The sequence below is a fragment of the Mycobacterium sp. MOTT36Y genome (genome assembly GCF_000262165.1).
Classification (GTDB): Bacteria; Actinomycetota; Actinomycetes; order Mycobacteriales; family Mycobacteriaceae; genus Mycobacterium; species Mycobacterium intracellulare.
Window position 1 is genome coordinate 3668785 of the sequence record NC_017904.1, and the last position, 225090, is coordinate 3893874.

Annotated in this window: 234 protein-coding genes, 4 tRNA genes and 6 pseudogenes (2 of these 244 cut by a window edge); 101 read left to right on the forward strand and 143 right to left on the reverse strand. The window is 69.5% G+C overall.

Going from position 1 to position 225090, the window contains the following annotated elements; translation table 11 throughout:
• Positions 1-1089, reverse strand: the 5' portion of a protein-coding gene (locus tag W7S_RS16300; protein ID WP_014712009.1) for a replication-associated recombination protein A. Its footprint begins 276 nt before the window's first position; 1089 of the gene's 1365 nt are visible here — the first part of the coding sequence; it begins with the start codon at positions 1087-1089; its stop codon lies beyond the left edge, outside the window.
• A 119-nt stretch (positions 1090-1208) separates the two neighbouring features.
• Between W7S_RS16300 and W7S_RS16305 the strand changes: the two genes are divergently transcribed.
• Both W7S_RS16305 and W7S_RS16310 read left to right on the forward strand, forming a co-directional pair.
• Entirely contained in the window at positions 1209-2147 is a 939-nt protein-coding gene (locus tag W7S_RS16305) for a hypothetical protein (RefSeq protein WP_020822993.1), read from the forward strand.
• 66 nt (positions 2148-2213) lie between these two features.
• A complete protein-coding gene (locus tag W7S_RS16310) occupies positions 2214-4865 on the forward strand; it encodes a circularly permuted type 2 ATP-grasp protein (protein ID WP_008258265.1) in 2652 nt (883 codons plus the stop codon).
• Here W7S_RS16310 and W7S_RS16315 read toward each other — a convergent pair.
• From W7S_RS16315 to W7S_RS16325, 3 genes are read right to left on the reverse strand one after another with little or no spacing between them, the layout of a single operon-like run.
• Positions 4862-5533, reverse strand: a complete 672-nt coding sequence (locus tag W7S_RS16315; protein ID WP_008258266.1) for a DUF6629 family protein — start codon at positions 5531-5533, stop codon at positions 4862-4864. The genes W7S_RS16310 and W7S_RS16315 overlap by 4 nt on opposite strands.
• 15 nt (positions 5534-5548) lie before the next feature.
• On the reverse strand, positions 5549-6604 hold the full coding sequence (locus tag W7S_RS16320; RefSeq protein ID WP_008258267.1) for a putative zinc-binding metallopeptidase: 1056 nt from the start codon (positions 6602-6604) through the stop codon (positions 5549-5551).
• Positions 6597-7538, reverse strand: coding sequence for a transglutaminase family protein (locus W7S_RS16325; protein ID WP_008258268.1), 942 nt, complete (start codon positions 7536-7538; stop codon positions 6597-6599). Before W7S_RS16325 ends, W7S_RS16320 begins: the two co-directional genes overlap by 8 nt.
• 98 nt (positions 7539-7636) lie before the next feature.
• On the opposite strand from W7S_RS16325, the gene W7S_RS16330 reads away from it, so the two are divergent.
• Positions 7637-8026: an MmcQ/YjbR family DNA-binding protein gene (locus W7S_RS16330; protein ID WP_008258269.1), complete on the forward strand. Its 390-nt coding sequence runs from the start codon at positions 7637-7639 to the stop codon at positions 8024-8026.
• A gap of 3 nt (positions 8027-8029) precedes the next feature.
• Here W7S_RS16330 and W7S_RS16335 read toward each other — a convergent pair whose 3' ends face one another.
• Genes W7S_RS16335 through aspS form a run of 3 tightly spaced genes read right to left on the reverse strand, consistent with a single transcriptional unit; the run spans position 8030 to position 11307 of the window.
• Positions 8030-9097, reverse strand: a complete 1068-nt coding sequence (locus tag W7S_RS16335; RefSeq protein WP_008258270.1) for an aromatic acid exporter family protein — start codon at positions 9095-9097, stop codon at positions 8030-8032.
• Between the two features lie 3 nt (positions 9098-9100).
• Positions 9101-9535: a nitroreductase family deazaflavin-dependent oxidoreductase gene (locus W7S_RS16340; protein ID WP_008258271.1), complete on the reverse strand. Its 435-nt coding sequence runs from the start codon at positions 9533-9535 to the stop codon at positions 9101-9103.
• Complete coding sequence (gene aspS, locus W7S_RS16345; protein ID WP_008258272.1) at positions 9532-11307, reverse strand: aspartate--tRNA ligase; 1776 nt, start codon at positions 11305-11307, stop codon at positions 9532-9534. The genes W7S_RS16340 and aspS overlap by 4 nt, the downstream gene beginning before the upstream one ends.
• A gap of 62 nt (positions 11308-11369) precedes the next feature.
• On the opposite strand from aspS, the gene W7S_RS16350 reads away from it, so the two are divergent.
• The 3 genes from W7S_RS16350 to W7S_RS16360 are packed head-to-tail and all read left to right on the forward strand — an operon-like array spanning position 11370 to position 13652.
• Positions 11370-12257, forward strand: a complete 888-nt coding sequence (locus tag W7S_RS16350) for an oxidoreductase (RefSeq protein ID WP_180831740.1) — start codon at positions 11370-11372, stop codon at positions 12255-12257.
• 9 nt (positions 12258-12266) lie between these two features.
• Positions 12267-12764, forward strand: coding sequence for an SRPBCC family protein (locus W7S_RS16355; protein WP_008258281.1), 498 nt, complete (start codon positions 12267-12269; stop codon positions 12762-12764).
• A gap of 9 nt (positions 12765-12773) precedes the next feature.
• Complete coding sequence (locus W7S_RS16360; RefSeq protein WP_008258283.1) at positions 12774-13652, forward strand: neutral zinc metallopeptidase; 879 nt, start codon at positions 12774-12776, stop codon at positions 13650-13652.
• Between the two features lie 13 nt (positions 13653-13665).
• Here W7S_RS16360 and W7S_RS16365 read toward each other — a convergent pair whose 3' ends face one another.
• Positions 13666-14550 carry a dihydrodipicolinate synthase family protein gene (locus W7S_RS16365; protein WP_008258284.1) on the reverse strand — a complete coding sequence of 295 codons (885 nt, stop codon included), beginning with the start codon at positions 14548-14550 and terminating at the stop codon, positions 13666-13668.
• 36 nt (positions 14551-14586) lie between these two features.
• Positions 14587-15384, reverse strand: coding sequence for an aldolase (locus W7S_RS16370; protein WP_008258286.1), 798 nt, complete (start codon positions 15382-15384; stop codon positions 14587-14589).
• 71 nt (positions 15385-15455) lie between these two features.
• Between W7S_RS16370 and W7S_RS16375 the strand changes: the two genes are divergently transcribed.
• Positions 15456-15980, forward strand: coding sequence for a helix-turn-helix domain-containing protein (locus W7S_RS16375; RefSeq protein WP_008258289.1), 525 nt, complete (start codon positions 15456-15458; stop codon positions 15978-15980).
• Here the strand turns inward: W7S_RS16375 and W7S_RS16380 are convergent.
• Positions 15955-16398 (reverse strand): hypothetical protein, encoded by a 444-nt coding sequence (locus W7S_RS16380; protein ID WP_008258290.1) that lies wholly within the window; start codon positions 16396-16398, stop codon positions 15955-15957. The two genes, W7S_RS16375 and W7S_RS16380, sit on opposite strands and share 26 nt — an antisense overlap.
• 101 nt (positions 16399-16499) lie before the next feature.
• On the opposite strand from W7S_RS16380, the gene W7S_RS16385 reads away from it, so the two are divergent.
• Positions 16500-18080 (forward strand): metallophosphoesterase family protein, encoded by a 1581-nt coding sequence (locus W7S_RS16385; RefSeq protein WP_008258291.1) that lies wholly within the window; start codon positions 16500-16502, stop codon positions 18078-18080.
• Position 18081: 1 nt separating this feature from the next.
• Here the strand turns inward: W7S_RS16385 and W7S_RS16390 are convergent, their stop codons facing one another.
• A complete protein-coding gene (locus tag W7S_RS16390) occupies positions 18082-19107 on the reverse strand; it encodes an Rv2578c family radical SAM protein (RefSeq protein ID WP_008258292.1) in 1026 nt (341 codons plus the stop codon).
• 141 nt (positions 19108-19248) lie between these two features.
• Here W7S_RS16390 and W7S_RS16395 point away from each other — a divergent pair, with 141 nt between their 5' ends.
• The 3 genes from W7S_RS16395 to W7S_RS16405 all read left to right on the forward strand — a co-directional run bounded on the left by W7S_RS16395 (position 19249) and on the right by W7S_RS16405 (position 20361).
• The gene (locus W7S_RS16395) at positions 19249-19548 is read left to right on the forward strand and encodes a hypothetical protein (protein ID WP_008258293.1); all 300 of its coding nucleotides are present in this window, start codon (positions 19249-19251) and stop codon (positions 19546-19548) included.
• Positions 19549-19618: 70 nt separating this feature from the next.
• Positions 19619-20113 carry an SRPBCC family protein gene (locus tag W7S_RS16400; protein WP_008258294.1) on the forward strand — a complete coding sequence of 165 codons (495 nt, stop codon included), beginning with the start codon at positions 19619-19621 and terminating at the stop codon, positions 20111-20113.
• Positions 20114-20136: 23 nt separating this feature from the next.
• On the forward strand, positions 20137-20361 hold the full coding sequence (locus W7S_RS16405) for a hypothetical protein (protein ID WP_008258295.1): 225 nt from the start codon (positions 20137-20139) through the stop codon (positions 20359-20361).
• Positions 20362-20389: 28 nt separating this feature from the next.
• Here the strand turns inward: W7S_RS16405 and W7S_RS16410 are convergent.
• Positions 20390-20824 (reverse strand): annotated as a pseudogene (locus W7S_RS16410) (HNH endonuclease); the annotation flags it as partial.
• 116 nt (positions 20825-20940) lie between these two features.
• On the opposite strand from W7S_RS16410, the gene W7S_RS16415 reads away from it, so the two are divergent.
• The gene (locus W7S_RS16415; protein ID WP_008258297.1) at positions 20941-22173 is read left to right on the forward strand and encodes an IS256-like element ISMysp7 family transposase; all 1233 of its coding nucleotides are present in this window, start codon (positions 20941-20943) and stop codon (positions 22171-22173) included.
• Between the two features lie 50 nt (positions 22174-22223).
• Here W7S_RS16415 and W7S_RS16420 read toward each other — a convergent pair.
• A pseudogene (locus W7S_RS16420) lies at positions 22224-23304 on the reverse strand (13E12 repeat family protein); the annotation flags it as partial.
• 143 nt (positions 23305-23447) lie between these two features.
• On the opposite strand from W7S_RS16420, the pseudogene W7S_RS16425 reads away from it, so the two are divergent.
• Positions 23448-24681 (forward strand): annotated as a pseudogene (locus W7S_RS16425) (transposase family protein).
• Positions 24682-24726: 45 nt separating this feature from the next.
• On the opposite strand, the gene hisS reads toward W7S_RS16425, so the two are convergent.
• Together hisS and W7S_RS16435 are read right to left on the reverse strand one after the other, a co-directional pair.
• The gene (gene hisS / locus W7S_RS16430; RefSeq protein WP_008258300.1) at positions 24727-25989 is read right to left on the reverse strand and encodes a histidine--tRNA ligase; all 1263 of its coding nucleotides are present in this window, start codon (positions 25987-25989) and stop codon (positions 24727-24729) included.
• A 3-nt stretch (positions 25990-25992) separates the two neighbouring features.
• Positions 25993-26649 carry an MBL fold metallo-hydrolase gene (locus tag W7S_RS16435; RefSeq protein ID WP_009954373.1) on the reverse strand — a complete coding sequence of 219 codons (657 nt, stop codon included), beginning with the start codon at positions 26647-26649 and terminating at the stop codon, positions 25993-25995.
• A gap of 115 nt (positions 26650-26764) precedes the next feature.
• On the opposite strand from W7S_RS16435, the gene W7S_RS16440 reads away from it, so the two are divergent.
• Positions 26765-27655 (forward strand): peptidylprolyl isomerase, encoded by an 891-nt coding sequence (locus tag W7S_RS16440; protein WP_009954372.1) that lies wholly within the window; start codon positions 26765-26767, stop codon positions 27653-27655.
• A 13-nt stretch (positions 27656-27668) separates the two neighbouring features.
• Here W7S_RS16440 and W7S_RS16445 read toward each other — a convergent pair whose 3' ends face one another.
• The 6 genes from W7S_RS16445 to yajC form a co-directional block, all read right to left on the reverse strand.
• A complete protein-coding gene (locus tag W7S_RS16445; protein WP_369751752.1) occupies positions 27669-29981 on the reverse strand; it encodes a bifunctional (p)ppGpp synthetase/guanosine-3',5'-bis(diphosphate) 3'-pyrophosphohydrolase in 2313 nt (770 codons plus the stop codon).
• A gap of 110 nt (positions 29982-30091) precedes the next feature.
• Positions 30092-30634, reverse strand: coding sequence for an adenine phosphoribosyltransferase (locus tag W7S_RS16450; protein WP_008258305.1), 543 nt, complete (start codon positions 30632-30634; stop codon positions 30092-30094).
• 7 nt (positions 30635-30641) lie between these two features.
• On the reverse strand, positions 30642-32345 hold the full coding sequence (locus tag W7S_RS16455) for an ABC transporter substrate-binding protein (RefSeq protein WP_014712013.1): 1704 nt from the start codon (positions 32343-32345) through the stop codon (positions 30642-30644).
• Positions 32346-32350: 5 nt separating this feature from the next.
• Positions 32351-33640 (reverse strand): protein translocase subunit SecF, encoded by a 1290-nt coding sequence (gene secF / locus W7S_RS16460; RefSeq protein WP_008258308.1) that lies wholly within the window; start codon positions 33638-33640, stop codon positions 32351-32353.
• A 4-nt stretch (positions 33641-33644) separates the two neighbouring features.
• Complete coding sequence (gene secD / locus W7S_RS16465; RefSeq protein ID WP_014712014.1) at positions 33645-35444, reverse strand: protein translocase subunit SecD; 1800 nt, start codon at positions 35442-35444, stop codon at positions 33645-33647.
• Positions 35445-35556: 112 nt separating this feature from the next.
• Positions 35557-35883 (reverse strand): preprotein translocase subunit YajC, encoded by a 327-nt coding sequence (gene yajC, locus W7S_RS16470; protein ID WP_008258310.1) that lies wholly within the window; start codon positions 35881-35883, stop codon positions 35557-35559.
• Positions 35884-36094: 211 nt separating this feature from the next.
• Here yajC and gabT point away from each other — a divergent pair, with 211 nt between their 5' ends.
• Together gabT and car are read left to right on the forward strand one after the other, a co-directional pair.
• Complete coding sequence (gene gabT, locus W7S_RS16475; protein WP_009953660.1) at positions 36095-37435, forward strand: 4-aminobutyrate--2-oxoglutarate transaminase; 1341 nt, start codon at positions 36095-36097, stop codon at positions 37433-37435.
• Positions 37436-37574: 139 nt separating this feature from the next.
• Entirely contained in the window at positions 37575-41099 is a 3525-nt protein-coding gene (gene car / locus W7S_RS16480; protein WP_014712015.1) for a carboxylic acid reductase, read from the forward strand.
• 63 nt (positions 41100-41162) lie between these two features.
• Here car and W7S_RS16485 read toward each other — a convergent pair whose 3' ends face one another.
• The 6 genes from W7S_RS16485 to ruvC form a co-directional block, all read right to left on the reverse strand.
• The gene (locus W7S_RS16485) at positions 41163-41855 is read right to left on the reverse strand and encodes a hypothetical protein (protein WP_008258315.1); all 693 of its coding nucleotides are present in this window, start codon (positions 41853-41855) and stop codon (positions 41163-41165) included.
• A gap of 129 nt (positions 41856-41984) precedes the next feature.
• A complete protein-coding gene (locus W7S_RS16490; protein ID WP_014712016.1) occupies positions 41985-42371 on the reverse strand; it encodes a DUF1304 domain-containing protein in 387 nt (128 codons plus the stop codon).
• A 98-nt stretch (positions 42372-42469) separates the two neighbouring features.
• Positions 42470-43156: a hypothetical protein gene (locus W7S_RS16495; RefSeq protein WP_014712017.1), complete on the reverse strand. Its 687-nt coding sequence runs from the start codon at positions 43154-43156 to the stop codon at positions 42470-42472.
• 93 nt (positions 43157-43249) lie between these two features.
• Positions 43250-44299 carry a Holliday junction branch migration DNA helicase RuvB gene (gene ruvB / locus W7S_RS16500; RefSeq protein ID WP_014712018.1) on the reverse strand — a complete coding sequence of 350 codons (1050 nt, stop codon included), beginning with the start codon at positions 44297-44299 and terminating at the stop codon, positions 43250-43252.
• A 52-nt stretch (positions 44300-44351) separates the two neighbouring features.
• On the reverse strand, positions 44352-44951 hold the full coding sequence (ruvA, locus tag W7S_RS16505; RefSeq protein ID WP_014385306.1) for a Holliday junction branch migration protein RuvA: 600 nt from the start codon (positions 44949-44951) through the stop codon (positions 44352-44354).
• Positions 44948-45502, reverse strand: coding sequence for a crossover junction endodeoxyribonuclease RuvC (ruvC, locus tag W7S_RS16510; RefSeq protein ID WP_014385307.1), 555 nt, complete (start codon positions 45500-45502; stop codon positions 44948-44950). The genes ruvA and ruvC overlap by 4 nt, the downstream gene beginning before the upstream one ends.
• 193 nt (positions 45503-45695) lie before the next feature.
• Between ruvC and W7S_RS16515 the strand changes: the two genes are divergently transcribed.
• The 5 genes from W7S_RS16515 to W7S_RS16535 are packed head-to-tail and all read left to right on the forward strand — an operon-like array spanning position 45696 to position 49323.
• Positions 45696-46307, forward strand: coding sequence for a DUF4178 domain-containing protein (locus W7S_RS16515; RefSeq protein ID WP_009956149.1), 612 nt, complete (start codon positions 45696-45698; stop codon positions 46305-46307).
• A gap of 17 nt (positions 46308-46324) precedes the next feature.
• A complete protein-coding gene (locus W7S_RS16520) occupies positions 46325-46840 on the forward strand; it encodes a DUF2617 family protein (protein ID WP_014712019.1) in 516 nt (171 codons plus the stop codon).
• Entirely contained in the window at positions 46837-47268 is a 432-nt protein-coding gene (locus tag W7S_RS16525; RefSeq protein WP_009955062.1) for a DUF4247 domain-containing protein, read from the forward strand. Before W7S_RS16520 ends, W7S_RS16525 begins: the two co-directional genes overlap by 4 nt.
• Before the next feature lie 25 nt (positions 47269-47293).
• Positions 47294-47749, forward strand: a complete 456-nt coding sequence (locus W7S_RS16530) for a DUF350 domain-containing protein (protein WP_009955061.1) — start codon at positions 47294-47296, stop codon at positions 47747-47749.
• Positions 47746-49323, forward strand: a complete 1578-nt coding sequence (locus W7S_RS16535; RefSeq protein ID WP_014712020.1) for a polyamine aminopropyltransferase — start codon at positions 47746-47748, stop codon at positions 49321-49323. The genes W7S_RS16530 and W7S_RS16535 overlap by 4 nt, the downstream gene beginning before the upstream one ends.
• Positions 49324-49421: 98 nt before the next feature.
• On the opposite strand, the gene W7S_RS16540 is transcribed toward W7S_RS16535, so the two are convergent.
• The 10 genes from W7S_RS16540 to thrS all read right to left on the reverse strand — a co-directional run bounded on the left by W7S_RS16540 (position 49422) and on the right by thrS (position 59270).
• The gene (locus W7S_RS16540) at positions 49422-50177 is read right to left on the reverse strand and encodes a YebC/PmpR family DNA-binding transcriptional regulator (RefSeq protein ID WP_014712021.1); all 756 of its coding nucleotides are present in this window, start codon (positions 50175-50177) and stop codon (positions 49422-49424) included.
• 261 nt (positions 50178-50438) lie between these two features.
• A complete protein-coding gene (gene pdxT / locus W7S_RS16545) occupies positions 50439-51029 on the reverse strand; it encodes a pyridoxal 5'-phosphate synthase glutaminase subunit PdxT (RefSeq protein ID WP_009955058.1) in 591 nt (196 codons plus the stop codon).
• Complete coding sequence (tesB, locus tag W7S_RS16550; protein ID WP_014380522.1) at positions 51026-51862, reverse strand: acyl-CoA thioesterase II; 837 nt, start codon at positions 51860-51862, stop codon at positions 51026-51028. Before tesB ends, pdxT begins: the two co-directional genes overlap by 4 nt.
• A gap of 14 nt (positions 51863-51876) precedes the next feature.
• Entirely contained in the window at positions 51877-52788 is a 912-nt protein-coding gene (gene pdxS / locus W7S_RS16555; protein ID WP_009955054.1) for a pyridoxal 5'-phosphate synthase lyase subunit PdxS, read from the reverse strand.
• 69 nt (positions 52789-52857) lie between these two features.
• Positions 52858-53880: an NUDIX hydrolase gene (locus W7S_RS16560; protein WP_014712022.1), complete on the reverse strand. Its 1023-nt coding sequence runs from the start codon at positions 53878-53880 to the stop codon at positions 52858-52860.
• Complete coding sequence (locus W7S_RS16565; RefSeq protein ID WP_008258331.1) at positions 53880-55004, reverse strand: glycosyltransferase family 4 protein; 1125 nt, start codon at positions 55002-55004, stop codon at positions 53880-53882. Before W7S_RS16565 ends, W7S_RS16560 begins: the two co-directional genes overlap by 1 nt.
• Positions 55004-55954, reverse strand: a complete 951-nt coding sequence (locus W7S_RS16570) for a phosphatidylinositol mannoside acyltransferase (protein WP_008258332.1) — start codon at positions 55952-55954, stop codon at positions 55004-55006. The genes W7S_RS16565 and W7S_RS16570 overlap by 1 nt, the downstream gene beginning before the upstream one ends.
• 17 nt (positions 55955-55971) lie before the next feature.
• Positions 55972-56613 (reverse strand): phosphatidylinositol phosphate synthase, encoded by a 642-nt coding sequence (gene pgsA, locus W7S_RS16575; protein WP_008258333.1) that lies wholly within the window; start codon positions 56611-56613, stop codon positions 55972-55974.
• A 13-nt stretch (positions 56614-56626) separates the two neighbouring features.
• Positions 56627-57202, reverse strand: a complete 576-nt coding sequence (locus tag W7S_RS16580) for an HIT domain-containing protein (protein WP_008258334.1) — start codon at positions 57200-57202, stop codon at positions 56627-56629.
• Positions 57195-59270, reverse strand: coding sequence for a threonine--tRNA ligase (thrS, locus tag W7S_RS16585; RefSeq protein WP_008258335.1), 2076 nt, complete (start codon positions 59268-59270; stop codon positions 57195-57197). Before thrS ends, W7S_RS16580 begins: the two co-directional genes overlap by 8 nt.
• A 98-nt stretch (positions 59271-59368) precedes the next feature.
• Here thrS and W7S_RS16590 point away from each other — a divergent pair, with 98 nt between their 5' ends.
• Entirely contained in the window at positions 59369-61135 is a 1767-nt protein-coding gene (locus tag W7S_RS16590) for a sodium:proton antiporter (protein ID WP_193375029.1), read from the forward strand.
• A gap of 22 nt (positions 61136-61157) precedes the next feature.
• Here the strand turns inward: W7S_RS16590 and W7S_RS16595 are convergent, their stop codons facing one another.
• The 3 genes from W7S_RS16595 to W7S_RS16605 are packed head-to-tail and all read right to left on the reverse strand — an operon-like array spanning position 61158 to position 64060.
• The gene (locus W7S_RS16595; protein WP_014712025.1) at positions 61158-62414 is read right to left on the reverse strand and encodes an amidohydrolase; all 1257 of its coding nucleotides are present in this window, start codon (positions 62412-62414) and stop codon (positions 61158-61160) included.
• A 60-nt stretch (positions 62415-62474) separates the two neighbouring features.
• A complete protein-coding gene (locus W7S_RS16600) occupies positions 62475-63128 on the reverse strand; it encodes a PaaI family thioesterase (RefSeq protein ID WP_008258338.1) in 654 nt (217 codons plus the stop codon).
• Positions 63129-63139: 11 nt separating this feature from the next.
• A complete protein-coding gene (locus W7S_RS16605; RefSeq protein ID WP_050989388.1) occupies positions 63140-64060 on the reverse strand; it encodes an aldo/keto reductase in 921 nt (306 codons plus the stop codon).
• Between the two features lie 22 nt (positions 64061-64082).
• On the opposite strand from W7S_RS16605, the gene W7S_RS16610 reads away from it, so the two are divergent.
• A complete protein-coding gene (locus tag W7S_RS16610; RefSeq protein ID WP_009953636.1) occupies positions 64083-64583 on the forward strand; it encodes a DUF1990 family protein in 501 nt (166 codons plus the stop codon).
• Between the two features lie 7 nt (positions 64584-64590).
• Here W7S_RS16610 and W7S_RS16615 read toward each other — a convergent pair whose 3' ends face one another.
• Positions 64591-65034 carry a DoxX family membrane protein gene (locus W7S_RS16615; RefSeq protein ID WP_014712027.1) on the reverse strand — a complete coding sequence of 148 codons (444 nt, stop codon included), beginning with the start codon at positions 65032-65034 and terminating at the stop codon, positions 64591-64593.
• Between the two features lie 92 nt (positions 65035-65126).
• Here W7S_RS16615 and W7S_RS16620 point away from each other — a divergent pair, with 92 nt between their 5' ends.
• Positions 65127-65831: a metalloregulator ArsR/SmtB family transcription factor gene (locus tag W7S_RS16620; protein ID WP_014712028.1), complete on the forward strand. Its 705-nt coding sequence runs from the start codon at positions 65127-65129 to the stop codon at positions 65829-65831.
• A gap of 14 nt (positions 65832-65845) precedes the next feature.
• Here the strand turns inward: W7S_RS16620 and W7S_RS16625 are convergent, their stop codons facing one another.
• The 5 genes from W7S_RS16625 to fdxA are packed head-to-tail and all read right to left on the reverse strand — an operon-like array spanning position 65846 to position 68751.
• Positions 65846-66799 carry a nitronate monooxygenase family protein gene (locus tag W7S_RS16625; protein ID WP_041297924.1) on the reverse strand — a complete coding sequence of 318 codons (954 nt, stop codon included), beginning with the start codon at positions 66797-66799 and terminating at the stop codon, positions 65846-65848.
• Positions 66800-66805: 6 nt separating this feature from the next.
• A complete protein-coding gene (locus W7S_RS16630; protein ID WP_008258344.1) occupies positions 66806-67150 on the reverse strand; it encodes a cupin domain-containing protein in 345 nt (114 codons plus the stop codon).
• 54 nt (positions 67151-67204) lie between these two features.
• Complete coding sequence (locus W7S_RS16635; RefSeq protein WP_009952615.1) at positions 67205-67630, reverse strand: hypothetical protein; 426 nt, start codon at positions 67628-67630, stop codon at positions 67205-67207.
• The gene (locus W7S_RS16640) at positions 67627-68370 is read right to left on the reverse strand and encodes a metalloregulator ArsR/SmtB family transcription factor (RefSeq protein ID WP_041297926.1); all 744 of its coding nucleotides are present in this window, start codon (positions 68368-68370) and stop codon (positions 67627-67629) included. The genes W7S_RS16635 and W7S_RS16640 overlap by 4 nt, the downstream gene beginning before the upstream one ends.
• A 24-nt stretch (positions 68371-68394) precedes the next feature.
• Entirely contained in the window at positions 68395-68751 is a 357-nt protein-coding gene (gene fdxA, locus W7S_RS16645; RefSeq protein WP_008258347.1) for a ferredoxin, read from the reverse strand.
• A 160-nt stretch (positions 68752-68911) separates the two neighbouring features.
• On the opposite strand from fdxA, the gene W7S_RS16650 reads away from it, so the two are divergent.
• From W7S_RS16650 to W7S_RS16660, 3 genes are all read left to right on the forward strand, one after another.
• The gene (locus tag W7S_RS16650; protein ID WP_014712031.1) at positions 68912-69751 is read left to right on the forward strand and encodes a class I SAM-dependent methyltransferase; all 840 of its coding nucleotides are present in this window, start codon (positions 68912-68914) and stop codon (positions 69749-69751) included.
• A 191-nt stretch (positions 69752-69942) separates the two neighbouring features.
• Positions 69943-70155, forward strand: a complete 213-nt coding sequence (locus W7S_RS16655; protein WP_026071309.1) for a hypothetical protein — start codon at positions 69943-69945, stop codon at positions 70153-70155.
• A gap of 181 nt (positions 70156-70336) precedes the next feature.
• Positions 70337-70600 (forward strand): hypothetical protein, encoded by a 264-nt coding sequence (locus W7S_RS16660; protein WP_009952620.1) that lies wholly within the window; start codon positions 70337-70339, stop codon positions 70598-70600.
• Positions 70601-70610: 10 nt separating this feature from the next.
• Here the strand turns inward: W7S_RS16660 and W7S_RS16665 are convergent, their stop codons facing one another.
• Genes W7S_RS16665 through W7S_RS16685 form a run of 5 tightly spaced genes read right to left on the reverse strand, consistent with a single transcriptional unit; the run spans position 70611 to position 74648 of the window.
• Positions 70611-71837, reverse strand: coding sequence for a lyase family protein (locus W7S_RS16665; protein ID WP_014712032.1), 1227 nt, complete (start codon positions 71835-71837; stop codon positions 70611-70613).
• Positions 71834-72406, reverse strand: coding sequence for a protocatechuate 3,4-dioxygenase subunit alpha (pcaG, locus tag W7S_RS16670; RefSeq protein WP_050989389.1), 573 nt, complete (start codon positions 72404-72406; stop codon positions 71834-71836). Before pcaG ends, W7S_RS16665 begins: the two co-directional genes overlap by 4 nt.
• Positions 72399-73166: a protocatechuate 3,4-dioxygenase subunit beta gene (pcaH, locus tag W7S_RS16675; RefSeq protein ID WP_014712034.1), complete on the reverse strand. Its 768-nt coding sequence runs from the start codon at positions 73164-73166 to the stop codon at positions 72399-72401. Before pcaH ends, pcaG begins: the two co-directional genes overlap by 8 nt.
• A 28-nt stretch (positions 73167-73194) precedes the next feature.
• Positions 73195-73680: a hemerythrin domain-containing protein gene (locus W7S_RS16680; RefSeq protein WP_008258355.1), complete on the reverse strand. Its 486-nt coding sequence runs from the start codon at positions 73678-73680 to the stop codon at positions 73195-73197.
• On the reverse strand, positions 73677-74648 hold the full coding sequence (locus W7S_RS16685; protein WP_014712035.1) for a Rieske 2Fe-2S domain-containing protein: 972 nt from the start codon (positions 74646-74648) through the stop codon (positions 73677-73679). The genes W7S_RS16680 and W7S_RS16685 overlap by 4 nt, the downstream gene beginning before the upstream one ends.
• A 273-nt stretch (positions 74649-74921) precedes the next feature.
• Here W7S_RS16685 and W7S_RS16690 point away from each other — a divergent pair, with 273 nt between their 5' ends.
• Genes W7S_RS16690 through W7S_RS16710 form a run of 5 tightly spaced genes read left to right on the forward strand, consistent with a single transcriptional unit; the run spans position 74922 to position 78591 of the window.
• Positions 74922-76280 (forward strand): aromatic-ring-hydroxylating dioxygenase subunit alpha, encoded by a 1359-nt coding sequence (locus tag W7S_RS16690; protein ID WP_014712036.1) that lies wholly within the window; start codon positions 74922-74924, stop codon positions 76278-76280.
• Positions 76277-76807, forward strand: a complete 531-nt coding sequence (locus W7S_RS16695) for a 3-phenylpropionate/cinnamic acid dioxygenase subunit beta (RefSeq protein ID WP_014712037.1) — start codon at positions 76277-76279, stop codon at positions 76805-76807. Before W7S_RS16690 ends, W7S_RS16695 begins: the two co-directional genes overlap by 4 nt.
• On the forward strand, positions 76804-77049 hold the full coding sequence (locus W7S_RS16700; RefSeq protein WP_008258372.1) for a hypothetical protein: 246 nt from the start codon (positions 76804-76806) through the stop codon (positions 77047-77049). Before W7S_RS16695 ends, W7S_RS16700 begins: the two co-directional genes overlap by 4 nt.
• On the forward strand, positions 77033-77851 hold the full coding sequence (gene hcaB / locus W7S_RS16705; RefSeq protein ID WP_008258374.1) for a 3-(cis-5,6-dihydroxycyclohexa-1,3-dien-1-yl)propanoate dehydrogenase: 819 nt from the start codon (positions 77033-77035) through the stop codon (positions 77849-77851). Before W7S_RS16700 ends, hcaB begins: the two co-directional genes overlap by 17 nt.
• The gene (locus W7S_RS16710; protein ID WP_008258376.1) at positions 77848-78591 is read left to right on the forward strand and encodes a class II aldolase/adducin family protein; all 744 of its coding nucleotides are present in this window, start codon (positions 77848-77850) and stop codon (positions 78589-78591) included. The genes hcaB and W7S_RS16710 overlap by 4 nt, the downstream gene beginning before the upstream one ends.
• Here the strand turns inward: W7S_RS16710 and W7S_RS16715 are convergent, their stop codons facing one another.
• Positions 78592-79407, reverse strand: a complete 816-nt coding sequence (locus W7S_RS16715) for an IclR family transcriptional regulator (RefSeq protein WP_008258378.1) — start codon at positions 79405-79407, stop codon at positions 78592-78594.
• Positions 79408-79532: 125 nt separating this feature from the next.
• On the opposite strand from W7S_RS16715, the gene W7S_RS16720 reads away from it, so the two are divergent.
• Positions 79533-80204 carry a DedA family protein gene (locus W7S_RS16720; protein ID WP_008258381.1) on the forward strand — a complete coding sequence of 224 codons (672 nt, stop codon included), beginning with the start codon at positions 79533-79535 and terminating at the stop codon, positions 80202-80204.
• On the opposite strand, the gene W7S_RS16725 is transcribed toward W7S_RS16720, so the two are convergent.
• Positions 80205-80822, reverse strand: coding sequence for a TetR/AcrR family transcriptional regulator (locus tag W7S_RS16725; protein WP_008258383.1), 618 nt, complete (start codon positions 80820-80822; stop codon positions 80205-80207).
• 153 nt (positions 80823-80975) lie between these two features.
• Here W7S_RS16725 and W7S_RS16730 point away from each other — a divergent pair, with 153 nt between their 5' ends.
• Complete coding sequence (locus tag W7S_RS16730) at positions 80976-81413, forward strand: anti-sigma factor antagonist (RefSeq protein ID WP_009952641.1); 438 nt, start codon at positions 80976-80978, stop codon at positions 81411-81413.
• Positions 81414-81445: 32 nt separating this feature from the next.
• On the forward strand, positions 81446-82531 hold the full coding sequence (locus W7S_RS16735) for a glutamate--cysteine ligase (protein WP_008258387.1): 1086 nt from the start codon (positions 81446-81448) through the stop codon (positions 82529-82531).
• A gap of 26 nt (positions 82532-82557) precedes the next feature.
• Here W7S_RS16735 and W7S_RS16740 read toward each other — a convergent pair whose 3' ends face one another.
• From W7S_RS16740 to W7S_RS16750, 3 genes are read right to left on the reverse strand one after another with little or no spacing between them, the layout of a single operon-like run.
• Positions 82558-83328: a sulfite exporter TauE/SafE family protein gene (locus tag W7S_RS16740; protein ID WP_036429043.1), complete on the reverse strand. Its 771-nt coding sequence runs from the start codon at positions 83326-83328 to the stop codon at positions 82558-82560.
• 55 nt (positions 83329-83383) lie between these two features.
• Complete coding sequence (locus W7S_RS16745) at positions 83384-84325, reverse strand: catalase family peroxidase (RefSeq protein ID WP_008258396.1); 942 nt, start codon at positions 84323-84325, stop codon at positions 83384-83386.
• Between the two features lie 35 nt (positions 84326-84360).
• Positions 84361-85152, reverse strand: a complete 792-nt coding sequence (locus W7S_RS16750; protein WP_008258398.1) for an SDR family NAD(P)-dependent oxidoreductase — start codon at positions 85150-85152, stop codon at positions 84361-84363.
• 196 nt (positions 85153-85348) lie between these two features.
• Here W7S_RS16750 and W7S_RS16755 point away from each other — a divergent pair, with 196 nt between their 5' ends.
• The 3 genes from W7S_RS16755 to W7S_RS16765 all read left to right on the forward strand — a co-directional run bounded on the left by W7S_RS16755 (position 85349) and on the right by W7S_RS16765 (position 88339).
• A complete protein-coding gene (locus W7S_RS16755; RefSeq protein WP_008258400.1) occupies positions 85349-85927 on the forward strand; it encodes a hypothetical protein in 579 nt (192 codons plus the stop codon).
• Positions 85928-85997: 70 nt separating this feature from the next.
• On the forward strand, positions 85998-87545 hold the full coding sequence (locus W7S_RS16760) for an AMP-binding protein (RefSeq protein WP_008258402.1): 1548 nt from the start codon (positions 85998-86000) through the stop codon (positions 87543-87545).
• Positions 87546-87553: 8 nt separating this feature from the next.
• Positions 87554-88339 carry an MBL fold metallo-hydrolase gene (locus W7S_RS16765; protein ID WP_008258404.1) on the forward strand — a complete coding sequence of 262 codons (786 nt, stop codon included), beginning with the start codon at positions 87554-87556 and terminating at the stop codon, positions 88337-88339.
• Here W7S_RS16765 and W7S_RS16770 read toward each other — a convergent pair.
• The 3 genes from W7S_RS16770 to W7S_RS16785 form a co-directional block, all read right to left on the reverse strand.
• The gene (locus tag W7S_RS16770) at positions 88334-89164 is read right to left on the reverse strand and encodes an enoyl-CoA hydratase/isomerase family protein (protein WP_008258406.1); all 831 of its coding nucleotides are present in this window, start codon (positions 89162-89164) and stop codon (positions 88334-88336) included. The genes W7S_RS16765 and W7S_RS16770 overlap by 6 nt on opposite strands.
• 498 nt (positions 89165-89662) lie before the next feature.
• The gene (locus W7S_RS16780; RefSeq protein WP_008258408.1) at positions 89663-90109 is read right to left on the reverse strand and encodes a hypothetical protein; all 447 of its coding nucleotides are present in this window, start codon (positions 90107-90109) and stop codon (positions 89663-89665) included.
• 214 nt (positions 90110-90323) lie between these two features.
• Positions 90324-90395, reverse strand: a tRNA-Val gene (locus W7S_RS16785).
• A gap of 182 nt (positions 90396-90577) precedes the next feature.
• Here W7S_RS16785 and W7S_RS16790 point away from each other — a divergent pair.
• The 3 genes from W7S_RS16790 to W7S_RS16800 all read left to right on the forward strand — a co-directional run bounded on the left by W7S_RS16790 (position 90578) and on the right by W7S_RS16800 (position 90844).
• A tRNA-Gly gene (locus tag W7S_RS16790) sits at positions 90578-90650 on the forward strand.
• A gap of 28 nt (positions 90651-90678) precedes the next feature.
• A tRNA-Cys gene (locus W7S_RS16795) sits at positions 90679-90752 on the forward strand.
• 17 nt (positions 90753-90769) lie between these two features.
• A tRNA-Val gene (locus W7S_RS16800) sits at positions 90770-90844 on the forward strand.
• Positions 90845-91082: 238 nt separating this feature from the next.
• Here W7S_RS16800 and W7S_RS27190 read toward each other — a convergent pair.
• From W7S_RS27190 to W7S_RS16810, 3 genes are all read right to left on the reverse strand, one after another.
• Entirely contained in the window at positions 91083-91376 is a 294-nt protein-coding gene (locus W7S_RS27190) for a hypothetical protein (protein WP_162494287.1), read from the reverse strand.
• A 313-nt stretch (positions 91377-91689) separates the two neighbouring features.
• On the reverse strand, positions 91690-92262 hold the full coding sequence (locus tag W7S_RS16805; RefSeq protein ID WP_026071302.1) for a hypothetical protein: 573 nt from the start codon (positions 92260-92262) through the stop codon (positions 91690-91692).
• Entirely contained in the window at positions 92243-94174 is a 1932-nt protein-coding gene (locus W7S_RS16810; RefSeq protein WP_008258451.1) for an alpha/beta hydrolase, read from the reverse strand. The genes W7S_RS16805 and W7S_RS16810 overlap by 20 nt, the downstream gene beginning before the upstream one ends.
• A gap of 224 nt (positions 94175-94398) precedes the next feature.
• Between W7S_RS16810 and W7S_RS27890 the strand changes: the two genes are divergently transcribed.
• Positions 94399-94683 (forward strand): hypothetical protein, encoded by a 285-nt coding sequence (locus tag W7S_RS27890; protein WP_196771124.1) that lies wholly within the window; start codon positions 94399-94401, stop codon positions 94681-94683.
• A 7-nt stretch (positions 94684-94690) separates the two neighbouring features.
• On the opposite strand, the gene W7S_RS27195 is transcribed toward W7S_RS27890, so the two are convergent.
• From W7S_RS27195 to W7S_RS16835, 5 genes are all read right to left on the reverse strand, one after another.
• Positions 94691-94834, reverse strand: coding sequence for a hypothetical protein (locus W7S_RS27195; RefSeq protein ID WP_014382892.1), 144 nt, complete (start codon positions 94832-94834; stop codon positions 94691-94693).
• Positions 94835-95091: 257 nt separating this feature from the next.
• Positions 95092-96360, reverse strand: a complete 1269-nt coding sequence (locus tag W7S_RS16820) for an amidohydrolase family protein (protein WP_008258454.1) — start codon at positions 96358-96360, stop codon at positions 95092-95094.
• Between the two features lie 13 nt (positions 96361-96373).
• Positions 96374-97588 (reverse strand): amidohydrolase family protein, encoded by a 1215-nt coding sequence (locus W7S_RS16825; RefSeq protein ID WP_014712038.1) that lies wholly within the window; start codon positions 97586-97588, stop codon positions 96374-96376.
• 3 nt (positions 97589-97591) lie between these two features.
• Positions 97592-98395 (reverse strand): acetoacetate decarboxylase family protein, encoded by an 804-nt coding sequence (locus tag W7S_RS16830; RefSeq protein ID WP_008258456.1) that lies wholly within the window; start codon positions 98393-98395, stop codon positions 97592-97594.
• Positions 98392-99321 (reverse strand): SDR family NAD(P)-dependent oxidoreductase, encoded by a 930-nt coding sequence (locus W7S_RS16835; protein ID WP_008258457.1) that lies wholly within the window; start codon positions 99319-99321, stop codon positions 98392-98394. Before W7S_RS16835 ends, W7S_RS16830 begins: the two co-directional genes overlap by 4 nt.
• A 65-nt stretch (positions 99322-99386) precedes the next feature.
• On the opposite strand from W7S_RS16835, the gene W7S_RS16840 reads away from it, so the two are divergent.
• Positions 99387-100274, forward strand: coding sequence for an IclR family transcriptional regulator (locus W7S_RS16840; RefSeq protein ID WP_008258464.1), 888 nt, complete (start codon positions 99387-99389; stop codon positions 100272-100274).
• Here W7S_RS16840 and W7S_RS16845 read toward each other — a convergent pair.
• Positions 100271-101545 carry an amidohydrolase family protein gene (locus W7S_RS16845; RefSeq protein ID WP_008258467.1) on the reverse strand — a complete coding sequence of 425 codons (1275 nt, stop codon included), beginning with the start codon at positions 101543-101545 and terminating at the stop codon, positions 100271-100273. The genes W7S_RS16840 and W7S_RS16845 overlap by 4 nt on opposite strands.
• A 95-nt stretch (positions 101546-101640) precedes the next feature.
• Between W7S_RS16845 and W7S_RS16850 the strand changes: the two genes are divergently transcribed.
• From W7S_RS16850 to W7S_RS16860, 3 genes are all read left to right on the forward strand, one after another.
• Complete coding sequence (locus W7S_RS16850; protein WP_020823085.1) at positions 101641-101859, forward strand: hypothetical protein; 219 nt, start codon at positions 101641-101643, stop codon at positions 101857-101859.
• A gap of 86 nt (positions 101860-101945) precedes the next feature.
• Positions 101946-102311, forward strand: a complete 366-nt coding sequence (locus tag W7S_RS16855) for a DUF4189 domain-containing protein (RefSeq protein ID WP_008258471.1) — start codon at positions 101946-101948, stop codon at positions 102309-102311.
• Positions 102312-102423: 112 nt separating this feature from the next.
• Positions 102424-102798 carry a DUF732 domain-containing protein gene (locus tag W7S_RS16860; RefSeq protein WP_008258472.1) on the forward strand — a complete coding sequence of 125 codons (375 nt, stop codon included), beginning with the start codon at positions 102424-102426 and terminating at the stop codon, positions 102796-102798.
• A gap of 15 nt (positions 102799-102813) precedes the next feature.
• Here W7S_RS16860 and W7S_RS16865 read toward each other — a convergent pair whose 3' ends face one another.
• Positions 102814-103380 carry a TetR/AcrR family transcriptional regulator gene (locus tag W7S_RS16865; protein ID WP_008258473.1) on the reverse strand — a complete coding sequence of 189 codons (567 nt, stop codon included), beginning with the start codon at positions 103378-103380 and terminating at the stop codon, positions 102814-102816.
• A gap of 115 nt (positions 103381-103495) precedes the next feature.
• Between W7S_RS16865 and W7S_RS16870 the strand changes: the two genes are divergently transcribed.
• From W7S_RS16870 to W7S_RS16895, 6 genes are all read left to right on the forward strand, one after another.
• The gene (locus W7S_RS16870) at positions 103496-104326 is read left to right on the forward strand and encodes a mycofactocin-coupled SDR family oxidoreductase (protein ID WP_008258475.1); all 831 of its coding nucleotides are present in this window, start codon (positions 103496-103498) and stop codon (positions 104324-104326) included.
• A gap of 6 nt (positions 104327-104332) precedes the next feature.
• Entirely contained in the window at positions 104333-105154 is an 822-nt protein-coding gene (locus W7S_RS16875) for a mycofactocin-coupled SDR family oxidoreductase (RefSeq protein WP_008258477.1), read from the forward strand.
• A gap of 58 nt (positions 105155-105212) precedes the next feature.
• Complete coding sequence (locus W7S_RS16880) at positions 105213-105968, forward strand: carboxymuconolactone decarboxylase family protein (protein ID WP_263651291.1); 756 nt, start codon at positions 105213-105215, stop codon at positions 105966-105968.
• 22 nt (positions 105969-105990) lie between these two features.
• Positions 105991-107454, forward strand: coding sequence for an aldehyde dehydrogenase (locus W7S_RS16885; protein WP_014712039.1), 1464 nt, complete (start codon positions 105991-105993; stop codon positions 107452-107454).
• Between the two features lie 63 nt (positions 107455-107517).
• Positions 107518-107730, forward strand: a complete 213-nt coding sequence (locus W7S_RS16890) for a hypothetical protein (protein WP_008258482.1) — start codon at positions 107518-107520, stop codon at positions 107728-107730.
• Positions 107731-107793: 63 nt separating this feature from the next.
• Positions 107794-108714 carry a cation diffusion facilitator family transporter gene (locus tag W7S_RS16895; protein ID WP_008258485.1) on the forward strand — a complete coding sequence of 307 codons (921 nt, stop codon included), beginning with the start codon at positions 107794-107796 and terminating at the stop codon, positions 108712-108714.
• A gap of 9 nt (positions 108715-108723) precedes the next feature.
• Here the strand turns inward: W7S_RS16895 and W7S_RS16900 are convergent, their stop codons facing one another.
• Positions 108724-109068: a DUF732 domain-containing protein gene (locus W7S_RS16900; protein WP_008258486.1), complete on the reverse strand. Its 345-nt coding sequence runs from the start codon at positions 109066-109068 to the stop codon at positions 108724-108726.
• Entirely contained in the window at positions 109068-109406 is a 339-nt protein-coding gene (locus tag W7S_RS16905; protein ID WP_008258488.1) for a DUF732 domain-containing protein, read from the reverse strand. Before W7S_RS16905 ends, W7S_RS16900 begins: the two co-directional genes overlap by 1 nt.
• Before the next feature lie 100 nt (positions 109407-109506).
• Between W7S_RS16905 and W7S_RS16910 the strand changes: the two genes are divergently transcribed.
• The 3 genes and pseudogenes from W7S_RS16910 to W7S_RS16920 form a co-directional block, all read left to right on the forward strand.
• Positions 109507-110277, forward strand: a complete 771-nt coding sequence (locus W7S_RS16910; protein ID WP_008258490.1) for a Clp protease N-terminal domain-containing protein — start codon at positions 109507-109509, stop codon at positions 110275-110277.
• Positions 110278-110369: 92 nt separating this feature from the next.
• Positions 110370-110888: a hypothetical protein gene (locus W7S_RS16915; RefSeq protein ID WP_008258492.1), complete on the forward strand. Its 519-nt coding sequence runs from the start codon at positions 110370-110372 to the stop codon at positions 110886-110888.
• A pseudogene (locus W7S_RS16920) lies at positions 110876-111379 on the forward strand (GNAT family N-acetyltransferase); the annotation flags it as partial. The gene W7S_RS16915 and the pseudogene W7S_RS16920, both read left to right, overlap by 13 nt.
• On the opposite strand, the gene zapE reads toward W7S_RS16920, so the two are convergent.
• On the reverse strand, positions 111363-112496 hold the full coding sequence (zapE, locus tag W7S_RS16925) for a cell division protein ZapE (protein ID WP_008258497.1): 1134 nt from the start codon (positions 112494-112496) through the stop codon (positions 111363-111365). The pseudogene W7S_RS16920 and the gene zapE sit on opposite strands and share 17 nt — an antisense overlap.
• Between zapE and W7S_RS16930 the strand changes: the two genes are divergently transcribed.
• Genes W7S_RS16930 through msrB form a run of 4 tightly spaced genes read left to right on the forward strand, consistent with a single transcriptional unit; the run spans position 112495 to position 116585 of the window.
• On the forward strand, positions 112495-113250 hold the full coding sequence (locus W7S_RS16930) for a pyrimidine reductase family protein (RefSeq protein WP_008258498.1): 756 nt from the start codon (positions 112495-112497) through the stop codon (positions 113248-113250). The two genes, zapE and W7S_RS16930, sit on opposite strands and share 2 nt — an antisense overlap.
• Before the next feature lie 14 nt (positions 113251-113264).
• On the forward strand, positions 113265-114824 hold the full coding sequence (locus W7S_RS16935) for an alpha/beta hydrolase (protein WP_008258500.1): 1560 nt from the start codon (positions 113265-113267) through the stop codon (positions 114822-114824).
• Positions 114825-114852: 28 nt separating this feature from the next.
• Entirely contained in the window at positions 114853-116163 is a 1311-nt protein-coding gene (aftC, locus tag W7S_RS16940; protein WP_008258505.1) for an arabinofuranan 3-O-arabinosyltransferase, read from the forward strand.
• Positions 116160-116585 (forward strand): peptide-methionine (R)-S-oxide reductase MsrB, encoded by a 426-nt coding sequence (gene msrB, locus W7S_RS16945; RefSeq protein ID WP_008258507.1) that lies wholly within the window; start codon positions 116160-116162, stop codon positions 116583-116585. The genes aftC and msrB overlap by 4 nt, the downstream gene beginning before the upstream one ends.
• A 163-nt stretch (positions 116586-116748) precedes the next feature.
• On the opposite strand, the gene W7S_RS16950 is transcribed toward msrB, so the two are convergent.
• Genes W7S_RS16950 through hemE form a run of 4 tightly spaced genes read right to left on the reverse strand, consistent with a single transcriptional unit; the run spans position 116749 to position 120645 of the window.
• On the reverse strand, positions 116749-117501 hold the full coding sequence (locus tag W7S_RS16950; protein ID WP_008258508.1) for a class I SAM-dependent methyltransferase: 753 nt from the start codon (positions 117499-117501) through the stop codon (positions 116749-116751).
• Positions 117498-118193: a hydrogen peroxide-dependent heme synthase gene (hemQ, locus tag W7S_RS16955; RefSeq protein ID WP_008258510.1), complete on the reverse strand. Its 696-nt coding sequence runs from the start codon at positions 118191-118193 to the stop codon at positions 117498-117500. Before hemQ ends, W7S_RS16950 begins: the two co-directional genes overlap by 4 nt.
• 5 nt (positions 118194-118198) lie before the next feature.
• Positions 118199-119575, reverse strand: a complete 1377-nt coding sequence (locus W7S_RS16960; protein ID WP_008258512.1) for a protoporphyrinogen oxidase — start codon at positions 119573-119575, stop codon at positions 118199-118201.
• A complete protein-coding gene (gene hemE / locus W7S_RS16965; RefSeq protein ID WP_008258513.1) occupies positions 119572-120645 on the reverse strand; it encodes a uroporphyrinogen decarboxylase in 1074 nt (357 codons plus the stop codon). Before hemE ends, W7S_RS16960 begins: the two co-directional genes overlap by 4 nt.
• Before the next feature lie 85 nt (positions 120646-120730).
• Here hemE and W7S_RS16970 point away from each other — a divergent pair, with 85 nt between their 5' ends.
• The 3 genes and pseudogenes from W7S_RS16970 (at position 120731) to W7S_RS16980 (ending at position 123591) form a co-directional block, all read left to right on the forward strand.
• On the forward strand, positions 120731-121552 hold the full coding sequence (locus W7S_RS16970; protein WP_008258514.1) for an enoyl-CoA hydratase/isomerase family protein: 822 nt from the start codon (positions 120731-120733) through the stop codon (positions 121550-121552).
• A 78-nt stretch (positions 121553-121630) separates the two neighbouring features.
• Positions 121631-122297: pseudogene (locus W7S_RS16975) on the forward strand (DUF3000 domain-containing protein).
• Position 122298: 1 nt separating this feature from the next.
• Positions 122299-123591: a ribonuclease D gene (locus W7S_RS16980; RefSeq protein WP_008258516.1), complete on the forward strand. Its 1293-nt coding sequence runs from the start codon at positions 122299-122301 to the stop codon at positions 123589-123591.
• On the opposite strand, the gene dxs is transcribed toward W7S_RS16980, so the two are convergent.
• Positions 123588-125513: a 1-deoxy-D-xylulose-5-phosphate synthase gene (gene dxs / locus W7S_RS16985; protein WP_008258517.1), complete on the reverse strand. Its 1926-nt coding sequence runs from the start codon at positions 125511-125513 to the stop codon at positions 123588-123590. The genes W7S_RS16980 and dxs overlap by 4 nt on opposite strands.
• A 154-nt stretch (positions 125514-125667) precedes the next feature.
• Between dxs and W7S_RS16990 the strand changes: the two genes are divergently transcribed.
• Positions 125668-126111, forward strand: a complete 444-nt coding sequence (locus W7S_RS16990; RefSeq protein ID WP_008258518.1) for a CBS domain-containing protein — start codon at positions 125668-125670, stop codon at positions 126109-126111.
• Between the two features lie 16 nt (positions 126112-126127).
• Positions 126128-127417, forward strand: coding sequence for an SLC13 family permease (locus W7S_RS16995; protein WP_014712042.1), 1290 nt, complete (start codon positions 126128-126130; stop codon positions 127415-127417).
• A gap of 8 nt (positions 127418-127425) precedes the next feature.
• Here the strand turns inward: W7S_RS16995 and W7S_RS17000 are convergent, their stop codons facing one another.
• Both W7S_RS17000 and W7S_RS17005 read right to left on the reverse strand, forming a co-directional pair.
• Positions 127426-128628 (reverse strand): class I SAM-dependent RNA methyltransferase, encoded by a 1203-nt coding sequence (locus W7S_RS17000; RefSeq protein ID WP_008258521.1) that lies wholly within the window; start codon positions 128626-128628, stop codon positions 127426-127428.
• A gap of 29 nt (positions 128629-128657) precedes the next feature.
• Positions 128658-130652: an APC family permease gene (locus W7S_RS17005; RefSeq protein ID WP_008258522.1), complete on the reverse strand. Its 1995-nt coding sequence runs from the start codon at positions 130650-130652 to the stop codon at positions 128658-128660.
• 127 nt (positions 130653-130779) lie between these two features.
• Between W7S_RS17005 and W7S_RS17010 the strand changes: the two genes are divergently transcribed.
• The gene (locus W7S_RS17010; protein ID WP_008258523.1) at positions 130780-131445 is read left to right on the forward strand and encodes a TrkA family potassium uptake protein; all 666 of its coding nucleotides are present in this window, start codon (positions 130780-130782) and stop codon (positions 131443-131445) included.
• Between the two features lie 33 nt (positions 131446-131478).
• Complete coding sequence (locus tag W7S_RS17015; protein ID WP_008258524.1) at positions 131479-132135, forward strand: TrkA family potassium uptake protein; 657 nt, start codon at positions 131479-131481, stop codon at positions 132133-132135.
• Here W7S_RS17015 and W7S_RS17020 read toward each other — a convergent pair.
• Together W7S_RS17020 and W7S_RS17025 are read right to left on the reverse strand one after the other, a co-directional pair.
• A complete protein-coding gene (locus tag W7S_RS17020; protein ID WP_043955794.1) occupies positions 132132-132821 on the reverse strand; it encodes a DUF3159 domain-containing protein in 690 nt (229 codons plus the stop codon). The two genes, W7S_RS17015 and W7S_RS17020, sit on opposite strands and share 4 nt — an antisense overlap.
• A gap of 14 nt (positions 132822-132835) precedes the next feature.
• Positions 132836-133204: an OB-fold nucleic acid binding domain-containing protein gene (locus W7S_RS17025; protein WP_003875251.1), complete on the reverse strand. Its 369-nt coding sequence runs from the start codon at positions 133202-133204 to the stop codon at positions 132836-132838.
• Between the two features lie 131 nt (positions 133205-133335).
• On the opposite strand from W7S_RS17025, the gene W7S_RS17030 reads away from it, so the two are divergent.
• Positions 133336-134037 (forward strand): hypothetical protein, encoded by a 702-nt coding sequence (locus W7S_RS17030; RefSeq protein ID WP_008258527.1) that lies wholly within the window; start codon positions 133336-133338, stop codon positions 134035-134037.
• 8 nt (positions 134038-134045) lie between these two features.
• Here W7S_RS17030 and W7S_RS17035 read toward each other — a convergent pair whose 3' ends face one another.
• Together W7S_RS17035 and dut are read right to left on the reverse strand one after the other, a co-directional pair.
• Positions 134046-134819, reverse strand: coding sequence for a DUF3710 domain-containing protein (locus W7S_RS17035; RefSeq protein ID WP_008258541.1), 774 nt, complete (start codon positions 134817-134819; stop codon positions 134046-134048).
• A gap of 43 nt (positions 134820-134862) precedes the next feature.
• On the reverse strand, positions 134863-135327 hold the full coding sequence (gene dut, locus W7S_RS17040; protein WP_008258542.1) for a dUTP diphosphatase: 465 nt from the start codon (positions 135325-135327) through the stop codon (positions 134863-134865).
• A gap of 25 nt (positions 135328-135352) precedes the next feature.
• Here dut and W7S_RS17045 point away from each other — a divergent pair, with 25 nt between their 5' ends.
• A complete protein-coding gene (locus W7S_RS17045) occupies positions 135353-135838 on the forward strand; it encodes a DUF3093 domain-containing protein (protein ID WP_008258543.1) in 486 nt (161 codons plus the stop codon).
• A 9-nt stretch (positions 135839-135847) separates the two neighbouring features.
• On the opposite strand, the gene W7S_RS17050 is transcribed toward W7S_RS17045, so the two are convergent.
• Positions 135848-136150: a DUF4193 domain-containing protein gene (locus W7S_RS17050; protein WP_008258544.1), complete on the reverse strand. Its 303-nt coding sequence runs from the start codon at positions 136148-136150 to the stop codon at positions 135848-135850.
• Between the two features lie 205 nt (positions 136151-136355).
• On the opposite strand from W7S_RS17050, the gene cei reads away from it, so the two are divergent.
• On the forward strand, positions 136356-137006 hold the full coding sequence (gene cei / locus W7S_RS17055; protein ID WP_008258545.1) for an envelope integrity protein Cei: 651 nt from the start codon (positions 136356-136358) through the stop codon (positions 137004-137006).
• A 5-nt stretch (positions 137007-137011) separates the two neighbouring features.
• On the opposite strand, the gene W7S_RS17060 is transcribed toward cei, so the two are convergent.
• The gene (locus tag W7S_RS17060; RefSeq protein ID WP_008258546.1) at positions 137012-137890 is read right to left on the reverse strand and encodes an inositol monophosphatase family protein; all 879 of its coding nucleotides are present in this window, start codon (positions 137888-137890) and stop codon (positions 137012-137014) included.
• Between the two features lie 102 nt (positions 137891-137992).
• Between W7S_RS17060 and ppgK the strand changes: the two genes are divergently transcribed.
• From ppgK to W7S_RS17075, 3 genes are all read left to right on the forward strand, one after another.
• Complete coding sequence (gene ppgK / locus W7S_RS17065; protein WP_008258547.1) at positions 137993-138802, forward strand: polyphosphate--glucose phosphotransferase; 810 nt, start codon at positions 137993-137995, stop codon at positions 138800-138802.
• 177 nt (positions 138803-138979) lie between these two features.
• A complete protein-coding gene (locus tag W7S_RS17070) occupies positions 138980-140485 on the forward strand; it encodes an RNA polymerase sigma factor (protein ID WP_008258548.1) in 1506 nt (501 codons plus the stop codon).
• Between the two features lie 132 nt (positions 140486-140617).
• Positions 140618-141034 (forward strand): RidA family protein, encoded by a 417-nt coding sequence (locus tag W7S_RS17075; protein WP_008258549.1) that lies wholly within the window; start codon positions 140618-140620, stop codon positions 141032-141034.
• Here the strand turns inward: W7S_RS17075 and W7S_RS17080 are convergent.
• Positions 140980-141351 (reverse strand): DUF952 domain-containing protein, encoded by a 372-nt coding sequence (locus W7S_RS17080; protein WP_008258550.1) that lies wholly within the window; start codon positions 141349-141351, stop codon positions 140980-140982. The two genes, W7S_RS17075 and W7S_RS17080, sit on opposite strands and share 55 nt — an antisense overlap.
• 123 nt (positions 141352-141474) lie before the next feature.
• Between W7S_RS17080 and W7S_RS17085 the strand changes: the two genes are divergently transcribed.
• Both W7S_RS17085 and W7S_RS17090 read left to right on the forward strand, forming a co-directional pair.
• Positions 141475-141660 (forward strand): hypothetical protein, encoded by a 186-nt coding sequence (locus W7S_RS17085; RefSeq protein ID WP_008258551.1) that lies wholly within the window; start codon positions 141475-141477, stop codon positions 141658-141660.
• A 64-nt stretch (positions 141661-141724) separates the two neighbouring features.
• Positions 141725-142726, forward strand: coding sequence for a YihY/virulence factor BrkB family protein (locus tag W7S_RS17090; protein WP_008258552.1), 1002 nt, complete (start codon positions 141725-141727; stop codon positions 142724-142726).
• Here the strand turns inward: W7S_RS17090 and W7S_RS17095 are convergent, their stop codons facing one another.
• Positions 142727-142966, reverse strand: coding sequence for a DUF3039 domain-containing protein (locus W7S_RS17095; RefSeq protein WP_008258553.1), 240 nt, complete (start codon positions 142964-142966; stop codon positions 142727-142729). It lies immediately after the preceding gene.
• Between the two features lie 70 nt (positions 142967-143036).
• Between W7S_RS17095 and W7S_RS17100 the strand changes: the two genes are divergently transcribed.
• The 3 genes from W7S_RS17100 to W7S_RS17110 all read left to right on the forward strand — a co-directional run bounded on the left by W7S_RS17100 (position 143037) and on the right by W7S_RS17110 (position 145427).
• Complete coding sequence (locus tag W7S_RS17100; RefSeq protein WP_008258554.1) at positions 143037-143483, forward strand: DUF3099 domain-containing protein; 447 nt, start codon at positions 143037-143039, stop codon at positions 143481-143483.
• A gap of 135 nt (positions 143484-143618) precedes the next feature.
• On the forward strand, positions 143619-144608 hold the full coding sequence (gene sigB / locus W7S_RS17105) for a sigma-70 family RNA polymerase sigma factor SigB (protein WP_050782802.1): 990 nt from the start codon (positions 143619-143621) through the stop codon (positions 144606-144608).
• 129 nt (positions 144609-144737) lie between these two features.
• On the forward strand, positions 144738-145427 hold the full coding sequence (locus W7S_RS17110; protein WP_008258556.1) for a metal-dependent transcriptional regulator: 690 nt from the start codon (positions 144738-144740) through the stop codon (positions 145425-145427).
• 20 nt (positions 145428-145447) lie between these two features.
• On the opposite strand, the gene W7S_RS17115 is transcribed toward W7S_RS17110, so the two are convergent.
• Complete coding sequence (locus W7S_RS17115) at positions 145448-146509, reverse strand: DUF4192 domain-containing protein (RefSeq protein ID WP_008258557.1); 1062 nt, start codon at positions 146507-146509, stop codon at positions 145448-145450.
• Between the two features lie 113 nt (positions 146510-146622).
• Between W7S_RS17115 and sthA the strand changes: the two genes are divergently transcribed.
• The gene (sthA, locus tag W7S_RS17120; RefSeq protein ID WP_008258559.1) at positions 146623-148038 is read left to right on the forward strand and encodes a Si-specific NAD(P)(+) transhydrogenase; all 1416 of its coding nucleotides are present in this window, start codon (positions 146623-146625) and stop codon (positions 148036-148038) included.
• Positions 148039-148180: 142 nt separating this feature from the next.
• Here the strand turns inward: sthA and W7S_RS17125 are convergent, their stop codons facing one another.
• Positions 148181-149017 carry a serine protease gene (locus tag W7S_RS17125; protein WP_036429067.1) on the reverse strand — a complete coding sequence of 279 codons (837 nt, stop codon included), beginning with the start codon at positions 149015-149017 and terminating at the stop codon, positions 148181-148183.
• 230 nt (positions 149018-149247) lie between these two features.
• Between W7S_RS17125 and W7S_RS17130 the strand changes: the two genes are divergently transcribed.
• Genes W7S_RS17130 through W7S_RS17140 form a run of 3 tightly spaced genes read left to right on the forward strand, consistent with a single transcriptional unit; the run spans position 149248 to position 152045 of the window.
• Entirely contained in the window at positions 149248-150219 is a 972-nt protein-coding gene (locus tag W7S_RS17130; protein ID WP_008258561.1) for a proteasome assembly chaperone family protein, read from the forward strand.
• Between the two features lie 60 nt (positions 150220-150279).
• Positions 150280-151311, forward strand: a complete 1032-nt coding sequence (locus W7S_RS17135) for an alpha/beta fold hydrolase (protein WP_008258562.1) — start codon at positions 150280-150282, stop codon at positions 151309-151311.
• 47 nt (positions 151312-151358) lie between these two features.
• On the forward strand, positions 151359-152045 hold the full coding sequence (locus W7S_RS17140) for a PhzF family phenazine biosynthesis protein (RefSeq protein ID WP_008258563.1): 687 nt from the start codon (positions 151359-151361) through the stop codon (positions 152043-152045).
• Between the two features lie 27 nt (positions 152046-152072).
• Here W7S_RS17140 and W7S_RS26375 read toward each other — a convergent pair.
• The 3 genes and pseudogenes from W7S_RS26375 to W7S_RS17150 form a co-directional block, all read right to left on the reverse strand.
• Positions 152073-152555 (reverse strand): annotated as a pseudogene (locus tag W7S_RS26375) (peroxynitrite isomerase); the annotation flags it as partial.
• Between the two features lie 34 nt (positions 152556-152589).
• Positions 152590-153054 carry a transcriptional regulator NrdR gene (gene nrdR, locus W7S_RS17145; protein WP_008258565.1) on the reverse strand — a complete coding sequence of 155 codons (465 nt, stop codon included), beginning with the start codon at positions 153052-153054 and terminating at the stop codon, positions 152590-152592.
• A 152-nt stretch (positions 153055-153206) separates the two neighbouring features.
• Entirely contained in the window at positions 153207-153701 is a 495-nt protein-coding gene (locus tag W7S_RS17150) for a LysM peptidoglycan-binding domain-containing protein (protein WP_008258566.1), read from the reverse strand.
• Positions 153702-153993: 292 nt separating this feature from the next.
• Here W7S_RS17150 and lexA point away from each other — a divergent pair, with 292 nt between their 5' ends.
• Positions 153994-154704 (forward strand): transcriptional repressor LexA, encoded by a 711-nt coding sequence (lexA, locus tag W7S_RS17155; protein ID WP_008258568.1) that lies wholly within the window; start codon positions 153994-153996, stop codon positions 154702-154704.
• 15 nt (positions 154705-154719) lie between these two features.
• Here lexA and W7S_RS17160 read toward each other — a convergent pair whose 3' ends face one another.
• The 7 genes from W7S_RS17160 to W7S_RS17190 form a co-directional block, all read right to left on the reverse strand.
• The gene (locus W7S_RS17160; protein WP_008258569.1) at positions 154720-156936 is read right to left on the reverse strand and encodes an LGFP repeat-containing protein; all 2217 of its coding nucleotides are present in this window, start codon (positions 156934-156936) and stop codon (positions 154720-154722) included.
• Between the two features lie 369 nt (positions 156937-157305).
• Positions 157306-158466, reverse strand: coding sequence for an acyl-CoA dehydrogenase family protein (locus tag W7S_RS17165; protein ID WP_008258570.1), 1161 nt, complete (start codon positions 158464-158466; stop codon positions 157306-157308).
• 121 nt (positions 158467-158587) lie between these two features.
• Entirely contained in the window at positions 158588-160009 is a 1422-nt protein-coding gene (hflX, locus tag W7S_RS17170; RefSeq protein WP_008258571.1) for a GTPase HflX, read from the reverse strand.
• Between the two features lie 52 nt (positions 160010-160061).
• Positions 160062-160928, reverse strand: a complete 867-nt coding sequence (gene dapF, locus W7S_RS17175; RefSeq protein WP_008258572.1) for a diaminopimelate epimerase — start codon at positions 160926-160928, stop codon at positions 160062-160064.
• Between the two features lie 4 nt (positions 160929-160932).
• Positions 160933-161850 (reverse strand): tRNA (adenosine(37)-N6)-dimethylallyltransferase MiaA, encoded by a 918-nt coding sequence (gene miaA / locus W7S_RS17180; RefSeq protein ID WP_008258573.1) that lies wholly within the window; start codon positions 161848-161850, stop codon positions 160933-160935.
• 8 nt (positions 161851-161858) lie between these two features.
• A complete protein-coding gene (locus W7S_RS17185; protein WP_008258576.1) occupies positions 161859-162551 on the reverse strand; it encodes a hypothetical protein in 693 nt (230 codons plus the stop codon).
• A 41-nt stretch (positions 162552-162592) separates the two neighbouring features.
• The gene (locus W7S_RS17190; RefSeq protein ID WP_014380607.1) at positions 162593-163567 is read right to left on the reverse strand and encodes a DMT family transporter; all 975 of its coding nucleotides are present in this window, start codon (positions 163565-163567) and stop codon (positions 162593-162595) included.
• 403 nt (positions 163568-163970) lie between these two features.
• On the opposite strand from W7S_RS17190, the gene W7S_RS17195 reads away from it, so the two are divergent.
• Positions 163971-165308, forward strand: coding sequence for a DUF349 domain-containing protein (locus tag W7S_RS17195; protein ID WP_014712047.1), 1338 nt, complete (start codon positions 163971-163973; stop codon positions 165306-165308).
• On the opposite strand, the gene W7S_RS17200 is transcribed toward W7S_RS17195, so the two are convergent.
• From W7S_RS17200 to recA, 4 genes are read right to left on the reverse strand one after another with little or no spacing between them, the layout of a single operon-like run.
• Positions 165305-165922, reverse strand: coding sequence for a hypothetical protein (locus tag W7S_RS17200; RefSeq protein WP_050989391.1), 618 nt, complete (start codon positions 165920-165922; stop codon positions 165305-165307). The two genes, W7S_RS17195 and W7S_RS17200, sit on opposite strands and share 4 nt — an antisense overlap.
• A complete protein-coding gene (miaB, locus tag W7S_RS17205; protein ID WP_085976510.1) occupies positions 165910-167448 on the reverse strand; it encodes a tRNA (N6-isopentenyl adenosine(37)-C2)-methylthiotransferase MiaB in 1539 nt (512 codons plus the stop codon). The genes W7S_RS17200 and miaB overlap by 13 nt, the downstream gene beginning before the upstream one ends.
• A 51-nt stretch (positions 167449-167499) precedes the next feature.
• Positions 167500-168021 (reverse strand): recombination regulator RecX, encoded by a 522-nt coding sequence (recX, locus tag W7S_RS17210; protein ID WP_008258586.1) that lies wholly within the window; start codon positions 168019-168021, stop codon positions 167500-167502.
• On the reverse strand, positions 167987-169039 hold the full coding sequence (gene recA / locus W7S_RS17215) for a recombinase RecA (RefSeq protein ID WP_008258595.1): 1053 nt from the start codon (positions 169037-169039) through the stop codon (positions 167987-167989). Before recA ends, recX begins: the two co-directional genes overlap by 35 nt.
• Positions 169040-169268: 229 nt before the next feature.
• On the opposite strand from recA, the gene W7S_RS17220 reads away from it, so the two are divergent.
• On the forward strand, positions 169269-169928 hold the full coding sequence (locus tag W7S_RS17220; protein WP_008258597.1) for a (2Fe-2S)-binding protein: 660 nt from the start codon (positions 169269-169271) through the stop codon (positions 169926-169928).
• 34 nt (positions 169929-169962) lie between these two features.
• Entirely contained in the window at positions 169963-170601 is a 639-nt protein-coding gene (locus tag W7S_RS17225; protein ID WP_008258599.1) for a flavodoxin family protein, read from the forward strand.
• Between the two features lie 10 nt (positions 170602-170611).
• Here W7S_RS17225 and W7S_RS17230 read toward each other — a convergent pair whose 3' ends face one another.
• Genes W7S_RS17230 through W7S_RS17240 form a run of 3 tightly spaced genes read right to left on the reverse strand, consistent with a single transcriptional unit; the run spans position 170612 to position 172338 of the window.
• Entirely contained in the window at positions 170612-170818 is a 207-nt protein-coding gene (locus tag W7S_RS17230) for a DUF3046 domain-containing protein (RefSeq protein WP_008258602.1), read from the reverse strand.
• 40 nt (positions 170819-170858) lie between these two features.
• The gene (locus W7S_RS17235; RefSeq protein ID WP_026071291.1) at positions 170859-171131 is read right to left on the reverse strand and encodes a hypothetical protein; all 273 of its coding nucleotides are present in this window, start codon (positions 171129-171131) and stop codon (positions 170859-170861) included.
• A gap of 40 nt (positions 171132-171171) precedes the next feature.
• Positions 171172-172338 carry a glycosyltransferase gene (locus W7S_RS17240; protein ID WP_008258604.1) on the reverse strand — a complete coding sequence of 389 codons (1167 nt, stop codon included), beginning with the start codon at positions 172336-172338 and terminating at the stop codon, positions 171172-171174.
• 52 nt (positions 172339-172390) lie between these two features.
• Between W7S_RS17240 and W7S_RS17245 the strand changes: the two genes are divergently transcribed.
• Both W7S_RS17245 and W7S_RS17250 read left to right on the forward strand, forming a co-directional pair.
• Positions 172391-172822, forward strand: a complete 432-nt coding sequence (locus W7S_RS17245) for a limonene-1,2-epoxide hydrolase family protein (protein ID WP_009956010.1) — start codon at positions 172391-172393, stop codon at positions 172820-172822.
• A gap of 11 nt (positions 172823-172833) precedes the next feature.
• The gene (locus W7S_RS17250; RefSeq protein ID WP_008258606.1) at positions 172834-173235 is read left to right on the forward strand and encodes a DUF5313 domain-containing protein; all 402 of its coding nucleotides are present in this window, start codon (positions 172834-172836) and stop codon (positions 173233-173235) included.
• On the opposite strand, the gene W7S_RS17255 is transcribed toward W7S_RS17250, so the two are convergent.
• From W7S_RS17255 to pgsA (W7S_RS17270), 4 genes are all read right to left on the reverse strand, one after another.
• The gene (locus W7S_RS17255; protein ID WP_008258607.1) at positions 173232-174041 is read right to left on the reverse strand and encodes a hypothetical protein; all 810 of its coding nucleotides are present in this window, start codon (positions 174039-174041) and stop codon (positions 173232-173234) included. The genes W7S_RS17250 and W7S_RS17255 overlap by 4 nt on opposite strands.
• A 9-nt stretch (positions 174042-174050) precedes the next feature.
• Positions 174051-174878, reverse strand: coding sequence for a phage shock protein PspA (gene pspA / locus W7S_RS17260; RefSeq protein WP_008258608.1), 828 nt, complete (start codon positions 174876-174878; stop codon positions 174051-174053).
• A gap of 134 nt (positions 174879-175012) precedes the next feature.
• Positions 175013-175351, reverse strand: coding sequence for a transcriptional regulator ClgR (clgR, locus tag W7S_RS17265; protein WP_008258609.1), 339 nt, complete (start codon positions 175349-175351; stop codon positions 175013-175015).
• A 116-nt stretch (positions 175352-175467) separates the two neighbouring features.
• The gene (gene pgsA / locus W7S_RS17270) at positions 175468-176058 is read right to left on the reverse strand and encodes a CDP-diacylglycerol--glycerol-3-phosphate 3-phosphatidyltransferase (protein WP_008258610.1); all 591 of its coding nucleotides are present in this window, start codon (positions 176056-176058) and stop codon (positions 175468-175470) included.
• A gap of 38 nt (positions 176059-176096) precedes the next feature.
• Between pgsA (W7S_RS17270) and W7S_RS17275 the strand changes: the two genes are divergently transcribed.
• Positions 176097-176630: an amino-acid N-acetyltransferase gene (locus W7S_RS17275; protein WP_014385393.1), complete on the forward strand. Its 534-nt coding sequence runs from the start codon at positions 176097-176099 to the stop codon at positions 176628-176630.
• 23 nt (positions 176631-176653) lie between these two features.
• Here W7S_RS17275 and W7S_RS17280 read toward each other — a convergent pair whose 3' ends face one another.
• Positions 176654-179167 carry a DNA translocase FtsK gene (locus W7S_RS17280; protein WP_193375007.1) on the reverse strand — a complete coding sequence of 838 codons (2514 nt, stop codon included), beginning with the start codon at positions 179165-179167 and terminating at the stop codon, positions 176654-176656.
• A 168-nt stretch (positions 179168-179335) separates the two neighbouring features.
• Between W7S_RS17280 and W7S_RS17285 the strand changes: the two genes are divergently transcribed.
• Genes W7S_RS17285 through W7S_RS17295 form a run of 3 tightly spaced genes read left to right on the forward strand, consistent with a single transcriptional unit; the run spans position 179336 to position 181358 of the window.
• Complete coding sequence (locus tag W7S_RS17285) at positions 179336-179650, forward strand: putative quinol monooxygenase (RefSeq protein WP_008258613.1); 315 nt, start codon at positions 179336-179338, stop codon at positions 179648-179650.
• Complete coding sequence (locus W7S_RS17290) at positions 179650-180480, forward strand: mycofactocin-coupled SDR family oxidoreductase (protein ID WP_008258614.1); 831 nt, start codon at positions 179650-179652, stop codon at positions 180478-180480. Before W7S_RS17285 ends, W7S_RS17290 begins: the two co-directional genes overlap by 1 nt.
• Positions 180481-180485: 5 nt before the next feature.
• Positions 180486-181358, forward strand: coding sequence for an SAM-dependent methyltransferase (locus tag W7S_RS17295; protein WP_008258615.1), 873 nt, complete (start codon positions 180486-180488; stop codon positions 181356-181358).
• Positions 181359-181461: 103 nt separating this feature from the next.
• Here W7S_RS17295 and W7S_RS17300 read toward each other — a convergent pair whose 3' ends face one another.
• The 7 genes from W7S_RS17300 to W7S_RS17330 all read right to left on the reverse strand — a co-directional run bounded on the left by W7S_RS17300 (position 181462) and on the right by W7S_RS17330 (position 188454).
• Positions 181462-183138 carry a ribonuclease J gene (locus W7S_RS17300; protein ID WP_008258616.1) on the reverse strand — a complete coding sequence of 559 codons (1677 nt, stop codon included), beginning with the start codon at positions 183136-183138 and terminating at the stop codon, positions 181462-181464.
• 19 nt (positions 183139-183157) lie between these two features.
• The gene (dapA, locus tag W7S_RS17305; protein WP_008258617.1) at positions 183158-184060 is read right to left on the reverse strand and encodes a 4-hydroxy-tetrahydrodipicolinate synthase; all 903 of its coding nucleotides are present in this window, start codon (positions 184058-184060) and stop codon (positions 183158-183160) included.
• A 136-nt stretch (positions 184061-184196) separates the two neighbouring features.
• The gene (thyX, locus tag W7S_RS17310; protein ID WP_008258618.1) at positions 184197-184949 is read right to left on the reverse strand and encodes an FAD-dependent thymidylate synthase; all 753 of its coding nucleotides are present in this window, start codon (positions 184947-184949) and stop codon (positions 184197-184199) included.
• Between the two features lie 49 nt (positions 184950-184998).
• Positions 184999-186210 carry a winged helix-turn-helix domain-containing protein gene (locus tag W7S_RS17315; protein ID WP_036429071.1) on the reverse strand — a complete coding sequence of 404 codons (1212 nt, stop codon included), beginning with the start codon at positions 186208-186210 and terminating at the stop codon, positions 184999-185001.
• 52 nt (positions 186211-186262) lie between these two features.
• Positions 186263-186997: a cell division protein DivIVA gene (locus W7S_RS17320; protein ID WP_008258620.1), complete on the reverse strand. Its 735-nt coding sequence runs from the start codon at positions 186995-186997 to the stop codon at positions 186263-186265.
• Between the two features lie 99 nt (positions 186998-187096).
• Positions 187097-187582: a dihydrofolate reductase gene (locus W7S_RS17325; protein WP_008258621.1), complete on the reverse strand. Its 486-nt coding sequence runs from the start codon at positions 187580-187582 to the stop codon at positions 187097-187099.
• A gap of 71 nt (positions 187583-187653) precedes the next feature.
• Entirely contained in the window at positions 187654-188454 is an 801-nt protein-coding gene (locus W7S_RS17330; RefSeq protein ID WP_008258622.1) for a thymidylate synthase, read from the reverse strand.
• 98 nt (positions 188455-188552) lie between these two features.
• Here W7S_RS17330 and W7S_RS17335 point away from each other — a divergent pair, with 98 nt between their 5' ends.
• A complete protein-coding gene (locus W7S_RS17335) occupies positions 188553-189302 on the forward strand; it encodes a dienelactone hydrolase family protein (protein WP_008258623.1) in 750 nt (249 codons plus the stop codon).
• Between the two features lie 16 nt (positions 189303-189318).
• On the opposite strand, the gene W7S_RS17340 is transcribed toward W7S_RS17335, so the two are convergent.
• From W7S_RS17340 to W7S_RS17350, 3 genes are read right to left on the reverse strand one after another with little or no spacing between them, the layout of a single operon-like run.
• Positions 189319-190416: an acyl-CoA dehydrogenase family protein gene (locus W7S_RS17340; RefSeq protein WP_014712048.1), complete on the reverse strand. Its 1098-nt coding sequence runs from the start codon at positions 190414-190416 to the stop codon at positions 189319-189321.
• An 11-nt stretch (positions 190417-190427) separates the two neighbouring features.
• A complete protein-coding gene (locus W7S_RS17345; protein WP_008258625.1) occupies positions 190428-191618 on the reverse strand; it encodes an acyl-CoA dehydrogenase family protein in 1191 nt (396 codons plus the stop codon).
• Positions 191615-192397, reverse strand: a complete 783-nt coding sequence (locus tag W7S_RS17350) for an SDR family oxidoreductase (protein WP_008258626.1) — start codon at positions 192395-192397, stop codon at positions 191615-191617. The genes W7S_RS17345 and W7S_RS17350 overlap by 4 nt, the downstream gene beginning before the upstream one ends.
• A 99-nt stretch (positions 192398-192496) precedes the next feature.
• On the opposite strand from W7S_RS17350, the gene W7S_RS26380 reads away from it, so the two are divergent.
• Positions 192497-192811 carry a hypothetical protein gene (locus tag W7S_RS26380; protein ID WP_008258627.1) on the forward strand — a complete coding sequence of 105 codons (315 nt, stop codon included), beginning with the start codon at positions 192497-192499 and terminating at the stop codon, positions 192809-192811.
• Positions 192812-192825: 14 nt separating this feature from the next.
• Here the strand turns inward: W7S_RS26380 and W7S_RS17360 are convergent, their stop codons facing one another.
• Complete coding sequence (locus W7S_RS17360; RefSeq protein ID WP_008258628.1) at positions 192826-196053, reverse strand: carboxyl transferase domain-containing protein; 3228 nt, start codon at positions 196051-196053, stop codon at positions 192826-192828.
• Positions 196050-197585, reverse strand: a complete 1536-nt coding sequence (locus W7S_RS17365; RefSeq protein ID WP_170320575.1) for a class I adenylate-forming enzyme family protein — start codon at positions 197583-197585, stop codon at positions 196050-196052. Before W7S_RS17365 ends, W7S_RS17360 begins: the two co-directional genes overlap by 4 nt.
• A gap of 60 nt (positions 197586-197645) precedes the next feature.
• Between W7S_RS17365 and W7S_RS17370 the strand changes: the two genes are divergently transcribed.
• Positions 197646-198455, forward strand: coding sequence for a thioesterase family protein (locus tag W7S_RS17370; RefSeq protein ID WP_036429303.1), 810 nt, complete (start codon positions 197646-197648; stop codon positions 198453-198455).
• Here the strand turns inward: W7S_RS17370 and W7S_RS17375 are convergent.
• Genes W7S_RS17375 through dapB form a run of 3 tightly spaced genes read right to left on the reverse strand, consistent with a single transcriptional unit; the run spans position 198446 to position 200092 of the window.
• Positions 198446-198907, reverse strand: a complete 462-nt coding sequence (locus tag W7S_RS17375; protein WP_008258632.1) for a flavodoxin family protein — start codon at positions 198905-198907, stop codon at positions 198446-198448. The two genes, W7S_RS17370 and W7S_RS17375, sit on opposite strands and share 10 nt — an antisense overlap.
• Positions 198900-199358 carry a hypothetical protein gene (locus W7S_RS17380; RefSeq protein ID WP_008258634.1) on the reverse strand — a complete coding sequence of 153 codons (459 nt, stop codon included), beginning with the start codon at positions 199356-199358 and terminating at the stop codon, positions 198900-198902. The genes W7S_RS17375 and W7S_RS17380 overlap by 8 nt, the downstream gene beginning before the upstream one ends.
• Positions 199355-200092, reverse strand: coding sequence for a 4-hydroxy-tetrahydrodipicolinate reductase (gene dapB, locus W7S_RS17385; protein ID WP_008258635.1), 738 nt, complete (start codon positions 200090-200092; stop codon positions 199355-199357). The genes W7S_RS17380 and dapB overlap by 4 nt, the downstream gene beginning before the upstream one ends.
• A gap of 104 nt (positions 200093-200196) precedes the next feature.
• Here dapB and W7S_RS17390 point away from each other — a divergent pair, with 104 nt between their 5' ends.
• Positions 200197-201555: an HNH endonuclease signature motif containing protein gene (locus W7S_RS17390; protein ID WP_008258637.1), complete on the forward strand. Its 1359-nt coding sequence runs from the start codon at positions 200197-200199 to the stop codon at positions 201553-201555.
• Positions 201556-201561: 6 nt separating this feature from the next.
• Here the strand turns inward: W7S_RS17390 and W7S_RS17395 are convergent, their stop codons facing one another.
• Complete coding sequence (locus W7S_RS17395) at positions 201562-202644, reverse strand: dihydrodipicolinate reductase (RefSeq protein WP_014712049.1); 1083 nt, start codon at positions 202642-202644, stop codon at positions 201562-201564.
• Complete coding sequence (locus W7S_RS17400) at positions 202641-203648, reverse strand: Rieske 2Fe-2S domain-containing protein (RefSeq protein WP_014712050.1); 1008 nt, start codon at positions 203646-203648, stop codon at positions 202641-202643. The genes W7S_RS17395 and W7S_RS17400 overlap by 4 nt, the downstream gene beginning before the upstream one ends.
• A gap of 195 nt (positions 203649-203843) precedes the next feature.
• On the opposite strand from W7S_RS17400, the gene W7S_RS17405 reads away from it, so the two are divergent.
• A complete protein-coding gene (locus W7S_RS17405; protein WP_009952948.1) occupies positions 203844-204419 on the forward strand; it encodes a hypothetical protein in 576 nt (191 codons plus the stop codon).
• A gap of 5 nt (positions 204420-204424) precedes the next feature.
• Here the strand turns inward: W7S_RS17405 and W7S_RS17410 are convergent, their stop codons facing one another.
• From W7S_RS17410 to W7S_RS17430, 5 genes are all read right to left on the reverse strand, one after another.
• Positions 204425-205501: a PDR/VanB family oxidoreductase gene (locus W7S_RS17410; RefSeq protein WP_036429076.1), complete on the reverse strand. Its 1077-nt coding sequence runs from the start codon at positions 205499-205501 to the stop codon at positions 204425-204427.
• Positions 205502-205509: 8 nt separating this feature from the next.
• On the reverse strand, positions 205510-207261 hold the full coding sequence (locus tag W7S_RS17415; protein WP_008258654.1) for an SDR family oxidoreductase: 1752 nt from the start codon (positions 207259-207261) through the stop codon (positions 205510-205512).
• Positions 207262-207264: 3 nt separating this feature from the next.
• A complete protein-coding gene (locus W7S_RS17420; RefSeq protein ID WP_008258655.1) occupies positions 207265-208173 on the reverse strand; it encodes a metal-dependent hydrolase in 909 nt (302 codons plus the stop codon).
• 101 nt (positions 208174-208274) lie between these two features.
• Complete coding sequence (locus W7S_RS17425; protein ID WP_008258656.1) at positions 208275-209732, reverse strand: NAD(P)/FAD-dependent oxidoreductase; 1458 nt, start codon at positions 209730-209732, stop codon at positions 208275-208277.
• A 22-nt stretch (positions 209733-209754) separates the two neighbouring features.
• The gene (locus W7S_RS17430; protein ID WP_008258657.1) at positions 209755-210216 is read right to left on the reverse strand and encodes an SRPBCC family protein; all 462 of its coding nucleotides are present in this window, start codon (positions 210214-210216) and stop codon (positions 209755-209757) included.
• 98 nt (positions 210217-210314) lie between these two features.
• On the opposite strand from W7S_RS17430, the gene ald reads away from it, so the two are divergent.
• A complete protein-coding gene (gene ald, locus W7S_RS17435) occupies positions 210315-211430 on the forward strand; it encodes an alanine dehydrogenase (RefSeq protein WP_008258659.1) in 1116 nt (371 codons plus the stop codon).
• A gap of 28 nt (positions 211431-211458) precedes the next feature.
• On the opposite strand, the gene W7S_RS17440 is transcribed toward ald, so the two are convergent.
• The 4 genes from W7S_RS17440 to rpsO all read right to left on the reverse strand — a co-directional run bounded on the left by W7S_RS17440 (position 211459) and on the right by rpsO (position 216807).
• The gene (locus W7S_RS17440) at positions 211459-212484 is read right to left on the reverse strand and encodes a nitronate monooxygenase (protein WP_008258660.1); all 1026 of its coding nucleotides are present in this window, start codon (positions 212482-212484) and stop codon (positions 211459-211461) included.
• A gap of 60 nt (positions 212485-212544) precedes the next feature.
• Positions 212545-213906, reverse strand: coding sequence for a pitrilysin family protein (locus tag W7S_RS17445; RefSeq protein ID WP_020823171.1), 1362 nt, complete (start codon positions 213904-213906; stop codon positions 212545-212547).
• Positions 213893-216148 (reverse strand): polyribonucleotide nucleotidyltransferase, encoded by a 2256-nt coding sequence (locus W7S_RS17450; protein ID WP_072501383.1) that lies wholly within the window; start codon positions 216146-216148, stop codon positions 213893-213895. Before W7S_RS17450 ends, W7S_RS17445 begins: the two co-directional genes overlap by 14 nt.
• 389 nt (positions 216149-216537) lie before the next feature.
• On the reverse strand, positions 216538-216807 hold the full coding sequence (gene rpsO, locus W7S_RS17455; protein ID WP_003878661.1) for a 30S ribosomal protein S15: 270 nt from the start codon (positions 216805-216807) through the stop codon (positions 216538-216540).
• Between the two features lie 169 nt (positions 216808-216976).
• Here rpsO and W7S_RS17460 point away from each other — a divergent pair, with 169 nt between their 5' ends.
• Together W7S_RS17460 and W7S_RS17465 are read left to right on the forward strand one after the other, a co-directional pair.
• A complete protein-coding gene (locus W7S_RS17460; protein ID WP_008258665.1) occupies positions 216977-217318 on the forward strand; it encodes a helix-turn-helix transcriptional regulator in 342 nt (113 codons plus the stop codon).
• A 3-nt stretch (positions 217319-217321) separates the two neighbouring features.
• A complete protein-coding gene (locus W7S_RS17465; RefSeq protein WP_008258667.1) occupies positions 217322-217807 on the forward strand; it encodes an SRPBCC domain-containing protein in 486 nt (161 codons plus the stop codon).
• A 13-nt stretch (positions 217808-217820) separates the two neighbouring features.
• Here the strand turns inward: W7S_RS17465 and W7S_RS17470 are convergent, their stop codons facing one another.
• The gene (locus W7S_RS17470; RefSeq protein WP_014712052.1) at positions 217821-218798 is read right to left on the reverse strand and encodes a bifunctional riboflavin kinase/FAD synthetase; all 978 of its coding nucleotides are present in this window, start codon (positions 218796-218798) and stop codon (positions 217821-217823) included.
• A gap of 114 nt (positions 218799-218912) precedes the next feature.
• Between W7S_RS17470 and mntR the strand changes: the two genes are divergently transcribed.
• Positions 218913-219605, forward strand: a complete 693-nt coding sequence (gene mntR, locus W7S_RS17475) for a manganese-binding transcriptional regulator MntR (protein ID WP_008258671.1) — start codon at positions 218913-218915, stop codon at positions 219603-219605.
• Between the two features lies 1 nt (position 219606).
• Here mntR and W7S_RS17480 read toward each other — a convergent pair whose 3' ends face one another.
• From W7S_RS17480 to W7S_RS17500, 5 genes are all read right to left on the reverse strand, one after another.
• Positions 219607-220839: an acyl-CoA dehydrogenase family protein gene (locus tag W7S_RS17480; protein WP_008258674.1), complete on the reverse strand. Its 1233-nt coding sequence runs from the start codon at positions 220837-220839 to the stop codon at positions 219607-219609.
• Positions 220840-220846: 7 nt separating this feature from the next.
• The gene (locus W7S_RS17485; protein WP_008258684.1) at positions 220847-222049 is read right to left on the reverse strand and encodes a lipid-transfer protein; all 1203 of its coding nucleotides are present in this window, start codon (positions 222047-222049) and stop codon (positions 220847-220849) included.
• 72 nt (positions 222050-222121) lie between these two features.
• Positions 222122-223012 carry a tRNA pseudouridine(55) synthase TruB gene (gene truB / locus W7S_RS17490; protein ID WP_014712053.1) on the reverse strand — a complete coding sequence of 297 codons (891 nt, stop codon included), beginning with the start codon at positions 223010-223012 and terminating at the stop codon, positions 222122-222124.
• Complete coding sequence (locus W7S_RS17495; protein WP_008258687.1) at positions 223009-223692, reverse strand: 4'-phosphopantetheinyl transferase; 684 nt, start codon at positions 223690-223692, stop codon at positions 223009-223011. The genes truB and W7S_RS17495 overlap by 4 nt, the downstream gene beginning before the upstream one ends.
• The gene (locus tag W7S_RS17500) at positions 223689-224666 is read right to left on the reverse strand and encodes a metallophosphoesterase (protein WP_041297937.1); all 978 of its coding nucleotides are present in this window, start codon (positions 224664-224666) and stop codon (positions 223689-223691) included. The genes W7S_RS17495 and W7S_RS17500 overlap by 4 nt, the downstream gene beginning before the upstream one ends.
• Positions 224667-224813: 147 nt before the next feature.
• Here W7S_RS17500 and W7S_RS17505 point away from each other — a divergent pair, with 147 nt between their 5' ends.
• Positions 224814-225090, forward strand: partial view of a hypothetical protein gene (locus W7S_RS17505; RefSeq protein ID WP_014380652.1) — the beginning only. It continues 314 nt past the right edge of the window; the window shows 277 of its 591 coding nt (coding positions 1-277); its start codon is at positions 224814-224816; its stop codon lies beyond the right edge, outside the window.

Consider the following 225090-nt stretch of genomic DNA (forward strand, 5'->3'; position numbering starts at 1 on the left):
GCCCAGCGCGGTGGTGACGGCGTTGGATTTCGGCGCGGTGGCCAGGTGAATCGTGCAGTGCGCCAAGGTGAGTTGCGCCTCGGGCATGCCGATCAGCGCGACCGTCTGCGCGGCCGCGACCGCGACCTGCAGCGCGGTCGGGTCGGCCATGCCGATGTCCTCGCTGGCCAGGATCATCAGCCGGCGCGCGACGAACCGTGGATCCTCCCCCGCGACGAGCATGCGGGCCAGGTAGTGCAGCGCGGCGTCGACGTCCGAGCCGCGCACCGACTTGATGAACGCGCTGATGACGTCGTAGTGCTGGTCGCCGTCGCGGTCGTAACGCACGGCGGCTTCGTCGAGGGACTGCTCGATGGCGGTGACGGTCAGCTCGCCGTCGGGCGGCACCGCCTCGGCGGCGACCTCCAGCGCCGTCAGCGCGCGGCGGGCGTCACCGGCGGCCAGCCGCACCAGGAGGTCGACGGCGTCGGGCGCGACCGCGACCTGCCCGCCCAGGCCGCGTGGGTCGTCGATCGCGCGCTGCACGACGGTGCGGATGTCGTCGGCGCTCAGCGGCCGCAACTGCAGGATCAGCGAGCGGGACAGTAGCGGCGCCACCACCGAGAAGGACGGGTTCTCCGTGGTCGCCGCCACCAGCAGCACCACCCGGTTCTCCACGGCCGACAGCAGCGCGTCCTGCTGGGTCTTGGAGAACCGGTGCACCTCGTCGATGAACAGCACCGTCTGCTCGCCATGGAGGAGCGCGGTTCGGGCCTTTTCTATCACCGCCCGAACGTCTTTCACACCGGCCGACAACGCCGACAGCGCCTCGAACCGGCGCCCGGTCGCCTGTGAGATCAGCGCGGCCAGCGTGGTCTTGCCGCTGCCCGGCGGCCCGTACAGGATGGCCGACGCCACGCCGGAGCCCTCGACGAGGCGGCGCAGGGGCGACCCGGGCGCCAGCAGGTGGTCCTGCCCGACCACCTCGTCCAGCGACGCCGGGCGCATGCGGACGGCCAGCGGCGAGCCGCTCGACGCGCCCAAGCCGTGATCGTCTGGCTGCGGCGCGCCGGGCAGGTCAAACAGACCGTCGGACACGGATTCAGGCATACCACGAGGGACGGACGTCCGCTGCGGCCCCGGCGATCCGCGCGCACCGGCCGCATCTTTGCTAAGTTCGGCGTTTGCCAAGTTCAGCGCGCGTTCCTCCCAGGACAGCAAGGACGGACATGAGCCAACCCCCCGAACATCCAGGCCCGCCGGACCCTCAGGGCGGGGGCCAGAATCCCCCCGGCTACCCGCCACCGCCCGGTTACGGCACGCCTCCCCCGCCACCCCCGGGTTACGGCCCGCCCCCCGGATATGGCGCGCCTCCCCCGGGTTACGGGCCGCCGCCCGGCTACGGGCCGCCGCCCGGCTACGGCGGCCCGCCCGCGCCGGCCTTCAGCATCGGTGACGCGTTCGGCTGGGCCTGGAACGCCTTCTCCAAAAACCCTGTGGCACTGATCGTTCCGGCCTTGGTGTACGGGATCCTGATCGGCATCGCCTCGGCCCTGGTCGGCCTGAGCCAAAGCGTGGGCACGACGACGACCGGCTCCGACGACGACTACTTCACCTTCACGGCGAACCTCAACGGCGGCGGGATGACGCTGCTCATCCTCGGCTACCTCGTCGCCTACCTGGTGGGCGCGTTCGCCCAAGCCGCCTTCCTGTCCGGCTGCCTGGATCTGGCCGACGGGCGCCCGGTGACCGTCGGTTCGTTCTTCAAGCCGCGCAACTTCGGCATGGTGTTCCTGGCCGCGCTGCTGGTCGGCATCCTCACCTCGATCGCCTCGGCGCTGTGCTTCCTGCCGGGCCTGATCCTGGGCATTTTCGCCCAGTTCACGATCCCGTTCGCCATCGATCGATCGGAGCAGCCCATCAAGGCGCTGACCTCCAGCTTCTCCACCGTCACCGCAAACTTCGGCAACGCCCTGCTGGTGTGGCTGGTCGAGGTGGCGCTGTTCGTGGTGGGCGCGCTCGCGTGCGGGGTCGGGCTGTTGGTGGCGGCCCCGGTCGCCTCCCTGATCGGGATCTACGCCTACCGCAAGTTCTCCGGCGGGCAGGTGGTCGCGCCGCAGCAGGCGGGTTACCAGCCCGGGCCGCCGCCGGGTCCGGCGCCGCCGTAACACTCGGCGCGAATTCGGCGCGCCGGGCATCGGAGGCTTGCGCCGCGTGCGTACCGTGCAGCAGTAATGGCGTTTGCGGACATGACATTCGGCACCGGTGCGGCCCCGGCCGGCGGCCGCTACGACGCGGACCGGTTGCTGGCCGGCTACCGGGCCGCCCGCGCCCAGCAAGCGCTCTTCGATCTGCGGCGCGGCCCGGCGAGCGGCTACGACGAATTCGTCGACCCCGACGGCCACGTGCGCCCGGCGTGGGCCGAGGTGGCCGACGCGATCGCGGAGCGCGGCCGCGCGGGGCTGGACCGGCTGCGCTCGGTGGTGCGCGGGCTGATCGACAACGACGGCATCACCTACACCGACGTCGTGCCCGGCGGCCGTGGCCAGGAGCCGAGGCCCTGGCAGCTGGACACGCTGCCGCTCGTGCTGTCCGCGGCCGACTGGGAGATGCTCGAGGCGGGGCTCCTGCAGCGGTCCCGGGTGCTCGACGCCGTGCTCGCCGACCTTTACGGGCCGCGCAGCCTGCTCACCGACGGTGTCCTTCCGCCTGAGCTGCTGTTCGCCCACCCCGGCTACGTCCGTGCCGCCAACGGCATCGAGATCCCCGGGCGCCACCAGCTTTTCATGCACGCCTGTGACGTCAGCCGGCGTCCCGACGGCGCCTTCGTCGTCAACGGCGACCGGACCCAGGCGCCCTCGGGGGCCGGCTACGCGCTGGCCGACCGGCGCGTGGTCGCGCACGCCGTTCCCGACCTCTACGAACGCATCGCGCCGCGGCCGACCACGCCGTTCGCCCAGGCGCTGCGGCTGGCGCTGATCGACGCGGCACCCGACGATGCCCAGGACCCGGTGGTGGTGGTCCTGTCCCCGGGCATCTACTCCGAAACCGCTTTCGATCAGGCCTATCTGGCCACCCTGCTGGGCTTCCCCCTGGTCGAGAGCGCGGACCTGGTGGTGCGCGAGGGCATGTTGTGGATGCGCTCGCTGGGCACCCTGAAGCGCGTCGACGTGGTGCTGCGCCGGGTTGACGCCGACTACACGGACCCGCTGGATCTGCGCGCCGATTCGCGCCTCGGGGTGGCCGGTCTGGTGGAGGCACAACACCGCGGCACGGTGACCGTCGTCAACACGCTGGGCAGCGGGGTCCTGGAAAACCCTGGGCTGCAGCGTTTCCTGCCCGCCATGGCCGAGCACCTGCTGTCGGAGACCCTGCTGCTGCCCAGCCCGCCGGCCTACTGGGGCGGCATCGCCTCCGAGCGTTCGCACTTGCTGGCGAACCTGGGGTCCCTGCTGGTGAGGTCGACGGTCGGCGCGAAAACCCTTGTCGGACCGGCGCTGTCGTCTACACAGCTGGCGCGGTTGGCGGCCCAGGTCGAGGCGGCGCCGTGGCAGTGGGTCGGCCAGGAGCTGCCGCAGTTCTCGTCAGCACCCACCGATCACGCCGGAGCGTTGTCCTCGGCGGGCGTCGGCATCCGCTTGTTCACCGTCGCCCAGCGGGGCGGTTACGCGCCGATGATCGGCGGCATCGGCTACGTGCTGGCGCCCGGGGACGCCGCCTACGCGTTGAAAACCGTTGCGGCAAAGGATGTTTGGATCCGGCCCACCGAGCGGGCGCGGGCCGAGGCGGTCAGCCCGCCGAGCGTGGAACCGCCGGCGAAGACGGCCGCGGGCACCTGGGCCGTCAGTTCCCCGCGCGTGTTGTCCGACCTCTTCTGGATCGGCCGCTACGGCGAGCGCGCCGAAAGCATGGCGCGGTTGCTCATCGTCGCCCGCGACAGGTTCCACGTGTACCGGCACCACCAGCACAGCGAGGAAAGCGAGTGCGTGCCGGTGCTGATGGCCGCGCTGGGCCGCATCACCGGAACCGACACCGCGGCCGACGGCGGCGGCGACCACGCCGAGATGATCGCCGTCGCCCCCTCGACGCTGTGGTCGCTCACCGTCGACCCGCACCGCCCCGGCTCGTTGGTGCAGTCGGTGGAAGGCCTGGCGCTGGCCGCCCGCGCGGTGCGCGACCAGATGTCCAACGACACGTGGATGGTGCTGGCCGCGGTGGAGCGCGCGCTGGCGCTCGACAGCGAGCCGCCGGACTCGCTCGCCGAGGCCGACGCCGCGCTGAGCCGGGCGCAGGCCCAGACGCTGGCCGGGATGCTGACCCTGTCGGGGGTGGCCGCCGAGTCGATGGTGCGCGACGTGGGCTGGACGATGATGGACATCGGCAAGCGCATCGAACGCGGCCTGTGGCTGACCGCGTTGCTGCGGGCGACGCTGACCGTGGTGCGCGGGGCCGCCGCCGAACAGACCGTCATCGAATCCACCCTGGTGGCGTGCGAGTCCTCGGTCATCTACCGGCGCCGCACCGCGGGCAAGGTCAGCGTCTCCGCCATGGTCGAGCTGATGCTGTTCGACGCGCAGAACCCGAGATCGCTGCTGTACCAATTGGACCGGCTGCGCACCGATCTCGGGGACCTGCCCGGCTCGTCGGGCTCGTCGCGCCCGGAACGTCTGGTGGACGAGATCGGCACCCTGCTGCGCCGATCCCATCCCGCGGCGCTGGAACGGGTCGGCGACGACGGGCGGCGCGCCGAGTTGGCGGACCTGCTCGGCGCGGTCCACGCCGAGCTGCGCAACCTGGCCGACGTCATCACCACCACGCAGCTGGCCTTACCCGGTGGGATGCAACCACTTTGGGGTCCCGACGTGCGCCGGGTGATGCCCGCCTAGCCGGTCGGCGATGCCTCCCGCTCCGCGGCGACGCCGTGGTAGCGGTGCGGGTCGGGCAGCCGCCGGCGCCGCACCATGTGCACCAGCGCCAGGACCGAGAGCGTCGCGGCGTAGATGCACCACAGCGACGCGAACGCGTGCACGTAGAGGACGGCAACCACGCTCAGCCCCACCAGGTTCGCTATCCCGAACACCACGATGGAGCGATAGCCCGACATCACCGCGGGCCCGATGACGGCGATGACGTAGAGCGCCGCCCACACGTAGCCGCCCCGAACGCCGGTCTGGTACTGCAGCGCATGGGGACCCATCGTCACCGTGACCGGGTCGGTGAGCACGACGACGGCGAGATAGACCGACACGACGGTGCCCAGCACCGCAAACGGCGCCACCCGGAGCCGGGCGCCGCTCGGTTCCAGCGCCAGGATCGCCCACGGAACCAGCGCGGGAAGCAGCGGCAGCGCGATGAAGACGTAGGCGAGCATCGCCAGGTGTTTCATCCCCGGGGAGACGACGTCGTTGGGCCACACCGCCGCCTCGATGAACTGATGGACCGAGAACACCGTCGGCAGCAGGGCGAAGGGCACTTCGCGCCAGTGCTTCACCTCGCGCAGGGTCGCCACGGCGACGGGCACGAGGGCGGCGCCCACCACCAGATCCGCCGTCATCGAGAAGCACATCGGCTAACCCGCCACGGACGCGGGTCCCCGGGACTCCGACGTTGCCTCGTCGACGACGGTGTGGATGAACTTCATCTTCTCCAGCACCGCGGCCGGCAACACGAACGGGTACAGGTCGTCGTGCCCCATCGACCGGTTCACCATGTTCAGTGACCACGACAACGGCAGCCACATGTCGATGATCGTCTGAAATGCGCTGGGCCCCAACGCGGGGCGGTCGAAGGTGGCCGACGCCGCCGCCAGCCCGCACCACGCCGAGGTGTCCAGCGCGTCCCGGATGTGCAGGTAGTGGGCGAACGTCTCGGCCCAGTCCTCGCTCGCATGCATGGTGGCGTAGGACGACACGAAGTGGTCCTGCCAGCCGTTGGGCGCGCCCTCGCTGTAGTGGCGGTCGAGCGCCGCCTGGTAGTCGGCGTCGGGGTCGCCGAAGAGCTCGTTGAACCGCTCCAGGCGGTCGCGGTACGGGGCGATCAACCGGTAGTAGTAGTAATGCCCGATCTCGTGGCGGAAGTGGCCCAGCAGGGTCCGGTACGGTTCGTCCATCTCGACCCGCAGCTGCTCGCGGTGCACGTCGTCACCCTCGGCCAAATCGATTGTGATGACCCCGTTCTGGTGCCCGGTCATCACGTTTTCGTGTGCGCTGGACAGCAGCCGGAAGGCCAGCCCGTAGTCGGGATCCTTGTCCCGCCCGACGATCGGCAGCTTCAGCTCGTGCAGCTCGGCGATCAGCCGTCGTTTGGCCGCCTCGGCCCGGGCGAACTCGGCCAGCCCGACGGTGTCGGCGTCGTTGGGCCGCTCGGCGGTCAGCGCGCACGACGCGCACAGCAATCGCGGGGTGTTGACCGGCACCAGCCAATTGCATTCGGCCACCTGAAGATTCGCGCACAGCTGGTACTCGCTGGCGGGCACGACGCCGGCGTGCTCGGTGGCCTCGCCGTCGGAGATCACCAGCAACGCCATCTGCTCGAGCGAAAAGCCCAGCGCGCTGCCGCAATTCAGGCACGTCGAGTTCTCGAACGTCAGGCGCTGGCCACAGTTGGGGCAGGTGAAGTCACGCATGCGAGAAGTCGCCTTCGATGGGGTCTGAATAGGGCACCACGTCGACGGCGACGTCGATCACGCTGTGCTGCGAGTCGGTGTAGATGATGCCGCGCAGCGGCGGGACATCCGCGTAGTCGCGGCCGCGGCCCACCACGATGTAGCGCTCGTCGATCATCTGGTCGTTGGTGGGATCGAGCCCCAGCCACTCGAATTGGCCGGGGTCCTGCGGAGTCCACACCGCGGCCCAGGCGTGCGTGGCGTCGATGCCGATCATCCGATCCTTTCCGGGCGGCGGGTCGGTGGCCAGGTAGCCGGACACGTAACTGGCCGCCAAACCGTTGGCGCGCAGGCAGGCGATCGCCAGCCTGGCAAAGTCTTGACATACCCCCTCCCGGGCCGCCAGAACCTCGGCGACACCGGTGGAAATCGTCGTCGACCCCGACCGGTAGGTGAAGTCGGTGAAGATCCGCGACGCCAGATCGCGCAGCACCTCGATCAGCGGGCGTCCGGGCGTGAAGCTGGGCGCCGCGTACTCGCGGACCTCGTCGGTGATCTCGGGCGGATCCAGGTCCAGGGTGAACTCGGCGGCCAGCGCCCCGATCCGTCCCGCCGGCCGGGCGTCCTCCCACGGCTGCACGGCCGCCCCGGCGGCATACAGGCCCGGCGCCGGCGGATAGACGTCGACGACCGAATCGCTGACCACCTTCAAGATGCTGTGCGGCTCGGTCACGTGGAAGTAGGAGCTGATGTTCCCGTAGGTGTCCGTGCTGGTGGAGCTGTCGGCGGGGGCGGGCTCGATGATCAGCCGATGGGCGACGCGGCGCTGCCGCAGCGAGTCGCGCGGGGTCAAAAACCCGCGGCCGTACGAGCTGGTCACGACGTCGGAGTAGCGGTATTCGGTGCGGTGGGTGACTCGATGCCGGCGGGCCGCCCCGGCGTCTGCTTCAGACACAGGCTGATCACATCACACACCGGGCCGCGACGGACTGCCGGCGGCGGCGGTTTGCCGATATGACGGCAACGGGCCGGAAACGGGAGCACAATCGAGGAGTGGCCACCTGGGACGAGGTCGCCCGCATCGTCGGCGAGCTGGCCCTCACCTCCGAGCCGTCGCCGCACGACTGGCGGGTCGGCAAGAAACTGCTGGCCTGGGAGCGGCCGCTGCGGCCCTCGGAACGCGAGGCCCTGGCCCGCAACGGCCCGGAGCCGCCGCGCGGCGACATCCTCGGCGTTCGGGTGTCCGACGAGGGGGTCAAGTTCGCGCTGATCGACGACGAGCCGCAAACCTACTTCACCACTCCGCATTTCGACGGCTACCCCGCCGTGCTGGTCAACCTGGCCGAGATCTCGGTGCGCGACCTCCAGGAGCTGATCACCGAGGCGTGGCTGACGCAGGCGCCGCGGAAGTTGGTGCAGGAGTTCTTGGCCGACTCGCGGTGAGGCTCACACGGGCCGGAGGTCGATGACCCGTTGCAGGTCGTCGATGCAGGCGCCGACGGCGTCGGCGAGGATCGCCTGGGTTTTCGCGCCGGCGCCCGACGGCAACTGCGACGCGTGATGGCGGGCCGACGCGGTGTATGCGCAGGCGCCGGCGGCGTCGCGGTCGGCGAGCGCGGTCGCGGCGGCGAGCACGACCAGCACCGTGTGCACGTGCGGGGCCGGGGGCTCGGGGCCGACGTCCGAGGCGGGGGCGACGGCGCGGGCCAGCTGCAGCACCGAGCCGGCCAGCAGGGCCACGTGCACGGCCTGGTGATCGGCGGCGTGCACGGCGTCGCGCAGGCCCCATCGGCGCGGGGCGATGGTGACGACGTGGCGGGCGGTGGTGCGCGCCTCGAGCAGGCCGCTGAGCTGTTCGTGCACCCGGTCGACGGCCGTCAGCGGCCAGTCGGGCGCGGCGGCTTTGCGCCCGGCGGCGACGTCGGCGGCGCGCGCCAAGACGTCGTGCAGCACCGCCAGCACGCCGACGCGCGCGCCGCGCAGCAGCGCCAGCGGGTCGGCGGGAAACAGCAGCACGGCGAAGACGATCGCCACCGCGCCGCCGATCAGCGCGTCGAAGATGCGTTCCAGCCCGACGCCGCCGTGGTAGAGGGCCAGCACCAGGATCGCCGACACGATGGTCTGGTTCGCGAACATCATCCCGTGCCCGATGAAGCCGCCCCCGATGAACACCGCGGCGCCGAGCGCGATGAACGCCGCGATCGCGATGGGCACCGCGCCGGGCCCGACCAGCCCCTGCACCGCCGAGCCCAGGCCGATGCCGAGGGTCACCCCGATCATCATCTGGATGGCGCGTTGCGCGCGCAGCACGTTGCTGGTCGACAGCGACACCGCGGCGGCGATCGGCGCGAAGAACGGTTGCGGGTGGCCGAGGACATCGTGCGTCAGGTACCAGGACACGCCCGCGGCCGCCGACGTCTGCACCAGGTTGAACCAGACCGCGCGCAACCGCTTGCCGCCCGCGCGCGCGGCGGCGAGGACCCTCGAGGGCACCGCCGGCCGCGAAGCGCCCACCGGCTAGGTCCGGATTAACTCGAACAGCGGAATCACCCTGCTGGTCTTGGCCTGGTACTCGGCGAACCCGGGCGCCGCGGCGGTGACCTTGTCGAAGAGAGCGTCGCGCTCGTCGGTCGGCAGCTCGCGAGCGGTCACGTCGAACGCGTCCGTTCCGACCTCGACGCGGGCGCTCGGGTTGGCCCGCAGATTGTGCACCCACGCCGGGCTGACCGGGGCCCCGGCGAAGGAGCCGATGACGATGAGCTTGCCGTCGATGTCGAAGTACGCCAGCGGGGACACCCGGGGCTGGCCGGACTTGGCGCCGGTCGTGTGCAGCAGCAGCAGGTTGGCGCCCTCGAACTGGCCGCCGACCTTGCCGCCGTTGGCGCGGAATTCGTCGACGATGGCCCGGTTGAAGGCATTAATAGTGTCGGTGTCCGGCAGGTGTTCGGTCATGCCCGGTCAACCTTTTCGGGCTTGGCGTCTATTCCGGACTCCTTGCGCTGCTGGGCGGTGATCGGCGCCGGCGCATCGGTGAGCGGGTCGACGCCGCCGCCGGTCTTCGGGAACGCGATCACCTCGCGGATGGAGTCGACCCCCGACAGCAGGGCGTTGATCCGGTCCCAGCCGAACGCGATCCCGCCGTGCGGGGGCGCGCCAAAGGTGAACGCCTCCAACAGGAATCCGAACTTCTCCTCGGCCTCGGCGTGGTCCAGTCCCATCACCGCGAACACCCGCTCCTGGATGTCGCGGCGGTGGATACGGATCGAGCCGCCGCCGATCTCGTTGCCGTTGCAGACGATGTCGTAGGCGTCGGCGAGCACGTTGCCCGGATCGGTGTCGATCGCGTCCTCATGCCCGGGCTTCGGCGAGGTGAACGCGTGATGCACGGCGGTCCACGCCCCGGAGCCGACGGCCACGTCGCCGGCCGCGGTCGCGTCGTCGGCGGGTTCGAACAGCGGCGGGTCGACCACCCAGACGAACGCCCAGGCGTCCGGATCGATCATGCCCAGCCGGTGCGCGATCTCACCGCGCGCCGCCCCCAGCAGGGCCCGCGACGGCTTCGGCGGGCCCGCCGAGAAGAAGACGCAGTCCCCGGGCTCGGCCCCCACGTGCGCGGCCAGGCCGTCGCGCTCGGCGTCGGACAGGTTCTTGGCGACCGGGCCGCCCAGCGTGCCGTCGTCGGCGATCAGCACGTAGGCCAGCCCGCGGTGGCCGCGCTGCTTGGCCCACTCCTGCCAGCCGTCCAGCGTCCGCCGCGGCTGCGAGGCCCCGCCCGGCATCACCACCGCACCGACGTAGGGTGCCTGGAAGACGCGAAATGTGGTGTCTTTGAAGAACTCTGTGCAGTCGACGAGCTCGAGTCCGAATCGCATGTCGGGCTTGTCGGAGCCGAACCGGCGCATCGCCTCGGCGTAGCTGATCCGCGGGATAGGTGTCGGGATCTGGTACCCGATCAGCGCCCACAGCGCCGAGAGGATCTCCTCGGAGATGGCGAGGATGTCCTCGGCGTCCACGAAGCTCATCTCCATGTCGAGCTGGGTGAACTCGGGCTGGCGGTCGGCGCGGAAGTCCTCGTCGCGGTAGCAGCGGGCGATCTGGTAGTAGCGCTCCATTCCCGCCACCATCAGCAGCTGCTTGAAAAGCTGCGGGCTCTGCGGCAGGGCGTAGAACGACCCGGGCTGCAGCCGGGCAGGCACCAGGAAGTCGCGCGCGCCTTCGGGTGTCGACCGTGTCATCGTCGGCGTCTCGATCTCGACGAAATCGTGCTCGGCCAGCACGCCGCGAGCGGCCGCATTCACCTTGGAGCGCAACCGAATTGCCGCGGCGGGGGCGTCGCGGCGCAGGTCGAGGTAGCGGTACTTCAGCCGGGTTTCCTCGCCGGCGGGCTCGTCGAGCTGGAAGGGCAGCGGCGCGCTCTCCCCCAGCACGGTCAGCGCGGTGGCGTTGACCTCGATCTCACCGGTCGCGATCTCGGGGTTGGCGTTGCCCTCCGGGCGGATCTCCACGACACCGGTGACCGCGACGCAGAACTCGGCGCGCAGCCGGTGCGCCTGGGCCAGCACGTCTTCGGCGCGGAACACCACCTGGGTGATCCCGGACGCGTCGCGCAGGTCGATGAAGATGACGCCGCCGTGGTCGCGGCGGCGGGCCACCCAGCCCGCTAGCGTCACCTGCTGCCCGGCGTCGCTACTCCTCAGCGACCCGGCGGCGTGGCTGCGCAGCACAAAAACACTCCCCTTTACGTTGGACGACAGATCAGTCTAAGGGGCGGTGTAGTTTCGCTCGTATCGCCACAAACATCGCACTCGTCGGTCCGGGCGCCGTCGGTACGACGGTCGCCGCGCTGCTGTCGCGGGCCGGACATTCGGTCGTAGTGTGCGGCCGCACCCCTCGCGAGAGCATCGAACTGCGGCCCGACGGCGCCGACCCGATCGTCGTCCCCGGCCCGGTGCACACCGATCCCGGCGAGGTTTCCGGCCCGGTGGACGTGGTGCTGCTTGCCGTCAAGGCCACCCAGAACGACCAGGCGGCCGGCTGGCTGGCCCGGCTCTGCGACGTCCACACCATCGTCGTCGTGCTGCAAAACGGTGTGGAGCAGGTCGAGCAGGTGCAGCCGCACTGCCCGCGATCCCCCGTCATCCCCGGCATCGTCTGGTACTCGGCCGAGACCCAGCCCGACGGCTGGGTGCGGCTGCGCGGCGAGGCGGCCCTGGTGCTGCCCAGCGGGCCCTCGGCGGAGACGGTCGCCGAACTGCTGCGCGGCGCCGGCTGCCGGGTGGACTGCGACCCCGACATCATCACCGCGGGCTGGCGCAAGCTACTCACCAACGCGCTGGCCGGGTTCATGGCGCTGTCGCGCCGGCGGTCGGGGATGTTTCGCCGCGACGACGTGGCCGCACTGTCGCACCGCTACCTCGCCGAATGCCTGGCCGTCGCGCGGGCCGAGGGCGCCCGGCTTCCCGACGGCATCGCCCACGAGCTGACCGACCTGTTCCGCAACGCCCCCGAGGACATGGGCACGTCGATCCTGACGGACGCGGAAAACCACCGGCCGATGGAATGGGACGTCCGCAACGGCGTGATCATCCGCAAGGCCCGGGCCCACGGCCTGGCCACACCGATCAGCGACGTCGTGGTGCCGTTGTTGGCCGCGGCGAGCGACGGGCCCGGTTAGATTAATTTCATGTTCCCCTGCGAGCGCGTCGACGTGAACTTCATCGAATCGGCGCCATTTGCGTTCCGCAACAGCGTCGACCTGGCCATCACCCCCGAGCAGCTGTTCGAGGTGCTCTCCGACGCGGCATCCTGGCCGCGCTGGGCGAAGGTAATCACGAAGGTGACCTGGACCAGCCCCGAGCCCCGCGGCGTCGGCACCACCCGCGTCGTGGAGATGCGCGGCGGCATCGTCGGCAACGAGGAATTCCTCGCGTGGGAACCCTTCACGCACATGGCTTTTCGTTTCAATGAATGCTCGACCAAGTCCGTGGCGGCCTTCGCCGAGGACTACCGCGTCGAGGCCATCCCGGGCGGCTGCCGGCTGACGTGGACCATGGCCCAGAAGCCGGCCGGCCCGGCGAAGCTGGCGATGGTCGTGGTCGGGCCGCTGCTGAACCTGGCCCTGCGCCGATACCTGCGCAACCTGCGTAGCTACACCGACTCCCTTGCGACCCGGCAACCTTAGGAGCGTGTCATGACCTTCAACGAGGGCATGCAGATCGACACCAGCGCAGCATCGTCGTCCGGCGGTGGCGGGATGGGGATGGCCGTCGGGGGCGGCGGCCTCGGGCTGATCATCCTGCTCGGGGCGCTGTTTCTGGGCGTCGACCCCGGTCGCGTGATGAACCAGCCGCAGACCAACACCGGCGGCTATTCCGCGCCCGGTTTCGACCTGAGCCAGTGCAAGACCGGCGCCGACGCCAACAAGTACGTGCAATGCCGCGTGGTCGCCACCGGCAATTCCGTGGACGCGGTGTGGCATCAGCTGATGCCGGGTTACACCCGCCCCCATGTGCGCCTGTTCAGCGACCAGGTGAGCACCGGTTGCGGACCGGCCACCACCGACGTCGGGCCGTTCTACTGCCCGGCCGACCAGACGGCGTACTTCGACACCAGCTTCTTTCAGGATGTGCTCGTCAAGCAGCTGCATTCCAGCAACGGCGCTTTCGCGCAGGAATACGTCGTCGCCCACGAATACGGTCATCACGTGCAGCAGCTGCAGGGCGACCTGGGCCGCGCCCAGCAGGGGGCCAAGGGCGCCGGCGGCAACGGCGTGCGCACCGAGCTGCAGGCCGACTGCTACGCCGGCATCTGGGCGCACTACGCAGCGACGGTCAACCAGAAGGACGGCACGCCGTTCCTGAATCCGTTGACCGACGAGGACATTCGCGACGCGCTATCGGCCGCCGCATCGGTCGGCGACGACCGCATCCAGAAACAGGCGACCGGGCGCGTCAACCGCGAAAGCTGGACCCACGGCTCGGCCGAGCAACGCCAGCATTGGTTCACCGTCGGCTATCAGACCGGTGACCCGAAGCAGTGCGACACTTTCTCCGCACCCGATTTGGGTTAGTAGGGCAATCGGGTTAGGCGCCAAGCAGTTTGCGCAGTTCGCCCCGGCCGGCCTCGTCGAGCGGCAACAGTGGCGCGCGCGGATCCCCGACCGGGAAGTCGAGCAGCTCCAGGCCGGCCTTGACGGTGGTGGCCAGCCCGCCCGCGACGATGAAGGTGAGCAGCGGCTTGAGGTCGTCATAGAGCTTCTGCGCCGTGTCGAGGTCGTTCGCGCGCACCGCCTCGTAGAGGTCGATGCAGGGCTGCGGCCGCAAACACGGTGCGGCCGTGCACCATCCGGACGCCCCGGCCTTCAGCGCGTCGAGCACCAGCGGGTTGCTGCCGTTGTAGAAGGGCAGCCGATTGCCGGACAGTTCGGCGATGCGCTGCATGCGGGTCAGGTCGCCGGTGGACTCCTTGACCATGGTCACGTTGTCGATGGATTCGAACATGCGCACCAGCAACTCGGGCGGCATGTCGACGCCGCTGGTGGCCGGGTTGTTGTAGGCCATGATCGGGATCGAGATGGCATCGCTGATGCTGCGGTAGTGCTGGAAGATCTCCCGCTCGGTCAGCTTCCAGTAGGACACCGGCAGGATCATCACGGCGTCGGCCCCGGCCTGCTGCGCGTAGGTGGCGCGCCGAATGGTCTTGGCGGTGGTCACATCCGACACACCGACCACCACCGGCACCCGGCCCGCGACGGTGGCGATGGTGGTGTCGACCACGGTGTCGAATTCGGGTTCGTCGAGATAGGCGAGTTCGCCGGTGCTGCCCAGCGGTGCGATCGCATGAACGCCGGCCGACACCAGCCGATCGACCAGCGCCGCAAGGCGTTTCGTGTCGATGCCGTCCCCAGAGAACGGCGTTACCGGGTAGGCGATGATGCCGTGGATCTTGGGCTCGGACGTTTGCGCCACAGGCGGGCTCCTCGGATTCGGTTGGCGGATAACGGGTTAGCTGGTCAGCGCGTCCGGGTGCCGGGCCAGGGCCCGGCGGGCGTAGTAGGCGAAGTTGGCGCGGCTGCGCTGCGGCGACAGTGTCCAGTCGTGGGCCTCGCGGGCCAGCTCCTCGGGTAGCTCTTTGACGGTGCCGGCGGCCATCGCGGCCAGCTGCAGTTTCGCGGCGCGCTCGATGAGGATGCCCAACGAGCACGCCTCCTCGACGCTGGCGCCGGCGATGACGTGGCCGTGGTGGGCCAGCAGGACCGCCTTCTTGTCCCCCAGCGCGGCGGAGATGATCTCCCCCTCCTCGTTGCCGACCGGCACGCCGGGCCATTTCTCCAGGAACGCGCAGTCGCCGTAGAGCGGCGTGGTGTCCATGTGGGACACGATCAGCGGAACTTCCAGCATCGACAGCGCGGCCACGTGGAACGCGTGCGTGTGCACGATGCATTGCACATCGGGGCGGGCGCGATAGATCCAGCTGTGAAAGCGGTTGGCGGGGTTGGCGATTCCGTCTCCCTCAAGGACGTTGAGGTCCTCGTCGACCAAAAGCAGGTTGGCGTCGGTGATCTCGTCGAAGCCCAGACCGAGCCGCTGGGTGTAGTAGGTGCCGTCCCGCTCGGCGCGGGCGGTGATCTGCCCGGCCAACCCGGAATCGTGCCCGGCGTCGAACAGGGCGCGGCACGTCAGGGCGAGCTTCTGGCGGGTGGTCAGCGGCGCATCGGCGGCGTCCTTGGATTGAAGGGCCGTCAACTGCTCGGCCGCGCGGCGCATCAAGTCGGATTTCGAATCGGTGAACGTGCTGGCCATAACGGGCTCCCTCGGCGATATGACACGATAGTATCACTATAGGAAACCTTGTGTCATGAGAGGGGCGGCCGGTGACGGCACTGCTGCGCGCGGTCCGCAAGCAACGCGGCCTCACTCTCGAGGCCCTCGCCCAGCAGACCGGGCTGACCAAGAGCTACCTGTCCAAGATCGAACGCCGGCGCAGCACGCCGTCGATCGCGGTCGCCCTCAAGGTCGCCAAGGCGCTGGACGTCGACGTCGGGCGGCTGTTCTCCGAGGAGGCGGCCCACGAGAAGATCACCGTCGAACGGGCCGCCAGTGCGGAGGGTGAGCGCTACCGGGTGCTGGCCTCGTCGGTGCTGGGAAAGTCGATGTCGCCGTTCGTGGTTCGCCCGACCGAGAGGCCGGCCGACGACCCCCATCCCGAGCACACGGGTCAGGAATTCCTGTTCGTGCACGCCGGGACCGTCGAGCTCGACTACGGGGATCAGACGTTCACCCTCGGGCCCGGCGACAGCGCCTATTTCGACGCCTCGATCGGCCACCAGGTCCGGGCCGTCGGCGCCGAACCCGCCGAGGTCGTCGTCGTGGCTACCAGGGACGCGTCGAGCAGGTGACTCCGGTGGTGGCGCTCTGGGTCACCACGACCTGGCCGTCCACCGCGATCTGGCACTGAATCTGCGGCATGTTCGACGAGTCGCAGTCCGGCCAGTGGCATCCACCGCTGGCGTTGACGAACGCCCACTGGTTGGGGTCGGCCAGGGTGGCGTTGTAGACGAGCGGCTGCCCGGCGGTGAACGCCGTCTGCACGGTGTTCAGGAACTGCGACGAGTTCGAGTTGAAGGCCGCCTGGCTGGGCGGATCGCTGTTCATGTACCTGACGTTGCCGGTCAGGTTGCCGGTGGCGGTGATCGTGTACGTCACCTGGTGGCCGGCGGGATCCGCGTGGGAGGTGGCGGGCGTCGCAATCATCGCAGCGGCCGCGGCAAACGTCGCCGCCGCGATCCCCGTGGTCGCTATTCGCACGTTCGTCATATCTCAAACGCTACCGAATCCGTTACCGCCGTATCCGGGAAATGGCCTCTACCACGCGGGGCGTTCACCTTCAGGTCGCGCGGCTGCGGTATGAAGCAGGAGTGAGCGACGATTCGGAACATGCCGGCATCAGCCGCCGCCGGTTACTCACATCGAGTGCGGCCTCCGCGGTTCTCGGCGGCGTCGGGGTGGGCGGCGCCGCGCTGCTGTGGTCGCAGCCCGCCGGCCCCCGCGGGCCCGCGGCCTGGCTGCAGTCCGACCGCAACGGCGCGCCACCGATCGGCGGGCTGCACCTGCAATTCGGCAGGGACGCCGCCACCGAGGTGGTGGTGTCCTGGCACACCACCGACGCCGTCCGCAATCCGCGCGTCCTGCTCGGTACGCCGACATCCGGCTTCGGCCGCACCGTGGCCGCCGAGACCCGCACGTACCGGGACGCCAAGTCGGGCACCGAAGTTCGAGTCAACCACGCCCGGCTGACCGACCTGACCCCGGACACCGACTACGTGTACGCCGCGGTGCACGACGGAGCCGAACCGGAACAGGGCACCGTACGAACGGCGCCGTCGGGCCGAAAGCCCTTGCGGTTCACCAGCTTCGGCGACCAGTCCACGCCGGCTCTGGCCAAGATGCCCGACGGCCGCTATGCGACCGACAACATCGGCTCGCCGGCGGCCGCCGACACCACCATCGCCATCGAGCGCCTCGGCCCGCTGTTCAACCTGGTCAACGGCGACCTGTGCTACGCCAACCTGGCCCAGAACCGGATCCGGACCTGGTCGAACTGGTTCGACAACAACACCCGCTCGGCCCGCCACCGGCCCTGGATGCCGGCGGCCGGCAACCACGAGAACGAATTGGGCAACGGGCCGATCGGTTACGGCGCTTATCAGACCTACTTCGCGGTGCCCGATTCCGGGTCCAGCCCCCAGACCCGCGGCCTGTGGTACTCGTTCACCGCCGGATCGGTGCGGGTGATCAGCCTGGCCAACGACGATGTGGCCTACCAGGACGGTGGCAACTCCTACGTGCACGGCTACTCCGGCGGAGAGCAAAGGCGCTGGCTGGCAAGCGAACTCGCCGCGTCGCGGAGCGACCCGAATATCGACTGGGTGGTCGTGTGCATGCACCAGACGGCGATCTCCACCGCCGACAAGACCAACGGGGCCGACCTGGGCATCCGGGAGGAATGGCTGCCGCTGTTCGACCAGTACCAGGTGGACCTGGTGTTGTGCGGCCACGAGCACCACTACGAACGCTCGCATCCCGTGCGGGGCGCGCTGGGGACCGACACCCGCACGCCGATCCCCGTCGACACCCGAAGCGATCTCATCGACTCCACCCGGGGCACGGTGCATCTGGTCATCGGCGGCGGCGGCACCTCGGCGCCGAGCAACGCAATGTTCTTTCCCGAACCCCGGTGCCGGGTGGTCACCGGCGTGGGGGCGTTCGACCCCGGGCTGCGGCGCAAGGCGCCGATCTACGTCCTCGAGGACGCGCCGTGGTCGGCGTTCCGCGACCGCGACAACCCTTACGGCTTCGCGGCTTTCGACGTCGACCCGGGCCGCCCCGGCGGCAATACCTCGATCAAGGCGACGCATTACGCGTTGCGGGGCCCGCTGGGCGACATGGTCGTGATCGACGAATTCACCCTGACCAAGCCGCGCCGCGACAAAAGCTAGCTCAAAACAACGTCTCCTGAACGGGTTGCGGCGTTTCGGCCGAAACCGCTTGGGAGAACGGGCGATGATCGCCGGCGAGCCGGTACTTGGCGATCAGCGGGGCGGCGCGCTCGCGTAGCATGTCGCGATAACCCTGCGGCAGGTAGGCGCCCCGCCGGTACAGCTCGCGATAGCGGCCGACCAGTTCGGGATGCGAGCGCGCCAGCCACGACATGAACCATCCGCGGGTCGAGCTGCGCAGGTGCAGGCCGAAAACCGTCACGCTGCCGGCGCCGGCGGCCGCGATCTGGCCGAGCAGCGCGTCGAGATGCTCGGCGGAATCGGTGAGATACGGCAGCACCGGCGCGACCATCACGTGGCAGTTCAGCCCGGCGGCGGTGATCGCGCCGATCAGGCCGAGCCGCGCCTGTGGCGTGGGCGTGCCGGGCTCGACGTCGCGGTGCAGCTCGGCATCCCCGACCGCCAGCGACACCGCGACCGACACCGGGACCTGCGCCGCGGCGTCGGCGATCAGCGGCAGGTCGCGGCGCAGCAGGGTGCCCTTGGTCAGGATCGAGAGCGGGGTGCCCGATTCGGCCAGGGCGCCGATGATGCCGGGCATCAACGCGTAGCGCCCCTCGGCCCGCTGGTAGGGATCGGTGTTGGTGCCCAGGGCGACGGTCTCGCGCTGCCACGACGGCCTGCGCAGCTCGCGACGCAGCACCTCGGCCACGTTGGTCTTGACGACGACCTGGGTGTCAAAGTCGTTGCCGCAGTCCAACTCCAGGTATTCGTGGGTGGGCCGGGCGAAGCAGTACCGGCAGGCGTGCGAGCAGCCGCGGTAGCCGTTGACCGTATAGCGGAACGGCAGGGCCGACGCGTTGGGCACCTTGTTCAGCGCGGACTTGCACAGCACCTCGTGAAAGGTGATGCCGTCGAACTGCGGCGAGCGCACGCTGCGGACGAAGCCGATGCGTTGCAGCCCCGGCAGCGCCCCGTCCTCGACCGGTTTCCCGTTGACCGCGACGGCCTGGCTTGCCCACCGTATCCCGCTATTCGAACATCAGTTCGAGATACAGTCAAGTGCCATGGCCCATCCGCCCCGCTGCGCCGCCGAAGCCCGGCCTTGTGCGCGGTAGCAAACCAGATTATTTTCGGGTGACCGAACCGAAGGCGGGGTGTTGCACGCATGCGTTTGATCCATGTCGCGGCGGCGGTTGGCATTCCCGTCGTTGTGCTGATTGGGGCGTCGCCGGCCGGCGCGGAAACCGGCGCCGTCGGTTATGCCCAATGCGTCGGAGGCGACACCAAGCCCCCGCCGCCGGGCGTGAGTGCAGACGTGTGGTTCCCCAGCGTCCATGTGATCGACCACGACATCATTTCGGGTGTGCCGGCCGCCGAAGTGGTTGAGAGGCTGGTGAACATGGGCGTCAACCGGGACGACGCCGTTCGCCGCGTGCAGTGTTATCTGGTCAACTCACCGCATTAGCCCGCTTCTGCCGCCTACCGCGCGGGGCTAAGCTGCGGATCGTCGCCCCGGACGTCAGCCGCGAGGAGTTATGACCGAACGCATCGAGACTTCCCGCACCATCGCCGCACCGGCGTCGGACATATTCGCCGTGCTGTGCGACCCGCAGGGCCACGTGGCGATCGATTCGTCCGGGATGCTCCAGGATGCCGACGGCGATCCGGTGCGCGGCGTCGGTGACCGCTTCGTCGTGCACATGGATCGCGAGTCGTTGAACGACTTTCCGCAACTGGGCAAGTACGACGTCACCGTCGAGATCAAGCAGTTCGAGCAGGACCGCCTGATCGCGTGGACGGTGCTCGGTCAGATCCAGCCACCGATCGGCCATGTGTACGGCTACGCGCTCGCGCCGACCGAAGACGCCTCGGCCACCGTGGTCACCTCGTTCTACGACTGGTCGGACATCGACCCCAAGTGGCGGGAAGCCGGGATTTTCCCGATCCTGTCCGAGGGCGCGCTGCGGGCGACCCTGGGAATTCTCGACCGCACCGTCCGCCGCGGTTATCCGCGGGGAATCGTGCTGTAAGCCCGGCGGCAGGAGGGACCGACATGTTGCATTCGATGGTTCTGGCGAGTTCGGACCCCGTCGCCGCCGGCTTCATTCTGCGTGGCATCAAAGGGATTTTCGTCGCGATCGGCAGCATCATCGCCGCAATAGTCTGCGGCGTCATCGCCATGATGAAGGGCCGCAATCCGCTGGGATGGGGAATCCTTGGACTGTTCTTCTCCATCCTCACCCTGATCGTGGTGATCGTCATTCCCAGCAAGAAATGACCGGGCCGCGCCGGCCCGCGCCGGCGCGCTAGAAGGGCGGCGGCTCCCCGTCCCCCACGGCGTGAGTCGATTCGGAATACCAAGCGTACGAAGGCCTTTCAGCCAGGCGAGCCGTTCGGTTGTGTTTGCGTTCTGCTGCGATGCGGGTGGCGCGGTCTTGGGTGCGGGTGCGGCGGCGTTGGGGCATCATCGCGGTGCGCTGGGCGCAGTGGTTCGGGGGCGGGTCGGCTTCGGGGGCCGCGATCGCGCCGGTGGCCGCGCACAAGCTGGGAAACAGCAGCGCGCTGCCCGGGGTGGTCACATAGGTGTGCCCGGCCGGGGAGGTGAAGATCAGCGTGCCATCGGGCAGCTGCTTTTCCTGCCAGCCCCAAAACGTTTTCACCAAATGATGCGTACGGCACAGCGCCTTGAGGTTCGACGCGTGTGTGGGGCCACCGGCGGCGTAGGGGATGGTGTGGTCCACAGGGCGTGTCTTATTGACTGTGTAAGGGGTTCGGCCTGAATGGTGGTGGCTGACCACCGGACAGGAGAGTTCCATTGCCGCAATCTGATTCGTCAAGAGATGATGCTGCCGCCCAGTTGGCCGAGTTGTTGCCGCCGGCGGCAGTCGATGCCTTGTTGGCCGACGCTGAAGCGTCTGGCACCCCGATTGATGGCCCCGAGGGGTTGCTCGCGCAGATGACCAAGGCGGTGCTCGAACGCGCTTTGGACGTCGAAATCGCCGATCACCTGGGCTATGAGCACGGCGATCCGGCAGGGCATGGCTCGGGCAATTCCCGTAACGGCCATGGCCGCAAAACCGTGTTGACCACGGCCGGGCCGGTCGAGCTGGAAGTGCCCCGTGACCGCAACGCCACGTTTAGCCCGGCGATCGTGCCCAAGCGCAAACGCCGCCTGGGCCAGGTTGAGGACATGATCTTGTCGCTGTATGCCCGGGGCATGTCGACGCGCGATATCACCGAGCACCTCGGCGAGGTCTATGGCGCCCGCGTGTCGGCGGCCACGATTTCGCGGGTCACCGACGTGGTCACCGAGGAGATCGCCGCCTGGCAATCCCGGCCGGTCGATCCGGTGTATCCGATCTTGTATATCGACGCGATCCGCATCAAGATCCGCGACGGCGGCGTGGTGGCCAACAAGGCCGCCCACGTGGTCATCGGCGTCGATGTCGAGGGAATCAAGCAGGTCCTGGGCATCTGGATCCAGCAGAGCGAGGGCGCCAAATTCTGGCACGGGGTGCTCACCGAACTGCGCAATCGCGGGTGCCGCGATGCGCTGTTCGTGTGTTGCGACGGGTTGGCCGGCCTGCCCGAATCGATCGCGGCGGTCTGGCCGGCCGCGGTGATCCAGACCTGCGTGGTGCATCTGCTGCGCTCCTCGATGCGTTATGCCTCCTACGCAGACCGCCGCAAGATGGCCACCGCGCTGCGTCCGATCTACACCGCACCCACCGAAGAGGCCGCCAAACTGGCCCTCGAGGAGTTCCGCGCCCAGTGGCGCACCAAATCCCCCGGAGCCATCGCTGTCTGGGATCGGGCCTGGGCTGAGTTCGTGCCTTTCCTGGCATTCCCGGTCGAGATCCGCAAGATCATCTACACCACCAACGCCATCGAATCGCTGAACTACCAGCTGCGCAAAGTCACCAAGGCCCGCGGCTCGTTCCCCTCAGACGCCGCAGCAATGAAGCTGCTGTATTTGGCCATCCGCAACATCAACCAGAAACGAGGATCAACACACGGACCAGGCACCTACCGCTGGACCGAAGCACTGAACACCTTCGCCATCCAATTCCCCGACCGACTCCCACTATGACCCAAAGATAAACGGCTGCAACACCTTACACAGTTATCTTGACAAGCCCGGTCCACATCGCAGGCGGTGGCCGGGCGATCACAGCCGGGCCAGCGACACGTCAGATCCCGACACCGCACAAAAATCGGCCAGCGCCCGCGAGGGCACATACCCCGGCTCCAAGGCGGCGTCGCCGGGATGGGTCAACGGCACCAGTGTGGCCGAGGCCGCCAGCTCGGCGAGCACCTCCGGGGGGATCAATCCCTCGGCGCCGACCTCGGCACCCGGGGTGGATGCGCGACCCTCCAGCACCGCGTGTTCGCCGATCACATGGACAGTCACCGGGCCCGCGGCCCGCCCCCCGGCCGCGCAATCCGCGCGCCCGCAGCGACACCCCAGCCGATCGGCGTCGGCGGCCAACGCCCCCAATGCATCAGCGCGGCGCTGCTCCCGAGTCCGTGGGTCATGCGCACACACCGTGGCCGCCAACCCATCCAGGCGCCGATCCAGCGCGTGGGCATCCGGGGCATACAGGGTGGCCTCCAGATGCGCCAGCCCATCGCCCATGTCGGCCATCCACACCTGCCGGCCGGCCGCGCGCTCCTGGCGCCGCCGCACCGCATCCACATCAGCCTTGGCCACGACCTTGTCGACCTGGGCCGCCAACCGGCCCTGACTCAACGACGGCCACCGGCCCACATTGGCCGCCAACACCGCGTCCACCGCCCCCAGAACCTCGGGATCGACGATCAAATCGGTGCGGAACACGATGGTCTGAAACATCCGATAATCGATATCCCCGGCGCCAAACACCGCCCCCACTTTCGGCAGGCGTTCGCGCATCGCGCGGGCATAGCGCACCCGGCTCGCGGCCAACCCCTGGCCGATCCGCAACTGCGCGCCCACCTCCGCGGCCACCGCCGCCTCGGTGTCCACCGCCCACTCCTCGCTCTCCGCACAGCGCGAGAGCCGATAGGCAAACAACTCCCCGATCGCCACCAACTGCGCCGCCGCCGCCCGATTCTCCACCCGCGCCACAACCCCGAGGTGCTCCAACAACGCCGCCGACTCCCGCGTCGACGACGGATGACAACGCTCAACGAGCTCATCAAGCTCCGCGATCACCGCACGCCGCCGCACCTCATCGAACATACGTTCGACTATGCCACAGGCAACCGACCGCGTTGACTCATCAGAAATGCGCGCGAATGGGTGCTTCGTTGACTCATCAGAAATGCGCGCGTGGACGGCGCGCCTGCCTGATCGGTCAGCAATGACTTCGGTAGGCCCAGGTGATGGGGCTGACATTGGGCGAGCGCAGAGCAGTGACGCAGGCAGCGGCGATCCGTTACCAGCAGGCCGGTAAGCGCGGGAAGAGCCGGATTCTCGATGAGTTGTGTGCCAACACCGGCTGGCATCGCAACCATGCCCGTAAGGCGCTTAAAGCCGCGCTGGTGCCCACGATCGTCGCCGCGCGTCCTGTCCGGCCGGTGACGTATGGACCTGAGGTCATCGCCGCATTGACGGTCTGCTGGACCGTACTCGGAATGCCCGCCGGCAAACGGCTCGCCCCCACTGCTCGCAGAGCTGGTGGCCGTGTTGCGTCACTTCCGGGAGCTGGTCATCAGTGATGAGACCGCGGCGTTGTTGGTCTCGATGTCGGCGGCCACCATCGATCGCCGCCTGGCCGATGAGCGAGCCAAATACACGATCAAAGGACGTGTGGGCACCAAGCCGGGATCGCTGCTCAAAAGCCAGATCCCGGTGCGCACCTGGGCCGAATGGGACGACGCTGTGCCCGGCTTCGTCGAGATCGACACGGTCTTCCACGACGGCGGCAACCGCGGTGGAGGCCATGCCTTCACACTGACGGTCACCGACATCGCCACCGGCTGGACCGAGAGCCGCTCACTGCCCGACAGGGCGGCCAAACACGTACTGGCCGCCCTCAATCACATCGCCGCCGCGATGCCGTTCCCGATCGTCGGCGTGGACTGCGACAACGGCTCGGAATTCATCAACGACGACCTGCTGACATGGTGTCAAAACCGCTGCATCACTTTCACCCGGTCACGACCGGGCAACAAGAACGACGGCTGCCACGTCGAGCAGAAAAACTGGGCAGTGGTACGCACAGTGGTCGGCTACTACCGCTACGACACCGCATCAGAACTGTTGCTACTCAACGAAATCTGGCATCTGCAGACGAAGCTGACCAACTACTTCCACCCCCAGCAGAAACTGATCTCCAAAGTCCGCACAGGAGCCAAGGTGTCCCGCAAACACGACAAGGCCCAGACCCCGTTTCACCGCGCGATCAATCACCCGAGCATGGCTGTGGAACGCATTGTCGCGCTCAAGCGGACCCACTCGCTGATCAATCCGGCCGCCACCCAACGCCAGATTCAGGCGTTGACCGCCCAGCTCTTCACCCTGGCCACCAGCAAAGCCCCAGCCGGCACCCCCGCTCCCATCACCAAGCGCGCACGCTCACGTGAGGCAACGAACCACCCTTCGCGCGCATCTTGACATGAGGCAACAAGCCGACAAACCGCCTACCAGGCCCGAAACGGGCTACCGGCCCAGCCGCGCAAGCACGTCGGCGACAACGGTCTCCGAAGCGACGGCCGACTGCTCCCCCGTCCCGAGGTCCTTCACCCCGACCGTGCCGGCCTCGATATCGCGGTCGCCCAGCACCAGGGCGACCCGGGCGCCCGACCGGTCGGCCGCGCGCATCGCGCCCTTGAGCCCGCGGTCGCCGTAGGCCAGGTCGACGCGCACCCCGGCGGACCGCAGTTGACCGGCCAGCACCGCCAGCCGCAGCTTGGCCTGCTCGCTCAACGGCACCCCGAAGACCTCGCAGCGCGCCGCCGTCCCCACGCTCTTGCCCTCGGCCCGCAGCGCCAGCAGCGTGCGGTCCACGCCGAGCCCAAATCCGATGCCGGACAGGTCTTGTCCGCCGAGCTCGCGCATCAGGCCGTCGTAGCGGCCCCCGCCGCCGATGCCCGACTGCGCGCCCAGCCCGTCGTGCACGAACTCGAACGTGGTCTTGGTGTAGTAGTCCAGCCCGCGCACCATGCGCGGGTTGATGACGTAGGGCACCCCGAGCGCGTCCAGATGCGCCAGGACGGTGTCGAAGTGCTGCTTGGCCGCATCGGACAGGTGGTCGAGCAGCACCGGCGCATCGGCCGTCATGGCCCGCACCTCGGGTCGCTTGTCGTCGAGGACGCGCAGCGGGTTGATCTCGGCGCGCCGGCGCGTCTCGTCGTCAAGCGAGAGCCCAAACAGGAACTCCTGCAACAGTTCTCGATACGCCGGTCGGCAGCTGTCGTCGCCGAGCGAGGTGATCTCCAGCCGGAAGCCGTCGAGCCCCAGGGAGCGAAAACCCGCGTCGGCCACGGCGATGACCTCGGCGTCCAGGGCCGGGTCGTCGACGCCGATCGCCTCCACGCCGACCTGTTGCAGCTGGCGATAGCGGCCGGCCTGCGGGCGTTCGTAGCGGAAAAACGGTCCCGCGTAACAAAGTTTGACGGGCAACGCGCCGCGGTCCAATCCGTGTTCGATGACGGCGCGGACCACGCCGGCGGTCCCCTCGGGCCGCAGCGTCACCGAACGATCGCCGCGGTCGGCGAACGTGTACATCTCCTTGGACACCACGTCGGTGGACTCGCCCACGCCGCGCGCGAACAGCGCGGTGTCCTCGAAGATGGGCAGCTCGATATCGCCGTAACCGGCGCGGCGGGCGGCCCCGAGCAGTCCGTCGCGCACCGCGACGAACTGGGCCGAGTCCGGCGGGACGTAGTCGGGCACGCCCTTGGGCGCAGAAAATTCCGCCACCGGTTACAGGCCTTCGAGGAAGGGGTTGAGGCGCCGCTCGGCGCCGATGGTGGTGGCGTTGCCGTGCCCCGGCAGCACCACCGTCGCGTCGTCGAGCACCAGGAGTTTGTCGACGATCGAGGTCAGCAGGTCGCGCCCGCTGCCGCCGAACAGATCGGTGCGCCCGACCGACCGCTCGAACAGCGTGTCGCCGGTGAACACCAAGTCCTTGTCCCCGGTCACCCGGAACACCACCGATCCGCGCGTGTGCCCGGGGGTGTGGTCGACGTTGACCGTCACGCTGCCCAGGTCGAGCTTGTCGCCGTCGCGGTCGAGCTCGACGACCTGCTTGGGCTCCCGCCAGAAGGCGCCCGCCACCAGCTGCGCCAGCCGTGGGCCCAGGCCGTAGATCGGGTCTTTGAGCATGAACCTGTCCTCGGGATGGATGTAGGTCGGGCACCCGTAGGTGTCGGAAACCTTCTGCGCCGACCACATGTGGTCGATGTGCCCATGGGTCAGCAGCACCGCCGCCGGCGTCAGCCGGTTCTCGTCCAGGATGCGCCGCAGCGGGGCCATCGCCCGCTGACCCGGATCCACGATGACGGCGTCCGTTCCCGGCCGCTCAGCCAGCACGTAGCAGTTGCACTGCAACATGCCGGCGGGAAATCCGGTGATCAACACGGATCCCATTTTCCCATGGGGCCCACTTGACACGAGTCGCGGCGCCCACATTAGCCTGAGCTGGCCACCTCACGGGTTTATGGGGCTCCGATCCAATCATGGAGGCATAGCGGCCGTGCCGACCAACGAACAACGACGTGCCAACGCCAAGCGCAAGCTCGAACGCCAGCTGGAGCGGCGCGCGAAGCAAGCCAAGACGCGCCGGATCGTGTTGATCGCGGCCGGCTCGATCGTGGCCGTGGCCGTGGTCGTGGCGGTGGTCCTGACGATCGTCAACACCAAGCACGAACACAAGAGCAACACCGCGGCGACGACGACCAGCAGCAGCTCGCCGGAGAGCACGACGCCCGCCGGGCCCGCGCCGTCCGCCCCGCCGTTGCCGGCGTTCAAGCCGTCGGCCGAGGTCGGCGCCAATTGTCAATACCCGGCAACGCCGGAGCCCGCGGCCAAGCAGGTCAAGCCGCCGCGCACCGGCAAGGTGCCGACCGATCCGGCGCAGGTGAGCGTCAGCATGGTGACCAACCAGGGCCACATCGGCCTGATGCTGGCCAACAACGAATCGCCTTGCACCGTCAACAGTTTCGCGAGCCTGGTCGGGCAGAAATACTTCGACAACACCAAATGCCACCGGCTGACCACCTCACCGGGGCTGGGCGTCTTGCAGTGCGGCGACCCCAAGGGCGAAGGCACGGGCGGCCCGGGCTACCAATTCGCCAACGAATACCCCACCGACCAGTACCCGCCGAACGACCCCAAGGCGCAGGAGCCCGTCCTCTACCCGCGCGGCACCCTGGCCATGGCCAACGCCGGGCCCGGCACCAACGGCAGCCAATTCTTCATGGTCTACAAGGACTCCCAGCTGCCGCCGCAATACACCGTGTTCGGCACCATCCAGCCCGACGGGCTCGCCACCCTGGACAAGATCGCCAAGGCCGGCGTCGCCGGCGGCGGCGAGGACGGGGCACCCGCGACCGAGGTCACCATCACCTCGGTGCTGCTCGACTGAGTCCGAGCGGGGCTCAGGCCGCCGACGTCACCCGGTAGACGTCGTACACGCCCTCGACGTTGCGCACCACGTTCAGCAGGTGGCCGAGGTGCTTGGGGTCACCCATCTCAAAGGTGAACCGGCTGATGGCAACTCGATCACCGGACGTGGTCACAGACGCGGACAGGATGTTGACCTTCTCATCGGCCAGCACGCGCGTGACGTCCGACAGCAGCCGGTGCCGGTCGAGCGCCTCGACCTGAATGGCCACCAGGAACACCGACGACGGCGACGGCGCCCAGTGCACCTCGATGATGCGCTCGGACTGCTGCTGCAGCGAGGCGGCGTTGGTGCAGTCGGTGCGGTGCACGCTGACCCCGCCGCCGCGGGTGACGAACCCCATGATCTGGTCGCCGGGCACCGGCGTGCAGCACTTCGCCAGCTTGGTCAGCACGCCCGGGGCACCCGGGACCGAGACCCCGACGTCGTCGCTGCTGCGCGGGCGCCGCAGCATGGTCGTCGGGGTGGACCGTTCGGCGAGGTCTTCTTCGGCCTGGTCGATGCCGCCGAGTTCGGCCAGCAGCCGCTGCACGACGTGCCGGGCCGACACGTGCCCCTCACCGATCGCCGTGTAGAGGGCGGACACGTCGAGGTAGTGCAGCTCGCGGGCCACCGCCGACAGGGTCTCGCCATTGACCAAGCGCTGCAACGGAAGTCCCCCGCGACGCACCTCGCGTGCCATCGCGTCCTTACCGGCCTCCAGTGCCTCCTCGCGGCGCTCCTTGGCGAACCACTGCCGGATCTTGGCCTTGGCGCGCGGTGACACCACGAACTGCTGCCAGTCCCGCGACGGCCCGGCGTTGGCCGCCTTCGAGGTGAAAACCTCGACGACTTCCCCGTTTTCCAGCTTGCGTTCCAGCGCCACCAGCCGTCCGTTGACCCGGGCGCCGATGCAGCGGTGGCCGACCTCGGTGTGCACGGCGTAGGCGAAGTCCACCGGCGTGGAGCCGGTCGGCAGGGTGATGACGTCGCCCTTGGGGGTGAAGACGAAGATCTCTTGTACCGCAAGGTCATACCGCAACGATTCGAGGAATTCGCCGGGGTCGGCGGCCTCCCGTTGCCAGTCGAGCAGCTGGCGCATCCACGCCATGTCGTCGATCTCGGCGGCGGCGTGCGGATGCGGAACGCCGTTGCGCCCCTTGGCCTCCTTGTAGCGCCAGTGCGCGGCGATGCCGTATTCGGCGGTGCGGTGCATGTCGCGGGTCCGTATCTGCACCTCCAGCGGCTTGCCCTCGGGGCCGACGACCGTGGTGTGCAGTGACTGGTACACGCCGTAGCGGGGCTGGGCGATGTAGTCCTTGAACCGGCCGGCCATCGGCTGCCACAGCGAATGCACCACGCCCACAGCGGCATAGCAGTCCCGGATCTCGTCGCACAGGATGCGGATGCCGACCAGGTCGTGGATGTCGTCGAAGTCGCGGCCCTTGACGATCATCTTCTGGTAGATCGACCAGTAGTGCTTGGGCCGGCCCTCCACCGTCGCCTTGATCTTCGAGGCGCCCAGCGTGCTGACGATCTCGGCGCGGACCTTGGCCAGGTAGGTGTCGCGCGACGGCGCGCGCCCGGCGACCAGCCGGACGATCTCCTCGTACTTCTTGGGATGCAGGATCGCGAACGACAGGTCTTCCAACTCCCACTTGACGCTGGCCATACCCAGCCGATGCGCAAGGGGCGCAATGACTTCCAGCGTCTCGCGGGCCTTGCGGGCCTGCTTCTCCGGCGGCAGGAACCGCATGGTGCGCATGTTGTGCAGCCGGTCGGCCACCTTGATCACCAGCACGCGGGGATCGCGCGCCATCGCGGTGATCATCTTGCGGATCGTCTCGCCCTCGGCGGCGCTGCCCAGCACCACCCGATCCAGCTTGGTCACACCGTCGACGAGATGGCCGACCTCTTCGCCGAATTCTTCGCTCAAGGCGTCCAGGGTGTAGCCGGTGTCTTCGACGGTGTCGTGCAGCAGCGCGGCCACCAAAGTCGTGGTGTCCATGCCCAATTCGGCCAGGATGGTGGCGACGGCCAGCGGGTGGGTGATGTACGGGTCGCCCGAGTGGCGCAACTGGGTGGCGTGGCGCTGGTCGGCGACCTCGAAGGCGCGCTGCAGCATCGACACGTTCGCCTTCGGGTAGATCTCCCGGTGCACCGCCACCAGCGGTTCGAGCACCGGGTTGAGCGTGCTGCGCTGCGCGGTCATCCGCCGGGCCAGCCGCGCCCGGACCCGCCGCGACGCGCTGCTGGACGTCTTCAGGGACTCGGTCGGCGGCTCCGGCGCCTCCATGGGCTGCGTGATGGCCGGCGGCTCCGTGACTTTGGTGGGCGCGTCGAGCGCCTGGGACGCGCTGTTGTCATCCGCCACGTGTGGTCACCTCCGAATTCGAGGATATCTCCGATGTGAGGGGGCTACTCGCACATCAGGCTGTGCACCGGCAACGGCGCGACCGCGTCCCGGCCGCCCAACCCACCGAGTTCGAACAGCACCGCCGCCGCGGTCACGTTCGCCCCGGCGCGCTCGAGCAGCCGGGCCGACGCGGCCAGGGTGCCGCCGGTGGCCAGCACGTCGTCGACGATCACGACGTTGCGTCCGCGCAGGTCGATGCCCTCGCCGGGGATCTCCAGCGTGGCGGTGCCGTATTCCAGGTCGTACCGCTCGGCGTGCACCGGCGGCGGCAATTTCCCGGCCTTGCGGATGGCCAACACGCCCGTGCCCAGCCGGTCGGCGACGGCCGCGGCCACCAAGAACCCCCGGGCCTCGATGCCGGCCACCAGATCGGCGCCGGACGCGAGCTCGGCGACCGCTCCGGTGATCGCCGTCATCGCCGTCGCGTCGGCGAACACCGGGGTGAGGTCCTTGAACTGGATCCCGGGCTTGGGGAAGTCGGCCACCTTGCGCGTCAGCGACGCGATGAGCTCCGCCACGGGCGTCCGCCCGCCGACGTTCGTCACGGCAACCTCACTGCACCAGGGCCCATCGGTCCATGTTCCAGCCCACGCCCCACCGGGTCGGGTTGTTGCTCACCGCGTACATCTTCTTGGACATCAGCAACGTGCGCTGCTGCCGGTACAGCGGCAGGGTGGGCATGTCGCCCCACAGTATCGGCGCGGTTTCGGCCAGCAGCCTGACGCGCTCGGCGGCATCGGCGGACACCGCCAGCGCCCCGATCGCGCTGTCGACCTGGGGATTGCTGTATCCGGACAGGTTGTTGCCGTTGCCGGTGTGCAGGGCGTACGCATCCAGCGCCGAGGACCCCGTCGAACCGCTGCCGGTCGCGCCGCCGGTGCTGGCCAGCAACGCGTCGATCTTCCCGTCCCGCAGCGCCCGCGGCCCCGAGCTGTCCAGCGTGACGCCGGTGACCGTGATCCCGGCCGCGGCGCACGATTTGGTGATGACGCCCACGTTGACCGCGAGCCGCGCGTTGGGCCCCTGGTAGCCGATCCGCACCGCCAGCGGCGCACCGCCGAGCGCGTTGCGCGCGGCGACCGGATCCGCCTTGCCGAACGGGCCGGCCTCGGCGGCCCCGTCGGCCGCGGTGACGGCGTCGTCGCCGGCCGGGCTGAGGCGTGAATTGGCGATCGGCGTCCCCGCATCGTGGGCCAGCGCGTCGCGCGGCGTGCACAGCGCGACGGCCCGGCGCGCCTTGGGTGCCGCAAGCGGCCCCTGCGGGGCGAAGAACAGCTGCTCGATGCCGTCGGACGGGGCATCCGAGCGCTCGTAGTTGTCGGGCGTGGCCAGCGTTCCCGACGAGCCCGCGGCGACGTCGACCACGTCGACGGTGCGGTTGTTGACCCGGTCCTGGATGTCGGGCCCCTGCGGCCACACCGTGATGCGCTTGGTGATGGCCCGCGGCCCCCACCACCGGTCGTTGGCGACGAGCACCACCGCCCCGCCCTCCAGGACGGACCCGATCTTGTAGGGCCCCGACGACGGGAAACGCTTTTCGAGCACGTCTTTTTGCAGACCGGGTTTGAGCTCCCAGATGGTGTTCCACAGCTTCGCGATCTGCTGCACCAGTGGCGCGTTGTGGCTGAGCAGCGCGGCGGTCACGTCGACGTTGAGCTGGTCGGCGATGACGTGCGACGGCATCAGCGAGGTCGCGGTGAACAGCTGGTTGTAGTCGACGACGCCGCGGTCCGGGACGAACGACACCCGCGCCTTCTTCTGCCCGGGGATGCACTCGACGTTGGCGATGTCGATATAGCCGCCCTGAGTGGCCGCATCGAATTCCGGGAAGCGGCCGGACTGGGCCGCCCACGCGAGCACGATATCGTCGCAGGTCAACGGCTTGCCGTCGGAGTAGACGGCGTTGTCGGCGATCTGGTAGTCCAGCACCAGCGGCGTGCCGCCGACCACCGAAACGGTGCCGAAGTCGCGGTCGGCGACGATCTGCCCGCCCGGCCCGTGGTAGCTGAACCCGGTGAGCGTGCGGGCGAAGGCCTGCGCGCCGGCCGAGGCGGCGCCGGCGACGGTGTTGGTGTTGTAGGTGCTCAGCGGGCCGTCGACCACGTAGTCCACCTCGGAGGCGGCGCTACCGGCGCACGCGGTCACCACGAAACCCGCGACCAGCGCCACCGCCAGCCCGGCGCTGATCCACAGCGCGATGTTGTGCCGGCCGGTTAGCGCGCCATCGGCCCCAGTTCCCCGGTACCTGGTGGCCATCGCGTCTACCGCCGGCCGACGTTCCGCTTGCCGGTGGGACGACGGGTCCCGGTCGGCCGCACGGGACGGGCCCCCGGCGCAGGCTTGCTCGGCGCGGGCTTGGACGGCTCCGACGCCGTCGACGCCGATTCGCCGGCGTCCGCTTTGGTGTCCCCGGCGGCCTCGTCGTCGGCGTCCGGCGCGTTCTCGGCACCCGCGCGCGCACCGCCGGCGCGCCGCCGCAGGACGCGGCGGGTGTGGGTGCGCACCAACTCGGTGCGTTCGCGCATGCTGACCAGCAGCGGCGTGGCGAAGAAGATCGAGGAGTAGGTGCCGACGATGATGCCGATCAGCTGCACCAGCGCCAGGTCCTTCAGGGTGCCGACACCCAGCAGCCACACCGCCACCACCATCAGCGCCAGCACCGGCAGCACGCCGATCAGGCTGGTGTTGATGGACCGCATGAACGTCTGGTTGATCGCCAGGTTGGCCTCTTCGGCGAACGTGCGCTTGGGTTTGTGCTGGAAGCCGTGGGTGTTCTCCTCGACCTTGTCGAACACGATGACGGTGTCGTAGAGGGAGAAACCGAGGATCGTCAGCAGGCCGATGACCGTGGCCGGGGTGACCTCGAAGCCCACCAGCGAGTACACCCCGGCCGTCACGGCCAGGTCGAAGAACATCGCCGCGATCGCGGCCAGCGTCATGTACCGCTCGTAGCGGACCGTGATGTACACGCCGACCAGCGCCAGGAACACCACCAACGCGAACAGCGCCTTCATGGTGATCTGGTCGCCCCAGGTCTCGGAGACCGCCGAGTCGCTGATGGCCTGCTTGCTCGGCTTGCCGTCGGGTCCCTTGGGCCCGAACGCGTCGAACAAGGCGTTGCGCAGCTTGGTCGTCTGGTCATTGGACAGCGTCTCGGAGCGAATCTGCACGGTCGCCGCCGCGCCGTTGCCGACGACGACCACCGATTCCGCATCGTTGCCGAGGGTCTTGCGGAACACGTCCTGGACCTGGGAGGTGCGCACCGTGCCGTGCGTCCCGTTGGCGGGCATCGACACCGTGGTACCGCCGTTGAAGTCGATGCCGAAGCTGAAGCCCCGCAACACGATGCTCAAGAGCGCGACCGCGACGATCGCGCCGCTGATGCCGAACCACAGCCGCCGCCGCCCGACCACCTCGAACGCGCCGGTGCCGGTGTAGAGGCGCGAGAGGAAGCTGTGGTGCGGCGCCCCGGTGGTGCCGGCGGCGCTGGCGGTCAATTCCGCTGTGCCTGCCGAGGTTTCGGTGATCTCGGTCGCGTCATTGGAGGCCATCACGTCATCCCCGTCCCGTCGTGACCTGCGACGAACCCCGGCGTTCGCGGGCGACCTGCTGGATTGCGCCCAGGCCGTTGTATGCGGGCTTCGCCAACGTCGGTGACTTGGAGGCCAGGTAGACCAGCGGCCACGTCACCAGGAACACCACCACCAGGTCCAGGATCGTGGTGAGGCCCAACGTGAATGCGAAGCCCTTCACCTGGCCGATCGCCAGCGCGTAGAGCACCGCGGCGGCCAGGAAGGTGACCGCGTTGCCCGACACGATCGTCTTGCGCGCCCGCGTCCACCCGCGCGGGACCGCCGACCGGAACGAACGCCCTTCGCGGATCTCGTCTTTGATGCGTTCGAAGAAGACGACGAACGAGTCGGCGGTGGTGCCGATACCGATGATCAGACCGGCGATGCCCGCCAGGTCGAGGGTGTAGTTGATCTGGCGGCCCAGGATCACCAGGATCGCGAAAACCATTGCGCCGGAAGCGGCCAGCGACAGCGCCGTGAGCAGTCCCAGCACCCGGTAGTAGAGCAGCGAATACAGCAGCACCAGGACCAAGCCGATCGCGCCGGCGATCAGCCCCGCGCGCAGCGATGTCAAACCCAGTGTCGCCGAGACGGTTTGGGCCTCCGAAGATTCGAACGACAGCGGCAGCGAACCGTATTTCAGGACGTTGGCCAGCTGCTTGGCGGTCGCCGCGGTGAACGGCGGGTCGCCGCCGCTGATCTGGGTGCGGCCGCCGGGGATGGCTTCTTGGATCATCGGGGCGCTGACGACCTGCGAGTCCAGCGTGAACGCGGTCTGGGTGCCGATGTGGGCGGCGGTGAAGTCCGCCCAGGTGTTGGCCGCCGCGGACTTGAACTGAAGGTCGACGACGTAGCCGATGCCGCGCTGGTTCTGGCTGGAGGTGGCGTCCTGGATCTGGTCACCGCTGATGATCGACGGTCCCAGCAGATAGGCGACCTTGTGGTCGGTCGAGCAGGTGATCAGCGGCTGGGTGGGGTCATCGTTGCCGGCCAGGATGTCTTCTTTGTCGCAGCGCGTCGCCTGGAACTGCAGGGCCAGGAACTGGATGCCCTGCCGGGTGCTCTGCCGCCACTTCTTCTCATCGGCGATGCGCTCGGCGAGGTCCTTGCGTGGATCCGGCGGCGCGGGTTGCTCGGCCGGCGGCGCCCCGGGGGCCGGGGCAGCCGGGGCGGGAGGCGCGGGGGTGGGCGCCGGCGGCGGGTCCTGCGGGTAGGGGCGGGGCTGGGCGCCCGGCTTCGCTCCCGGCGCGGGCTGTCCGGCCGGGGGCGGGGCCGGTTGGCCCGGTGCGGGTTGGGCGCTGGGCCCGGGTTCTGCGGGCGCGGGTTCTGCGGGCGCGGGCTGCCCCGGGGCGGGCTGGCCGGGCGCGGGCTGGTGCGCCGGGGGCTTGGGCTCGGCGCTTTGGGCCGGCATCGAGTTGAGCACCGGACGGATGTACAGCCGGGCCGTCTGGCCCAGGTTGCGGGCCTCGTTGCCGTCGTTGCCGGGGACCGTGATGATCAGGTTGTCGCCGTCGACGACGACCTCCGAGCCGGACACGCCGAGCCCGTTGACGCGGGCGCCGATGATCTGCTGCGCCTGCGCCAGCGCCTCGCGGCTGGGGCGCGAGCCGTCCGGGGTGCGCGCGGTCAGCGTGACGCGGGTGCCGCCCTGCAGGTCGATCCCGAGCTTGGGGGCGGCGCGCTTGTCGCCGGTGAGGAACACCAGCAGGTAGACGCCGATGAGCAACACCAAGAAGACCGACAGGTAGCGGGCAGGGTGCACCGGCGCCGAAGACGATGCCACGTTCCTTCTATCTCCTCGAGAATCGGTTACTTACCCCGGACAGAGCCTAGAAAAGCCTACGTGGCCCCGAGGAGCCCGTCGCGCAAGCCGCCCTCCCCCGAAGTATTAGGCGTCAGGAATCCTTGGCGACCGAGCCCTCGTCGGCGGGCTCGTCCCCGTCGACCAGATCCTCGTCGTCGTCGGGCAGGATGCGGTCGCGGATCGCCAGCTTCATCCAGGTGGTCACCACGCCGGGGGAGATCTCGAGGTCGACGGTGTCATCGGTGATCGCGACGACGGTGGCCTGCAGGCCCGACGTGGTGTGCACCCGGTCGCCCGGGCTCAACGACTCGTGCAGGTCGATGGTGGCCTGCATCGCGCGCTTCTGGCGCCGCGACGCGAAATACATGAACCCGCCCATGATGAGCAGGAACGGCAGGAACAGGATCAAACTCTCCATGGGCGCGCCTGTGTCTTTCTGTCTTCGGATTTCGGGGGTGGGTGCCGGTGCGACGCGGACGCCGCGCACCTCATCACGGTCCAGTGTGCCCGTTCAGTCTGGCAGGCCGCGGCCCGTCACCGGCCGCCGCGGTGCGACCGATGCCCGCCGGAGGCAAGCTCGATAGGCTTTCAACGTGGCGTGACACGCGCGCCGCGGGAGGGAGTACGTGGTGGCCGGCCTCGAGCAGACTCGCCAACTGGTCACCGAGATCCCCGGCCCGCTCTCGCTGGAACTGAGCAAGCGCCGGGCGGCGGCGGTGTCGCACGCGGTCAACGTCTCCGTCCCGGTCTTCGTGGCGCGCGCCGGCGGCGGCATCATCGAGGACGTCGACGGCAACAGGCTCATCGACCTCGGCTCCGGCATCGCGGTGACGACCATCGGCAACTCGGCGCCCCGGGTGGTCGACGCCGTGCGCGCGCAGGTCGCCGAGTTCACCCACACCTGCTTCATGGTGACGCCGTACGAGTCGTACGTCGCTGTCGCCGAGACGCTCAACCGGATCACCCCGGGCTCCGGCGAGAAGCGCTCGGTGCTGTTCAATTCCGGCGCCGAGGCCGTCGAGAACGCCGTCAAGGTCGCGCGGGCCTACACGCGCAAGTCCGCGGTGGTGGCGTTCAACCACGCCTACCACGGCCGGACCAACCTGACGATGGCGCTGACCGCGAAGTCCATGCCCTACAAGGCCGGCTTCGGCCCGTTCGCGCCGGAGGTCTACCGGGCGCCGCTGTCCTACCCCTATCGGGACGGCCTGATCGACAAGGAGCTGGCCACCGACGGGGAGAAGGCCGCCGCGCGGGCCATCCGGGTCATCGACAGCCAGATCGGCGCCGACAACCTGGCCGCCCTCCTGATCGAGCCGATCCAGGGCGAAGGCGGGTTCATCGTGCCGGCCGAGGGATTCCTGCCCACCCTGCTGGAGTGGTGCCGCAGGAACGACGTGGTGTTCATCGCCGACGAGGTGCAGACCGGTTTCGCGCGCTCGGGCGCCATGTTCGCCTGCGAACACGAGGGCATCGAGCCCGACCTGATCTGCACCGCCAAGGCGATCGCCGACGGGCTTCCCCTGTCGGCGGTCACCGGCCGGGCCAACATCATGGACGCGCCGCACGTCGGCGGCCTCGGGGGCACCTTCGGAGGCAACCCCCTGGCCTGCGCGGCGGCCTTGGCCACGATCGAGACGATCGAGAGCGACGGGCTGGTCGAGCGGGCCCAGCAGCTGGAGCGGCTGATCACCGAACCGCTGCTGCGGTTGCAGGCCGGCGACGACCGGATCGGCGACGTCCGTGGGCGCGGCGCGATGATCGCGATCGAGTTGGTGAAGTCGGGGACCGCCGAGCCCGACAAGGAGCTGACCCAGAAGCTGACCGTCGCCGCCCAGGCGGCCGGCGTCATCGTCCTGACCTGCGGCATGTTCGGCAACATCATCCGGCTGCTGCCGCCGCTGACCATCGGCGACGAGCTGCTGGCCGAGGGAATCGACATCTTGAGCGGGTTGTTGCGCGACCTGTAAGGCCCCGCCCCCGTGGGCAATCTCACAACCACGCCATAGGCCGTATCATGGTGGAATACCGTTACTTTAGCTAACGTTCTATGTGTCAGCGCCGACGCGCGTGTTGACTCACTATCTTTCATTCGCAAGGGATCTGTTTATGTCGACTGCCATTCATGACGAACACCTCGACCGTCGCATCGAGGAACTCATCGCCAACGACCCCCAGTTCGCCGCCGCCCGACCGGACCCGGCGATCACCGCCGCCACCGAAGCGCCCGGGCTGCGGCTGCCGCAGATCATCCGGACCGTGCTCGACGGCTACGCCGACCGGCCTGCCCTGGCGCAGCGCGTCGTGGAGTTCGTCACCGACGCCAAGACCGGGCGGACGACGGCCGAGCTGCTCCCCCGTTTCGAGACCATCACGTATGGCGAACTCGGCGAACGGGTTTCGGCCCTCGGCCGTGCCTGGGCCGGCGACGCGGTGCGCCCCGGCGACCGCGTCTGCGTGCTCGGCTTCAACAGCGTTGACTACGCCACCATCGACATCGCGCTGGGCACCATCGGGGCCGTGTCGGTGCCGCTGCAGACCAGCGCGGCGATCTCGTCGCTGCAGCCGATCGTCGCCGAGACCGAGCCCAGCCTGATCGCCTCGAGCGTCAACCAGCTGCCCGACGCGGTGGAGCTGATCCTGGCCGGCGACCACGTGCCCGGCAAGCTCGTCGTGTTCGACTACCAGCCCCAGGTCGACGACCAGCGCGAGGCCGTGGAGGCCGCCGCCGCGCGGTTGGCCGACTCCGGCGTCGCGGTCGAGGCGCTCGCCGACGTGCTGCGGCGCGGCAAGGACCTGCCGGCCCCCGAGCTGCCGGCGAGCGACGAGGACTCGCTGGCCCTGCTGATCTACACCTCCGGCAGCACCGGCGCGCCCAAGGGCGCGATGTACCCGCAGAGCAACGTCGGCAAAATGTGGCGGCGCGGCAGCAAGAACTGGTTCGGGGAAAGCGCCGCGTCGATCACCCTCAACTTCATGCCGATGAGCCACGTCATGGGGCGCGGAATCCTCTACGGCACGTTGGGCAACGGCGGCACCGCGTACTTCGCCGCCCGCAGCGACCTGTCCACCCTGCTCGAGGACCTCGAGTTGGTGCGGCCCACCGAGATGAACTTCGTCCCCCGCATCTGGGAGACGCTGTACGGCGAATTCCAGCGCCAGGTGGAGCGGCGGCTGACCGACGGCGATGCGGGCCCAGAGGCCCGCGAGACTGTGGCGGCCGAGGTGCTGGCCGAGCAGCGCCAGTACCTGCTGGGCGGGCGGTTCATCTTCGCGATGACGGGCTCGGCACCCACCTCGCCGGAGCTCAAGGCGTGGGCCGAGTCGCTGCTGCAGATGCACCTGATGGACGGCTACGGCTCCACCGAGGCCGGAATGGTGTTGTTCGACGGGGAGATTCAGCGCCCGCCGGTGATCGACTACAAGCTGGTCGACGTTCCGGACCTGGGCTACTTCAGCACCGACCGCCCGCATCCGCGCGGCGAGCTGTTGTTGCGCACCGAGAACATGTTCCCCGGCTACTACAAGCGGGCCGAGACCACCGCCAACGTGTTCGACGACGACGGCTACTACCGCACCGGTGACGTGTTCGCCGAGATCGCGCCCGACCGGCTGGTGTACGTCGACCGCCGCAACAACGTGCTCAAGTTGGCCCAGGGCGAGTTCGTCACCCTGGCCAAGCTGGAGGCGGTGTTCGGCAACAGCCCGCTGATCCGCCAGATCTACGTCTACGGCAACAGCTCCCAGCCCTACCTGCTGGCCGTGGTGGTGCCGACCGAGGAGGCCTTGGCGGACAACGATCTTGAGTCGCTCAAGCCGAAGATCGCTGACTCGCTGCAGAAGGTCGCCAAGGAGACCGGCCTGCAGTCCTACGAGGTGCCGCGCGACTTCATCATCGAGACCACGCCGTTCACCCTGGAAAACGGTCTGCTGACCGGGATCCGCAAGCTGGCGTGGCCGAAGCTCAAGGCGCACTACGGGGAGCGGCTCGAGCAGATCTATGCCGATCTGGCCGCGGGACAGGCCAACGAGTTGGCCGAACTGCGCCGCAGCGGCGCGCAGGGGCCGGTGCTGCAGACCGTGAGCCGGGCCGCGGCCGCCCTGCTGGGCGCCTCGACCGGCGATCTGTCCGGGGATGCCCACTTCACCGATCTGGGTGGAGACTCGTTGTCCGCGTTGACGTTCGGCAACCTGCTGCGCGAGATCTTCGACGTCGACGTGCCGGTGGGCGTGATCGTCAGCCCGGCCAACGACCTGGCGGCCATCGCCGCCTACATCGAGGCCGAGCGCCAGGGCTCCAAGCGCCCGACGTTCGCCGCCGTGCACGGACGCGGCGCCACGACGGTGCACGCCAGTGACCTCACGCTGGACAAGTTCCTCGACGAGGCGACCCTGGCCGCCGCGCCCAGCCTGCCCAAGCCGGCCACCGAGGTCCGCACCGTGCTGTTGACCGGCGCGACCGGCTTTCTGGGCCGATACCTGGCGCTGGACTGGCTCGAGCGGATGGACATGGTCGACGGCAAGGTCATCGCCCTGGTGCGGGCGAAGTCCGACGAGGAGGCGCGCGCCCGGCTGGACAAGACCTTCGACAGCGGCGACCCAAAGTTGTTGGCCCACTACCAGCGGCTGGCCGCCGATCACCTGGAGGTCATCGCGGGCGACAAGGGTGAGGCCAACCTCGGCCTGGACCCCCAGACCTGGCAGCGACTGGCCGAGGAGGTCGACGTCATCGTCGACCCTGCCGCGCTGGTCAACCACGTGCTGCCCTACAGCGAGTTGTTCGGCCCCAACGCCCTGGGCACCGCGGAGCTGATCCGGATCGCGCTGACGTCCAAGCAAAAGCCGTACACCTACGTGTCGACGATCGGCGTGGGCGATCAGATCAAGCCGGGCGAGTTCGTCGAGAACGCCGACATCCGCCAGATCAGCGCCACCCGCGAGATCAACGACGGCTACGCCAACGGCTACGGCAACAGCAAGTGGGCCGGCGAGGTGCTGCTGCGCGAGGCCCACGACCTGTGCGGCCTGCCCGTCACGGTGTTCCGCTGCGACATGATCCTGGCCGACACCACCTATGCCGGGCAGCTCAACCTGCCCGACATGTTCACCCGGCTGATGCTGAGCCTGGTCGCCACCGGTATCGCGCCCGGGTCGTTCTACGAACTGGACGCCGACGGCAACCGCCAGCGGGCACACTACGACGGTTTGCCGGTCGAGTTCATCGCCGCGGCGATCTCGACGCTGGGGACCCAAATCACCGACAGCGACACCGGCTTCCAGACCTACCACGTGATGAACCCCTACGACGACGGCATCGGGCTGGACGAGTACATCGATTGGCTGATCGAGGCCGGGTATTCGATCGAGCGGATCGCCGATTACTCCGAGTGGCTGCGGCGGTTCGAGACCTCGCTGCGGGCCCTGCCCGATCGGCAGCGTCAGTACTCGCTGCTGCCGCTGCTGCACAACTACCAGAAGCCGGAAAAGCCGATCAACGGCTCGATGGCGCCCACCGACGTGTTCCGCGCGGCGGTGCAGGAAGCGAAAATCGGCCCCGACAAAGACATCCCGCACGTCTCGGCGCCGGTGATCGTCAAGTACATCACCGACCTGGAGTTGCTCGGACTCCTCTGAGGTGAGCCAAACAGCAAGTCGCCCAGCCCTTTTGGGGCTGGGCGACCTGTTTCGGTGTGCCGACTACTGTTGCGGGTGCGGCCAACGCAGATACGCGGCGTTGCCCCCTGATCCCGCGCCCGCGCGGTGGCGGCGCCATCCCCGCTTTGGTTCGGGGTCAGACGACGCGCGCGGCTTGGTCAGCGCACCCGAGGAGACCTCGGCCGGCTGCTCGTAAACCGAGTCCCGATACGGCTCAACGGCCGGTGTGCCCGTGGTGGCCGGCGCCAGCGGCTGCACGTCGCGCGCCAGGCGCACGGCGGTGCGCGCCAACACGACACCTCCGATGAAGATGATCAGCGCGCCCAGGCCCGAGAAGTAGGTGACCTCGAGCACCGCGCGCTTGCGGTCGGTCGCGGCGATCGGGTCACCGGCGGAGCCGATGCCCAGCAGCGGGGCGACGTCGCCGCCCACCACGAACCAGGCGCCGGCCAGCACGGCCAGCCAGCCGCCCAACATCGCGGCGACGCGGTTGCCGGCAACGATCAGCAGCAGGCCGCCCAGTGCGGTGGCCGCGCCCGGCGCGACTTCCAGCCAGCCCCGGGCCGTGCTCCACGCCCAGTTTCGGTCCGGCGTGTAGGCGAAGTTGAAGTGTGGACCGACAAACGGTATTAACGCCCCCCAGGCTCCCAGAATGACCAGGAGCAATCCGCTGACCGCGCCTCGCGAGCGCGGCATGCTCAGCGCGCTGGTTCGGCCGTCTTCTGCGTATTTCATGACATCCCCTCGTTGAATACCGGGCCTGTTTCCGGCTCGAGATGGGTACCCGGCGACTTCCACTAGTAACCCACGCGGCAAACGAAAGCCAAACGAGCGCCGTGGTTGTTGAGGCTGGTGAGACTGGTGTTACTGCTGAAGGCCGAGCAACAGCAGCACGATCGCCATCGCCGGAAAGGTGCCCTGGGCGAGCGCGGCGCGGGCCTTGTCGGGCGCGGACACCAGCAGCACCACCGCGGCCGCGGCCATCGATCCGATGCCGGCGAACACGAGCGCCGCGCCAACGGTGGTGTGCCCCAACGCAATTACGGCGATGCCGATGCCGGTGACGATCGCGAGGAACAAGTTGTAGAAGCCTTGGTTGAAGGCGAGCAGCTTCGTGGTTTCGGCTTCCGCGGGCGTGGTGCCGAAGGTGGCGCGGGCGCGCGGCGAGGTCCAGGTCAACGATTCCATCACGAAGATGTAGACGTGCAGTAACGCCGCCAGCGCGGCGAACAGCAGCGCGGTCGTGATCATCGCGTCCTCCTCGTCTCGCGGTCGCTCGCACTACCTTCGCGCAAAGCGGCACCGGCAGCCAAGGGCTGCCGGTGCCGTTCGTGTTGCCGGCTACCGTCCTAGACGCCGGCGTGGTGGCGGTGGAACAGGCCGCCGGGGCGGCGATGGAACAGGCCATGCCCGCCGCGCTCGCCGGGTGCCGCGTCGGCCGGCACCGCGTCCGTCCGTGCGGGCGCCGTGCCGCCCATCTCGTCGTACATGGCCGGTTGGGCCGCCGGCACGGCGGCATCGCCCGCCGCGGGCGCCGGTTGGGTCACCACGACGTCGCGCGCGTGCCGAACGGCCAAACGCGCCACGGCCGCCCCACCCAGGAACACGATCAGGGCGCCGAGACCGGTGAAGTAGGTGACCTCGAGCAGGGCGCGCTTGAGGTCCGCCGCGGCCGCCGGTTGGCCGACGTCCCCGATGCCCAGCGTCGGGGCGAACGCGCGGCCGACGACGAACCAGGCGCCGCCCAGCACCGCCAGCCAGCCGCCGAACACGGCGTTCGCGCGGTTGCCGGAGAGCAGCACCAGCAGGCCGCCCACCGCCGCGGCGACCCCGGGAAGCACCTCGAGCCAGCCTTTGGCCGCGGTCCAGGTCCAGGCCGGGTCGGTGGCGTAGGCCCAGTCGATGTTGGGCCCGAAGAACGGAACCAGCGCACCCCAAGCTCCCAACAGAATCAGGAGTAGCCCGGTCAGCGCGCCGCGGGTACGCGGCATGTACAGCGCGCGAGGGCGTTCGTAGTCGTGGCGCCTGTTCCTCATCTTCAATCTCCTTCACGAGGCGTGATTGTTGTGAGGTTGGTTACCCACGGCGCCGCGAAGTAACCGGATGGGGCCCGCGCGATCGTTTGCTGGCTACTCGAACAGGCCGGGCTGCCCGAGACCGGCCGCCCCGGCCGGCGGCGCCATCCCCAGGTGCGTCCACGCCTGGGCGGTGGCCACCCGGCCGCGTGGGGTCCGGGCGACCATGCCGGCGCGGACCAGGAACGGCTCGCACACCTCCTCGACGGTGGTCGCCTCCTCGCCGACCGCCACCGCCAGCGTCGACACCCCGACCGGGCCGCCGCCGAAGCTGCGGGTCAGCGCCGAGAGCACGGCCCGGTCCAGCCGGTCCAGTCCCAGTTCGTCGACGTCGTAGACCGCCAGCGCGGACTTGGCGACGTCGCGGGTGATCACGCCGTCGGCGCGCACCTCGGCGAAGTCCCGCACCCGGCGCAACAGCCGGTTGGCGATCCGCGGCGTGCCCCGCGAGCGGCGGGCGATCTCCTCGGCCGCGTCGCCGCCGAGTTCGATGCCCAGGATCCCGGCGGAGCGGGCCAGCACCCGCTCCAGCTCGGCGGGCTCGTAGAAATCCATATGGGCGGTGAAGCCGAAGCGATCGCGCAGCGGGCCGGTCAGCGCGCCGGACCGGGTGGTGGCGCCGACCAGGGTGAACGGCGCCACCTCCAGCGGGATCGACGTCGCGCCCGGCCCCTTGCCGACGACCACGTCGACCCGGAAGTCCTCCATGGCCAGGTAGAGCATTTCCTCGGCGGGCCGCGCGATGCGGTGGATCTCGTCGATGAACAACACGTCGTGCTCGACCAGATTGGACAGCATGGCCGCCAGGTCCCCCGCGCGTTCCAGCGCGGGGCCGGACGTCAGCCGCAGCGAGGAGCCGAGCTCGGCCGCGATGATCATGGCCAGCGACGTCTTGCCCAACCCCGGCGGCCCGGACAGCAGGATGTGATCCGGTGTGCCGCCGCGGTTTTTGGCCCCCTCGATGACGAGCTGCAGCTGTTCGCGCACCCGCGGCTGGCCGATGAACTCCCGCAGCGAGCGCGGCCGCAGGCTGACGTCGATGTCGCCCTCGCCGGGCGCCAGCGCGCCGGAGACGTCGCGGTCCGACCAGTCGTCGTCGGTCATGTGCGCCGCTCCTCCTCATCGCTGCGCTCTACATCGTCGTCGTCAGCGGGGGTCATCGGGACTTGCCCAGCAGCGACAGGGCGGCGCGCAGCGCACCGGAGGTGGTCGCGTCCTGCTCGGCGGCCAGCACCTTGTCGGTGGCTTCCTCGGCCTGCTTGACGGCGAACCCGAGGCCCACCAGGGCCTCGACCACCGGCCCGCGGACCGCGTGGCCGTTGAGCGCGGCGCCCGCGGGGGCCGCGCCCGCACCGGCGGCGCCCACCTTGTCCCGCAGCTCTAAAACCATCCGTTCGGCGCTGCGTTTGCCGATCCCGGGGACCCGGGTCAGCGCGGCGACGTCGCCGTCGTGCAGCGCCTGGCGCAGCGCGCCGGCGTCGTGCACGGCCAGGGTCGCCATCGCCAGCCGGGGCCCGACCCCCGACACCGACAGCAGGGTCAAAAACAGGTCGCGGGTGTCGGTGTCGGTGAAACCGTACAGCGTCATCGAATCCTCGCGGACGATCATCGCGGTGATCAGCCGCGCCTCGGTCCCGGTCCGCAGCGTGGACAGCGTCGACGGCGTCGCGTTCACCCGGTAGCCGACGCCGGCGGCCTCGATCACCGCATGGTCGAGCGCCACCTCGAGCACCTCGCCGCGCACCGCGGCGATCATCGGGCGGCCTTGAGCTTGGCCTTGTATTTCTGCCGCTGCTGGGCGGCCAGCGCCTCGGCGGCGGCCATCCGGGCGATCATCGGCGCCCGCCAGCAATGGCAGATCGCCAGCGCGAGCGCGTCGGCGGCGTCCGCCGGTGTCGGTTTGGCCTGCAGCGCAAGGATTCTGGTGACCATCGCGGTGACCTGGGCCTTGTCGGCCGCGCCGTTGCCGGTGACCGCGGCCTTGACCTCGCTCGGGGTGTGGAAGTGCACGTCGATGCCGCGCTTGGCGGCCGCCAGCGCGACCACCCCACCGGCCTGGGCCGTGCCCATCACCGTCGACACGTTCAGCTGGGAGAAGACCCGCTCGACCGCCACGACGTCGGGCTCATGCGTGGCCAACCAATGCTCGACGGCGTCACTGATCGTCAGCAGCCGCTCGGCGAGCGGCGCGTCCGACGGCGTGCGCACCACGTCGACGTCGAGCGCGACCACGGTGCGCCCGCGCCCGCTCTCGACGACCGACAGCCCGCACCGGGTCAGGCCGGGGTCGACGCCCATCACCCGCATTACCCGCTCCCACCTAGTAGAACAGCTGTTCGATACCCTAGCGGCCGGCACCGACGCGCCGCGGCTGCGACACGCGGCGGCGTCACCGATTCTGGGCCGATTCCCGGGCCGCGAGGTTACCGCGCCGGTGCCGCGAAAAAGCTGTTAGCTTTAGCCCACGTTCGCTCAAGCATCGTGGCAACGGAGGGTGCGCGTGGGATCTCTGCTGGTCGTGCTCGCCATCGTGCTGTTCATCGCGTCCATCGTGGTGCTCGTCATCGCTTTGCGCCGCCCCAAGCGGCCGGCCGAGCGCGCCGGGCGGCCGGATCCGCTCGCGTCGGACGCGATGCCGCAGTTCGGGCCGCGCCAACTGGGCCCCGGCGCCATCGTCAGCTACGGCGGCACCGACTACATCGTGCGCGGGTCGGTCACCTTCCGCGAGGGACCGTTCGTCTGGTGGGAACACCTGCTCGAGGGCGGCGACCAGCCGATCTGGTTCAGCGTCGAGGAGGACGACGGACGGCTGGAACTGGCGATGTGGATCACCCGCAAGGACGTCCCGCTGCGGCCCGGCGACCCGTACGTCGTCGACGGCGCGATGTTTCACGAGACCGAACGCGGCCGCGCCTCGTACACGACCGAAGGCACCACCGGGCTGCCGGCCGGCGGCGAGATGGAATTCGTCGACTGCACCAACGAGGACGAGACGGTCCTGCTCTCCTTCGAGCGCTGGGCCCCGGACATGCCCTGGGAGGTGTCGACGGGCAAGGCCGTGTCGCCCGGCGAACTCACCGTGTACGCGGCGCCCCCGCCCAGCCCCGCCTAGCGCGCGAGGTCAGGCCGGTGCCCCTTCATCAGCTCGCCGTGACCCCGGCGGACGTATCCGGGCAGCGGCTGGGGCTCGCGCTCAACGCGCCGGTCCCCGCGCCGCTGGCCACCTGCCGGCTGGACCATCCCTGCGGCGCCGGGGCGCTGCTGCTCGGGGTGCTCGGCGCGTCGCACGTCGTCGCGGTCGAGCACGCCGCGGGCCGGTTCTCCGAGGAAATCTCTTGCACGGCACGCAATCTCGGGGCCGACCTGCCCGAGCGCACCGACGCGCCCGGCTACCGCCTGCAATCGCGCACCGACGCCCGCGACGAGGCGGACTTCCGCCGCCTCGCCCACGACCTGCGCGGCCGCTGCGCCCGCCAGGCGGGCTGGCTCGGCGGCACGTTCCCGGGCGACGACGCCGCGCTGACCGTGCTGGCCGCCGAGCCCGACGGCGCCGGATGGCGTTGGCGGACATGGCATCTGTACCCGGGGCGTCCCGCGGGCTCCGGCGGGACCGTGGTTCACACGGCGAGCCGGTGGCAACCGTGAGCCGGACCCGCCTGTTCGTGATCTCCGGCCTGCTGGCGGCCGGCGCGGTGGTGTGCCTGATCACCGGAATCATCCTGTTGCAGAAGAACATCGCGTCGTACGTGGCGGGCCACTATCACGAGTACGCCCACGACGTGAACGGCAGGCGCTACCAGTGCAGCGGGTCGCCACGGCAGGCGGCCGACACGCTCGCCGCGTACGCGCACCCCGAGGCGCGCGCCGACAACGGCAACACCGAATACCTGCGGTACGCCAACAACATCGTGATCGTCGGGCCCGACGGGACCTACCCGTGCAGCATCCGCGTCGAGTCGCTGAGCGCCGGCTACAGCCACGGCGCGTTCATCTTCCTCGGTCCCGGATTCACCCCCGGCTCCCCGTCGGGCGGTTCCGGAGGCAGCCCCGGCGGCCCGGGCGGAACCAAGTGATGGCACCACCGCAAAGGAGACAACCATGTACCTCGCCGTCGAGATCGGAACCGTCGACATCAATCCCGTCCTGAAGGGCGCGGTCGCGACGATCCTGTACTTCGTCGTCGGCATGGCCGTCCTGCTCGTCGGGTTCTACGTGGTCGACGTGCTGACCCCGGGAAAGCTGCGCCACCTGGTGTTCATCGACCGCCGCCCCAACGCCGTGATCGTCGCGGGCGCGATGTACATCGCGCTGACCGTCGTCATCATCACCGCGATCGCCAACAGCTACAGCCAGTTGGGCCAGGGGCTCCTCGGCGTGGCGGTGTACGGATTGATGGGGGTGATTTTGCTCGGGATAGCGCTGCTCACAATGCATCTGCTGATCCCGGGGAGTTTCCACGAGCACATCGACGAGCAGGTGCTGCATCCCGGCTCGTTCGCGGTGGCGCTGATACTGCTCGCCGTGGGAGGGGTGACCGCCGCGGCGGTGTCATGAGCTCCGTCGACGTGGCCACGGCCCCGGCGGCGCCGTCCGCGCCGGTATCGGGGCGGTGGCGGGCGCTGCTGTTGGCCGCCGTGGCGGCGTGCGCGGCCTGCGGCATCATCTACGAACTCGCTCTGCTGACGCTGTCGGCCAGCCTCGACGGCGGCGGCATCGTCGCCACCTCGCTGATCGTGGCGGGCTACATCGCCGCGCTGGGCGTGGGCGCGCTGCTGGTCAAACCCCTGCTGGCGCACGCGGCAATTACCTTCATCGCCGTGGAGGCGCTGCTCGGCGTCATCGGCGGGCTGTCCGCGGCGGCGCTGTACATGGTGTTCGCGTTCCTGGACGGCTCCGTCGGGTCGACGTGGGTGCTGGCGGTGAGCACGGCCCTGATCGGCGGCCTGGTCGGTGCCGAGGTGCCGCTGTTGATGACGCTGCTGCAGAGCGGGCGGGTGACCGGTGCCGCCGACGCCGGGCGCACGCTCGCCAACCTCAACGCGGCCGACTACCTCGGCGCGCTGCTGGGCGGGCTGGTCTGGCCGTTCCTGCTGCTGCCGCAGCTGGGGATGATCCGCGGCGCGGCGGCCACCGGCATGATCAACCTGGCGGCGGCGGCCGTCGTCGCGCTTTTCCTGCTGCGCCACGTGGTTTCGACGCGCCAGCTCCTGCTGGCGCTGTGCGCGCTGGCCGCCGCGCTGGGGCTGCTGGCCACCCTGCTGCTGCGTTCGGCCGACGTCGAAACCACAAGCCGGCAACGGCTTTACGCCGACCCGATCGTCGCCTACCGGCACACGCCCTACCAGGAGATCGTGGTGACCCGCCGCGGCAACGACACCCGGCTGTACCTCGACGGCGGGCTGCAATTCTCCACCCGGGACGAATACCGCTACACCGAGAGCCTGGTGTACCCCGCCGTCGGCAAGGGCGCGCGTTCGGTGCTGGTGCTCGGCGGGGGCGACGGCCTGGTGGCCCGCGAGTTGCTGCGCCTGCCAGGCGTTTCCAAGATCGTGCAGGTCGAGCTCGACCCTGCGGTGATCGACATCGCACGCACCACGCTGCGTGGCGCCAACGGCGGTTCGTTGGACAACCCGCGGGTGGCCGTGGTGACGCAGGACGCGATGAACTGGTTGCGCGGACCCGACCTCGACCGGTTCGACGCGATCATCGTCGACCTTCCCGATCCCGACACACCCGTGCTGGGCCGGCTGTATTCGGCCGAGTTCTACGCGCTGGCCGCGCGGGCGCTGGCGCCCGGCGGGCTGATGGCGGTGCAAGCGGGCAGCCCCTTTTCCACGCCGACGGCCTACTGGCGCACGGTGTCGACGATCCGGGCGGCGGGCTATGCGGTCACGCCGTATCACGTGCACGTGCCGACGTTCGGCGATTGGGGATTCGCCCTGGCGCAGCGCGCCGATACCGCACCCACGCCGACGGTGCCGCCCGACGCTCCCCCGCTGCGTTTCCTCAACCAGCAGGTGCTTCAGGCCGCGTGCGTGTTCTCCGGCGACGTCGCGCCGCGGCCCGTGGAGCCGTCGACCCTGGACAATCCGCGCATCGTCGAGGACATGCGGCACGGGTACGACTAGATCCCTTGCGTAATCCCTTGCGCCGAGCGTGCAGTGAGGGCGAAAAATCGGCCGAAATCTCGCCCTGAGTGCACGCTCGGCGAGGCGAAGCAGGCGAATTACTCCTGCTCGAGGGCGGCGAGCACCTCGTCGGACAGGTCCACGTTGGTCCACACGTTCTGCACGTCGTCGCTGTCCTCCAGCGCGTCGACCAGCTTGAACACCTTGCGCGCGCCCTCGACGTCGACCGGCACGCTGACCGACGGCTGGAAGCTCGCGTCGGCGGACTCGTAGTCGATGCCGGCGTCCTGCAGCGCGGTGCGCACCGCGACCAGGTCGGTCGGCTCGGAGATGATCTCGAAGCTCTCGCCGAGGTCGTTGACATCCTCGGCGCCGGCGTCGAGCACCGCCGTCAGCACGTCGTCCTCGGTCAGGCCGTTCTTCTCCAGCGTGACGACGCCCTTGCGGGTGAACAGGTAGGACACCGACCCGGGGTCGGCCATGTTGCCGCCGTTGCGGGTGACGGCCACCCGGACCTCGCCCGCCGCCCGGTTGCGGTTGTCGGTCAGGCATTCGATCAGGACCGCGACGCCGTTGGGCCCGTAGCCCTCGTACATGATCGTCTGGTAGTCGGCGCCACCGGCTTCCTCGCCCGCGCCGCGCTTGCGGGCCCGCTCGATGTTGTCGTTGGGCACCGAGGTCTTCTTCGCCTTCTGGATGGCGTCATACAGCGTCGGGTTGCCGGCGGGGTCACCGCCGCCGGTGCGGGCGGCGACCTCGATGTTCTTGATCAGCCGGGCGAATTCCTTGCCGCGGCGCGCGTCTTTGACGGCCTTTTGGTGCTTGGTGGTGGCCCACTTGGAATGGCCGCTCATCGGTGTCTCTTACCTCTTCTATGTCTGGAAAGTTCGCCAGTCGAGTCTACGTGGACGTCTGCGGCCGACTACCGGGCGCTTCACTCCGGTCGCAGGGTTCCCGCAGTCGCGACTTCCGGCGAGAGCATGCGCCTGAGGGCTTTGGCTGTGCGGTGACGGCGTTGAGTGTGCGCTGGCGGCGGCGACCCGCCCGGGGAGCGCCGCCCTGGACGCACACTGAAAACCCGGACTGCACACCGAACGCCCTGACAGCCTCGGCCGTCAGCCGGTCACCATGTCGACGAACATGTGGTGGATCCGCCGATCGCCGGTCACCTCGGGGTGAAACGCCGTCGCCAGCTTGCGGCCCTGGCGCACCGCGACGACGTGACCGGCGGCGCTGGCCAGCACCTCCACGCCGTCACCGACCCGCTCGACCCACGGCGCGCGGATGAACACCGCCCGCACCGGATCGTCGAGGCCCGCGAAGTCGATGTCCCCTTCGAACGAGTCAACCTGTCGTCCAAAGGCGTTGCGCCGCACGGTCATATCGATCGCGCGCAGGGGCAGCGCCTCCCTCCCGCCCGCCCCGGCGTCGAGGATCTCGCTGGCCAGCAGGATCATCCCGGCGCACGCGCCGTAGGCGGGCAGCCCGTCGGCCAGCAGCCCGCGCAACGGCTCAAGCAGGCCGAGGTCTCCCAGCAGGTGGCTCATGGTCGTCGATTCCCCACCGGGGATGACCAGCCCGTCGACCGCCTCCAGCTCACCGCGCCGGCGCACAGGCATCGACTCGGCCCCGGCTTCGCGCAGGGCCGCCAGGTGCTCGCGGGTATCGCCCTGCAGCGCGAGGACCCCGATCCGGGGGGCGCTCACTGGTGATATCCCCGCTTGAAGCGGGTCAGCCCCTCCTGCATGACCGCCGCGACCATCTCGCCGGATTGGGTGAAGATCTTGCCCTGGCACAGCGCGCGGCCGCCGTTGGCCGACGGGGAGGACTGGTCGTACAGCAGCCACTCGTCGGCCCGGAACGCCCGCATGAACCACATCGCGTGGTCCAGCGACGCCACCTGCAGGTGCTCGCGCACATCGAGGTGGGTGACCTGCGCCGACCCCAGCAGCGTCAGGTCGCTCATGTAGGCCAGCGCACAGATGTGCAGCACCGGGTCGTCGGGCAGCGGGTCACGGTGGCGGAACCAGACCTGCTGCTGGGCGGCCTTTCCCGGCGTGAGCTGCAGGCGCTCGCGCGGCACGATGCACACGTCCCACTCCGCGAACTGCTTGAACCCGGCGTCGTCGAACACCTTGACCGAGTCCAGCCCCGGCAGGCCGTCCGGCGGCGGCGCGGGCGGCATGGGGTCCTGGTGGTGGATGCCTTCCTGGTCGGTCTGGAAGGACGCGCCCATGCTGAAGATGATCTCGCCGTGCTGAATGGCGTTGACGCGCCGGGTCGCGAACGAGCCGCCGTCGCGGGTGCGCTCCACGATGAACACCGTGCGCTCCTTGGCGTCCCCGGGCCGCAAAAAGTAGCCGTGCAACGAGTGGACCTGGTAGCGCGGGTCGACGGTGCGCACCGCCGACACCAGCGACTGCCCGGCGACATGACCGCCGAAGGTGCGCTGCAGGAATCCCGATTCCGGGCTGAAGATGCTGCCCCGGTAGATGTTGACCTCGAGCTGCTCGAGATCAAGGATCTCTTCGATCGCCACCAATAGCCCTCGGCTTACCAGCCGCGTTCGGCCAGCCGATGGGGCTGCGCGATCTGCTCGACGTTGATGCCGACCATCGCCTCCCCCAGCCCACGCGAGACCTTGGCCAGCACGTCGGGATCGTCGTAGAAGGTGGTGGCCTTGACGATGGCCGCCGCGCGCTGGGCGGGGTCGCCGGACTTGAAGATGCCCGAGCCCACGAAGACGCCCTCGGCGCCGAGCTGCATCATCATCGCCGCGTCGGCGGGGGTGGCGATGCCGCCGGCCGTGAACATGGTGACCGGCAGCTTGCCCGCCCGGGCCACCTCGACGACGAGTTCGTAGGGCGCCTGCAATTCCTTTGCGGCAACGTACAATTCGTCTTCGGACAGCGACGTCAGGCGGCGGATCTCGCCGCCGATCGCCCGCATGTGCGTGGTCGCGTTGGAGACGTCCCCGGTGCCGGCCTCGCCCTTGGAGCGGATCATGGCCGCGCCCTCGTTGATCCGTCGCAAAGCCTCGCCGAGGTTGGTGGCGCCGCACACGAACGGCACGGTGAACTTCCACTTGTCGATGTGGTGGGTGTAGTCGGCGGGGGTGAGCACCTCCGACTCGTCTACGTAATCCACCCCGAGGCTCTGCAGGATCTGCGCCTCGACGAAGTGCCCGATGCGCGCCTTGGCCATGACCGGGATGGTCACCGCCGAGATGATGCCCTCGATCATGTCCGGGTCGCTCATCCGCGACACCCCGCCCTGGGCGCGGATGTCGGCGGGCACTCGCTCCAGCGCCATCACGGCGACGGCGCCGGCGCCCTCGGCGATCTTGGCCTGCTCGGGGGTGACGACGTCCATGATGACGCCGCCCTTGAGCATCTCGGCCATGCCGCGCTTGACGCGTGCGGTTCCGGTTCGCCCGTTGCCGTCCGGTGGGTGGGCGCTAGTCACTGCTTGATCTCCTTCAACCGTTGTCGACCCAGTCTAATGAGGCGCTTTGGCCCGCGTTGACCGACGGAGTCAGCGGATCGACAGCAGCGGGCCGGGGGCGCGGCCGCCGGCGAGCGCGGCCGCGTCGGTGAGCAGTCCGGATAGTTGCATGGGGTACACCGTCTCCCCCGCAGCGACGAGCTGGGCGATGTCGGCAGCATCACACCAGCGGTGGCCGTGGGTGTAGCTGCGTTCCAGTTCGGTGCGGCCCGTGCGCGACGGCTCGAACCGGCGGGTGCGGTAGACGAAGTAGAACTCCTCGCTGTCGATCAGCGAGCCGTTGAACTCGAAGACCTGGTCGCGCCGCCACACGGGCCCGACCATGTCGGCGGGCGCGACCCGCAGGCCGGTTTCTTCGGCGAGCTCTCGCGCGGCCGCCTCGGCCAGCCGCTCCCCCTGCTGCACTTCGCCTCCCACGGTGAACCACCACTTCGGGGCGGGCTCGCCCAGCGCCGGATCCGACCCGCGCAGCAGCAGCACCGCCCCGCTCTCGTCGAGCAGCACGACGCGGGCCGAGGTGCGGTGGTTGAGCACGCCGTGATCGCCGTGGGCCAACGCGTGCGGCCGCTCCACGATCTCGAAATAGCTGGGCAGCCCGGCGGTCCCGCCCAGGTGGAACAGCCGCACCAGGGGCCGCTCGGCCAGCGCCAGCGTGTCGCGCACCGCGTCGTTGTGGAAGCGGCGGGCCAGCAGCACCCGGGCCTCGGCGTCGGCCAGCTCGGCGATCAACCCGGCCGGCAGGGACGCCGGGTTGACGGCGGCCAGCGCGGCCGACAGCTCGTTTTCGCACGTCTCCCGCGCGGGCCGGGGCGCGCCCTCGGCGGCGTCGGCCAGCGCCGCCAACCGCCGGCCCTCGGATGCGCCGCCGTAGGCGTCGATTGCCACGGCGCGCGCCACCACCGCGCGGCGCGCCAGCGCGCCGTCGAGCGCCTGCCACGACAGGTCGTAGCGGACGTGCAACCGGTCCAGCCGGTTGGCCGTCCGGTACGCCCAGGCGCCGAAGACGCCCAGCACCGCGACCAACACCGCGATGGCGACGATCAGCCATGTCATCAACCGGCCACCTCAACCTTGGCGCCTGTCGCGGCGACCGTCTCGTAAACCCTCAGGATCTGGCTGGCCACCACCGACCAGTCGTAGCGCTGGACGGCGGCCGAACCGGCCGCCACGTAGCGTTCGGCCAGCCCATCATCCTCCAGCACCGCGACCAGCGCATCGGCGAGCGCGGCGCCGTCGCCGACGGGCACCAGGCGGCCCACGTCCCCGCCGGCCAGCACGCGCCGGAAGGCGTCGAGGTCGCTGGCCACCACCGGAGTCCCGGCGGCCATGGCCTCGACCAAGACGATGCCGAAGCTTTCCCCGCCGAGGTTGGGTGCGCAGTAGACGTCGGCGCTGCGCATGGCCGACGCCTTGCCGGCATCGTCGACCTGGCCGAGGAAGCGAATGTTGTTCACGAATTCGCCTGCCTGCGCGCGTAATTCGTCTTCGTCACCGCGTCCGACGATGAGCAGCTGCACGTCCGCGAACCGCTCAACCAGCCGCGGCAGCGCGTCGAGCAACACCCCCACGCCCTTGCGCGGCTCGTCGTAGCGCCCGAGGAACAGCACCGTCTTGCCGGGCCGCGGGTAACCGTCCAGCAGCGGCGCGGTGGCGAACGAGCCGACGTCGACGCCGTTGGGGATCTCCACCGCGTCGGTTCCCAGCGCCTCCATCTGCCAGCGCCGCGCCAGGTCGGAGACCGCGATCCGGCCGACGATCTTTTCGTGCATCGGGCGCAGGATGCCCTGAAAGACCGTCAGCGTCAGCGATTTGGTGGTCGACGTGTGAAACGTCGCCACGATCGGACCCTCGGCGATGTTGAGCGCCAGCATGGACAGGCTCGGCGCGTTGGGCTCGTGCAGGTGCAGCACGTCGAAATCGCCTTCGGCGAGCCACTTTTTGACCCTGCGGTGGGTGGCCGGGCCGAACCGCAGCCGGGCCACCGACCCGTTGTAGGGAATCGGGACGGCCTTGCCCGCCGAGACGACGTAGTCGGGCAACACGGCGTGCGGCGAGGCCGGCGCGAGCACGCTGACGTCATGCCCGCGGGCCCGCACCACCTCGGCAAGCTGCAGGACGTGCGACTGCACCCCGCCCGGAACGTCGAACGAGTAGGGACAGATCATCCCGATGCGCATCAGGCGTCCCTTAGCCGGGCCTGCTTGTTCTCGGAGAGGTCGGCCAGCCACTGCGGCTGCATCATGTGCCAATCCTCGGGGCGGGCGGCAATGTTCTTCTCGAAGTGATCGGCCAACAGCTGGGTGATCGCGCCGACGTCGCCGCCGGTGCAGTCCAGCGCCGGGTGGATGGCGACGCCCCAGCCCTGGCCCTCGAACCAGCAGTGGGCCGCTAGCAGGGCCGCCCCCGTCGCGATCGCGAGCTTCGCCGGCCCGGCCGGCATCCGGGTGGGTTCGCCGAAGAAGTCGACCTGCACGCCGGTGCGGGTGAGGTCGCGCTCGGCCATCAGGCACACCACCCGGTTGTCCCGCAGCCGGTCGCACAACACGTCGAAGGGTGGCCGCTCGCCCCCGGACAAGGGCAGCACCTCGAAGCCGAGGCCTTCGCGGTAGGCGATGAACCGCCGGTAGAGCGACTCGGGTTTGAGTCGCTCCGCGACGGTGGTGAAGGTGCCGTGTGTCTGCGCCAGCCACACCCCTGCCATGTCCCAATTGCCGCTGTGCGGCAACGCGATCACTGCGCCGCGGCCGCCGGACAGTGCCGCTTCGATATGGTCGCGGCCCTGAACAGAGTCGTGCAGCTGGCGGCCGACCGCGGCGAGGTCCATGCCCGGCAGGCGGAACGCCTCGCGCCAATAACGGGCGTAGGAGGCCACGGACGCCCGCATCAGTGAATCCGGAACGTCTGAGGGCGGCACCCGCAAGACGCGGGCCAGGTTCTTGCGCAACTGATCTGGGCCGCCGCCGCGGGCCGCGTAGCGCGCCGCGGCGCCAAATGCGTTGCGCGCGGCGAACTCCGGCATCGCCCGCACGGCCAACCAGCCTGACGCGTACGCCCAGTCGGCCCCGACGCCGCTCAACCGGCCCGCGACGCGGCTCGCCAGGCGGCTCGGTGCCGTGATCGCGTTCATGCCCGGCGGAGTGGGAATCACGGCGCGACCGATCCGCGGTCGGTCGCACCCGGCGAGGTGCGCACCGTGCGCAACCGCTGCGCGCAGGTGACCAGGCTGGCCGCCGCCAACAGCCACATCGCCACCGGCAACGCGGGCGGCCACGCGACGAACGGAAAGTCCGAGATGCCGGCGCCGACCAGCACGATGATCAGCCGCTCGGGCCGTTCGATGATGCCGCCGTCGCCGCGCAGGCCGCTGGCCTCGGCCCGGGCCTTGATGTAGGAGATCACCTGCGAGGTGACCAGGCAGATCAGGGTGGCCGCCGCCAGCAGCTTGTCGTGCAGTCCGAAGGCGATCCACCACAGCAGCCCGCAGAACACCGCACCGTCGCTGACGCGGTCACAGGTGGCGTCCAGCACCGCGCCGAACCGGGTGCCGCCGCCTTGTTCCCGCGCCATCGCCCCGTCGAGCATGTCGAAGAGGACGAAGAACCAGACCACCAGCGTGCCGATGAACAGCTTGCCAATCGGGAAGAAGATCAGCGCCCCCGCCACGGCCACGACGGTGCCCAGGATCGTGACGACGTCGGGGGTCAAACCCAACCGCAGGCACGCTTTCGCGGTCGGAGTGGTCAGCCGCGCGAACGCCGCCCGGGACAGGAACGGCACCTTACTCATGATCGCGTTGCGCTCATCGCTGCTTCGTCCACTCCGTCGCCAGCAACTGGCGGGTTTCGCGCAGCAACTGCGGGATCACCTTCGACCCGCCGATGATGGTGATGAAGTTGGCGTCGCCGCCCCAGCGCGGGACGACGTGCACGTGCAGGTGCTCGGCCAGCGACCCGCCGGCCGAGGTCCCCAGGTTGAGGCCGACGTTGAAACCATGCGGCCGCGACACGTTCTTGATGACGCGAATCGCCTTCTGGATGAAGGACATCAGCTCCGCGCTCTCCGGATCGGTGAGGTCCTCCAGCTCCGAGACGCGCCGGTAGGGCACCACCATCAGGTGCCCGGGGTTGTACGGGTAGAGGTTGAGCACGGCGTAGACGAGTTCACCGCGCGCGACGACTAGGCCGTCTTCGTCGGTCAGCTGCGGGATGTCGGTGAACGGCTGCTCGGTTTTGCCGTTGTCGCGCTTCATCGGCGCCTCGGCCAGATAGGTCATCCGGTACGGCGTCCACAACCGCTGCAGATGATCTTCCTCGCCGACGCCCCGGTCGAGGATGGTGTCGTCGGTGCGCGGCTCGGCGCGTTCGCGCTCACTCACCGGCCGCCACCTTCACGAGTTCGGCGGTGGGAGCGGCATTCTCGCGATCGGCGATCCACTTCACGATGGCGTCGACCGCGCCGTCGCGGGGCACGCCGTTGATCTGGGTGCGGTCACCGAAGCGGAAACTGACCGCGCCCGCCGCAACGTCACGGTCGCCGGCGAGCAACATGAACGGCACCCGCTGGTTGGTGTGGTTGACGATCTTCTTGGCCATCCGGTCGTCGCTGGCGTCGACGTCGACCCGAACCCCGTGCGAACGCAGTTGCGCCGCAACGTCGTTCAGATAGTCGACGTGGTCGTCGGCCACCGGGATGCCGACCACCTGCACCGGCGCCAGCCACGCCGGGAAGGCGCCGGCGTAGTGCTCGGTCAGGATGCCGAAGAACCGCTCGATGGACCCGAACAGCGCGCGGTGGATCATCACCGGCCGCTGCCGGCTGCCGTCGGCGGCGGTGTACTCCAGCTCGAACCGCTCCGGGAAGTTGAAGTCCACCTGGATGGTCGACATCTGCCAACTGCGCCCCAGGGCGTCGCGGGCCTGCACGGAGATCTTGGGTCCGTAGAACGCCGCGCCGCCCGGGTCGGGCACCAGCTGCAGGCCGGATTCGGCGGCCACATCGGCCAGGGCTTTGGTGGATTCCTCCCACATGGCATCGGAGCCCACGAACTTCTCCGGGTCCTTGGTGGACAGCTCCAGATAAAAGTCCTCCAGCCCGTAATCGCCGAGCAGCTCGAGGATGAACCGCAGGAGCGACGCCAGCTCGGCGTGCAGCTGCTCGCGGGCACAGAAGATGTGCGCGTCGTCCATGGTGAAACCGCGCGCCCGGGTCAACCCGTGCACCACGCCGGACTTCTCGTAGCGGTAAACGGTGCCGAATTCGAAGAGCCGCAAGGGAAGTTCGCGATACGAGCGCCCGCGCGACCGGAAGATCAACGTGTGCATCGGGCAGTTCATCGGCTTGAGGTAATAGTCCTGCCCCGGCTTGCGCACGGTCCCGTCGTCGTCGTATTCGGCGTCGAGATGCATCGGCGGGTACATGCCTTCGGCGTACCAGTCCAGATGGCCAGACGTGTGGAACAGGTCCGCCTTGGTGATGTGCGGGGTGTTGACGAACTCGTAGCCGGCGGCGATGTGCTTGCGCCGCGAGTACTCTTCCAGCTCCCGGCGCACGATGCCGCCCTTGGGATGGAAAACGGCCAAGCCGGAACCGATTTCGTCGGGAAAGCTGAACAGGTCGAGCTCGGTGCCCAGCTTGCGGTGATCGCGGCGCTGGGCCTCCTCGATCAGCGTCAGGTGGCGCTCCAGCGCTTCCTGCGACTCCCAGGCCGTGCCGTAGATCCGTTGCAGGCTGGCGTTGTTCTGGTCGCCGCGCCAGTAGGCCGCCGAGCTGCGGGTCAGCTTGAACGCGGGGATGTGCCTGGTGGTCGGGATGTGCGGTCCCCGGCACAGGTCGCCCCAAACCCGTTCGCGGGTACGGGGATTGAGGTTGTCGTAGGCCGTGAGCTCATCGCCCCCGACCTCCATCACCGAAGGATCACCGGACTTGTCGTCGACGAGTTCGAGCTTGTAGGGCTCCCCCGCCAGCTCGGCGCGCGCCTGGTCCTTGGACTCGTAGACCCGGCGCTCGAACAGCTGGCCCTCTTTGACGATCTGGCGCATCCGCTTCTCCAGCGCCGCCAGATCCTCGGGCGTGAACGGCTCCGGTACGTCGAAGTCGTAGTAGAAGCCGTCGGCGATCGGCGGGCCAATGCCCAGCTTGGCTTGCGGGAACAGCTCCTGGACGGCCTGGGCCAACACGTGCGCGGCCGAGTGCCGGATCACGCTGCGGCCGTCGTCGGTGTTGGCCGCCACCGGGATCACCTCGGCGTCGGCGGCGGGCGCCCAGCTGAGGTCGCGCAGCTTCCCCTCCGCGTCGCGCACCACCACGACGCCGTCGGGCGCCCCGCGGCCCGGCAGCCCCGCATCCCGCACCGCGGCGGCCGCGGTGGTCCCGGCAGGCACCCGGATCGGGGCTTGCGGGTCACCGCCGTCGGCTCCCGAGGCGGCGTGTGCGGGGACGGTCATTGTGGCGGTCTCCAAGGCTCGATGGGTCGACGACCATGCTATCGGGGCGGTTCGGCGCCGAGCAGGGCCGTCGAGCAGCCGCCCACAAGTCCGGCAAGATGGACCCGATGGGGGCGCAGACCGGTTTGACGCTGCTGCTCGGCGCCGTCGCGGTCATCGTGCTGGTCAACTGGATCAGCGAGCGCACCGGGCTGCCCAGCGCGCCGCTGCTGGTTCTCGTCGGCATCGGCTATGCGCTGGTGCCGGGGCCGAATATCAGCCTCGAGCCCGACGTCGTGATGACCTGCATCCTGCCGCCGCTGCTCTTCAACGCGGCGCTGGAGTCGTCGCTGGTCGGTATCCGCCGCAATCTGCGCACGGTCATCAGCCTGTCGGTGGTCCTCGTCCTGTTGACCGCGGCGTCGGTCGGCATCGCGTTCGGGCTGCTCGTCAGCGGTGCGACGCTCGCGGTGGGCATGGTGCTGGGCGCCGCGGTCGCGCCGACCGACCCGGTGGCCGCGCTGGCCGTGGCCCGCAAGGAAGGCCTCCCGCTCAACATCGTCACCCTGATCGAGGGCGAGGGGCTGCTCAACGACGCGACCGCCCTGACCACGCTGTCGGTGGCCATCACGGTGGCGCGCGGCGCCGCGTTCTCCGTGCCGTCGGCGATCCGGGAGTTCGCGCTGGCGGCCCTGGGCGGCCTGGCGGTGGGAATGGTGTTCGCCTACTTCCGGCGGCTGCTGCGCCGGTGGAGGCACGACGTGCTGACGGCCAACGCGATCTCGCTCGCCACCCCGTTCGTGACCTACCTGGTGGCCGAGGAGCTGTCCGCCTCCGGTGTCCTGGCGGTCGTGGTGTGCGGGTTGATCGTCGGCCACGACTCGCCCCGGCTCGAATCGGGGGCGAGCCGATTGCAGACGCGGGCCGTCTGGCGGCTGGTCAACTTTCTACTCGAGGGCCTGGTGTTCTTGCTGATCGGCCATCAGCTGCCGGCCATCCTCGACGACTTGGGCGGCTACGACCTGTCGACGATCATCGTGGCGGTCTCCGTCACCGTCGCCGTGGTTCTCGTGGTGCGGCCGCTGTGGTTGCTGCTCACCCAGTCGCTTCCCCGGCCGCTGCGCACCCGGCTCGGCAACGTCTCGGGTTCCGCCGACGCCGCCGACGCCGACGACGCAAACGACGCAAACGACGCCGACGAACCCGACGGACCCGACGGACCCGGCGAGTCCGACACCGGGCGCCGGCGCAACCGAACCTCCGAGCGCCTCAGCGGCCGTGAAGTCTTGGTGCTGAGCTGGGCCGGCACCCGCGGGGTGGTCAGCCTCGCCGCGATTTTCGCGGTGCCGTTCGTGACCGACAGCCGCGCGCCGTTTCCCGACCGGGACCTGCTGCTGTTCTGCACCCTGGTCGTCGTGCTGGTGACGCTGATCGGACAGGGCATCACGTTCGGCCCGCTGGTGCGCGCCCTGGGCCTGCGCGCGGATGCCACCGACGAACTGCGGCTGCGCAACCGGGCTCGCGCCGCCGCCGTGCAGGCCGCGCTGGACAGGCTCGACTCGCTGGACCAACAGGACGACGTGGACGTGGACCCTCGGGTGATCGACGGTGTGCGCCAACAGTTGTCGGCACGGCTCGAGCGGTATCAGCACCGGCTCGACCTGTTGTCGGACGCCGCCGAGGCGCCCGCCGCTCCCCGCTACGAGGCCGCGGTCGCCATCCGCCGCATCGCCATCGACGCCCAGCGCGACGAGCTGGTGCGCTGGCGGGACGCGGGCATGCTGCCCGACCAGAGCCTGCGCGCGATTGAACGCGAACTCGACCACGAAGAGAGCACGCTGCCGATGCGGACGCGCCGGGCCCGCCGGCGAACCCAAAGAACTTGATTTTGAACCTGTTTGGTGCGGCCTAGGATCGCCCCAGCCAGGCCAGCGCCGCGACCGTCAACGCCTGGGTGCCGGTGTCGAGCGTGGGCTGGATGACGGGGGCGAACCGCGGGGAATGGTTGACGGGTATGTCCTCGGCGACGCGGCCCGCCGAGTCGGCGTCGCGATAGGCGTCGGGGTCGATTCCGCCGATGCCCCAATAGCTGTAGGGGGCGTCGAGCGCGCGGGGAATGTCGCTGAAGTCCTCGCTCGCGGTCTGCGGCGCGAGCTCGCAGGCCCGGTCGCCGAAGAAATCGTCGAACGCGGCACGCACCCGCGCGGTGACCGTGGGATCGTTGTCGGTGGCCGGAAAATGGTCCACCAGTTCGAATTCGGGCTCCTTCGGGGATCCGGACGCCTGGCACTCGGCGGTGACGATGCGCCGGATCGCAGCGAGCATTCTGGCGCGGGTCGGTTCGTTGTAGGTGCGCAGGTTCAGTTCCAGCACGGCGCGGTCGCCGATCACATTGCTCTTGGTGCCGGCCTCGATCCTGCCGATCGTCAACACCGCGGCCTCGGCGGGTGCGATCTCGCGCGAAACAACGGTCTGCAACCGGATCACAATCATGGCGGCCAGCACGACGGGGTCGACGGACGATTGCGGCATCGAGCCGTGCCCACCGCGCCCGTAGACGGTGATCCGCATGCTGTCGGCGGTCGTCAGGACGGGCCCGGACCGCGTCGCCACCTGGCCCGCCGGGATCGGCAGGACGTGCTGGGCCAGGGCGACGTCAATGCGTCCGACCAACGTCGCCAGCCCGTCGTCGACCATGCGCCGCGCGCCGTCGCCGACCTCCTCGGCGGGCTGGAACAGCGCGACCACGGTGCCGCGCCACTGCGCTCGCGCGCCGGCGAGCAGCGCGGCCGCGCCGAGCAGACAGGTCACATGGACGTCGTGCCCGCAGGCGTGCATCACCGGCCGTTCGTGGCCGGCCGCGTCGGCGTCGGTCACGGCGCTGGCGTACGGGAGCCCGGTGTCTTCGGCCACCGGCAGCGCGTCCATGTCGGCGCGCAGCAGCACGGCGGGACCGTCGCCGTTGCGCAGGATCCCGACGACGCCGGTGCCGCCGACGCCCTCGTGGACGTCGTAGCCGAACTCGCGCAGCCGTTGCGCGGCGGCCGCCGCGGTCTGGTGTTCTCGGTGCGACAGTTCCGGATGCCGGTGCAGGTCGCGATACAGGTCCTCCTGCCAGCCACGGACGTCAGTCAGGCCAGCGAGCACCGCCGAGCCACTGTTCATCGTTTCGGCCCTCCTTGTTGCGGCGACGCTTTATGTAAACCCATTGCGGGCGAACGACTCTCAGGGCTGGCCGGGTTTGAGCCGCACGAACAGCGCGTCGGCTTCGGTGAGCAGGCGCTCGCCGTCGGTCAACCGGCCCGAGACGAAGATCTTGCGCCCGTCCACCCGGTCGACGCCGGCGTCGAACTGCAGTTCCTTGTCGATCGGGACGATGTTGCGGTAGTCGATCTTGAGGTAGGCGGTGCGCTGGCGGCGGCTGCCGGTGAGCAGCACCGCCGTCAGACCCAGCACGGTGTCGAAGAGCATCCCCAGCGACCCGCCGTGCACGGCGCCGTTGCGCCCGAGGTGGAACCGGGCGAATCGGGCCTCGCCATGGACGCGGCCGTCTGCGCCTTTGCGGGCCGCCATGGGGATCGTCAGGATGTTGCCGCGCATCGGCAGGTCCATCCGGCGGCCCGACGGGGAGGCCCACTCGTCGGCGTCGTACGGCGCCAGCAACGCCGACACCTTCTCCAGCAGGTCGGCCGCCTCGGTGATCACCTCGTCGGGGGCGTCGGCGGCGCGCGCGTGATCCTGCAACGCACGCACGGCGTCGATGAACCTGCCGTAGTCGGGCCCGCCCTTGGTGGTGGGTTCGGGCGGGTTGAATCCCCCGCCGGGGTGTCGCTGATGTTCGGCCACCACCACACCGTATTGCCCGACGGGCGCGCGCATTCGCGTGGTGGCTACCCGGTCTGCTGGGCCCCGGCGGCCGACAGGGTCTCGAACTCGTCGTCCGACAGCGTGATCTCGGCCGCGGCGACGTTCTCCTCCAGGTGCGCCACCTTCGACGTCCCCGGAATCGGCAGCATCACCGGTGACCGCTTCAGCAACCACGCCAGCGCCAGCTGTGACGGCGTCGCGTCGTGCTCGGCGGCGATGCGCTGCAGCGGCCCGTCGGGGGCGGCCAGCGGTCCGGCGGCCAGCGGGAACCAGGGGATGAAACCGATGCCCTGTTCGGTCACCGCGTCCAGCAGCGGCTCGGCGTCGCGGGCCGACAGGTTGTACATGTTCTGCACCGACACGATCTCGGTGATCTTTTGCGCCGCGCCGAGCTGGTCGACGTTGATCTCGGACAGGCCGATGTGGCGGATCTTCCCCTCGTTCTTCAGGGTCAGCAGCTCGCCGACCTGGTCCTCGAGCGGGAAGTTCTTGTCGATGCGGTGCAGCTGGAACAGGTCGATGGTGTCCACGCCCAGCCGGCGCAGGCTCAGCTCGCATTCCTGGCGCAGATAACTGGGGTTGCCCAACGGGATCCAGATGTCCGGCCCGGTGCGCAGCAGTCCCGCCTTGGTCGCGATCACCAGGCCGTCGTAGGGATGCAGCGCCTCGTGGATGATCTCCTCGGAGAAGTACGGGCCGTAGGAGTCGGCGGTGTCGATGAAGTTCACCCCGAGCTCGACGGCGCGCCGCAGCACCCGGACGCATTCGTCGCGGTCGTCGGGTGGGCCCCACACGCCCTTCGCGGTCAGGCGCATCGCCCCGAAGCCGAGTCGGTTGATGGTCAGATCTCCACCGAAGGTGAACGTTCCCGACGCCCCGGCAACGGTTTTCGAGTTTTGTGCGGTCACATCTTCAGACCGTACTCGCAAAACACCGCCGCGCATCGTGGCGTGGCAAGCTGAACGCGTGGACCTACGAGCGCTCGAGGAACTTCCGCTGACCTATCGGGAAGTGGGTGCGACGGCCGCCGGTGACCTGCCGGCTGGATACGACCATCAACACGCCGAGCGCCAAATCGGCACGGGCCGGCAGCGTTTCGAGCAGGCCGCCGACGCCGTGCTGCGCTGGGGCATGCAGCGCGGCTCGGGGCTGCGCGTGCAGGCCAGCTCGGAGATCGCCGTCGTCGACGCGGTGGTGGTGGTGCGGATGGGTTTTCTGCCGGCGCCCTGCCGCGTCGTGTACGTCGTCGACGAACCCGACATTCGCGGCTTCGGCTACGGCACCCTGCCGGGCCACCCGGAATCCGGCGAGGAGCGTTTCGTGGTGCGCTACGACCCGATCACCTCCGCGGTCCACGCGGAGGTGTCGGCGTTCTCCCGTCCGGCGACCTGGTGGAGCAAGGCCGGCGGCCCGGTGGTGCGGGTAGCGCAGCGGCTCATCGCCAAGCGCTACCTGAGGGCCGTCTGACCCGCGGCTACCGGGCCGCGATGCTGCCGCTGTGCACGCCCTGCGCCAGCCGGGCCAGCGCGATGGCGCCCACGAACAACCCGAAGTCGCGCAGCGCGACGTCGTAGAACCCGGGCCCGGTGACCAGGTCGATGATGATCCCGGCGAGCCAGGCCGCGACGACCCAGGCGCCCAGCCGTGGGGCCACCGCCACCACCACCCCGGCCACGATCTCGATGATCCCGACGAGGTACATGCACTGATCGGCCGTTCCGGGTACCAGGTCGTCGATCCAGCCGGCCAGATACATGCTCCAGTGATGCGGGTGGGTCAGCAGGTTGAAGAACTTGTCCAACCCGAACACGATCGGCGCGATCGTGAACACGGTGCGAAGCGCGAGGTAGGCCGAATAGGCCGGGTCCCGTAGCTGCTCGGCGAGGGTGGGCGTCGCGCTGACTTGATTGGTGCTCATCGGGTGCCTCCATTTCTAACGGATAATAGTTCGAACGGTAGAACGTGTAGACTGTAGCGTCAAGCATTTTGTCTGTTAGAAACGGCGCGAAAATGGACGACGGGAAGCACCTGCAGCGCGACGCCGCCGGCATCGGGGCGCTCGCCGATCCGGTGCGCCACCGCCTGTATCAGTTCGTGTGCGACCAGCCCGCGCCCGTGAGCCGCGACCAGGCGGCCGACGCCGTCGGGATCCCCCACCACCAGGCCAAGTTCCACCTGGACCGGCTCACCGCCGAGGGCCTGCTGGAAACCGGTTTCGCGCGCGTGACCGGGCGCTCGGGCCCCGGCGCCGGGCGTACCGCCAAGCTGTATCGCCGGGCGGGCCGCGACATCGCTGTCAGCCTTCCGCAGCGGGAGTACGAGCTGGCGGGCCGCTTGATGGCGACGGCGATCGCCCGGTCGGCGGGCACCGGCGAACCGGTCACCAGCGTCCTGAACCGGGTGGCCCGCGACTACGGTCGCGCGATCGGGGCGCGGGCCGGCGCGCGAGCGCCCGCCGACGCCGGGGGCGCGCTTCGGCGCGCGGTGGAGCTGCTGAGCCGGCACGGCTACGAGCCCCGATACGGCGACGGCGGGGTCGAGCTCGCCAACTGCCCGTTCCACGCCCTGGCGCAGGAGCAGACGGAGCTGGCCTGCACCATGAACCACGCGCTGATCAGCGGCGTGGCCGATGCACTGGCGCCACACGGCCCGAACGCCCGGCTCTGCCCGGGGCCCGACCGGTGCTGCGTCGTGCTGGCGCCCGGCCGCGCGTAGGCCGCGAGCGAGAGCTATGCCCGGCCTGGTGTCCCCCAGCCGGACAGCAACCGTGCCGCGCCCGTGCACATCTCGTCGATGACCTCGCGCACCGACGCGTCGTCGCGGATCATCCCAACGCCCTGACCGGCGTCCACGGGGGCGATCCGGCAGTCCCCGGCGGCGATCGCTGTGGCCAGCTCCTCGCAGGCGGCCGGGTCCAGCGCCTCTTCGTGACCGGTCCAGTGCTCGACGAACTCGTTGGCCAGCACCCGCGACGGGAATCGCGCCGGCCAGGGCAGCCCCTTGGCGACGTCGAAGACCCGGGTGACCGCGGTGTCGGTTTCGGTGGCGGCCACCAGGGCCCGGCGGCCGGCGTCGCCGGTCAGCGCCTCCGGACAGGCCGACAGGCGGGTCCCCACCCACGCGCCGCTGGCGCCGGCGGCCAGCACGGCGGCCAGGCTGCGCGCCGAGGCGACGCCGCCCGCGGCCAGCACCGGAACCGTGACGGCGTCCAGGACGGCGTCCAGCAGCGGCAGCAGCCCCAGCTTGACCTCGCCGTGCCCGCCGCCCTCCGACCCGCGGGCGACCAGGATGTCGACGCCGGCGTCGACGGCCCTGCGCGCCCCGTCGCTGTCGTAAACCTGTGTGACGGTGGGGATTCCGGCGTCATGCGCCTTGGCGACCCAGGACCAGTCGGTTCCGAAACTGACCGACAACAGGGCGGGCCGTGCGGCCAGCGCATCCTCGAGCAGCCCGGCCTCGTTGCGCATCACCCAATCGACCAGGCCGATGCCGAACCGGCCGTCGACGGCCCGCAGCTGCTCGGCCAGCAGCTCGCGGGTCGCGACGCTGCCCATGCCGACCATGCCCAGACCACCGGCCGCCGTGACCGCGGCGGCCAGGCGGCCGCCGGCGACCCCGCCCATCGGCGCGTTGACGATGGGCACCCGCAGACCGAAACTCGTTGCCCAGGGCGTCGAGAGCATCGGCGGCTAGTGCGCCGAGGGGATGGTCTTCAGCACGGTCAGCAGGACCACCGAATCCTCGATCGCGTGCAGGGCATGGCGTTCGGGCGGGATCGCAAGGTATTCGCCGGCCTTGCCCTCCCAGGCGTCGCCGCCGGTGGTCAGGCGCACGTGGCCGCGCAGCACCTGCAGGGTGGCCTCGCCGGGGCTGTCGTGTTCGGAGAGGTCGTGGTCGGCCAGCAGGGCCAGCACGGTCTGCCGAAGCTCGTGGCTGTGTCCGCCGTGGATCGTGTGCGCGGCCCGTCCGCTGTGGGACTGTTTGGCCTCGGCGAGCTTTTCGGATGCGAGGTCGGTCAACGAAACGGAATCCATTGTGAGTCCTTCGTAGTTGCAAGGCCTTTCACCGACGGCCTTGGAGGTTGGCAGTTAACCGCTCAGTAGGAGTATCCCCGCCGCGATCAGGCCGGCCACCTTGACCGCCTCGAGGGCGACGTAGCCGTAGTGGGCCCGGGAGCGCGGCCCGTCCGATCCGGACAGCACCCGGTCGGAACGGCGGGTCAACGCGGGCCGCACGGCGACCAGCTGCACGGCCAACGCGGCGACGGCGACGCCGACCGCCGCGATGACGCCCGCCGGGGTGGGGCCCGCGATCACGATCGCCCCGATGACGAGCGCGAAGGCCACCTCGACGGTGTTGAGGGCGCGGAAGACCAGCCGGCCGATGCCGAGCCCGATCTGCAACGTCACGTTGGGCGCCCGGAACTTCAGCGGGGCTTCCAAAAACGAGATGGCCAGCACCATGCCGAGCCAGACGAAGGTGAGCGCGACGGCGATCGCGGTTCCGGTGGTCATTTGGCCGCCCCCTGCAGCGTCAGGTGCGCCAGACACAGGTCCGGCTCCACGAACGAGTCGAGCCGGTCCACCGAGACCGGCGCGCCCCAGGTTTCCACCGCTCCCTGCATGAGGCCGAGGTGCACCGGACACACGACGCTCGACCGGTTTTCGGCCAGCTCCAGGAACGGGCAGTGCCGCAGTCCGACTTGTTGCTCCCCGTCGACCACCCGGCGCTCGGGCGCGAAGCCGAGTTCGTCGAGCACCTCGATCAAACGGGCGATGACCTCCTCGGCGTTGGCGGGGGCGTCGGGCCGCGGATGCAGCTCGGCGTCCACCTTCCGCCCCCACGCCCGTCCCGCGGCCAGCGCCTTGGGTCCCGGGTCGCGCTCGGTGGCGAAGGCCATGGTCAAGATCTCGGCGAGCAGCCGGTAATGCCGCGTCCCGCCGCGATCCATCTGCCGGACCGCCCGGAACATCAGCGGTGGGCGGCCCGGGCCTTTGCGGTCCAGCTCGACGTGTTCCACCTGCCCGTCGGTGACCAGGCTGTCGAGGTGGAAGCGGACGGTGTTGGGGTGCACGCCCAGCTCGTCGGCGATCCCGGCGATGCTCATCGGCTCGGGGGAAGCCCGCAGCAACCGCATCACCGCGCGGCGCCGACCGGCCGATTCGCCCGCGACCGAACCCTGAACCTCCGGGAGTTTCTCCAACTGCCGGGGCCTCTGGGCTTTCTGCGTCTTCTGGGTTCTCTGGGTCTTCACCGGGTCCCTCACGCTGCTCGTCCTTCAAGCCCCGTCCGAATGGGCGGCACTGGGCTGACCAGCCACCAGCGGTGTGTCGACGCCGAGCGGGCCGACCTTGGCCGCCCCGCCCGGGGACCCCAGGGGTTCGTCGCGGCCCGGCAGCGTCTCGGCGAAGAATGCCGCATTGTCGGCCAGGTGCGGCTGGAGGTCCTCGGGCAGGTCATCTTCGTAGTAAATCGCCTCCACCGGACAAACCGGCTCGCACGCGCCGCAGTCGACACACTCGTCTGGATGAATGTAGAGCGCGCGGCCGCCCTCGTAAATGCAATCCACGGGACACTCGTCGACGCAGGCGCGATCCATCACATCGACGCATGGCTTCCCGATCGCGTAAGTCATGGGCTACAGTTTACACAACATGTCTTGTAAAAATTGGGTTCGAGGGCCTAAGAACGGTGAAGGCCGACGGTAGGCTCATCGACACCCCGCCCCCGGTGCGCCATGGGTACCACGAGCTGGCCCTGGCCTCACCGCAAGGCGCTGCGCGACAGGAGATCTGATGCCAGGACAACGAGCAGGTTCCGAACTTCCGCTGCCGGCCTCGCGCCGTGACGACAGCGCGGTCGCCGGCCATTGGCTGTTGGCGCGGCTCGGCAAGCGCGTGTTGCGCCCCGGCGGGGTCGAGCTGACCCGCACCCTGCTGTCGCGCGCGGAGCTGGGCGGCGCCGATGTGGTCGAGCTGGCGCCGGGCCTGGGCCGTACCGCCACCGAGATCGTGGCCCGCGGTCCGCGATCCTACGTCGGCGCCGAGGGCGACCCGGACGCGGCCAACATGGTCCGCGGCGTGCTTTCCGATCTCGGTGCGCAGAATGCCGCCGTGCGGGTGGCGGACGCGGCGGAGACCAGGTTGCCGGACGCCAGCAGCGATGTCGTCGTCGGAGAGGCGATGCTGACCATGCAGGGCGACGCGGCCAAACAGGCCATCGTCGCCGAGGCGGCCCGCGTGCTGCGGCCGGGGGGCCGCTACGCGATCCACGAACTCGCCCTCATCCCGGACACGGTGTCGGAGGAGATCAGCACCGAGATCCGGCAGGCGCTCGCGCGTTCGATCAAGGTGAACGCGCGGCCGCTGACGATCGCGGAGTGGTCGAAACTGCTCGCCGAGCACGGATTGGTGGTCGACAACGTCACCACCGCGCCGATGGCCCTGCTACAGCCCCGCCGGCTGGTCTCCGACGAGGGCCTGTTCGGGGCCCTGCGGTTCGCCAGGAACGTGCTCCTGCACCGTGATGCCCGCAAGCGGGTCCTGGCGATGCGCCGCACGTTCCGCAAGCACCGCAAGCAACTGGCCGCCGTCGCGATCGTCGCCCACAAGCCCGCGGCATCGGCCACCGGCTGACCGGCCCCGGAAGGCTTTGGGGACGGCCTGCGCCGTTCGGTGTTGCGCCGCTTCCGATATCGGGTCCCGAGTTTGGGCCCGTTCCGCAATCTCCGCGTGACGGTTTAGTGACGCCCCCTGACGTAACTTGGCTGCGGCAGTTGTGGGGAGAACGAAGGAGCTTGCCGAGCATGGGTGCTAGCCCACCGTCGCTGACGGATTCCGACCTCGACGCGTTGGCGTCGGATTTCCTGCAGTCGCATTACCTCGGCGCCATCTACGCCGATTGGTCACCCGACCGGCGGCTCGACATGTTCCTGAGGCGGCGCGGCCTCGCCAGGGTGGCCAACGACGGCGACCTGTCCCACAACGTCTTGCAACGCATCATGTCCCGGGCGGGCCGTGCCTCATTGGCGCGGCATTGATCGGCCTGCTCTTCTGCTGCAGAACCAGGTAGGCGACCGCGATGAACAAAAACCGCGAAAAAGTTCGAGTTTTGACGGCCGAAATGACAACCCACGCATTGGTACGGACGTACTATTGCGCTTTGAAGCTGGACGTGCCGCCGGGGATGGATGAGTCGTTGAGGCTAGCGGGGAGGGGACGATGAATTCACCGAAATGGATGGTTCATTGGCCGCAGCGCAGGCCGACGGCCACGATCTACCAGTTGACCGACCGACTCCACCGCGGGCACGTCGCCAGGGTGCCCGCCCATCAGATCACGGCGACGGTGTCGGCGTGGCTGGCGGACCTGGGAGCCGACAGCCCGCTGGTCGACGAACTCGAGCGGGCCGTGTGCGGCGGCGACTGGGCGGCGGCGCACGCCCTGAGTGAGTGCTTGTCCATCGAGATCGCGGTGGCCGACTGAGAATCGCGACTCAGCGCTGAGCGAGTGCCCGCGCGGCGCGGCCGAGGCTGTCGTCGATCAGCCGGTCGACGGCGCCGAAGTAGGTCGGTGACGGGTCTTTGCCCACCAGCTCGGCGATCGCTTGCTGCTCACCCAAAACATCTGCGGCATCGAGGTTTTCGGCCATGCGCTGCGTGTGCACGGTCAGGCCGGTCAGCAACTCCGCGGTTTGGGATCCCGCGACCACGGTGCGCCGGCCCAGCGTGCGCAGGGTGTCCCATTCGGCGTGCCATGCCCCGTCGGGCCGTTCGTCGTCGGCCAGCGCCGCGGCGGTGTGCAAGGTGGCGGCCAGCGGGGGCGTCGACAGCGCGGCGCGGCGAATCAGGATGGACAGCACGGGGTTACGCTTGTGCGGCATGGACGACGAGCCGCCCCGGTTGTCGGCCGTCGGCTCGCTGAGTTCGGCGATCTCGGGGCGGCCCAGCGTGACGATGTCGGAGGCGATGCGTCCCCAGCAGTCGGTGCAGCCGACGAACGCGTCGGCGGCGCCGGTGATCGGCGCGCGGGCCGTGTGCCAGGGCGCCCGCGGCGCCAGGCCCAATGCGGTTGCCGTGTCGGCGGCGACGCCGGCCGCCACCCCGGCCGGGTCGGAGCCGCCGGTGAGCAGCGCCGCCAACTCCGTGGCGGCGGCCAATGTGCCCGCGGCGCCGCCGATTTGGACGGGCGTGGTCAGCGCGGCCATCCGGTCGAAGGCGTCGACGACCCCGTTCAGCCAAGCGGCGGCCTTGGCGCCGAAGGTGGTGGGTGCGGCGTGCTGGGTAAGGGTGCGGGCCACCATCGGAGTGGCCCGGTGCCGCGTGACGAGTTCGGACAGCGCCGAGATCTGCTCTCTCAGCTGCGTGATCAGGTCGTCGGCGACCGCGCGCGTGGCCAGCATCAGGCCGGTGTCCAGGACGTCCTGGCTGGTGAGTCCGCGGTGGATCCACGGCGCGACGGCCGGTTCCGCGCGCTCGCGCAGCAGCTTCACCAGGGGAATCACCGGGTTGCCGCCGTCTTCGGCGGAGGCCGCGAGCGCCTCGCAGTCGTCGTGCGTCACCAGATTCCGCAGCTCCACACCGACGCACTCGGCGGCTGTCAGGCCGGCGCCCGCCAGCGCGCTCAGCCACGCGGACTCCACCGCGACCATCGAACCCAGCAGCGCCCCGTCGGTCATGTGCTCGCCGGCTCGATGGTCTCCGGGCCACAGCAAATTCGTCATCGCGGCTCCGCCCGGTACGCCAGGAACAGGGTCTCGGCCGGCCCCTGCAGGTGGATGTCGAAACGGTATGCGGCGCCGTCATTTTCGGCCACGCAGAGCAACGTTTCCAGACGCTCGGCGGGGACGGCGGCCAGCAGCGGATCGGCCTCCGGGTCGGCCCCCGGCAGGTAGGCGCGGGTGAACAACCGGTTCAACAGCCCCCGCGCGAACACGGTGAGCGCGAAGAACGGCGGGCGCCCGTCGATCACCGAACCCGGGGTCAGGGTGGTGAACGCGTAGCGCCCGGCGCCGTCGGTCGCGCAGCGGCCCCAGCCGGTGAACGACGGGATCGACGCGTGGGATCGGCGCAGCGAACCGGCCTGCCGCGCAATGCGTCCCGCGGTATCGGGCTGCCAGAGTTCGACCAGTGCGTCGGGGACCGCGGCGTCGCCGCCGTCGTACACCGCGCCGTGCAGCCGGATGGCCTGCGGGTGACCGTCGTCGACCAGCTCGCTGTCACCGGGGTACGGCAATCCCAGGTCGAGGAAGGGTCCGACCGTTTGCCCTGGGGTGCAGGCTGTTTCAGTCATGCGCGCCCTCGGTGGGTGTCGGCGCGCCGCCGGTCAGGACGATGTCCCACCGGTACCCGGTCGCGTACTCGGGCTGGGTCAGGTCGTGGTCGTAGCGGGCGATGAGCCGTTGCCGCGCGGCGGGATCGAGGATCGACTGGAAGATCGGATCCAGCTCGAACAGGGGGTCGCCCGGGAAGTACATCTGGGTGACCAGGCGCTGGGTGAAAGCCGTTCCGAAAACGGAGAAATGGATGTGCGCCGGGCGCCAGGCGTTGCGATGGTTGCGCCATGGGTAGGGGCCGGGCTTGACGGTCAGGAACCGATAGGAGCCGTCCGGCCCGGTCAGGCAGCGGCCGGCGCCGGTGAAGTTGGGGTCGAGCGGGGCCGGGTGCTGGTCGCGCTGGTGGCGGTAGCGCCCGGCGGCATTGGCTTGCCAGATCTCGACCAGCTGATCGGCCACCGGTCGGCCGCCTTCGTCGACGACGCGTCCGGTCACCGCGACGCGCTCCCCGATCGGCTCGCCCGGATGCCCGGCCGTCAGGTCGGCGTCGAGCGGGTCGACGTCCTGGTGGCCGAAGCACGGCGCCCAGAGCTCGACGCCCTCGGGATCGATCGCGACCAGGGGATGCTTGGGGTGGCGCAGCGTCGTGCTGCGGTACGGCGGATAGTCCAGGAGCGGCTGACCGTGCGCCGGGCCTGCCCCGCCCGGGTATTGCGCTGCGATGCGGGCGATCTCCGCCGTGATGTCAGCCTGAGAAGCGACACACCCGGCGTCCATGAGCCGTGACGCTACTCTCGATGCTCCCCTACAGGGCGCGGATCAACGCCGCGCGCCCCTTGGTCCGCAGGCGGTGCACGGCCGAGCCGCGGTATTGCTCGATCGTGGCGGCCATCTTGTTGCCCAGCTCCTCGAGCTCCGCGTCGGTGATCTTCACCTGCGGAGGGGCCGGGATCATGTCGCGTTCCTCTTCGTCCGCGTGCGCCTCCAGCACGGTCTTGAACGAATTCCACTCGTCCTCATACCCCGGCGCGCTCTGCGGCGTCTTGAGCAACACGGAAAGCTGGTCGACGACCTGGCGGTGTTCGGCGTGGGCGACCGCGATCAGCTTGGTGGCCGCGCGCAGCGCCGGGTAGTACAGGTCGTCCTCGATCCGGAAGTGGATGTCGAGCTCGATCAGCATGTCGTCGAAAAGGGCATGGCGCTCTTCGGAATTCAGCGGTGCCTCGCTGACCTTGCGGCCGAGGCCTTTGAGCACGATGTGGTGTTCTTTGAGAACGTCGTAGGCGTTCAATTGGCTCCTCCTTTAGCGATTCCGATCGCGCCGCCGGGAGCGGGCTGCTGCTCACCGCGGACTTCGACCACTCCGTCGACCAACCGGGCCTCGTAGCACGGCAGCGGCGCTGCCGCCGGACCGCGCACCACTTCGCCGGATTCGGCGGCGAACCACGAGCCGTGCCAGGGGCACACCAACCGGCCGCGGTCCATCCAGCCGTCGGCCATCGGGGCGGCCAGGTGGGGGCAGAATTCTCCGTACGCCGCGACTTCACCGGGCTTGGTCTGACAGACCACCAGGCCCACACCGTCGACCTCGACGCGCACCGGTTTGCCGTTGAGCGAGCTCGCGGGCAGCACCGGCGTCCACGTGGAGGTGCGCAGCCGCGGACCGGACTGGTCGATGCCGATACCGGAGTCGAAGACCAGCGCACCACCGAGGTAGCTGCCGGCGACGGTGATGCCGTAGCCCAGCGCGGTGAGCACGATGCCTCGCCCGTGGCGTCCCTTGCGACGGTCCCACCACGACTGCATGTACAGCGCGGTGGCGGCGACGTTCAGCAGGCCGTGCACCGCGCCGACGCGGCGGTCCTCCTCGTGGGTGTGCTGCCAGTCGGTGACGCCGGTGACGGCCGAGCCCAGGCTCGCCAGGATGCCGACCCCGAGGGCGCGGGAGGCGAATCGCGAGGCGTCGACGACCTCGGATGCGGGCTGGCCCGGCAGCACGCTGAGGGCGTCCAGCGCCACCGTCGTGCCGAGCGCGCCGCTGGTCAGCGACGCCAGCGGCGGGTGCACCGGGTGCCCGAGCCAGACGCCGTTGAGCGCGTTGGTGACGGTGTTGCGGGCGCCGCCGAGCCCGTTGTAGGCGAAGCTGAGCAGGTGTTCGAACCGATAGCTCGGCCGATCCATCCACTCCTGGCGCCCGATAGCGGCCAGAACCTTGGATCCGACCTGCTGCAATCGACCCCCGCGTGGCCGACCCACCATCGCACCCTGCCTTTCCTCAAATCAGTGGAAATAAGCGGTTAATAACCGCAAAACCGAACGATTACCGGCAGTTTACTCCGCGCTCACATACGCCGAACCGCTGCCGTGACCCACGGTAGCCGGGGGTTTCCGGGATGTAATTGCGTGCCACCTGTGAATCGGCCCCAAGGATTCTGCGGACAACCTGGCGACGCGGGCGCCCGGCGGTTGACCGGCGCCGAAGACTGCGGGATTCTTCTGAGCGGAGAGTATTTCTGTACATCAGAGGGAGTCATGGCGCACCGGGACGGCGGATTGCTCGAAGTCTTCGAGAACGTGCGCCGCGGGATGATCCCCGCGCACATCTACAACGACTCCGAACTGTTCGCGCTGGAGAAGGAACGGCTGTTCGGCCGGGCGTGGACCTTCGTGGGGCACGAGTCCGAAATCCCGCACGACGGCGACTACGTGGTGCGCCGGGTGCTCGACGACTCGTTCATCATCACCCGGGATTCCGCCGGCGAGGTGCGGGCCCTGTTCAATATGTGCCTGCATCGCGGGATGCAGGTCTGTCGCGCGGAGATGGGAAACGCCTCCAACTTCCGCTGCCCCTACCACGGCTGGACCTACCGCAACGACGGACGGCTCACCGGGCTGCCGTTCCACCGGGAGGCCTACGGCGGCGACGAGGGGTTCGCCAAGGACCAAACCCTGTTGCCCGCACCGAATTTCGCGAGCTACAACGGTCTGCTGTTCATCAGCCTGGATCCGAATGCCGAACCGCTGGAAGACTTCCTGGGCGACTTCAGGTTCTACCTGGACTACTACACCAAGCAGAGCGCCGGCGGCGTCGAGGTGCGGGGGCCGCAGCGCTGGCGGATCAAGGCGAACTGGAAGATCGGCGCGGAGAACTTCGCCGGCGACATGTACCACACCCCACACACCCACGCGTCGATCGTCGAGATCGGCCTGTTCCGCGAGCCGAAAGCCCAGAAGCGCAAGGACGGCGCCACCTACTGGGCGCACCGCGGCGGGGGCACCACCTACAAACTGCCCCCCGGCAGCTTCGAGGAGCGGATGCGCTACGTCGGCTACCCCGCCGAGATGATCGGCCGCATCAAGGACGTGTGGACCCCGCAACAGCAGCGGGTCGTCGGCGAGGACGGGTTCATGATCTCCGCGGCGACCTGCTTTCCGAACCTGAGTTTCGTGCACAACTGGCCCAAGGTCCGCGGCGGTCGCGACGACAAGAAAGCAGAAGTGTTGCCGTTCATCTCGATCCGGTTGTGGCAACCCATCAGCGAGAACGAGACCGAGGTGTGTTCGTGGTTCGCCGTGGACTCCACCGCTCCCCCGCAGTACAAACAGGATTCGTACAAGGCGTATCTGATGTGCTTCGGGTCGACGGGCATGTTCGAACAGGACGATGTGGAGAACTGGGTGTCGCTGACCACCACCGCGGGCGGTTCGATGGCGCGACGGCTGCTGCTGAACAGCCGCATGGGCCTGCTCGCCGACGACCGCTCAGTCGTCGAGCCGTTGGCGCCCAACGCTTTTCACGGCCCCGGACGCGCGCAGGTCGGCTACAACGAGCACAACCAGCGGGCGCTTTTGGCCATGTGGGCCGACTACCTGCAGGGGGCGGGCACATGAGAAAGCCCCTGCCCTTCAGCGACAGTCGACACCTCGAGGCGCACCAGTTCCTGGTGGACGAGGCGTACCTGCTCGACGGCCAACGGTATGAGGCGTGGCTGGACACGCTGACCGACGACGTCCGCTACACCATGCCGGTGCGGGTCACCGCCGCGCGCGGCGCGGGATTCGACGCGTCGCCGTTTCCCGAGCCCGGCATGGCCCATTTCGATGAGGACAAGTACTCCCTGACCCAGCGGGTCGCGCGGATGGGCACCGAGCACGTGTGGGCCGAGGACCCGCCGTCGCGGCTGCGGCACTTCATCACCAACGTGCGCACCTTCGAGTGCGACGATTCCGAGGACGTGGTCGTCGAATCGGCCGAGCTGCTGTTCCGCAGCCGCGGCGACGTCAACGAGGCCGCCCTGCTGTCCTGCGGGCGCGAGGACCTCCTGCGCCGGTGTGGCGATCGCTTCAAGCTGGCGCGGCGCACCATCCTCGCCGACGAGTCGGTGCTACGGATGCAGAACCTGGCGGTGTTCCTATGAGCGACGAACCCATCACGATCGCCAACGAATTCACCGAGGTCGTGGTGCGCCGGATCGACACCCGCAACGGGTCACGCCTGCTGATCAGCGCCCCCAGGTCCGGGGAGTCGATCACCCTCGACGCGCTCGAGGTCGAGGCCCTGACCTGGCAGAACCCCCGTACTCTAGCTGCCATGGTCGGCAACTCCCACGCGCCGCTGCTGCCCGACGATCCCGAGGAGCGCGATGACGGGCTGGCTTGAGGGCAAGCGCGCGCTGGTCGTCGGCGCGGGTTCGGGAATCGGGCGCGCCGTCCTCGACGCGTTTCGCGCCGAGGGCGCGAAAGTCGCCGCGCTGGAACGCGTTCCGGAGAAGTGCGCCGCGCTGCGCGCGCAGCTGCCCGACGTACCGGTGACCGAGGGCGACGCGACCGCCTACGACGCCAACGAACGGGCCGTCACCGCCGCGGTGGAGGCCTTCGGCGGGCTGGACACGCTGGTCAACTGTGTCGGAATCTTCGACTTCTACCGGGGCATCGGCGACATCGACCCGCCCGACCTGCCCGGCGCGTTCGACGAGATGTTTCGCACCAACGTGCTCAGCCACATGCAGTCGGTCAAGGCGGCGATCCCCGCGCTTCGGCACGCGGGAGGGGCCTCGATCGTGCTGACCGAGTCCGCCTCGTCGTTCTACCCGGGACGCGGCGGCGCGCTGTACGTCTCCTCGAAATTCGCGGTGCGCGGCCTGGTTTCGGCGCTGGCCCACGAGTTGGCGCCGGGGATCCGGGTCAACGGGGTGGCGCCCGGCGGCACGCTGAACACCGATCTGCGCGGCCTCGCCAGCCTGGGGCTGGGCGACACCCGGCTGGACGACAGACCCGGCCGGGCCCGCGAGGTGGCGGACCGCACTCCCCTGCACGTCGCGCTCACCGGCGAAGACCACGCGTTCAGTTATGTGTTCCTGGCGTCCGACCGCTCCCGCGGGATCACCGGCGAAACCGTGCGTCCCGACGGCGGATTCGGCCTCGGCGCAACGAAACCCGACCCGAAAGGGACCGAACCATGACCGACCGGCTGGAGCGGCAGCGAACCCTGGTCGCGCAGGGGTGCCGCGTCGCGGCCGCCCGCGGCCTGGTCGACGGCATCCTCGGCCACCTGAGCCAGCGGGTCGACGACGAGCGCCTGCTGGTGCGCTGCCGCAGCGACGCCGACGACGGGGTGGCGTTCACCCGGCCCAGCGACATCCGGCTGGTCCGATTCGACGGCAGCCCCGGCGCCCCAGGCGAACTCGACGGGTACCGGGTGCCCAACGAACTGCCCATCCACGTCGAGACCATGCTCGCCGACCCGCGCCACACGGCCGTCGCGCACCTGCACCCGCCGGCGGTGGTCGCCGCCGATTTGGCCGGCATCACGATCCGGCCCATCTACGGCGCCTACGACATTCCCGGCGCCTGGCTGGCGCGCGGCGGTGTCCCCGTCTACGAACGCGCCGTGCTGATCCGAGATTCGCGGCTGGGCAAGGAGATGGTGGCGGCCATGCGCGGTGCGCCCGTGGTGATCTGCCGCGGACACGGAATCACCAGCGCCGCGGCCACGGTGCCGCAGGCGGTGCTGCAGGCGATCAGCCTCGACGCGCTGGCCCGCATGGCGTTGCGAGTGCGCGCCGCCGGCGGCACGCCGCGCGACATCGACGACGCGGACTGGGAGGACCTGCCGGATCTGGGGCCCGCGCTCACCGCCGAGGCGGCCTGGCGCCACGAAGTGGCGCGACTCCCGTCGGGGCCCGCATCGTCGCCGGCCTAGCTAGCCGAGCAGATCGCCAATCTCCTTGGCGGCGTTGACAAGTGCGGCGGCTACCGCCGGATACCGGGAGGGGTCCAGCCGGTGTTGCGGCGCGGCGGCGTTGAGCGCGAGCCGCAGGCCGGGCGCCCGGGCCGGGATGGGCACGGCGACCGAGGCGACGCCCTCCTCGCTCTCCTCCCGGTTGGTGGCGTAGCCGCGTTCGCGGATGCCGGACAGCTCGGCTTCCAGCTCGACGCGGCTGGCGATCGAATGCGCGGTGATGCGCTCGAGCCGCTCGCGCGGCAGCAGCGCACGCAATTCCGGTGGCGACAACTGGGCCAGCATCACCTTGCCCGTCGAGGTGCAGTGCGCGGGCATCGTGCGGCCCAGCCGGGACGCCACCCGCACCGCGGCCGGCCCCTCGACGGCGGCCACGAAGCGGACGCTGGCGCCGTCCAGCATTCCGACGTGCACGGTCTCGCGCAGCTGTTCGCTGAGGCCGCGCAGGACGGGCGCGGCGGATCGCGCGATGTCGACGCGGCCGAAGATCGCGAACGCCACCCCGGTCAATGACGGGCCGGGCAGGTACGCCTTGGACACCGGGTCCTGCCGGACGAAGCCGCGGTAGGCCAGCATCGCCAGCAACCGGTGCGCGGTCGACGACGCCACACCCAGATAGCGGGTCGCCTCGCTCAACCGGATCTGGGGTTGTTCGCCCAGCAGCAACAACAGCTTGAGCGCATTGTCGACCGACTCGATCGGATACTGCGGCGCAAGCGAATCGGCGGGCGCCGCCGCGGCGACATCCCGTGCGGCGCGCTCGCGCTTGGGTGGCATGGCTCAACGGTAACCAGTCGGCGCCGGACGCAGGAGGGTTTCGTCCCGTGGGCCCGGGCGCCGCAAGCGAATTGAAACGCGCACCTTGGGGCGCGGATCGGCGGCCGGTCAGGCATCCTTGACGCATGAATGTGGAGCCCTTGCTGCACTCGATCCCGCCGCTCGCGGTCTACGTGGTGGTCGGCGGTGTGGTCGGGATCGAGAGCCTGGGCATCCCGCTGCCGGGCGAGATCGTGTTGGTGACCGCGGCCCTGATGTCGTCGCATCACGACCTGGCCGTCAATCCGATCGGGGTCGGCGCCGCCGCGGTGATCGGCGCGGTGATCGGAGATTCGATCGGGTACGCGATCGGGCGCCGCTTCGGCATGCCGCTCTTCGACCGGCTCGGCCGGCGATTCCCCAAGCATTTCGGTCCCGGACACGTCGCGCTCGCCGAGAAGCTGTTCAACCGGTGGGGCGCGCGGGCCGTCTTCCTGGGTCGGTTCATCGCGCTGTTGCGGATTCTGGCCGGGCCGCTGGCGGGTGCGTTGAAGATGCACTATCCGCGGTTCCTGGCGGCCAACGTCTCGGGCGCCATCTGCTGGGCGGGCGGCACGACCGCGCTGGTGTACTTCGCCGGCATCGCGGCCGAACGCTGGCTGGAGCGGTTCTCCTGGATCGGGCTGGTGGTCGCCGTGGTGGCCGGTCTCACCGCGGCAATCCTGTTGCGCGAGCGCACATCACGGGCGATTGCCGAATTGGAGGCCGAGCATCACCGCAAGACCGCGGAGGCCGCCACGCAAGCCGACACGGTCTGACTAAACGGCCTCGCCGGTGTCGGCCACCAGCGGCGGCCGGTGTTCGTCGATCAGGGCGCGGGCCATCCGGCGCGCGCGCTTGGCCGCGTCGAGGTCCCCGACGGCGGCGAGGATGATGGCGCCCTTCATCAGGATGTGCCACGACGAGGCGAAGTCTTCGATGTCGGTCAACCCCGCCGCGATCGCGCGGCTGCGCACGATGTCGCGGACGTGGTCGATGTGGGTGATGCAGGCCCGTCCGGCCGGATGGTCCGGCCCGACTTCAAGCAGCACGTTGATGAACGAGCAGCCTTCGTATCCGTCACGGAGCTGGAACCAGTCGTGCATGACGTCGAAGATCGCCAGCAACTGTTCCTCGGGGGTGGTACCGCGCTGCCGCGACTGCTCCTCGATCAAACCGTGCGTCCAGAGCTCCTCCCGGCGCTGCAGCACGGCCAGCACCAGGTCGGTCTTGGTGGCGAAATGGCGGTACAGCGTCGCCCTGGCGACACCGGCCCGCGCGATCACCTCGTCGGTGCCCACGGCGCGGATGCCGCGGCGGCTGAACAGCTCATATGCCGCGGTCAGCACGCGTTCACGCGCCGACGCGGCAGGCGTCCCGACATCGGAGGTTGTCATACGGGCCTTACCGTACTCTTAGCCCCGGACCCGTAGACAGACCGCCCTGTCTCGTTATACAAATGAGATTCGCATCCGCGAACAGTCTGTCTTCAGACAATAGGACGGGCATCCTCGCGGCGTCTCGGACGCCGGTCGATCAGGGGGTCCATCATGAACTCAGCCATTGCGGAACAATTGCCCACCACTCACCTCATGCTGAGCACCAAGCTGGTGTATGAGCTGGGCGATCCGCACAGCACGCTACGGGCGACCGCCGATCGTTGCGGCCCGGCGGTGCTGATCTACGCGGGGGGCGAGATCGACGCGTGCAACGAGCACACCTGGCGCCACCTGGTCAGCGAGGCGGCCGGCGTCGTCACCGCGCCCGGCCCGTTCGTCGTCGACGTCACCGGGCTCGAGTTCATGGGCTGCTGCGCGTTCGCGGTGCTCGCCGACGAGGCGAAGCGCTGCCAGAAACGCGGCATCGATCTGCGGCTGGTGAGCTGCGAGCCGATCGTCGCCCGCATCATCGACGCGTGCGGGCTCGGCGGCGTGCTGCCCATCTACCCCACCGTCGACTCCGCGTTGTCCGCGGCCGCGCGCTGGTAACCACACGGCACTGCTCGGCCGTAATCGGCTGAATGAGCGGCCATCCCACCGTCGGCGCGGAGGAAGAGTTTCTCCTCGTCGACCCGCGAACCGGTGAGCCGTCCCCGCGCAACGCCGCCGTGGCGGCCGAGGCCGAGCGGCACGGCGTCGCGCTGCAGCTGGAACTGAGCAGCTGCCAGGTGGAAACCACATCCGACGTGGCGGCGAGCGCCGCCGAGCTCGGTGAGGAACTGCGCCGGCTGCGACGCGCCGCGGCGCAGGCCGCGCAATCCGTCGGCGTCCAGCTGCTGGCCTGCGGGCTTCCGCCGGCCACCCCGCATGCGTTCCCGGTCACCGACACGCCGCGCTACCGGCGGATCGGCGACGAGTTCGGGATGATCGCCCACGAGCAGGGCATCTGCGGATGCCACGTGCATGTGCAGGTGCCCGACCGTGCCGCGGCCATCCATGTCAGCAACTGGCTGCGGCCGTGGCTGCCGTCATTGCTTGCGCTGTCGGCCAATTCGCGGGTGTACCGCAACGCCGACAGCGGCTACGCGAGCTGGCGCAGCGTGCTGTGGCGGCGCTGGCCGGCCGCGGGTGCGCCGCCGTTTTTCGCCTCGCCCGGCGAATACGACGAAGCGGTACGCATGCTGGTCGACACCGGGGTGATCCTCGACAAGGACATGGTCTATTGGGACGTGCGCCCTTCGGCGGAGTTCCCGACGGTGGAGGTGCGCGTGGCCGACGTGCCCGCCACGGTCGACGAGACCGTGCTGCTGGCAACGTTGATCAGGGCCGCCGTGATGACGGCGCTCGACTCACCCGACGACGCCCGCCGGCTACCGCCCGGCGCGCTGCGCGCGGCGTATTGGAAGGCCGCGCACGACGGATTGTCCGGGCATACACTCGATCTGATCCACGGCCGCGGGGCGGTGCCGGCGCGTGAGCAACTGGGAACGCTCGTGCAACGGGTCCGCCCGGCGCTCAAGTCACTGGGGGAATACCGGCACGTCGTCCATGAACTCGACCGCGTCGCGACGCTAGGCAATGGGGCGATGCGGCAGCTGCGGGCGTGGCGCCGACGCGGCGAGGTGGCGGACGTCATCGCCGAAGCCGCAGCGGCCACGCTGAGTTGAGTCTCGTTGCCGCACAACACTTCTCGTCAGGCCACCGCGAGCAGCCGATACAGCCCGATCAGGCCCACGACCACGATGATGGCGCGCAGCGCGTTGCCCGATAGCCGGCGTCCGTAACGCGCCCCGAGCAGGCCACCGACCAGCGAGCCCGCCGCGATCAGCCCGGCGGCCGGCCAGCTGATCCGGTCGAACGCCGCGGCCGTATAGGCAACGGCGGCAACCACATTCACCACCAGGGCCAGGAGGTTTTTGGCGGCGTTCATGCGTTGCACCGACTCCGGCAGCAAGGCCCCCATCAGCCCGACCAGCAAAATGCCTTGGGCGGCGGTGAAATAGCCGCCGTAGACGCCGACGGCGAAGGTGCCCAGCACCAGCGTCGCCATCCGCCCCGGCGGGACGTGCTCGGGTGAGCGGCCCGCCTGCGCGGCGCGCCGGCCGGTCCACGCCTGGATCCGCGGCCCGATCACCACCAGCGCCAGCGCCAGCACCAGCAGCACGGGCACGATCTCGGCGAACACCTTCTCGGGCAGATGCAACAGCAGATAGGCGCCCAGCGTCGCGCCGGCCAGCGAAGCCGGCAGCTGCCAGCGCAACCGATCCCACTGACCGCGCAACTCGGCGCGATAGCCCCAGGTCGCCGACACGCTGCCGGCGACCAGGCCCGTCGCGTTCGACATGGTGGCCGTCACGGGTGGAAAGCCGAGCGCAACCAGCGTCGGGAAGGTGATCAGGGTGCCGGAGCCGACCAGCGCGTTGATCGCCCCGGCCGCCAGTCCGGCCAGGCATATGAGGAACATCTGAAATGGCGACACCGAAGAAAAACCTTAGCCTGCCGCCGATTTCGTCGCATGTTCAGGCGGGCGGGGCTTCGGCGCCGCGCTCGACCCCGGTGCGCAGCTTGACCGACGCCGAATAGGCCAGCGTCCGGAAATGCAGGACCGGATCGTCGGAGGGTTCGATGCCGTCGGTCACCCGCATCGGGTCGAACACCACGATGTCGCCGCCGTGTTCGCGCTCGGTGTCCAGACCGGTGATCTGCAGGGAGCCGACGGTGACGATCTGGGTGCTCTGCCAGGCCGACGACGGGTCCACCGTGGAGTCGGTGGGCCCGGCGATCTGCACCCGGAAGTCGAACCGCACCGGTCCACCGTCCAGCCGCGTCGCCAGCTCGTCGGTGAGGAAGTCCGGATCCTTGCCGTGGGCGTCCGACACCGACAGGTACTCCTCGGCAGCGATCGGAACCAGGTGGTAGCGAACGAATCTGGCGCTGCCGTCGGTGGCGACCCAGCGGAACGCGTGCAGGCCGTGGTATTCGGTGGTGGCATAGCTCGCAGGGATCCGGTTGGCCTCCCGCAGGATGGGCAACGCGCCGAGCAGCCGCGGGTGGGTGAGCAGGTGCTTGCCCATGCGCAGCGGCGTCATCAGGCCGGGCCGCATCGCCTTGAGCAGATCGATGAAGCCGTCCGGCGTGCTGGAGACGAAGAGCCGGGCGGTCTGCGTCGAGACGTCGGTGGTGGAGCCGTCGGGCAGGGTGAACTTCACCGCCATCCCACGCACGCCGGGCCGGCCGTCGCGCTGCTTGGGGTTGCCCGATCCGTTGGAGAACCGGATCAGCGCCGGGACCGGCGAGCCGTCGAGATGGCTTGCGCGCGAGAGCATTACCGCGTCGCGGGCCGCGGTGAACGTGCCCCGGTACAGGGTGCCCTTCGCATGCAACGCGCGGCAGCCCGGCTGAGCGCCGCCGGCGCCCCGGATCGCCTCGATCGCTTGGTCAGGGGTTAATCCACCGCTCATGGACGAATCTTAGTGGCATTTGAATCGCAGTGGTATCAGCTGGGAAAGCCGAAGAGTTCGACGACACCGTGGTCGCGACCGGCGGTGTAGCCGCCGTCGACGGCGAGGGCCTGACCGCTGACGAAGGAGGCGTCGGGCGACAGCAGGAAGGCGGCCATGGCCGCGATCTCCTCGGGCTGTCCAAGCCGCTGCAGCGCGTGCTCCTTGGTGATGGAGGCGAGCGGGCCCTCCATCCCGGGAATGCTGAACACGCTGTGCGCCATCGGGGTTTCGATGAAGCCGGGACAGATGACGTTCGCCCGGATGCCGCTCGGGCCGTAGTCGAGGGCGATGTTCTTGGTGAGCAGCACGACGCCGCCCTTGGCCGCGTTGTAGGAGCTGCCGCCCGCGGTGCCCTCCAGGCCCTCGACGCTGGCGACGGTCACGATCGAGCCCCGCTCACCCTCGGCGCGGGGTTGGTCGATCATCCTGGCCAGGGCCGCCTTGGCGACCAGGAAGGTGCCGGTGAGGTTGATCCCGATCACCCGGTCCCATTCGGCGCGCTCCAGCAGGTGCACCGGGCCTCCCCCGGCGACACCGGCGGCGTGGAAGAGGCCGTCGAGGCGGCCCGGCACGGCGTCCAGCACCGCGGAGATCGCGGCCTCGTCGGTCACGTCGGCGGGCACGAACGTGAACCGCGGGCCCAGGTCATCCGGCGGTGCCGCCAGGTCGGCGCCGACGACGGTGCCGCCCTCGGCCAACAACCGTCGCGCGGTGGCCAGCCCGATTCCGGAGGCGGCGCCGGTCACGACGAAGGTGCGGGAGCGGGCGCGATCGGGGTTCACCATGTCGGATCCTCCTCGGGGGCGGGTCGGGCGGCCCCGTCATGGTGACACACCGGCCCGGGATCAGTTCGCGGATACCGGATTTGCGATAGCCGCGCTGGATCGACTCATAGCGAGCCCATCTTGGACATCGGCCCTGGCGCCGGAGGACGATAGGACCGCGCTCGAATCCGCGCCGCCCAGAGAGTGAGGAACAACGATGTCATCGACTCAGCCGCAGGCGTTCTTTTCCACCGCCCTCGGGGCGCTTGGCGCGGTGGTGGCCGCGGTGTTCGTCCTGGCCGGCCCCCACGCATCCGTCGGGATTGCGCTGGCCTCCGACGAGGCGATCGCCATCGCGCAGGGCGTCTCGGTCACCCCCGCACCCGGCTGGACACTGGGAAACCGCGGCCCCAACTGGGTGGCGCTGAACAACGCCGACACCAGCGCGCAGATGCGGATCACCGTCAAACACGCCGGCGGCACCGACGCCGCCGCGGTTCTGCAAGCCGACATCGACCAGTACGTGAGCGGCGCATCGGCCATCTTGGCCGGTGTGAACCGATTGACCGCTCCCGACGTCACGCCGCTGCAGGGGCCCAACTTTCAGCAGCAAGCGTCGGTCAACTACACGGCCAACGTGGTGAACCCGCAGGGCACGATTCCGGTGATCGGCACGTTCACCGAGCTGCTGAACACGTCGAACGGGCGCTCGGCATTCATCGACTTCCGCCAAGGCGGCAGCGCGACCACCCAAGCCGCGGGCGACGGCGGAATGATGGTCGGCTCCATGGAATGACGCCCCGCCGTCGGGCACGGCGCAGCGATCCCGTATTACCGAGTGGAACACATCGAACGCGGAGGGGTTCATGCCACAAACCGACACGGCGGAGACGCTCGCCGGGATCGTCGAACGACACGCCCTACAGCGGCCCGAGGCGATCGCGATCCGCTACGGCGAGCGCCAGTGGTCGTGGGCCGAGTGGAGCTCGCGGATCCGTCGCGCCGCGGGGGCGCTGCGCGACGCCGGGATAGAGCGGGGCCAGTGCGTGGCGTTCCTGGACAAGAACCATCCCGCCTGCCTCGAGGTGCTGATCGCCGGGGCCTCCGTCGGCGTGGTCACCACCGTCGTCAACTGGCGGGTGATCGGCGACGAGCTCGTCCACGTGCTCGCCGACAGCGGGGCCCGCGTGCTGCTGGTCGGCGCCGAGCTGCGCACCGCCGCCGAGGCGGCCGCCGAGCGGGTACCCGGCCTGGAACGCATCATCGAGGTCGGCGAGGAGTACGAATCGTTGCTCGCCGCGGCGTCACCGGCCGAGGCCGACGCGGGGCTCGACCCGAACGAGACCGCGTTGGTGATCTACAGCTCGGGCACCACCGGACGGCCCAAGGGCGTGCTGCTCAGCCAGCGCGCGCTGGTCAACCACGCGGCGAACCTCGCGCCGGCGTTCCCGTTCGCCGACGGGGACGCGAACCTGGTCGCCATGCCGTTGTTCCATGTGGGCGGGATAGGCTACGCGCTGTTCGGGATCCGTTCGGGCGCACCGACTTTCCTGACCCGCGAACCCGACGCCGCGACGCTGATCGGCGCGGTGCGCGCCGGCGCCACCCACGCGTTCTTCGTGCCGCCGGTGATCGCCCGGTTCCTGCAGGCGGGTGAGGCGGCGACCGCCGCCATCGCCGGCCTGCGCTACATCGTCTACGGGGCGGCGCCGATGCCGCTGCCGTTGCTGCATCGGGCGCTGTCGACATGGCCGGACACGAAATTCGTGCAGGTGTACGGACAGACCGAGCTGTGCGGCGCGGTCACGGCCCTGTCCGACGCCGACCACCGTGATTCGGCGCGCCCCGAATTGCAGCTCTCGGCCGGAAAGGCGGTGCTGGGCTGCGAGATTCGCATCGTCGACCCCGAGACGGGCGCCTCGTTGCCGCCCGGGGAGTCCGGTGAGGTGTGGGTGCGCAGCAACCAGAACATGACCGGGTACCTCAACCGCCCGGAGGCGACCGCCGAGACGATCACCGCCGACGACTGGGTGCGCACCGGCGACGTCGGGCGCCTCGACGCCGACGACTACGTCTACATCGAGGACCGGCTGAAGGACATGATCATCACCGGCGGTGAGAACGTGTACGGCCCCGAGGTGGAAAGCGTGCTCATCGAGCATCCCGCCGTGGCCGATGCCGCGGTGATCGGGGTGCCCGACGACTTCTGGGGAGAATCGGTCAAGGCGATCGTGGTGGCCGACGGCGAGGCCGAACCCGCCGGCATCATCGAATTCTGCCGCCAGCATCTGGCGGGCTTCAAATGCCCACGCACCGTGGATTTCGTGTCGGAGCTCCCCCGCAATGCGAGCGGAAAGATCCTCAAAACGCAGCTGCGGGAACCGTTTTGGCGAGACCGGTCCCGCGGAATATGAGCGGCCGTGTGGACGCGCAGCGGCGTGACTGCGCGATCAGTGTGCTGGGCGGTCCGACGACGGTGATCGACATCGCGGGCCGCAGGATCGTGATGGACCCGACCTTCGACCCGCCCGGGGTGCACGCCTACCTGACCAAGCTGACCGGTCCCGCGGTGAACGCCGACGCCCTGGGCGCGGTGGATGCGGTGTTGGTCAGCCACGACCAGCATCCCGACAACTTCGACGACGATGGCCGACGCATGGCGCTGGCCGCGCCGCTGCTGCTCACCCATCCCGGGGCGGCCGCCCGGCTGGGCCCGCCCGCGGTCGGGTTGGCGCCCTGGGACTCCCACGAGCTTGGCGGCGGGACCGGATCGCTTACCGCGCAAGCGGTTCCCGCCGTGCACGGCCCCGCCGACGGGCAACGGGACGACGGCGGCCACGTCAACTGCGAGGTGACCGGCTTTGTGCTATCGGGGCCCGGGCTGCCGACGGTGTACCTCAGCGGCGACAACGCCTCGATGAGCGCGGTCAAGGACGTCGCCGATCGGGTCGGGCAGGTCGACATCGCGGTGCTGTTCGCCGGGGCGGCGAGCGTGCCCACCAAGGAGCGCGGGCGGCCGTTGACGCTGACCGCGGCGCGCGCGGCCGCCGCCGCCGAGGTGCTCGGCGCCAAGGCGGTGATCCCGGCTCACGTCGACGGCTGGGCCCACTTCAGCGAGGGCCTCGACGAATTCGTCGCCGCGTTCGATCAGGCCGGCATCAGCAGCCTGCTGAAGGTTGCGCCCCACGGGGAATGGATCGAGTTATAGGCGTCCCTCGACGCGCAGTTCCGGATGCACCCAGTCGGGCGAGCGGCGTTCCTTGAACGAGCGGAAGCCCTCGATGGCCTCGGCGTCGGACAGGCTGGAGGTCATGCCGATGCGGTCATACAGGCCGAGGTAACTGTCGATGCTGGACTTGATGACGCCGCGGGCGCGCGGCGCGGTCCGACAGCATTGCGCGAGTAGGTCTTTCGCCGCGTCCAGCAGGCCCTCGTGCGGCACCACCCGGGTGACCAGGCCCCAGTCGAGGGCTTCGACCGCGGTCAGCACCCGTCCGGTGAACATGAGGTCGCGGGTGCGCACCGGCCCGATGACGCGGGTGAGCATCTGGCTGTAGTAGGTGTCGGCGTAGCCGCGGAACAACTCGGGCACCCGGAAGGTCGCCCGATCGCTCACCACCGACAGGTCGCTGCACAGCGCGATCTGGAATCCGCCGCCCTGGCAGAGTCCGTTGACCGCGGAGACGATGGGCTTGGCCGAAGTGCGCACCGCGTCGAACGGCGTCACGTCCATGCCCAGCGCGGAACCGAAGGTGATCCAGTTGTCCTCGCCTCCCCCGCCGCCCATGTCGCCGCCGGGCGCGAAGACATCGCCGGTTCCGGTGAGCACCAGCCCGGCCAGATCCGGGTCCTCGTTGAGACGTCCTACGGCATAACGGATTCCGAAGTACATCGCCGGGCTCAGGGCGTTGCGCGCGTCGGGGCGGTCGATGGTGCACACCGCGATCGGTCCCTGGCGCTCGAAGCGCAGATAGGGCGTGCCCAGCCAGTCTCCCTCGGGAGGGCGGGGCGCTGTCGGGGGATTCTGAGGCACGGGGCTCCTCTCGGGTCGGCGCCGCTACTGTAGCTCTTACAGTATCCGCGGGGCCGGGCGCCACCCCGATTGCGGGTTCAGGGCCGGCCGCGGCTCCCGGTGCTCGTGTGCTGGCGTTCGAGCTCGCGCAGGCGGCGCGCTTCCCTCGTCAGCCACGCCAGCCCCGCCGCGGCCGTCAGCAACGACACCGCCGCGGCGGCGACTCCGGCGCCAACCCGGCCGTCAGCGAAGCACGCGAGACAGATTGCCAACGCCACGACTCCGGCCCCCCCAGAAGCACACCCGGGGCTTTGGCGGGATTTTTCAGGGCTTGGCCAACCCGCGGGCGGCTGGACCGTTGATGGTCGAGCGGATCTCGAGCCGTGTCTCCCATGATCCCTTCCTCTGTTGCTGTGAGTCGTCCTCTACAGCTGTACCCGTCGCGCGGGCGGGTAATAGTCGTTCGGATCGGAAGCGCTATTCGTTGATGGATGCGGGCTTTTCGCGAAGCCGCTCGCGTTATCGCAGGATCTGCGCGAGCTTTCGCCATCGCCGATGCCGGTGGCGAAACATGAGCCGGACGAAGGCGCGGGTCAGTAGGCCATGCAGGCCGTCGTCGGTTTCGATCTCGTCGGTGTAGCGGCAGCTGCGCTCGTCGATGGGTTCAAACGTCAGGCGGTGGTTCCACGTGCGGACCGGTCCCCCGTGCTCGTTGGTGTAGATCTCGGTCGGTTCGAGGCGCTTGATGGTGAGGTGGTGGGTCCAGGCGGGGATCACGCCGAACCACCAGAACCGCGCCGATCCCTGGGTGCCGACCTCGATGCGCTCGGGGACGTCGAGGCGATAGGTCCGCAGCACGGGGCTCAACACATGGCGCATCAGCTCGGGCTTGCGCGCCAGGGCGGCGGCGGTCTCGGCGGGGATCGGCAGCTCGGTAGTTAGGGTTACCTTACTCACGCGGTTCATGGTGGCCCAGCGGGCGCGTTCCGGCAAGGGCAGCGTGGCCTCGGGGCTTGTGGCCGCGACTTCGTCTCGCCGAGCGGTTAACCCGACACGGCGCACCAAGCGGGCCGCTATCAGGACCAGGAAACATCGGTTGGGGTCAGGACGCTATCGCGCGAGAAGGCGAGGGAGCAGAGGTGGATCAGGGGGGAACTGCTCAGTGACCTGGGTCGATGTGTGGTCCCGGCTGGGATCGAACCAGCGACCTTCCGCGTGTGAAGCGGACGCTCTCCCACTGAGCCACGGGACCGGCGCCGAGATGGCGAACGACGTCGAAGACTAGCACGTGCAGACCCCGACGATACCGACCGCATCGGCATGCCGGGCGCGACGCGATAGCCTAGACACGGCTCGTACCAAGAAATTTGTATGTGCCCGCTCACGTGGACTATCGTCGTGCTTCGCACCGGGCGACGATCTCGTCCGAGGCGCGCGGATGTAGCGCAGTTGGTAGCGCATCACCTTGCCAAGGTGAGGGTCGCGGGTTCGAATCCCGTCATCCGCTCGAAGGTGCAAGTGGCGTGGACCCCAACGGTGGAGTGGCCGAGTGGTGAGGCAACGGCCTGCAAAGCCGTGCACACGGGTTCGATTCCCGTCTCCACCTCCAAGCTTTTGGTTTCCCCGGCGCGATTAGCTCAGCGGGAGAGCGCTTCCCTGACACGGAAGAGGTCACTGGTTCAATCCCAGTATCGCGCACCACATCGGTACTGCTTATCCGCCGTAGCTGGGCATCGAGACAATCTCATGTAACTGGCATGCGCGAGCGCCGAGAGGGACATCGCCGATTGCGTGGCGAGTCATGCTCGCGACGAAACCCTCCCACACCTTGAGCGTGCGACGTCGAATACGTGCCGCCTTTTCAGCGGGCGCCGGGGCCGGGACTTGCGGTTGCAGTGATGGGCGGCTCAGATTCCGACTGACTCCGGCCCCAGGGCATTCACCGGCCGGGGGCGGGCATGGGCATGTTCGGCATCGGCGACATGCTCGGCCTGTTCTCCATCGGCATTTTCATGCCTTTCATCATTGAGGCACAGCAATCCTTCGACTGGGCAGCCGGCGGGTCCGCTTTCATCATGGAGCAGCAGTCCGACTTAGCGAAGAGGAGATAGACGACGGCGATGATGACAACGATGCCGACGCCGATGCCGACGATGGCGAGGATTCGGTAAAGCCAGCGAGTCCACGTCGGGCCGGTCGGAGTTCGTGATGTGGTGGAAGCGGTGTCGGTCATCACTCCTTACCTTTCATGCGGGATAACCTCGTATTATCCGTCGGCGGCAGCCAACTAGCCAGGCCAACGCCTTACCCTGAGATTCCCGGCGCACGCTCGAGGTGTCTCGTCGTCACACCTCGTCAATCACGCCACCAAGCGTGGCGACTAGTCCGAAGGGTCGGAAGAGCCAGGAATTCCTGGCGGTTGGCAGTCCCTCTCGCGTTGTCCCACAATGGATCTGCCCCTTAGGCATGATCGGTGCAGGGATTCAAGGTCGCTCCCCACAGTGCTAGCACCTATCGGGTCCTGACAAGCCGGTCGGCAAAGAACCCTATCGAGCCGCCAGCTGATCGTTGATGTTGGTCCATTGGCCTTCGCCCTTGTGGTTGCCCATGTTTCGGCATTGGCCATCGAGGATGATCTGCCCGTAGGCGTGGTCGGACGGCATGTAGCTGATGCTGGCGGCCACGCCGTCTTTGTTCAGCGAGGCGCCGTGGTAGTGCTGTCCCGGTGGCGCCCCCTCGTTCCAGCCCTGCGCGATCATCGCCGCGCGTACTTGCTGGAAATACGCATCGGGGTCCCCGTGGATCAGGAAGCTGAGCGTGACGGTGCCCTGAAACGGCGGATCCCCTTGGTCGTTGCACGAGGCGAACGAGAATGCCCCGCTGACTCCCTCCAGCTTCGCGGCGGCGACGATCTGCTTGGCCGGCTCGATCACCTGCGCCTTGGTCTGATCGTCGCTCATGGGATGGGCCGTATCCTCGTACGGATTCGTCGATCCCGCGGCATGTGGTTTGTGTAGCACTGGCGCGCAACCTCCTAACAACACGGCGACGACCACTAGCGAACTGATCAGCGCTTGGCGCAACGGCATACGTTGTTCCTCAATGGTGGTGTTGAGCATCGAAAACATGGTTGTCGGTGATAGATCCTGGCGAGCGCTCCCACTCCGGGTCGATGACGGCGGGCGTGTGCGGGCCGATGGTGACCGGGGGCAGGCCGGGGATCCTGACCTGTACGCCACCCAACGAATGGCGATGATCGGCGGTCATGCCGTCGGCTTGTAGTTGGTCACCGTGGCCGGAGACGATGTCGGACATGCCATAGAGGGCTTCGCTGCCCCGGTGGTAGTAGTACGAGTGGTCATGGGGATTGATGCCATCGGAGCCGGGGACCTCGGCGCGGAAGCGTACCGACCCGAACCCGTCGACCGCGGGGTCGGTACCCAGGCTGGGGTTGGTGCCGAAGAAGTTCTCGCCGAAGAGCTTCTTGCTCGCGCCGTCGAGGTGACCGAGCATGCCGACCGGATCGGTGGAGGCATCCCCCACGAAGACGTGTCCACCGTCGAGGTGGAATTGTTCGGCGCTGCGGGCCATGTCGGTTCCGGGGCAGCCCAATAGCACGGCGTCGTTGGCGTGCATGTTGTGCATGGCGAAGGCGTCCGCGACGGTGGTCGAACCGTACGAGTGGCCCAACACGGTGACATGCTGGCCCGCCCCGAGGTGCGTCGCCCACAAACCGTTGACGTCCTGGGCCAGCGACGCACTGCCCGCGCGAGCCAGCGCCGGCGTGGAGATGCGCTGGACGTCATCGAATCCGTTGGGGGCGTCGTAGCCCATCCACGCGATCACCGCCGTCGGGTTATGGGGATCGGCGGCGTTAGCCTGTTCGAACAGGTTGATCGCGTCGTTGTGGCCGTCGTGTAGCCAGCCGCCTTTCACGCTGCTGCTCGTGCCCGGCACGATCACCGCGGTGTTCTTGGCGGTGTCGGGGTTGCCGATCGCGATCGCCGCACGGCCCTTGCCGCCGAATGCCGTTGGATCATAAGCGAATAGGTAGACCGGTTTCGGGTGAAGCGGGTCTCCCGCGTCGTGGTCGAGGCCTAGCTTGGTCTCGTTGGCGTTCTGGTAGCGGGTCACATCCGTGGCCGACAAACCGAACTTCGCGGGGTCGCGAAGCACGTCATCCACCGAGACACCGTTGCGGCTGGCGATGCCCCGCACGCGGTCGAGGTCCTGGTTCATCACCGTGAGGTTGGCGTCGTTGCGCGCCAGAATGGGGACGCCGTTGAGGTTGCCGATTTGGTCGGGGTGCTCGGCCATGAATCGCTGCCGCTGCTGGGGGGTCAGGGATGTCCACCAGCGGTTGACGTCCTCGGGACTGGCGTTCGGCGGGGGGATCTCGGTGTCGGCGTCAACTGGCGCCAGGATGTTCGGGACGTAGCCATCGGTGCGCAAATTGCCCAAACAGTTTTGCAGCGTGGCCGAGTAGCCGTCACGAATCGACTGCAGGTCGCCAAGAGCATCCCGGACGTCATCGGCCGCGTCGGCTTTCGCGTCGTCGATCAGCTTCTTCAGAAAGGCCTCGGTTTTCGCGTCGGGGTGGCCGTATTGCAGGTCGTGCTGCGCCGCGTCGATGATGTGGTCGAGTCCCTGCAGCGCGTGTTCCAGCGTGGAGATTCGTTGAGCTCCGGCTTTCTGCGCCTCGGCCAACGCGGCGGCGATGTTCTCCAGATCGCTACCGATTTTGGGTAACTGCTCGGATTGCGCACCCAGGGACTTGATGACCCGCTGCACTTCAGCGGAGTCGTTGATCGGGTGGTCGCCATTCTGGTGGTTCCAGGCCGCATCAAAGCGCTTCCTGGCTTGCTCAAAGGCGTGGTCGGCTTCCGCCGTGTGCCGACCCGCGCCGTGGAAGGCTTCCGCCAGACTCGAAATCTGAGCCGGGCTGCCCGCCTGCAGGCTCTGGTTGATCGCCCAGGGGTCTCCACCGGCCCGGGCGATCAGATCGGCCACGCTGAGCCACTTCAGCTGCATCGCTCCGCCCGAAAACCTAGCTGATAATTCTCCACACCAGCTATGACGCTACCCCCACCCGAGGGTCGTCCAAGTTAGCTACATCCGGCGACGCGCCGCAAGTCACTGCCGTGCTCCGCCGTGGCCGATGCCCTCCGATTCCCGGGCTCGCCCGGGTGCACTCAAACGGCCACCCGGCGCCGGGGCCTGGGGTTACGATCTGCGCACGGAGCTACAGATTCGAGGTGGCCATGCATCGCACCCGACGTTTCGTCACCACATTCATCGCGGCCATCGCGCCGATGATCGCCGTCGCCACATTCGCCGCGTCACCACCCGCCGCGGCCGACCCGATATGCGGGACGGCGGGAACGCCGCCCTGCGCGGGGCCTAGCCCGTTGACACCCGAACAGCAGTGCGCGTTCATCGCGTGGCGATCGATGATGCCGTGCAACTGGCTCGGAATGCAGGTGCCCGCCGGCACGCCGGGAAGTTGGGACAACCCACCTGCACCGCCACCCGAGCCGTAATCCTCGCTTACCAACCCCAGTCGTCATCGTCGAGGACGTCCACGGTGAGGCTGCTGTCGGCGGGTGCTTTGGTCCCGTAGGTAAAGGTGAGCAGGGTGCGGTCGTCGTCGAGGGGTTCCGTCGCGACGACGGTGGCGTGCCCGACCTTCATGCGGATCCTGTCTCCGGGCTTCAGTTCGTCAACGCGTTTCAGGGGCACGCTCAACCCATCAGCACCGGTGCAACGGGTAATTCCGCAGATACCGTGGTCATCATCGCCATCCTTTCACGGCTGGCAATGCCTCCCGCGGCCACGCAAGCGCATTCGCGGACGCGGCGGCCTCACGCGTCGGTCAGATACGCTGCGCCGCAACGGAATACCGCCCTGGCGGCGCGCTCTGGAGTAGGCGCCGAGACCCCTGGAACTATTCAGTTCTGCACGAGATCGGGGATCGGCTCCGCGTCCGTCAGCCAGTGGCGTCCGACCTGTCGTGCCGCCTCCCACTTGGGGATGCTGACCGCATCGTCCTGGCCGAGGTCCTCGGGGGTCGGGCCGATGCGCTCGGCCAGCGAGGCGAGGGCCCCGAGGTCGAAGTTGTAGACCTCGGCCGCCGCCAGGCCTAGCATCTGGCGGGTCTCCTCGACGGGAATGTCCCAGAAGGAGCGGCGCAGCCAGTCGCGGGTATGCGGCCAGGTACCCTCCGGATGGGGAAAGTCGTTGCCCCACAGTATGTTCGATACGCCGATCTCGTAGCGGCGTGCCAGCTCCCGGCGTTCGGTGGTGGTGGCCCCGATGAAGCAGTTCCGGTCGAAGTAGGCCGACGGCGGCATCGTCAGGTCGCCCTCCATCAGATGGCTCATCTTCTTGGCCGAGTGCTCACGCAAATACCGCGTGTCCATCAGCCAGAGCAGATCGTTGGCCCAGAACGCGCCGCACTCGGTGACCCCCCAGCGCAGCCCGGGGAAGCGCTCGAACACGCCCGACCACAGCGCGAACCACAGGGGCCGGGCGCCCCACCAGCGCACCTCGGTCACGTAGATGCCCAGGTGCCCGCCGTACTCCTCCTGCGGGGCGGGACCGGAATGGGTGTGGATCGGCATCTGCAGGTCCTGACAGGCGGCCCAGACCTTGTCGTAGCGACGATCGTGATACGGCGGGTAGCCGACCCAGCGCGCCGGGATCAGGATCCCGCCGCGCAGTCCGGATTCCGCCGCTCGGGTGATCTCGGCGACCGCCGCGTCGACGTCGGCCAGTATCGGCACCACCGCCACCCCGGCGCGCCGCTCGGGGCTGTGGCTGCACAGTTCGGCCAGCCAGCGGTTGTGGGCCCGCGCCCCGGCCATGGCGCGCCCCGGGTCGAGGTCGCCCGACTGGCCCAGTCCGGCGCCGAACGGGGCGCCGGCGACCCCGGTCACGGCGTCGGCGTCGGGGAAGATGACCTCGCCGACCACCCCGTCGCCGTCGAGTTCCCTGTCGCGCAGGCCGACGTCCCATCCCCCGGCGATGCCGTCGCCGTGCTCGGAGAACCACTCCTGCGCGAACTCCTCGTCGATGAATCCGCCTGCCTGCGCCGCGGCGGTCTTCTCGGCCAGGTAGGCCTCGAAGTCCTCGCGGTACTCGGGGTCGACGTACTCGCGGTACCGCTCGGTGGGGAGTTCGGCGTGGGTGTCCGCGGAGATGATGATGTAGGGGTTCACGGGCGGTCCTTCCTTACCAGGCACGGATGGGGTCGGGTTCGAAGACGGTGCTGCGCGCGTCGGCGGGCACGGTGTCCAGCGGCTCGGCGACCTCGGCCACGGTCGGGCCGATCCGCTCGACGAGCGGCGCGAGAACCTCGAGGTCGAAGCCGTACACGGTGGCCGCGTTCCCGCCCAAAATGGCCGCCACCTCCTCGGCCGGGACGCCGGAGAAGGTGTGGCGCAACGCTTCCCGCGTATAGGGGGCGGTGCCCTCGTAGTGCGGGTAGTCGCTTCCCCACATGATGCGGTCGACGCCGATGCGGTGCCGCTCGGCGCACTCGACGGGACGCATGAAACTGGCGCCGACGTAACACTGGCGGGCCCAGAATTTGCTCGGCTTGAGGCTCAGCGAGCCGGCGGTGGGCCCGGCGAACCGGGCGATCGCCGAGTTCTCCCGCCCGTATCGGGCCGCCGCCACGTCGAGCGAGTCGAGCGTCGCCGGGATCCATCCCGCGCCCTGCTCGGTGAAGACCACGGTGAGGTCCGGATGGCGATCCAGCGCGCCACTGAAGATCAAGTGCCACAACGCCCGATGCGCCCACCAGTGCGTCTCGTACACCCACACCGCGAACGAGCTGCCCCACCCGTCCGTCGGGCTCGGCCCGGCGTTGCCGCCGTGGTGGTTGACCACCAGGCCGGCCTCCGCGCACGCCGCCCAGAGCGGCTCCCAGTGCTCGGCGTAGAGCGCGGGAATGCCCGTGCCCGGGGCGATCCCGGGCAGCAGCACCCCGCCGCGCAGGCCCAGCTTGGCGATCTGCGCCACCTCGGCGATGGCCTCGTCGATGTCCGGCAGCAGGATCTGGCCCACCCCGGCGCGCCGCTCGGGCGAGGCCGAGCAGAAGTCGGCGAGCCAGCGATTGTGCGCGCGCAGGCCGGCCCAGCGCAGCTCGAGCTCGCGAGCGGTCTCGGGTGGCGGGGCGGCCAGGCTCGCCTGGGGAAAGAACGGCGGCACGGTGTTGGGGTAAATGACTTCCCCCGCAATGCCTTCGGAATCCAGGTCGGCGTTGCGACGATCGCTGTTCCAGTTGCGCTCGGCCTCGGGCTCGGTGAGATCACCGAACGGGTTGACGTATGTCTTTGCCCAGCCGTCGAATTCGTCCCGGTACTGGGGGTCGAGGTACTCGCGGTAGGCGAGCAGGTCGGCGCCGGCGTGGCAGTCGGCCGAAATGACGGTGTAGCGGTCCATGGGTCAGGCCCGCGCCGGCTCGGGCCTCGGGGCGGCGAGCAGGGCGACGTCGTCGTAGCGCTGGTGCACATAGGGCAGCAGCCACTCCTGCGGCACCCGCGCCGCGATCCGGCCCACCTGGACGGTGCGCCGCCGACACCAGGTGATCGACCTGATCTGACGAACGACGATGTCGGCCACCGGATCCAACGGCGACTCCCCCAGCTCGAGGGTGCCGTCGATGTTCTCCAGCAGCTCGTAGTGGCGGTGGTACTCGCCATGGACCAGGTGGGGGTCGGTGATGCCGCTGCCGTCGGGGGCCCGCAGGAACTTGAAGTAGAACTCGGTGTTCATCTGGTCGGGGGGCAACTCCGCCGGGCCGGTGATCTGTCCGCTCAGCCTGATGAGCGCATAGCCCAGCCGGTCCACGGTGGCGGTGACGCGATCGCCGTCACGCTCCACCTCGATGCGGGCCAATTTCTTAGGCTCGCCGAATGTTTCGCGCCCGCCGGTGACCGACTGTTCGGTGGACTGGGGCATGAAGAGCGGGTAGTCGCCCTCGACGTCGCCGTGCCGGGCGGTCACCGAGAACACCGCCGACCCGAAGGGCGCCATGCCCTCGATCCGCACCCGCTGCAGCTGGATGCGCACCAGTGGTTCGGCCGCGGGCTGCAGCGGGCGGGGCAGCACGGCCGCGACGATCTCCGGATCGGTAAGGTAGGTGACGGTCACCGCCTCGGTGGCGATGGGCGCCTTGGTGGCATCGATCTCGTGGTCCACCTGCGCCTCGGGCGGGCGAGGACCGTAGCGAATGACGTTGGTGTTCAACGCTTTCCTCCTTCACTGTTTTCGGCGTGCCGCCCGAGGACGTCGACGAGGTAGTCGGGCGCGCCGCGGGAAAGGATCGAGGCCGCCTTGGCGCTCACCACCTGATCGGCCGGGGTGGGCGGGCCCATCATCCAGAAGCGGTCCGCGCGAATCCCCTCCACCACCTGGTCGGCGACGGTCTCGAGCGGGGTGAACTCGACGTGCGCGCCGGCGGCCTCGAAGCGGGCCACGACCTTGTCCAGTGTCTGCTCGGGCGTGTGACGTTGCTGGGTCGCGGCGTAGCGCTCCGGGCGATGCCGCCACGACTCCCAGATGCCGGTGTTCAAAAAGCCGCCGGGGAACAGGACGTGCGCCCGGACGCCCTTCCCCGCCATCTCCAGGTGGGTGTAGAGGCTCTCGGTGAGGCAGAGCACTGCCGCCTTGGTCATCGGGTAGACCGCGGTGGCCGGTCCGCCCATGGCGCCCCGGGCGATCGGGGCGAACCCGCCGTTGCCCGAACAGGTGTTGACCACGTGTCCCTCGCCCTGCTCGAGCAGGAGCGGCACGAACGCCTTGATGCCGTGGATGACGCCGAGCACGTTGACGTCGATCCCCCAGCGCCAGTCGGCCAGGTCGTGCTCCCACATGTAGCCCTCGGAGACGCCGCCGGTGCCGGCGTTGTTGCACACCACGTGGACCGCGCCGAAGCGCGAGACCGCCTCCTTGGCCAGCGACTCGACCGAGGAATAGTCGGTGACGTCGGTGAGAACCCCGGCGGCCTCGATGCCCTCGTCCGCGAGCGCCCGGGTCGCCTCCTCGAGGGGTTCGGCGAGGACGTCGGCCAGCACCACCCTCATGCCCTCGCGGCCGAAACGGCGGCCCATGGCCCGGCCGATGCCCCCGGCCCCGCCGGTCACGACCGCCACCTTGCCCCGCAGGTCTTCCATTGTGGTCATGGTCACATGGTCGCTTATATCACCGCAAGCAGTCGCATTATGCGACCATTGGGGCCATGGCCCCGCGCCCCTCCCCGCAGACCGAACGGGTGGTGAACCTGTTCGAGCAGCTGGCGGGCGACGGGAGCCGCGGGATGACATTGGCCGAGGTGTCGCGCCACTTGAGCGTGCACAAGGCCAGCTGCCACTCGATGTTGTCCGAGCTACTGCGGGCCGGCTGGCTGCTGCGCGACCCGGTGCGCAAGACCTACCACCTCGGTCCCGCTCTGGTCCGGCTCGGCCGCGAGGCCGCGGGCCGCTACCCGGCGCTGGTGTTGGCCCGCTCCGCGATGGCCGAGCTGTCGGCCGCGACGGGCGCGCACTGCGTGGCCTTCTCGGTGAGCGAGGACTACTCCACCGTCGTCGATCAGGTCCGGAGCCGTCGCGGCGGCGGTCACCCGATGCCGATCGGCACCCAGTTCCCGCACCGTCCGCCGTACGGGGCGTCGACCGTTGCCTGGGCCGGTCCCGAGGTCCGGGAGCGCTGGCTGGCCGCGCTGCCGGACGACGTGCGCGATCGCTACCGCGAGGCCATCACCAATGCCCGGCGGCGTGGGTACGCGGTCGGCCTGCATCTTTTGCCCGATCTGCGCCTGCAGGAACTGGCCCTGATCGTGCGCAGTGCCGAGGTGCGGTCCACCCGACTGAGCCGGCTGGCGCAGGAATTGACCGACGAGCTGATCCACCAGGAGGAGTGGTTCCCGATCGACCTCGACGCGGACCGCACCTACGAGGTGAGCCACATCGACTCCCCGATCCTGGGCCCCGGGTCGCGCATCGCCCTGATGCTCAGCCTGGTCCCCAGCGCCGAGCCGATGAGCGGCGCGGCGGTCACCGGCCTTGGGGCGCAACTCGCTTCGGCGACCCGCCGGCTGAGCGCCGCCCTGAGCGACGAATCCGGTTAGTGCCGCTGCGGAGCCAGCCGCTTGAGGGCCAGGCCCCCTTCGAATGGTCGGTAGCCGAAGGCGGCCGGGGCGCGATATCCCGTGTCCTCGAGGGGAGTCCGCACCTCGGCGACGGTGGGCCCGATCTTGCCGGCGATCGGCGCCAGCGCTTCTAGATCGAATCGGTACAGGCGACCGGCGTTGCCGCCCAAGATCTTTCGGCAGACGTCCTCCGGCCGGTCGTGCAGGGCCCAACGAATGGCCAACGTGGAGTGGGGCGCAAAGCCCTCCTCGTGGGGATAGTCACTGCCCCACATGATGTGATCGGGGCCCATGAAGTCGATCATCTCGCCGTCGTACGGCATCAGCTCGGTGGCCAAATAGCAGTTCCGCTGGACGTATTCGCTCGGAGTCAGGGACAGCTCGTCGACCGACGATCCGCCGAACATTCCATAGGTGCGGTTGCCCGCGTCCGACTTCATGGTCGGCACCATGGCGTCGAGGACGGCGAGTTGCCCGGGCACCCAGAGCGTGCCCTGCTCGGTCGGCACGAAGCGCAGCGTCGGGTAGCGCTCGAACACCCCGGCCAGGATCAGGTGACCCAGGGTCCGCTGGGCCCACAACGCCATTTCGGTGATCAACACCGCGTTGGAGGCCGGCTGGTCCATCGGCATCTCGGGACTGCCGGCGCCCGCGTGCTGCACCACCGTGAGGTCCAATTCCGCGCACAGCGCCCAAAGTGGTTCGTAGCGGGTGTGAAACAGCGGGGCCACCTGCGAATCGCCGGGCGACACCGGCGGAATGAGCACGCCGCCAAAGCAATCCTGCTCCGCGCCCCAGCGGATCTCCTCCAGCGCCAACTCGACATCATTGGGAAAGATCTGGATCAGCCCGCGCCGCCGGGCGGGCGCCAGCGAACAGAAATCGACCTGCCACCGGTTGTGGGCCTGCACGCCGGCCCAACGCTGCTCGAACTCCGCACGCGTGCGCGGCAAGCTGATGGTGATGTTCGGGGTCGTCGGGAAGAACGGCGGAACGGTGTTGGGCAGCAGGACCTCGGCGGCCACCCCGTCGGCGTCCATCTCGGCGATCCGAAGCTCGTGGTCCCAGTTCCGGTTGGCTGTAGCGACGATCAGATCGTCGAACGGGCTGGCGTAGGCCTTGGCCCACGCATCGAACTCCTCGTGCAGGCCGGCCGGCAGGTACGGTTTGTAGTCGTAAAGGTCCGCCCCGGCGTGGGTGTCCGTCGAAATGACGACGTAGCGATCCAGCGTGTCCCAGCTTGTAGCCATCGCACCTCCAAAGGTACGTCGAGTATAGGAGAAACGGGTCGGCTCGCGAAGGGCCAACGAAACGTTCGGTCCGCGACCGGAGCAAGATGTCCTCCGTGAGTTGGACGAGGCACGACGGCAGGGCGCTCGCGGACATCAGCCTGGACGGCGAAGCGCTGCACGCCGAGCTGGAAGACTATATCCGCGTTGACAATCCGCATCTGACGGACGTTCGACTCGAGCGGGCCACCGCGAGCGAGTCGTCCGACGCCGAACCGCAGAAGCGCTGGTATGAGGTCACCTACCTGGCCGAAGACCCGGAGGGCAACCGGTAGCCGCGGGACGCGGCGGCCCATTTTCCCGCGCGCACGCCGACCGCGGCGCTAAATTCCTGTCCTGAGCGTTGCGAAGGAGTCGGCTGGTGCGGTCAATCATTGCCGTCGTCGTCGCGGTCGGTTGCGCGCTCATCGCGGCGCCGGCGGCCGCGGCCGACGACGACTTCGTCGCCCTGGCGGTGTCCGTCGGCAGCGGGCGCGCCGCCGGCTGGGGCACCGGGGGCAGCCAGGAGCAGGCAAACCGGATCGCGTTCGCCCACTGCACCGCCGAGGCCGGCGACGTCTGCGAAGTCGTGGCCGGCACGCGCAACGGCTGCGCATCGGTGGCGTTCGACCGTTCCGGCCGGTTCCAGGGCGGATCCGGCCCGGACACAACGGCATCCAATGCGGACGCCCTGGCCAAGCTGGGCGCGCCCAACGGACGAATCAAGGCCTCCCACTGCTCGTCGTGAAATCCGGGACGACGCCTCGCGCGATGCCGAGATGGACACCGCGATTTCGGCTATCGTTCACTTAAGTCGTCCTTGACTTGCCGCCGATTGGCCCGCGCATAGAGGGGAGGCCATGGCTCATCTGAGGGCCGGTTTTGCCACGTGGTCGGCCGCCTGCGCGATCGCCCTGGCCACGGGCGCGCTCGCCGGCGCGGCACCGGCGGCGGCCGACGACGACGCCGACGATGCGTTTCTCGCCGGCCTCGACAGGGGCGGGATCACGATGTTCGACGACGACGATGCGATCGCGACGGCCCATGCGGTGTGCAGCAGCATCGAAACGAACCCGAACGTATCGATGCTGGCGATCAAGCTGACCAAGCAAACGCCCATGTCGGCGAAGCAATCCGGATACTTCATCGGCCTTTCGGTGGCCAGCTACTGCCCGGAATACAAAGACGACGTCGATCCGTCGATGGGCTGGCTGATACCGCCCCCGATTCTGTGAGAGCGCAGAATCCGCTCAGCCCTGCGCCGCAGTCAGCCAGAACACCGTGCGCTCGATGCCGGGCACGATCTCGGTGACGTCGATCTCGCCCTGAGCGAATCGCGTGAGAAACCCGTACACGACGCCGGGCAGGATGAGCTCGAGGTCTTTGGCGAACCCCGGATCGGCTTGGGCCAGAATGGCTTTGGCGACCGGGACGACGGCATCGACACCGCGCTGGATGAGGCGTTTTCCCCCGGGCCCCGATCGCGCCTGGAAGTAGGAGCGCAGCATCAACGGGTGGCGTTCCCACGGCTCGAAGATGGTCCTCATCACGTGCATCAGGTCGACATAGATCGAACCGCCGGGCAGGTCCTCGATCAGCGACGGCAATCGCGCGTAGCGGTTGGCGTCCATCCAGCCTTCCAGCGCGGCGACGATGAGCTCGTCGCGCGTCGGATACCGCTTGTAGATGGTCGCCAACGAAACGCGGGCCCGTCGCGCCACCTCCCGCAGCTGCACGGCCTCGTAGCCCTCGGTGTCGAGCATTTCGACCACAATGTCCAGGATCGGATCGACCCGTGGCCCGGACGCGCTGTCCACGGTCTGTATTCGGGGCCCTGTCGTCTTCACAGTAACCATGTTACTGTGCGCACGTGAGTAACGGCGTTACTCCGGCCCGATCTGGGCCGATGACCAAGAAAAGAGGAAACGCGCCGTGGGTTCGTTAGATGGCAAAGTCGCCTTCATCACCGGGGTGGCCCGCGGCCAGGGCCGCAGCCACGCGGTGCGGCTCGCCCGCGAGGGCGCCAACATCATCGGGATCGACATCTGCGCCGACATCCCCGCCAACGGATATCCGATGGCCTCCCGCCAGGAACTGGACGAGACCGTCGCCCTCGTCGAAGAGGCCGGCGGAAAGATGCTGGGCACCGTCGCCGATGTGCGCGACTTCGAGCAGGTCAAGACCGCGATGGATAGCGGCGTCGAGCACTTCGGCCGCCTGGACATCGTGTTGGCCAACGCCGGGATCGCGCCATTGGCGTTCCGCGAGTTGAGCATTGAGGAGGAACTGGCGCAGTGGCGCGCGGTCACCGGCGTCAACCTCGACGGCGCCTACCACACGGCGTGGGCGGCCGTTCCGCACCTGCTGTCCGGCAATCGCGGCGGGGTGATCATCTTCACCAGCTCGACGGCGGGCATCAAAGGTTTCGGCGGCCTGCAGGGCGGCGGCCTGGGCTACGCGGCGTCCAAACACGGCATCGTCGGCCTGATGCGTACGCTGGCCAATGCGCTTGCGCCGCTGAACATTCGGGTGAACACCGTGCACCCGACCGCGGTCAACACCATGATGGCGACCAATGACGACATGACCGACTTCCTGGAGAAGAATCCCGGCGCCGGCCCCCATCTGCAAAACCCGATGCCCGTCGGCATGCTGGAACCCGAAGACGTCAGCGCCGCCATCGCCTACCTGGTCTCCGACGAGGCGAAGTACGTGACCGGCGTGACCTTCCCCGTCGATGCCGGCTTCTGCAACAAGGTCTGATAGCCCGTGACAACGAACGACGCAACGGGCCGGGTCGCCGGCAAACGGATCCTGATCACCGGGGCCGCGCGCGGCATGGGACGCTCGCACGCGGTGCGGCTGGCCGAGGAGGGCGCCGACTGCGTCCTCGTCGACATCTGTTCCACCCCAGCGGGTTTGGAATACCCGCTGGCCACCGAGGACGACCTGAACGAGACCGCGAACCTGGTCGAGAAACACGGCCGCCGGGCGATCACCGCGGTCGTCGACGTGCGCGACGAGGCCGCCATGAAAGCGGCGGTCGACGCGGCCGCCGGCGAACTCGGCGGGCTCGACGGTGCGGTCGCCAACGCCGGCGTGCTCACCGTCGGCACCTGGGACACCACCACCGCCGAGCAGTGGCGGCTGGTCGTCGATGTCAACCTCATCGGGGCCTGGAACACCTGCGCGGCCGCGCTGCCCCACCTCGTCGCGCGCGGCGGCGGGAGCCTGGTCAACATCAGTTCCTCGGCCGGCATCAAGGGGACCCCGCTGCACGTGCCCTACACGGCCTCCAAGCACGGCATCGTGGGGATGACGCTCGCGCTGGCCAACGAGCTTGCCGCACAGAACATTCGGGTCAACACCGTGCACCCCACCGGCGTGGCGACCGGCATGGCGCCCCCGACGATGCACACGTTGATCGCCGAGCAGCGGCCCGACCTGGTGCCCATCTTCCTCAACGCGCTGCCCGCGCCGCTGATCGAGGCGGCCGATGTGAGCAACGCGGTGCTCTACCTCCTCTCCGATGAATCCCGTTATGTCACGGGGCTTGAGCTGAAAGTGGACGCCGGTGTCACCATCAGATAGTGCTTTGACGGACGACGGTGCGCGACGTGAACGGGGGGTGCGCACCTTCGCCGAGGTGATGACGGTCGACCCGCCCGGCGATCGGGGACCCTTCACCGCAGGGCTGATCGACTTCGTCTTCGGGGAGGTGTGGTCGCGGCCCGGGCTCAGCCGCCGCGATCGACGGTTCGTGACGCTGGCCTGCGTCGCGGCCGCCGACGCGCAGGCCCCGCTCGAGCAGCACGTCTATGCGGCGTTGAACAGCGGTGACCTCACCATCACCGAAATGCGGGAAACGGTCCTGCATTTCGCCGTCTACGCCGGCTGGCCGAAGGCCTCGCGGTTCAACATCGCCGTGGACCAGGAGTGGGCCAGGATCGCCGAGGAACGCGGCGAGGCACCCCCTCCCCCGGAACCGTTGCTGCCGCTGGTCACCGCCAGCGACCCCGAGCAGCGGCTGCAGGGCGGCGAAGCATCGTTCAAGGAGATCAACTGCCTGCCGTTCGCGCCGATGCGCGACAACCCCTACTCGGGCGCGGGCATTCTGAACTTCGTCTTCGGCGAGATGTGGCTGCGGCCCGGCTTGGGCATGAAGGAACGCCGCCTCATCACGGTGGCCTGCGTCGCATTCCAGGACGCCGAAATCCCGATCATCTCCCACGTGTACGCGGCGCTGAAGAGCGGCGACGTCTCGTTCGAGGAGATGGACGAATTGGCGCTGCAGTTCGCGGCGTACTACGGCTGCGCCAAGGCGGACTACCTCAACCAGGTGATCGCGGAGCAGAAGCAGCGGGTGACGGCCGAAAACCGGGCCGATCCCGCGACCGTCGGCTGACACGACAACGGAGGACACTGCCATGACGGCAACCGCGTCGTCACCGACGCTCTCGGGTGCGTTACTCATTGGCGGGGAACGCATTACCGCGGCATCCGGCGGAACCTACCGCCACGTCTACCCGGGCACCGGCCTGCCCAACGCGTCCATACCCCTGGCCGGCCGAAGCGAGGTCGATCGGGCCGTCGACAGCGCGTGGGACGCGCACCGGGAATGGATGTCCTACCCCGTCGATCGCCGCCGCGACCTGTTGTTCGCGCTGGCCGATGTGGTGCGCGACCACTTCGCCGAGCTGAGCGAGCTCAACGTGCACGACTACGGCGTCCCGATCGCGGTCGCCGGCAACTCCGTACTGACGGAGCGGTTCCTGCGCTACTACGCCGGCTACGTCGACAAGTCGCACGGCGCAAGCACTCCCGTCGCCGGCGCGTTCGACGTCAACATCGTCGAGCGCGAACCGTACGGCGTCGTCGGCGTCCTGGCCCCGTGGAACGGGCCGCTGGTCGTGGTCGGCGCGGCCGTGGCCCCCGCCCTGGCGGCGGGAAACGCCGTCATCCTCAAACCCTCGGAGGTTGCGTCGTTGGCGCCCTTGCGCTTTGGCGAACTCTGCCTGGAAGCGGGCCTGCCGCCCGGGTTGGTGAACATGGTGCCGGCCGGCCCGGAGGGCGGCGACGCCCTGGTGCGTCACCCGGGAGTCCGCAAGATCCACTTCACCGGCGGACAGGCGACCGCGCAGAAGGTGCTGCAGGCCGCATCGCACAACCTCACACCCGTGACAGCCGAATTGGGCGGCAAGTCGGCGTATCTCGTGTTCGCCGACGCCGACCTCGACATGGCCGCCGTCATCGCGGCCCACCAGGGGCCCATCACCCAGGCCGGCCAAAGTTGCGCCTGCGCCTCGCGGATCCTCGTCCAGGCGTCGGTGTACACGGCGTTCGTGGAGAAGCTCGTGGCGACCGTGCGGGCCGCGAAGGTCGGGGATCCGCTGCAGCCCGACGTCATGCTCGGGCCCGTCGTCAGCGAAGCCGCCGCCGAGCGCATCCTCGGTGTCATCGACCAGGCGGTCAGCGAGAAGGCCGGTGACCTGATCACCGGCGGGCACCGGCTGGGCGGTGAACTCGAGTCCGGCTATTTCATCGAGCCGACGATCTTCGCCAACGTCGACAACCGCTCGGCGCTGGCGCAGACCGAGACATTCGGGCCGGTGGCTTCCGTCATGCCGTTCGGCGACGAGGACGAGGCGGTCAGGATCGCCAACGATTCGCGCTACGGCCTCAACGCCTTCGTGGCGACCTCCGACCTGGAGCGGGCACACCGGGTGGCCCGCCGGCTGGAGGCGGGTTCGGTGTGGGTGAACAGGCACAGCGACATCGCGCCCCAAGGCCCCTACGGCGGATACAAACAAAGCGGGTTCGGCCGCACCGGCGGCATCGAAGGCCTTTATGACTTTCTGCAGGTGAAGAACATCCGCATCGGCATGAGCTGACGCACAGAGTTCCGAAACACGGTGTCCATCAGGTATTTCCGCTAGTGGCGTACAGTCGCGTTCATGAATTTGGTCGAGTGGCTGCGGACCCCCCGCTACTTGCGGACACGCTTCATGATGGAAACGCGGCCCCTGAACAGCCTCGAGATGGAGATCGTGTTCCTCGAGGTCTCCGCCCGCGACGCGCTGGTGCGCGTACCCGTGGCGTTCATGCTCCTGCCGAAGACCGTCCGCCCGTGGCGTGATCAACCGTCCAAGCCGGAGCAGGACAAGTAGGGCGCGGCCCTCGTCTGCCGTAAACCCTTGGGAGCCGCCGCCGCATCGGGCATGCTGACTCCTATGCATGCGATCAACGGGGTCCGTGACCCGGCGGCAGGTTTTCCCCTCGACACCGCGGCGGACGACGCCGGCGAGCGCCGGCAGGCCAACCGTGCGGTCGCCGTCAGCGCCGTCGGGCTGGCGTTGACCGGCCTGGTGGAACTGGTCATCGCGCTGTTGTCCGGTTCGGTGGCGCTGCTCGGCGATGCGCTGCACAACCTGTCCGACGTCTCCACCAGTGCCCTGGTGTTCGTCGGGTTCCGCGCCTCGCGCAAGGTCCCCACCGAGCGGTACCCCTACGGCTACGAACGCGCCGAGGACCTCGCCGGCATCGGGGTGGCCCTGGTGATCTGGGGCAGCGCCGTGGTCGCCGGCTTCGAGAGCGTCACCAAGTTGCTCCGTCACGGCGGCACCGGCTACGTGGGCTGGGGCATCGCCGCGGCCGTCGTGGGCGTCGCCGGCAACCAGCTGGTGGCCCGCTACAAACTGGTGGTAGGCAAGCGAATTCGGTCGGCCACCATGGTCGCCGACGCCAAGCACTCCTGGCTCGACGCGTTGTCGTCGGCCGGGGCGGTGCTGGGGCTGATCGGCGTGGCACTCGGCTGGGGCTGGGCCGACGCGGTCGCCGGAATCGTCGTCACCGGGTTCATCTGCCACGTCGGCTGGGAGGTCACCGCCGACATCGCGCATCGCCTGCTCGACGGCGTCGACCCCGACATCATCACCACCGCCGAGGCCGTCGCCGCCTCGGTGCCCGGCGTGACGCACGCGCACGCCCGGGCCCGATGGACCGGCCGGACCCTGCGCGTGGAAGTGGAAGGGTTCCTGAACGCGGACACGTCGCTGGCCGCGTCCGATCAGATCGGTCGCAGCGTCGCCGCGGCCCTGGCGCCGCGGATCCCGGAGATGCAGAGCTTCACGTGGACGGCGCGCGCGGCCTGACCGGGCGGCTCAGTTGCCGGCGGCGCCTTCGGGCTTGGGCCCGCGGTCCTCGCCGGTGATGTACTTCGGGCAGTAGTGGGCGGCCGAGAGGAAGGTGAACTTGGCCGCGCTGGCGCCCTGGAAGGTCGGGTTCTGGTTGCGCAGGTCCGTCACGATCTTCGCGTCCGACTGGCCGTCGTCGAGCAGCTCACACACCGACTTGCCGATGGTGATCGCGTTGCCGGCGTCCTGGTAGGTGATGCCGGCGTCGCGCAGGTCCTTGAGGAAATCCTGATCGTTGTCGACGTCCGCGTGAGCCGGGACGGCCAGGCCGAGCGCGGCGACGACGCTGCAAAGCGCGAGGAGAAATCGCATCATCGCGGGGCGTTCGTGACCGCCGTGATCGCGTTCGGGCAGTACGTGTTGGCGGCAATGGCCGCGAACTGGTTGGCCTTGTCCTCGTTCAGCGCGGAGTTCTTGGCCAACAGCGTCTTGACCACGTCGGGCATCTGCGTGCCCTGGCCGACGGTGTCGCACACCCACTTGCCAGCTCCCACCGCCTTGTCGGAATCGGCAAAGGTGATGCCGGCCGCGCGCAGTGACGCGATGAACGCTTCGTCGGTGCCGTCGACGCCGTCAACGGGGTCGGCGTGCGCCGAAGCGGCCAGGCCGATCGTGACGGCGAGGCCGGACAGGGCGAGCAGGAGCTTCATGGCTTACGGATTCTCCCAGAGGGAACGCCCGCGCGCATCTCCTGCCGAAGCCGTCAACCCCCGGTTGACACCCGGGCTGCGTCAACCTAGCGTTGACGACATGTCCGAGCCCATCCGCATCGCGTATCCGATCCGCCTCGACGAGTTGATCACCGCGATCAAGACCACCCACCCCGACGTGCTGGATCAGCTGACCGACGCCGTGCTGGCCGCCGAGCACCTGGGCGAGATCTCCGACCATCTGATCGGCCACTTCGTGGACCAGGCCCGCCGCTCCGGAGCCTCGTGGACCGACATCGGCAAGAGCATGGGCGTCACCAAACAGGCCGCCCAGAAACGATTCGTCCCCCGCGCCGAGGCCACCACCCTGGACCCGGAGCAAGGCTTCGCGCGGTTCACGCCGCGGGCGCGTGGCGCGGTGGTGGCGGCCCAGAACGCCGCGCACGAGGCCGGTAACGGCGAGATCACCCCCGACCACCTGCTGATCGGGGTGCTCGCCGATGCGGCCGCGCTCGCCACGGTGTTGCTGCGCCTGCAAAAGATCGACACCGAGGCGCTACGCGACGCCGCGGCCGCGTCGATCGCCGCGCTGCGCGTGGAAGACCAACCGCCCGAACTCATCCCGTTCAGCGGGCCGGCGCGCAAAGCGCTCGAGTTGACCGTGCGCGAGGCGCTTCGGCTCGGCCACAACTACGTCGGCACCGAGCACCAGCTGCTGGCGTTGCTCGAGCTGGAGGCCGCCTCCTCCACCCCGGGGCCGCTGCACCGGTGCGGCGTCGACAAGGACCGGCTCGAGGCGGATCTGATCGCGGCGCTGGAATCGCTCGGTGGCGGGAAACCCGTTGTCCCGGACGGCGGCGGTGACGGCTGACGGCCGCGGCCGACCCCTCCCTCGGGCGCTACCGCGTGTGCGATCATGCGAGGGTCCCCGCAACGGTGCCAAGGAGGCAAGACATGGCGAAGATGCGCCGCTGGCTGGTATCGGTGTCGGCCGTGTTGGTTGCCGCGGCGAGCGTGACGGCCGTCGTTCCGGCGCCGCGCGCGTGGGCCGGCGACGCGCCGATCGGCCACATCGGGGACACGCTGCGCGTCGACAACGGCACGTTCATCGCGGACGTGACCGTGAGCGGCGTGGCGCCCTGCGACCCGCCGCCCGGGTTCGGCTACACGCGCGAGGGCACCTACAAGGGCTTCCCCGGCAGCACCGTCGAGCGCGCCGACGTGACCATTCGCGCGATCCGCGTGCCCAATCCGTACATCATGGCGACCATCTTCAGTTTCAACGGTGTGACCCCGAACGCCGACGCGTACAAGCCGCGGGCCTCCGATGCGCCCGACGCGCTGGACAACGTGATCGTCAACGCGCCCAACGGGGCGATCGTGCGCGGTGAGGTGTATTGGGACGCCTACCGCGACCCCGTCTCCACCGTCGTCCTGCTGGACAAGAAGACGGGCTATCACCTCGCCCAGTGGAATCTTTGATCCGAACCGTCCACGTCGCGGCGGCGGATTCCGGTGCTGCGGTCGAGCTGGCCGCCGTTGCGGCCCTTACCTTTCCGTTGGCGTGCCCGCCCACGGCGGCCCCGGAGAACATCGCGGCCTTCGTGGCCGCCAACCTGTCGGCCGAACGCTTCGCGGACTACCTCGCCGATCCGCACCGCGCCGTCCTCACCGCGGCGCACGACGGCCGAATCATCGGCTACGCCATGCTGATTCGCGAGCCCGGCGCCGCCGAGCTGTCCAAGATCTACGTGCTGCCCGCGTACCACGGCGGCGGGGTGTCGACGGCCCTGATGGACCGCGCGCTGGCCACCGCCGGCGAGTGGCGCGCGCGGCGCGTGTGGCTGGGGGTCAACCAGGCAAACCAACGCGCGCAACGCTTTTACGCCAAGAGCGGCTTCAGGATCAGCGGCACCAGGACGTTTCGTCTCGGCGCCGGCCTCGAGCACGACTATGTCATGGTTCGCGAGCTGGGCCAGCCGCCGCCGTCAACGCCAGCAGCCGGGATGTGGCCCGTAAGTACTTCTTTCGGTATCCGCCGGCCAGCATCTCCTCGCTGAAGATGGTGTCCAGTTTGGCGCCCGACGCCACCACGGGAATTCCGGCGTCGTAGAGCCGGTCGGTAAGCGAAACCAGCCGCAGCGCGACGTTCTGGTCGTCGATCCCGTGCACGCCGGTCACGAACACCGCGCGCACGCCCTCGATCAACGTCAGGTACCGCGACGGGTGCATGGTGGCCAGGTGCGCGCACAGCGCGTCGAAGTCGTCGAGCGTGGCCCCGTCGACGCGCGCGGCGCGCGCCGCCACCTGTTCGTCGGACAGCGGCTGCGGGGCCGGCGGCAGGCCGCGGTGCCGGTAGTCGGGCCCCTCGATGCGCACGGTGGTGAAAATGCTTGCCAGCGTGTTGATCTCACGCAGGAAATCCTGCGCCGCGAAGCGGCCCTCGCCGAGCTGCTCGGGCAGTGTGTTGGAGGTGGCGGCCACCGACACCCCGCGCTCGACCAGCGACGAGAGCAGCCGCGCGATCAGCGTGGTGTTGCCCGGGTCGTCGAGCTCGAACTCGTCGATGCAGACCGCCGTGTAGGTGCCCAGCAGGTCGACGCATTCGGCGAAGCCGAACACCCCGGCGAGCTGGGTGAGCTCCCCGAAGGTCGCGAAAGCCTTGGGGGGCGGCCCATCCGGCGTCCCGCCCTTCGACCCGCCCGGCCCGTCACCGGGCAGTTCGTAGTAGGCCGACGCCAGTAGGTGCGTCTTGCCCACCCCGAACCCGCCGTCGAGGTACAGCCCGACACCGGGCAGAACCTGCCGTCGTCCCAACAACTTTCGGCGGCCCGCGCGGCGCTGCGTGGCCTGCCGGCAGAAGTCCTGGCATGCCAGCACCGCGGCGGCCTGCGTCGGCTCGGCCGGATCGGGCTGGTACGTCGCAAAGCTCACGTCGGCGAACGTCGGGGGCGGCCTCAATTGGGCGATCAGGCGCTCCGGCGAGACGGTCGGATGCCGATCCACCAGGCGCGCGACGGCGCCCGAAACGCCCGCGGAGGTGGACCCGTGCATGCAGGAACTGTAGCGGCGTGCTGCAATCAGACCCATGCCCGAGACGCCGCTGTCGCTGCTGGGCTCGGTGCGCGACCTCGAGGACGGCGAACTCCCCCGGCTCTACGGCTATCCCGAGCAGGACGCGACCTGGGTGCGGGCGAACTTCATCACCAGCGTCGACGGCGGCGCCACCTCGGGCGGCAGCAGCGGGGCGATGGGCGGGCCGGGCGACCGGTTCATCTTCAACCTGCTGCGTGAGCTCGCCGACGTCATCGTGGTCGGCGCGGGCACCGTGCGGATCGAGGGCTACTCCGGGGCGCAGCTGAGCGCCGCCCAGCGTCAGCACCGGCAGGCCCGCGGACAAAGCGAGGTCCCGCCCCTGGCGATCGTGACCAAATCGGGCCACCTCAACCGGGACATGGCCGTGTTCACCCGCACCGAGGTGCCCCCGCTGGTGCTCACCTGCGCCGCGGCGACCGCCCAGACGCGACGGCTGCTCAGCGGCGTGTGCGAGGTCGTCGACTGCTCCGCCGGCGATCCCGAGAAGGTCGACGAGGCCGCCCTGCTGGCGGCCCTGGGCGCGCGCGGGCTGCGCCGCATCCTCACCGAGGGCGGCCCGATGCTGCTGGGCTCGCTGATCGACCGCGACATGCTCGACGAGCTGTGCCTGACGATCGCGCCCTACATCGTCGGGGGCCAGGCGCGACGCATCGCGGCCGGCCCGGGCCAGCTGCTCACCGGGATGCGGTGCGCCCACGTCCTGACCGACGACGCCGGCTACCTTTACACCCGCTACGTCAGGGCCTAGCTACTGTGGTCGGCATGAGTCGGCCGTACACGTGCGCCACGATCCTCGTTGCGGTGACCGCGCTGCTGGCCGGCTGCGTCCCGGGCCTGGCCGCCAACCCGCGCTTCGCCACGAATTCCGGTGCGCGGCCGCAGGGAGCGGCGACCTCCAAGCCGGCGCCCACCGGCCCGCCCCCGATCGCCGCGCCCAAGAACGACCTGGCGTGGCACGACTGCACCTCGCGGGTGTTCGCCGACGCGGCGGTTCCCGCCGCCGCGGGTGTGCAGCTCGACTGCGCCACCTACGACTCCGACCTGGACCCGGTCAACGGCGGGGGCGGCAGCCTGAGCATCGGCGTGGTGCGCGCCCGCACGAACAAGACGCCCCACGACGCCGGGCCGCTGGTCTTCACCACCGGCTCGGATCTGCCGTCGTCGGCGCAGCTGCCGGTCTGGCTGTCCCGCGCCGGCGCCGACGTGCTCGCCGCCCACCCGATCGTCGCCGTCGACCGTCGCGGCATCGGCATGTCGAGCCCCATCGACTGCCGGGACAAGTTCGACCGCCAGGAGATGCGCGACCAGTCGCAGTTCCAGACCGGCGACGACCCGGTGGCCAACCTGTCCGAGGTCGCCAACACCGCGACCACCAACTGCACCGACGCCATCGCGCCTGGTGCCTCCGCCTACGACGACGCGCACGCCGCCTCCGACATCGAGCGGTTGCGCAGCACCTGGGACGTGCCCGCCCTGGCGCTGATCGGCATCGGCAACGGCGCCCAGGTGGCGCTGGCCTACGCCGGATCGCGGCCCGACAAGGTCGCCCGCCTCGTCCTCGACTCACCGGTCGCGTTGGGCACCAACGCCGAAGCCGCCGCCGAGCAACAGGTCAAGGGGCAGCAGGCCGCGCTCGACGCCTTCGCCGCCCAGTGCATCGCGGTGAACTGCGCGCTCGGTCCCGACCCCAAGGGCGCCGTCAGCGCCCTGCTGGCCGACGCCCGCGCCGGCAGGGGCCCCGGCGGCGCGTCGGTGGCACAGGTCGCCAACGCCATCACCGTCGCGCTGGGCTTCCCGTCCGGCGGTCGCGTCAACGCCACAACCGACCTGGCCAACGCGCTCGCGGCCGCCCGCTCCGGTGACACCAACGGGCTGAACAACCTGATCAACCACGCCAACACCGTGCAGGACTCCGACGGCCAGTTCGTCAATGTCTGCAGTGACGCCGTCAATCGCCCGACCCCGGACCGGGTGCGTGAGCTGTTCGTCGCCTGGGGCAAGCTCTACCCCCAATTCGGTACCGTCGCCGCGCTCAACATGGTCAAGTGCGTGCACTGGCCCACCGGTTCCCCGCCGCCCTCCCCGAAGACCCTGAAGGTCGACGTGCTGCTGCTCGGCGTGCAGAACGACCCGATCGTGGGGACCGACGGGGTCGCGGCGACCGCGGCCAGCATCATCAACGCCAACGCGGCCAGCAAGCGGGTGATGTGGCAGGGCATCGGGCACGGCGCCAGCATCTATTCGGGCTGCGCGGTTGCGCCGCTGAACGGCTACCTCAGCAGCGGCAAATTGCCCAACACCGACACCTACTGCCCGGCCTGATGCTGCCTTCAGCGGCGCCGGCGCGCCGGTGTACGGTGCGCTGGTGACGGCAGCTGAATCGATCCGAACCGGCTCGCGCGAGCGGCTCCTGACCGCCTTTCGTCCCCGCACCGGCGCGCCGAGCGTGGCGAGCATCTTGCGGTCCGCGCTGTGGCCGATCGCCATCCTCTCGGTGCTGCACCGCAGCATCGTCATCACCACCAACGGCAACATCACCGACGACTTCAAACCCGTCTACCGGGCGGTGGTGAACTTCCGGCGCGGCTGGGACATCTACAACGAGCACTTCGACTACGTCGACCCGCACTACCTGTATCCGCCCGGCGGCACGCTGCTGATGGCACCGTTCGGGTACCTGCCCGAGTATCCGTCGCGCTACCTGTTCATCCTGATCAACACCGTGGCCATCCTGGCCGCGTGGTATCTGCTGCTGCGGATGTTCAACTACACGCTGTCCTCGGTGGCCGCGCCCGCGCTGCTGCTGGCCATGTTCTGCACCGAGACGGTGACCAACACGCTGGTGTTCACCAACATCAACGGCTGCGTGCTGCTCGCCGAGATGCTGTTCTTGCGGTGGCTGCTCGACGGCCGGATCGGCCGGCAATGGTGGGCCGGCGTGGCGATCGGCCTGACGCTGACGCTCAAACCGGTGCTGTTGCCGTTGCTGTTGCTGCCGGTGCTGAACCGCCAGTGGCGAGCGCTGGTGCCGGCCTTCGTGATTCCCGTCGTCGTCAACGCCGCCGCGTGGCCGTTGGTCAGTGATCCGATGGACTTCGTGACCCGCACGGTGCCCTACTTTTTGGGCACCCGCGACTATTTCAACAGCTCGATCGAGGGCAACGGCGTGTACTTCGGCCTGCCCACCTGGCTGATCGTGTTCCTGCGAATCCTGTTCACGCTGTTGGCCATTGGGGCCCTGTGGCTGTTGTACCGCCACTACCGCACCCGGGACCCGCGGTTCTGGTTGACCAACTCCGCGGGTGTGCTGCTGCTGTGGTCGTTCCTGGTGTCGTCGCTGGCCCAGGGCTACTACTCGATGATGCTGTTCCCGTTTTTGATGACGGTCGTGCTGCCCAACTCGTTGATCCGCAACTGGCCGGCGTGGCTGGGGATCTACGGCTTCATGACCCTGGACCGCTGGCTGCTGTTCAACTGGATGCGCTGGGGCCGGGCGCTGGAGTACCTCAAGATCACCTACGGCTGGTCGCTGCTGCTGATCGTGGTGTTCACCGTGCTGTACTTCCGGTACCTCGATGCCAAGGCTGAGAACCGGCTGGATGACGGGATCGATCCGGCGTGGCTGATGACCGAGCGGCAGCGCGCTACCGTGGATGCATGACCTCCCCCGACGTATCGCGTCCGAAGCTGCAGCTGACCGACGACGAGTGGCGCCAGAAGCTCACCCCGGAAGAGTTTCACGTGCTGCGCCAAGCCGGCACCGAGCGACCCTTCACGGGTGAATACACCGACACCAAGACCGAAGGCGTGTACCAGTGCCGTGCCTGCGGTGCCGAATTGTTCCGCAGCACAGAGAAATTCGAGTCGCACTGCGGCTGGCCGTCGTTCTTCGACCCGGCGAAATCCGATGCGGTGATCCTGCGGCCCGACCATTCGATGGGGACGACGCGCACCGAGGTGCTGTGCGCGAACTGCCACAGCCACCTGGGCCACGTGTTCGCCGGTGAGGGCTATCCGACGCCGACCGACCAGCGGTACTGCATCAACTCGGTCTGCCTGCGACTGGTGCCGTCGGGGGCTTGAGTCCCAGCAGTCACAAGAATCCGGGGGGCATGCGTTGTGCCCACCTCCCAGCGACAACGTCGTTAACGGGTGTGACCAGGGCAAACACGTTGTCGCTGGGAGGTGGGCAAAAGCCCCCTTCCCTTCCCCAGTGACAGACGCGACGGGTGTGACGCCCAGGCCCTCAGTCGGCGCGCGTGGCGTGCACTTCCCAGAACGGCGCGTACACCCGGCTGCCGTCGAGCCAGGGTTCCATGGCGCGGAACCGTTCCAGCAACTTCGCCGCCTCGTCGGCCATGTCGGGGTTGCGCGCGGCCATCAACTCGATGGACTCGGCGCTGATGTTGACCTGGTAGGTGGTCGTGCCCAGATAGGTGATGTCCCACCCGGCGTCGGGCAGCACGTCGCGAAAGTCGCTCTCGGACAACGACCGCAGCATCTTGAAGCCGTTGATGTTGTGTTCGCCGAACTCGAACATGTACAGCCGCGCGCCCGGCCTGGTGGCGCGCCGCAGCGCCTCGGCGTAGGACCGTCGCAGCTCGGGCTCGGTGCTGAACGTGTGATAGAAAGCGCAGTCGACCACGGTGTCGAAGTGGCCGTCGAACCCGTCCAGCTTTGTGGCGTCGGCCACCTCGAAATTGACTGACACCCCGGCTTTTTCGGCGTTCGCCCGGGCGCGCTCGATGGCGCCGGGCGAGCCGTCGATGCCGGTCGCCGAATAGCCCTTCGAGGCGTAGTAGATGGCGTGGTGGCCGGGGCCGGTGCCCGGATCGAGCACCTCGCCTTTGATCGCGCCCAACGCCACGAGCTGCTGGACCACCGGTTGCGGGCCGCCGATGTCCCACGGCGTGGCGGTGGGCAGGCCGTGCGACGTCCGGTCGTCACGGTACATCTGCTCGAAACGGGTGGGGTCGGTCGGATCGAACGGCGCTGTCATGGCAGGGCTTTCACCAACTGCTCGACGGCCACCCGGGGGCCGGTGAAGAACGGCGTCTCCTCGCGGGTGTGCCGGCGGGCGTCGGTGGCGCGCAGTTCGCGCATCAGGTCGACGATGCGGTGCAGCTCGGGAGCCTCGAACGCCAGGATCCACTCGTAGTCGCCGAGCGCGAACGCCGGGACCGTGTTGGCGCGGACATCCTTGTATTCGCGGGCGGCCATGCCGTGCTCGGCGAGCATGCGGCGGCGTTCCTCGTCGGGCAGCAGATACCACTCATAGGACCGCACAAAGGGATACACGCAGATGTAGTTGCCGGGCTCCTCGCCGGCCAGGAACGCCGGGATGTGGCTCTTGTTGAACTCGGCCGGCCGATGCAGGGCGACGCTGCTCCACACGGGCGAGCTGGCCCGTCCCAGCGCGGTGGTGCGGCGGAAATCGGCGTAGGTGGCCTGCAGCGCCTCGACGCGTTCGGCGTGCGTCCAGATCATGAAGTCCGCGTCGGCCCGCATGCCCGCCACGTCGTAGAGGCCGCGCACCACGACGCCGCGCTCCTCCTGTTGCTTGAGGAACGTCGACGCCTCGTCGATGACGTCGTCGCGCTCCTCGCCCAGCTCACCCGGCTCCACCGAGAAAACCGAGAACATCAGGTAGCGAATCTGGGAGTTGAGCGAGTCGTAGTCGAGCTTGGCCATGAAACCTATCGTGCCACTTGCGCGTCCGGACCTCCGATGGCCCTGATCACATCCTCGGCCGCACGCCCGGCCGCGCCGACGCAGGCGGGCACGCCGATGCCGTCGAGGTAGCTCCCCGCCACCGCGAGCGTCGGCGGCAGTCCGGCGCGCACCTCGGCGACCAGGTCGGCATGGCCGGGGCCGTACTGCGGCATGGCGTCGATCCAGCGCTGCACCCGGACGTCGACGGGGTCGATGTCGAGCCCGAACACGGCGGCCACATCCCCCAGCGCCCAGGCCAGCAGCTCGTCGTCGGAGGTGCTGGCCGCCACGTGGTCGCCGAACCGCCCGAACGACAACCGCAACAGCTGCACGTCGGCCCGGGCGCCCCACTTGCGGGACGACAGCGTGATGGCCTTGGCCCGCAACCGCTCCCCGGTGGCCACCAGCACGCCCGAGCAGTCGGGGAACGCGGTGTCAGCCGGCACGGCCAGCGCCAGCACCACCGACGATGCGCTCGCGATGCGCCCGGCCGCGGCGACGCTGCGGGGCGCGATGCCGCCGAGCAGGCGGCACGATTCGTGCACGGGCACGGCCAGGATCACCGCGTCGGCGCCCCAGCGGGCGCCGGTGTCGTCGAACACCGCCCAGCCCGCGTCGGCGCGCTCGAGCCGCGACGCGGCGGCGCGCACCCAGCGCGGCCGGGCGCGCGCGGCGAGCTCCTCGACCAGCACCCGGTACCCGCCGTCGAGCGCGCCGAACACCGGCGCGCCGGTGGCCGGCGGCACGACCCGCCCGACGGCGTCGGTCAGGCTGGCGGCGCCACGGTCCAGCGCCGCGGCCACGGTCGGGGCGGCCGCACGCAGGCCGATGGTGGCCGCCGAGCCCGCGTAGACCCCGCTCAGCAGCGGGTCCACCGACCGCGCGACCACCTGGTCGCCGAACCGGTCGCCCACCAGGTCGGCCACCGCGGGATCGCTGCCGGCGACCCACTCCAACGGGCGGGAGGGTTCGGCGTCGATGCGGGCGACGGTCGCCTCGTCGACCAATCCGGCCACCGACGCCGCCGACGACGGGATGCCCACGATCGTGCCGGTGGGGAGCGGGCGCAGCCGTTGCCCGCTGTAGATCAGCGGGCGAGCACCGGTCGAAACCAGTTGGTGCCCAGTCAGATTCAGCTCGTCCAGCAGCGCCGGCAGCTCGGGTCGGCGCAGCACGAACGCCTCGGCGCCCAGATCCATCGGCGCCCCGCCGACCAGCTCCGTGCGCAGGATCCCGCCGAGCCGCTCCCCCGGGTCGAACAGCGTGATGGCCGCGTCGTCGCCGAGGGACATGCGCAGCCGGTAGGCCGCCGTCAGCCCCGAAATTCCGCCCCCGACAACGCAATATGAGCGGGACGTCATAGCGAATGGACCAGCGACACCAGGTCGGTCAGCACTGCGGGGTCGGTCTCGGGCAGCACGCCGTGGCCGAGGTTGAAGACGTGACCGGCGGCGCCGGCGTCGACCGCGCGCCGACCGTCGTCGACGACGGCGCGCGCCGCGCGTTCGACCACCGGCCAGCCCGCCAGCAGGACCACCGGATCGAGGTTGCCCTGCAGCGCCGTGCCGGGCTCCACCCGGGCCGCCGCGTCGGCGAGCGAGGTTCGCCAATCCACGCCCACCACCGTCGCGCCGACCTCCGACATCGCGCCCAGCAGTTCGGCCGTGCCGACGCCGAAGTGCGTCATCGGCACGCCGTACTCGGCCAGGGCGGCGAAGATCCGGGCGCTGTGCGGCTGCACGTAGGCGCGGTAGTTGGCCAACGACAGCGTCCCGGCCCACGAGTCGAACACCTGGATCGCGTCCACCCCGGCATCCAGTTGCACCCGCAAGAAGCCGACGGTGATGTCGGTCAGCTTCTCCATCAACGCATGCCAGCTGTCGGGATCGGCCAGCATCATCGCCTTCGTGCGCGCGTGGTGGCGGCTGGGCCCGCCCTCGATCAGGTAGGACGCCAGGGTGAACGGCGCGCCGGCGAAACCGATCAGCGGAACATCGCCGAGCGCGGACACCAGCAGCGACACGGCGTTGGAAATCGGTTGAACCCGTTGCCGCTCAAGCGGTTTGATCGCGGCGACGTCGGCCGCGGTGCGCACCGGCGACTCGATCACCGGTCCGACCCCGGCGACGATGTCCAGGTCGATGCCGGCGCCGAGCAGCGGCACCACGATGTCGGAGAACAGGATCGCCGCGTCGACGTCGTGCCGGCGCACCGGTTGCAGGGTGATCTCGCAGACCAGCTCGGCGTCGAAACACGCCGACAGCATGTCGTGCTGGGCCCGCAGCGCCCGGTATTCGGGCAGCGACCGGCCGGCCTGCCGCATGAACCACACCGGGATCCGGCGGGGCTTTCGGCCGCCCGCCGCGGCCAGATACGGCGACTCGGGAAGGTCGCGGCGAGTGTCCGCACTGGTGTGCGTGGGCCTGTTCATCGGCCTCAATGCTGCCATGACCGCAGAACGCCAAACCCCGCTGCGTACTATCGCGACCGCAACCGTTTGAACGTCAGGAGCCCGGATGCCGGTCAGCCAGCCCCCAGCCAATTACGACGAGTTCCCCAGCCTGCGGTGCGAGCTCGGTGAGAACGGCGTGCTGACGCTGGTTCTCGACTCCCCGGGGCTGAATTCGGTGGGCCCGCAGATGCATCGCGACCTCGCCGACATCTGGCCGGTGATCGATCGCGACCCGGCCGTGCGCGTCGTCCTGGTCCGCGGCGAGGGCAAGGCCTTTTCCTCCGGCGGCAGCTTCGACCTGATCGCCGAGACCATCGGCGAGTACGAGGGCCGGATCCGCATCATGCGCGAAGCCCGCGACCTGGTGCACAACATGATCAACTGCGACACCCCGGTCGTGTCGGCGATCCGGGGGCCGGCGGTGGGTGCGGGCCTGGTGGTGGCGCTGCTGGCCGACATCTCGGTGGCGGGCCGGACCGCGAAGCTGATCGACGGGCACACGAAGCTCGGCGTGGCCGCCGGCGACCACGCCGCGATCTGCTGGCCGCTGCTGGTCGGCATGGCCAAGGCCAAGTACTACCTGCTGACCTGCGAAACCCTGCTCGGCGAGGAGGCCGAGCGGATCGGCCTGGTCTCCACCTGCGTCGACGACGATGACGTCCTGTCCACCGCCACCCGGATCGCCGAGAACCTGGCGCAGGGCGCGCAGAACGCCATCCAGTGGACCAAGCGCAGCCTCAACCACTGGTACCGCATGATGGGCCCCACCTTCGAGACCTCGGTGGGCCTGGAATTCCTCAGCTTCAGCGGCCCCGACGTGCAGGAAGGCCTGGCCGCCCACCGCGAGAAGCGCCCCGCCCGGTTTACCGGCGGATCTGCCACCTGAGCAGGACATATACGTTTGGTGGAGGGCTGGTAACGGGTTGGTCGCGGCGGGTTTGAAACCCGGCGCGCCTGTCGCAGCGTGTCAGCCGATGGGTCTACCGTCGATCCCTGTGACCCCTGCCGTGACGATACAGAGCGGTCGGGATGAAGAGGAGCGGTGCCAAGTGACCTCATCCGAACCGGCCCCCTTCCGCGAGGCGGTGGCGGCGATGAACGCCGTGGCCGTGCGGCCGGAGATCGAGCTGGGTCCGATCCGGCCGCCGCAACGCCTCGCTCCCCACAGCTACGCGCTGGGCGCCGAGGTCAAGCATCCCGACCGCGAGATCATCCCCGAACGGTCCGACGGCGACGCCTTCGGCCGGCTGATCCTGCTGTACGACCCCGAAGGGGCCGACGCGTGGGACGGCACCATCCGCATGGTCGCCTACATCCAGGCCGACCTCGACCCCAGCGAGGCCGTCGATCCCCTGCTGCCCGAAGTAGCGTGGAGCTGGCTGGTCGAGGCACTGGAGTCACGCATGGAACACGTCGTCGCGCTGGGCGGCACCGTCACCGCCACCACCTCGGTGCGCTACGGCGACATCTCGGGGCCGCCGCGCGCCCACCAGCTCGAGCTGCGGGCGTCCTGGACCGCCACGTCGCCCGCGGTCGGCGCGCACGTCGAGGCGTTCTGCGAGGTGCTGGAGCACGCCGCGGGCCTGCCGCCCGCCGGAGTCACCGACCTGAGCTCGCGGTCACGCGCCTAGCATGGGCGAACCGTCGCCCGACGGGCCGGGCAGCAGCGCGCCCGGCGGCACCGAACCCGCCCCCACCCCACTTCCACGCCCGACCGAAGGCGTCCCGCCCATCTCGGTGAGCGTGTACGAAATCGAGGCCGCGGCAGAGCGCCTGGACCGTGGGCGCGGGCCGTTCGCGGTGGACGCCGAGCGGGCGTCGGGTTTCCGCTACTCCAACCGGGCCTACCTGATCCAGATCCGCCGGGCGGGCTCCGGCACCGTGCTGATCGACCCGGTGAGCCACGGCCGCGACCCGCTGGAGGCGCTGCGGCCGGTGGCCGAGGTGCTGGGCACCGACGAATGGATCCTGCACTCGGCCGATCAGGACCTGCCCTGTTTGGCGGAGGTGGGCATGCGGCCGCCCGCGCTGTATGACACCGAGCTCGCGGGCCGCCTGGCCGGGTTCGAGCGCGTGAACCTGGCCACCATGGTCGAGCGGCTGCTGGGTTTCGGGCTGGCCAAGGGCCACGGCGCGGCGGACTGGTCCAAGCGCCCCCTGCCCGCCGAATGGCTCAACTACGCCGCGCTGGACGTGGAACTGCTCATCGAGCTGCGCGCGGCGATCGCGGAGGTCCTCGCCGGGCAGGGCAAAACCGATTGGGCCGCACAGGAATTCGACTACCTGCGGGACACGGGTTCGAAAGATCCGGGTGCCGCGGCGCGACGGGACCGGTGGCGACGAACGTCGGGAATCCATCGGGTGCGCGACAAGCGCGGCCTGGCCGCGGTGCGCGAATTGTGGTTGACGCGCGACCAGATCGCGCAGCGCCGCGACATCGCGCCGCGGCGCATCCTTCCGGACTCGGCCATCATCGACGCCGCGCTGGCCAACCCGACGACCGTCGAGGAACTGGTCGCCCTGCCCGTGTTCGGGGGGCGCAATCAACGCCGCAGCGCCGCGACGTGGCTGGCGGCGCTGGAGGCCGCGCGCCAGAACAAGAATCCGCCCGTGGACGCCGAACCGCCGAACGGGCCGCCGCCCCCCGCGCGGTGGAGCCGGCGCAAACCGGAGGCCGCCGCGCGGCTCGAGGCCGCGCGGGCGGCGCTGTCGGAGGTGTCCGAGCGGGTGCACGTCCCCACCGAGAACCTGGTCTCGCCGGACCTGGTGCGACGGCTGTGCTGGGACTGGGAGGCCGCGCCGGATCCGTTCGAGGCCGTCGAGGCGTTTCTGCGGGCCGGGCAGGCCCGGCCCTGGCAGCGGGAGTTGGTGGATCCCGTGCTGGCCCGGGCGCTGCAGGCGGAAGGCACCGAAAGCGCCGGTTAGTCGAGGTGCTCCCGGATCTCGGCTTCCGCCTCGCTGCTGCCCAGGGCGGCGACCCACCCGGTGATGCGGCGTGCCACGTCCTGATCCGTCAGGGCCAGGTCCGCCAGCAGCTCGCCCCGGGAGGCGTGCTCGTAGAACCGCTGCGGCAGCCCGACGTCGCGGCACGGAACGTCGATCTCGGCGCGGCGCAGGGCGGCCGACACCGCCGAGCCCACGCCGCCGTTGACCCCGTTGTCCTCGCAGGTGACGACCAGTTTGTGCCGCGCCGCCAGGTCGAGCAGGTTGTCCGAGACCGGCAGCACCCAGCGCGGGTCGATGACCGTGACGCCGATCCCCTGATCCTGCAGTCGCTTGGCCACCGCCAGCGCCATCCGCGCGAACGCGCCGACGCCCACCAGCAGCACGTCGTGGTTGCATCCGCCGGCCGGGACCGCGAGCACGTCGACACCCGAGATGCCGGAACCACGGCGCTCGATCGCCGGGATGTCCTCGCCCACATCACCTTTGGGGAAGCGCAGCGCCGTCGGCCCGTCGTCGACCTCGAGCGCCTCACCGAGTTCCTCGCGCAACCGGGTGGCGTCGCGGGGGGCGGCCGCCCGCATGCCGGGCACGATGCCCAGCATCGACAGGTCCCACATGCCGTTGTGGCTGGCGCCGTCGGATCCGGTGATCCCGGCCCGGTCCAGCACCATGGTGACGGGCAGCCGGTGCAGCGCCACGTCCATCATGATCTGGTCGAAGGCGCGGTTGAGGAACGTCGAATAGATGGCCACCACCGGGTGCATCCCGCCCATGGCCAGGCCGGCCGCCGACGTCATGGCGTGCTGCTCGGCGATGCCGACGTCGAACAGGCGATCGGGAAACTGCTGCCCGAACGGCGTCAGCCCGGTGGGGCCGGGCATGGCCGCGGTGATGGCGACGATGTCGCGGCGCTTGCGGGCGTAGCCGATGAGCGCATCGGAGAAGGTCGCCGTCCAGCCCGGGCCGGGGACGCTGGTCGCCTGGCCGGTAAGGGGATCGATCACCCCGCAGGAATGCATCTGCTCGGCTTCGTCGTCCTCGGCGGGCGCGTAGCCCATCCCCTTGCGGGTCACCACGTGCACGATCACCGGGCGCCCGAAGCCGCGGGCGTGGCGCAGCGCGGCCTCCACCGCGCGTTCGTCGTGGCCGTCGACGGGGCCCACGTACTTCAGCCCCAGGTCGGTGAACAGCAGCTGCGGTGACAACGAGTCCTTGATGCCGGCCTTGACGCTGTGCATCACCCGGTAGGCGAGCCGGCCGACCAGCGGCAGCGCCCGCAGCGCGTCGCGGCCCCTTTCCAGGGCCTGCTCGTAGACCGGTTGCAGCCGCAGCGTGGCGAGATGGTCGGCCACGCCGCCGATCGTCGGGGCGTAGCTGCGCCCGTTGTCGTTGACGACGATGATCACCGGGCGGCCCGACGCGGCGATGTTGTTCAGCGCCTCCCAGCACATGCCACCGGTCAGCGCCCCGTCGCCGACCACCGCGACCACGTGCCGGTTGCGGTGCCCGCTCAGCTCGAAGGCCTTGGCCAACCCGTCGGCGTAGGACAGCGCGGCGCTGGCATGGCTGGACTCCACCCAGTCGTGCTCGCTCTCGGCGCGCGACGGATACCCGGACAGCCCACCCTTTTTGCGCAGGGTTTGGAACTCGTGGGAACGTCCCGTCAGCATCTTGTGGACGTAGGCCTGATGGCCGGTGTCGAAGATGATCGGATCGTGCGGCGAGTCGAACACCCGATGCAGCGCGAGGGTCAGTTCGACCACGCCGAGATTGGGCCCGAGGTGTCCCCCGGTGGCAGCGACCTTGTGAATCAGGAACTCGCGAATCTCGGCGGCCAATTCGCGGAGCTGATGCGCAGAAAGGTGCTGCAGATCAGCGGGCCCGCGGATCTGTTCCAGCATCCCGTCAGTCTACGCAGCCACACGCGCAGGTTTGGTAGCGTCAATGCGCGGTGAGCCGGGAAGCCTGGTCGGCACTTCTACTTCCGACCCAGGAGCACGCCATGAGCATCGAGGCCGCCGCACCATCCACTCCCCGCGGACGTATCGTCGCAGTGTGCGTGCCGAGCAGATCGCCGAGGACTTCCCCGTCGTCAGCATCGACGCGGACGCGCTGGAAGCCGCCCGGATGCTGGCCGAGCACCGGCTGCCCGGGCTGTTGGTCACCGACGGTTCGGGGCGCCCCTACGCGGTGCTGCCCGCCTCCCAGGTCGTCCGCTTCATCGTGCCGCGATACGTGCAGGACGACCCGTCGCTGGCCGGCGTGCTCAACGAATCGACCGCCGACCGCTGCGCGGAAAAATTGAGCGGCAAGAAGGTGCGCGACGTGTTGCCCGACCACCTGGTCGACGTGCCCCCGGCCCACGCCGACGACACCATCATCGAAGTGGCCGCGCTCATGGCGCGACTGCGCAGCCCGCTCGTCGCGGTGGTCAAAGACGGCGGACTGGTCGGGGTGATCACGGCATCGCGGGTGCTCGCCGCCGCGCTGAAAACCTGATGCCCCAGGCACATCGATGAGCTTCATCGCGATCCTGGTCTTCGTGGTCGCCTATGTCCTGATCGCCAGCGACCGCGTCAACAAGACATTCGTGGCCCTCGCCGGCGCCGCGATCGTGGTCACCCTGCCGATCATCCGATCCGACGACGTCTTCTACTCACACGAAACCGGAATCGATTGGGACGTCATCTTTTTGCTGCTCGGCATGATGATCATCGTCAGCGTGCTGCGGCAGACCGGCGTGTTCGAGTACGTGGCGATCTGGTCGGCCAAACGCGCCCGCGGCTCGCCGTTGCGCGTCATGATCCTGCTGGCCCTGGTGACCGCGATCGCCTCAGCCCTGCTCGACAACGTCACCACCGTGTTGCTGGTCGCCCCGGTGACGCTGTTGGTGTGCGAACGACTGGCGATCAACGCGGCGCCCTTTTTGATGGCCGAGGTGTTCGCATCGAATGTCGGCGGCGCGGCAACGTTGGTGGGCGATCCGCCCAACATCATCATCGCCAGCAGGGCCGGTCTGACGTTCAACGACTTTCTCGTTCATCTGGCGCCGATCGTGGTCATCGTCCTCGGCGTCCTGATGGTGTTGTTGCCGCGCCTTTTTCCCGGGGCGTTCAGCGTCGACCCCGATCGGGTTGCCGACGTGATGTCGCTGGAGGAAAAGGAGGCCATCCGCGACCCCCGGCTGCTCGTCACGTGCGGGATCGTCTTGCTGGCGGTGTTCACCGCGTTCATCGCGCACTCGCCGCTGCATATGGAACCCTCCATGGTGGCGCTGCTGGGCGCCGGGATCCTGGTCGTGGCGTCACGACTCAAGCCGTCCGATTACCTGTCCAGCGTGGAGTGGGACACGCTGCTGTTCTTCGCCGGCCTGTTCATCATGGTCGGCGCGCTGGTGAAGACGGGTGTGGTCAAACAGCTTGCCCGCGTGGCGATCTCCGCGACCGGCGGGAACACCTTGACCGCGACGATGATCATCCTGGTCGCCTCGGTCCTCATCAGCGGGGTCGTCGACAACGTTCCGTATGCCGCGACGATGGCGCCGGTGGTGGCCGACCTGGTCCCCGCCCTGGGCGATCACGCCAACCCCGGCGTCTTGTGGTGGTCGCTCGCGCTGGGCACGGACTTCGGCGGCAACCTGACCGCTATCGGCGCCAGCGCCAACATCGTCCTGCTCGGGATCGCCAGCCGCGCCGACAATCCCATCTCGTTTTGGGAATTCACCCGCAAGGGCGCGGTCGTCACCGCCGTCTCCATCGCGCTGGCCGCGCTGTATGTGTGGCTGCGGTATTTCGTGATGGCCTAGGCGCCGGACTAATCGCCACGTGTCAGCAGCGCGACGCATTCGACGTGGTGGGTCAACGGGAACGCGTCGAACACCTTGATCTTCTCGACGGCGTAGCCGTGGCCGAGATAGATACCGATATCGCGCGCGAAAGACGCTGCCTCACAACCGATGTGCACCACACGCGGGACACCGGCCGCGGCGAGCAGATCGATGATCTCGCGCCCGGCGCCCGCCCGCGGTGGGTCAAGCACCGCCACATCTGCTGTTGAGGCGCCTTCTCGCTGCGCCGCCAGCGCGCGGCGCACCGAGTCGGTGACGATCTGCACCTGGCTCAGATCGGCCAGCGCGCTCCGGGCGGCCCGCGTCGACCCGCGCGAGGTGTCCACGCTGAGCACCCGCCCCGAGGCCCCCACGGCCTCGCCGAGCGCGGCGGCGAAAACGCCTGCGCCACCGTAAAGATCCCAGGCGCTCATGCCGGTGCCGGCGGCCGCCCAGTCGGCGACCAGGGCGCTGTAGGTCGCTGCGGCGTCGCGGTGCGCCTGCCAAAAGGCGGTCACCGGCACCTGCCAGGTGCGCCCCGCCACCCGCTGCACCGCCTCGTAGCGGCCCTCCATCACCTTGGTCGCCGTGCGTCTGCCCTGCCGCAGGGTGCGCACCACGTGGCGCGCGCCGTCGTCGTCGACGGCCACGTGCAGCTGGGCGGCCGGCGGCCACTCGGTCTCGGCGATCCCGTCTAGCATGCCGTCGGGCAGCTGCGCGCAACGCAGGTCGGTCACCAAATCGTCGCTGTGGTAACGGTGAAAGCCCGGTCGATGGTCGGCGCCCACGTCGAGGCGGACGCGGGTGCGCCAGCCCGTGGGTCGCGACGACAGCGGTTCGGCCTCCCCGCTCCAGCGATGCCCACCGAGGCGCTCCAGCTGATTGGCCACCACCTCGGCCTTGAGCGCGCGCGCCACCTCGGGGGCGGCGAACGCCAGGTCGCAGCAGCCGGCGCCGCCGACCCCGGCGATCGGGCACAGCGACGCCGTGCGGCCGTCCGCCGGCTCGACGACCTCGACAACCTCCGCGTGCCAATAGGATCCGCGGTCCGCGGTCACCCGCACCCGAACCCGCTCACCGGGCAGCGCGTACCGGACGAACACCACCCGGCCTTCGTGGTGCGCCACGCAGCTGCCGCCGTTGGCCGGGGCGCCGGTGGTCAACGTCAGCTCCCCCACCGCGGGCGACACCCCGCGCGGTGGGCGGGTCGATTCGCGGGTCAATCGAAAATACCCCGACGAGCGTCTCCCGGCGCCACGTGCGGCTGCAACGTCTTGCGCCGTTCGGACGAACTCAGTTGCCACGGAACCGAAGTCACCATGACGCCGGGCATGAACAGCAGCCGCCCCTTGAGCCGCAGCGCGCTCTGATTGTGCAGCACCTGCTCCCACCAGTGCCCCACCACATACTCCGGGATGAACACCGTGACCACGGTGCGGGGCGACTCCTCCCGGGCCCGCTTGACGTATTCCAGTACGGGGCGGGTGATTTCGCGATACGGCGAGGCGATGACCTTGAGCGGAACGCTGATATCGCTCGCCTCCCACTTGCGCACCAGCTCACGGGTTTCCGCATCGTCGACGCTGACCGTCACCGCCTCGAGAACGTCGGGACGGGTGGCCCTCGCGTAGGCCAGCGCGCGCCGCGTCGGCAGGTGCAGCTTCGACACCAGCACCACGGCGTGATTGCGGCTGGGCAACACCGCGTCTTCCTCGTCCTCGGCCTGCTGCGCCAATTCGCGGTTCACGGTGTTGTAGTGCCGGTGGATCATCTTCATCATGCCGAACAGCAGGCTCATCGCGAACAGCGCGATCCACGCCCCGGCGACGAACTTGGTGACCAGCACCACCAGCAAAACCGCACCGGTGGAAAGCAATCCGACCGTGTTGACCACCCGCGAGCGCATCATCTTGCGCCGCACCCCGGGATCGGTCTCGGTGCGCAGCAACCGGGTCCAGTGCCGCACCATGCCGATCTGGCTCAGCGTGAACGAAATGAACACGCCCACGATGTAGAGCTGAATCAACGCGGTGACCTCGCCGCGGAACGCCACGATCGCCAGCACGGCCACCCCGGACAGGAACAGGATTCCGTTGGAGAACGCCAACCGGTCTCCGCGGGTGTGCAATTGGCGCGGAAGGTAGCTGTGCTGGGCCAGGATCGAACCGAGCACCGGGAATCCGTTGAACGCGGTGTTGGCCGCGAGCACCAGGATGAGGGCGGTCACCGTGGCGATGAGCAGGAACCCGACGTGAAAGCCGCCGAACACCGCCTGCGCCAGTTGGGTGACCAGGGTCTTTTGGTAGTACCCCTTCGGGATTCCGCTCAGCTGGGTCGCGGGATCCTCGACGAGCTGAACGCCGATCTTCTGCGCCAGCACGATGATGCCCATCAGTAGCGTCACCGCGATTGCGCCCAACATCAGCAGGGTCGTGGCCGCGTTGCGCGACTTGGGTTTCTGAAACGCCGGCACCCCGTTGCTGATCGCCTCGACACCCGTGAGCGCCGCACACCCCGAGGAGAACGACCGCGCCACCAAGAACGCCAACGCGAAACCGACGACCTGGCCGTGTTCGGCGTGCATCTGGAAACCGGCGGACTCCGCCCGCAAGGGATCACCCAGCACGAAGATCCGGAACAGGCCCCAGCCGATCATGACGAGGACCCCGATGATGAACGCATACGTCGGGATGGCGAACGCCACCCCGGATTCGCGCACCCCGCGCAGGTTCAGCGCCATCACCAGCAGAATGGAGGCCACACAGAAGAACACCTTGTGCTCGGCCACGATCGGGATGGCCGAGCCGATGTTCGCCATCGCCGACGCCGTCGAAACCGCCACGGTCAGAACGTAATCCACCATCAGGGCGCTCGCCACGACGAGGCCCGCCGTCTCGCCCAGGTTGGTGGTGACCACCTCGTAGTCGCCGCCACCGGAGGGGTAGGCGTGGACGTTCTGGCGGTAGCTGGCCACCACCACCAACATGACCGCCGCCACGGCGAGCCCGATCCACGGCGTCAGCGCGTACGCCGAGACCCCGGCCACCGAGAGCATGAGGAAGACCTCCTCGGGCGCATACGCCACCGAGGACAACGCGTCGGAGGCGAACACCGGCAAGGCGATCCGCTTGGGCAGCAGGGTGTGGCTGAGCCGGTCGCTGCGAAACGGCCGGCCGATAAGCAACCGACGAGTGGCGGTTGAAAGTTTGGACACGAGAGCCAAGAGTAAGCCCAGACGGGTTTGACGGTAGCGTTCGTGGACGAGAATGTTCGCCGACCGAAACGGCTTGCCCACGTGCGTTGCCGACGAAGGGCGCAGGACGCGGCCGAGAGGACCACAAGTGCGAGTAGTAGTGATGGGCTGCGGCCGTGTCGGCTCCTCGGTCGCCGACGGGCTGTCCCGCATCGGTCACGACGTGGCCGTCATCGACCGCGACAGCACGGCCTTCAACCGGCTCAGCCCCGAATACGCCGGCGAGCGGGTCCTGGGGCAAGGATTCGACCGAGATGTACTGCTGAGGGCCGGTATCGAAGAGGCGGACGCGTTCGCCGCGGTGTCCTCCGGTGACAACTCCAACATCATCTCCGCGCGCCTGGCACGGGAGACGTTCGGCGTCAAGCGGGTCGTGGCCCGCATCTACGACGCCAAGCGCGCCGAGGTCTACGAGCGCCTGGGCATCCCGACCATCGCGACCGTGCCCTGGACCACCGACCGCCTGCTCAATGCCCTGCTGCGGGAGACCGAGACGGCCAAGTGGCGCGACCCGACCGGCACGGTCGCCGTCTCCGAGGTCGTCCTGCACGAGGACTGGATCGGCCACCGGGTCACCGATCTCGAGCAGGCCACCGGCGCCCGGGTCGCCTTCCTGATCCGATTCGGGGCCGGCGTCCTGCCCGAGCCGAAGTCGGTGATCCAGGCCGGCGACCAGGTCTATGTCGCGGCGATATCCGGGCGCGCCGCCGAGGCGGTCGCCATCGCCGCGCTACCACCGAGCGAAGACCTGTGATGAATACGGCACGGCTGTGAGGGGACGGCGCATATGAAGGTAGCGGTTGCCGGTGCCGGTGCGGTCGGTCGCTCGGTCACGCGGGAACTCATCGGCAACGGCCACGACGTGACGTTGATCGAGCGCAACCCCGACCACGTCGACGTCGACGCCATCCCCGCCGCGCACTGGCGCCTGGGCGACGCGTGCGAGCTGACGCTGCTGGAATCGGTGCACATGCAGGAGTTCGACGTGGTGGTGGCCGCCACCGGCGATGACAAGGCCAACGTCGTGCTAAGCCTCTTGGCCAAAACCGAATTCGCGGTGCCCCGGGTGGTGGCCCGGGTCAACGACCCGCGCAACGAGTGGCTGTTCACCGACGCCTGGGGCGTCGACGTCGCGGTGTCGACACCGCGCATGCTGGCGTCGCTCATCGAGGAGGCGGTCGCCGTCGGCGATCTGGTGCGGCTGATGGAGTTCCGCAAGGGACAGGCCAACCTCGTCGAGATCACCCTGCCCGATGACACGCCGTGGGGCGGCAAGCCGGTGCGCAAACTGCAGCTGCCGCGCGACACCTCGCTGGTGACGATCCTGCGCGGCCCTCGGGTCATCGTGCCCGAGGAGGACGAGCCGCTCGAAGGCGGCGACGAGCTGCTGTTCGTCGCGGTCGCCGAGGCCGAAGAGGACCTGCAGAAGCTGCTGTTGGGCTAGTCGCCGACGCTACGGGGTGCCAGCTCGGCGCCCGCCGCGATGGCCCGCTGCGCCGACTTGATCGCCGCGTAGGTCGCCAGCGCGGCCAGCACGGTCAGTGGCCAGCCCATCCCGATCCGCGCCGCCGCCAGCCACCCGGTCCGATCGGCGTCGTAGAGCAGCCCCTGGACCACGAAGCGGGAGGTGAACACCAGCACCCAGCCCAGCGAGGCGATGTCGAACGCAAGAACGGCCTTTGGAACGCTGCGCCAGCCGTCCCCGCGGCCGGTGGCCCAGCTCCACGCGTAGCCCACCAGCGGCCGGCGGATCGCCACCGACGCCGCCACCACCACCGCCCACACCAGCGACATCCAGATGCCCAGCAGGAAATAGCCCTTGGACTCCCCCAGCACGTAGGCGATCAGCGCGCACAGCGCCACGCCGAAGAACCCGGACAACGCCGGCTGTGGGGAATCCCGCCGGATCAGCCGCCACAGCAAGACCAGCGCGGCCACCCCCAGCGCCGCCGCGATCGCCGGGACCAGTCCCGACACGCTCGAGACGATCACGAAGACGACCACCGGGAGCGACGAGTAGATGACGCCACTGACGCCGCCCGCCTGCGCCAGCAGGCGCTCGGGGCTGATGCGACTAGTGGTTTGTTCCGATGAGCCCGGCTCCCGGGCGGGCGGGGTGGCCCCGCCCAATCCTTCCGGGACGGTCACCGTTGAATTTCGTAGTGCGGGTTGTAGATCGCCTTGGTTCCGTTCTCGAGCTTGCCGAGGCGGCCCCGCACGCGCAGGGTGCGGCCCGAGTCGATGCCCGGGATGCGGCGCTGGCCCAGCCACACGAGCGTGACGGTGTCGCTGCCGTCGAACAATTCCGCGCGAACCCCGCCGGCGCAGGCCCTGCCGTTGCATTCCACGCTGCGTAGCGTGCCGACCATCGTGACCTCCTGGCCACGCTCGCAATCGATAGCCCGTTGCGCGCCGGTGCTGGCGACTTCGTCGGACAGTTCCTCAGAGTCGCGTTGCTCCGGATCCTCCGTCAACCGACGGGTCAGCCGGCGCAGATACCCTTGGGCCCCCATGGCCACTCCTGACGATAAAAGCTTCGATGCTTCCTCTATGCCAACGGACACCGTAGACCTCTTGGTTCCCCAGCGCCAACCGACTCAAACGTGATGTTGGACTGCAGGTCAACGCCGTGCACTATCGAGGGGTGGTGGTCGATCTGAACGGTGTCACGACGGTGTTATTGCCCGGAACCGGCTCCGACGACGACTACGTTCAGCGGGCGTTTTCGGGCCCGCTGGCCCACGTCGGCGCGGTATTGGTGACCCCGCCGCCGCGCCCCGACCGGCTGATCGACGGCTACCTGGCGGCGCTGGATGCCGCATCGCGCGAAGGCCCGATCGCCGTCGGCGGCGTGTCGATCGGCGCGGCGGTCGCGGCGGCCTGGGCGCTGGCCCATCCGGACCGGGCGGTCGCGGTGCTGGCCGCGCTGCCGGCGTGGGCGGGGGCGCCCGGTGAGGCGCCGGCCGCCCTCGCGGCGCGGTACTCGGCCTCCCAGCTGCGAGCCGACGGCCTGGCGGCGACGACGACCCAGATGCGGGCGTCCAGCCCCCCGTGGCTGGCCGACGAGCTGACCCGCTCGTGGGGCGCCCAGTGGCCGCACCTTCCGGACGCCATGGAGGAGGCGGCCGCCTACGTCGCGCCGAGCTGCGACGAGCTGGCCGGGCTGGCCGCGCCGCTGGCGGTGGCGGCCGCGGTCGACGATCCGATCCATCCGCTGCAGGCCGGCCTCGACTGGGTCGCCGCGGCGCCGCGCGCGGCGCTGCGCACGGTGACGCTGGATCAGATCGGCGCGGATCCCGCCGGCCTGGGCGCGGCCTGCCTGGCGGCGCTGGCCGAGCTGGGCTAGCCGGGGTCTCAGCCGCCGGTGGTGGTGCGCAGCTGTTGCATCGCCGACCCGTCGGCGCTGCGGCGCGCGGCCGGCTGGTCGGCGGGGGCCTGCTGGTCCTCGGATTGCTGCGCATCCGCTTGTTGGGCGGCCTGTTGCGCCGCGGCGGCTTCGCGCAGCTGTTGGGCCATCGGCTCGGGCAGCTGCACGGCCAGCGGTGTGCGCACCGGCAGGGGCGTGTCGCCGCGCCGAACCACGGTGTCGGCCAACGCCGCTCGCGCCTCCTGCTCGAGCGCCTCCATCGTCTCGTGGGCGCCGTTGATGACGCAGCGGATCATCCAGCGGTAGCCGTCGACGCCGATGAAGCGCACCACGCCGGTGGCGGTGCCGACCACCTCGCGCCCCCACGGCCCGTCCTTGATGCTGACCTGGGCGGAGTCGTTGCGCAGCGACTCGGCGAGCTCGCCGGCCACCTCACGCCACAGCCCACCCGTCTTGGGCGCCGCGTAGGCGGCGATGGTGAAACGACCGTTGGGCGTGACGACCCAGACCGCGCTCGGGACACCGGTTTCGGTCAACTCGACCTGCAGCTGGCCGGCCTCGGGCATGGGGATCAGCACCGAGCCCAGGTCGAGCCGGGCCAGCTCGGCGACGGCGGGATCGTCGAAGTCCTCGATGTCGAACGGGCCCTCGAGTTCCTCGGCGGCGGGCTCGTCGGCGCCCGGCGTCACGGCCTCGTCCGCCCGGGCGTCCGCGGCCGAAGCGCTGTCGTCCTTGCGTGAGCGTTTACCGAATGCAGCCATCAGCGCCGCTCCTTTTCATCGCTTCGCCCTGCTCGCCGGCGCATCACAGACTCGCGTGTCCGCCGGAGGAACCGTGACCACCGTCGCCACGGGACGTTTCGGCCAGCCCGGCCTCGTCGAACGACGACACCTCGACCAGCTCCACCAACTCGACCCGCTGCACCAGCAGCTGGGCGATGCGGTCGCCGCGATGCACCACGATCGGCTCGGCCGGATCGAGGTTGATCAGCGCGACCTTGATCTCGCCGCGGTAGCCCGCGTCGATGGTACCGGGACTGTTGACGATCGAAAGCCCAACGCGCGCAGCCAATCCCGACCGAGGATGGACCAGCCCGACCATGCCGAACGGGATGGCGACCGCCACACCCGTGCGCACCAGGGCGCGCCGCCCGGGCTCGAGCTTGACGTCCTCGGCGCTGTAGAGATCGATCCCGGCGTCGCCTTCGTGGGCGCGGGCGGGCAGCGGAAGCTCGGGGTCAAGGCGGACGATGGCCAGACTGGTCGACACGGGGCCACAGACTACCCTTGACTGCGTGTCCGATACCCGCGTCGCGCCGCACAACGTGCGGTATCGCGAACGATTGTGGGTTCCGTGGTGGTGGTGGCCACCGGCCCTCGCGCTCGCCGGCATCCTCGCGTTCGAGTTCAACATGGGCGTCACCCGCCACTCCTCGTGGTGGCCGTACGCGGCACTGTTCGCGGTGGCGGCCGCGGCGCTGTTGTGGCTGGGGCGCGTCGAGATCCGGGTCACCGCCAACCCGTCCGTGCCGGGGGAAGTGGAACTGTGGGCGGGCCCCGCGCACCTGCCGGTCACCGCGATCGCCCGGTCCGCACAGGTAGCGCCCTCGGCCAAATCCGCGGCGTTGGGCCGCCAGCTCGACCCGGCGGCCTACGTGCTGCACAGGGCGTGGGTGGCGCCGATGATCCTGATCGTCCTCGACGACCCGGACGACCCGACGCCGTACTGGCTGGTGAGTTGCCGTCACCCGGAACGGGTGCTGTCGGCCCTGACAACGTAGCGGCAGCTATCAGGCCGCGCAGTCGGTACAGATCATCACGCCGTTCTTCTCGCTGGCCAGCCGACTGCGGTGTTGCACCAGAAAGCAACTCGAGCAGGTGAACTCGTCAGCCTGCTTCGGAACGACACGGACCGAAAGTTCTTCACCGGACAGGTCGGCGCCGGGCAGTTCGAAATTCTCAGCGGATTCAGATTCGTCGACATCGACGACGGCCGAGGCCGCCTCGTTCCGTCGCGCTTTGAGCTCCTCCAGCGAGTCCTCCGAAACGTCGTCCGTCTCGGTGCGCCGTGGAGCGTCATAATCGGTAGGCATATCTATTCCCCTGCCCTATTGCCTCTGCTTGCCTCTGCATGCCCTCGTAAATCTCAAGCATCGCTTTGTACCAGCGTCGAACGCATCCACCAAATGATTCGTGCCCGTATCGCGGCCCATTAAGGTGTGATTTACCTCACACACCCATTTTCACCCTTGCGCTCGCTTCTGAACAGTGGGTTTGGGGTGCGACTAGAGTGCAGCTGTGGTCACGCAAATCACCGAGGGTACAGCTTTTGACAAGCATGGTCGGCCCTTCCGTCGACGCAACCCCAAGCCCGCGATCGTCGTGGTGATTTTGCTCGCAGTGGCCACCGCGGTCGTCTGGACCGTGGCGCTGACCCGGCCCGCCAAGGTGCACGAGGCGGTGGTGTGCAATCCCCCGCCGCAGGCGACCGGTTCGGCGTCGGCCCAGCTCGGTGAGCAGGTGTCGCGCAGCGCCATGATGGACGTCGCACCCGCCAAGCTCGCCGACACCAAGGTCCGCGTCCTCAACGCCAGCGGCCGGGGCGGGCAGGCCGGCGACGTCGCCGGGGCGATGAAAGACCTCGGCTTCGCGCAGCCGACCGCCGCCAACGACCCGCTCTACGCCGGCACCAGGCTCGCCTGCCAAGGCCAAATCCGTTTCGGCACCGCCGGACAGGCCACGGCCGCGGCGGTGTGGCTGGTGGCGCCGTGCACCGAACTGTTCAACGACAGCCGCGCCGACGACTCCGTCGACCTCGCCTTGGGAACCGACTTCAGCGCGTTGGCCCACAACGACGACATCGACGCCGTGCTCGCCACCCTGCGGCCCGGCGCCACCGAGCCGTCAGATCCCACGCTGCTGGCCAAGATTCACGCCAGCAGCTGCTGAGGCGCTCAATCCAGGATCGGATCCAGGCCGTTGAACCGCTCCAGGACCGCCAGCAGCTCGTCGGCGATCCCGGGGGCGGCGGCCAGCACCAATCCCGCCCCGGTGGCGTCGTGCGCCGGCAGCACCACCCGGGCCCCCGCCTCGGCGGCGATCAGCGCGCCCGCGGCGCGGTCCCACACCTTCAGGCCGTGCTCGTAGTAGGCGTCCAGCCGGCCCGAGGCCACCATGCACAGATCCAGCGCCGCCGAGCCGATGCGGCGAACGTCGCGGACCACCGGCAGCATGCGCGCCAACAACGCCGCCTGCGCCGCGCGGCGCTGCCGCGAATAGCCGAAACCGGTGCCCAGCAACGCCATTGACACGTCCTCGACCGCCGCGCACTGCAACGGCTGGGTCCCTCGGCCGTCGCTGACGTGCGCGCCGAGGCCGCTGGCCGCCGAGTACACCCGGTCGGCGACGACGTCGGCGACCGCCCCGGCCACCGACTCGCCGTTAACCTGCGCCGCGACCGACACCGCGTACGCGGGAACGCCGTAAACGAAATTCACTGTGCCGTCGATGGGATCGAGCACCCAGGTCACCGACCCGGCCGGGGTGCCCGCCGGGTCGGTCGGCCCGCCGCCCTCCTCGCCGAGAATGGGGTCCCCAGGCCGCAATTCGGCCAGCCGGTCCCGCAACAGGCGCTCGGTCTCGGTGTCGACCACCGTCACCGGATCGGTCGGGGTGCTCTTGGTCCGCACCGCGCCGCTGTCCGGGCCTGTCGCGCCGGCCGGCTCGGCGCCGAACACCTCGGCGCGCCGGCGCCGCACGAACGCGGCGGCCTCCGTGGCCACGGTTTCGGCCACTGAACGCAGCCGCACGAGCTCGTCATCGGATTGGATCACCGGTCTATCGCATCACAGTCGGCGCGGGCGCGCAGACACCGCGGGCTGCCGGCGTCGCGGCGTTAAGGTGAGCGGACAGCCCCGTCACGCCGAGGAGATTCGATGACCAGCACCGACTCGACCACGGACACGCCCGGCGCCGCACCGGCCGACGGCACACATGAACGCCGCGGCTTCGGCATCGACGTCGGTGGCAGCGGCATCAAGGGCGGCATCGTCGACATGGACACGGGGTTGTTGATCGGCGAGCGGGTCAAACTGCTGACCCCGCAACCCGCGACGCCGTCGGCGGTCGCCAAGACCATCGCCGCGGTCGTCAACGAATTCGGGTGGACCGGGCCCCTCGGCGTGACCTACCCCGGGGTGGTCACGCACGGCGTGGTGCAGACCGCCGCCAACGTGGACAAGTCCTGGATCGGGGTCAACGCCCGCGACATCATCAGCGCCGAGCTGGACGGTCAGGACGTGACGGTCCTCAACGATGCCGACGCGGCCGGGCTGGCCGAGGAGCACTACGGGGCGGGCAGGAATCAGACGGGCCTGGTGATTCTCTTGACCTTCGGCACCGGCATCGGCTCGGCGGTCATCCACAACGGCACGCTGATCCCCAACACCGAATTCGGGCACCTGGAGGTCGGCGGCAAAGAAGCCGAGAAACAAGCCGCCTCCTCGGTGAAGGAAAAGAAGGGCTGGTCCTACGAAAAATGGACCAAACACGTCACCGAGGTGCTGGTCAGCATCGAGAACGCGATGTGGCCGGACCTGTTCATCGCCGGCGGGGGGATCAGCCGCAAGGCCGACAAGTGGCTGCCGCTGCTCGAAAACCGCACCCCGGTGGTGGCCGCGGCCCTGCTCAACACCGCCGGGATCGTCGGCGCGGCGATGGCCGCCACCTCGGACGTGACCCACTGAATTTCGCCCGGCACAGCTGTAGTACCGCGCACTGTCGTTACAATGGTGCTCGGCGAACGCCCAACCGATAGCGTGCGACTACGCACGCTGATACCAACGCCGACATCGACATAGCAGACACTTTCGGTTAACCATGCCCAATACCCACCGAAGGTGAGCCCAAACGAAGGGGTGTAAGTGGCAGCGACCAAGGCAAGCCCGGCAACCGATGGGCCGGTGAAACGCACCGCCACGAAGTCTGCGTCGTCCCCCGCCAAGCGTCCGGCGGCCAAGGCCGCCAACGGCTCCGCGCCCGCCAAACGGGCCGCCAAGACGACCGCGCGGTCCACCAAGTCCGACGCCGCCGAGCCCGCCAAGAAGACCCGGGCCAAGGGCGCCGAGGCCAAGGGCCGCGGCACCAAAACGGCCAAGGGCGGCCCCGCGGATCCCGACGCCCTCGATTCCGACGGCGCCGTCGAGGATCTCGACAACGAACCAGACCTCGAGGGTGAGCCCGGCGAGGACCTCGACATCGACAGCGACCTGTCCCTCGACGACCTCGAGGACGACGTGGCATCCGAAGACGCCGAGGTCGAATCGGGCGATTCCGAGGAGGGTGACGACGAGGAGGCGCCCGCCCCCGCGGCGGCCGCCGAGCCCGCCGCCGACGAGGACGACGAGATCGCCGAGCCCACCGAAAAGGACAAGGCCTCCGGCGATTTCGTCTGGGACGAGGACGAATCCGAGGCGCTGCGCCAGGCCCGCAAGGACGCCGAGCTCACCGCCTCCGCCGACTCGGTTCGCGCGTACCTCAAGCAGATCGGTAAGGTCGCGCTGCTCAACGCCGAGGAAGAGGTCGAGCTGGCCAAGCGGATCGAGGCCGGCCTGTACGCCACGCAGCTGATGACCGAGATGACCGAGCGCGGCGACAAACTGCCGGCCGCCCAGCGCCGCGACATGCAGTGGATCTGCCGCGACGGCGACCGCGCCAAAAACCATCTGCTGGAGGCCAACCTGCGGCTGGTGGTGTCGCTGGCCAAGCGCTACACGGGCCGCGGCATGGCGTTCCTCGACCTCATCCAGGAAGGCAACCTGGGTCTGATCCGCGCGGTCGAGAAATTCGACTACACCAAGGGCTACAAGTTCTCCACGTACGCCACCTGGTGGATCCGTCAGGCCATCACCCGGGCCATGGCCGACCAGGCCCGCACCATCCGCATCCCCGTGCACATGGTCGAGGTGATCAACAAGCTGGGCCGCATCCAGCGCGAGCTGCTGCAGGACCTGGGCCGCGAGCCCACGCCCGAAGAGCTGGCCAAGGAAATGGACATCACGCCCGAAAAGGTGCTGGAGATCCAGCAATACGCGCGCGAGCCGATCTCGCTGGACCAGACCATCGGCGACGAGGGCGACAGCCAGCTGGGCGATTTCATCGAGGACAGCGAGGCCGTGGTGGCCGTCGACGCGGTGTCGTTCACGCTGCTGCAGGACCAGTTGCAGTCGGTGCTCGAGACGCTCTCGGAGCGCGAGGCCGGCGTGGTGCGGCTGCGCTTCGGCCTCACCGACGGCCAGCCCCGCACCCTGGACGAGATCGGGCAGGTGTACGGGGTGACCCGCGAGCGCATCCGCCAGATCGAGTCCAAGACCATGTCGAAGCTGCGCCACCCCAGCCGCTCGCAGGTGCTCCGCGACTACCTCGACTAGCGCGGTCCGCCGTCCGCGAGAACGGTTGGCGCACAAGCTGTTCGCGGCTCGCCGAACCCGGTCCGAACCAAACAACCCCTGCCGCGGGGAAATTCGGCTGCGCCGGCGGCGCCGCCGTCGTACCGTGACCACATGTCAGCACACCGCACAGTGGTCTCGTCCGGTTCGGAATTCGAATCGGTGGTCGGTTACTCGCGCGCGGTGCGGGTCGGCCCGCACGTGGTGGTGGCCGGAACGACCGGCACCGGGCCCGCCGGTGACATCGCCGCCCAGACGCGAGATGCCCTGCGCCGCATCGACATTGCGCTGCGACAAGCCGGCGCGTCACTCACCGACGTGGTACGCACACGCCTCTACGTCACCGACATCTCGCGCTGGCGCGAGGTGGGCGCCGTGCACGAGGAGGTGTTCGGCGCGATCCGCCCCGTGGCCACCATGGTCGAGGTCTCGGCGCTCATCGCGCCCGAGTTGCTGGTGGAGATCGAGGCCGACGCCTACGTCGACTCGCCGGTGACCGGAGGGAAGGCGCCGTCGGCCCCCGGCGGGTAAGGGGTGACGCGGGTCACCGCGGCGACCGGCAGGGTGCCGTACAGGTGCGGGAACAACATCGACGCCGGATCGGTTGGCACTCCCGGCTCCCAGCGCACCGGTGCGTCGAGGCGAGCCGGGTCGATGCGCAACAGCACCAGGTCGCGCCGGCCCCGGTAGAGCCGGTTGGCGGGCAGGTGGACCTGCTCGGGCGTCGACAGGTGGATGAAGTCGGCGCCGCCGGTGGGGCGGATGGCGCCGTCACGGCGGGCCTGCGCCCACTGCTCGGCGCCGCACAGGTGCACCAGCACGTCGGCAACGAAGGTCACGACGGTCACCCTAGAGAACCGTCCACACCAAACCTGACCAGGCCGTGAGAAACGACACACCCGATAACGATCGGGGAACAAGGCGAAAACGCCATACGTCTGAGAAAGTGAATGTACGAGAACGGAGAAGCCATGAATGCAACTCTGACGAGTCCAGAACTGACACGGGCCGACCGCTGCGACCGCTGCGGTGCCGCGGCCCGTGTGCGCGCCAAGCTGCCTTCCGGCCTCGAGCTTCTCTTCTGCCAGCACCACGCCAACGAGCACGAGGCCAAGCTGACCGAGCTGGACGCCGTGCTGGAGGTCAGCGGAAGCTAGCCAACCGAACTCGCCCGTCCCCAATGTGGGCAGCGCGCGCGATCTTCGGTAATGCTGGACTGGTATGAGCGATCAGGTCGCAAAACCGTCGCGCCACCACATCTGGCGAATCACCCGCAGGGCTCTGTCCAAGAGCTGGGACGACTCAATCTTTTCCGAGTCGGCTCAGGCTGGTTTCTGGTCGGCGTTGTCCCTGCCGCCGTTGCTGCTAGGGATGCTGGGCACGATGGCCTACGTGGCGCCGCTGTTCGGGCCGGACATGCTGCCCAACATCCTGCGGCAGCTGCTTTCGACGGCGCACAGCGTGTTCTCCCCCAGCGTGGTGAACGAGATCATCGAGCCGACGGTCCGCGACATCGCCAGCAACGCCCGCGGAGAGGTGGTGTCGCTGGGATTCATCATCTCGCTGTGGGCGGGGTCGTCGGCGATCTCGGCGTTCGTCGATTCCGTCGTCGAGGCGCATGACCAGACGCCGCTGCGCCATCCGGTGCGGCAGCGCTTCTTCGCGCTGTTCCTCTACGTCGTGATGCTGGTCGTCGTGGTGGCGACCGCGCCGCTGGTGGTGGTGGGCCCGCGCAAGGTGGAAGAACACATCCCGCTCGGCCTGTCCAACGTGCTGCGCTACGGCTACTACCCGGCGCTGATCATCGGCCTGACGCTCGGGGTGATGATCCTGTACCGGGTCGCACTGCCCGAACCGCTGCCCTCCCACCGGCTGATCCTCGGCGCGATGCTGGCGACCACGGTGTTCGTCACCGCCACGCTGGGCCTGCGGTTCTACCTGCGCTGGATCACCAGCACCGGCTACACCTACGGCGCGCTCTCCACCCCGATCGCATTCCTGCTGTTCGCGTTCTTCGGCGGGTTCGCGATCATGCTCGGGGCCGAGCTCAACGCCGCGGTCCAGGAGGAGTTTCCCGCGCCCACCACGCACGCCCACCGGGTGCGCACCTGGTTGTTCTCCCGCTCGCCCGCCCTGAAGAAGACGGTGGAGACGCTGGCCAGCCCGATCGCGAATCCCGCCACGCAACAACGCGATACCGCGCCGGCGAAGCCGCCCGGGTGATCAGCCCTTCTTGAGCCGGTCGTAGATCTGCTTGCACTCCGGGCAGACGGGCGAGCCCGGCTTGGCCGCCTTGGTGACGGGGAACACCTCGCCGCACAACGCGACGACGTGGTTGCCCAGCACCGCGCTCTCGGCGATCTTGTCCTTCTTGACGTAGTGAAAATACTTGGGTGTGTCGCTGCCGGTCCCGTCGTCGACGCGTTCGTCGGTCTCGGTGCGCTCGATCGTCTGGGTCTGCATACCTGACATTCTTGCACTGCCCGGTGCGCTGCCGGGCCGCCCCAAAACCGGCCACGCCGGAATCGTCGCGGTGTGGGACAGTGGAGAAATGAAGCACGGCTCCGACGCGGGGTTCGACGGCAGCTTCGATGACTTCGCCGGCCACAAGGGCCGCCCGGTGCTCATCACCGCCGCCGAGCCCTCCTACGAGGAGCAGCATCGCGCGCGGGTCCGTAAATACCTGACCCTGATGGCATTCCGGATTCCGGCGCTCATCCTCGCCGCGCTCGCCTACGGCGCGTGGCACAACGGCTTGATCTCGCTGGCGATCGTGGCGGTGTCCATCCCCCTGCCCTGGATGGCCGTGCTGATCGCCAACGACCGCCCGCCGCGCCGCCCCGACGAGCCCCGCCGGTTCGACAACGCGCGCCGGCGCACCCCCCTGTTCCCCCGCGCCGAACGCCCGGCGCTCGAGGCTCCGCGACACCCCCAGCCGGGGTGGCCTCCCGACCCGCGGGGCGGAATCGACGACGGCTAGCGCTCGTTCCTTCTTCGGTGCCGTCGCGGCGCACTTCTCAGGACATTCTCAGGTCTTCGGCACATTTGTGCACGTCAAGACGTGTGAGATGGGGAACCGCTGGGAACTCTGAACCCTAATCGGTCGTTGAACTCGATGACAGTACAAGCCGAACGGGAGGTCGCTATGGCGAACGCCAGCACGAGCAGATTTGACGGCGATCTGGATGCTCAAAGCCCCGCGGCGGATCTAGTGCGCGTATATCTGAACGGAATCGGCAAGACGGCGTTGCTCAATGCGGCGGGGGAAGTTGAACTCGCGAAGCGGATCGAAGCCGGGCTCTACGCCGAGCACCTGCTCGAAACGCGTAAGCGCCTCGGGGAGAACCGTAAACGCGATCTAGAGGCCGTGGTGCGCGATGGTAAGGCCGCGCGCCGTCACCTGCTGGAGGCGAACCTGCGCCTGGTGGTGTCGCTGGCCAAGCGGTACACGGGTCGTGGCATGCCGCTGCTGGACCTGATCCAGGAGGGCAACCTCGGGTTGATCCGCGCGATGGAAAAGTTCGACTACACAAAGGGATTCAAGTTCTCGACCTACGCCACGTGGTGGATTCGTCAGGCCATCACCCGCGGCATGGCCGACCAGAGCCGCACCATCCGGCTGCCCGTCCACCTGGTGGAGCAGGTCAACAAGCTGGCGCGGATCAAGCGTGAGATGCACCAGAACCTCGGCCGCGAGGCCACCGACGAGGAACTGGCCGCCGAATCCGGCATCCCGGTCGACAAGATCAACGACCTGCTCGAGCACAGCCGCGACCCGGTGAGCCTGGACATGCCGGTCGGCTCCGAGGAGGAAGCCCCGCTGGGCGACTTCATCGAGGACGCCGAGGCGATGTCGGCCGAGAACGCGGTGATCGCCGAGTTGCTGCACACTGACATCCGCAGCGTGCTGGCCACGCTCGACGAGCGCGAGCACCAGGTGATCCGGTTGCGGTTCGGCCTCGACGACGGCCAGCCCCGCACGCTGGACCAGATCGGCAAGCTGTTCGGGCTGTCCCGCGAGCGGGTTCGCCAAATCGAGCGGGACGTAATGTCCAAACTCCGCAACGGGGAGCGCGCCGACAGGCTACGGTCGTACGCGAGCTGACAACTCACTCAAGCTAGGTAGCAGACAGTATGCCCGCCGCGTCAGCGGCGGGCATACTGCTTGCCTGGGAGGCGTTACACCCATTCATGCAGCTGGCCAAGTAGACTCAGCGTCGATGGAAGGTGCTGAATGAACGACCTGGTTGACACCACCGAGATGTACCTGCGGACCATCTACGACCTCGAAGAAGAGGGCGTAACGCCGCTACGTGCCCGAATCGCCGAACGCCTCGATCAGAGCGGGCCGACTGTCAGCCAAACCGTGTCCAGGATGGAGCGCGACGGGCTGCTCCACGTGGCCGGTGACCGCCACCTCGAGCTCACCGACAAGGGCCGGGCGCTGGCCGTGGCCGTCATGCGCAAGCACCGCCTCGCCGAGCGACTGCTGGTCGACGTCATCGGTGTGCCCTGGGAGGAAGTGCACGCCGAGGCGTGCCGCTGGGAGCACGTGATGAGCGAGGAGGTCGAGCGGCGGTTGGTCAAAGTGCTCAACCACCCGACCACCTCGCCGTTCGGCAACCCGATCCCCGGGCTTCTGGACCTGGGCGTGGGCCCCGAGTCCGGCGCCGAGGAGGCCATCCTCGTCCGGCTGACCGAGTTGCCGCCCGGCTCCCCGGTGGCGGTGGTGGTCCGGCAGCTGACCGAACACGTCCAGGGCGACACCGACCTGATCACCCGCCTCAAGGACGCCGGCGTGGTCCCCAACGCGCGCGTGACCGTCGAGACCGGCCCCGCCGGCGTGACCATCGTCATCCCCGGCCACGAAAACGTCACCCTGCCCCACGAGATGGCCCACGCGGTCAAGGTCGAAAAGGTCTGACCCACCGCCCCTCGCCCCGGCTAGCCCGCCCTACGGCCGAACGGCCGACGCGGCGGTAGCCGCACCCCGAACTGCTTGGCCAGCCGGTACCCGGTGAGCGCGAGATCCCGGATGTCCTCTGGCCGCAGGCCCGACTGCAACGCGGTGTCCAGCATGCCCGCCATCCGGTGCTCGGGCTCACAGCGCAGCGCCTCCTGCAGCGACACCCCGGCCAGCGGGCCGTCGCCGCGCGCGTACGCGCTGAACGCAAGCAGGACCAGCGCCTCGACCCGCCACGGCCGCGGCAGGGTGCGCGCGAGCACCGCCCACAGCGACTCGACGTCATCGGCGCCCTCGCCGACGGCCAGCGCGTACAGGATGTCGCGGACCTGCGGGTCGCTCAGCGCGCAGCCCAGCGCCGCCAGTTCGGCGTCGGAGAGCGATTCGCCCGAGGCGACGCGGGCGGCGGCCGCCATCGCGCCCTCCACGTCGCCGCGGATGCAGCGGACAGGATGCGCGCGATGCGCGGCGCGGCGCCGGACGGCCTGCCGGCCGACCGCGCCGGCCAATGCGGCGCTGCGCGCCGGGTCGTCGGGCGCGATGACCGCCTGCAGGTCGGCGCGGCGCGGGTAGAGCCGCCTGCCCTCCAGCACCGCCGCGGCGGCCAGCGGCGAGGCCGAGGGGTCCTCGACGAGGCCGCTCGACCCGCAGCCCTCGACACAATGCCAGCGCCCGCCGAGGGCGACCCGGTCGACCACGTGGGTGGCCCAGAGCTCAATGTCGTGCTGCGACAAGGACTCTGCGAGCGCCTCACACAACTGCCGGTACTCGTCGTTGCAGCTGGGACAGTGCGCGCCGTCGGCGTCGACGATCACCGCGATGACGGCCTCGGGCCGGGCCGCCGCGGCGACCTCGGCCAGATGACCGACCCGTGCGAGCAACTCCTCGGAGAGGTCGACGCGCATCACCGACCCGAGGTGCCGATCCTCCAAAGACACTAATACCAATGAATTTTCGGGAATGAAGCCGAGAACGGCGGGCAGCGCGGCGATGAGCGCGCCGGGGCGGGAAAGCTCGAAGTCGGGTTGTGGATGCGTGGTCATGAGCACCAACGCTGACGGCCGCCACCGTCGGCCGGTGCTCGCGCGCGGCGGCGCGGCAACCCAGCTGTGGATGAACCCGGCACTGTGAGTTGTGCTGCTCTACTGTTTAGCCCATGGGCTCGGCGCAAGAGTACGACATGGTGGTCATCGGTTCGGGGCCCGGCGGGCAGAAGGCCGCCATCGCCTCGGCCAAGCTGGGCAAGTCGGTTGCCATCGTCGAACGCGGCCAGATGATCGGCGGCGTCTGCGTCCAGACCGGCACCATCCCGTCAAAGACGTTGCGCGAGGCGGTCCTTTACCTCACCGGGATGAGCCAGCGCGAACTCTACGGCGCGAGCTATCGGGTCAAGGAGAAGATCACCCCGGCCGATCTGCTGGCCCGCACCCAGCACGTGATCGGCAAGGAAGTCGACGTGGTGCGCAACCAGCTGATGCGCAACCGGATCGACCTGCTGATCGGCCACGGGCGGTTCGTCGACCCGCACACCATCGAGGTCGAGGACCCGTCGCGGCGCGAAAAGGTAACCATCAGTGGCAAATACATCGTCATCGCCACCGGAACCCGGCCGGCGCGGCCGTCCGGCGTCGAGTTCGACGAGGAGCGCGTGCTCGACTCCGACGGCATCCTCGACCTCAAGACCCTGCCGGCCTCGATGGTGGTCGTCGGCGCCGGGGTCATCGGCATCGAGTACGCCTCGATGTTCGCCGCGCTGGGCACCAAGGTCACCGTGGTGGAAAAGCGCGGCGACATGCTGGACTTCTGCGACCCCGAGGTGGTCGAGGCCCTGAAGTTCCACCTGCGCGACCTGGCGGTGACGTTCCGGTTCGGTGAGGAGGTGACCGCGGTCGACGTCGGCTCGGCGGGCACCGTCACCACCTTGGCCAGCGGCAAGCAGATCCCGGCCGAGACGGTGATGTACTCGGCCGGTCGGCAGGGCCAGACCGACCATCTCGACCTGCACAACGCCGAGCTGGAGGCCGACAACCGCGGCCGGATCTTCGTTGACGACTATTTCCAGACGAAGGTGCCGCACATCTACGCCGTCGGGGACGTGATCGGTTTCCCCGCGCTGGCCGCGACCTCGATGGAGCAGGGACGGCTGGCCGCCTACCACGCGTTCGGGGAAGCGTGCGACGGCATCACCGAGCTGCAGCCGATCGGCATCTATTCGATCCCGGAGGTCTCCTACGTCGGGGCCACCGAGGTGGAGCTGACCAAGGACGCGGTCCCCTACGAGGTCGGGGTGGCCCGGTACCGGGAGCTGGCCCGCGGCCAGATCGCCGGGGACTCCTACGGGATGCTCAAGCTGCTGGTGTCCACCGAGGACCTGAAACTGCTCGGCGTGCACATCTTCGGCACCAGCGCCACCGAGATGGTGCACATCGGGCAGGCGGTGATGGGGTGCGGGGGCACGGTGGACTACCTGGTGGACGCCGTGTTCAACTACCCCACGTTTTCCGAGGCCTACAAGGTGGCCGCGCTCGACGTGATGAACAAGGTGCGCGCGCTCAACCAGTTCCGGCGGTAGGCCAGATGGTGGCGACCCGCTGCGCCCGGCTCCGGCATGTGGTGGCGACCCGCTGCGCCCGGCTCCGGCATATGGTGGCGACCCGCTGCGCCCGGCACGGCCGCGCTGGCGATCGCCACGGCCGCGCTGGCGGTCGCCACAGCTAACAGGCGTCCTGCAGGTCGCCGGGGACGGGGTCGCCCGGCCCGCCGGCTTCGGCGCGGGCCAGCAGCTCCGCGGTCTGGGCGTCGAACGGCGCCGAATACGAGATGTCCGGCGCGCACCCGCCGCGCTCGAGACCCCCGATCAGCCCGGTGAGCGTGGTGCCGCTGACCCACGGAGCGCCGCTGGTGCCGTCCACCAGACCTTCGCACGCGAGCGCGGGGAACCCGCTGTCGCTGACCGAGGTGCTGCCCTGGCAGCCGATGGGCTCGCCGCCCACGCCGACCGGATAACCCAGCACGGTGACGCGACTGCCCGGCGGGGGCGTCACGCCCAGCGTCAGCGCCAGACCCGCGCGGGACTCGACGCCGGCGCCGGTGTCGTTGCTGACTCGCGCGATCGCGTAGTCGGCATGCGGATCCTTGCTGGCGACCCAGCGCGGATCGAGGTAGACCGCGTCGGCCTTCCACATGTCGGTGGGAGCGGGCGCGGCGTCGCCGGCGAAACCGGGAACGAAGGTGATCAGCGACGCCCCGGCCAGACAATGCGCCGCGGTCATGATCAGGTCCCCGCCCTTGGAATGCACCACCGAACCGGTGCAAACGTGGAGCGGCCCACCGTCGATGAAGATCGCCCCGATCCGCCGGTCCGGCTCCACCGGACCCGCGACCGCCTTCTGCTCGGGCTGGCTGAGCCGCTGCACGGGGCCGCCGGTCCGCGGCGCCGACACCGGGGCGCCCGACACCTGCTCGACGGGCCGATGACACGACGTCAGCGACGTCGCCACCCCCACCACCGAGCAGAGCACCAGGATCGGTATGCGCATCGCCTTCATCATGCCCGACGCCGCGGCGGCGAGCCGACTTCCGCGCGACGCCGTGCGCCACGGGGTTTGCTGACGCCGCGGAGGGGACCCCCGATAGGGTCTCACCGGATTACGCCTGAGAATTATCGCGTTCCACGGTGCGAACGCCGGAACCGAGTTCGCTGTTCTATCCGGGTGCCGCCTGATTCAGGGGACACTTGGTAGGGCACCCTGAAGGGACCCCCGAGAGGAGGCGATCGAAGATGGATCACCATCGAGACCCAGGTGACCAGTACCAGCAGGGCCAGCCCGGCATGTACGAGCTGGAGCTGCCCGCGCCGCAGTTGTCGACGTCCGACGGCCGCGGCCCCGTACTGGTGCACGCCCTGGAGGGCTTTTCCGACGCCGGTCACGCCATCCGGCTGGCGGCCTCGCATCTCAAGGCCGTGCTGGACACCGAGCTGGTCGCGTCCTTCGCGATCGACGAATTGCTGGACTACCGCTCACGGCGGCCGCTGATGACCTTCAAGACCGATCACTTCACCAACTATGACGACCCGGAGCTGAGCCTCTACGCGTTGCGCGACACCGTCGGCACCCCGTTCCTGTTGCTGGCCGGCATGGAGCCCGATCTCAAGTGGGAGCGCTTCATCACCGCAGTCCGCCTGCTGGCCGAGCGGCTCAACGTGCGCCAGACCATCGGCCTGGGCACCGTCCCGATGGCCGTTCCGCACACGCGGCCGACCACGATGACCGCGCACTCCAACAACCCGGAGCTGATCGCCAATTTCCAGCCGTGGATCGCCGAGATCCAGGTCCCGGGCAGCGCGTCCAACCTGCTCGAGTACCGGATGGCCCAGCACGGCCATGAGGTGGTCGGCTTCACCGTGCACGTCCCCCACTACCTCACCCAGACCGATTACCCGGCCGCAGCTCAGGCGTTGCTCGAGCAGGTCGCCAAGACCGCGTCGCTGGAGCTGCCGCTGACCGCGTTGACCGAAGCCGCGGAGGTGATCCGGGCCAAGATCGACGAGCAGGTCGAGGCGAGCGCAGAGGTCGCTCAGGTGGTGGCGGCGCTGGAGCGCCAGTACGATGCCTTCATCGACGCTCAGGAGAACAGATCGTTACTGTCGCGCGACGAGGATCTGCCGAGCGGCGACGAGCTGGGCGCGGAGTTCGAGCGATTTCTCGCCCAGCAGGCGGAGAAGAAGTTCGACGACGACGATCAGGCCTGACCCTCTGCCGAACACCCAGCCACACCGCCCTTAGCCCGGCCCGACAGCAAGGTTGGCCCTATGACCGAGCGGAAGCGCAAGAACAGGCTCCGCCCGGTGCGCGAAGTGACCGCACCCACACTCGAGTTCCGCACCATCCACGGTTACCGGCGCGCCTACCGCATCGCGGGCTCAGGGCCGGCGATCCTGCTGATCCACGGCATCGGCGACAACTCCACCACGTGGAATGCCGTGCAGGCCAAGCTCGCCCAGCGCTTCACGGTCATCGCCCCGGACCTGCTGGGTCACGGCCGATCCGACAAGCCGCGCGCCGACTACTCGATCGCCGCATACGCCAACGGGATGCGGGACCTGCTCAGCGTGCTCGATATCGAACGCGCCACCATCGTCGGTCATTCGCTGGGCGGCGGTGTGGCCATGCAATTCGCCTACCAGTTCCCGCATTTGGTGGAGCGGCTGATCCTGGTGGGCGCCGGCGGCGTGACCAAGGACGTCAACTTCGTCTTGCGGTGGGCTTCGCTGCCGATGGGCAGCGAAGCCATCGCCCTGCTGCGATTGCCCCTGGTGCTGCCGGCGGTTCAGGTCGTGGGCCGGGTCCTGGGCGCCGCGCTGGGCAGCACCGGCCTGGGCCGTGACCTGCCCAACGTGCTGCGGATCCTCGACGACCTGCCGGAACCGACGGCGTCGGCGGCATTCAGCCGAACCCTGCGGGCGGTAGTGGACTGGCGCGGGCAGATCGTCACCATGCTCGACCGATGTTATTTGACCGAAGCCATCCCGGTGCAGATCGTCTGGGGCACCAAGGATGTGGTGGTCCCGGTCCGGCACGCGTGGATGGCCCACGCCGCGATGCCCGGTTCGCGGCTCGAGATCTTCGAGGGCTCCGGCCACTTCCCCTTTCACGACGACCCCGCCCGCTTCATCGAGGTCGTCGAGCGCTTCATGGATTCGACCGCGCCCGCCGAATACGACCAGGCCGCGCTGCGCGGGTTGCTGCGCACCGGTGGTGGCGAGCGGGCCGTCAGCGGCCCCGCACCCACGCGCGTCGCCGTACTGAACGCCATGGGGTCCGACGAACGCAGCGCCACCTGATTCCACCTTGATCGAGGCGGCCCGGTTCGGGGCCGTACAGTCGGGCCATGGGTATCGACGTCACGGTGTTGCGGGTGTTCACCGACGCGGACGGCAATTTCGGCAATCCGCTCGGCGTGGTTGATGCCGCTGAGGTCGGGGTCGCGGACCGGCAACGGGTGGCGACCCAATTGGGCTACAGCGAAACGGTTTTCGTCGACCGTCCGGCCGCGGGCTCCGCGACCGCGCACGCCACCATTTACACGCCCCGGACCGAGCTGCCGTTCGCCGGGCACCCGACGGTCGGCGCCTCGTGGTGGCTGCGGGAGAACGGTCGGCCGGTCAACACGTTGCAGATACCGGCGGGGATCGTGCAGGTGGGCTACGACGAACACCACACCCGCATCAGCGCCCGCGCGGAATGGGCGCCCGAGTTCGCGCTGCACGAATTCGCTTCGGCCGACGATGTTCTCGCCGCCGACCCGACGGACTTCCCCGACGACACGGCGCACTACCTGTGGGCCTGGACCGACCGGGCCGCCGGGGCGCTGCGGGTGCGCATGTTCGCCGCCAACCTCGGTGTGGCCGAAGACGAGGCGACCGGTTCGGCCGCGATGCGCATCACCGACTACCTGAGCCAAAACCTGCGGATCACCCAGGGCAACGGCTCGGTCATCGAAACCACCTGGAGCCCCGAGGGCTGGGTCGCGGTGGCCGGTCGGGTGGTCAACGACGGTGTGCGACAGTTGGACTGACCACGGCCGCCGGCGGTCGCACGCGCAGCGCTGCCGGTGCAACACCGCGGCCAGGTGGTCCTGCAGCGGCTGGCCGACCGCACCCATCTGCACCGTGTAGGACAGCTCATCGCCGTCGATGCGGAAGCAACGCCCAAGTCCCGTCACCTCTTTGGCGGTAGGCGTTAGGCCCACCGCCGTGGTGGACATCTGCATGTCGATGAGGTCGCCGGTGACCGAATAGGTGCCGACCTCGATCTCGGTGATGCCGCTCGGGTGGGCCAGCACCAGCTCGACGTGGCCCGGCTGCGGCACGCGAAGGTATCCCGTCTCGGCGTGTAGCGGCTTGCCGTCGGCCACCGCCTTGGTTTTCTGGGCGTAGGCCAAAAAGGGTTTGCCCACATGGGCGAACGTGACTTCTTCGAGGTAGTCGAACGGCGGGATCGTCGGGTACTTGCCCGCGCCCTGGCCGACCCACGTGCCGAGGAGCGGGGCCAGGGCCGCCAGGTCGGGATGCAACTCAGGGGGCATGCACCGAGCCTAGCGGGCCCCCCGGCGGGATCCGTCAGCCCGGCGTGGCCACTCCGCGGTGCTCGCGCAGCGCCTGGATCTCGCGCTCGAAGTCGTCGGCGGACTCGAAGGAGCGGTACACGGACGCGAACCGCAAGTACGCCACCTCGTCGAGATCGCGCAGCGGCCCGAGGATGGCCAGGCCGACCTCGTGGCTGGGGACCTCCGGGGAGGCCACGGCGCGCACGGTGTCTTCGACCTGCTGGGCCAGCAGATTCAGCGCGTCGTCGTCCACCTGGCGGCCCTGGCAGGCCCGGCGGACTCCGCTGATGACCTTTTCCCGGCTGAAGGGCTCGGTGACGCCGCTGCGCTTGACCACCGCCAGGACCGCGGTTTCCACGGTGGTGAAACGCTTTCCGCATTCGGGGCACGATCGGCGACGCCGGATGGCCTGCCCCTCGTCGGTTTCGCGCGAGTCGATCACCCGGGAATCCGGATGGCGGCAGAAGGGACAGTGCATGACCGCTCCTTCACCGTGCCGACAACCGGGTACCGCAGAACTTTGAGCGTACCCGTGCGCTGACCTGCACGGCTAACGGAGCCGCCCTCCCTGGGGCGGCGCCACGCGGGCCGCGCACCTCACGGGCCGGAACCGTTGGGACACAACGACCGTCAGCCGATCGGGGCGATCAGCGTTTGGCCGGCAACCAGCGTCGGCGAGTTCAGGTCGTTGAGCTCACGGATGCGATCGGCCACCGCGGCGGCCGGCGCGTCGGGGGCCACGCGGTGAGCGACATCCTGCAGCGACTCCCCCGCGTCGACCCGCACGACGGCGAGCCGGTTCGGGACGGGGGCGGCCGAATTCGTCGAGTCGCCGTTGAGCGCCTGCCCCACGTTCGCGACGAGGCCCAGCCACAGCGTGATCGCCCCGGCGGCGAGTGCCAGACCAACCGTCGTCGCCCAGGTGACGGCGCGCCTGCGGTGCGGAGCGACAGACATCGCGACCCCGGTGCCGTAGTAGCGCGTCGGGGCGCCCGCGGGCCGCGACGGCGCGGGGCGCCGCGAGCGGGCCAGGCCGTCCCTGCCGTACCGAACGCCCTGAACCGGTCCGTTGACCGGGCGCCGAAGACTGCTGGTGCGCGGCGCAAGCGTGTGGATGACTGTCATCTGCGTTCCTCCGGTCAACTAGCTCTCGCTCGTGTGTTCGACTCTAATCGCTTGTGTGTTCGAAACCCGAACATTTGAGCGAAGCGTGTCGCACGAGCAAAACGCTAGATCACACCACCGACAACTCCGTCGGCCTCTACCACTGTCACGAGGCACAAATACCCGGTCTCGGCAAGAGTTACACATTTGTGATTCGGCCGATGGCGGCGCTTTTCCGGCCCGGGACGCCCGGGCGACACGCCAGTCGAACACATGTTTGATTCTTGTCGGCGGTGCGGCTACATTCAGTGCCATGGGCGACAGCAACGACACTTCCCCGAACACCGGCCCGGCCGCGGCGGACGGCCGGCTGCACTCCGTGGACTCCGCGCTGACCGAGCGGCAGCGCACCATTTTGAATGTCATTCGCGCCTCGGTGACCAGCCGCGGCTATCCCCCGAGCATCCGGGAGATCGGCGACGCCGTCGGGCTGACGTCGACGTCCTCGGTGGCGCACCAGCTGCGCACGCTGGAACGCAAGGGGTATTTGCGCCGCGACCCCAACCGGCCCCGGGCGGTCGATGTCCGCGGCGCCGACGACGACGTGGCCGCGCCCGCCACCGAGGTGGCCGGGTCGGATGCGTTGCCGGAACCCACGTTCGTCCCGGTTCTCGGGCGGATCGCGGCCGGTGGACCCATCCTGGCCGAGGAAGCCGTCGAAGACGTGTTCCCGCTGCCGCGCGAGCTGGTCGGCGAGGGCACGCTGTTCCTGCTCAAAGTGGTGGGCGACTCGATGGTGGAGGCCGCGATCTGCGACGGCGACTGGGTCGTCGTGCGCCAGCAGAACGTCGCCGACAACGGCGACATCGTCGCGGCGATGCTGGACGGCGAGGCCACCGTCAAGACGTTCAAACGCGCCGGCGGTCAGGTGTGGCTGATGCCGCACAACCCGGCGTTCGACCCCATCCCGGGAAACGACGCGACCGTGCTGGGCAAGGTCGTCACGGTGATCCGCAAGGTCTAGCGGCCGGCGGCCCCGCTAGTCGGCCCGGGTGAAGCCGTTGGCCAGCGCGACCTCTTCGCTGGACAACCAGATCTCGGGCAGCGTGTCCTGGTACAGGTCGCTGCCGGGCGTGTAATACAGGCCGTACCGGGCGCTCGCCTTGATCGGGTAGCCGTCGGGCGCCTGGTACGGGTCGTCGAGTGGCAGGTGGATGGTCGGGCGCCCGTCCGGGCCCGCCAGCCCGTTCTCCGAGCCGTCCTCGGCGTCGTCCGCGGCGGCGTGCCGACCGCCGGATCGCTGCGCGGCGACGAAGGCCCCGGCCGCGCCTGCGCCGACCGCCCCGGCCTCGGGGGCCCCGGACACGTCGGGCTCCGCGGCGACATCGTCCTCGGGTTCGACTTCCGCCTCAGGGACCGCGACGTCGGGATACTCATCCTCGGGCGCGGCGGCTTCCAGGGCACCGGTGACGGCGTCGGCATCCGGCGGCGTGTGCGCAACGGCGACGTCGGGATACTCGTCGTCGGCGTACTCGTCGTCCGGATAGCCGGCGTCGGCGTAGTCGGCGTCGACGTAGGCGGCATCGTCGGCGGTCTCGGCCTCGGCGACCTCGGGAACGGCGTCGGTGTAGTCGGTGTAATCGGCCTCGGCATCGGGATAGTCGGCCTCCGCCAGCATCTCCTCCGAGACGACGGGGATGGAGTCGGTGTCGATCGCGTCGGGGTCTTCCTGCTCGACGCCGTAGTCGCTCTCCGACGGCGCCTGACGCTGCCAGCTGACCCGCGCGGTGGCCGCGGCATCGGTCGGCTGCTCGGGTTCGCGCGGCCCACTCGGCGCGAAATGCTCGGTCGCGAGGTCGGGGTCCTCCGGGCCCCAGGGCGCGTCATACCCCTGGTCGGGCGCATACCCGGCGGCACCGTCCGCGCCGGAGCGGCGCCGGCGCCATCCGAACAGCGCCCACGCCACCACCACCAGCAGCACCAGGACCGGAATGGCGGCCAGCCACCACCACGAATGCCAGCCGAACTTGTCGGCGTGTGACGGCATGGCCGAACTGCTCGGCTGGTTCTGGCCCGAGACCTGAAGGCCGCTCAACAACGGCGCCAGGTTGGCCGGGTCGGTGCTGAACGTGTTCTTCGCCCGGTTCCACGAAATCTTGCCGCCGGTGAACTGCTGCGAGATCACGTCACCGTCCACGGCCTGGTCGCCGGCGGGCGCCCCCAGTTTGCCGGCCGGACCGCGCAGTTTGTCCCAGGCGGCCTTCATCGCCCCGCGCACGACGAACGCGCCGTGCTCGGCGGTCCGGAAGATCACCGGTTTGTCGGCGGCCGAGAAGGTGCAGATCCGGCTGGACGGGCCGATGCCACCCTCGGTTTCGTTGGTGACGGGGAATCCGAGGCCGCTGCCGACGGGCCCGCCGAGCGACTCGTATTTGGCCAGGATGTCGGTCTCGAGCGCGTTCGCGCCGGTCGCCGGGGTGAAGAACACCTTGCCGCCGGCGAAGTTCTGGACGATGCCGTCACCGCCGATGGGGGTCTGCCCGCCCTGCTTGGCACCCAGCGGTCCGTTGGGCCCCCCGGCCGCCCGCCAGGCCATGTTGATGGCCGCGGTGGGATCGATCGCCACCTGCAGGCCCTTCAACTGGTCGGCCAGCCCCGGCGGTTCGGTGGTGAACTGCTTGGTCTGCCGGTTCCACGAAACCTGGCCGCCGCTGAACTTCTGCGAGGACACCTCGCCGTTGTAGGTCTCGTCGCCGACCGGAACACCGAGCACCCCGCCCGAGCTGCCCAGCTTGTCCCAGGCGGAGTTGATGGCGCCGCGCACCACGTACGGGCCGTGCTCGGGTGTCCAGAAAATGACCGGCTTGTCGGTGGCCGAGAAGGTGATCACCCGGCTGTCGGGGCCCGCCAGGCCCGGAACTTCGCTGATGGCCGGGAAACCCAGATCGCTACCGGCCGGCCCGCCCAGCATCTCGTATTTCTCCAGGATGGGCCCGTAGGCGAATTTGGCCCCGGTGGCCGGGGTGAAGAACATTTTGCCGCCGTCGAAGTCCAGGGCGAACCCCTCCCCGGCGGGGTACACGTCACCCTTGCGGGGGCCGAGCGGGGACGTGTCGCCGCCGGCCTTCTCCCACGCGGCCATCATCGCCGCTTCGGCGTCACCTATCGGGCTCGCGGTGGCGACGGGCGCCAGCAATACGGCGGCTAGTGCTGTGGTCGTCAGGCTGACCAGCGCGCTTCCGATCAGCTTGCGCATGTGACCTCTGTGCACCTTCACCAAGCCTTCCAGCCTCCGGATACGGCTCTATCTGCGGCTATGCCCTTACCTGCATAACCGGCGAAACGGGCCGTTCTTCCGCGGGGAATGGACCCGCTCACGATCCGCCTTATCGCCGGGCTCGCATAACTTTGCTCCAGCCAACAAGAAATGCGAAGTCAAATCACGAATTTTACAAAAAGGGATACCACACCGATGTCGAAATGATGCCGGGCCACGGCCGAATCGCGACCATCCATGCGTCGGCGCATATCGCGCCCAAAGCCGGCCGGGATTTCATCAATCGAGCGCGGCCACCGCGGCCCGCGGGGCGTTCGCCGACTGGACGACGATCCGTTAAACGAAAAGCTATACGCCGAGGCTGCGGCCGATGATTTCCTTCATGATTTCGGTCGTGCCGCCGTAGATGGTTTGTACCCTGGCGTCCAGATAGGCACGGGCGACCGGGTATTCGCGCATGTAACCATAGCCGCCGTGCAGCTGCAGGCAGCGGTCGATCAGGTGCACCTGCTTTTCGGTGCAGTACCACTTGGCCATTGCGGCCTGCTCGGCGGTCAGCTTGTGGTCCAGGTGCAGGCGAACGAATTCGTCGACCATCATGCGCACCACGGTCGCCTCGGTCGCCAGCTCGGCGAGCACGAAGCGGCTGTTCTGGAAGCTGCCGATCGGCTTGCCAAAAGCCTTGCGCTCCTTGGTGTATTGCAGCGTCTGCTCCAGCACCTGCTCCATCGCCGCGGCGGCCATGATGGCGATCGAGATCCGCTCCTGGGGCAGGTTCTGCATGAGGTAGATGAACCCCATGCCCTCTTGGCCCAGCAGGTTCTCGGCCGGCACCTTCACGTCGGTGAACGACAGCTCGGCCGTGTCCTGCGCGTCGAGCCCGATCTTGTCCAGGTGCCGTCCGCGCTCGAAGCCTTCCATCCCACGCTCGACGGCGAGCAGGGAGAAGCCCTGGGCGCCCTTGTCCGGATCGGTCTGCGCGACGACGATGACCAGGTCGGAGTTGATCCCGTTGGTGATGAACGTCTTTGAACCGTTGAGCACGTAGTGGTCGCCCTGCTTGACCGCGCGGGTCTTGATGCCCTGCAGGTCGCTGCCGGTGCCCGGCTCGGTCATCGCGATCGCCGTAATCAGTTCTCCGGTGCAGAATTTCGGCAGCCAGCGCTGCTTTTGCTCCTCGGTCGCCAGCGCCAACAGGTACGGCGCCACGATGTCGTTGTGCAGGCCGAAACCGATGCCGCTGTAGCGACCGGCGGTGGTCTCCTCGGTGATGATCGTGTTGTACCGGAAATCCGGGTTACCCCCGCCGCCGTACTCCTCGGGCACCGCCATGCCCAGGAAGCCCTGCTTGCCGGCCTCGAGCCACACGCCGCGGTCGACGATCTTCGCCTTCTCCCACTCGTCGTGGTACGGCGCGACGTGGCGCTCGAGGAAGGCCCGGTAGGACTCGCGGAACAGGTCGTGCTCTGGCTCGAAAAGAGTGCGCTGGTATTTGATGGCGCTGCTCATGGAATTGACCTCCGGCGACGGTGATTTCTGCAGCCCAACATATACCAACCGGACGGTTGGTCGGCAGCTGGCGGGTCGGCGCCGGCGGTGCGCTGGGGAATCGGCCGCTACGGCCGACGGCTCAGCGGGCGGCGAACTCGCGCAGCCGGCCGGCCAAGGCGACCGGGACCCGGGCCTTGATCCGGGTGCCCTCGGCGTCGTGCTCCTCGTGCTGGACGCGTCCGTCGGCGTGCAGGCGGGCCACCAGGTCCCCGCGGTGATACGGGATCACCACGTCCACGGCCGTGTCGGCGGGCACGGCCAGCTCGGCGATGCGGCGGCGCAGGCCGTCGATGCCCTCGCCTGTGCGCGCGGAGACGAACACCGCGCCCGGCAGCGCGTGGCGGAGCTTGGCCAACGCCAAATCGCTTGCGGCGTCGACCTTGTTCACCACCAGCAGCTCGGGCGGGGGCGCGCCGTCATGGTCGGCGATGACGTCGGTGACCACCTGTCGGACCGCATTGATCTGCGCCAGCGGGTTGACGTCGGAGCCGTCGACGACGTGCACCAGCAGGTCGGCGTCGACGACCTCCTCCAGGGTGGAGCGGAAGGCCTCGACGAGCTGGGTGGGCAGGTGCCGGACGAACCCGACGGTGTCGGTGAGCACGAACGAACGTCCTTCGTCGAACTCGGCGCGCCGCGTGGTGGGCTCCAGGGTGGCGAACAGCGCGTCCTGCACCAGCACCCCGGCGCCCGTCAGCGCGTTGAGCAGGCTGGACTTGCCGGCGTTGGTGTAGCCGACGATGGCGATCGACGGCACGTCGCTGTGCAACCGGCGGCTGCGCTGGGTGTCGCGGACCTGCTTCATGTCCTTGATCTCGCGGCGCAGCTTCGCCATCCGCTCGCGGATGCGCCGCCGGTCGGTCTCGATCTTGGTCTCACCGGGACCGCGCAGGCCCACGCCTCCCCTGCTGCCGCCGGCGCGGCCACCGGCCTGCCGCGACATCGACTCACCCCAACCGCGCAGCCGAGGCAGCATGTATTCCATCTGGGCCAGCGACACCTGCGCCTTGCCCTCCCGGCTCGTGGCGTGCTGGGCGAAGATGTCCAGGATCAGCGCGGTGCGGTCGATGACCTTGACCTTCACCGCCTTCTCCAGCGCGGTCAGCTGAGCCGGGGACAGCTCACCGTCGCAGATGACGGTGTCGGCGCCGGTCGCCAGCACCACCTCGCGCAGTTCGGCGGCCTTACCCGAGCCGATGTAGGTCGACGGGTCGGGCTTGTCGCGGCGCTGGATGAGCCCTTCGAGCACCTGGGAGCCGGCCGTCTCGGCGAGGGCGGCCAGCTCGGCCATGCTGGCCTGGCTGTCGGCGGCGGTGCCGTCGGTCCACACGCCCACCAGGACGACCCGCTCCAGCCGAAGCTGGCGGTATTCGACCTCGGTGACGTCGGCGAGCTCGGTGGACAGGCCGGCGACGCGGCGCAGCGCCGACCGATCCTCGAGGGCGAGTTCGCCCGTGCTGGGCTCCGTGACCGCGTGATCGCGAAATTCGGGATGTGTCATAGGCAATAAGAGATGATGCACGCAAAGTCGGTGGCGTGCATCTGAATTAACGCTACTGTGCGCGCCACCATTCCTCGCTGATTTCTCCGTGGGCCACCAGTACCGACGGCCCCCGCAGGTAGCTGGTGGCGTCGGTGATGGTGACGACGACCTCGCCGCCCGGCACCCGGACGGTCAGCGTGCCGGTGTCCGCCCCGGTGCCGGCCAGCGCGGCGACCGCGGCCGCGACCGTTCCGGTGCCACACGAGCGTGTTTCGCCGACCCCCCGCTCGTGGACGCGCATGTGCACCGCCCCGGCGTCCGGTGCGGTGAGGATCTCGACGTTCACCCCGTCCGGGAATTGGGCGGGGTCGAAACTGACCGGCGCGGCCACGTCCAGCGCGGCCAGCGCGTCGACGGTCAGGTCGGGGTCGACGCAGGCCAAGTGGGGATTGCCCACATCGATCGCCACGCCGGAAAATCGCCGCCCGCCCAGGACGGCGTCGCCCGGGCCGAGCGTGTTGGCCTTGCCCATGTCGACGCTGATGTCGGCGGTGGTCCCGTCGACGCGATGCACGCTGACCGGCCGGGGGCCGGCCAGCGACCCGACGACGAAATCGTCGCGGTCCTCCAGCCCGCTCGCGCGCAGGTAGTGGGCGAAGACCCGCACGCCGTTGCCGCACATTTGGGCGATGGACCCGTCGGCGTTGCGGTAGTCCATGTACCAGTCGTCGGCGGCCACACCGTCGGGCAACCGGTCCAGCACGCCGGCCGCGGCGGCGGCGCCGGCCGTGGTGACCCTCAGCACCCCGTCGGCGCCCAGCCCGCGTCGCCGGTCGCAGAGGGCGGCCACCCGGGACCCGGTCAGGCTCAGCTCGGCCGCCGGGTCGGGCAGCACCACGAAGTCGTTCTGGGTGCCGTGGCCCTTTGCGAATTTCACCAGTTCAGGATACGTGCCGCCACGCGCGTACCGCGCCGTCGACGAGCCCGGCGCGATCGTCGGCGTTGAGCCACTGCACCCGGTGGTCGCGCCGGAACCACGAGCGCTGCCGTCGCACGTAGCGGCGGGTGCCCACGAACGTCTGCTCCCTGGCCTCGCGGAGTCGATCCGGGCCGCCACCGTCGTCGAGCGCCGCGATCACCTGCGCGTAGCCCAGGGCTCGCGAGGCGGTGACCCCGTCGCGCAGGCCGTGCTCGAGCAGGGCGGTGACCTCCCCGACCAGGCCCTGGTCGAACATGGCGTCGGTCCGCTTGGCCAGCCGGTCATCGAGAATCGTTGTGTCACAGTCCAATCCGATGATGGCGGTGTCCCATCGCGGGGCGCCGATCCGGGGCGCGGAGGCGGCGAACGGCCGGCCGGTCAGTTCCACCACTTCCAGGGCCCGCACCGTGCGGCGCGCGTCGGTGGGCAGGATCGATGCGGCCGCGGCGGGGTCGCGACGGGCCAGCTCCGCGTGCAGCTCCCCCACCCCGACCTCGCCCAGCCGCCGCTCCCAGCGTGCGCGCACGGCGGGATCGGTGGCGGGAAACGACCAGTCGTCGAGGAGTGACTGGATGTAGAGCATGGAGCCGCCCACGATGATGGGCACCGCGCCGGCGGCCGCGATCGCCTCGATGTCCGCGGCGGCGGCTTGCTGATAGCGGGCGACGGTCGCGGTCTCGGTGACGTCGAGGACGTCGAGCTGGTGATGCGGAATGCCGCGGCGCGCGTCGACGGGCAGCTTGGCGGTGCCGATGTCCATGCCCCGATACAGCTGCATCGCGTCGGCGTTCACGATCTGTGCGCCCAGCCGCTCCGCGATGTCGAGGGCCAGCTGCGACTTGCCCGTTCCGGTGGGACCGATGATGGCCAGTGGTCGCACGGCCACCGTCACAGCTGCCAGGCGCCGGCGAAGTATCCCACCCCGTAGGGCGCCCCCCGGTACAGCTCCTTGGCGGATCGGGGCCCCGGCTCGGCCAGGCCGGCCAGCACCTGAAAGGCGACCCGCCCCAGGATCTGGGGCGGCAGGCGGGTCAGCGCCGCCACGTCGCCGTCGGCGAGCGCGTCGTTGAGGGCCTCTTGCGCGGGCGCGTTGTCCGGGTGGTGTCCGCCGGGGGCGGACGGGGTCAAGGTGTTGGCGCCGTCGGCGACGACCAGCACCCCGATCGGCTCGGGCAGCCGGTCGATCTCGGTTCGCAGTTCGCGGCCGCGGCGAAGCGCCGCGGTGGCGCCGTGGTCGCCGCGGTAGACGCGGACCCGCGCGCTGGCCTGCGGCTGCGCCCGGCCGCGCACCCAGCCGCCCAGCAGCGCGCACACCGGGAGTGCCAGTGGCTCGGGCTCGTCGCCGTCCTGCGGTGACAACCGGACACGCACGTCAACTCCGAAACCCGCGAACGTGCCCGCGGCGTCGGGACCGAATTCCTCGTCGGCGGAGCCGGTCCCGATGATCACCCAGCGTTCGGGCAGCAACGCGGCCGCCGCGAGCGTCGCCGCGACCAGATCGGCCACCTCGGCGGCGGCCGCCCCGGCAAGTTCGGGAACAAGCACCGGCGCCGACGGGACGATGGCAATGGCGCTCAGCACGCCACCAAACTAACGTGATCGGGCCGCCACCAGCGAACCAGTCAGCAGCGTGGGCCGTCGGCGACCACCAGGCACTCGCCGTAGGGACCGAGGCTCTCTTCGGCGGATGCGTCCCGGGCCCGCTTTCTTCGCGGTGCGCCCCCACCGGATTCGGTCCGGTCGACGGCGGCGGCCTCGCCGCGCGCCAGCGCGATGGTCGCGACGATCACCACCGACACCGCGGCGACCAGCACGAACGACTCGGCCCCGCTGGCGTTGACCGTCTCGCCCAGCACCAGCACTCCGAGCAGCCCCGCGACCACCGGCTTGGCGACCGTCATCGTCGGCAGCGACGCGGTCAGCGTGCCGGCGCGGAATGCCGATTGCTGGAAGATCATCCCGGCCAGCGCCACCAGCAGCCAGGGCACGAACTCCGGCGAGGTCAGCACGCGCGCGACGCCGTGCTCGGACATCTCGACGATGCCCTTGGTCAACACCGCGAACAGCGCCAGCGAGGACCCCGCCACCACCGCGAGCAGCACCGCCGCGAACGGGCTGCCGGACCAGATTCGTGCGGCCACCACGCAGCCCACCAGCAGCGGCGCCATGACCAGGGCCACGATGATCCAGGTCTGCAGCGGCGCGCGCTGGTGGCCGGACTCCGGGTCGCCGACGATGATGACCACCGCCAGCCCGGCCGCCAGGACCAGCGCCCAGATCCATTCCCGCGGCTTGACCCGATGATGGGCGAGCCGCGCGTAGATCGGGAGCGCGAACAGCAGCGCGGTCACCTGCAGGGCGGTCACCATGACCACCGAGCCCCACGCCAGGGCGGCGGCCTGCAGGCTGTAATTGGTGACCGCGGCCATGCCGCCGAGCCACCATCGCGCGTCGCGCAGCGACATGCGGAACAGTTCGAGGTGCCCGACCTGCTTGTCGGTGATCTCGTGCGCGGAGCGCTGACGGATCACGTCGCCGATCGCCGATGCCAGCGCCGCGCACAAGGCAATCAACGCTGCGACATCAACTTTCGACATATCCCCGACCCCCAGAGCTCACGACCGTCCGACCCAGCTTTCCCCGGGGCGCAAGCAAATACACGCACATTTCGCGTTCAGTTCAGATACAAATCTATGACGTTTCACACGTCCGGCCGCGCCGCGGGCGATCCTTCGATTATTACTTCAGCAATCTATGTGACCGCTTGGATAACTCTAAGAGAACATCACAGGTAGCGCGAGCCGAGGCGGCCGCCCCGGTTCCCCGCCCCGAATACCAAGGTGGCGGCGTGTGGTCGCGCAAGCTGCTTGAATACTGTTAGGCGCCTGCTGGGAAAACCCGGGTGGGACGTCCGCAGATGCAAGAACGGTGCCGCTACGCGCGGCAGGCGCGCGGTACGCCAACCGCGCGGAAGGTTTGCGAAAGGGTAGTGACGAGCGCATGACGGCTGACCAGCCTCGCGACGAATCGGCCCGGCCGGTGCCGCGTCCGGGGCCGCGTCCCGGTCCGCGGCCCGCGGGCTCGGGGTCGCGGCCGGCCGCTCACCCGGTCGTGGTGCCGCCCCCACCCAGCGATCCGCACCAGTTCGGGCGCGTGGACGACGACGGCACGGTGTGGCTGATCAGCGCCGCCGGCGAGCGGATCGTGGGCTCCTGGCAGGCCGGTGACCGCGAAGCGGCGTTCGCCCACTTCGGCCGGCGATTCGACGACCTCGCCACCGAGGTCACGCTGATGGAGGAGCGGCTGGCCTCGGGCACCGGGGACGCGCGCAAGATCAAGGCGCACGCGTCCGAGCTGGCCGAGACGCTGCCGACGGCCGCCGTGCTGGGCGATATCGACGCTTTGGCCACCCGGCTGGCCAGCATCGCCGAACACGCCGAGGCGACCGTCGCCGCGGACCGCTCCCGGCGCGAGGAACATCGGGCCGCCCAGACCGCCCGCAAGGAGGCGCTGGCCGCCGAGGCCGAGGAGTTGGCCGCCACCTCGACGCAATGGAAGGCCGCCGGCGACCGGCTGCGCGCGATCCTCGACGAGTGGAAGACCATCACCGGCCTGGACCGCAAGGTGGACGACGCGTTGTGGAAGCGCTATTCCGCGGCCCGCGAGGCCTTCAACCGGCGGCGGGGAGCGCATTTCGCCGAGTTGGATCGGGAACGCTCGGGAATCCGCCAGGCCAAGGAACGGCTGTGCGAGCGGGCCGAGGAACTCTCCGATTCGACCGACTGGACCGCCACCAGCGCGGAGTTTAGCAAGTTGCTCACCGAATGGAAGGCGGCCGGGCGGGCGACCCGGGAGGTCGACGACGCGCTGTGGCGGCGCTTCAAGGCCGCCCAGGACGTGTTCTTCACCGCCCGCAACGCGGCGACCGCGGAAAAGGACGCGGAGTTCCGCGCCAACGCGACGGCCAAAGAGGCGCTGCTGGCGGAGGCCGAAAAGCTGGACACCAGCAATCACGACGCCGCTCGGGCGGCGCTGCGCTCGATCGTCGAGAAGTGGGACGCGATCGGCAAGGTCCCGCGGGAGCGCACCGCCGAGCTGGAGCGCCGGCTGCGCGCGGTCGAGAAGAAGGTGCGCGACGCCGGCGAGGCGGATTGGTCGGATCCCCAGGCGCAGGCCCGGGCCGAGCAATTCCAGGCGCGCGCCGAGCAATACGAACAGCAGGCCCAGAAGGCCGCGGCGGCGGGCCGGGCCAAAGAGGCCGAAGAGGCCAAAGCCAACGCCGAACAGTGGCGGCAGTGGGCGCAGGCGGCCGTGGAGGCCCTGAGCCGCAAGTCCTAGCTGCCGCCGCCCGATCCGGTACCGCTTCCGGGATCGTCACGCGGGCGGTCCAGGTCGTCCAGCAGCGAGGTCGACTGCTGCTGGGAGGCGGCGCGGCGGCGCTGCTCCTCGGCGGCGAGCTGCACGATGGTCCGCTGCCACACCACGCGCGCCCAGTGATAGATGAGCAGCAGCACGGTGATCCAGGCGACGATCAGGCCCCACCCCGGCCCCGGGTGCCCCGCGGCCACGGTCTGACGCGACCAGATCGCCAGCATGCCCGCCGCGCCCGCGATCGCCGAGCCGGCGAGCGCAACCCAGGCCAGCGCCCAGCGCCGGGTCACCAGCGCCAGCATCGAAAAGCCCACGCCGAAGACCAGCGCCAGCCAGGCGAACACCCGCGACGGCAGCGCGACCGCGGCCGCGCCGGCGCCGTGGCTCCCGAACAGCACGTCCCAGCCGCGCACATCGCCGGTGTGCGGCAGGATGAACGACCCGAGCAGCACGAACACCAGGATCGACACGAAGAAGCCCCGTGGGCCGGGGTCGATCCCGCGCGCCACCCGGCGTTCGGCGGCCTCGATCTCGGTGCGCAGGGCGCCAAGTTGTGTGTCGTCTTTTTTCATCGTGCACATCCCAGGGGTTGGGCCGGGCCGACGGGCGGACCGACGGCGGGCATGCCCAGGCCGATGCCGCGCGGGCGCCGCCCTGCGGCGTGCGCGTCACCCGCCCGGGTGCGGCGGTGGGTCAGGATGCCCGCGTCGGCGATGAGGTGGTGGGGTGCGGCCCCGGTGACCATCGTGGTGATGACGTCGCCGGGGCGCGGCCGGGTGTCGGCGGACCCGCGGGCCGCGTCGCCGACGGCGAAGTGAACCAGCCGGCCGTCGCGCGCCCGCCCGCTCATCCGGGCGGTGGCGGTGTCCTTGCGCCCCTCGCCGGTGGCGACGAGCAGTTCGACGGTCTGGCCGACCAGGGCCTGGTTGCCCTGCAGCGAGATCTCCTCCTGCAGCGCGACCAGCCGCTCATAGCGTTCCTGCACAACGGCTTTCGGTAGCTGACCGTCGAGGTCGGCGGCGGGGGTGCCGGGCCGCTTGGAGTACTGGAAGGTGAAGGCGGCCGAGAACCGGGCCCGGCGCACGACGTCCAGCGTGGCGGCGAAATCGTCCTCGGTCTCACCCGGGAACCCGACGATCAGATCGGTGGTGATGGCGGCGTGCGGCATCGCCGCCCGGACGCGGTCGATGATGCCGAGGTAGCGCTCGGCGCGATACGAGCGCCGCATCGCGCGCAGCACCCGGTCGGACCCGGATTGCAGCGGCATGTGCAGGGCGGGGCACACGTTCGGCGTCTGCGCCATGGCCTCGATGACGTCGTCGGTGAATTCGGCCGGGTGCGGCGAGGTGAACCGCACCCGCTCCAGCCCGTCGATCTCGCCGCAGGCGCGCAGCAGGCGGGCGAAGGCCCCGCGGTCGCGCGGCAGCGCGGGATCGGCGAAGGACACCCCGTAGGCGTTGACGTTCTGGCCCAGCAGCGTGACCTCGAGCACGCCGTCGTCCACCAGCGAGGCGACCTCGGCCAGGATGTCGTCGGGGCTGCGGTCGACCTCCTTGCCCCGCAGCGACGGCACGATGCAGAACGTGCAGCTGTTGTTGCACCCGACCGAGATGGAAACCCAAGCGGCGTAAGCGGATTCGCGGGCGCTGGGCAGCGACGACGGGAACTCCTGCAGCGCCTCGGCGATCTCGACCTGGGCGACCTTGTTGTGCCGGGCCCGCTCGAGCAGCGTGGGCAGCGACCCGATGTTGTGGGTGCCGAAGACGACGTCGACCCACGGCGCCTTGCGCAGCAACGCGTCCCGGTCCTTTTGCGCCAGGCAGCCCCCGACCGCGATCTGCATCTCGGGATCGTCGCGCTTGCGCGGGGCCAGGTGGCTGAGGTTGCCGTAGAGCTTGTTGTCGGCGTTCTCGCGGACCGCGCAGGTGTTGAACACCACCACGTCGGCGTCGGCGTCCTCGGCCGCCCGCTGGTATCCGGCCGCCTCCAGCAGGCCCGCCAGCCGCTCGGAATCGTGGACGTTCATCTGGCAGCCGTAGGTGCGGACCTGGTAGGTGCGCGCCGGTGCGGCGCCCCGCGCCACCGCCTCTCGCACCGTCGAAGTCACGGGGCCATGGTACGGCGGGCGGTCGGCGCGGGTGAAACCGCACGTCACCGCCTAGACGCGGCGGCGCTCCCGCTCGGCGGCCAGCTCGGCGAACACCACCTCGCACGCCAGGTTCTGGCTGTAGCCGCGGCGCGCCAGCATCCCCACCAGCCGCCGCGTCACCCGCGCGTCGTCGTCGCTGAGCGTCTCGCGGCGCAGCTTGGACCGGACCAGCTGTTCGGCCCGATCCCGCTCGGCGCCGGCGTCGATGCCGGCCAGCACGGTGGTGATCACCTCGTTGTCGACGCCCTTGGTGTGCAACTCGGCGGCCAAGGCGCGCTTGCTCTTTCCGGCGTGCGCGCGGCGGGACCGCACCCACTGCTGGGCGAAGTCGGTGTCATCGATCAGGCCGACGGAGGCCAACCGGTCGAGCACCCGCTCGCTGACGTCGTCGGGATAGCCCCGCTTGGCCAGCCGGCCGCGCAGCTCGGCCCGGGTGCGCGCTCTCGCGGTGAGCAGGCGCAGGCACAGCGCCCGCGCCTGCTCCTCGCGGGAGGGATCAGAAATCGACGGGGGCGGGCAGGACGCTGTCATCGGACAAGTCATCGGTCACGACCGCGCCAATGCCGAGCTTTTCCTTGATCTTCTTCTCGATCTCGTTGGCCACTTCGTCGTTCTCCATCAAGAAGGTGCGGGCGTTCTCCTTGCCCTGGCCGAGCTGCTCGCCCTCATAGGTGAACCAGGAACCGGACTTGCGGATGAAGCCCTGATCCACCCCCATGTCGATCAGCGAGCCTTCCCGGCTGATGCCCCGGCCGTAGAGGATGTCGAACTCGGCCTGCTTGAACGGCGGCGACACCTTGTTCTTGACGATCTTGACCCGGGTGCGGTTACCCACCGCGTTGGTGCCGTCCTTGAGGGTCTCGATCCGGCGAACGTCCATGCGCACCGAGGCGTAGAACTTCAGCGCCTTTCCGCCCGTGGTGGTCTCGGGGCTGCCGAACATCACGCCGATCTTCTCGCGCAGCTGGTTGATGAAGATCGCGGTGGTGCCCGAATTGTTCAGCGCGCCAGTCATTTTCCGCAGCGCCTGGCTCATCAGCCGGGCCTGCAGGCCGACGTGGCTGTCCCCCATCTCGCCTTCGAGCTCCGCGCGCGGCACCAGCGCCGCCACCGAGTCGATGACCAGGATGTCCAGGGCGCCGGAGCGGATCAGCATGTCGGCGATCTCGAGGGCCTGCTCCCCCGTGTCGGGCTGGCTGACCAGCAGGGAATCGGTGTCCACGCCGAGCTTCTTGGCGTACTCCGGGTCCAGGGCGTGCTCGGCGTCGATGAAGGCCGCGACGCCGCCGGCGGCCTGGGCGTTGGCCACGGCGTGCAGGGCGACGGTGGTCTTACCCGAGGATTCCGGGCCGTAGATCTCCACGACCCGGCCGCGGGGCAGGCCGCCGATGCCCAGGGCCACGTCCAGTGCGATGGATCCGGTCGGGATGACCGAGATCGGCTGGCGCATCTCGTCGCCGAGACGCATTACCGAGCCTTTGCCGTAGCTCTTTTCGATCTGGGCCATCGCCAGTTCGAGAGCCTTCTCGCGATCGGGGGCTTGCGCCATGGTGTCTCTCCTATAGTCGGTGTTCGTCTGACCGGTATCGGTCGGTTGGCGGTGACACTAGAGAAGCCCACCGACAAGTTGACTGGCCGAACGCTCCCCACACTAGCCGAACAGGTGTTCGATTCAAGTCTGACACGCCGTTCATCGCCATCGCGTGTGGCAACATCGGCCACCGAAAGGCGTCGACGGGGCTTCGCGGCGGATTTCCTCAAGAGGCGGGCGCGACGCGATGGACATCTCCACCGAGCTGGCCGAAACGGCTTCCTATGGAAGCTTTTTCGCCCTGACCGTCGGCGGCGACGCGGCGGGATGGCATCCGGTCACCCAGTCCTACGCCGACGGCTGCGTCGACCTGATCGACGCCACCGCCCGGCGCTACCGCACGACCGACCTGCGGATCGGCGCCTCGCTGGTTCACCTCGGCCACGCCACCCGGCTGTGGTCGCCGGTGCTCGCGTGCGCGATCGGCCACGGCGTCCTCCCCCGGCTCGACGACCTGCAACGCGCCGACGACGGCGCGCAGCTACGACTGCCCCGACCCGTCGGGATGCCCGCCGATTCACCGGACGCGCTGTATCGCGCCGTGGTGAGCGAGCACATGCGCCCGCTCGCCGCCGGCCTGCGGGTCAAGCTGGCGCCGGCGCTGCTCGCGGGCAACATCGCCTCCGCGCTGGTGGGCGCCGCGCGGGCGCTGCTGACGGCGCGGCCCGACCTGCGCCGCGCGATCACCGAGACCACCCGGTCCCTGCTGGACACCGGCGTGCTGGCCGGATCCGGCGTGATCACCGGCCCGCGGCTGGGCTTCCGGCGCCGCAGCTGCTGCCTGTTCTATCGCCTGCCCGACGGCTCGTTGTGCGGCGACTGCGTGCTGCACCGGACGCCGCGGTAGGGCCGGGCGCCGTTTGGTGCCGCCGCGCCGGGGTATGTGGCCCACCATGGCCCCGACCTCAGCACCGTCCCTGCGCGCCCTCGCGCTGGTCTGCTCGTTGAAGAAGAGCCCCGCGCCGTCCAGCAGCGACCTGCTCGCCGACCAGTTGCTCGATCAGCTGCGCGGCGCGGGCGTCCAGGGCGAGAAGGTGCGGTGCGTGGACCTGGCGCTGCTGCCGGGTGTCGAGGCCGACATGGGCCCGGGCGACGAGTGGCCGGCGGTGCTGACCAAGATCAAGGCGGCCGACATCGTCATCGTGTCGACGCCCACCTGGGTCGGGCACATGTCCAGCGTCGCGCAACGCGTCCTGGAGCGCCTGGATGCCGAGCTGTCCGACACCGACGACGCGGGACGCCCGGCAATGGTGGGCAAGGTGGCCCTGGCCGCGGTCGTCGGCAACGAGGACGGCGCGCACAAGATCGTGGCCGACCTCTTTCAGGCGCTCAACGACATCGGGTTCTCGATCGCCGCGCAGGGCTGCACCTACTGGAACGGCGAGGCGATGCAGGGCACGGACTACACCGACCTCGACGACGTCCCGGACGCGGTCGCGTCCGCCACCGCCAACGCGGCCCGCAATGCCGTGCACCTGGCCACGGTGCTGCGGCAAAACCCTTATCCGGCATACGAATAACGCGCGCGAGTCACCACTGCTCGTGGGGCACGTCGAAGTCGACGCACAACGCCCGCCAGACGTCGCGGGGCTCGATGCCCTCCTCGATGGCCTGGGCGGCCGTCCGGCCGTCGAAACCGGTCAGCACGTGATCGACCAAAACCGATGACCCGTAGGTGGAACCGAAGCGCAGCACCACCCGCTCGTGAAACTCCGTTAGCCGCACGCCAGTGAACATACCCAGCGGGCATGGATCGGACACCCGGGCGCGACGCCGGTCACCGCCAGCTGGCCGGCAGGTCGATGATGTGATTCGGGCAGTCCTCCTGGACCGCGAGGGACATGGTGTCGCGGGCGTGTTGCGCCGACATCGTGGCGCGCAGTCGCATGAAGGCGTATTCGGCCGGCGCGAGCCCCTGCTCGGCGGCGGCGGGATCGTCCATCAACTGACAGGCCTGCTGCTCCTCGGGGCTGTCGGCGCGCGCGACGCCCGCCCCGAACACCGGCCCCGCCAGCAGGGCGCCGGCCGTGACCGCCGTGATCATCCTCATTGCGTGCCTCCCGCCGAAGCATAAGGCGGTGCGGGGCGGGTCATCCGGCCGCCGCCAGCGCGTCGTGGCACACTGCGACCGGGTCGGCGACGTCGGCGATGCTAGCGGCGGCCCGCCGCGCCGCGGCCCGGTAGCCCGGCGCTGCCAGCACGTCGTTGACCGCGGCCACCAGCGCGTCGGCGCTCAGCGGACGAACCAGCCGCGCGCTGCCCTGGCGGACGATCCGGTTGGCGATCTCCCACTGGTCGCCGCCGCCGGGCACCGCGACCAGCGGCACCCCCGCCAGCAGCGTCTTGGCCACCATGCCGTGCCCGCCGCCGCAGATCACCACGTCGGCGTGCGTCAGCAACTCGGCCTGGCTGCCCAGCCCGGCCACCGCCCACGGCGGCACCGTCAGCTCCGCCCCGCCCAGCCGCGAGACCACCACCCGCGCCCCCGGCGGCAGGGTGTCCCCCGGTATCAGGCAGGCCAGCGCCACCTCGGCCAGGCCTTCGGTGCCGGTCGACGCGGTCGACGGCGCGACCACGACCACGGGCCCGGACCCCGCGGGGATGTCCAGCGCCCGGTCGGTCGGCTCGAAGTGCAGCGGGCCCACCAGCACCGCCTCCGGCGGCCAGTCCGGGCGGGGCACCTCGCACGCGGGCAGCGTGGCGATCAGCCGTCGCAGCGGACCGGGGTCGGCGGCCGGCAAGCCGATCTCGGTGCGCACCGCCGCGCGCTGCCGCAGGCCCGCCCGCCAGGAGCGCGCGGTGAGCGCGCGCATCGCGGCGTCGCGCAACCGGCCCCGGATGCCGGTCCCCGGCGTGAGCCCGCTGCCGATCGGGGGCAGGCCCTTCGACGGCAGGTACAGCGGATGCGGATTGAGCTCGATCCACGGGATCCCCAACAGCTCGGCGGCCATCCCGCCGCCCGCGGTGATGACGTCGGAGACCACCAGGTCGGGCGCCAGGTCGCGCAGCGCGGGCACGTTGAGGACGGCCATCCGCGCGGCGCGCCGGTGGATCCTGGCCCCGGCGTCGACGTCGTCGTCGGTGGCCACCAGCCCGTCCAGCGCGACGGCGTCGATGCCGGCGCCGCGGGCGGTGTCGATCCATTCGGCGCCGGTGAACAGCGTGGGCTCGTCGCCCGCCTCGGCAAAGCGCCGGCACAGCGCGATCGCCGGGAACGAATGCCCGGGATCGGGCCCGGCGACCACGGCGACACGCATCGGGTTCACCCTGCCACAGCGCACGGCCGCCACGCTCGCCTACGCTGGCAAGATGACCGAGCTGACTGGGACAACCGTGGCGAACACCCGCACGGTCGAGGGATTCCTGAACGCGCTGCAGGACGCCGATTACGAGGCCGCCGACGCCGCTTTGGCCGACGACCTCGTCTACGAAAACGTCGGCCTGCCCACCATCCATGGCCGCGCCAGGGCCATGAAGCTGTTTCGCCAGATGGAGGGCCGCGCGGCCTTCGAGGTGAAGATCCACCGCATCGCGGCCGACGGCGGCGCGGTGCTCACCGAACGCACCGACGCGCTGATCTTCGGCCCCCTGCGGCTGCAGTTCTGGGTGTGCGGCGTGTTCGAGGTGCACAACGGGCGAATCACGCTGTGGCGGGACTACTTTGACTTCTTCGACATGCTCAAGGCCACCGCGCGCGGCCTGGCGGCGCTGGTGGTGCCGTCGCTGAAAGCGGCGTTCTGAGCGGGGGCACGATGATAAACCGGGACGCCGCCCGCACGCGGCCGAATTTCTGGCAGTTCGTCCGCTATTGCTGCGGTGGCCGGCTACCGGACTCGATGCGCGACTGGGTGCGCAACGACCTGGCCGGCAAGGGCGCGAGCGCGCGGATGATGCGCCGCGTGGCGGTGCCGGCGGTGGTGGTGCTGGCGCCGTTCTGGCTGATCCCGACGACGCTCGACGTGCATCTGAGCATGACGCTGCCGATTCTCATTCCGTTTGTGTACTTTTCGCACGCGCTGAACAAGGTGTGGCGGCGCCACATGCTGGCCGTGCACGATCTGGATCCCGAGTTGGTCGACGAGTTGGCCCGCAAGCGCGACGCCCGCATGCACCAGTCGTACATCGAGCGCTACGGCCCGCGCCCGGAAGACTAGCCGGCGCCGCGCAGTCCGCCGAGTTCATCGAACGCCTGCGCCCAACCGAGCAGGCGGTCGGTCGCCCCGGCCAGCTCCGCGCGGTAGCGCTGCGACTCGGTGAGCCCGTCACCGTTGGCCGAGGACACCAATTGCGCTGCGGCGGTGACCATTTCGTTGTATTGGCGAACACCGGCGCTCAGTTGCGCGGTGAACGCGTTAATGGTGGGCACCAGATACGACCGCGACTGTTCGCTGGCCTGCGCCGCCCGCTCCATCGACACCACCTGTGCGGCCGTGGACGCCATGGCCGCCGAGGTCTTGGTGGCGGCCGCGGTCAGGTCGCGGATCTCGGCCGTCGGCAACATCGCGCCCCGCTCCAGCACGGCCACCAGCGAGAAGAATCCCCGCTCGGAGGCGCCCAGCGCGTACATGGCGGGGCGCGCCGCCGAACCCGGCGGCGGCAGCCGGCGCGCGGTCGTGGTCCGCGGTACCGGCAGCGGCTCGGACCGCAGCCAGCGGTAGCGCAGCAGCAGCAAGGTGGCCGGAATGGCCATGACGACCGCGACCCCGCCGGTGATCTCCAGCAGCAACGCGAACCATCCCCAGGCCGCGAGCAAGATCGTCACCACCGCCCACAACGCGCACCCGGCGGCGAAGATCAGGCCCCACCGCAGCGCGCGGCGGCGACGGCGCAGCTGGCGTGCGCGCGGATCCGCGGCCGCGCTGATCTTGCGGGCCACCAGGTCGGAAACGTCGGCGGCGGTGGCCAATCCGCGGTGCAGCAGCGCGCGCCACAGGCGGGGCCGCGGCGCGTTCACCGCCATGAGACCGGACTACTGGCCAAGTGGCTTCTCGCTGACCGCACCGCCGGCGCTCTCCGCCGGCGCCGGAGTGGCGGGCGTGGTCCCCGCCGCGGGCGTCCCCCCGGTCGGCAGCGCCTCGCCGCGCATGGAGGCACGGATCTGCTCGAGGCGGGAATGGCCGGCCATCTGCACGCCGGCCTGCTCGACCTCGAGCATCCGGCCCTGCACCGAGCCCTGCGCCAGCTCGGCGGCCCCGATCGCGTTGGCGTAGCGGCGCTCGATCTTGTCGCGCACCTCGTCGAGGCTGGGGACGTTGCCCGGGGCGGCCAGGTCGCTCATCGACTGCAGCGAGGCGCTGACCTGTTCCTGCATCTTGGCCTGCTCGAGCTGGCTGAGCAGCTTGGTGCGCTCGGCGATCTTCTGCTGCAGCACCATGGCGTTCTGTTCGACCGCCTTCTTGGCCTGTCCGGCCGCGTTCAGCGCCTGATCGTGCAGCGTTTTGAGGTCTTCGACGCTTTGCTCGGCGGTGACCAGCTGGGCGGCGAACGCCTCCGCGGCGTTGTTGTATTCGGTGGCCTTGGCGGCGTCCCCGGCGGCGGTGGCCTGGTCGGCCAGCGTCAGGGCCTGACGCACGTTGACCTGAAGTTTTTCCACGTCCGCCAGCTGACGGTTGAGCCGCATCTCGAGTTGCCGCTGGTTGCCGATGACCTGCGCGGCCTGCTGGGTCAGCGCCTGGTGCGTGCGTTGCGCCTCCTCGATGGCCTGCTGGATCTGCACCTTGGGGTCTGCGTGCTCGTCGATCTTCGCGTTGAACAGCGCCGTGAGGTACTTCCACGCCTTGACGAACGGATTGGCCATGAGTTAGCTCCACCTTCGCTTCCTGAGGGGCCGGATGGTTCCGGATCGACCCTGACGGGCCGCGCGCCTGACGCTCAATTTAGTGGGTCGGCGCCGATCGCCCCACCCTTTGCGCGGCATCGGCCGACCGGCACTCAGGCCAGCGCGAGCGTCGCCACCGGCGGAATGACGACCTTGGTGCTGACGTCGATGCTGCTGCCCGCGGCCGCGTCGGCGGGCGCCCGCTCGTGGGCCCGTTCCTGGCCGGCCATCCGCTCACCGGCGTCGGTGAGAACCGACGACAACGGGACGTCCAGCGCGTCGCAGATCGCATTGAGCAGCTCGCTGGACGGCTCCTTGCGGCCGCGCTCGACCTCGGACAGATACCCGAGGCTCACTCGCGCCGAATCGGACACCTCACGCAGCGTGCGGCCCTGTGTCGTGCGGGCCTCGCGCAGCACGTCGCCGATCACCTCGCGCACCAATGGCGGCATCCCGCCCTCCTTCGTCCAGTCGGCCCTGCGCGGCACGTCGCCAGTTTGGCTCCGGCAGGTGCTCATTAGGTGAACGCCGTCAGCGGCGGTCTGGTTCCCGCTCGGCGGCGAAAGAATCAGCCGTTCGTGCGGCGCAGTTCCCGAACGGTCGAGACCACGTAGTCGATCCCGGTGATCACCGTCAGCACGATCGCCGCGCCCATCACCACCGCGGCGGCCACCCGGAACGGTCCCCCCAGCGGCAGGACGAACAATCCGATGGCCAACACCTGAACGACGGTCTTGAGCTTGCCGCCCCAGCTGGCCGGGATGACGCCGCGGCGGATCACGGCCAGCCGCAGCACGGTGACCCCGAATTCGCGAACCAGGATCACCACGGTGACCCACCACGGCAGCTCCCCGAGCATCGACAGGCCGATCAGCGCCGATCCCACCAGGGTCTTGTCCGCGATCGGGTCGACGAACGCGCCGAATTCGGTTGCCATGCCGTAGTTGCGGGCCAGCAGGCCGTCCAGGCGATCGGTGATGCACGCCACCGCGAAGATCAGGAACGCCACCACCCGGAAGCCGGGCTCCTGGCCGTCACCGGCGAACAGGGCGAGCAGAAAGACCGGGACCAGCACCAGCCGCAGCAGCGTCAGCGTGTTGGCGAGGTTGGCGATGTTCGCGCGGCCTACCACCGGACCGGTCTGCGGCTGCCCCGACACGGCAACAGAATAACCGTTGACCAGCGTCGCCGTTCCCGATGCCGATACTGTTAGCCGTGAGCACAAGTCCACAGGGCTACCGGCCGCTGGTGCGGCGAGCGCGAACATCCGACGTTCCCGCCATCAAGCAACTGGTCGACACCTACGCGGGCAAGATCCTGCTCGAAAAGAACCTCGTGACGCTCTACGAGGCCGTTCAGGAGTTCTGGGTGGCCGAGCACGAGGGCCGCGTCGTCGGTTGCGGCGCGCTGCACGTGCTGTGGGCCGACCTCGGCGAGGTGCGGACCGTCGCGGTGAACCCGGCGATGACCGGCCACGGCATCGGCCACGCGATCGTCGACCGGCTGCTCGAGGTCGCCCGCGAGTTGGCGCTCAAGCGGCTGTTCGTGCTGACGTTCGAGACGGAGTTCTTCGCGCGGCACGGGTTCACCGAGATCGAGGGCACGCCCGTCACCGCCGAGGTGTTCGAGGAGATGTGCCGCTCCTACGACATCGGTGTGGCCGAGTTCCTGGACCTGAGCTACGTCAAGCCGAACATCCTCGGCAACTCCCGGATGCTGTTGGTGCTCTAACCGGCCGGAATTCCACGCTCGCGCTAGTCGGGGTCGGGGTCGCCGCCGTCGGCGGCCTCTCCTCCAGAGCCGCCCCGGATCAACGCCAGCGTCCCGGCCAGCTCGTCGGGCTTGATCAGCACCTCGCGCGCCTTGGACCCCTCCGACGGCCCGACGATGCCGCGGGTCTCCATCAGGTCCATCAGCCGGCCGGCCTTGGCGAAGCCGACGCGCAGCTTGCGCTGCAGCATCGAGGTGGAGCCGAACTGGCTGGACACCACCAGCTCGACGGCCTGCAGGAACACGTCCATGTCGTCGCCGATGTCCGGGTCGACGTCGGTGCGTTCCCCGGTGGGCTTGGCGGCGGTGACGCCCTCGGTGTACTCGGGTTCGGCCTGGTCCTTGCAGGCGGTGACGACGGCCTGGATCTCCTCGTCGGTGATGAAGGCGCCCTGCAACCGGATCGGCTTGCCCGCGCCCATCGGCAGGAACAGGCCGTCGCCCATGCCGATCAGCTTCTCCGCTCCGGCCTGGTCCAGGATCACCCGGGAATCGGTGAGCGACGACGTGGCGAACGCCAGCCGTGACGGCACGTTGGTCTTGATCAGCCCGGTGACCACGTCCACCGACGGGCGCTGGGTGGCCAGCACCAGGTGAATGCCTGCGGCCCGGGCCTTTTGGGTGATCCGCACGATGGCGTCCTCGACGTCGCGGGGCGCGGTCATCATCAGGTCGGCCAGCTCGTCGACGATCGCGACCACGTACGGGTAGGGCCGGTATTCGCGCTGGCTGCCCAGCGGCGCGGTGATGGCGCCGGAGCGGACCTTCTCGTTGAAGTCGTCGATGTGGCGCACCCGCGACGCCTGCATGTCCTGGTAGCGCTGCTCCATCTCCTCGACCAGCCATGCCAGCGCCGCCGCCGCCTTCTTGGGCTGGGTGATGATCGGGGTGATCAGGTGCGGAATGCCCTCGTACGGCGTGAGTTCCACCATCTTCGGGTCGATCAGGATCATCCTGACCTCTTCCGGGGTGGCCCGGGCCAGCAGCGAGATCAGCATCGAGTTGACGAAGCTGGACTTACCGGATCCGGTGGAGCCGGCGACCAGCAGGTGCGGCATCTTGGCCAGGTTCGCCGAGATGAAGTCGCCCTCGATGTCCTTGCCCAGCCCGATCACCAGCGGGTGATGGTCGCGCCGCGTCGACGGCGCGGTGAGCACGTCGGCCAGCCGCACCATTTCGCGGTCGGTGTTGGGCACCTCGATACCGACGGCGGACTTGCCGGGGATGGGCGCCAGCATGCGCACGCTTTCGGTGGCCACCGCATACGCGATGTTCTTCTGCAGGGCGGTGATCTTCTCGACCTTCACGCCCGGGCCCAGCTCGACCTCGTAGCGGGTGACGGTCGGTCCGCGGGTGCAGCCGGTGACCGCCGCGTCGACCTTGAACTGGGTCAGCACCTCGGTGATGGCGTCGGCCATGACGGTGTTGGCGGCGCTGCGCTTCTTGGGCGGGTCCCCGGCCACCAGCAGGCTCAGCGACGGCAGCACGTAGGGGCCCTCGACGACCCGGTCCAGCTCAATGGTGTCCTGCTTGTCCGCCGACCGTCCGCGCTTGCGGCCCCGCGCCGCGCCGGGCTCTGAGCCGGGTTGCAACGCCGGTTCGGGAACCGTGGGGATGTCGTCCTGCAGCGCGGCCTGGGCGTCATCGTCCGGCGACCACGGCGCCGGCTCGCTCGAGGCGTCGTCGGGGTAATCGTCGGGTTCGGCGTCGTCGAACTCGTCGGCGTAGTCGTAGGGCTCGTCGTCGTAGTCCTCGTCGACGAACCGCGTGTGGAACAGGTTGCGCATCACCACGGGCACCTCGCGGATCGTGGTGCCCGTCAACAGCAACAGCCCGAACATGAAGCCGATGAACAGCAGCGGCGCCGCGATCCACGGGGTGAGCCCGTCCGCGAGCGGCCCGCCGATGGCGAAGCCGATGAATCCCGCCGCGCGCCGGCGCGCCTCCGGGTCGCCCGGCGAGCCCGACCACAGGTGACGCAGGCCGAGCACCGACAGGGTGATCAGGCTGGCGCCCAGGATCAGCCGGGGCCGCACCTCGGGGTCGGGCTCCGTCCGCATCAGGGTCACCCCCACCGCGGCGGTGACGACGGGCAGTGCCAGCACGCCGGCGCCGATGAAGGTCCGCACCAGGGTGTCGATCCACGCCCCGACCGGCCCGGCGGCGTGGAACCACGAGCTCGCGGCGACCACCACGGAAAAGCCCAGCAACAGCAGCGCGATGCCGTCGCGGCGGTGGCCGGGGTCGATGTCGCGGGCCCGCCCGATCGACCGGGCCGCGCCGCCGGTCCCCCGCGCGGCCATCAACCAGGTGGCGCGCAGGGCGCGACCACAGGTCAGCCCGATTCCGACCAGCGGTGAGCGATTCCGGCGGCGGGCGGGCTTGCTGGGCTTCCTGCGGGGCGCCGCTGGTCGCGCGCCGCGGGATCCGCCCGCGCGCGAAGGGGCCTTTGACCTGCTCGTTCGGCTTGCGGAGCGGGCGGCGGTCTTACTGGGCATGACGGCAAGGGTAGTCGCAACGGCATCATCTACACCACCCGCCACACTGGTAACCGCCCGGCTTGTGCGGCATGTGGCGGGTCGGCTCCCCGGCCGCGTGAGTAGGGTGACATTTCGGTGAGCGAAGTCGTGCTCGTCACCCGTCCCGGAGCGCCCAGGAGGCCATCAATGCCCGTTGTCGTCGTCGCCACCATGACCGTCAAACCGGAATCGGTCGACACCGTTCGCGACATCCTCACCCGCGCGGTCGAAGAGGTGCACGACGAGCCGGGCTGTCAGCTGTACTCGCTGCATCACTCGGGCGAGACCTTCGTCTTCATCGAGCAGTGGGCCGACGAGGAGGCGCTCAAGGCGCACAGCACCGCCCCGGCGATCGGCAAGATGTTCAGCGCGGCCGGCGAACACCTCGACGGCGCCCCCGACATCAAGATGTTGCAGACGATCTCGGCGGGCGACCCGGCCAAAGGACAGTTGCGCCCCTGATGGCCCCGTCGTCGGAAGGCCCGCTCAAAGGCAAGGTCGCGTTCATCACCGGCGCGGCGCGCGGCCAGGGGCGCGCACACGCCGTGCGACTGGCTGCCGACGGCGCCGACATCATCGCCGTCGATCTGTGCGACCAGATCGCCAGCGTCCCCTACTCGCTGGCCACGCCGGAGGACCTGGCGGCCACCGTGAAGCTCGTGGAGGACACCGGCGCGCGCATCGTGGCCTCCCGTGGCGACGTCCGCGACCGCGAATCCCTGTCGGCGGCACTGCAAGCGGGGCTCGACGTGTTCGGCCGCCTCGACATCGTGGTGGCCAACGCGGGGATCGCCCCCATGCAGTCCGGTGACGACGGCTGGCACGACGTCATCGACGTCAACCTCACCGGCGTGTACCACACGATCAAGGCCGCGATACCCACGATGGTCAAGCAGGGCACCGGCGGATCGATCGTGCTGATCAGCTCGAGCGCCGGGCTGGCCGGCGTCGGCAGCCCGGACGCCGGTTCGGTGGGCTACGCCGCCGCCAAGCACGGGGTCGTCGGGTTGATGCGGGTTTACGCGAATCTGCTTGCCGGGCAGATGATCCGGGTCAACTCCATTCATCCGTCCGGTGTCGAGACACCGATGATCAACAACGAGTTCACCCGCGAGTGGCTGGCCAAGATGGCCGCCGCGACCGACACACCCGGCGCCATGGGCAACGCCATGCCGGTGGAGGTGCTGGACGTCGAGGACGTCGCCAACGCGGTGGCCTGGCTGGTGTCGGATCAGGCCCGCTACATCACGGGGGTCACGTTGCCGGTCGACGCGGGCTTCCTGAACAAGTAGCGGCCATGGCTCGAAATCCGGTAGCGCAGACGGCGTTCGGCCCCATGGTGTTGGCCGCCGTCGAGCAGAACGAGCCGCCCGGGCGCCGCCTGGTGGACGACGATTTCGCCGAGCTGTTCTTGCCCACCCCGCTGCGGTGGCTGGTCGGCGCGACGCGGTTCGCGCCGGTTCGTCGCCTGATGATCCGCGGCTCGGAGTTCACCGGCCCCGGATTGTGGGCGAATCTGGCCTGCCGCAAGCGTTTTATCGCCGACAAGCTCACCGAGTCGCTCGACGACATCGACGCCGTCGTCATTCTGGGGGCGGGGCTGGACACCCGCGCCTATCTGCTGACGCGTCGGGTTCGCATCCCGGTGTTCGAGGTCGACCTGCCGGTCAACATCGCCCGCAAATTCAAGACGGTCCGCCGGGTGCTGGGTGAGCCGCCGCTGTCGGTTCGGCTGGTGGCGCTGAACCTCGAGCACGACGACCTGCTCACCGCGCTGGCCGAGCACGGTTATCGCACCGATTACCGGGTCTTCTTCATCTGCGAGGGCGTCACCCAATACCTGACCGAGGCCACCGTTCGCCGCACGCTGGAGGGGCTGCGCGCGGCCGCACCCGGCAGCCGTTTGGTGTTCACCTACGTCCGTAGGGATTTCATCGACGGCACGAATCGGTATGGCACCCGCACGCTGTACCGCAACGTGCGCCAGCGCCGGCAGCTGTGGCATTTCGGCCTGCAACCCCACGACGCCGCCGCGTTCGTCGGCGAGTACGGGTGGCGGCTGGTGGAGCAGGCCGGGCCCGACGAGCTCGCCGAGCGCTACGTCGCACCGACGGGTCGCAAACTCAAGGCGTCGCAACTGGAGTGGTCGGCCTACGCGGAGAAGACCTAGATCTGGGTGGGCGTCGCTCGCGACACTTAAACCATTACGACGACACGCCGGTCAGCACCGCACTGGTTTATGTTTCGCGGATCAGGGGTCGAGACGATCGCCGCTAGACCTCGATGACGGTCGGCACGATCATCGGCTGGCGACGGTAGGTTTCGCCGACCCACTTGCCGACGGTGCGCCGCACACCCTGGGCGATGCGGCTCGGGTCGGTGATGTTCTCGGCCGCCAGCGCTTCCAGCTCCGCCTCGACCCTGCGCACGGCGGGCTCGAGCGCCTTGGGGTCCTCGGAGAAGCCGCGCGAATGCAGGTGCGGTGGGACCACGGGGCGTCCGGTGCCGCGGGCGACCACGACGGTCACCGCCACGAAACCCGATGAGAGGATGAGCCTTTCGCCCAGCGTGATGTCGCCGACGTCGCCGTTGATCAGGCCGTCGACGAACATCTTGCCGACGGGCACCGCCCCGGCGATCGCGGCCTTGCCCGCGACCAGGTCGACGCTGACCCCGTTCTCGGCGAGCAGGATCGACTCCTCCGGCACGCCGGTGCGGGCCGCCAGCTTGGAGTTGGCGCGCAGCATCCGCCACGTCCCGTGCACGGGCATGACGTGGCGCGGCCGGATCCCGTTGTACAGGAACAACAGTTCGCCGGCGTAGGCGTGGCCCGAAACGTGGACGCGCGCTTGGGCGTTGGTGACGACGCGGGCCCCGATCTTGGCGAGCTCGTCGATGACGCCGTAGACGGCCTCCTCGTTGCCGGGGATCAGCGACGACGCCAGCACCACGAGGTCACCCGCGGTCAGCGTGATGCTGCGGTGCTCGCCGCGCGACATCCGCGACAACGCCGACATCGGTTCGCCCTGGGTGCCGGTGGTGATCAGCACGACCCGCTCGGGCGGCATCATCTCGGCGGCGCCGATGTCGATCACGTCGGAATCCGCCACCCGCAGGAAGCCGAGCTCCCGGGCGATGCCCATGTTGCGCACCATGGAGCGGCCGACGAATGACACCCGTCGGCCCAATGCCACTGCGGCGTCGATGATTTGCTGGACCCGGTCCACGTTGGAGGCGAAGCACGCCACGATGACGCGGCCCTCGGCGCCGCGGATAAGGCGGTGCAGCGTCGGACCGACCTCACTTTCCGACGGCCCGACGCCGGGGTGCTCGGCGTTGGTCGAATCGCACAGGAAAAGGTCCACCCCGGCGTCACCGAGGCGGGACATGCCGGGCAGGTCGGTCGGCCGGCCGTCCAGCGGAAGCTGGTCGAGTTTGATGTCGCCGGTGTGCAGAACCGTTCCCGCGCCGGTGTGCACGGCGATCGCCAGCGCGTCGGGGATGGAGTGGTTGACGGCGAAGTATTGGCATTCGAACACGCCGTGGGTGCTCTTCTGGCCCTCGGCCACCTCGACGAACACCGGCTTGAGGCGGTGCTCGCGGCACTTCGCGGCGACCAGCGCGAGCGTGAATCTCGAACCGACGACCGGGATGTCGGGTCGCAGCTTGAGCAAAAACGGAATGCCGCCGATGTGGTCCTCGTGGGCGTGGGTGAGCACCAGCGCCTCGATGTCGTCGAGCCGGTCTTCGATGTGGCGCAGGTCCGGGAGGATCAGGTCGACCCCGGGCTCGTCGTGGGTGGGGAACATCACCCCGCAGTCGATGATCAACAGCCGGCCCAGGTGTTCGAAAACCGTCATGTTGCGGCCGATTTCGCTGATGCCGCCCAGCGCGGTGACCCGCAACCCTCCAGTGGCCAATGGGCCTGGCGGGGCGAGGTCTACATCCACTTCTCGGACGCTCCTTGGGTCACCTGAGCACCGACGCCGCGCGCATATCGGCGGCCAAGGCGTCGATTTGCTCTGGCGTAGCGGGCATTTGGGGCAGCCGGGGATCGCCGACATCGATGCCCTGCAGGCGCAGGCCGGCCTTGGACAACGTCACCCCGCCCAGGCGGGCCATCGCGTCGCACAGCGGGGCGACGGTGGAGTTGATCTTGCGGGCGGTGGCGATATCCCCGGAGTTGAAGGCGGACAACATTTCCCGAAGTTGATTGGCCGCCACGTGGGAGATCACGCTGATGAAGCCGGTGGCGCCCATGGCCAGCCACGGCAGGTTCAGCGCGTCGTCGCCGGAGTAGTAGGCCAGCCCGGTCTCGGCGATGATCTGGCCGCCGCTGTGCAGGTCGGCCTTGGCGTCCTTGATCCCGACGATGTTCGGGTGCGCCGCGAGCGCGCGGATGGTCTCGGGCTGGATCGGGATCACCGAGCGGGGCGGGATGTCGTAGAGCACCACCGGCAATGCGGTCGCGTCGGCGACGGTGGTGAAATGCGCGATCAGCCCGCTCTGGGGCGGCTTCGAGTAGTACGGCGTGACCACCAGCAGCCCGTGCGCGCCTTCGGCCGCGCAGGCCTTGGCCAGCCGGACGCTGTGCGCGGTGTCGTAGGTGCCCGCGCCGGCGATGACGCGGGCCCGGTCGCCCACCGCCTCCAGCACGACGCGCAGCAGCTCCCGCTTCTCGTCGTCGGTGGTGGTCGGCGACTCGCCCGTGGTGCCGGAGACCACCAGCCCGTCACAACCCGCGTCGATCAGGTGGTTGGCCAGGTGGGCGGCGGTGGCGGTGTCGAGGGAGCCGTCCGGGCGAAACGGTGTGACCATCGCGGTCAGCACGGTTCCCAACCGCGCTGGGGCGTCGAATCCGGCCGTGCTCACGGTGTTCAGGTTACCTGGCGCCGGCAAGGGGTTTGCACCCGCGAGCGTGCGTGTTGGTACGCCGACACGCCGATACGGCCGGGCATCTGCGCACGCGCGCGGAAAAGGCCGCGGGCTCGGGCAAACGGGCGCCGGGTCAGGCTTCGGTCGCCAACGGGCTGGTCGCGACCTCGGTCCCGTCGGCCAGGGCGGAGATCTCGAAGTCGGCGAACACCGCCGGCGCCGCGCCCGCCAGTTGACGCAGGCATTCGATGGCCAGCCGCCGGATCTCTACGTCGGCGTGCTCGCTGGCGCGCATGGCGATGAAGTGGCGCCACGCCCGGTAGTTGCCGGTGACGACGATGCGGGTTTCGGTGGCGTTGGGCAGCACCGCGCGGGCGGCCTGGCGCGCCTGCTTGCGCCGCAGGACGGCGTTGGGCTGGTCGGCGAACTTCGCCTCCAGCTTGGCCAGCAGCTCGGTGTAGGTGGCGCGGCTGGCGTCGGCGGCCGCGGCCAGGATCTGCCGCAGTTCGGGGTCGTCTTCCATGCCGGGCGGCACGACGACGTGCGAGTCCGTCTCGGGGACGTAGCGCTGCGACAGCTGCGAGTAGGAGAAGTGCCGGTGCCGGATCAGCTCGTGGGTGCACGAGCGCGACAGGCCGGTGATGTAGAACGACACGCTCGCGTGCTCGAGCACCGAAAGGTGTCCGACGTCGATGATGTGCTTGATGTAGCCCGCGTTGGTCGCGGTCTTGGGGTTGGGTTTCGACCAGCTCTGGTAGCAGGCCCGGCCGGCGAACTCGACCAGCGCGGGGCCGCCGTCGGCGTCGGTGCTCCACGGCACGTCCGGGGGCGCCAAGAACTCGGTCTTGGCGATCAGTTGCACGCGCAGCGGCGCGATCTCGGCCACGGCGCTCACCTTAAGGCGTGCCGGGCGGATCGGTGTCGCAGGCCGCACATCAGCTGATCGCCCGCAGGTCGGCGGCCAGGTCTCCCCGCCCGGAGACGCTGAACCCGCCCAGGCCCAGCCAGGACGCCATGGACCGAAGCTCGCCGGCCAGCGCGGCGGCCACGCGGGCTTTGGGGGCGTCGGGCTCGGCGAATGTGCCGACGACACGCAGCGTGTCGGCGGGCCGGTCGGCCTTGAGGTCGACCCGCGCCACCAACCGCCCGTCCATCAGCAGCGGCCACACGTAATAGCCGTACTGCCGTTTGGCGGCCGGCGTGTAAATCTCTATGCGGTAATGGAATTCGAAGAGCCGCTCGACCCGGGGCCGGAAGAAGATCAGCGGGTCGAACGGGCACAGCAGCGCGGTGCCGCGGTCGGCGCGCGGCACCGTCCGGCCCGCACGCAGGTAGGCGGGGGCGGACCAGCCGTCGACGTCGACCCGCTCGATGTCACCGGCGGCCAGCAACTGGGCGATCGCGGGCTTGACCTGCGCGGCGGACAGCCGGAAATAGTCGCGGATGTCGGCCTCGGTGCCCACGCCCAGCGCGGTGGCCGCCCGCAGGGTCAGTTCGCGGAGCGCCTCGTCGTCGTCGACCTCGCGGGCCAGCACCGCGACCGGCAGCACCCGTTCCACCAGGTCGTAATGGCGGGCGAAGCCCACCCGGGTGGCCGTGGTGAGCACCCCGGCCGAAAACAGCGCCTCGGCCACCCATTTGGTGTCGCTGCGGCTGCCCCACCAGCTCCCGCGTGGCCCGCGCGGCCCGGCGGCCAGATGCTCCTCGATCTGGCCGGCCGTGCTGGGCCCGAGCTCGGCGACGGCGGCGACCACCTTCTCAGCCAGCCGCGGATTGGCCTTGACGATGTGGGTCCCCCACCGGCCGTGGCGGTACTGGCGCATCCGCCAGCGCAGCAGCGGCCAGTCCTCGACGGCCATCAGCGCGGCCTCGTGCGCCCAGTACTCGGCCAGCAGCCGCGACGAACGCGGGCCCCAGGCCGCGCGGTCGAGCACGTCACGGTCGTAGGGGCCGAGCCGGCTGAACACCGGGGCGTAATGGGCGCGCACCGCCACCGAGACCGAATCCAGTTGCAGCACTTGGATTCTGGACATCAGCCGTTTCAGGTGCGCCCGGGTGATCTGCCCGCCGGGCCGAGGCTCGGTAAATCCTTGGGCCGCAACGGCTATCCGCCGGGCTTGAGCGGCGGATAGCCTGCGGGTCGACACGGCGCCGAGAATACCCCGCCGTCGGGGCCCGTCGGCGCGGGCTGGCGGGAGCTCAGCTCGCGCGGACCTTGCCGTCCACCGGAGCCAGGGCGCCGTCCTCGGACGGGTTCTTCTGTTCTTGGTAGGCCGCCTCGAGTGCGGCCGGAACGCCGTCGAGGTCGCGGTAGACGCCCATCAGCTGCTCGAGGATCTCGATCCGCTGCGCGGTCGCCTCATCGACCGCGCGCCGTGCCTTGTCACGGTAGTGATCGGCCCCCTGCTTGGCGTCACCGAGGAGCCGCTCGCACTCCCGCTCGGCGTTTCGCCGCGCCTCGTCGATCGCCGCCTGGGTTTCGGCGCGCATCTCGGCCAGTTCGGCGTCGAGCTTTTCCTTGGTCTGTTCGTACTCGGCTTCCAGCGCCTTTTGCTGGGCGGCCATGTCGGCGAGCACTTCGTCGCGCTTGCGTTCGGCGGCTTCGGCCTCGGCCTCGGCCGCCGCGATCAGCGCGTCCGCCTCGGCGCGCGCCTCGGCCTGCATCTCGGCGACCTCGTCGACCGCGCGCTGCAGCATTTTCGCCATCCGCTTCTGCATCGCGTGCGGAGAGGGTGACGTGTCGGTGAGGGCGGCGACCTCCTTGCGCAGCGCGGCGGTTTGCTCGCCGGATTCCTGCAGCCGGGCCCGCAGGCTTTCGACATCGTCAAGCAGCAGCTGCTGCTTGGTGGTCAACATTTCGATGTGGGCATCGACGGCGGACGCGTCGTAGCCCATGAACTTTCGCGAGAACGTCTTCACGGGTTCGGTTATCACTGCCAATTCCCCCTTCTCACCAAACTCCTGGTAGACCCTGCGACCGACCCCGAGTCCGAGTATGTCAGGTCGGGGCCGGGCGCGAGCGGCTGCGCAGGCTCAGCGACGGTAGCTGTGGAAGCGGTACCGCAGCCCGGAGCGGCTGGCCTGCCACTCCCCCGTCTCGCCCACCCAGGTGTCGTCCAGGGCGGGCGCCAGCGCGTCGTCGTCGTCGCGGCGCAAGTCGAGCTCGATCTCGGTGACCTCGCACCGGGTGGCGTACGGCAACGCGGCCAGATACACCTGCCCGCCGCCGATCACCCAGACCGCGGGCTCCCCCTCGGCCCGGGCGAAGGCCGCGTCCAGTGAGCCGACCACCTGCGCCCCGTCGGCGGCGAAGCCGTCCTCGCGGGACAGCACGACGTTGCGCCGGCCGGGTAGCGGCCGCACCTTGGCCGGCAACGAGTCCCAGGTCCGCCGGCCCATCACCACGGTGTGCCCGATCGTCACCTCTTTGAACCGGGCGAGGTCTTCCGGCACGTTCCAGGGGATGCCGCCACCGCGCCCGATGACGCCGGAGGTCGACTGGGCCCACACCAGGCCCACAGCCGTGGTTGAGCGCCGCTCCTCCTCATCGCTTCGCTCTGCATCGTCGCCGGCGCGGGCGGTAGAGCGCGTCATACCGCGACGGGGGCTTTGATGGCCGGGTGCGGATCGTAGTTGCGCACGACGACGTCGTCGTAGGTGTAGTCGAAGATCGAATCACGTTTGCCCAGAACGAGTTCCGGGTAGGGCCGCGGCTCGCGGCTCAGTTGCAGCCGCACCTGCTCGACGTGGTTGTCGTAGATGTGGCAGTCCCCGCCCGTCCACACGAACTCGCCGACCGACAGGCCGGACTGGGCGGCCATCATGTGCGTCAGTAGCGCGTAGCTGGCGATGTTGAATGGCACGCCGAGGAACAGGTCGGCGCTGCGCTGGTAGAGCTGGCAGCTCAGCCGGCCGTCGGCCACGTAGAACTGGAAGAAGGCGTGACACGGCGGCAGCGCCATCTGGGGGATCTCGCCGACGTTCCAGGCGGACACGATGATGCGCCGCGAGTTGGGGTCGGTGCGCAGCAAATCCAGGGCGGCGCTGATCTGGTCGATGTGCTCGCCCGACGGCGTCGGCCAGGACCGCCACTGTACGCCGTAGATCGGCCCGAGATCGCCTGTGTCACTTGCCCATTCGTCCCAGATGGTCACCCCGTGCTCGCGCAGCCAGCCGACGTTGGAATCGCCGCGCAGGAACCACAGCAACTCATACACCACCGACTTGAGGTGCACCTTTTTGGTGGTGAGCAGCGGAAAGCCGGCCGACAGGTCGTAGCGCAGCTGCCGGCCGAACAGGCTTCGGGTCCCGGTGCCGGTGCGATCGGATTTGGCCGTTCCCTCGTCGAGCACCAGTCGAAGCAGGTCCTCGTAGGGCGTCGGGATTGGCACGCGGTCAGCTTAGCGGCGATCGCAAGCGCGGCGAAGCCGGGCGCGGCGGGTCGACGCCGATGTTTGGGCGTCTAGGCAACCGGAGTAGAACGGGTGCCATGCCGAATATCACCGACGTCGTCACCACCCCCGATGGCACCTGCCCGGTGCACCTGTTCACGCCCGACGGTCCGGAATCCCAAGTCCCGTGGCCCGGCGTGGTCATGTATCCCGACGCCGGCGGCGTGCGGGGCACGTTCGAGGAGATGGCCGCCAGGCTGGCCGGATTCGGCTATGCCGTGCTGCTCCCGGACGTCTACTACCGCACCGCCGACTGGGCGCCCTTCGACATGGCGACCGTCTTCAACGACCAGTCAGAACGGGGCCGCCTGTTTTCGATGATCGGCAGCGTCACCCCGGACCGGATGGCCGCCGACGCCACCGCGTTCTTCGACTACCTGGCCGCGCGCCCCGAGGTGTCCGGCGAGCGCTTCGGCGTGTGCGGCTATTGCATGGGCGGGCGGACGTCGCTGATCGTCGCCGGCCGGGTGCCCGACCGGGTGGCCGCGGCGGCGTCGTTCCACGGGGGCGGCCTGGTGACCGACACCGACGACAGCCCGCACCTGCTGGCCGACCGGATGAGCGCGACGGTGTACGTGGGCGGCGCCCAGAACGACGCGTCGTTCACCGCCGATCACGCCGAACAGCTCGACAAGGCGCTGACGGCGGCCGGCGTCGAGCACACCATCGAGTGGTATTCGGCGGGCCACGGGTTCGCCGTCCCGGACAACGCGCCGTATGACCCCGCGGCCGCCGAGCGGCACTGGGACGCGATGACGGAGGTGTTCGCCGCGGCGTTCCCGCGCTGACGGTTGCGCGGGGCCGTCAGGTCGGCGGCAGGTTCACCAACTCGGCCAGCCGGGCGCGGTGCCGGTAGCCGGTGCCGAACGCCAGCTGGTCGCTCTTGGCCCGCTTGAGGTAGAGGTGCGCGGGATACTCCCAGGTCATCCCGATGCCGCCGTGCAGTTGGATGCATTCCTCGGCGGCGTGCACGGCGATATCGCTGCAGTAGGCCTGGGCGATGGCGGCCGCCGCGGCCGCGTCGTCGTCGGCCCGGGCGCAGGTGTCGGCCGCGTAGCGGGCCGCGGCCGCGGCGGCGCCGACGTCGAACCACAGGTCGGCCAGCCGGTGCTTGATCGCCTGGTAGGAGCCGATCGTGCGGCCGAACTGCCGGCGCTGCCGGGCGTAGTCCAGCGTGGTGTCGAAACACCATTGGGCGACTCCGAGTTGCTCGGACGCGAGCAGGGCCGCCCCGGTGCGGACGGCATCGGCCACCGGCCCGTCGCCCGCGCCGACCTTCGAGGAGGGCGCGCCCGAAAACGTCACGGCGGCAAGGGGTCTGGTCATGTCCAGCGCGAGCAGCGGCGACACCTGCACGCCCGCCGCGGCGCGGTCGACGGTGTGCAGCTCGAGCCCGTCCGGACCGGTGACGGGCACCACCAGCACGTCGGCCTCGCCGGCGCCGGCCACGGCGGTGACCGATCCGCTGAGTCCGCCGGGTCCGCCGCTGACCCCGGTGACCGGGTCGCCCGGCGCGGTGGTCAGCGGCACCACCAACGCCGCCGTCAGCTCGCCCTGGGCCAGCGCCGAGACGGTCCGGGTGTCCCCGGCGCGCAGCAGTGCCACCGTGGCGAGGACCGCGCTGGACAAGAACGGCACCGGCGCAACGGCCCGGCCGATCTCCTCCATGACCACCGCAGCCTCGCGGGCGCTTGCGCCGGCCCCGCCGAGCGACTCGGGAACGAGCAGGCCGGCCACGCCCAATTCGGTGGCCAGCGTCCGCCACACGCCCGAGAAGTCTTGGGGTTGGGCGTCATACACGCCGGCCACCGATTCGGGCGGGCAACGCTCGGCGAAGAGCTGACGGACGCCGGCCCGCAGCGCCTCTTCGGTGTCCGAATAGAGCAGGTCCCCGGTCAGCACGGCAAGGGGGCTCATCGGGGCAGGTCCTTCCACGCGGCGTCCTTGTCGACGCGGTGTTCACCCGGCAGGCCGAGGATCCGCTCGGAGATGGTGTTGCGCAGGATTTCCGACGTGCCGCCCTCGATTGAGTTGCCGCGCGCCCGCAGGTAGCGGTAGCCGGGCCCGCGGCCGACCAGGTCGACCGTCTCGGGCCGGCGCATGGTCCAGTCGTCGTAATACAGGCCGGATTCGCCGTGCAGCTCGATCTCGAAGCCCGAAATCGCTTGCGCCAGCTTGGCGAACGCCACCTTCATGCCGGCCCCCTCGGGCCCCGGCTGACCGGTGGCGGCCTGCTGCCGCAGCCGTTCACCGGCGAGCCGGAAGACCTCCGCCTCCACCCACAACCGCATCAGCTGATCGTGCATGGCGGGGTCGCGCAGGGCCGGCTCGGCGCGCCAGGCGTCGGCGACCTTGCCGATGTGGCCGCCCTCGCGCGGCGCGCCGGCGCGGGAACCGATGGCGACCCGTTCGTTGTTCAGCGTGGTGGTCGCGACCCGCCAGCCCCCACCCTCCGGGCCCAGCCGGTTCGCGTCGGGCACCCGGACGTCGGTGAGGAAGACCTCATTGAACTCGGCCTCGCCGGTGATCTGGCGCAGCGGCCGGATCTCGACGCCGGGCTGCGTCATGTCGCAGAGAAAGTAGGTCAGGCCGGCGTGTTTGGGCACGGCCGGATCGGTGCGGGCGACCAGGATGGCCATGTGCGCGTGCTGCGCCTGCGACGTCCACACCTTCTGCCCGTTGACAATCCACTCGTCGCCGTCGCGGACCGCGCGGGTCGACACCCCGGCGAGGTCGGATCCGGCACCCGGCTCGCTGAACAGCTGGCAGTAGATCTGCTCACCGGTGAACAACGGGCGCAAGAACTTTCGCTTCTGTTCGTCGGTGCCGAACGCCGCGATGGTCGGCGCGGCCATGCCCATGCCGATGTAGTTCTTGGGGGTGCCGCCCACCGGCGCCCCGGCGGCGGCCAGCCGGGCGTCGACGCGCTCCTGAGCGGTGCGCGGCAGATCCAGCCCGCCGAAGCCCCGCGGCAGGTGCACCCAGGCCAGTCCCGCATCGTATTGCGCGCCAAGGAATTCCCGCGCGTCGCCGTCCTTCGGATCGTGCTCGTCGAGCAGTGCCTGCACCCGCGCGTCCAGCTCGGCCGCGTCGAAGGCGTTCATTGACCGCCGCCGGGGGCGGACCGGAATCCCTGCGCGGCGCCCAGCAGCAGACCGCCGTCGATGACCATGGTTTCGCCGGTGATCCAGCTCGCCGCGTCGGAGACCAGGAAGGCGACCGCCGCGGCCACGTCGATCGGTTCGCCGATGCGCCCGAGCGCGATCGACGACGCCAGCGGATCCTCGTGGTCCTTCCACAGCGCCTCGGCCAGCCGGGTGCGCACCACCCCGGGGCAGATCGCGTTGACCCGCACGCGCGGCGAAAGTTCCAGCGCCAGTTGCTTGGTGACGTGGATCAGCGCCGCCTTGGTGGCGTTGTACATGCCCATCGCCGGCGACTGGTGCATGCCGCCGATGGAGGCCGTGTTGACGATCGATCCGCCGTGCTCACCCATCCACGACTTGACGGCGAGCGAGGTCCACAGCAGCGGAGCCCACAGGTTGACGTCGAAGATCTTGGTGAAACGGGCATGATCCTGGTCGATCAGCGCGCCGTACGCGGGGTTGGTCCCGGCGTTGTTGACCAGGATGTCGAGGGTGCCGAAGCGCTCGAGGGTCATGTCCACGCAGCGCCGGGCGGCCTCCTCGTCGACCGCGTGCGCCCCGACGCCGACGGCCCGCTCGCCGACCTGCGCGGCGGCCTCGTCGGCCGCCTCCTGCTTGCGCGCGGTCAGCACCACGTTGGCGCCCGCTGCCGCGAGCTGTTGAGCGATCGACAGGCCAATTCCACGTGACGCGCCGGTGATGATTGCGGTACGGCCGGTCAGATCTTGTGAGGTCATGTCGTTGGCCTTCCGTCGTTTGCCACCGAATCTTATTCGCGATGTTTTGGACATGTGTTGAGGTGGTATGCCACGCGCATGCTATCGAAATTGACACTCATGAAACCGCTGGTTGTCGCCGGGGCTGTGGCTGCGGCTATCGCTGCCGCGCCCGCGGCCGTTGCTGACGTTTCCGTAGCCGGACCAGCGCCGACCCACATCACCTTCAAGCAGGATCCGGGCGGTGGCGGCTGCGACGCCAACGGGAACTGCGGCTCGGGAGGCCAGTTCGAGGGTCCCGGCGGCGGACCCGGTGGTCAGGGCTGCGTCCCGGGTGTGGGCTGCGGCTCCGGCGGCCAGTTCGCCGGCCCCGGCGGAGTGCCCGGCGGCACCGGCTGCCTGCCCGGCGTCGGCTGCGGCTCCGGCCACGGATAATCGCTCAAACCCGGTCAGCCTCCCGAGAGCCTGGTGATCCAGGCCCGGGAGGCTGACGGGTCTATCACGTCGTCCAGCTCGAACGTGGTGGCCGCCCGCAACGCTTTGCCGTGCTCGTAGGCGGCGGCCACGAGGCGATCGAAGAGACTCTGCCGTTCGGCGGGATCGTCGACCGCGGCCAGCTCCTTGCTGTAGCCAAGGCGCACAGCGCCTTCCAATCCCATGCCGCCGATCTCGCCGGTCGGCCAGGCGATGGTGAACTGGGGCGCGCGGAAGGAGCCGCCGGCCATCGCCATCGCGCCGAGCCCGTATGCCTTGCGCAAGATGATCATGCCCAGCGGCACCGTCAGCCGCGCGCCGAGTACGAACATGCGGCCGAAGCGGCGCACCGCCGCCTGGGTCTCCGCGTCAGGACCCACCATGAAGCCGGGGGTATCGCACAGCGAAATCACCGGCAGCCCAAACGATTCGCACAGGGCCAGGAAGTCGCCCGCCTTGTCGGCCGCCTCGGCATCGATCGCGCCGCCTAGGTGGTGGGTGCTGTTGGCGATCAGCCCGTACGGCACCCCTTCGACGCGCACCAGCGCGGTGACGATGCCCACGCCGTAGTCTGCCCGCAGCTGAAGGACCGATCCGACGTCGACGATCGACTCGATCGCCCGGTGCACGTCGTAGGCGCGTAACCGGTTCTGCGGCACCACATGCCGGGCCAGCCGGGGGTCGGGCGCTTCCCACTCACCCAGGCTGCCCTGAAAGTAGGACAGGTACTGCTTGGCCAGCGCCACGGCGTGCGCCTCGTCCCGGGCGACCAGGCCGACCACGCCGTTGCGGCGCTGCACACCGATCGGCCCGATCGCCTCCGGCGGGTACACGCCCAGCCCGCCGCCCTCGATCATCGCCGGCCCGCCCATCCCGATGTTGGCGTCCGGCGTGGCGATGATCACGTCGCAGACCCCGGCCAGGGCGGCGTTGCCGGCAAAGCATCGGCCGGACACGATCGACACCAGCGGCACCTCGCCGCGCAGCCCGGCCAGCATCCGGAAGGTCGGCACGTCCAGCCCGGCAGCGCCGCCGACGTCGGTGTCGCCCGGTCGCCCCCCGCCGCCCTCGGCGAACAGCACCACGGGCAGCCGCTTGCGCGCGGCCAGGTCGAAGGCGCGATCGGTTTTGGCGTGGTTACGCATGCCCTGCGTGCCGGCCAGCACGGTGTAGTCGTAGGACACCACGACGGCCTCGGCGGCGGCCCGCCCGAACCGCTCCGCGCCGATGGTCGCCAGGCCGGCCACCAGGCCGTCGGCCGGGGTGTTGGCGATCAGGTCCTCTTCGGAACGGCGGCTGCGCTGCGCCGCGATGGCCAACGCGCCGTATTCGACGAAGCTGCCGGGATCGACCAGATCGGCGATGTTCTCCCGCGCGGTGCGGCGGCCCTGCTGGTGCCGCTTGGCGACGGCCGCCGCACGGCCCTCGTCCAGGGTGAGCGCGTGGCGCCGCGTCACCTCGTCGAGGTCGGCGCGCGGCCGGTCGAGATCGGTTGCGGCCCTTGCGGATTCTCCGCGGTCCCCCGCGTCCGTGCGGGTGAAGATCAGCAGCGGGTCGCCGGTGCCGACGACCTGCCCGGGCGTCACCAGAGTCCGGACGGTCCGCAGCGCGTCCGGCGCGACGAGCACGTGCTGCATCTTCATCGCCTCCAGGACGACCAGTTGGCTTCCGGCGGCGTACTGCGCCCCCTCGGGCGCCACCTCGACCACGGTGCCGGCCAGCTGCGCGCGCAGCGCGTCCTCGTCGGGATAGAGCTCGACCTCCGCCGGCGGCGGTTCTTGCTCGTGTGATTGCGCGGCGCGGGCCAGCTCGCGAAGTTTCTGGTCGACGAAATCGGTGCTCACCCAACCGGATTCGACGCGGTCCGCGCGCAGCAGCTCGCGGAGGAATCCGATGTTTGTGTGGATGCCCTCGATGCCGAACTCGGACAGGGCGGTGCCGGCTTTGCGTAGCGCCGCCGGCCACGACGTCCCCCGCACATGGACGATGACCTTGGCCAGCAGCGAGTCGTACTGGGGGCTCACGACCAGCCCGGGCCGGCCATAGGTGTCGACCCGCACGCCCGGCCCGCTGGGCGGGGTGAACGCCGTGAGCGTGCCCGCCGACGCCAGCACGGAGAAGTCGGGCCCGAACGTCTCCGCGTTGACCCTGAGCTGAATCGCGATGCCGCGCTGGGCGGCCGGCTCGCCGATGACTTCGAGCCCGTCGGACGCGATGCCGGCCGGCAACCCCAGCCCGTAGAAGGACGCGCCGCCGGCGATCGCCAGCTGGACGGCCACCAGGTCGAGTCCGGTGGTTTCCTCGGTGACGGTGTGCTCCACCTGGATTCGCGGGTTGACTTCGAGGAAGACGAAATCCTCGCCGGTGACCAGGAATTCGACCGTGGCCAGCCCCCGCAGGCCCACGCGCGCGCACAGCCGCACCGCCGCCTGATGCAGCGCCCGGCGCAGCTCATCCGAAAGCCCTTGGGCGGGGGCTATTTCGACCAGCTTCTGGTAGCGGCGCTGGATGCTGCAGTCGCGATCCCCGACCGCCAGCGCGTGCGTCTGGTGGCCGGCCGGCGCGGCGACGACCTGCACCTCGATGTGGCGGGCGTCGTCGAGCAGCGCCTCGGCGTACAGCGCCGGTTCGCCGAAACCCAGCTGCGCCTCGGCCGCACAGCGCTGGTAGGCGTCGTCGATCTGATTGGCGCGGTGCACCTTGCGCATTCCCCGTCCGCCGCCGCCGGCGAGGGCCTTGAGCATGATGCCGCCCTGCTGCGCCGCGAAGAACGCCTTGACGTCCCCGACGCTGCTCGCCCCGTCGGTCGCGGGCAGCACCGGCACCCCGGCGGCCAGCGCGGCGCCGCGGGCCGCGGTCTTGTGGCCGAGCAACCCGAGCACCCCGGGGTCGGGGCCGACGAACGTGAGGCCGCCGGCCGCGCACGCGTCGGCGAATTCGGCGTTCTCGCTGAGGAATCCGTATCCGGGGTGGATGAGGTCCGCGCCGGAGCTCTTCGCCCCCGCCAACACGGCGGACTGGTCCAGGTAGGCCCGCGGGCCGCTGCCGGGCAACCCGATCGCCTCGTCGGCCGCGTGCACGTGCGGGCTCTGCGCGTCGTCGCCGGCGTAGACGGCGATCGTCCGCATGCCCAGTTCGGTTGCGGTGCGGATGATTCGCAGTGCGATCTCGCCGCGGTTGGCGACCAACAGGCTCGCGCTCATCGCAGCGGCTCCCCCCACCGCACCTGTTCGCGGAGCCTGGCCTTGAGCAGCTTGCCGCCGGCGTTGCGCGGCAGCGCGGTATCGACCACCGTGACGTATTGCGGCACTTTGAAATCGGCGAGCCGGCCGCGGCAGTGCTCCAGCACGGCCGGCACGTCGATGTCGTCGTCACCGCCGAACAGCACGGCCCCCACCTTCTCCCCCATGACGTCGTCGGCGACCCCGAGCACGCAGGCGTCCGCGACGTGGGGCGCCCCCAGCAGCACGGCCTCGACCTCGACGCTGGAGACGTTCTCGCCCCCGCGGTTGATGATGTCCTTGAGCCGGTCGATGAGGTGCACCCTGCCCGCGTCGTCGACGCGCACCACGTCGCCGGTGTGCAGCCAGCCGTCGGTGAAGGTGGCTGCGTTCGCCTCCGGCCGATTCCAGTAGCCGCCGGTCACATTGGCTCCGCGGATGACCAACTCCCCCACACCCGGCTCGTCCTCGTCGAACGGGATCACGCCGAGATCCACCGAGGGCACGGCATATCCCACCGAATCGGCGTGCTCGACGGCGTCGTGATGGGGCAGCACCGTCGCCAGCGACGCGGTCTCGGTCATGCCGTACCCATTGAACACCGTGGCTTGCGGAAAGGCATTTTGAACCGCGCGCACCAACGACGGGGCGATCGGCGCGCCGCCGTAGCCCACCCAGCGCACACCGGAAACGTCTGTGCCGGCAAAGGCCTTGTGCCGCAACAACAGCGCGTAGACCGCCGGGACGGTCACCATCAGCGAGATGCGCTCGGTGGTCAGCACGGTGATCAACTCGTCAAGGTTGAGGGTAGGCATGATCACCGAGGTGCCCCCGAGCCGCATCGCGACCAAAAGCTGGGTATTGCAGCCGGTCACATGGAACAGCGGCACCGAGATGAGGGTGCGCAAGCGCTCACCGACGTCCCGTGCGAACCCCGAACACCGCAGCGAATTCTCGGTGTTGGTCAGGAACGCCTCGTGCGTGGTCGGCACCCCTTTGGGGTGGCCGGTGGTGCCCGACGTGTAGAACAGGGCGGCCACGTCGGCGCGGCCGAGGTGCTCGCTGACGTACGGCGGCCCGTCGGGCAGCGGGGAATCCGGCGCCAGATCGAGCCCCGCACCCGAGTCGGACAGGACGAAGTCGACCTCCGGTTGAGCGGAGCGCGTATTGACCGCCACCGCAATGCCGCCGGCCATCACGACGCCCCAGAACGCGAGCACCCAGTCGATCCCCGCGGGGTACCGCACCGCGACCCGGTCGCCCGGCTTGATGCCTTCCGCGCGCAGCCCACCGGCCACCCGCGCGGAGCGGTCCCAGAGCTGTCGGTACGTCAGCCGGCCGCCGCCCAGCTCGACCACCGCCTCGCTGCCCGGACGTGTGTCGACGTGTTCGGCGAGCATGTCCAGCAGGGTGGCGGGCAGCTCGTCGTAGCGCGGGACGCCGTCGCGGCCGCGGGACACGCCGACCGTCGGGAACGGGTTGTGGTCGCGCGCGATTTCGATCACTGGAGGCATACCCGGTCCTTAACTATCCGGTGTCCTATCGTGATAGCGGTGACGAACGATTCCGCCATCATGCCCGAGGCGTTTTTCACTGTAGACGGCGACTCCTATGTTCCGGGCGCGATGACGCAAGGGCCATGGGGCGCGGCCATGGGCGGCCAGATCGTGGGCGGCCTGTTGGGTTGGGGCATAGAGCAATCCGGCGTCGATCCGGACCTGCAGCCCGCCCGGTTCACGGTCGACCTGTTGCGCCCGGCGCTGATGTCGCCGGTGCAGATCCGGACATCGGTCCTGCGGGAGGGTCGGCGCATCAAGCTGGTCGACGGCGAGCTGGTGCAGAACGGCACGGTCGTGGCGCGGGCCAGCGCGCTGTTTTTGCGTCGCGGCGATCATCCGGACGGCCGGGTGTGGTCCTTCCCGGTCGAGATGCCGCCGCTGCCGACATCCTCCGACGGCTTCTCGTCGGGAATGCCGTTCCTCATCTGGGGGTATGGGGCCACCCGCGACGGCAGCCCGGGCATCGCCGCCGGCGAGTGGGAGCAGTCCGACTCGCAGAAGTTCGCGTGGGCCAGGATCTTTCGGCCGATGGTGCAGGGCCACCCGCTGACCCCGTTCACCCGCCTGGCGTTCGTCGGTGACATCACGAGTTCGCTCACCCATTGGGGCACCGGCGGATTGCGCTATATCAACGCCGACTACACCGTCACCGCGAGCAGGTTGCCCGACGGCGAATTCCTCGGGCTCGCCGCCCAGAGCCATTACGGCACGGCCGGGGTCGCCACCGGGGCGGCCACCCTGTTCGACCGGCACGGCCCGCTCGGCACCAGCTCGGCGCTGGCCCTGGCCCAACCGGCCGACGCGTTCAAGCCGACCTACGCGTAATCCATCAACTGGGCGGCGACCGTCGCTCCGAGTTCCCAGCACGCCTGCAGCTGCTCCTTGCCGGGCTTGCCCGAAACCACCACCGTCTCAGCGGCTTTGGACCAACCCAGCCCGGTCGTGATGGTGTCGACCGCGCGCTCGGCGCCTTCGGTGCCCTCGTTGCCGTGCAGGTACAGCCCGAACGGTCGCCCGCGGGTGGAGTCGAGCAGCTGGTAGTAGGAGCAGTCGAACGCGTGCTTGAGGGCGCCCGAGATGTAGCCGAGATTGGCCGGGGTGCCCAGCAGGTAGCCGTCGGCGGCCAGCATCTCGGCCGGCGACACCGTCAGCGCCGGGCGGCGCAGCACCTCCACGCCCTCGATCTCGGGGTCGGTCGCGCCGGAGACGACCGCCTCGAACATCTCGTGCGTGTGCGGCGACGGCGTGTGGTGCACGATCAGCAGCGTCTTACTCATGGTCGCCCTGCAGGTTCAGGGCCGTCTTCATGGCTTCGCGGGCGCGGCGTCGATCCCCGGCGTAGTCGTAGGCGCGGGCCAGCCGGTACCAGCGCCGCCAGTCGTCGGGATGGTCTTCCACTTCGGTGCGCACCGTGGCGAACAGCGCGTCGGCCGCGTCGCGCTGGATGCGGCCCGACGGCCGGCGCGGCAGGTCGCTGGTGTCCAGTTCCATTCCGTCGGCGGCGATCAGGCGCGCGAGCCGGTGATGCGCGAACCCCGCGCGCAGGGTCGCGACCATCGCCCACAGGCCGATGACGGGCATGACCAACACCGCCAGCCCGAGGCCGACGGCGGCGGCCCGCCCGGAGGCGATCATGGCGACGGCCACCCGCCCCAGCAGCGCGAAGTACACCAACAGCGCGACGCACATGAAGGCGACGAGCAGTTGGGTGCGCAGCGCTTTGGTCATTGCAGGTTGAGCAGGGGCTCCAGGCCCACCGTCAGTCCGGGGTGTTCGGTGATGCGCCGCACCGCCAGCAGCACGCCCGGCACGAACGATGTCCGGTCGAGGCTGTCGTGGCGGATGCTCAGCGTCTCCCCCTCCGTGCCGAACAGGATCTCCTGGTGCGCGACCAGCCCGGCCAGGCGCACCGAGTGCACCGGGATCCCGTCCACGTCGGCGCCCCGCGCGCCCGGCAGGCTGGTGCTCGTGGCGTCGGGGTTGGGCGGCAAGCCTTTTCGTGACTCGGCGATCAGTTTGGCGGTGCGCGTGGCGGTGCCCGACGGTGCGTCGGCCTTGTGCGGGTGATGCAGCTCGATCACCTCGGCCGAGTCGAAGAAGGGCGCCGCCTGCCTGGCGAAGTGCATCGACAGCACCGCCCCGATGGCGAAGTTCGGCGCGATCAGCACCGAGGTTTTCGGGTTCTCGGCGAGCCAGGCCCGCACCTGCTGGAGACGCTCGGCGGTGAAGCCGGTGGTGCCGACGACGGCGTGAATCCCGTTGCCGATGAGGAACTCCAGGTTGCCCATCACCACGTCGGGGTGGGTGAAGTCGATGACGGCCTCGGTGCCGCCGTCGGTCAGCAGGCTCAGCGGGTCACCGGCATCCACCTCGGCGGACAGCGTCAGATCCTCGGCGGCCTGCACGGCGGCCACCATCGTCGATCCGACTTTTCCCTTGGCTCCCAGCACTCCCACTCGCATGGTCTTCACCCTAGACCGGGCCACGTTGTCCACAGTTCGCCGTCTATCCACAGATGCCGCATGGTGCGTTTCGCCGGGCCGGTGGCCGCCGATAAAATTCGAACATGCATTCGATCGAAGTGCCGCCTGAGGTGTCCGCCGCCCTGGACGCGCTCGACGCCGCCGCCGCGGCGATCCGCGGGCTGAACTTCGACCGGTTGGACCCCGCCGTGCGGCTGCGCGCGCTCGAGCGGATGGAGGCCTCGCGCCGGCGCCAGATCGCGGTGAGCCACGACGTGATCGCCGGCCTGGCGAGGGAGGATCCCGCCGCCCTCGGCGGCCCGGTGCACAAGGTGATCGCCGACTGGCTGCGGATCGGCTGCGGCGAGGCGAGCCGGCGGCTGCACGACGCAACCCGGCTGTCGCCGCGGCTGACCCTCACCGGCCAGGAGTTGCCGCCCGAGCTCCCCGCGACCGCGGTGGCGTGGCGCGACGGCCTGCTCGACGGCCAGCACCTGCGGGTGATTCAGTCGTTTGTCCGCGACCTTCCGGCGTCCACACCCGTGGCCAAGGTCGAAACCGCCGAGCGATTCCTGGCGAATGAGGCCGCGAAGGTACGGCCCGATCAGCTGCAGAAGCTTGCGCACCGCTACGCGCTGTCGATCAATCCCGACGGCAAATTCTCCGACGCCGACCGCGCGCGTCAGCGCGGCTTCACCTGGTGCGGTCAGAGCCCCGACGGGATGAGCGTCGGAAAACTGGTCGCATCCCCGGAGCTGCGCGCCAATCTCGATGCGTGGATGTCCCACTTCGCGGCGCCCGGAATGTGCAACCCGGACGATGAAACACCTTGCGTTGCAGGCGAACCCGATGACGAGCGCGTGCGGCGAGACCTGCGCAGCCATGCCCAGCGCCAGCACGACGCGCTCAACGCCCTGGTGCGCGGTCAGCTGGGCGATCCGAAACTCGGCCAGCACAACGGCTTGCCGGTGGCCGTGATCGTGGCGACCACGCTGCGGGAGTTGACGTCGGGCACCGGGCGGGCCGTGACCGGTGGCGGGACGCTGCTGCCGATGCGCGACGTGATCCGGATGGGCCGCCACGCGTACCACTATCTTGCCGTGTTCGACGAACACTCAAGCCGCCCATTGTATCTCGGCCGGTCGCGGCGCATCGCCTCACCGGACCAGCGCGTCGTCCTGTACGCGCAGGACCGCGGCTGCACCCACCCCGGCTGCGACGCGCCCGGCTATTGGTGCGAGGCGCATCACCTCAAAGAGTGGGCGGCCGGGGGCGCGACCGACGCCGATAACCTCACCTTCGCGTGCGGGCCGCACCACCGGCTGGTCGAAAAGGGCTGGCGGACACGGAAGAATGCCCGCGGGGACACCGAGTGGATCCCGCCGCCGCGGCTGGACCGCGGGGTCCGCACCAACGACTATCACCACCCCGAGCGCGGCATCGGCGACCGCGCCGGGCCGTGACCCGGCCTACTTCTTGAACCGCCCGGCGAAGCCGCGCAGCGGCAGGTCGGCGCTGGTGATGAGCCCCGGCGGCGCCGCGATCACCGACTTGATCGCGGCGAGGGCGGGCATGCCGGTCACGGTCATGCCGATCGAGGCGAAGCTGTCCGGGTTGGACAGGTCCACGCCGGGCTTGGGAAAGATCATGTGCTTGTTGTAAATGCACGGATCACCCTTGATCTGGGTGATGTAGCAGCCCTTGATGTTCCAGCTGGGGTCGGTGTGCGGGGTCATCTGCCATTCCAGGTGCGTCTCGACCCGCGGCACGCCGTCGACCATGCCCTGGTAGCGGATGTAGTTGCCGCCCAGCGAACCCTTGGGCAGCGTGTACCAGCCCAGGTCGACGTCCTTGGTGCAGGCGCCCAGCTCGTAGCTGAACGTGACCTCGTCGAGTGTCAGGTCGAAGCAGTCGGCCATCATGTACACGCTGTCGGCGAAGACGCGGGTGTATTTCTCGAGCTTCGACGGGATGTCGGGGTCGTCGACGGGCTGGCCGTAGCCCACCTCGATCCAGGTGTCCTTGGAGTGGTGGCACGACACGTCGACGGACTCGATGGTGGTGATGTTCTCGATGTCGGCGACGTCGGCCGAACACACCACGCCCAGAATCTGATTGAGCCCCGGGTTCATTCCGGTGCCGTAGAACGTGGCACCGCCCTCCTCACAGGCCTCGGCCAGCAGCTTGCTCACCGGTTTGCCCGACGGGTGCGGGTGATTGGTGTCCCGGTGCCAGCCGGTGATCCAGTCCGCGGTGGTGACGATATCGATGCCCGCCTCGAGCACGTGTAAGTAGAGGTCCTCGTCGGGGAACACGCCGTGGAAGGTCAGCACGTCCGGCTTGGCGGCGATGATCTCCTCGATGGTGCCGGTGAACTTCACCCCGTTGGCCCCCATGCCGGCGAACTCCCCGGTGTCCGTGCCGACCTTCTCCGGCGAATAGGCATGCACGCCAATGAGTTCGAGATCGGGCTGGGTCGCGATCCGCCTGATCATCTCCGAGCCGACGTTGCCGCTTCCGACCTGAAAGACGCGGATCGGTGCTGTGCTCATTGCGCTAAGCCTTCCTGCGATACGAACGCCTCGGGATAGAACTGCTTGGCCCACTGGCGAATTGCCGTGAATCCCTCGTACTCGTCGGGGGCCAGTGCGGGTGGATCCGAATACCGTTGGTGCTGCCAGATTTCGATGTCCTGGGTGAACTGGCGGATCACTTCCTGGCCGAATTCGGCCGCCTTGCGTTCGGCGCGTTCCGAATCGCCGCCCGGCGCGCGGCCGATGTAGACCATGAACCGGACGTCGGAGGTGCGCTCGTCCACCGGGGTGATCGCGGAGATGGTGCGGTTGTCGATCATCCCCCAGCTCTTGGTCACCGCGATGCCCAGGCCGCCGTTGATGGCCTGCACGCCGCTGTTGACGTCCTCGATCTTCTGGCCGTCGTCGCCCTCGAAGGTGATGGTGAAATCGACGTACGACACCGGCTCGGCGAAGTCGTGACGGGTGAACACCGGCACGATCGGGGTCTTGTGCACGAACTTGAAGTGCGCGAAGTCCACCCCGTTTTCCAGCACGTACTGCGGGTGCATTTCCAGGGTTTCGCGGTACAGCCGCTGCTGCGGGTAGTACTCGTCGGCGCTGCTGCCGTCGTCGAAGGCGGCGAACACATCCGGCGGCTCGAAGTACGGTTCGCGGCGCTCGACGTCGTGCCAGATGTAGACCGACGCGTTGCGTTCGACCACGGGGTAGGTGCGCATGCGCCGGCCGCGGTTGGGGCGGTCCTGGTACGGGATGCAGACGTTGCGCCCGTCGGCGCTCCACTGCCAGCCGTGGAACGGGCACTGCAGCACCTCGCCGACGACGGTGCCGCCGTACCCCAGGTGCGCCCCGAGGTGCTCGCAGTAGGCGTTCATCACGGTGAGCTGACCCGATTCCGCGCGCCAGGCGACCATCTCGGAGTCGAAGTACTTCATCTTGTGCACGTCGCCGACGCCGATCTCGTCGGACCAGGCGACCTGGAACCAACCGGTCGGCTTCATCGGCAACGGCGGCTTAGCCATCGAACCCTGCCATATGAGCTGCCCTCCCTCGGGTACGAATATAAGCCGCGGCCCGAGAAAATCAAAGTACCCTCTATGAAAACATCGCCGCCCTCCCCGCCGAGTGGATAGGATCGCCCAATGACCCGTCAGACCAGCGGAGCCGGGATCGCGGGCCGGCGCCCGAACCGGCGGGGCCATGCGACTCGCGAAAGCATGCTCGAGGCCGCGCTGCGCTCGCTGGCCTCCGGCGAGCCGGGCTCGGTGTCGGCCAACCGCATCGCCAAGGACATCGGCGCCACCTGGGGCGCGGTGCAGTACCAGTTCGGCGACACCGACGGGTTCTGGGCCGCGGTGCTGCACCGCACCGCCGAGCGCCGCGCCGCGACGTTCTCGACGCTGTCGGCCCCGATATCGCCGGACGCCCCGCTGCGCGAACGCGTCGGCGCCATCATCGACACCCTCTACACCGGCCTGGCATCGGCCGATTCGCGCGCGATCGAGAACCTGCGCGCGGCGTTGCCCCGCGATCCCGACGAGCTCGAACGCCTCTATCCGCGCACGGCCGCCGAGCTGTTCTCCTGGGGCAAGAGCTGGCTGGAGACCTGCCAGCAGGCCTTCGCCGGTCTGGCCGTCGACCCCGACCGGGTCCGCGAGGTGGCCGCCCTGATCCCCGGCGCGATGCGTGGCCTGGTGTCCGAGCGCCAGCTGGGCTCCTACGCCGACCTGGACATGGCGCGCCGGGGCCTGACCAACGCGCTGGCCGCCTACCTGGAGCCGTCCCGGCCGTAACCGGCTCAGGCGTCGATGACGACGCGCCCGCCGTCGGCCCGCGACACGCACACCAGCATGCCGTCGTCGCCGGGCGAGGCACGCCCGCGGTGATCCACTTGTCCGGCAAGCACTTTGACCCGGCACGTGCCGCAGAACCCCTGCCGGCACGAGTAGGGCGTCGTCGGGTCGCGGTCCAGCATGACGTCCAGCGCCGTGCGGTTGGCGGGCACCGCGAGCACCCGCCGGGAGCGCGCGAGCTCGAGTTCGAACGGAACCCCGTCGACAACCGGCGCCGGGCTGAACCGCTCGTAATGCAGTGGCGCGCCGGCATATTGATCGCGGGCGGTCCGCACGGCCTCGAGCATGGCGCTCGGCCCGCACACGTAGACGGCGGTCGCCGGGCCGGCCCCGGCCAGCAGTTCCGCCACGCTCGGGAAGCGGCCGTGTTCGTCGTCGGCCCACACCGTCACCCGGTCCGGGTCCACCGATATCACCTCGTCGAGCAGCGGCATGTATTCGCGGCTGCGCCCGGTATAGATTGCGCGCCAATCGATCCCGCGCTGCGCGGCCGCGCGGATCATCGGCAGGATGGGGGTCACGCCGATGCCGCCGATGACGAACAAGACGTCGCGTTCGGCGGTGCCGAGATAGAACGCGTTGCGCGGGCCTTCGAATTCGCACGTGTCGCCCGCGCCGAAAGCCTCGTGCATCTCGATGGATCCGCCGCCGCCGCCGGCGATGCGGCGCACCGCGATGCGGTAGTCGGTGCGCCGCCCGGGCGGACCGCACAGCGAGTACTGCCGGCGCCGGCCGGAGGGCAACAGGACGTCGATGTGCCCGCCGGGCGTCCAGGAGGGAAGCAGCCCACCGTCGGGGTCGGCCAACGTCAGCGCGACGACATCGGGCGCGACGAGCTCGCGTTGGGTCACGACCGCGGTCAGCGTGCGCTGCACCGGCTTCACCCGCGAAGGCTCCCACCGCGACACCGAGGCGAACCCCTCGAACACCGCCCGCACACCCCACAGCAACGACCCGAAGCGGTCGTGGGCGCGCCGGCCGTACAGGTCGGCGGGCCTGCTGGCCCAAATGCTTTCCGGCACCGCTCCCCCTACGTCTGCCGAATGTCCAACCGCGCGAACAGCCGAACCGCCCCCGGGCTGATGCGTCGCATCGCGTAGCCGATCCTGGATTCGGCGGCGATCGGCAGCACCGCCGGTCCGGTCTTGACGGCCTTCACGATCGCCTTGGCGGTCGCCTCGGGGGTGAAGTTGCGCCGCCGGTAGGCGGCGTCGGCCTTGCCCCGCGCCCGCTCCTGCTGCTCGGCGCTCATCCCGGCGTAGATGGTGCTCTTGGCGATGTTGGTGTTGACGAAGCCCGGGCACACCGCGGTGACGCGGATGCCCTCGTCGGCGAAGTCGGCGCGCAGCGATTCGCTGAGCGCCAGCACCGCCGCCTTGGTGGTGCTGTAGGCGACCATCGACTTCGACGGCAGGAAGGCCGCGGCCGAGGCCACGTTGATGATCGTTCCGCCCTCGCCGCGCTCGACCATCTGCGCACCGAACGCCCGGCTGCCGGAGATGACGCCGCCGACGTTGACCCCCATGATGTTTTCCCAATTCGCCGAGCTGGTCTCCAGGAAGCGGCCCGCCATCCCGATGCCGGCGTTGTTCACCAGGATGTCGACCACCCCGTGCTCGTTACGCACCTGTGTGGCAAGGTCATTCATCGCGGCCTCGTCGCTGACGTCGACCTGGTAGACCGCGGGCTCGGCGCACGCGGCGCGGACCGCGTCGGCGGTCTCGTCGGCGGCGGCCCGATCGCGGTCGGCCAGCACGATCTTGCGGGCGCCGCGCCGGGCCAGCTCCACCGCGGTGGCCCTGCCGATCCCGGCACCCGCGCCGGTGACCAGGGCGAGCTTGCCGCGCACCTCGCCCCGTTCGCCGCGCGACTCGACCGCCGGGGGCGCACCGGCGACGGTCCGGTCGACCCACTCGGCGGTCAGCCGGGCGACGACGTCGGGGCGCGAGGTCACCACCCAGTGCCCGCCCTCGATCGCGATCACCCTGGCGCCCTGAGGAATTGCGCCGGTGAAGCGCTGCAGCGCGGGGGTGACGAAGACGTCCCGCCGCGGAACCAACGTCTGGACCGCGACGGAGGTCTCGGGGAGTTGCGGGCCTGGCGCCAGCATGGGCGCGGGCATGTTCTGCCGGTACAGGTTGAGCCCGTTGACATAGTCGGTGACCGACCGCCTGGTGTCGTGGCGCTGGCTGCGGGTGCTGGAGCGGCCGATGCGCTCAAGGGCCTCAATGACTTTCACGCCGATGTGCGAGCGAAACGACAGCTCGGGTACCCCCGGGCACAAGAAGAAGCCGATGTAGCCCGAGGAGATCAGCTGCCTGGCGACCTGGGCCACGGCCCGTGGCGTGCGTGCGGACCGCAGAAACGCCCCCGCGTATTGCAGGTGCGGGCCCGAGATCGATGTGAACGAGGCGACCTTGGGCATCACCGAGTCGTCGGTGACCGCCGCCCAGGCCTGGATCGAGCCCCAGTCGTGGCCCAGTAGGTGGACCCGCTCGACGCCCAGGCTGTCGATGACCGCCTCGATGTCGGAGACGAGCTGCGCGAACCGGTACCCGGAAGACTCTGCGGGAGACGATGATTCACCGGCCCCGCGCACGTCGTAGGCGACGAAATTGTAGGGTCGGCCGGCCAGCTCGCCGGCGACGCCGTCCCACACGTGGTGGTTGTCCGGAAAGCCGTGGATCGCCAGGATGGTCGGGCGCGCCGGGTCGATGTCGGTGTAGCGGTGCACGGCCAGCGTGACGCCGTCGCTGGCGGTGATGCTCGACGTGGTGCTCATCGGTCAGTGCGAGGCCCGCGCGGCCGGTGAGACGGCCAGGTAGTCCACGGCCAGTCCCAGCCCGCCGAGCTGCGAGGGGTGGAAGCCCGGGCGGTAGTAGTTCCCGATCGCACGCACGAATCGCAGTGGCCCGGGCACCAATCCGCGGCGCGCGGCGGCGAAGTAGTCCCGCCAGCGCGGCTTGGTGCCCGGCGGAAGGTGGGGATCCAGCGAGTACAGGAACCGCACGCCGCGAATCCACAACAGCAGCATGGCGGGCGACACCACCAGCTGGGCGCGGACCTGCCGCCAGTAGCCGGCCCGCAGATGCTTCATGGTGTCGAAGGCCACCGCCTTGTGTTCGACTTCCTCGGCGCCGTGCCAGCGCAGCATGTCCAGCATCACCGGATCGGTGCCGATCGCGTCGTGGGCCGGCGAATTCAGGATCCACTCGCCCAGGATGGCGGTGTAGTGCTCGATGGCGGAGACCACGGACACCTGCTCGAGCAGCCAGCTGTGCCGGCGGCGCTCGCTCCAGTGGGGCCGCGGTCCGAGCAGCTTGTCGAACAGCCACTTGATCTGGCCGGTATACGGGGTCAGGTCGATGCCCCGCGCGGCGAAGTGGGCGAGCACGCCGGCGTGCGCCTGGGAGTGCACCGCCTCCTGCCCGATGAATCCCTGGACGTCGAGCCGCAGTTGATCGTCTTTGATCAGCGGCAGGGTCTTCTTGAACACGTCGACGAAGAACTCCTCGCCCGCGGGCAGCAGCAGGTGCAGGACGTTGAGGACGTGGGTGGAGAACGGCTCGCCGGGCACGTAATGGAACGGCAGTGCCGCCCAATCGAAGTGCACGTCGCGCGCCTCGAGGACGAGCCGTTCGTGGTCGAGCGACGCGTCGTGCGGACCCGCCGCCTGGTCGTCAACGGTCAGCATTATTGCCCCCTACCTCGGCGTTTCCGACGCCGCGCGCTGCCAGTATAGTTGCGCAACCAAGTATGCGGAACCGTCGGTACCGGGTTTTGTCCGGCCGGTGTCTAGGGCGCGACCGGGCGCAGGTCGTAGGATCCCGGATCGGTGTTGGCCAGCATGGCGCGGTGCGCGGCCGGGGTGAACGGCCACACCTCGGGCACGCCGTCCTTGTTGAGATACCAGCTGTCACAGCCGGTGGTCCACACGGTGTTCGGCATCGCGGCCCGCAGCCGGGCGTTGAAGCTGTCGGTCGCCGAGCGTGTCGGTTCGACGGTGTCGAATTCCCCTCGGCGCCAACGCTGGATCCACCCCAGGATGTGATCGGCCTGCGATTCGGCGACGGTCGTGAGCGCCAGGTTGCCGACCGGGCTGTGCGGCCCCAGCATCATGAAGAAGTTGGGGAAGCCCGGCATCGCGACGGTCTGATAGGCCCGCGGCCCGTCGCGCCACACGTCGTCGGCGGCGATGCCGTCGCGGCCGATCAGCCGCATCGGCCTGAAGAACGCGTGGGTGTCGAAGCCGGTGGCGAGCACGATGATGTCGACGTCGTGCAGGACGCCGTCGTCGGTCACGATGCCGCGCCGCTCCACGTGGTCGATGCCGGCGGTGACCAGGTCGACGTCGTCGCGCTGCATCGCGCGGTAGAAGCCGCCCGACATCACCAGCCGTTTGCACATCGGCGTGTAGTCGGGGGTCAGCGCCCGGCGCAGTTCGGGGTCGCGGACCTCGCGGAGGCTGGCGCGGCACAGCGCCCCCATGATCTTTCGGCGCACGCCGGGCTTGGTCAGCCCCACCGCGAAGAGGTCGAACACCGTGCTGTAGCCGCGGTACGCCATCCGGTCCAGCCACGGAAACCTGTCGCGGGTGATGCCGGCCAACCGGGTGTAGCGGGGGTTGGGCAGCTTGAGCACCCACTGCGCCGTGCGCTGGAACAGCACGACCCTGCCCGCCACGCCGGCCAGGCCGCAGACGAGTTGCACGCCCGTGGACCCGTTGCCGACGATCGCGATCCGCCGGCCGGCCAGCTCGACGGAATGGTCCCAGCGCGCCGAGTGAAAGACGTGGCCGCCGAAGTCGTCCAGGCCGGCGATCGACGGCATCCGGGGATGGTGCAACACGCCGGTGGCCGTGATCAAAAAGTCCGCCGCGCACTGTTCTCCGGCGGCGGTGCGCAGGGACCAGCACCCGTTCTCGAAACGGGCGTCGGTGATTTCGGTGCCGAACCGGATGCGGTCCCGCAGGCCGAACCGGTCCGCGATTTTCCGGAAGTAGTCCTGGATTTCACCGCCCGGCGAGAACATGTGCGACCAGTGCGGGTTGGTGGCGAACGTGTACTGGTAGACCCGGGACGGTATGTCGCAGGTCAGGCCCGGGTAGGTGTTGTCGCGCCAGGTGCCGCCCACCTCGTCAGCCTTCTCGAAGATTGTCACATCGGTAATGCCGTTGCGCAGCAACGCAATTGCGACGCACAGCCCGGACATGCCCGCTCCGACGACCGCTACGGCGGGATCGCGTCGCGTCATCGGAACTCCCGCGGCTCTTCGGCTACTCGGTTTCGGCGCGCTGCTTGAGGCGCTGCAGGGTAAGCCGGATGTGCTCGGTGTTGGCGGCCACCCGATCGCTGACGCCGGTGGCCTTGCCGGCGACCTTGCGGAACCACCCGGGCCGGCGGTCCCAGGTGCTCTCGGTGACCTCGCATCCGCCGTCCGCGGCGACGATGTCGTACTGCCAGCGGGCGACGGGAAGAATGGTGTAGCGCACGTCGAAGGCGAAGCGGCGGCCCGGTTCGGCGTCGGTGACGGTGCATCTGGTGCTCCAGCGTCGGCCGCGGTTCTCGTTGTGGCCCGCGAAAACCGCGCCCGGGGCGACCGCGTCACCCTTGCGCCACTGCATCGCCACCGCCTCCTCGGCCAGCGAAGCCAGGGTGGGCAGGTGGGTGATGAGCCGGTACACCACGTCGGGGCGGGCGTCGATCTGCACGGTGGCCGAAACGCACGGGGCGGTCATCCGCCGATCATAGCCAGCGGGCGATGCGATGCATATCGATTGCGGGCCCTGTGAAGTTTCTTCACAATCGAAAGTGACTGCGCGAACGAGGGGCGATCATGCGAGTCGGCGTACCGACCGAGACCAAGACGAACGAGTTTCGCGTGGCCATCACCCCCGCCGGTGTCGCCGAGTTGGTCCGCCGCGGACACGACGTGCTCGTCCAGACCGGCGCCGGCGAGGGATCGTCGATCGCCGACTCCGAGTTCAAGGCGGCGGGCGCGCAACTCGCCGATACGGCCGAACAGGTTTGGGGCGACGCCGACCTGCTGCTCAAGGTCAAAGAACCCGTGCCGGCCGAGTATGAGCTGTTGCGGCGCAACCAGATTCTGTTCACCTATCTGCATCTGGCCGCCTCGCGCGCGTGCACCGAGGCCTTGCTGGCGTCCGGAACGACGTCGATCGCATATGAGACGGTCCAAACCGCCGACGGCACACTGCCATTGCTGGCGCCGATGAGCGAGGTGGCCGGCCGGCTGTCCGCTCAGGTGGGGGCGTATCACCTGATGCGCACCCACGGCGGGCGCGGCGTGCTGATGGGCGGCGTGCCGGGCGTCAAGCCGGCCGACGTCGTGGTGATCGGGGCGGGTACCGCTGGCTACAACGCGGCCCGCGTCGCGAACGGCATGGGGGCGATGGTGTCGGTGCTCGACGTCAACATCAACAAGCTGCGGTTGCTCGACGCCGAGTTCGGCGGGCAGGTCCGCACCCGGTACTCGTCGGCCTACGACTTGGAGGGCACCGTCAAGCGCGCCGACCTGGTCATCGGCGCCGTGCTGCGCCCCGGCGCCAAGGCCCCCAGCCTGGTCTCGAATTCCCTTGTCGCGCAGATGAAGCCGGGCGCGGTGCTGGTCGACATCTCGATCGACCAGGGTGGCTGCTTCGAGGACTCGCGGCCGACCACGCACGACGACCCGACCTTCGCCGTGCACGACACGCTGTTCTACTGCGTGGCCAACATGCCCAGCGCGGTGCCCAAGACGTCGACGGTGGCGCTGACGAACGCGACCATGCCGTATGTGCTCGCGCTCGCCGAGCGCGGCTGGCGGGCGGCGTGCCGATCGGATCATGCTCTGGCCAAAGGCCTTTCGACGCACGACGGCGCGCTGCTGTCCGGGCAGGTGGCCGCCGATCTCGGGCTGCCGTGCACCGACCCCGCCGGCGTGCTGGGCTAATCGGCTAATCGGCTAATCGGCTAATCGGCTAATCGGTGGCCACGAGTCCGGCGATGATGTCGGCCGCGGGGCCGGCGCTGGCGTGCTTGAAGGCCGCCCCGGCCCACAGCGGTATCCCGTTCGGGTCCTCGAGGGCGGCGGCGGCTTCCCGGATGGGCGATGTCATCTGGTTGACCTCGGGGTAGCCCAGCGGCGCCACGTGGTCGAGCATGCGGGTGAAGTCGTTTTCCAGCCCGCGCGCGTAGCGGCCCGAGAAGGCCCGTGTCACAACGGTGGTCGCGAACAGCGGGTTCTTCAGGGCGGTGCGGTGGGCGGGGTTGGTGCCGGCCTCGTCGGCGAGCAGGAGCGCGGTGCCGACCTGTGCGGCCACCGCTCCCCGGCGCAGGGCGGCGCCGATCTCGTCGGCGGTGCCCAGCCCGCCGGCGGCGATGATCGGGATGTCATGGGTGTTGCGGATGCGGTCGATGAGCTGGTGCAGCGACTCGTTGGCGGGTTCCATGTCGGGCGCGAACGTGCCGCGGTGCCCGCCCGCGGCGGGGCCCTGGACCACCAGGCTGTCGGCGCCGGCGGCGACGGCCACCCCGGCCTCGTACGCCGACGTCACCGTGACCATCACCAGCAGGCCCAGCGCGCCGAGGCGCCGGATCACGTCGGGCGGCGGGACGCCGAACGTGAACAACACCAGCTCGGGCCGGACGTCGGCGACCACCTCGAGCTTCTGCTCCCACCCGTCGTCGTCGCCGTAATGCGGGTGACCGACCTCCACCTGGTAGTGATCGGCGATCTCTTCGAGTTCGGCCGCGTAGTAGTCCAGGGCCACCCAGTCGGCCACACTGGGCTGGGGCACAAACAGATTCACGCCCAGCGGGCCGGTGGTGGCCTTGCGCGCGGCGGCGATGTCGTCGGCGAACCGCTCGGCGGTGAGGTACCCGCCGGGGACGAAACCGAGCCCACCGGCGTTGGACACCGCCGCGGCCAACGCGGGAGTCCCGGGGCCGCCGGCCATCGGGGCACCCACGATGGGCACCGCGATGTCCCAAAAGCCCAGTACCATTCGGCTAGTCCGCCGACGGCGAGCGCCGAGGGGGCGCGGGTGAGGAGGCGGACATTCGAGCTAGCCTACCATCGCCCGAAGTTGTTGGGGCAGTGACCGTTTGGCGGCATAGGGGCCGAGAACCGCGGCGCCGTAGCGCTGCCCGAGCAGCCGGCGGGCGACGGCGTTGACCTCATCGACGGTCACCTGGTCGATCTGCCGCAGGGTGTGCTCGATGCTGCGGTGCTTGCCGTAGTTGAGCTCGCTGCGGCCCAGCCGGCTCATCCGCGAGCCCGAGTCCTCCAGGCCGAGCACCAGGCCGCCGCGCAGCGAGCCCTTGGCGATCCGGCACTCCGCCTCGGTGATGCCGTCGCGCGCCACGGCGTCGAGGACCGCACCGGTCACCTCCATGACCTCGGCGAAACGTTCGGGCTGGCAGGCCGCGTACACGGACAGCGCGCCGCTGTCGGCGAAGATGTCGACCGTCGAGTACACCGAGTAGGCCAGCCCGCGCAGCTCCCGGACCTCTTGGAACAGCCGAGAACTCAGGCCCCCGCCCAGGGCGGTGTTGAGCACAGACAGCGCCCACCGGTGCTGCCAGCCGCGGCCGGGCGTGCGCACCCCCAGCGACACGTGGGTCTGCTCGGCGTCCCGGTGGCCCAGCGCCAGCCCGGGCCGGCCGTTGACCCGCCCGGCGCCCTTGCGCGGCGCGATGGGTGCGCGCCCGCGGACCAGGTGCGGGCCGAAGTGCTCGCGCACCAGCGCGACGACCTCGTCGTGGTCGACGTTGCCGGCCACCGCCACCACCATGCGTTCGGGCGTGTAGCGCCGGACGTGAAACGAGTGCAGCTGGCTACGCGTCATCGACGTCACCGACCGCGCGGTGCCGATGACGGGGCGGCCCACCGGGTGGTCACCGAACAGCGCGCCCAAGAACATGTCGCCGAGCGCGTCCTCGGGGTCGTCGTCGCGCATCGCGATCTCCTCGAGGACCACGTCGCGTTCCAGTTCGACGTCCTCGGCGGCGCAGCGGCCGTTGAGCACCACGTCGGCGACCAGGTCGATTGCCAGCGCCAGGTCGCTGTCGAGCACGTGCGCGTAGTAGCAGGTGTGCTCCTTGGCGGTGAACGCGTTCAGCTCTCCCCCGACGGCATCCATCGCCTGGGCGATGTCCACCGCGGTGCGGCTGGGGGTCGACTTGAACAGCAGGTGCTCGAGGAAGTGGGCCGCGCCGGCGACGGTGGCACCCTCGTCGCGCGAGCCGACCCCGACCCACACTCCGACGGAGGCGGAACGCACCGCGGGCAGGTATTCGGTGACCACCCGCAAGCCGCCCGGCAGCGTCGTGCGCCGCAGTGCGGCGTGCGGGTCCGCCGCGGCCGTGTGGTTACCCCGCCGCAGCCCGGGGTCAGCTGCTCGCTTTCCCGAATCAGCTCGCGGCATCGGCAGGGGCGGCCGCCGGGGCATCGGCGGGCGCCGAGTTGTCGTCCTCCACCAGCACCAGCGAAATCTTGCCGCGCTTGTCGATGTCGGCGATTTCGACGCGCAGCTTGTCGCCGACGTTCACCACGTCCTCGACCTTCGCGATGCGCTTGCCCTTGCCGAGCTTGGAGATGTGCACCAGGCCGTCGCGACCGGGCAGCAGCGAGACGAACGCGCCGAAATCCGTTGTCTTGACCACGGTTCCGAGGAAACGTTCGCCGACCGTCGGCAGCTGCGGGTTGGCGATGGCGTTGATCCGGTCGATCGCGGCCTGCGCCGAGGGCCCGTCGGTGGCGCCGACGAACACGGTGCCGTCGTCCTCGATGGAGATCTGCGCGCCGGTCTCCTCGGTGATGCCGTTGATGACCTTGCCCTTGGGGCCGATGACCTCACCGATCTTGTCCACCGGAACCTTGATGGTGGTGACCCGCGGGGCATAGGGGCTCATCTCGTCGGGCGCGTCGATGGCCTCGGCCATGACCTCGAGGATCGTCAGGCGCGCGTCTTTGGCCTGGCCCAGGGCGCCCGCCAGGACCTGCGACGGGATGCCGTCGAGCTTGGTGTCCAGCTGCAGCGCGGTGACGAAGTCCTTGGTGCCGGCGCACTTGAAGTCCATGTCGCCGAACGCGTCCTCGGCGCCCAGGATGTCGGTCAGCGTGACGAACCGGCGCTCGGTGCGGCCGTCGATCTCGACGTCGTCGGAGACCAGGCCCATCGCGATGCCGGCCACCGGCGCCTTCAGCGGCACACCGGCGTTCAGCAGCGACAGGGTGGACGCACAGACCGACCCCATCGACGTCGAGCCGTTGGAGCCCAGCGCCTCGGAGACCTGGCGGATGGCGTACGGGAAATCCTCGACGCCGGGCAGCACCGGGATCAGGGCCCGCTCGGCGAGCGCGCCGTGCCCGATCTCGCGCCGCTTGGGCGAACCCACCCGGCCCGTCTCGCCGGTGGAGAACGGCGGGAAGTTGTAGTGGTGCATGTAGCGCTTGGAGGTCTCGGGCCCCAGCGAGTCGATCTGCTGGGCCATCTTGACCATGTCGAGCGTGGTCACGCCCAGGATCTGGGTCTCACCGCGCTGGAACAGCGCGCTGCCGTGCGCGCGGGGCACCACGGCGACCTCGGCCGAGAGCGCGCGGATGTCGGTGATGCCGCGGCCGTCGATGCGGAAGTGATCGGTGAGGATGCGCTGGCGCACCAGCTTCTTGGTCAGCGAGCGGAACGCGGCGCTGACCTCTTTCTCGCGGCCCTCGTAGGTCCCAGAGTCCCCAGTGAGCCGCGCGAGCACCTCGGCTTTCAGCTCGTCGGTGCGCGCGTCGCGCTCGGCCTTGCCGCCGATGGTCAGCGCCTTGGCCAGCTCGTCGGTGGCCACCGAGGCGACCGAGTAGTAGACGTCTTCGGCGTAGTCCGGGAACGTCGGGAACTCGCCGACCGGCTTGGCGGCCGCCCCGGCCAGCTCCTCCTGCGCGGTGCACAGGGTGGCGATGAACGGCTTGGCGGCCTCGAGCCCTTCGGCCACAACGGTTTCCGTCGGCGCCTGGGCGCCGCCCTCGACGAGCTCGATGACGTTCTCGGTGGCCTCGGCCTCGACCATCATGATCGCGACGTCCCCGTCCACCTTGCGGCCGGCCACCACCATGTCGAACACCGCCCGCTCGAGCTGCTCGACGGTCGGGAACGCCACCCACTGGCCGTCGATGAGCGCGACCCGCACGCCCCCGATCGGACCCGAGAACGGCAGCCCGCTCAGCTGGGTGGAGGCCGACGCGGCGTTGATCGCCAGCACGTCGTACAGGTCGTTGGGGTCCAGGCTCATGACCGTGACCACGACCTGGATCTCGTTGCGCAGCCCGCTGACGAACGACGGGCGCAGCGGGCGGTCGATGAGCCGGCAGGTCAGGATCGCGTCGGTGGAGGGACGGCCCTCGCGACGGAAGAACGAGCCGGGGATGCGACCGGCGGCGTACATCCGCTCCTCCACGTCGACGGTCAGCGGGAAGAAGTCGAAGTGCTCCTTGGGGCTCTTGCTGGCGGTGGTCGCCGACAACAGCATGTTTTCGTCATCCAGGTACGCGACCACGGCGCCGGCGGCCTGCTGGGCCAGCCGGCCGGTCTCGAAACGGATGGTGCGGGTGCCGAAGCTCCCGTTGTCGATGGTGGCGGTCGCCTCGAACACGCCCTCTTCAATTTCAGCGACAGACATGGACGTCCGTACGGCCTCTCTTATTCGGCTGTTTCGCGTCGTCACGCGCAACCTGGAGAGGGTCCGCAGCACCCGTTGGGGCCTGCGAGTCACCCTGGGAGCTATCCCGAAGAGCCAGTCTGAATGCGGCTACGGCCATCGATCGAAGCGGCCGAGAAGCCCCAGATCCGGAGAGCCCGGCAGCCACTACCGAAGACCGCCCGATGCAGACTGGGCTGCTCCCTCGAAGGTGCGTAGTGACACGCTGGAACGGCGCACGCGGATCTGCGTGGCCGCACCGTTTTGCTCGGGCCGAACCGGCCCAGAACGTCCTTACTCTACACGGGCGGGCCCGCCCCGCCAGCATCGCGCGGGATCGGGCGGGCGTCATAGCCCCGGCGACGGCGGCGTCAGCGGCGCAGGCCGAGGCGCTCGACCAGCGAGCGGTAGCGCTCCACGTCGATCTGGGCGACGTATTTGAGCAGCCGGCGCCGGCGCCCGACCAGCAGCAACAGGCCGCGCCGCGAGTGGTGGTCGTGCTTGTGCACCTTGAGGTGCTCGGTCAGGTCGGCGATCCGCTTGGTCAGCAGCGCGACCTGCGCCTCCGGGGAACCGGTGTCGGTGTCATGCAGGCCGTAGGTGCCCAGGATTTCTTTTTTCTGCTCGGCTGTCAGCGCCACGAACTATCTCCATCAATCGGTGCCGCGAAAATTTCGGTCGTGGCCGCCGCGGACTGCAGCACACTCCGTATCGGGGGGCGAGTCTATCAGCGGCCGCGATGTTCGCCGAAATCGCAGGCCAGCGCCGCACACTTGACAACATACAACCATTTGGTTGTATGTTGGCCGGGTGAACGTGGACGAAGAGGACCGGGTGGACGCCGTGTTCCACGCGCTCGCCGACCGAACCCGGCGCGACATCATGCGACGGACGCTGGCCGGGGAACACTCGGTTTCCACGCTCGCCCGCAAGTACGACATGAGCTTCGCCGCGGTGCAGAAGCACGTCGTCGTGCTCGAGAAGGCCGGCCTGGTCACCAAACGACGCAGCGGTCGCGAGCAGCTGGCCAGCGGTGACGTGACGGCCGTGCGGTCGGTGGCGTCGATGCTCGCCGAGTTGGAACTCCTCTGGCGCGACCGGATCGCACGCATCGACGAACTCATCTCATCCGACTCAACCAAGGAGGACTGAACCATGCCCGTGACCGGCGTCGAGCACGATCCCGACAACCTGACGCTGACCATCACCGCGGACTTCGCCGCGCCGGTGCACCGGATCTGGCAGGTCTACGCCGACCCGCGTCAACTGGAGAAGGTGTGGGGGCCGCCGTCCCATCCGGCGACCGTCGTCGACCACAGCCTGACGCCCGGAGGTCGCACGACGTACTTCATGACCGGTCCGGACGGCGAGAAATACGCCGGATATTGGGAGATCACGGCCGTCGACGAGCCGACGAGCTTCTCGTTCCTCGACGGCTTCGCCGACCTGGACTTCAACCCGAACCCCGGACTGCCGGTCTCGAGGAACGTCTACACCTTCACCGAGCACGGCGGCGGCACTCGCGCGACCTACGTGAGCGCCTTCGAGTCCGCCGAGGCGCTGCAACAGGTGCTCGACATGGGGGTGGTCGAGGGCTCGTCGTCGGCCATCAACCAGATCGACGACCTGGTCGCTTCCTGACAACCGCGGTGGATCAGTCCTGCGTCGACAGGATGGTGCGGGCCCGTTCGGTGTCCTCGCCCATCGCGACGATGAGTTCCTCGACGGAGTCGAACTTGTGCTGCCCACGGATGCGGCCGACGAAATCCAGCGCCACGTGCTGCCCGTACAGGTCGGCGTCGGTGTCCAGGACGAACGCCTCGACGGTGCGGGTGCGCCCGGAGAAGGTCGGGTTGGTGCCGACGGAGACCGCGGCCTGGTAACGCTCGCCCGGCACGACGGTGCCGGTCACCGGGCCGTGGCCGAGGACGGTGAACCACGCGGCGTACACGCCGTCGGCCGGGATGGCCGAATACATCGGCGGCGCCACGTTCGCGGTCGGGAAGCCCAGTTCGGCGCCGCGGCCGTGCCCCCGCACCACCACGCCCTCGACCCGGTGCGGGCGACCCAGGGCCTCGGTGGCCGCCACCACGTCGCCGGCGTCCACGCAGGACCGGATGTAGGTGGACGAGAACGTGACGGTCTCGTTGCTGTGGTGCTCGGAGAGCAACGACATCGACTCCACGGCGAACCCGAATCGATCGCCGGCGCGCCGCAGGGTCTCGACGTTGCCGGTCGCCTTCTTGCCGAAGGTGAAGTTCTCCCCCACGACGACCTCGACCACGTGCAGGTTCTCCACCAGCAGCTCGTGCACGTAGCGGTCCGGCGTGAGTTTCATGAAGTCGGTGGTGAACGGCATCACCAAGAAGACGTCGATGCCGAGTTCCTCGACCAGCTCGGCGCGCCGCGTCAGCGTCGTCAACTGGGCCGGATGGCTGCCGGGATAGACCACTTCCATCGGGTGCGGGTCGAACGTCATCAACACCGTCGGCACGCTGCGCGCCCGCCCCGCCTTCACCGCATGCGCGATCAGCTCCGCGTGCCCGCGATGCACACCATCGAACACACCGATGGTGAGCACACACCTGCCCCAGTCCGTGGGAATCTCGTCTTGGCCGCGCCACCGCTGCACGACCGCAAGCCTACGGCGCCGAGTGCCCGGCCGGGAGATCGGAGAGGGCCCGACACCCGCCAGGGTGGCGGGGAACACGCCGGATCTGGATGGGGTTGCCTAAACTTTGTCGTTGTGAGTGCTGACGAAGAGCGTGGCGGTCTCACCGCGGTCGGCCAGGACTACCTCAAGGCGATCTGGAATGCCCAGGAGTGGTCCCCCGACAAGGTCAGCACGAAGATGCTGGCCGAGAAGATCGGGGTGTCGGCCAGCACGGCCTCGGAGTCGATCCGCAAACTCGCCGAGCAGGGCCTCGTCGACCACGAGAAGTACGGCGCGGTGACGCTGACGGAGGCCGGGCGGCGCGCGGCGCTCGAGATGGTGCGCCGCCACCGGCTGCTGGAGACCTTCCTGGTCAACGAGCTGGGCTACGCGTGGGACGAGGTGCACGACGAGGCCGAGGTGCTCGAGCACGCGGTGTCGGATCGCCTGGTGGCCCGCATCGACGCCAAGCTGGGATTCCCGCAGCGCGATCCGCACGGAGACCCCATCCCCGCCACCGACGGGCAGGTGCCCACCCCGCCGGCGCGCCAGCTGTGGGCGTGCGGCGACGGCGACGCCGGGACGGTGGCCCGCATCTCCGACGCCGACCCCGAGATGCTGCGCTACTTCACCGACGTCGGCATCAACCTCGACTCCCGGCTGCGGGTCCTGACCCGCCGCGAGTTCGCGGGCATGATCTCGGTGGCGATCGAATCCGGCGACGGCGACGAGACGACCGTCGACCTGGGCAGCCCGGCCGCGCGGGCGATCTGGGTGACCGCGTAGCTCAGTCGGCCAGCAATCCCTTGGCGATGTGGGTGACCTGCACCTCGTTGCTGCCGGCGTAGATCATCAGCGACTTGGCGTCGCGGGCCAGCTGCTCCACCCGGTACTCGGCCATATATCCGTTGCCGCCGAACAGTTGGACGGCCTCCATGGCCACCTCGGTCGCCGCCTCCGACGAGTACAGCTTGATCGCCGACGCCTCGGCCAGCGTCAGGGGTTTACCGGACTGTTGGCGCTCGATGGTGTGAAAGACCATGTTCTGCACGTTCATTCGTGCGATTTCCATCTTGGCCAGCTTGAGCTGGATCAGCTGGAACTGCCCGATGTTGCGGCCCCACAGCGTGCGGCTCTTCGCGTAGTCGACGCACAGCCGGTGGCATTCGTCGATGATGCCCAGGGCCATCATCGCGATCCCGATCCGCTCGGCGGCGAAGTTGGCGCGCGCGCTGTCGCGGCCGTCGCCGTCGGTGTGCTGTTCGCTCTCGCCGAGCAGGCGATCCGGGCTCAGCCGCACGTTGTCGAAGAACAGCTCGCCGGTCGGCGAGGACATCATGCCCATCTTCTTGAACGGCTTGCCCTGCGTCAGGCCCGGCATGCCGGCGTCGAGCACGAACACCAGCACCGGGCGGTTGCGCTTGTCTTCGGTCGAGCCCTCGTCGAGTTTGGCGTACACGACCAGGACGTCGGCGCAGGGCCCGTTGGTGATGAACGTCTTCTGCCCGTTGAGGATGTAATCGGCACCGTCGCGTTTGACGTAGGTCTTCATGCCGCCGAACGCGTCCGAGCCCGAGTCCGGCTCGGTGATGGCCCACGCGGCAATCTTTTCCAGCGTCATCAGCTCGGGCAGCCAGCGCTCCTTTTGGGCCAGCGTGCCGCGGCTCATGATGGTCGCCGCGCCCAGACCGAGGCTCACCGAGGCGGTGCTCAGCAACCCGATGCTGACCCGGGCGATCTCGGAGACCAGCACCGCGATCATCGATCCCTGGGCTCCGCCGCCGAAACCGCTTGCCTCGCCGTCGCTTTGACGCTCTCCCGAGCGCTCCCGGTCCAGCATCTTCTTGACCGATTCGGCGGCCATGGCGTCGAGGCCGAACTGGCTGAACAGCTTGCGCGCGATCGGATAGGGCGACATCGCGCCGGTTTCCAATTCGTCGAGATGCGGGCGGATCTCCTTGTCGACGAACTGCCGAACGGCGTCGCGGACCATCAGGTCGGTGTCGGACCACTCGATCATGGCGCCCTTAGCGTTCGGCGCGCTGGTAGGCGGTGACGACGGCGGCGCCGCCCAGTCCGATGTTGTGTTGCAGTGCGGCGCTGACGCCCTCGACCTGACGCGCCTCGGCCGTCCCGCGCAGCTGCCACGTCAGTTCGGCGCACTGCGCCAGCCCGGTCGCGCCCAGCGGGTGCCCCTTGGAGATCAGGCCACCGGAGGGGTTGACCACCCAGCGGCCGCCGTAGGTGGTGTCGTTGTTGTCGATCAGCTTGGGCGCCTCACCCGGCCCGCACAGGCCCAGCGCCTCGTAGAGCAGTAGCTCGTTGGCCGAGAAGCAGTCGTGCAGTTCGATCACCTGGAAGTCCTGCGGACCCAGCCCGGACTGGTCGTAGACCTGTTGTGCGGCTTGCACATTCATGTCGTAGCCGATGAGGTTCTTGGCGCTCCCGTCGAACGTCGACGCGAAGTCGGTGGTCATGGCCTGACCGACGATCTCCACCGCCTGGCCCGCCAGCCCGTGGCTGTCGACGAAGCTCTCCGAGGCCAGGATGGCCGCGCCCGAACCGTCGGAGGTCGGCGAGCACTGCAGCTTGGTCAGCGGGTCGGAGATCATCCGCGCCGCCAGGATGTCCTCGAGCGTGTAGGACTCCTGGAACTGGGCGAACGGGTTGTTCACCGAGTGCTTGTGATTCTTGTAGCCGATCTTGGCGAAATGCTCTGCGGTGGAACCGTATTGCTTCATATGCTCGCGGCCGGCGGCGCCGAACATCCACGGCGCGACGGGCATCGCGAACTCGTCGATCGCGGCCATCGCCTTGACGTGCTTGCCCATCGGCGATTCGCGGTCCTGAGCTCCGCCGCCCAGCGAACCGGGCTGCATCTTCTCGAAACCCAGCGCGATCGCGCAGTCGACGATGCCGCCGCGGATCGCCTGCGCGGCCAGGAAGAGCGCGGTGGACCCGGTGGAGCAGTTGTTGTTGACGTTGACCACCGGGATCCCCGTCATGCCGAGCTCGTAGAGCGCGCGCTGCCCGGACGTCGAATCCCCGGCGACGTAGCCGACGTAGCCCTGCTGCACCTCGTGGTAGGCGATGCCGGCGTCGGCCAGCGCGTTGGTCCCCGACTCGCGCGCCATGTCGGGGTAGTCCCAGCCCTCGCGGCGACCCGGCTTCTCGAACTTCGTCATGCCGACGCCGATGACGTAAACCTTGTTGGACTGCTTGGTAGACATCGTTGTCCTTTCCCTCGCCCCGTAGGCATTCCAGTGTGCAACGGACCCCAACCAACCGTTCGGCCGGGGCGGCTAAAGCGTCGCCGGGCGGACCACCACCACCGACTTGGTCCGCGCCCCCTCGTCGCGCAACAGCGCCATCACCCGGCCGTCGGGGTCACATGCGGCGTAGACGCCGTCGATCCCGGCCGCCGGCAGGGACCGGCCGTTGGCGGCGGCGTCGGCCTCCCCGGCGGACAACTCCCGGCGCGGGAAGATCAGCAGGCAGGCCTCGTCGAGGCTGTAGCTCAGCCGCGGTCGCTCCGCGAGCTCGTCGAGCGAATACGCCTGGTCCAGCCCGAAGCGGCCGGCCCGGGTGCGGCGCAACGCCGTCAGGTGCCCGCCCACCCCCAGCGCGGCACCCAGATCGCGGGCCAGCGCACGGATGTAGGTCCCCGACGAGCACTCGACCTCGACGTCGACGTCGAGCACGTCCAGGCCGTGCGGTCCGGGGCGGACGCCGCGCACGTCGAACCGGTCGATGCGCACCGGGCGGGCCTCGAGCTCGACGGCGTGGCCCTCGCGGGCCAGGCGGTAGGCGCGCTTGCCGCCCACCTTGATGGCGCTGACCGTCGAGGGCACCTGCGCGATGTCACCCCGCAGCCCCTCGACGGCGGTCCCGATCGCCTCGGAGGTCAGGTGCCCCGCCGGGACGCTGCGCACCGGCTCGCCCTCGGCGTCGTCGGTCGACGTGCTCTGGCCCAGGCGGATGGTGGCCGCGTACGACTTCGAAGAAGCCGACAGCAGGCCAAGGATCTTGGTGGCGCGCTCGACGCCGATCACCAGCACCCCGGTGGCCATCGGGTCCAGGGTCCCCGCGTGCCCCACCCGCCGGGTGGAGAAGATCCGGCGGCAGCGGCCCACCACGTCGTGGCTGGTCATCGCCGGCGGCTTGTCGACGACGACGATGCCCGGACCGCTCATAGGACGATGGCGGTCAGCACCAGCCCGCGCTCGACCGACCAGCGGCCCGCCAGCTCCGTCAGCGGCGGACCGGACAGCGCCGCCGGATCGATCAGGATCCGCGAGACGAACCGGCCCGTCGCCGCGCCGGGGCCGTCGGACTCGAACGTGATGTGGGCGTCCTCGAAGCCCAGCCACCGTTTGGTCAGCGGGAACCACGCCTTATACGTCGCCTCCTTGGCGCAGAACAGGATTCGGTCCCAATGCAGATCCCCCGACAGGTGGGCGGGGATCTCGGTGCGTTCGGCCGGCAGGCTGATCGCGTTGAGCACGCCGTCGGGCAACACGTCGTGCGGTTCGGCGTCGATGCCCACCGAGCGCAGCGCGTCGGTGCGGCCCACCACCGCGCCGCGGTACCCCGTGCAGTGGGTGAGGCTGCCGACCACGCCGTCGGGCCAGCAGGGTTCTCCCTTCTCGCCCTTGAGGATCGGCACCGGCGGCAGGCCGAGCTCGCCCAGCGCGATGCGGGCGCAGTGCCGGACGGTGATGAACTCGTTGCGCCGCTTGGCCACCGATCTCGCGATCAACGGCTCCTCTTCGGGCAGCGGGGCGAGATCGGGCGGATCGGAATACACCTCCGAGTAGGCCAGGCCGTCGGTGGCCGGCAACACGGAGGACACCAGCGTGTGCTCCCCCGTCATCGTGATTGCCGCTGCCGCAACCGTTCCCGGAACTGCGTGGCCTGCTGTCGCATCTCGGGGGTGATCTCGAAGTGGCCGCCGAAGTCGTTGAGGTCACCGGGCGCGTACTGGGGATCCGGCAGCACCTGGCGCAGCCAGCTGGGCGGCTTGCGGCGCCGCCACTCCCGCGGATAGCCCACCGACACCTCCTCGAAGCGCACGTCGTCATACCAGGTGGTGCGCGGGATGTGCAGGTGGCCGTAGACCGAGCAGACGGCGTTGTAGCGGGTGTGCCAGTCGGCGGTCTTGGTGGTTCCGCACCACAGCGAGAACTCCGGGTAGAACAGCGCGTCGCAGGGATCGCGGACCAACGGGAAGTGGTTCACCAGAACGGTCGGCGTCATCCAGTCCAGCTCTTCGAGGCGGGCACGGGTGATCTCCAGACGCTCGCGGCACCACGCCTCGCGGGTGGGGTACGGCTCCGGGGAGAGCAGGAACTCGTCGGTGGCCACCACGTTGCGGTCCCGCGCGATGGTCAGCCCCTCGGCTTTGCTCGTGGCCCCGTCGGGCAAGAAGCTGTAGTCGTAGAGCAGGAACATCGGCACGATCGTGGCCGGACCGCCGCGCTCGGTCCAGACCGGGAACGGATGCTCCGGGGTGATCACACCCATCTCGTCGCACATGTTGACCAGGTAGTCGTAGCGCGCCTTGCCGAAGACCTGCACGGGGTCGCGGGTGGTGGTCCACAGTTCGTGGTTGCCGGGCACCCAGATCACCTTGGCGAACCGCCGTCGTAGCAGGTCAAGGGCCCAGCGAATCTCGTCGGTGCGCTCGGCGACGTCGCCGGCGACGATCAGCCAGTCCTCCGGCGACGACGGATGCAGCGATTCGGTGACCGGCTTGTTGCCGAGGTGACCGGTGTGCAGGTCGGACACCGCCCACAGCGTCGGTTGCCCACCGTTGGTCGAGTCCTGCCCCGATCTATGCCCAGCCACGAATAACCACCCTAACGACCCGGGCCGGGCGATCTGTTTTCGCGCCCGGTCGGCGGGTGAACTAGAACAAGTTCACCTTTGCCTGTGACCTCGAGCGCGCGACTTGTACACTCCCCCGAAAGGACCGCTGCGGCGTCAGGGGGTGTCGTGTTCGCCAATGTTCGTCTGATGGGGGCGCTCGGTGCGCTGCTCACAGCGGCCATCGGGGGCACGGTGGGCGTGTTGTCCGGCTCCCCTTCCCTGCCGGGCGGCGGCGACCGCCCCGTCGAGCTGCGGTCGACCGCCCAGCCGATGGAAACCACGATGAAGAGCCCGATCGTGGCGACCACCGATCCGCGCCCGTTCGACGCGTGCGAGGACATCCCGTTCGACGTCGTCCAGCGCCTCGGGCTGGGATTCACGCCGCCCGAGCACGAGGACGGGC

Coding starts and splice junctions, on each gene's coding strand:
- W7S_RS17350 (WP_008258626.1), bottom strand. CDS start 192,397: ATGACCTCACAAGATCTGACCGGCCGTACCGCAATCATCACCGGCGCG.
- W7S_RS17195 (WP_014712047.1), top strand. CDS start 163,971: ATGACGGCTGACCAGCCTCGCGACGAATCGGCCCGGCCGGTGCCGCGT.
- W7S_RS17370 (WP_036429303.1), top strand. CDS start 197,646: ATGCCCGAGGCGTTTTTCACTGTAGACGGCGACTCCTATGTTCCGGGC.
- W7S_RS16340 (WP_008258271.1), bottom strand. CDS start 9,535: ATGACCGAACACCTGCCGGACACCGACACTATTAATGCCTTCAACCGG.
- recA (WP_008258595.1), bottom strand. CDS start 169,039: ATGGCGCAAGCCCCCGATCGCGAGAAGGCTCTCGAACTGGCGATGGCC.
- W7S_RS16560 (WP_014712022.1), bottom strand. CDS start 53,880: ATGACATGGCTGATCGTCGCCATCGCGGTGTTGGTCGCGGTGCTGGGC.
- W7S_RS17245 (WP_009956010.1), top strand. CDS start 172,391: ATGACCGAGCTGACTGGGACAACCGTGGCGAACACCCGCACGGTCGAG.
- W7S_RS17235 (WP_026071291.1), bottom strand. CDS start 171,131: ATGAGGATGATCACGGCGGTCACGGCCGGCGCCCTGCTGGCGGGGCCG.
- W7S_RS17425 (WP_008258656.1), bottom strand. CDS start 209,732: ATGACGCGACGCGATCCCGCCGTAGCGGTCGTCGGAGCGGGCATGTCC.
- W7S_RS16355 (WP_008258281.1), top strand. CDS start 12,267: ATGTTCCCCTGCGAGCGCGTCGACGTGAACTTCATCGAATCGGCGCCA.
- W7S_RS16485 (WP_008258315.1), bottom strand. CDS start 41,855: ATGAAATACGCAGAAGACGGCCGAACCAGCGCGCTGAGCATGCCGCGC.
- W7S_RS16630 (WP_008258344.1), bottom strand. CDS start 67,150: ATGGATTCCGTTTCGTTGACCGACCTCGCATCCGAAAAGCTCGCCGAG.
- truB (WP_014712053.1), bottom strand. CDS start 223,012: ATGAGCGGTCCGGGCATCGTCGTCGTCGACAAGCCGCCGGCGATGACC.
- W7S_RS16890 (WP_008258482.1), top strand. CDS start 107,518: ATGAATTTGGTCGAGTGGCTGCGGACCCCCCGCTACTTGCGGACACGC.
- hemE (WP_008258513.1), bottom strand. CDS start 120,645: ATGAACAGGCCCACGCACACCAGTGCGGACACTCGCCGCGACCTTCCC.
- nrdR (WP_008258565.1), bottom strand. CDS start 153,054: ATGCACTGTCCCTTCTGCCGCCATCCGGATTCCCGGGTGATCGACTCG.
- W7S_RS16840 (WP_008258464.1), top strand. CDS start 99,387: ATGGCCCCGCGCCCCTCCCCGCAGACCGAACGGGTGGTGAACCTGTTC.
- W7S_RS27195 (WP_014382892.1), bottom strand. CDS start 94,834: ATGAAGGTCGGGCACGCCACCGTCGTCGCGACGGAACCCCTCGACGAC.
- W7S_RS17225 (WP_008258599.1), top strand. CDS start 169,963: ATGTGGCCCACCATGGCCCCGACCTCAGCACCGTCCCTGCGCGCCCTC.
- W7S_RS17230 (WP_008258602.1), bottom strand. CDS start 170,818: ATGTTCACTGGCGTGCGGCTAACGGAGTTTCACGAGCGGGTGGTGCTG.
- W7S_RS16305 (WP_020822993.1), top strand. CDS start 1,209: ATGAGCCAACCCCCCGAACATCCAGGCCCGCCGGACCCTCAGGGCGGG.
- W7S_RS16730 (WP_009952641.1), top strand. CDS start 80,976: ATGAACTCAGCCATTGCGGAACAATTGCCCACCACTCACCTCATGCTG.
- W7S_RS17480 (WP_008258674.1), bottom strand. CDS start 220,839: ATGATCGAGTGGTCCGACACCGACCTGATGGTCCGCGACGCCGTTCGG.
- W7S_RS17365 (WP_170320575.1), bottom strand. CDS start 197,585: ATGCCTCCAGTGATCGAAATCGCGCGCGACCACAACCCGTTCCCGACG.
- W7S_RS16760 (WP_008258402.1), top strand. CDS start 85,998: ATGCCACAAACCGACACGGCGGAGACGCTCGCCGGGATCGTCGAACGA.
- W7S_RS17360 (WP_008258628.1), bottom strand. CDS start 196,053: ATGAGCGCGAGCCTGTTGGTCGCCAACCGCGGCGAGATCGCACTGCGA.
- W7S_RS16810 (WP_008258451.1), bottom strand. CDS start 94,174: ATGCAGCTGAAGTGGCTCAGCGTGGCCGATCTGATCGCCCGGGCCGGT.
- W7S_RS16905 (WP_008258488.1), bottom strand. CDS start 109,406: ATGAAGCTCCTGCTCGCCCTGTCCGGCCTCGCCGTCACGATCGGCCTG.
- W7S_RS17130 (WP_008258561.1), top strand. CDS start 149,248: ATGGATCACCATCGAGACCCAGGTGACCAGTACCAGCAGGGCCAGCCC.
- W7S_RS16745 (WP_008258396.1), bottom strand. CDS start 84,325: ATGAGCGGTGGATTAACCCCTGACCAAGCGATCGAGGCGATCCGGGGC.
- W7S_RS17405 (WP_009952948.1), top strand. CDS start 203,844: ATGCTCGAGGCCGCGCTGCGCTCGCTGGCCTCCGGCGAGCCGGGCTCG.
- W7S_RS16605 (WP_050989388.1), bottom strand. CDS start 64,060: ATGCGCGGCGGTGTTTTGCGAGTACGGTCTGAAGATGTGACCGCACAA.
- W7S_RS17165 (WP_008258570.1), bottom strand. CDS start 158,466: ATGAGCAGCGCCATCAAATACCAGCGCACTCTTTTCGAGCCAGAGCAC.
- W7S_RS16315 (WP_008258266.1), bottom strand. CDS start 5,533: ATGACGGCGGATCTGGTGGTGGGCGCCGCCCTCGTGCCCGTCGCCGTG.
- W7S_RS16835 (WP_008258457.1), bottom strand. CDS start 99,321: ATGGAAGACCTGCGGGGCAAGGTGGCGGTCGTGACCGGCGGGGCCGGG.
- W7S_RS16615 (WP_014712027.1), bottom strand. CDS start 65,034: ATGAGCACCAATCAAGTCAGCGCGACGCCCACCCTCGCCGAGCAGCTA.
- W7S_RS16750 (WP_008258398.1), bottom strand. CDS start 85,152: ATGGTGAACCCCGATCGCGCCCGCTCCCGCACCTTCGTCGTGACCGGC.
- W7S_RS17415 (WP_008258654.1), bottom strand. CDS start 207,261: ATGAGCACCACGTCGAGCATCACCGCCAGCGACGGCGTCACGCTGGCC.
- W7S_RS16620 (WP_014712028.1), top strand. CDS start 65,127: ATGGACGACGGGAAGCACCTGCAGCGCGACGCCGCCGGCATCGGGGCG.
- clgR (WP_008258609.1), bottom strand. CDS start 175,351: ATGCCGCCATTGGTGCGCGAGGTGATCGGCGACGTGCTGCGCGAGGCC.
- W7S_RS16910 (WP_008258490.1), top strand. CDS start 109,507: ATGTCCGAGCCCATCCGCATCGCGTATCCGATCCGCCTCGACGAGTTG.
- lexA (WP_008258568.1), top strand. CDS start 153,994: ATGGGCGACAGCAACGACACTTCCCCGAACACCGGCCCGGCCGCGGCG.
- W7S_RS16880 (WP_263651291.1), top strand. CDS start 105,213: ATGACGGTCGACCCGCCCGGCGATCGGGGACCCTTCACCGCAGGGCTG.
- W7S_RS16970 (WP_008258514.1), top strand. CDS start 120,731: ATGCCGGTCAGCCAGCCCCCAGCCAATTACGACGAGTTCCCCAGCCTG.
- W7S_RS17125 (WP_036429067.1), bottom strand. CDS start 149,017: ATGATGAAGGCGATGCGCATACCGATCCTGGTGCTCTGCTCGGTGGTG.
- W7S_RS16495 (WP_014712017.1), bottom strand. CDS start 43,156: ATGAGGAACAGGCGCCACGACTACGAACGCCCTCGCGCGCTGTACATG.
- dxs (WP_008258517.1), bottom strand. CDS start 125,513: ATGCTGGAACAGATCCGCGGGCCCGCTGATCTGCAGCACCTTTCTGCG.
- W7S_RS16540 (WP_014712021.1), bottom strand. CDS start 50,177: ATGAGCGGCCATTCCAAGTGGGCCACCACCAAGCACCAAAAGGCCGTC.
- W7S_RS16665 (WP_014712032.1), bottom strand. CDS start 71,837: ATGACGAATTTGCTGTGGCCCGGAGACCATCGAGCCGGCGAGCACATG.
- W7S_RS16570 (WP_008258332.1), bottom strand. CDS start 55,954: ATGAACGCGATCACGGCACCGAGCCGCCTGGCGAGCCGCGTCGCGGGC.
- W7S_RS16725 (WP_008258383.1), bottom strand. CDS start 80,822: ATGACAACCTCCGATGTCGGGACGCCTGCCGCGTCGGCGCGTGAACGC.
- W7S_RS16565 (WP_008258331.1), bottom strand. CDS start 55,004: ATGCGCATCGGGATGATCTGTCCCTACTCGTTCGACGTTCCGGGCGGG.
- secF (WP_008258308.1), bottom strand. CDS start 33,640: ATGGCCTCCAATGACGCGACCGAGATCACCGAAACCTCGGCAGGCACA.
- ppgK (WP_008258547.1), top strand. CDS start 137,993: ATGACCAGCACCGACTCGACCACGGACACGCCCGGCGCCGCACCGGCC.
- yajC (WP_008258310.1), bottom strand. CDS start 35,883: ATGGAGAGTTTGATCCTGTTCCTGCCGTTCCTGCTCATCATGGGCGGG.
- ruvC (WP_014385307.1), bottom strand. CDS start 45,502: ATGCGGGTGATGGGCGTCGACCCCGGCCTGACCCGGTGCGGGCTGTCG.
- sigB (WP_050782802.1), top strand. CDS start 143,619: ATGACAGTACAAGCCGAACGGGAGGTCGCTATGGCGAACGCCAGCACG.
- hflX (WP_008258571.1), bottom strand. CDS start 160,009: ATGACACATCCCGAATTTCGCGATCACGCGGTCACGGAGCCCAGCACG.
- W7S_RS16370 (WP_008258286.1), bottom strand. CDS start 15,384: ATGGCCAGCACGTTCACCGATTCGAAATCCGACTTGATGCGCCGCGCG.
- W7S_RS17190 (WP_014380607.1), bottom strand. CDS start 163,567: ATGTCGAAAGTTGATGTCGCAGCGTTGATTGCCTTGTGCGCGGCGCTG.
- pspA (WP_008258608.1), bottom strand. CDS start 174,878: ATGGCCAATCCGTTCGTCAAGGCGTGGAAGTACCTCACGGCGCTGTTC.
- W7S_RS16320 (WP_008258267.1), bottom strand. CDS start 6,604: ATGCGTGACTTCACCTGCCCCAACTGTGGCCAGCGCCTGACGTTCGAG.
- W7S_RS17420 (WP_008258655.1), bottom strand. CDS start 208,173: ATGCTGACCGTTGACGACCAGGCGGCGGGTCCGCACGACGCGTCGCTC.
- recX (WP_008258586.1), bottom strand. CDS start 168,021: ATGACAGCGTCCTGCCCGCCCCCGTCGATTTCTGATCCCTCCCGCGAG.
- W7S_RS16360 (WP_008258283.1), top strand. CDS start 12,774: ATGACCTTCAACGAGGGCATGCAGATCGACACCAGCGCAGCATCGTCG.
- W7S_RS17275 (WP_014385393.1), top strand. CDS start 176,097: ATGCCGATACTGTTAGCCGTGAGCACAAGTCCACAGGGCTACCGGCCG.
- W7S_RS17440 (WP_008258660.1), bottom strand. CDS start 212,484: ATGGTACTGGGCTTTTGGGACATCGCGGTGCCCATCGTGGGTGCCCCG.
- W7S_RS16710 (WP_008258376.1), top strand. CDS start 77,848: ATGACCGACCGGCTGGAGCGGCAGCGAACCCTGGTCGCGCAGGGGTGC.
- W7S_RS16960 (WP_008258512.1), bottom strand. CDS start 119,575: ATGACGTCCCGCTCATATTGCGTTGTCGGGGGCGGAATTTCGGGGCTG.
- W7S_RS16635 (WP_009952615.1), bottom strand. CDS start 67,630: ATGACCACCGGAACCGCGATCGCCGTCGCGCTCACCTTCGTCTGGCTC.
- W7S_RS17250 (WP_008258606.1), top strand. CDS start 172,834: ATGATAAACCGGGACGCCGCCCGCACGCGGCCGAATTTCTGGCAGTTC.
- fdxA (WP_008258347.1), bottom strand. CDS start 68,751: ATGACTTACGCGATCGGGAAGCCATGCGTCGATGTGATGGATCGCGCC.
- W7S_RS16860 (WP_008258472.1), top strand. CDS start 102,424: ATGGCTCATCTGAGGGCCGGTTTTGCCACGTGGTCGGCCGCCTGCGCG.
- W7S_RS16530 (WP_009955061.1), top strand. CDS start 47,294: ATGTACCTCGCCGTCGAGATCGGAACCGTCGACATCAATCCCGTCCTG.
- ruvB (WP_014712018.1), bottom strand. CDS start 44,299: ATGACCGACGACGACTGGTCGGACCGCGACGTCTCCGGCGCGCTGGCG.
- W7S_RS17430 (WP_008258657.1), bottom strand. CDS start 210,216: ATGACCGCCCCGTGCGTTTCGGCCACCGTGCAGATCGACGCCCGCCCC.
- W7S_RS17395 (WP_014712049.1), bottom strand. CDS start 202,644: ATGAGCACAGCACCGATCCGCGTCTTTCAGGTCGGAAGCGGCAACGTC.
- hemQ (WP_008258510.1), bottom strand. CDS start 118,193: ATGGCCAAGCTCGACTACGACTCGCTCAACTCCCAGATTCGCTACCTG.
- W7S_RS17240 (WP_008258604.1), bottom strand. CDS start 172,338: ATGCGTGTCGCCGTGGTCGCCGGGCCCGATCCCGGGCATTCGTTCCCG.
- W7S_RS17115 (WP_008258557.1), bottom strand. CDS start 146,509: ATGACCACGCATCCACAACCCGACTTCGAGCTTTCCCGCCCCGGCGCG.
- W7S_RS16535 (WP_014712020.1), top strand. CDS start 47,746: ATGAGCTCCGTCGACGTGGCCACGGCCCCGGCGGCGCCGTCCGCGCCG.
- W7S_RS16885 (WP_014712039.1), top strand. CDS start 105,991: ATGACGGCAACCGCGTCGTCACCGACGCTCTCGGGTGCGTTACTCATT.
- W7S_RS16950 (WP_008258508.1), bottom strand. CDS start 117,501: ATGACAGCGCCGTTCGATCCGACCGACCCCACCCGTTTCGAGCAGATG.
- W7S_RS17345 (WP_008258625.1), bottom strand. CDS start 191,618: ATGAACGCCTTCGACGCGGCCGAGCTGGACGCGCGGGTGCAGGCACTG.
- thrS (WP_008258335.1), bottom strand. CDS start 59,270: ATGACCGTCCCCGCACACGCCGCCTCGGGAGCCGACGGCGGTGACCCG.
- W7S_RS16995 (WP_014712042.1), top strand. CDS start 126,128: ATGAGCTTCATCGCGATCCTGGTCTTCGTGGTCGCCTATGTCCTGATC.
- W7S_RS17255 (WP_008258607.1), bottom strand. CDS start 174,041: ATGGCGGTGAACGCGCCGCGGCCCCGCCTGTGGCGCGCGCTGCTGCAC.
- hcaB (WP_008258374.1), top strand. CDS start 77,033: ATGACGGGCTGGCTTGAGGGCAAGCGCGCGCTGGTCGTCGGCGCGGGT.
- W7S_RS16690 (WP_014712036.1), top strand. CDS start 74,922: ATGGCGCACCGGGACGGCGGATTGCTCGAAGTCTTCGAGAACGTGCGC.
- W7S_RS17380 (WP_008258634.1), bottom strand. CDS start 199,358: ATGACCAAAGCGCTGCGCACCCAACTGCTCGTCGCCTTCATGTGCGTC.
- sthA (WP_008258559.1), top strand. CDS start 146,623: ATGGGCTCGGCGCAAGAGTACGACATGGTGGTCATCGGTTCGGGGCCC.
- W7S_RS17285 (WP_008258613.1), top strand. CDS start 179,336: ATGCCCGTTGTCGTCGTCGCCACCATGACCGTCAAACCGGAATCGGTC.
- W7S_RS17200 (WP_050989391.1), bottom strand. CDS start 165,922: ATGTGCACGATGAAAAAAGACGACACACAACTTGGCGCCCTGCGCACC.
- msrB (WP_008258507.1), top strand. CDS start 116,160: ATGACCTCCCCCGACGTATCGCGTCCGAAGCTGCAGCTGACCGACGAC.
- W7S_RS26380 (WP_008258627.1), top strand. CDS start 192,497: ATGAAACCGCTGGTTGTCGCCGGGGCTGTGGCTGCGGCTATCGCTGCC.
- W7S_RS16405 (WP_008258295.1), top strand. CDS start 20,137: ATGTTGCATTCGATGGTTCTGGCGAGTTCGGACCCCGTCGCCGCCGGC.
- W7S_RS17290 (WP_008258614.1), top strand. CDS start 179,650: ATGGCCCCGTCGTCGGAAGGCCCGCTCAAAGGCAAGGTCGCGTTCATC.
- W7S_RS16930 (WP_008258498.1), top strand. CDS start 112,495: ATGCCCGAGACGCCGCTGTCGCTGCTGGGCTCGGTGCGCGACCTCGAG.
- W7S_RS17150 (WP_008258566.1), bottom strand. CDS start 153,701: ATGACAGTCATCCACACGCTTGCGCCGCGCACCAGCAGTCTTCGGCGC.
- W7S_RS16695 (WP_014712037.1), top strand. CDS start 76,277: ATGAGAAAGCCCCTGCCCTTCAGCGACAGTCGACACCTCGAGGCGCAC.
- W7S_RS16490 (WP_014712016.1), bottom strand. CDS start 42,371: ATGATCACGACCGCGCTGCTGTTCGCCGCGCTGGCGGCGTTACTGCAC.
- W7S_RS16805 (WP_026071302.1), bottom strand. CDS start 92,262: ATGCTCAACACCACCATTGAGGAACAACGTATGCCGTTGCGCCAAGCG.
- W7S_RS16755 (WP_008258400.1), top strand. CDS start 85,349: ATGTCATCGACTCAGCCGCAGGCGTTCTTTTCCACCGCCCTCGGGGCG.
- W7S_RS17110 (WP_008258556.1), top strand. CDS start 144,738: ATGAACGACCTGGTTGACACCACCGAGATGTACCTGCGGACCATCTAC.
- W7S_RS17090 (WP_008258552.1), top strand. CDS start 141,725: ATGAGCGATCAGGTCGCAAAACCGTCGCGCCACCACATCTGGCGAATC.
- pcaH (WP_014712034.1), bottom strand. CDS start 73,166: ATGGACGCCGGGTGTGTCGCTTCTCAGGCTGACATCACGGCGGAGATC.
- W7S_RS17390 (WP_008258637.1), top strand. CDS start 200,197: ATGCATTCGATCGAAGTGCCGCCTGAGGTGTCCGCCGCCCTGGACGCG.
- W7S_RS17465 (WP_008258667.1), top strand. CDS start 217,322: ATGCCCGTGACCGGCGTCGAGCACGATCCCGACAACCTGACGCTGACC.
- W7S_RS16980 (WP_008258516.1), top strand. CDS start 122,299: ATGGGCGAACCGTCGCCCGACGGGCCGGGCAGCAGCGCGCCCGGCGGC.
- car (WP_014712015.1), top strand. CDS start 37,575: ATGTCGACTGCCATTCATGACGAACACCTCGACCGTCGCATCGAGGAA.
- W7S_RS16720 (WP_008258381.1), top strand. CDS start 79,533: ATGAATGTGGAGCCCTTGCTGCACTCGATCCCGCCGCTCGCGGTCTAC.
- ruvA (WP_014385306.1), bottom strand. CDS start 44,951: ATGATCGCCGCGGTGCGCGGCGAGGTGCTCGAGGTGGCGCTCGACCAT.
- W7S_RS17015 (WP_008258524.1), top strand. CDS start 131,479: ATGAAGGTAGCGGTTGCCGGTGCCGGTGCGGTCGGTCGCTCGGTCACG.
- W7S_RS17485 (WP_008258684.1), bottom strand. CDS start 222,049: ATGTCTACCAAGCAGTCCAACAAGGTTTACGTCATCGGCGTCGGCATG.
- W7S_RS16735 (WP_008258387.1), top strand. CDS start 81,446: ATGAGCGGCCATCCCACCGTCGGCGCGGAGGAAGAGTTTCTCCTCGTC.
- W7S_RS16310 (WP_008258265.1), top strand. CDS start 2,214: ATGGCGTTTGCGGACATGACATTCGGCACCGGTGCGGCCCCGGCCGGC.
- W7S_RS16825 (WP_014712038.1), bottom strand. CDS start 97,588: ATGGACCGCTACACCGTCATTTCGGCCGACTGCCACGCCGGCGCCGAC.
- W7S_RS16660 (WP_009952620.1), top strand. CDS start 70,337: ATGAATTCACCGAAATGGATGGTTCATTGGCCGCAGCGCAGGCCGACG.
- W7S_RS17140 (WP_008258563.1), top strand. CDS start 151,359: ATGGGTATCGACGTCACGGTGTTGCGGGTGTTCACCGACGCGGACGGC.
- pgsA (WP_008258333.1), bottom strand. CDS start 56,613: ATGAGTAAGGTGCCGTTCCTGTCCCGGGCGGCGTTCGCGCGGCTGACC.
- W7S_RS16685 (WP_014712035.1), bottom strand. CDS start 74,648: ATGGTGGGTCGGCCACGCGGGGGTCGATTGCAGCAGGTCGGATCCAAG.
- pcaG (WP_050989389.1), bottom strand. CDS start 72,406: ATGACTGAAACAGCCTGCACCCCAGGGCAAACGGTCGGACCCTTCCTC.
- W7S_RS17035 (WP_008258541.1), bottom strand. CDS start 134,819: ATGGCTGCATTCGGTAAACGCTCACGCAAGGACGACAGCGCTTCGGCC.
- ald (WP_008258659.1), top strand. CDS start 210,315: ATGCGAGTCGGCGTACCGACCGAGACCAAGACGAACGAGTTTCGCGTG.
- zapE (WP_008258497.1), bottom strand. CDS start 112,496: ATGGGTCTGATTGCAGCACGCCGCTACAGTTCCTGCATGCACGGGTCC.
- W7S_RS17335 (WP_008258623.1), top strand. CDS start 188,553: ATGCCGAATATCACCGACGTCGTCACCACCCCCGATGGCACCTGCCCG.
- W7S_RS17075 (WP_008258549.1), top strand. CDS start 140,618: ATGTCAGCACACCGCACAGTGGTCTCGTCCGGTTCGGAATTCGAATCG.
- dapB (WP_008258635.1), bottom strand. CDS start 200,092: ATGCGAGTGGGAGTGCTGGGAGCCAAGGGAAAAGTCGGATCGACGATG.
- W7S_RS16780 (WP_008258408.1), bottom strand. CDS start 90,109: ATGAACCGCGTGAGTAAGGTAACCCTAACTACCGAGCTGCCGATCCCC.
- W7S_RS17135 (WP_008258562.1), top strand. CDS start 150,280: ATGACCGAGCGGAAGCGCAAGAACAGGCTCCGCCCGGTGCGCGAAGTG.
- W7S_RS16935 (WP_008258500.1), top strand. CDS start 113,265: ATGAGTCGGCCGTACACGTGCGCCACGATCCTCGTTGCGGTGACCGCG.
- W7S_RS16895 (WP_008258485.1), top strand. CDS start 107,794: ATGCATGCGATCAACGGGGTCCGTGACCCGGCGGCAGGTTTTCCCCTC.
- W7S_RS17280 (WP_193375007.1), bottom strand. CDS start 179,167: ATGCCCAGTAAGACCGCCGCCCGCTCCGCAAGCCGAACGAGCAGGTCA.
- W7S_RS16455 (WP_014712013.1), bottom strand. CDS start 32,345: ATGGCCACCAGGTACCGGGGAACTGGGGCCGATGGCGCGCTAACCGGC.
- W7S_RS17450 (WP_072501383.1), bottom strand. CDS start 216,148: ATGTCTGTCGCTGAAATTGAAGAGGGCGTGTTCGAGGCGACCGCCACC.
- W7S_RS17375 (WP_008258632.1), bottom strand. CDS start 198,907: ATGAGTAAGACGCTGCTGATCGTGCACCACACGCCGTCGCCGCACACG.
- W7S_RS16715 (WP_008258378.1), bottom strand. CDS start 79,407: ATGCCACCCAAGCGCGAGCGCGCCGCACGGGATGTCGCCGCGGCGGCG.
- W7S_RS17160 (WP_008258569.1), bottom strand. CDS start 156,936: ATGCGCAAGCTGATCGGAAGCGCGCTGGTCAGCCTGACGACCACAGCA.
- W7S_RS16845 (WP_008258467.1), bottom strand. CDS start 101,545: ATGGCTACAAGCTGGGACACGCTGGATCGCTACGTCGTCATTTCGACG.
- W7S_RS16400 (WP_008258294.1), top strand. CDS start 19,619: ATGACCGAACGCATCGAGACTTCCCGCACCATCGCCGCACCGGCGTCG.
- W7S_RS16595 (WP_014712025.1), bottom strand. CDS start 62,414: ATGAACAGTGGCTCGGCGGTGCTCGCTGGCCTGACTGACGTCCGTGGC.
- W7S_RS17025 (WP_003875251.1), bottom strand. CDS start 133,204: ATGGGGGCCCAAGGGTATCTGCGCCGGCTGACCCGTCGGTTGACGGAG.
- W7S_RS16590 (WP_193375029.1), top strand. CDS start 59,369: ATGGACCCGATGGGGGCGCAGACCGGTTTGACGCTGCTGCTCGGCGCC.
- W7S_RS17400 (WP_014712050.1), bottom strand. CDS start 203,648: ATGGCTAAGCCGCCGTTGCCGATGAAGCCGACCGGTTGGTTCCAGGTC.
- W7S_RS17085 (WP_008258551.1), top strand. CDS start 141,475: ATGAATGCAACTCTGACGAGTCCAGAACTGACACGGGCCGACCGCTGC.
- W7S_RS16650 (WP_014712031.1), top strand. CDS start 68,912: ATGCCAGGACAACGAGCAGGTTCCGAACTTCCGCTGCCGGCCTCGCGC.
- W7S_RS16600 (WP_008258338.1), bottom strand. CDS start 63,128: ATGCGCGCGCCCGTCGGGCAATACGGTGTGGTGGTGGCCGAACATCAG.
- W7S_RS16395 (WP_008258293.1), top strand. CDS start 19,249: ATGCGTTTGATCCATGTCGCGGCGGCGGTTGGCATTCCCGTCGTTGTG.
- W7S_RS16700 (WP_008258372.1), top strand. CDS start 76,804: ATGAGCGACGAACCCATCACGATCGCCAACGAATTCACCGAGGTCGTG.
- W7S_RS17095 (WP_008258553.1), bottom strand. CDS start 142,966: ATGCAGACCCAGACGATCGAGCGCACCGAGACCGACGAACGCGTCGAC.
- W7S_RS17220 (WP_008258597.1), top strand. CDS start 169,269: ATGGACATCTCCACCGAGCTGGCCGAAACGGCTTCCTATGGAAGCTTT.
- W7S_RS17495 (WP_008258687.1), bottom strand. CDS start 223,692: ATGACGGGGGAGCACACGCTGGTGTCCTCCGTGTTGCCGGCCACCGAC.
- W7S_RS16380 (WP_008258290.1), bottom strand. CDS start 16,398: ATGACGAACGTGCGAATAGCGACCACGGGGATCGCGGCGGCGACGTTT.
- W7S_RS16900 (WP_008258486.1), bottom strand. CDS start 109,068: ATGCGATTTCTCCTCGCGCTTTGCAGCGTCGTCGCCGCGCTCGGCCTG.
- W7S_RS16625 (WP_041297924.1), bottom strand. CDS start 66,799: ATGCTCTCGACGCCCTGGGCAACGAGTTTCGGTCTGCGGGTGCCCATC.
- W7S_RS16740 (WP_036429043.1), bottom strand. CDS start 83,328: ATGTTCCTCATATGCCTGGCCGGACTGGCGGCCGGGGCGATCAACGCG.
- W7S_RS27190 (WP_162494287.1), bottom strand. CDS start 91,376: ATGACCGACACCGCTTCCACCACATCACGAACTCCGACCGGCCCGACG.
- W7S_RS17445 (WP_020823171.1), bottom strand. CDS start 213,906: ATGCCGCGAGCTGATTCGGGAAAGCGAGCAGCTGACCCCGGGCTGCGG.
- W7S_RS17295 (WP_008258615.1), top strand. CDS start 180,486: ATGGCTCGAAATCCGGTAGCGCAGACGGCGTTCGGCCCCATGGTGTTG.
- W7S_RS17050 (WP_008258544.1), bottom strand. CDS start 136,150: ATGCCTACCGATTATGACGCTCCACGGCGCACCGAGACGGACGACGTT.
- W7S_RS16915 (WP_008258492.1), top strand. CDS start 110,370: ATGCGCCGCTGGCTGGTATCGGTGTCGGCCGTGTTGGTTGCCGCGGCG.